The 230,686-nt window shown below is 66.7% G+C and carries 215 protein-coding genes, 5 tRNA genes and 3 pseudogenes (2 of these 223 running past the window's edge); 111 read left to right on the forward strand and 112 right to left on the reverse strand.

Going from position 1 to position 230,686, the window contains the following annotated elements:
* From VV02_RS23780 to VV02_RS23800, 5 genes are all read left to right on the forward strand, one after another.
* A protein-coding gene (locus tag VV02_RS23780) for a LytR C-terminal domain-containing protein (protein ID WP_052595685.1) crosses the window boundary here: on the forward strand, positions 1-72 show its 3' end. It extends 462 nt beyond the left edge of the window; only the last 72 of its 534 coding nucleotides appear in the window; its start codon lies beyond the left edge, outside the window; its stop codon occupies positions 70-72.
* 9 nt (positions 73-81) lie between these two features.
* Positions 82-984: a cobalamin-binding protein gene (locus tag VV02_RS23785; protein ID WP_052595687.1), complete on the forward strand. Its 903-nt coding sequence runs from the start codon at positions 82-84 to the stop codon at positions 982-984.
* Positions 985-1,022: 38 nt separating this feature from the next.
* Positions 1,023-2,315 (forward strand): alpha-hydroxy-acid oxidizing protein, encoded by a 1,293-nt coding sequence (locus tag VV02_RS23790; RefSeq protein WP_052595689.1) that lies wholly within the window; start codon positions 1,023-1,025, stop codon positions 2,313-2,315.
* Between the two features lie 103 nt (positions 2,316-2,418).
* A complete protein-coding gene (locus VV02_RS23795) occupies positions 2,419-3,642 on the forward strand; it encodes a hypothetical protein (RefSeq protein ID WP_052595691.1) in 1,224 nt (407 codons plus the stop codon).
* 73 nt (positions 3,643-3,715) lie between these two features.
* On the forward strand, positions 3,716-4,696 hold the full coding sequence (locus tag VV02_RS23800) for a helix-turn-helix domain-containing protein (RefSeq protein ID WP_052595692.1): 981 nt from the start codon (positions 3,716-3,718) through the stop codon (positions 4,694-4,696).
* Between the two features lie 44 nt (positions 4,697-4,740).
* Here VV02_RS23800 and VV02_RS23805 read toward each other — a convergent pair whose 3' ends face one another.
* Entirely contained in the window at positions 4,741-5,199 is a 459-nt protein-coding gene (locus tag VV02_RS23805) for a hypothetical protein (RefSeq protein ID WP_052595693.1), read from the reverse strand.
* A gap of 226 nt (positions 5,200-5,425) precedes the next feature.
* On the reverse strand, positions 5,426-6,307 hold the full coding sequence (locus tag VV02_RS23810; RefSeq protein ID WP_052597506.1) for a crotonase/enoyl-CoA hydratase family protein: 882 nt from the start codon (positions 6,305-6,307) through the stop codon (positions 5,426-5,428).
* 61 nt (positions 6,308-6,368) lie between these two features.
* Between VV02_RS23810 and VV02_RS23815 the strand changes: the two genes are divergently transcribed.
* Both VV02_RS23815 and VV02_RS23820 read left to right on the forward strand, forming a co-directional pair.
* Positions 6,369-6,458: transfer RNA gene (locus VV02_RS23815), tRNA-Ser, on the forward strand.
* A gap of 124 nt (positions 6,459-6,582) precedes the next feature.
* A complete protein-coding gene (locus tag VV02_RS23820) occupies positions 6,583-7,065 on the forward strand; it encodes a hypothetical protein (protein WP_052595695.1) in 483 nt (160 codons plus the stop codon).
* A gap of 240 nt (positions 7,066-7,305) precedes the next feature.
* Here VV02_RS23820 and VV02_RS27485 read toward each other — a convergent pair.
* The 7 genes and pseudogenes from VV02_RS27485 to VV02_RS23850 form a co-directional block, all read right to left on the reverse strand.
* Positions 7,306-8,190, reverse strand: a pseudogene (locus VV02_RS27485) (recombinase family protein); the annotation flags it as partial.
* The gene (locus VV02_RS26195; protein WP_083450396.1) at positions 8,132-9,688 is read right to left on the reverse strand and encodes a tyrosine-type recombinase/integrase; all 1,557 of its coding nucleotides are present in this window, start codon (positions 9,686-9,688) and stop codon (positions 8,132-8,134) included. The pseudogene VV02_RS27485 and the gene VV02_RS26195, both read right to left, overlap by 59 nt.
* Positions 9,688-9,942 (reverse strand): helix-turn-helix domain-containing protein, encoded by a 255-nt coding sequence (locus VV02_RS27490; RefSeq protein ID WP_218917463.1) that lies wholly within the window; start codon positions 9,940-9,942, stop codon positions 9,688-9,690. Before VV02_RS27490 ends, VV02_RS26195 begins: the two co-directional genes overlap by 1 nt.
* Entirely contained in the window at positions 9,939-10,574 is a 636-nt protein-coding gene (locus VV02_RS23835; protein ID WP_052595699.1) for an ImmA/IrrE family metallo-endopeptidase, read from the reverse strand. Before VV02_RS23835 ends, VV02_RS27490 begins: the two co-directional genes overlap by 4 nt.
* A gap of 32 nt (positions 10,575-10,606) precedes the next feature.
* Entirely contained in the window at positions 10,607-10,990 is a 384-nt protein-coding gene (locus VV02_RS23840; protein ID WP_052595700.1) for a helix-turn-helix domain-containing protein, read from the reverse strand.
* 174 nt (positions 10,991-11,164) lie between these two features.
* Positions 11,165-11,452 carry a DNA-binding protein gene (locus tag VV02_RS23845; RefSeq protein WP_179945369.1) on the reverse strand — a complete coding sequence of 96 codons (288 nt, stop codon included), beginning with the start codon at positions 11,450-11,452 and terminating at the stop codon, positions 11,165-11,167.
* Between the two features lie 182 nt (positions 11,453-11,634).
* Positions 11,635-11,841 (reverse strand): hypothetical protein, encoded by a 207-nt coding sequence (locus VV02_RS23850; RefSeq protein WP_052595702.1) that lies wholly within the window; start codon positions 11,839-11,841, stop codon positions 11,635-11,637.
* A 140-nt stretch (positions 11,842-11,981) separates the two neighbouring features.
* On the opposite strand from VV02_RS23850, the gene VV02_RS23855 reads away from it, so the two are divergent.
* Positions 11,982-12,833 carry a hypothetical protein gene (locus VV02_RS23855; RefSeq protein WP_052595703.1) on the forward strand — a complete coding sequence of 284 codons (852 nt, stop codon included), beginning with the start codon at positions 11,982-11,984 and terminating at the stop codon, positions 12,831-12,833.
* Between the two features lies 1 nt (position 12,834).
* Here VV02_RS23855 and VV02_RS23860 read toward each other — a convergent pair whose 3' ends face one another.
* The 4 genes from VV02_RS23860 to VV02_RS23875 are packed head-to-tail and all read right to left on the reverse strand — an operon-like array spanning position 12,835 to position 14,452.
* Complete coding sequence (locus VV02_RS23860; RefSeq protein WP_052595705.1) at positions 12,835-13,074, reverse strand: antirestriction protein ArdA; 240 nt, start codon at positions 13,072-13,074, stop codon at positions 12,835-12,837.
* Positions 13,075-13,087: 13 nt separating this feature from the next.
* Positions 13,088-13,486 carry a hypothetical protein gene (locus tag VV02_RS26560; protein ID WP_157063521.1) on the reverse strand — a complete coding sequence of 133 codons (399 nt, stop codon included), beginning with the start codon at positions 13,484-13,486 and terminating at the stop codon, positions 13,088-13,090.
* On the reverse strand, positions 13,483-13,848 hold the full coding sequence (locus tag VV02_RS23870) for an antirestriction protein ArdA (protein ID WP_052595709.1): 366 nt from the start codon (positions 13,846-13,848) through the stop codon (positions 13,483-13,485). Before VV02_RS23870 ends, VV02_RS26560 begins: the two co-directional genes overlap by 4 nt.
* Positions 13,820-14,452: an MT-A70 family methyltransferase gene (locus tag VV02_RS23875; RefSeq protein ID WP_083450397.1), complete on the reverse strand. Its 633-nt coding sequence runs from the start codon at positions 14,450-14,452 to the stop codon at positions 13,820-13,822. The genes VV02_RS23870 and VV02_RS23875 overlap by 29 nt, the downstream gene beginning before the upstream one ends.
* 42 nt (positions 14,453-14,494) lie before the next feature.
* Between VV02_RS23875 and VV02_RS23880 the strand changes: the two genes are divergently transcribed.
* Entirely contained in the window at positions 14,495-15,034 is a 540-nt protein-coding gene (locus VV02_RS23880; RefSeq protein WP_052595711.1) for a hypothetical protein, read from the forward strand.
* Positions 15,035-15,041: 7 nt separating this feature from the next.
* On the opposite strand, the gene VV02_RS23885 is transcribed toward VV02_RS23880, so the two are convergent.
* A complete protein-coding gene (locus tag VV02_RS23885) occupies positions 15,042-15,794 on the reverse strand; it encodes a replication-relaxation family protein (protein ID WP_245633232.1) in 753 nt (250 codons plus the stop codon).
* On the opposite strand from VV02_RS23885, the gene VV02_RS27260 reads away from it, so the two are divergent.
* A complete protein-coding gene (locus VV02_RS27260) occupies positions 15,738-15,893 on the forward strand; it encodes a hypothetical protein (RefSeq protein ID WP_245633239.1) in 156 nt (51 codons plus the stop codon). The two genes, VV02_RS23885 and VV02_RS27260, sit on opposite strands and share 57 nt — an antisense overlap.
* 134 nt (positions 15,894-16,027) lie before the next feature.
* On the opposite strand, the gene VV02_RS23890 is transcribed toward VV02_RS27260, so the two are convergent.
* From VV02_RS23890 to VV02_RS23905, 5 genes are all read right to left on the reverse strand, one after another.
* Complete coding sequence (locus VV02_RS23890; protein ID WP_052595715.1) at positions 16,028-18,322, reverse strand: type IV secretory system conjugative DNA transfer family protein; 2,295 nt, start codon at positions 18,320-18,322, stop codon at positions 16,028-16,030.
* 550 nt (positions 18,323-18,872) lie between these two features.
* Entirely contained in the window at positions 18,873-19,070 is a 198-nt protein-coding gene (locus VV02_RS23895) for a hypothetical protein (protein WP_052595717.1), read from the reverse strand.
* A 2-nt stretch (positions 19,071-19,072) separates the two neighbouring features.
* Entirely contained in the window at positions 19,073-19,303 is a 231-nt protein-coding gene (locus tag VV02_RS23900; protein ID WP_052595719.1) for a hypothetical protein, read from the reverse strand.
* A complete protein-coding gene (locus VV02_RS26565; RefSeq protein ID WP_157063523.1) occupies positions 19,297-19,575 on the reverse strand; it encodes a hypothetical protein in 279 nt (92 codons plus the stop codon). Before VV02_RS26565 ends, VV02_RS23900 begins: the two co-directional genes overlap by 7 nt.
* Entirely contained in the window at positions 19,572-19,796 is a 225-nt protein-coding gene (locus tag VV02_RS23905; protein WP_157063524.1) for a hypothetical protein, read from the reverse strand. The genes VV02_RS26565 and VV02_RS23905 overlap by 4 nt, the downstream gene beginning before the upstream one ends.
* 208 nt (positions 19,797-20,004) lie before the next feature.
* Between VV02_RS23905 and VV02_RS23910 the strand changes: the two genes are divergently transcribed.
* From VV02_RS23910 to VV02_RS23925, 4 genes are all read left to right on the forward strand, one after another.
* Positions 20,005-20,793: a hypothetical protein gene (locus tag VV02_RS23910; RefSeq protein WP_052595723.1), complete on the forward strand. Its 789-nt coding sequence runs from the start codon at positions 20,005-20,007 to the stop codon at positions 20,791-20,793.
* Positions 20,794-21,571: 778 nt separating this feature from the next.
* Entirely contained in the window at positions 21,572-22,108 is a 537-nt protein-coding gene (locus VV02_RS23915; protein WP_052595725.1) for a hypothetical protein, read from the forward strand.
* 68 nt (positions 22,109-22,176) lie between these two features.
* Positions 22,177-23,007, forward strand: a complete 831-nt coding sequence (locus VV02_RS23920; RefSeq protein ID WP_052595727.1) for a hypothetical protein — start codon at positions 22,177-22,179, stop codon at positions 23,005-23,007.
* Between the two features lie 273 nt (positions 23,008-23,280).
* Entirely contained in the window at positions 23,281-25,368 is a 2,088-nt protein-coding gene (locus VV02_RS23925) for a KAP family NTPase (RefSeq protein WP_157063525.1), read from the forward strand.
* 393 nt (positions 25,369-25,761) lie between these two features.
* On the opposite strand, the gene VV02_RS26570 is transcribed toward VV02_RS23925, so the two are convergent.
* Positions 25,762-26,328: a hypothetical protein gene (locus tag VV02_RS26570; protein WP_157063526.1), complete on the reverse strand. Its 567-nt coding sequence runs from the start codon at positions 26,326-26,328 to the stop codon at positions 25,762-25,764.
* A 730-nt stretch (positions 26,329-27,058) separates the two neighbouring features.
* Between VV02_RS26570 and VV02_RS23940 the strand changes: the two genes are divergently transcribed.
* Positions 27,059-29,590: an AAA family ATPase gene (locus VV02_RS23940; RefSeq protein WP_157063527.1), complete on the forward strand. Its 2,532-nt coding sequence runs from the start codon at positions 27,059-27,061 to the stop codon at positions 29,588-29,590.
* Between the two features lie 36 nt (positions 29,591-29,626).
* On the opposite strand, the gene VV02_RS23945 is transcribed toward VV02_RS23940, so the two are convergent.
* Entirely contained in the window at positions 29,627-31,162 is a 1,536-nt protein-coding gene (locus tag VV02_RS23945) for a hypothetical protein (RefSeq protein ID WP_052595739.1), read from the reverse strand.
* A 225-nt stretch (positions 31,163-31,387) separates the two neighbouring features.
* On the opposite strand from VV02_RS23945, the gene VV02_RS26575 reads away from it, so the two are divergent.
* The 8 genes from VV02_RS26575 to VV02_RS23975 all read left to right on the forward strand — a co-directional run bounded on the left by VV02_RS26575 (position 31,388) and on the right by VV02_RS23975 (position 38,135).
* The gene (locus VV02_RS26575) at positions 31,388-32,062 is read left to right on the forward strand and encodes a hypothetical protein (protein ID WP_157063528.1); all 675 of its coding nucleotides are present in this window, start codon (positions 31,388-31,390) and stop codon (positions 32,060-32,062) included.
* On the forward strand, positions 32,059-33,477 hold the full coding sequence (locus VV02_RS26580; RefSeq protein ID WP_157063529.1) for a hypothetical protein: 1,419 nt from the start codon (positions 32,059-32,061) through the stop codon (positions 33,475-33,477). Before VV02_RS26575 ends, VV02_RS26580 begins: the two co-directional genes overlap by 4 nt.
* A 291-nt stretch (positions 33,478-33,768) precedes the next feature.
* Complete coding sequence (locus tag VV02_RS27495; protein WP_083450399.1) at positions 33,769-34,362, forward strand: nucleoside monophosphate kinase; 594 nt, start codon at positions 33,769-33,771, stop codon at positions 34,360-34,362.
* A gap of 123 nt (positions 34,363-34,485) precedes the next feature.
* Positions 34,486-34,968, forward strand: coding sequence for an HD domain-containing protein (locus tag VV02_RS23955; protein WP_157063530.1), 483 nt, complete (start codon positions 34,486-34,488; stop codon positions 34,966-34,968).
* Between the two features lie 92 nt (positions 34,969-35,060).
* Complete coding sequence (locus VV02_RS23960; protein WP_052595745.1) at positions 35,061-36,227, forward strand: hypothetical protein; 1,167 nt, start codon at positions 35,061-35,063, stop codon at positions 36,225-36,227.
* Positions 36,228-36,368: 141 nt separating this feature from the next.
* On the forward strand, positions 36,369-36,611 hold the full coding sequence (locus VV02_RS23965; protein WP_245633182.1) for a helix-turn-helix domain-containing protein: 243 nt from the start codon (positions 36,369-36,371) through the stop codon (positions 36,609-36,611).
* Between the two features lie 108 nt (positions 36,612-36,719).
* Entirely contained in the window at positions 36,720-37,529 is an 810-nt protein-coding gene (locus tag VV02_RS23970; RefSeq protein ID WP_052595750.1) for a hypothetical protein, read from the forward strand.
* A gap of 117 nt (positions 37,530-37,646) precedes the next feature.
* Positions 37,647-38,135, forward strand: a complete 489-nt coding sequence (locus VV02_RS23975) for a DUF1990 domain-containing protein (RefSeq protein ID WP_281177344.1) — start codon at positions 37,647-37,649, stop codon at positions 38,133-38,135.
* Positions 38,136-38,185: 50 nt separating this feature from the next.
* Here VV02_RS23975 and VV02_RS23980 read toward each other — a convergent pair whose 3' ends face one another.
* Complete coding sequence (locus VV02_RS23980) at positions 38,186-39,829, reverse strand: hypothetical protein (RefSeq protein ID WP_052595754.1); 1,644 nt, start codon at positions 39,827-39,829, stop codon at positions 38,186-38,188.
* Between the two features lie 453 nt (positions 39,830-40,282).
* On the opposite strand from VV02_RS23980, the gene VV02_RS23985 reads away from it, so the two are divergent.
* Complete coding sequence (locus tag VV02_RS23985) at positions 40,283-47,086, forward strand: hypothetical protein (protein WP_157063531.1); 6,804 nt, start codon at positions 40,283-40,285, stop codon at positions 47,084-47,086.
* Positions 47,087-48,248: 1,162 nt separating this feature from the next.
* Positions 48,249-48,446, forward strand: coding sequence for a hypothetical protein (locus tag VV02_RS23995; RefSeq protein WP_052595761.1), 198 nt, complete (start codon positions 48,249-48,251; stop codon positions 48,444-48,446).
* Positions 48,447-48,523: 77 nt separating this feature from the next.
* Here the strand turns inward: VV02_RS23995 and VV02_RS24000 are convergent, their stop codons facing one another.
* The 5 genes from VV02_RS24000 to VV02_RS24020 form a co-directional block, all read right to left on the reverse strand.
* Positions 48,524-48,850, reverse strand: a complete 327-nt coding sequence (locus VV02_RS24000) for a histone-like nucleoid-structuring protein Lsr2 (RefSeq protein WP_052595763.1) — start codon at positions 48,848-48,850, stop codon at positions 48,524-48,526.
* Between the two features lie 207 nt (positions 48,851-49,057).
* Positions 49,058-49,747: a DUF6308 family protein gene (locus VV02_RS24005; protein ID WP_052595766.1), complete on the reverse strand. Its 690-nt coding sequence runs from the start codon at positions 49,745-49,747 to the stop codon at positions 49,058-49,060.
* A 197-nt stretch (positions 49,748-49,944) separates the two neighbouring features.
* A complete protein-coding gene (locus tag VV02_RS24010) occupies positions 49,945-50,268 on the reverse strand; it encodes an ArsR/SmtB family transcription factor (RefSeq protein WP_169787748.1) in 324 nt (107 codons plus the stop codon).
* Positions 50,269-50,386: 118 nt separating this feature from the next.
* Positions 50,387-50,929 (reverse strand): NUDIX hydrolase, encoded by a 543-nt coding sequence (locus tag VV02_RS24015; RefSeq protein WP_052595770.1) that lies wholly within the window; start codon positions 50,927-50,929, stop codon positions 50,387-50,389.
* Positions 50,930-50,978: 49 nt separating this feature from the next.
* On the reverse strand, positions 50,979-52,142 hold the full coding sequence (locus VV02_RS24020; protein WP_052595772.1) for a helix-turn-helix transcriptional regulator: 1,164 nt from the start codon (positions 52,140-52,142) through the stop codon (positions 50,979-50,981).
* 374 nt (positions 52,143-52,516) lie between these two features.
* On the opposite strand from VV02_RS24020, the gene VV02_RS24025 reads away from it, so the two are divergent.
* The 6 genes from VV02_RS24025 to VV02_RS24045 all read left to right on the forward strand — a co-directional run bounded on the left by VV02_RS24025 (position 52,517) and on the right by VV02_RS24045 (position 58,126).
* Positions 52,517-52,978, forward strand: a complete 462-nt coding sequence (locus tag VV02_RS24025; protein WP_052595774.1) for a hypothetical protein — start codon at positions 52,517-52,519, stop codon at positions 52,976-52,978.
* A gap of 1 nt (position 52,979) precedes the next feature.
* Complete coding sequence (locus tag VV02_RS26585) at positions 52,980-53,120, forward strand: hypothetical protein (RefSeq protein WP_157063532.1); 141 nt, start codon at positions 52,980-52,982, stop codon at positions 53,118-53,120.
* A 98-nt stretch (positions 53,121-53,218) separates the two neighbouring features.
* Positions 53,219-53,398 (forward strand): hypothetical protein, encoded by a 180-nt coding sequence (locus VV02_RS24030; protein ID WP_157063533.1) that lies wholly within the window; start codon positions 53,219-53,221, stop codon positions 53,396-53,398.
* A gap of 596 nt (positions 53,399-53,994) precedes the next feature.
* Complete coding sequence (locus VV02_RS24035; RefSeq protein ID WP_157063534.1) at positions 53,995-54,438, forward strand: hypothetical protein; 444 nt, start codon at positions 53,995-53,997, stop codon at positions 54,436-54,438.
* A gap of 11 nt (positions 54,439-54,449) precedes the next feature.
* On the forward strand, positions 54,450-54,842 hold the full coding sequence (locus tag VV02_RS24040; RefSeq protein WP_157063535.1) for a variant leucine-rich repeat-containing protein: 393 nt from the start codon (positions 54,450-54,452) through the stop codon (positions 54,840-54,842).
* A gap of 293 nt (positions 54,843-55,135) precedes the next feature.
* The gene (locus VV02_RS24045) at positions 55,136-58,126 is read left to right on the forward strand and encodes a DEAD/DEAH box helicase (RefSeq protein ID WP_052595781.1); all 2,991 of its coding nucleotides are present in this window, start codon (positions 55,136-55,138) and stop codon (positions 58,124-58,126) included.
* 125 nt (positions 58,127-58,251) lie between these two features.
* On the opposite strand, the gene VV02_RS24050 is transcribed toward VV02_RS24045, so the two are convergent.
* The 7 genes from VV02_RS24050 to VV02_RS24080 all read right to left on the reverse strand — a co-directional run bounded on the left by VV02_RS24050 (position 58,252) and on the right by VV02_RS24080 (position 66,461).
* On the reverse strand, positions 58,252-58,887 hold the full coding sequence (locus tag VV02_RS24050) for a zinc ribbon domain-containing protein (RefSeq protein WP_052595783.1): 636 nt from the start codon (positions 58,885-58,887) through the stop codon (positions 58,252-58,254).
* Between the two features lie 375 nt (positions 58,888-59,262).
* Positions 59,263-60,822 carry a coiled-coil domain-containing protein gene (locus VV02_RS24055; RefSeq protein ID WP_052595785.1) on the reverse strand — a complete coding sequence of 520 codons (1,560 nt, stop codon included), beginning with the start codon at positions 60,820-60,822 and terminating at the stop codon, positions 59,263-59,265.
* Between the two features lie 10 nt (positions 60,823-60,832).
* Positions 60,833-61,363: a hypothetical protein gene (locus VV02_RS24060; protein WP_157063536.1), complete on the reverse strand. Its 531-nt coding sequence runs from the start codon at positions 61,361-61,363 to the stop codon at positions 60,833-60,835.
* A gap of 197 nt (positions 61,364-61,560) precedes the next feature.
* Positions 61,561-62,661 carry a helix-turn-helix domain-containing protein gene (locus VV02_RS24065; protein ID WP_218917464.1) on the reverse strand — a complete coding sequence of 367 codons (1,101 nt, stop codon included), beginning with the start codon at positions 62,659-62,661 and terminating at the stop codon, positions 61,561-61,563.
* Positions 62,658-63,437: a hypothetical protein gene (locus VV02_RS24070; protein WP_157063537.1), complete on the reverse strand. Its 780-nt coding sequence runs from the start codon at positions 63,435-63,437 to the stop codon at positions 62,658-62,660. Before VV02_RS24070 ends, VV02_RS24065 begins: the two co-directional genes overlap by 4 nt.
* A gap of 145 nt (positions 63,438-63,582) precedes the next feature.
* Positions 63,583-63,768: a hypothetical protein gene (locus tag VV02_RS24075; protein ID WP_052595791.1), complete on the reverse strand. Its 186-nt coding sequence runs from the start codon at positions 63,766-63,768 to the stop codon at positions 63,583-63,585.
* Positions 63,765-66,461 carry an ATP-dependent DNA helicase gene (locus tag VV02_RS24080; protein WP_052595794.1) on the reverse strand — a complete coding sequence of 899 codons (2,697 nt, stop codon included), beginning with the start codon at positions 66,459-66,461 and terminating at the stop codon, positions 63,765-63,767. The genes VV02_RS24075 and VV02_RS24080 overlap by 4 nt, the downstream gene beginning before the upstream one ends.
* 1,372 nt (positions 66,462-67,833) lie before the next feature.
* Here VV02_RS24080 and VV02_RS26590 point away from each other — a divergent pair.
* The 3 genes from VV02_RS26590 to add all read left to right on the forward strand — a co-directional run bounded on the left by VV02_RS26590 (position 67,834) and on the right by add (position 70,645).
* Positions 67,834-68,283 carry a PASTA domain-containing protein gene (locus VV02_RS26590; protein WP_157063538.1) on the forward strand — a complete coding sequence of 150 codons (450 nt, stop codon included), beginning with the start codon at positions 67,834-67,836 and terminating at the stop codon, positions 68,281-68,283.
* A 254-nt stretch (positions 68,284-68,537) separates the two neighbouring features.
* On the forward strand, positions 68,538-69,680 hold the full coding sequence (locus tag VV02_RS24090) for an adenosylhomocysteinase (RefSeq protein WP_052595797.1): 1,143 nt from the start codon (positions 68,538-68,540) through the stop codon (positions 69,678-69,680).
* Complete coding sequence (add, locus tag VV02_RS24095) at positions 69,677-70,645, forward strand: adenosine deaminase (RefSeq protein ID WP_052595799.1); 969 nt, start codon at positions 69,677-69,679, stop codon at positions 70,643-70,645. Before VV02_RS24090 ends, add begins: the two co-directional genes overlap by 4 nt.
* On the opposite strand, the gene VV02_RS24100 is transcribed toward add, so the two are convergent.
* Positions 70,642-71,949: an aspartate aminotransferase family protein gene (locus tag VV02_RS24100; RefSeq protein ID WP_052597511.1), complete on the reverse strand. Its 1,308-nt coding sequence runs from the start codon at positions 71,947-71,949 to the stop codon at positions 70,642-70,644. The two genes, add and VV02_RS24100, sit on opposite strands and share 4 nt — an antisense overlap.
* A 91-nt stretch (positions 71,950-72,040) precedes the next feature.
* Here VV02_RS24100 and VV02_RS24105 point away from each other — a divergent pair, with 91 nt between their 5' ends.
* Entirely contained in the window at positions 72,041-72,943 is a 903-nt protein-coding gene (locus VV02_RS24105) for a LysR family transcriptional regulator (protein WP_245633233.1), read from the forward strand.
* 15 nt (positions 72,944-72,958) lie between these two features.
* Here the strand turns inward: VV02_RS24105 and VV02_RS24110 are convergent, their stop codons facing one another.
* Positions 72,959-73,585 (reverse strand): TetR/AcrR family transcriptional regulator, encoded by a 627-nt coding sequence (locus tag VV02_RS24110; RefSeq protein ID WP_157063539.1) that lies wholly within the window; start codon positions 73,583-73,585, stop codon positions 72,959-72,961.
* Positions 73,586-73,671: 86 nt separating this feature from the next.
* Here VV02_RS24110 and VV02_RS24115 point away from each other — a divergent pair, with 86 nt between their 5' ends.
* Genes VV02_RS24115 through VV02_RS24125 form a run of 3 tightly spaced genes read left to right on the forward strand, consistent with a single transcriptional unit; the run spans position 73,672 to position 77,008 of the window.
* Positions 73,672-75,291, forward strand: coding sequence for an AMP-binding protein (locus VV02_RS24115; protein WP_052595805.1), 1,620 nt, complete (start codon positions 73,672-73,674; stop codon positions 75,289-75,291).
* A 41-nt stretch (positions 75,292-75,332) separates the two neighbouring features.
* The gene (locus VV02_RS24120) at positions 75,333-76,565 is read left to right on the forward strand and encodes a lipase family protein (RefSeq protein WP_052595807.1); all 1,233 of its coding nucleotides are present in this window, start codon (positions 75,333-75,335) and stop codon (positions 76,563-76,565) included.
* A gap of 23 nt (positions 76,566-76,588) precedes the next feature.
* A complete protein-coding gene (locus VV02_RS24125; protein ID WP_052595808.1) occupies positions 76,589-77,008 on the forward strand; it encodes a VOC family protein in 420 nt (139 codons plus the stop codon).
* Between the two features lie 10 nt (positions 77,009-77,018).
* On the opposite strand, the gene VV02_RS24130 is transcribed toward VV02_RS24125, so the two are convergent.
* The 7 genes from VV02_RS24130 to VV02_RS24160 form a co-directional block, all read right to left on the reverse strand.
* Positions 77,019-78,185, reverse strand: coding sequence for an alanine racemase (locus VV02_RS24130; RefSeq protein ID WP_052595811.1), 1,167 nt, complete (start codon positions 78,183-78,185; stop codon positions 77,019-77,021).
* Entirely contained in the window at positions 78,182-79,852 is a 1,671-nt protein-coding gene (locus VV02_RS24135; RefSeq protein WP_052595813.1) for an IucA/IucC family protein, read from the reverse strand. Before VV02_RS24135 ends, VV02_RS24130 begins: the two co-directional genes overlap by 4 nt.
* 99 nt (positions 79,853-79,951) lie before the next feature.
* On the reverse strand, positions 79,952-81,571 hold the full coding sequence (locus VV02_RS24140) for an IucA/IucC family protein (protein WP_052595815.1): 1,620 nt from the start codon (positions 81,569-81,571) through the stop codon (positions 79,952-79,954).
* A 2-nt stretch (positions 81,572-81,573) separates the two neighbouring features.
* Complete coding sequence (locus VV02_RS24145) at positions 81,574-82,773, reverse strand: ATP-grasp domain-containing protein (RefSeq protein ID WP_052595817.1); 1,200 nt, start codon at positions 82,771-82,773, stop codon at positions 81,574-81,576.
* A 102-nt stretch (positions 82,774-82,875) separates the two neighbouring features.
* A complete protein-coding gene (locus VV02_RS24150) occupies positions 82,876-83,583 on the reverse strand; it encodes a hypothetical protein (protein WP_157063540.1) in 708 nt (235 codons plus the stop codon).
* A gap of 93 nt (positions 83,584-83,676) precedes the next feature.
* A complete protein-coding gene (locus VV02_RS24155) occupies positions 83,677-84,561 on the reverse strand; it encodes a CopD family protein (RefSeq protein ID WP_052595821.1) in 885 nt (294 codons plus the stop codon).
* Positions 84,558-85,316, reverse strand: a complete 759-nt coding sequence (locus VV02_RS24160; RefSeq protein ID WP_052595822.1) for a hypothetical protein — start codon at positions 85,314-85,316, stop codon at positions 84,558-84,560. Before VV02_RS24160 ends, VV02_RS24155 begins: the two co-directional genes overlap by 4 nt.
* A gap of 149 nt (positions 85,317-85,465) precedes the next feature.
* Between VV02_RS24160 and VV02_RS24165 the strand changes: the two genes are divergently transcribed.
* Positions 85,466-86,320 carry a DUF4397 domain-containing protein gene (locus VV02_RS24165; protein ID WP_052595824.1) on the forward strand — a complete coding sequence of 285 codons (855 nt, stop codon included), beginning with the start codon at positions 85,466-85,468 and terminating at the stop codon, positions 86,318-86,320.
* A gap of 30 nt (positions 86,321-86,350) precedes the next feature.
* Positions 86,351-87,064, forward strand: a complete 714-nt coding sequence (locus VV02_RS24170) for a class F sortase (RefSeq protein WP_157063541.1) — start codon at positions 86,351-86,353, stop codon at positions 87,062-87,064.
* A gap of 58 nt (positions 87,065-87,122) precedes the next feature.
* Here VV02_RS24170 and VV02_RS24175 read toward each other — a convergent pair whose 3' ends face one another.
* Positions 87,123-90,434 (reverse strand): penicillin acylase family protein, encoded by a 3,312-nt coding sequence (locus tag VV02_RS24175; protein WP_218917465.1) that lies wholly within the window; start codon positions 90,432-90,434, stop codon positions 87,123-87,125.
* A gap of 395 nt (positions 90,435-90,829) precedes the next feature.
* On the opposite strand from VV02_RS24175, the gene VV02_RS24180 reads away from it, so the two are divergent.
* Positions 90,830-91,789: a PorA family protein gene (locus tag VV02_RS24180; RefSeq protein ID WP_169787749.1), complete on the forward strand. Its 960-nt coding sequence runs from the start codon at positions 90,830-90,832 to the stop codon at positions 91,787-91,789.
* Positions 91,790-91,874: 85 nt separating this feature from the next.
* Here VV02_RS24180 and VV02_RS24185 read toward each other — a convergent pair whose 3' ends face one another.
* Together VV02_RS24185 and VV02_RS24190 are read right to left on the reverse strand one after the other, a co-directional pair.
* Complete coding sequence (locus VV02_RS24185) at positions 91,875-92,669, reverse strand: SDR family NAD(P)-dependent oxidoreductase (protein WP_052595829.1); 795 nt, start codon at positions 92,667-92,669, stop codon at positions 91,875-91,877.
* Positions 92,670-92,720: 51 nt separating this feature from the next.
* Positions 92,721-94,226 (reverse strand): hypothetical protein, encoded by a 1,506-nt coding sequence (locus tag VV02_RS24190; RefSeq protein ID WP_157063543.1) that lies wholly within the window; start codon positions 94,224-94,226, stop codon positions 92,721-92,723.
* Positions 94,227-94,382: 156 nt separating this feature from the next.
* Between VV02_RS24190 and VV02_RS24195 the strand changes: the two genes are divergently transcribed.
* Together VV02_RS24195 and VV02_RS24200 are read left to right on the forward strand one after the other, a co-directional pair.
* Positions 94,383-96,320, forward strand: a complete 1,938-nt coding sequence (locus VV02_RS24195) for an endonuclease/exonuclease/phosphatase family protein (protein WP_052595837.1) — start codon at positions 94,383-94,385, stop codon at positions 96,318-96,320.
* Between the two features lie 63 nt (positions 96,321-96,383).
* On the forward strand, positions 96,384-97,592 hold the full coding sequence (locus VV02_RS24200; protein WP_052595840.1) for a GDSL-type esterase/lipase family protein: 1,209 nt from the start codon (positions 96,384-96,386) through the stop codon (positions 97,590-97,592).
* Between the two features lie 15 nt (positions 97,593-97,607).
* Here the strand turns inward: VV02_RS24200 and VV02_RS24205 are convergent, their stop codons facing one another.
* Together VV02_RS24205 and VV02_RS24210 are read right to left on the reverse strand one after the other, a co-directional pair.
* Complete coding sequence (locus VV02_RS24205; protein WP_052595841.1) at positions 97,608-98,357, reverse strand: FHA domain-containing protein; 750 nt, start codon at positions 98,355-98,357, stop codon at positions 97,608-97,610.
* Positions 98,358-98,548: 191 nt separating this feature from the next.
* On the reverse strand, positions 98,549-100,375 hold the full coding sequence (locus tag VV02_RS24210; RefSeq protein ID WP_052595843.1) for a serine/threonine-protein kinase: 1,827 nt from the start codon (positions 100,373-100,375) through the stop codon (positions 98,549-98,551).
* Positions 100,376-100,556: 181 nt separating this feature from the next.
* Between VV02_RS24210 and VV02_RS24215 the strand changes: the two genes are divergently transcribed.
* The 5 genes from VV02_RS24215 to VV02_RS24235 are packed head-to-tail and all read left to right on the forward strand — an operon-like array spanning position 100,557 to position 106,846.
* The gene (locus VV02_RS24215; RefSeq protein ID WP_052595845.1) at positions 100,557-101,852 is read left to right on the forward strand and encodes a right-handed parallel beta-helix repeat-containing protein; all 1,296 of its coding nucleotides are present in this window, start codon (positions 100,557-100,559) and stop codon (positions 101,850-101,852) included.
* A 32-nt stretch (positions 101,853-101,884) separates the two neighbouring features.
* Complete coding sequence (locus VV02_RS24220; protein WP_052595847.1) at positions 101,885-102,940, forward strand: hypothetical protein; 1,056 nt, start codon at positions 101,885-101,887, stop codon at positions 102,938-102,940.
* Positions 102,941-102,963: 23 nt separating this feature from the next.
* On the forward strand, positions 102,964-103,920 hold the full coding sequence (locus tag VV02_RS24225) for a glycoside hydrolase family 6 protein (RefSeq protein WP_083450403.1): 957 nt from the start codon (positions 102,964-102,966) through the stop codon (positions 103,918-103,920).
* Positions 103,921-103,970: 50 nt separating this feature from the next.
* Positions 103,971-105,227, forward strand: a complete 1,257-nt coding sequence (locus VV02_RS24230) for a DUF1906 domain-containing protein (RefSeq protein WP_052595849.1) — start codon at positions 103,971-103,973, stop codon at positions 105,225-105,227.
* Positions 105,228-105,256: 29 nt separating this feature from the next.
* Positions 105,257-106,846 (forward strand): sialidase family protein, encoded by a 1,590-nt coding sequence (locus VV02_RS24235; protein ID WP_052595851.1) that lies wholly within the window; start codon positions 105,257-105,259, stop codon positions 106,844-106,846.
* A gap of 213 nt (positions 106,847-107,059) precedes the next feature.
* Here VV02_RS24235 and VV02_RS27380 read toward each other — a convergent pair.
* From VV02_RS27380 to VV02_RS24265, 6 genes and pseudogenes are all read right to left on the reverse strand, one after another.
* A pseudogene (locus tag VV02_RS27380) lies at positions 107,060-107,167 on the reverse strand (agmatine deiminase family protein); the annotation flags it as partial.
* Between the two features lie 273 nt (positions 107,168-107,440).
* Positions 107,441-107,881, reverse strand: coding sequence for an SRPBCC family protein (locus VV02_RS24245; protein WP_052595854.1), 441 nt, complete (start codon positions 107,879-107,881; stop codon positions 107,441-107,443).
* Positions 107,882-107,943: 62 nt separating this feature from the next.
* Positions 107,944-108,282: an ArsR/SmtB family transcription factor gene (locus tag VV02_RS24250; protein ID WP_052595856.1), complete on the reverse strand. Its 339-nt coding sequence runs from the start codon at positions 108,280-108,282 to the stop codon at positions 107,944-107,946.
* The gene (locus VV02_RS24255) at positions 108,279-108,743 is read right to left on the reverse strand and encodes an SRPBCC domain-containing protein (protein ID WP_052595858.1); all 465 of its coding nucleotides are present in this window, start codon (positions 108,741-108,743) and stop codon (positions 108,279-108,281) included. The genes VV02_RS24250 and VV02_RS24255 overlap by 4 nt, the downstream gene beginning before the upstream one ends.
* A gap of 76 nt (positions 108,744-108,819) precedes the next feature.
* Entirely contained in the window at positions 108,820-109,488 is a 669-nt protein-coding gene (locus VV02_RS24260) for a response regulator transcription factor (protein WP_052595860.1), read from the reverse strand.
* Positions 109,488-110,858 carry a sensor histidine kinase gene (locus tag VV02_RS24265; RefSeq protein WP_157063545.1) on the reverse strand — a complete coding sequence of 457 codons (1,371 nt, stop codon included), beginning with the start codon at positions 110,856-110,858 and terminating at the stop codon, positions 109,488-109,490. The genes VV02_RS24260 and VV02_RS24265 overlap by 1 nt, the downstream gene beginning before the upstream one ends.
* Positions 110,859-110,966: 108 nt before the next feature.
* Here VV02_RS24265 and VV02_RS24270 point away from each other — a divergent pair, with 108 nt between their 5' ends.
* Together VV02_RS24270 and VV02_RS24275 are read left to right on the forward strand one after the other, a co-directional pair.
* Positions 110,967-111,746, forward strand: coding sequence for an ABC transporter ATP-binding protein (locus tag VV02_RS24270; RefSeq protein WP_218917466.1), 780 nt, complete (start codon positions 110,967-110,969; stop codon positions 111,744-111,746).
* A 12-nt stretch (positions 111,747-111,758) separates the two neighbouring features.
* Positions 111,759-113,681 carry an ABC transporter permease gene (locus VV02_RS24275; protein WP_157063546.1) on the forward strand — a complete coding sequence of 641 codons (1,923 nt, stop codon included), beginning with the start codon at positions 111,759-111,761 and terminating at the stop codon, positions 113,679-113,681.
* 13 nt (positions 113,682-113,694) lie between these two features.
* Here the strand turns inward: VV02_RS24275 and VV02_RS24280 are convergent, their stop codons facing one another.
* Positions 113,695-114,087 (reverse strand): DUF1801 domain-containing protein, encoded by a 393-nt coding sequence (locus VV02_RS24280; RefSeq protein WP_052595866.1) that lies wholly within the window; start codon positions 114,085-114,087, stop codon positions 113,695-113,697.
* Between the two features lie 118 nt (positions 114,088-114,205).
* Here VV02_RS24280 and VV02_RS24285 point away from each other — a divergent pair, with 118 nt between their 5' ends.
* A complete protein-coding gene (locus VV02_RS24285) occupies positions 114,206-114,985 on the forward strand; it encodes an NPP1 family protein (protein WP_052595868.1) in 780 nt (259 codons plus the stop codon).
* Between the two features lie 12 nt (positions 114,986-114,997).
* Here the strand turns inward: VV02_RS24285 and VV02_RS24290 are convergent, their stop codons facing one another.
* A complete protein-coding gene (locus VV02_RS24290) occupies positions 114,998-115,822 on the reverse strand; it encodes an alpha/beta fold hydrolase (protein ID WP_052595870.1) in 825 nt (274 codons plus the stop codon).
* Between the two features lie 194 nt (positions 115,823-116,016).
* Here VV02_RS24290 and VV02_RS24295 point away from each other — a divergent pair, with 194 nt between their 5' ends.
* Together VV02_RS24295 and VV02_RS24300 are read left to right on the forward strand one after the other, a co-directional pair.
* Positions 116,017-116,436, forward strand: coding sequence for a GOLPH3/VPS74 family protein (locus VV02_RS24295; RefSeq protein WP_281177346.1), 420 nt, complete (start codon positions 116,017-116,019; stop codon positions 116,434-116,436).
* 87 nt (positions 116,437-116,523) lie between these two features.
* The gene (locus VV02_RS24300) at positions 116,524-117,198 is read left to right on the forward strand and encodes a GOLPH3/VPS74 family protein (protein WP_157063547.1); all 675 of its coding nucleotides are present in this window, start codon (positions 116,524-116,526) and stop codon (positions 117,196-117,198) included.
* Positions 117,199-117,213: 15 nt separating this feature from the next.
* Here the strand turns inward: VV02_RS24300 and VV02_RS24305 are convergent, their stop codons facing one another.
* Genes VV02_RS24305 through VV02_RS24315 form a run of 3 tightly spaced genes read right to left on the reverse strand, consistent with a single transcriptional unit; the run spans position 117,214 to position 121,313 of the window.
* On the reverse strand, positions 117,214-117,975 hold the full coding sequence (locus tag VV02_RS24305; protein WP_052595876.1) for an FAD-binding oxidoreductase: 762 nt from the start codon (positions 117,973-117,975) through the stop codon (positions 117,214-117,216).
* A gap of 2 nt (positions 117,976-117,977) precedes the next feature.
* Entirely contained in the window at positions 117,978-120,050 is a 2,073-nt protein-coding gene (locus VV02_RS24310; protein WP_052595878.1) for a tetratricopeptide repeat protein, read from the reverse strand.
* Positions 120,051-120,059: 9 nt separating this feature from the next.
* A complete protein-coding gene (locus tag VV02_RS24315) occupies positions 120,060-121,313 on the reverse strand; it encodes a hypothetical protein (protein WP_052595880.1) in 1,254 nt (417 codons plus the stop codon).
* Positions 121,314-122,010: 697 nt separating this feature from the next.
* Between VV02_RS24315 and lanM the strand changes: the two genes are divergently transcribed.
* The 3 genes from lanM to VV02_RS24330 are packed head-to-tail and all read left to right on the forward strand — an operon-like array spanning position 122,011 to position 127,988.
* Positions 122,011-124,830, forward strand: a complete 2,820-nt coding sequence (lanM, locus tag VV02_RS24320) for a type 2 lanthipeptide synthetase LanM (RefSeq protein WP_052595882.1) — start codon at positions 122,011-122,013, stop codon at positions 124,828-124,830.
* A gap of 26 nt (positions 124,831-124,856) precedes the next feature.
* Positions 124,857-125,048 (forward strand): hypothetical protein, encoded by a 192-nt coding sequence (locus tag VV02_RS24325; protein WP_052595884.1) that lies wholly within the window; start codon positions 124,857-124,859, stop codon positions 125,046-125,048.
* Positions 125,049-125,051: 3 nt separating this feature from the next.
* Positions 125,052-127,988, forward strand: a complete 2,937-nt coding sequence (locus VV02_RS24330; protein ID WP_083450406.1) for a helix-turn-helix transcriptional regulator — start codon at positions 125,052-125,054, stop codon at positions 127,986-127,988.
* On the opposite strand, the gene tadA is transcribed toward VV02_RS24330, so the two are convergent.
* Complete coding sequence (gene tadA / locus VV02_RS24335; RefSeq protein WP_281177325.1) at positions 127,989-128,468, reverse strand: tRNA adenosine(34) deaminase TadA; 480 nt, start codon at positions 128,466-128,468, stop codon at positions 127,989-127,991.
* A 16-nt stretch (positions 128,469-128,484) separates the two neighbouring features.
* Between tadA and upp the strand changes: the two genes are divergently transcribed.
* Positions 128,485-129,126, forward strand: a complete 642-nt coding sequence (gene upp / locus VV02_RS24340) for a uracil phosphoribosyltransferase (RefSeq protein WP_052595888.1) — start codon at positions 128,485-128,487, stop codon at positions 129,124-129,126.
* A gap of 110 nt (positions 129,127-129,236) precedes the next feature.
* Here the strand turns inward: upp and VV02_RS24345 are convergent, their stop codons facing one another.
* The 4 genes from VV02_RS24345 to VV02_RS24360 all read right to left on the reverse strand — a co-directional run bounded on the left by VV02_RS24345 (position 129,237) and on the right by VV02_RS24360 (position 132,769).
* Entirely contained in the window at positions 129,237-130,484 is a 1,248-nt protein-coding gene (locus VV02_RS24345) for an MFS transporter (RefSeq protein WP_052595890.1), read from the reverse strand.
* Entirely contained in the window at positions 130,481-131,038 is a 558-nt protein-coding gene (locus VV02_RS24350) for an ArsR/SmtB family transcription factor (protein ID WP_052595893.1), read from the reverse strand. Before VV02_RS24350 ends, VV02_RS24345 begins: the two co-directional genes overlap by 4 nt.
* Positions 131,039-131,118: 80 nt before the next feature.
* Positions 131,119-131,688, reverse strand: coding sequence for a hypothetical protein (locus tag VV02_RS24355; RefSeq protein WP_052595895.1), 570 nt, complete (start codon positions 131,686-131,688; stop codon positions 131,119-131,121).
* A 112-nt stretch (positions 131,689-131,800) separates the two neighbouring features.
* Positions 131,801-132,769: a small ribosomal subunit Rsm22 family protein gene (locus VV02_RS24360; RefSeq protein WP_052595897.1), complete on the reverse strand. Its 969-nt coding sequence runs from the start codon at positions 132,767-132,769 to the stop codon at positions 131,801-131,803.
* A gap of 109 nt (positions 132,770-132,878) precedes the next feature.
* Here VV02_RS24360 and VV02_RS26755 point away from each other — a divergent pair, with 109 nt between their 5' ends.
* The 5 genes from VV02_RS26755 to def all read left to right on the forward strand — a co-directional run bounded on the left by VV02_RS26755 (position 132,879) and on the right by def (position 135,412).
* On the forward strand, positions 132,879-133,046 hold the full coding sequence (locus tag VV02_RS26755) for a hypothetical protein (protein ID WP_169787750.1): 168 nt from the start codon (positions 132,879-132,881) through the stop codon (positions 133,044-133,046).
* Positions 133,047-133,051: 5 nt separating this feature from the next.
* Entirely contained in the window at positions 133,052-134,020 is a 969-nt protein-coding gene (locus VV02_RS24365; protein ID WP_052595899.1) for a PH domain-containing protein, read from the forward strand.
* A 167-nt stretch (positions 134,021-134,187) separates the two neighbouring features.
* Positions 134,188-134,589 (forward strand): hypothetical protein, encoded by a 402-nt coding sequence (locus VV02_RS24370; RefSeq protein ID WP_157063548.1) that lies wholly within the window; start codon positions 134,188-134,190, stop codon positions 134,587-134,589.
* 24 nt (positions 134,590-134,613) lie between these two features.
* On the forward strand, positions 134,614-134,817 hold the full coding sequence (locus VV02_RS24375) for an amino acid permease C-terminal domain-containing protein (protein ID WP_052595902.1): 204 nt from the start codon (positions 134,614-134,616) through the stop codon (positions 134,815-134,817).
* Positions 134,818-134,836: 19 nt separating this feature from the next.
* Entirely contained in the window at positions 134,837-135,412 is a 576-nt protein-coding gene (def, locus tag VV02_RS24380) for a peptide deformylase (RefSeq protein WP_052595904.1), read from the forward strand.
* Positions 135,413-135,536: 124 nt separating this feature from the next.
* On the opposite strand, the gene VV02_RS24385 is transcribed toward def, so the two are convergent.
* The 3 genes from VV02_RS24385 to VV02_RS24395 are packed head-to-tail and all read right to left on the reverse strand — an operon-like array spanning position 135,537 to position 138,163.
* Positions 135,537-136,295: an energy-coupling factor ABC transporter ATP-binding protein gene (locus VV02_RS24385; protein WP_052595906.1), complete on the reverse strand. Its 759-nt coding sequence runs from the start codon at positions 136,293-136,295 to the stop codon at positions 135,537-135,539.
* Positions 136,292-137,086, reverse strand: coding sequence for a cobalt ECF transporter T component CbiQ (gene cbiQ, locus VV02_RS24390; protein WP_245633184.1), 795 nt, complete (start codon positions 137,084-137,086; stop codon positions 136,292-136,294). The genes VV02_RS24385 and cbiQ overlap by 4 nt, the downstream gene beginning before the upstream one ends.
* A 3-nt stretch (positions 137,087-137,089) precedes the next feature.
* Positions 137,090-138,163 carry an energy-coupling factor ABC transporter permease gene (locus tag VV02_RS24395; RefSeq protein ID WP_052595907.1) on the reverse strand — a complete coding sequence of 358 codons (1,074 nt, stop codon included), beginning with the start codon at positions 138,161-138,163 and terminating at the stop codon, positions 137,090-137,092.
* 116 nt (positions 138,164-138,279) lie between these two features.
* Here VV02_RS24395 and VV02_RS24400 point away from each other — a divergent pair, with 116 nt between their 5' ends.
* From VV02_RS24400 to VV02_RS24420, 5 genes are all read left to right on the forward strand, one after another.
* The gene (locus VV02_RS24400; RefSeq protein WP_052595909.1) at positions 138,280-139,011 is read left to right on the forward strand and encodes a TetR/AcrR family transcriptional regulator; all 732 of its coding nucleotides are present in this window, start codon (positions 138,280-138,282) and stop codon (positions 139,009-139,011) included.
* Positions 139,012-139,039: 28 nt separating this feature from the next.
* Positions 139,040-139,915, forward strand: a complete 876-nt coding sequence (locus VV02_RS24405; RefSeq protein WP_052595911.1) for a M24 family metallopeptidase — start codon at positions 139,040-139,042, stop codon at positions 139,913-139,915.
* Positions 139,912-141,552, forward strand: a complete 1,641-nt coding sequence (locus VV02_RS24410) for a CocE/NonD family hydrolase (protein WP_052595913.1) — start codon at positions 139,912-139,914, stop codon at positions 141,550-141,552. The genes VV02_RS24405 and VV02_RS24410 overlap by 4 nt, the downstream gene beginning before the upstream one ends.
* Positions 141,552-142,799, forward strand: a complete 1,248-nt coding sequence (locus VV02_RS24415; protein ID WP_052595915.1) for a lipase family protein — start codon at positions 141,552-141,554, stop codon at positions 142,797-142,799. The genes VV02_RS24410 and VV02_RS24415 overlap by 1 nt, the downstream gene beginning before the upstream one ends.
* Before the next feature lie 84 nt (positions 142,800-142,883).
* Positions 142,884-143,738 carry an SMP-30/gluconolactonase/LRE family protein gene (locus VV02_RS24420; RefSeq protein WP_052595917.1) on the forward strand — a complete coding sequence of 285 codons (855 nt, stop codon included), beginning with the start codon at positions 142,884-142,886 and terminating at the stop codon, positions 143,736-143,738.
* Between the two features lie 8 nt (positions 143,739-143,746).
* Here the strand turns inward: VV02_RS24420 and VV02_RS24425 are convergent, their stop codons facing one another.
* Entirely contained in the window at positions 143,747-144,550 is an 804-nt protein-coding gene (locus VV02_RS24425) for a hypothetical protein (RefSeq protein ID WP_157063549.1), read from the reverse strand.
* 230 nt (positions 144,551-144,780) lie between these two features.
* On the opposite strand from VV02_RS24425, the gene VV02_RS24430 reads away from it, so the two are divergent.
* The 3 genes and pseudogenes from VV02_RS24430 to VV02_RS27505 all read left to right on the forward strand — a co-directional run bounded on the left by VV02_RS24430 (position 144,781) and on the right by VV02_RS27505 (position 145,332).
* Positions 144,781-144,853, forward strand: a tRNA-Arg gene (locus tag VV02_RS24430).
* Positions 144,854-144,941: 88 nt separating this feature from the next.
* A pseudogene (locus tag VV02_RS27500) lies at positions 144,942-145,115 on the forward strand (nitroreductase/quinone reductase family protein); the annotation flags it as partial.
* Entirely contained in the window at positions 145,096-145,332 is a 237-nt protein-coding gene (locus tag VV02_RS27505; protein WP_218917468.1) for a nitroreductase/quinone reductase family protein, read from the forward strand. The pseudogene VV02_RS27500 and the gene VV02_RS27505, both read left to right, overlap by 20 nt.
* A gap of 20 nt (positions 145,333-145,352) precedes the next feature.
* Here VV02_RS27505 and VV02_RS24440 read toward each other — a convergent pair whose 3' ends face one another.
* The 3 genes from VV02_RS24440 to VV02_RS24450 all read right to left on the reverse strand — a co-directional run bounded on the left by VV02_RS24440 (position 145,353) and on the right by VV02_RS24450 (position 147,993).
* The gene (locus VV02_RS24440) at positions 145,353-145,934 is read right to left on the reverse strand and encodes a dihydrofolate reductase family protein (protein ID WP_052595921.1); all 582 of its coding nucleotides are present in this window, start codon (positions 145,932-145,934) and stop codon (positions 145,353-145,355) included.
* A gap of 65 nt (positions 145,935-145,999) precedes the next feature.
* Positions 146,000-146,893, reverse strand: coding sequence for a helix-turn-helix domain-containing protein (locus VV02_RS24445; RefSeq protein ID WP_083450407.1), 894 nt, complete (start codon positions 146,891-146,893; stop codon positions 146,000-146,002).
* A gap of 47 nt (positions 146,894-146,940) precedes the next feature.
* Positions 146,941-147,993 (reverse strand): ABC transporter substrate-binding protein, encoded by a 1,053-nt coding sequence (locus VV02_RS24450; RefSeq protein WP_218917469.1) that lies wholly within the window; start codon positions 147,991-147,993, stop codon positions 146,941-146,943.
* Positions 147,994-148,058: 65 nt separating this feature from the next.
* On the opposite strand from VV02_RS24450, the gene VV02_RS24455 reads away from it, so the two are divergent.
* From VV02_RS24455 to VV02_RS24465, 3 genes are read left to right on the forward strand one after another with little or no spacing between them, the layout of a single operon-like run.
* Positions 148,059-149,099, forward strand: coding sequence for a FecCD family ABC transporter permease (locus tag VV02_RS24455; RefSeq protein WP_083450408.1), 1,041 nt, complete (start codon positions 148,059-148,061; stop codon positions 149,097-149,099).
* Positions 149,096-150,154 carry a FecCD family ABC transporter permease gene (locus tag VV02_RS24460; protein WP_052595922.1) on the forward strand — a complete coding sequence of 353 codons (1,059 nt, stop codon included), beginning with the start codon at positions 149,096-149,098 and terminating at the stop codon, positions 150,152-150,154. Before VV02_RS24455 ends, VV02_RS24460 begins: the two co-directional genes overlap by 4 nt.
* Positions 150,151-150,990 (forward strand): ABC transporter ATP-binding protein, encoded by an 840-nt coding sequence (locus VV02_RS24465; protein WP_218917470.1) that lies wholly within the window; start codon positions 150,151-150,153, stop codon positions 150,988-150,990. The genes VV02_RS24460 and VV02_RS24465 overlap by 4 nt, the downstream gene beginning before the upstream one ends.
* 73 nt (positions 150,991-151,063) lie before the next feature.
* Here VV02_RS24465 and VV02_RS24470 read toward each other — a convergent pair whose 3' ends face one another.
* On the reverse strand, positions 151,064-152,335 hold the full coding sequence (locus tag VV02_RS24470) for an MFS transporter (protein WP_052595924.1): 1,272 nt from the start codon (positions 152,333-152,335) through the stop codon (positions 151,064-151,066).
* Positions 152,336-152,723: 388 nt separating this feature from the next.
* Between VV02_RS24470 and VV02_RS24475 the strand changes: the two genes are divergently transcribed.
* Complete coding sequence (locus tag VV02_RS24475; RefSeq protein ID WP_052595926.1) at positions 152,724-153,566, forward strand: aldo/keto reductase; 843 nt, start codon at positions 152,724-152,726, stop codon at positions 153,564-153,566.
* A gap of 4 nt (positions 153,567-153,570) precedes the next feature.
* Here VV02_RS24475 and VV02_RS24480 read toward each other — a convergent pair whose 3' ends face one another.
* The gene (locus VV02_RS24480; RefSeq protein ID WP_052595928.1) at positions 153,571-154,461 is read right to left on the reverse strand and encodes an SCO6745 family protein; all 891 of its coding nucleotides are present in this window, start codon (positions 154,459-154,461) and stop codon (positions 153,571-153,573) included.
* A 91-nt stretch (positions 154,462-154,552) separates the two neighbouring features.
* Here VV02_RS24480 and VV02_RS24485 point away from each other — a divergent pair, with 91 nt between their 5' ends.
* A complete protein-coding gene (locus tag VV02_RS24485) occupies positions 154,553-154,933 on the forward strand; it encodes a hypothetical protein (protein WP_052597530.1) in 381 nt (126 codons plus the stop codon).
* Positions 154,934-155,033: 100 nt separating this feature from the next.
* Here the strand turns inward: VV02_RS24485 and uppS are convergent, their stop codons facing one another.
* Positions 155,034-155,756: a polyprenyl diphosphate synthase gene (gene uppS / locus VV02_RS24490; RefSeq protein WP_169787751.1), complete on the reverse strand. Its 723-nt coding sequence runs from the start codon at positions 155,754-155,756 to the stop codon at positions 155,034-155,036.
* 140 nt (positions 155,757-155,896) lie between these two features.
* Here uppS and VV02_RS24495 point away from each other — a divergent pair, with 140 nt between their 5' ends.
* The 9 genes from VV02_RS24495 to VV02_RS24535 all read left to right on the forward strand — a co-directional run bounded on the left by VV02_RS24495 (position 155,897) and on the right by VV02_RS24535 (position 165,213).
* The gene (locus VV02_RS24495; protein WP_052597533.1) at positions 155,897-156,697 is read left to right on the forward strand and encodes an alpha/beta fold hydrolase; all 801 of its coding nucleotides are present in this window, start codon (positions 155,897-155,899) and stop codon (positions 156,695-156,697) included.
* A gap of 66 nt (positions 156,698-156,763) precedes the next feature.
* Complete coding sequence (locus tag VV02_RS24500) at positions 156,764-157,588, forward strand: TrmH family RNA methyltransferase (RefSeq protein WP_052595932.1); 825 nt, start codon at positions 156,764-156,766, stop codon at positions 157,586-157,588.
* 155 nt (positions 157,589-157,743) lie between these two features.
* Positions 157,744-158,172, forward strand: a complete 429-nt coding sequence (locus tag VV02_RS24505; protein ID WP_052595933.1) for a peptidase inhibitor family I36 protein — start codon at positions 157,744-157,746, stop codon at positions 158,170-158,172.
* Positions 158,173-158,291: 119 nt separating this feature from the next.
* Positions 158,292-159,047 carry a helix-turn-helix domain-containing protein gene (locus tag VV02_RS24510; RefSeq protein ID WP_052595935.1) on the forward strand — a complete coding sequence of 252 codons (756 nt, stop codon included), beginning with the start codon at positions 158,292-158,294 and terminating at the stop codon, positions 159,045-159,047.
* 34 nt (positions 159,048-159,081) lie between these two features.
* The gene (locus tag VV02_RS24515) at positions 159,082-160,107 is read left to right on the forward strand and encodes an SAM-dependent methyltransferase (RefSeq protein WP_052595937.1); all 1,026 of its coding nucleotides are present in this window, start codon (positions 159,082-159,084) and stop codon (positions 160,105-160,107) included.
* A 445-nt stretch (positions 160,108-160,552) separates the two neighbouring features.
* Positions 160,553-162,376, forward strand: coding sequence for a phosphoenolpyruvate carboxykinase (GTP) (locus VV02_RS24520; protein ID WP_052595938.1), 1,824 nt, complete (start codon positions 160,553-160,555; stop codon positions 162,374-162,376).
* A 267-nt stretch (positions 162,377-162,643) separates the two neighbouring features.
* Positions 162,644-163,144 carry a SigE family RNA polymerase sigma factor gene (locus VV02_RS24525; RefSeq protein WP_245633185.1) on the forward strand — a complete coding sequence of 167 codons (501 nt, stop codon included), beginning with the start codon at positions 162,644-162,646 and terminating at the stop codon, positions 163,142-163,144.
* 80 nt (positions 163,145-163,224) lie between these two features.
* A complete protein-coding gene (locus tag VV02_RS24530; protein ID WP_052595942.1) occupies positions 163,225-164,193 on the forward strand; it encodes a hypothetical protein in 969 nt (322 codons plus the stop codon).
* A gap of 183 nt (positions 164,194-164,376) precedes the next feature.
* Complete coding sequence (locus VV02_RS24535; RefSeq protein WP_052595943.1) at positions 164,377-165,213, forward strand: hypothetical protein; 837 nt, start codon at positions 164,377-164,379, stop codon at positions 165,211-165,213.
* Between the two features lie 67 nt (positions 165,214-165,280).
* On the opposite strand, the gene glpK is transcribed toward VV02_RS24535, so the two are convergent.
* Both glpK and VV02_RS24545 read right to left on the reverse strand, forming a co-directional pair.
* Positions 165,281-166,798 carry a glycerol kinase GlpK gene (gene glpK, locus VV02_RS24540; protein ID WP_052595945.1) on the reverse strand — a complete coding sequence of 506 codons (1,518 nt, stop codon included), beginning with the start codon at positions 166,796-166,798 and terminating at the stop codon, positions 165,281-165,283.
* 36 nt (positions 166,799-166,834) lie between these two features.
* Positions 166,835-167,560, reverse strand: a complete 726-nt coding sequence (locus tag VV02_RS24545) for an MIP/aquaporin family protein (protein ID WP_052597534.1) — start codon at positions 167,558-167,560, stop codon at positions 166,835-166,837.
* A 226-nt stretch (positions 167,561-167,786) separates the two neighbouring features.
* Between VV02_RS24545 and VV02_RS24550 the strand changes: the two genes are divergently transcribed.
* Positions 167,787-169,514 carry a glycerol-3-phosphate dehydrogenase/oxidase gene (locus VV02_RS24550; protein ID WP_052595948.1) on the forward strand — a complete coding sequence of 576 codons (1,728 nt, stop codon included), beginning with the start codon at positions 167,787-167,789 and terminating at the stop codon, positions 169,512-169,514.
* 111 nt (positions 169,515-169,625) lie between these two features.
* Here VV02_RS24550 and VV02_RS24555 read toward each other — a convergent pair whose 3' ends face one another.
* From VV02_RS24555 to VV02_RS24570, 4 genes are all read right to left on the reverse strand, one after another.
* Positions 169,626-170,312 carry an endonuclease domain-containing protein gene (locus VV02_RS24555; protein WP_083450410.1) on the reverse strand — a complete coding sequence of 229 codons (687 nt, stop codon included), beginning with the start codon at positions 170,310-170,312 and terminating at the stop codon, positions 169,626-169,628.
* 352 nt (positions 170,313-170,664) lie between these two features.
* Complete coding sequence (locus tag VV02_RS24560; protein ID WP_052595951.1) at positions 170,665-171,552, reverse strand: ABC transporter permease; 888 nt, start codon at positions 171,550-171,552, stop codon at positions 170,665-170,667.
* On the reverse strand, positions 171,542-172,330 hold the full coding sequence (locus VV02_RS24565; RefSeq protein WP_052595953.1) for an ABC transporter ATP-binding protein: 789 nt from the start codon (positions 172,328-172,330) through the stop codon (positions 171,542-171,544). Before VV02_RS24565 ends, VV02_RS24560 begins: the two co-directional genes overlap by 11 nt.
* Complete coding sequence (locus VV02_RS24570) at positions 172,327-173,373, reverse strand: ABC transporter substrate-binding protein (protein WP_052595955.1); 1,047 nt, start codon at positions 173,371-173,373, stop codon at positions 172,327-172,329. The genes VV02_RS24565 and VV02_RS24570 overlap by 4 nt, the downstream gene beginning before the upstream one ends.
* A 198-nt stretch (positions 173,374-173,571) precedes the next feature.
* On the opposite strand from VV02_RS24570, the gene VV02_RS24575 reads away from it, so the two are divergent.
* The 4 genes from VV02_RS24575 (at position 173,572) to VV02_RS24590 (ending at position 177,445) form a co-directional block, all read left to right on the forward strand.
* The gene (locus VV02_RS24575; RefSeq protein WP_052595957.1) at positions 173,572-174,297 is read left to right on the forward strand and encodes a response regulator transcription factor; all 726 of its coding nucleotides are present in this window, start codon (positions 173,572-173,574) and stop codon (positions 174,295-174,297) included.
* Positions 174,294-175,907, forward strand: coding sequence for a sensor histidine kinase (locus VV02_RS24580; protein ID WP_083450411.1), 1,614 nt, complete (start codon positions 174,294-174,296; stop codon positions 175,905-175,907). Before VV02_RS24575 ends, VV02_RS24580 begins: the two co-directional genes overlap by 4 nt.
* On the forward strand, positions 175,894-176,421 hold the full coding sequence (locus VV02_RS24585) for a GtrA family protein (protein ID WP_157063551.1): 528 nt from the start codon (positions 175,894-175,896) through the stop codon (positions 176,419-176,421). The genes VV02_RS24580 and VV02_RS24585 overlap by 14 nt, the downstream gene beginning before the upstream one ends.
* 115 nt (positions 176,422-176,536) lie before the next feature.
* Positions 176,537-177,445: a phage tail tip lysozyme gene (locus tag VV02_RS24590; protein ID WP_052595961.1), complete on the forward strand. Its 909-nt coding sequence runs from the start codon at positions 176,537-176,539 to the stop codon at positions 177,443-177,445.
* Positions 177,446-177,535: 90 nt separating this feature from the next.
* Here VV02_RS24590 and VV02_RS24595 read toward each other — a convergent pair.
* Positions 177,536-177,629: transfer RNA gene (locus VV02_RS24595), tRNA-Ser, on the reverse strand.
* Positions 177,630-178,018: 389 nt separating this feature from the next.
* On the opposite strand from VV02_RS24595, the gene VV02_RS24600 reads away from it, so the two are divergent.
* Together VV02_RS24600 and VV02_RS24605 are read left to right on the forward strand one after the other, a co-directional pair.
* On the forward strand, positions 178,019-179,500 hold the full coding sequence (locus VV02_RS24600) for an LCP family protein (protein WP_169787752.1): 1,482 nt from the start codon (positions 178,019-178,021) through the stop codon (positions 179,498-179,500).
* Between the two features lie 42 nt (positions 179,501-179,542).
* Positions 179,543-181,459 carry a penicillin-binding transpeptidase domain-containing protein gene (locus tag VV02_RS24605; RefSeq protein ID WP_052595965.1) on the forward strand — a complete coding sequence of 639 codons (1,917 nt, stop codon included), beginning with the start codon at positions 179,543-179,545 and terminating at the stop codon, positions 181,457-181,459.
* 97 nt (positions 181,460-181,556) lie between these two features.
* Here VV02_RS24605 and VV02_RS24610 read toward each other — a convergent pair whose 3' ends face one another.
* Both VV02_RS24610 and VV02_RS24615 read right to left on the reverse strand, forming a co-directional pair.
* Positions 181,557-181,760, reverse strand: a complete 204-nt coding sequence (locus VV02_RS24610) for a cold-shock protein (RefSeq protein WP_052595966.1) — start codon at positions 181,758-181,760, stop codon at positions 181,557-181,559.
* Between the two features lie 354 nt (positions 181,761-182,114).
* Positions 182,115-182,978 (reverse strand): hypothetical protein, encoded by an 864-nt coding sequence (locus VV02_RS24615; protein ID WP_052595968.1) that lies wholly within the window; start codon positions 182,976-182,978, stop codon positions 182,115-182,117.
* 1,013 nt (positions 182,979-183,991) lie between these two features.
* Between VV02_RS24615 and VV02_RS26595 the strand changes: the two genes are divergently transcribed.
* Positions 183,992-184,813: a DUF2599 domain-containing protein gene (locus tag VV02_RS26595; protein WP_157063552.1), complete on the forward strand. Its 822-nt coding sequence runs from the start codon at positions 183,992-183,994 to the stop codon at positions 184,811-184,813.
* 837 nt (positions 184,814-185,650) lie between these two features.
* On the opposite strand, the gene VV02_RS24625 is transcribed toward VV02_RS26595, so the two are convergent.
* Entirely contained in the window at positions 185,651-186,277 is a 627-nt protein-coding gene (locus tag VV02_RS24625; RefSeq protein WP_052595971.1) for a hypothetical protein, read from the reverse strand.
* A 353-nt stretch (positions 186,278-186,630) separates the two neighbouring features.
* On the opposite strand from VV02_RS24625, the gene VV02_RS26210 reads away from it, so the two are divergent.
* Positions 186,631-188,550, forward strand: a complete 1,920-nt coding sequence (locus VV02_RS26210; protein WP_083450413.1) for a recombinase family protein — start codon at positions 186,631-186,633, stop codon at positions 188,548-188,550.
* Here the strand turns inward: VV02_RS26210 and VV02_RS24635 are convergent.
* Positions 188,510-188,602 (reverse strand) — tRNA-Ser (locus tag VV02_RS24635). The two genes, VV02_RS26210 and VV02_RS24635, sit on opposite strands and share 41 nt — an antisense overlap.
* Positions 188,603-188,733: 131 nt before the next feature.
* Here VV02_RS24635 and VV02_RS24640 point away from each other — a divergent pair.
* On the forward strand, positions 188,734-189,072 hold the full coding sequence (locus VV02_RS24640) for a YtxH domain-containing protein (protein ID WP_052595975.1): 339 nt from the start codon (positions 188,734-188,736) through the stop codon (positions 189,070-189,072).
* 162 nt (positions 189,073-189,234) lie between these two features.
* Entirely contained in the window at positions 189,235-189,510 is a 276-nt protein-coding gene (locus tag VV02_RS24645) for an HU family DNA-binding protein (RefSeq protein ID WP_050668209.1), read from the forward strand.
* A 196-nt stretch (positions 189,511-189,706) separates the two neighbouring features.
* Here the strand turns inward: VV02_RS24645 and epsC are convergent, their stop codons facing one another.
* Together epsC and cysK are read right to left on the reverse strand one after the other, a co-directional pair.
* Positions 189,707-190,333: a serine O-acetyltransferase EpsC gene (gene epsC / locus VV02_RS24650; RefSeq protein WP_052595976.1), complete on the reverse strand. Its 627-nt coding sequence runs from the start codon at positions 190,331-190,333 to the stop codon at positions 189,707-189,709.
* A 4-nt stretch (positions 190,334-190,337) separates the two neighbouring features.
* Complete coding sequence (gene cysK / locus VV02_RS24655) at positions 190,338-191,267, reverse strand: cysteine synthase A (protein WP_052595978.1); 930 nt, start codon at positions 191,265-191,267, stop codon at positions 190,338-190,340.
* Positions 191,268-191,454: 187 nt separating this feature from the next.
* Between cysK and VV02_RS24660 the strand changes: the two genes are divergently transcribed.
* Positions 191,455-193,728 (forward strand): (Fe-S)-binding protein, encoded by a 2,274-nt coding sequence (locus VV02_RS24660; RefSeq protein ID WP_052595980.1) that lies wholly within the window; start codon positions 191,455-191,457, stop codon positions 193,726-193,728.
* Positions 193,729-193,799: 71 nt separating this feature from the next.
* Here the strand turns inward: VV02_RS24660 and VV02_RS24665 are convergent, their stop codons facing one another.
* From VV02_RS24665 to VV02_RS24675, 3 genes are read right to left on the reverse strand one after another with little or no spacing between them, the layout of a single operon-like run.
* On the reverse strand, positions 193,800-194,537 hold the full coding sequence (locus VV02_RS24665) for a MerR family transcriptional regulator (RefSeq protein ID WP_052595982.1): 738 nt from the start codon (positions 194,535-194,537) through the stop codon (positions 193,800-193,802).
* A 33-nt stretch (positions 194,538-194,570) separates the two neighbouring features.
* Positions 194,571-194,933, reverse strand: a complete 363-nt coding sequence (locus tag VV02_RS24670; RefSeq protein ID WP_052595983.1) for a DNA polymerase ligase N-terminal domain-containing protein — start codon at positions 194,931-194,933, stop codon at positions 194,571-194,573.
* Positions 194,930-195,550: a CGNR zinc finger domain-containing protein gene (locus VV02_RS24675; protein WP_052595985.1), complete on the reverse strand. Its 621-nt coding sequence runs from the start codon at positions 195,548-195,550 to the stop codon at positions 194,930-194,932. The genes VV02_RS24670 and VV02_RS24675 overlap by 4 nt, the downstream gene beginning before the upstream one ends.
* A gap of 81 nt (positions 195,551-195,631) precedes the next feature.
* On the opposite strand from VV02_RS24675, the gene VV02_RS24680 reads away from it, so the two are divergent.
* The 9 genes from VV02_RS24680 (at position 195,632) to VV02_RS24720 (ending at position 206,016) form a co-directional block, all read left to right on the forward strand.
* Positions 195,632-196,165, forward strand: coding sequence for a hypothetical protein (locus VV02_RS24680; RefSeq protein WP_052595987.1), 534 nt, complete (start codon positions 195,632-195,634; stop codon positions 196,163-196,165).
* A gap of 87 nt (positions 196,166-196,252) precedes the next feature.
* Positions 196,253-196,573 carry a hypothetical protein gene (locus VV02_RS24685; protein ID WP_052595989.1) on the forward strand — a complete coding sequence of 107 codons (321 nt, stop codon included), beginning with the start codon at positions 196,253-196,255 and terminating at the stop codon, positions 196,571-196,573.
* The gene (locus VV02_RS24690; protein WP_052595990.1) at positions 196,573-197,211 is read left to right on the forward strand and encodes a hypothetical protein; all 639 of its coding nucleotides are present in this window, start codon (positions 196,573-196,575) and stop codon (positions 197,209-197,211) included. Before VV02_RS24685 ends, VV02_RS24690 begins: the two co-directional genes overlap by 1 nt.
* Entirely contained in the window at positions 197,208-198,896 is a 1,689-nt protein-coding gene (locus tag VV02_RS24695) for an alpha/beta hydrolase (protein WP_052595992.1), read from the forward strand. Before VV02_RS24690 ends, VV02_RS24695 begins: the two co-directional genes overlap by 4 nt.
* Positions 198,893-199,636, forward strand: a complete 744-nt coding sequence (locus VV02_RS24700; protein WP_052595994.1) for a hypothetical protein — start codon at positions 198,893-198,895, stop codon at positions 199,634-199,636. Before VV02_RS24695 ends, VV02_RS24700 begins: the two co-directional genes overlap by 4 nt.
* Positions 199,637-199,648: 12 nt before the next feature.
* Positions 199,649-202,243, forward strand: coding sequence for an ATP-binding protein (locus tag VV02_RS24705; RefSeq protein WP_052595996.1), 2,595 nt, complete (start codon positions 199,649-199,651; stop codon positions 202,241-202,243).
* Positions 202,244-202,332: 89 nt separating this feature from the next.
* Entirely contained in the window at positions 202,333-203,568 is a 1,236-nt protein-coding gene (locus tag VV02_RS24710) for a flavin-containing monooxygenase (RefSeq protein WP_052595997.1), read from the forward strand.
* 28 nt (positions 203,569-203,596) lie between these two features.
* On the forward strand, positions 203,597-204,652 hold the full coding sequence (locus VV02_RS24715; RefSeq protein WP_052597536.1) for a class I SAM-dependent methyltransferase: 1,056 nt from the start codon (positions 203,597-203,599) through the stop codon (positions 204,650-204,652).
* Positions 204,649-206,016 carry an FAD-binding oxidoreductase gene (locus VV02_RS24720; protein WP_052595999.1) on the forward strand — a complete coding sequence of 456 codons (1,368 nt, stop codon included), beginning with the start codon at positions 204,649-204,651 and terminating at the stop codon, positions 206,014-206,016. The genes VV02_RS24715 and VV02_RS24720 overlap by 4 nt, the downstream gene beginning before the upstream one ends.
* A gap of 182 nt (positions 206,017-206,198) precedes the next feature.
* On the opposite strand, the gene VV02_RS24725 is transcribed toward VV02_RS24720, so the two are convergent.
* Positions 206,199-206,534 carry a hypothetical protein gene (locus VV02_RS24725; protein ID WP_218917472.1) on the reverse strand — a complete coding sequence of 112 codons (336 nt, stop codon included), beginning with the start codon at positions 206,532-206,534 and terminating at the stop codon, positions 206,199-206,201.
* Complete coding sequence (locus tag VV02_RS24730; protein WP_052596001.1) at positions 206,531-207,406, reverse strand: phytanoyl-CoA dioxygenase family protein; 876 nt, start codon at positions 207,404-207,406, stop codon at positions 206,531-206,533. The genes VV02_RS24725 and VV02_RS24730 overlap by 4 nt, the downstream gene beginning before the upstream one ends.
* A 71-nt stretch (positions 207,407-207,477) precedes the next feature.
* Here VV02_RS24730 and VV02_RS24735 point away from each other — a divergent pair, with 71 nt between their 5' ends.
* The gene (locus VV02_RS24735) at positions 207,478-208,296 is read left to right on the forward strand and encodes an AraC family transcriptional regulator (RefSeq protein ID WP_052596003.1); all 819 of its coding nucleotides are present in this window, start codon (positions 207,478-207,480) and stop codon (positions 208,294-208,296) included.
* Positions 208,297-208,494: 198 nt separating this feature from the next.
* Here VV02_RS24735 and VV02_RS24740 read toward each other — a convergent pair whose 3' ends face one another.
* The 9 genes from VV02_RS24740 to dcd form a co-directional block, all read right to left on the reverse strand.
* Positions 208,495-210,516: an ABC transporter ATP-binding protein gene (locus VV02_RS24740; RefSeq protein WP_052596004.1), complete on the reverse strand. Its 2,022-nt coding sequence runs from the start codon at positions 210,514-210,516 to the stop codon at positions 208,495-208,497.
* Positions 210,513-212,246 (reverse strand): ABC transporter ATP-binding protein, encoded by a 1,734-nt coding sequence (locus VV02_RS24745; RefSeq protein WP_052596006.1) that lies wholly within the window; start codon positions 212,244-212,246, stop codon positions 210,513-210,515. Before VV02_RS24745 ends, VV02_RS24740 begins: the two co-directional genes overlap by 4 nt.
* 92 nt (positions 212,247-212,338) lie before the next feature.
* A complete protein-coding gene (locus tag VV02_RS24750; protein ID WP_052596008.1) occupies positions 212,339-212,950 on the reverse strand; it encodes a TetR/AcrR family transcriptional regulator in 612 nt (203 codons plus the stop codon).
* Between the two features lie 157 nt (positions 212,951-213,107).
* Positions 213,108-214,034, reverse strand: a complete 927-nt coding sequence (locus tag VV02_RS24755) for an ABC transporter substrate-binding protein (protein WP_052596009.1) — start codon at positions 214,032-214,034, stop codon at positions 213,108-213,110.
* Between the two features lie 37 nt (positions 214,035-214,071).
* Entirely contained in the window at positions 214,072-214,854 is a 783-nt protein-coding gene (locus VV02_RS24760) for an ABC transporter permease (protein WP_083450622.1), read from the reverse strand.
* On the reverse strand, positions 214,851-215,498 hold the full coding sequence (locus VV02_RS24765; RefSeq protein WP_052596011.1) for an ABC transporter permease: 648 nt from the start codon (positions 215,496-215,498) through the stop codon (positions 214,851-214,853). The genes VV02_RS24760 and VV02_RS24765 overlap by 4 nt, the downstream gene beginning before the upstream one ends.
* 2 nt (positions 215,499-215,500) lie before the next feature.
* Positions 215,501-216,652, reverse strand: coding sequence for an ABC transporter ATP-binding protein (locus tag VV02_RS24770; protein ID WP_052596012.1), 1,152 nt, complete (start codon positions 216,650-216,652; stop codon positions 215,501-215,503).
* Between the two features lie 48 nt (positions 216,653-216,700).
* The gene (locus VV02_RS24775; protein WP_052596014.1) at positions 216,701-217,354 is read right to left on the reverse strand and encodes an alpha/beta hydrolase; all 654 of its coding nucleotides are present in this window, start codon (positions 217,352-217,354) and stop codon (positions 216,701-216,703) included.
* 3 nt (positions 217,355-217,357) lie between these two features.
* On the reverse strand, positions 217,358-217,933 hold the full coding sequence (gene dcd, locus VV02_RS24780; protein WP_052596016.1) for a dCTP deaminase: 576 nt from the start codon (positions 217,931-217,933) through the stop codon (positions 217,358-217,360).
* Between the two features lie 102 nt (positions 217,934-218,035).
* Here dcd and VV02_RS24785 point away from each other — a divergent pair.
* From VV02_RS24785 to VV02_RS26605, 3 genes are all read left to right on the forward strand, one after another.
* Positions 218,036-218,109: transfer RNA gene (locus tag VV02_RS24785), tRNA-Gly, on the forward strand.
* A 100-nt stretch (positions 218,110-218,209) separates the two neighbouring features.
* Positions 218,210-218,602 (forward strand): hypothetical protein, encoded by a 393-nt coding sequence (locus tag VV02_RS26600; protein WP_157063554.1) that lies wholly within the window; start codon positions 218,210-218,212, stop codon positions 218,600-218,602.
* Positions 218,583-218,747 carry a hypothetical protein gene (locus VV02_RS26605; RefSeq protein WP_157063555.1) on the forward strand — a complete coding sequence of 55 codons (165 nt, stop codon included), beginning with the start codon at positions 218,583-218,585 and terminating at the stop codon, positions 218,745-218,747. The genes VV02_RS26600 and VV02_RS26605 overlap by 20 nt, the downstream gene beginning before the upstream one ends.
* Here the strand turns inward: VV02_RS26605 and VV02_RS24795 are convergent.
* From VV02_RS24795 to VV02_RS24810, 4 genes are all read right to left on the reverse strand, one after another.
* Complete coding sequence (locus tag VV02_RS24795) at positions 218,744-220,876, reverse strand: molybdopterin-dependent oxidoreductase (RefSeq protein ID WP_052596019.1); 2,133 nt, start codon at positions 220,874-220,876, stop codon at positions 218,744-218,746. The two genes, VV02_RS26605 and VV02_RS24795, sit on opposite strands and share 4 nt — an antisense overlap.
* 65 nt (positions 220,877-220,941) lie before the next feature.
* Positions 220,942-221,568 carry a superoxide dismutase gene (locus VV02_RS24800; protein ID WP_052596021.1) on the reverse strand — a complete coding sequence of 209 codons (627 nt, stop codon included), beginning with the start codon at positions 221,566-221,568 and terminating at the stop codon, positions 220,942-220,944.
* A gap of 56 nt (positions 221,569-221,624) precedes the next feature.
* Positions 221,625-222,113 (reverse strand): Fur family transcriptional regulator, encoded by a 489-nt coding sequence (locus VV02_RS24805; RefSeq protein WP_083450416.1) that lies wholly within the window; start codon positions 222,111-222,113, stop codon positions 221,625-221,627.
* Between the two features lie 53 nt (positions 222,114-222,166).
* Positions 222,167-223,369 carry a serine hydrolase domain-containing protein gene (locus tag VV02_RS24810; protein ID WP_052596024.1) on the reverse strand — a complete coding sequence of 401 codons (1,203 nt, stop codon included), beginning with the start codon at positions 223,367-223,369 and terminating at the stop codon, positions 222,167-222,169.
* Between the two features lie 176 nt (positions 223,370-223,545).
* Here VV02_RS24810 and VV02_RS24815 point away from each other — a divergent pair, with 176 nt between their 5' ends.
* Positions 223,546-224,136 carry a GNAT family N-acetyltransferase gene (locus VV02_RS24815; protein WP_052596026.1) on the forward strand — a complete coding sequence of 197 codons (591 nt, stop codon included), beginning with the start codon at positions 223,546-223,548 and terminating at the stop codon, positions 224,134-224,136.
* A gap of 41 nt (positions 224,137-224,177) precedes the next feature.
* Positions 224,178-224,771 carry a GNAT family N-acetyltransferase gene (locus VV02_RS24820; protein WP_083450623.1) on the forward strand — a complete coding sequence of 198 codons (594 nt, stop codon included), beginning with the start codon at positions 224,178-224,180 and terminating at the stop codon, positions 224,769-224,771.
* Here VV02_RS24820 and VV02_RS24825 read toward each other — a convergent pair.
* The 7 genes in view from VV02_RS24825 to VV02_RS24855 are tightly spaced (at most 42 nt apart) and all read right to left on the reverse strand, a layout consistent with a single transcriptional unit that may run on beyond the window.
* Positions 224,753-225,532 (reverse strand): SDR family NAD(P)-dependent oxidoreductase, encoded by a 780-nt coding sequence (locus VV02_RS24825; RefSeq protein ID WP_052596029.1) that lies wholly within the window; start codon positions 225,530-225,532, stop codon positions 224,753-224,755. The two genes, VV02_RS24820 and VV02_RS24825, sit on opposite strands and share 19 nt — an antisense overlap.
* Before the next feature lie 42 nt (positions 225,533-225,574).
* Positions 225,575-226,633: a P1 family peptidase gene (locus VV02_RS24830; RefSeq protein WP_342667859.1), complete on the reverse strand. Its 1,059-nt coding sequence runs from the start codon at positions 226,631-226,633 to the stop codon at positions 225,575-225,577.
* Positions 226,626-227,489 carry an ATP-binding cassette domain-containing protein gene (locus VV02_RS24835; protein WP_052596033.1) on the reverse strand — a complete coding sequence of 288 codons (864 nt, stop codon included), beginning with the start codon at positions 227,487-227,489 and terminating at the stop codon, positions 226,626-226,628. Before VV02_RS24835 ends, VV02_RS24830 begins: the two co-directional genes overlap by 8 nt.
* On the reverse strand, positions 227,486-228,445 hold the full coding sequence (locus VV02_RS24840) for an ABC transporter ATP-binding protein (RefSeq protein WP_052596034.1): 960 nt from the start codon (positions 228,443-228,445) through the stop codon (positions 227,486-227,488). The genes VV02_RS24835 and VV02_RS24840 overlap by 4 nt, the downstream gene beginning before the upstream one ends.
* Positions 228,442-229,305 carry an ABC transporter permease gene (locus VV02_RS24845; RefSeq protein WP_052596035.1) on the reverse strand — a complete coding sequence of 288 codons (864 nt, stop codon included), beginning with the start codon at positions 229,303-229,305 and terminating at the stop codon, positions 228,442-228,444. The genes VV02_RS24840 and VV02_RS24845 overlap by 4 nt, the downstream gene beginning before the upstream one ends.
* Positions 229,302-230,249, reverse strand: coding sequence for an ABC transporter permease (locus VV02_RS24850; RefSeq protein ID WP_052596037.1), 948 nt, complete (start codon positions 230,247-230,249; stop codon positions 229,302-229,304). The genes VV02_RS24845 and VV02_RS24850 overlap by 4 nt, the downstream gene beginning before the upstream one ends.
* A 10-nt stretch (positions 230,250-230,259) precedes the next feature.
* A protein-coding gene (locus VV02_RS24855; RefSeq protein ID WP_052596039.1) for an ABC transporter substrate-binding protein crosses the window boundary here: on the reverse strand, positions 230,260-230,686 show its final stretch. Its footprint extends 1,124 nt past the window's final position; only the last 427 of its 1,551 coding nucleotides appear in the window; its start codon lies beyond the right edge, outside the window; it ends in the stop codon at positions 230,260-230,262.

Raw genomic sequence — 230,686 nt, forward strand, 5'->3', positions numbered from 1 at the left:
ATCGCCGTCGGCTCGTCCTTCCCGACGATCCCGACCAAGAGCCGCCCGCCGCAGCCTCAGCCGACGTGCTGAGCGACTGACATGCGCATCGTCTCGTTGCTGCCGTCGGCCACCGAAATCCTGTACGCCGTCGGTGCCGGTCCGGACGTCGTCGGCGTGACGTTCGAGTGCGACTCCCCGCCGCAGGCTCGCGAGCAGGCGCGCATCGTGTCGACGTCAGCCCTCCCCGAAGGCCTGACGCCCGCCCAGATCGACGAGACCGTACGCCGGCTGCTCGCCGCGGGTGAGGACATCTATCACCTCGACCGCGATGCGCTGTCGACTCTCGACGCCGACCTCGTCGTCACCCAGGACCTGTGCGCCGTGTGCGCGGTCGATGTCTCGGAGGTGCACGACGCCCTCGACTACCTCGGCTGCACGGCCGAGGTGCTCACCACCGACCCGCACACCCTCGAACAGGTCTGGCGGTCCATCGAGGACATCGGCGAGGCGACCGGCCACGTCGAGTCCGCTGCCGACCTCGCCGACTCGCTGCGCGATCGGGTCGAGACCGTACGCCGATCGGTCGCCGGCGCCCCGCGCGTCCGGTGTGCGCTGCTCGAGTGGACCGACCCGCCGTTCGCGCCGGGTCATTGGGTGCCCGAGATGATCGAGCTCGCAGGCGGCAACAGCGTCCTCGGTACGGCCGGCGCGAAGTCCACGACGCTCAACTGGCGGACCGTCGGCGCGTCCACTCCTGAGGTGGTCGTCGTGGCGCCGTGCGGCTACGGACTCGAGCAGTCGGCAGCCCTCACGCGGGACCTGGTGCAGTCACGTCGACTACCCGTCGGCGTACCCGTCTGGGCCGTCGACGCCAACGCCTCGTTCGCCCGGCCCGGCCCGCGCCTGGCTGACGGCGTCGAGGCGCTCGCCGCGATCCTGCACCCCGAGCGCGCTGGCTCCCCCGACCCAGCCCTCGCCCGCCGCATACCCACCGCTGGTTGAGCCCTGCACCTACTGGCGGGTATGCGATCCTCGGGGCCATGACTGAGGCGAGCGCACCAGAAGGCATCGGACGTCGGATCCAGGCGCAGATCTACCGCCGTGGAGTTTTCGGCTACCGACCGGCCGTACCCGTCTCGCCGGATGTGCTCGAGACCAAGGCGTACGCCGCCATGTCGCCGACCGCGCGCTCCTACATCCACACCGGCGCCGGTCGCGGCGACACCATGAGTGCCAACCGCGACGCGTTCGACCAGTGGCGCATCGTGCCGCGGATGATGCGCGACACGCAGCAGCGCGACCAGTCGATCGAACTCTTCGGGCGGCGGCTCGACTCGCCGTTCCTGACCGCGCCGATCGGAGTGTCCGAGATGGCGCACCCCGACGGAGATCTCGCGCTCGCTCGCGGCGCGCGCGCAGCCGGCGTTCCCGTCATCATCTCGACGCAAGCGTCACAGCCCATGGAGGACATCTGCGCCGAGCTCGGCGATCAGGAGCGGTGGTACCAGCTCTACTGGTCCAAGGACGACGAGCTGGTCGAGAGCCTCGTCCGTCGCGCCGAGCGCGCCGGGTGCACCGCTCTGGTGGTCACGCTCGACACGACGCTGCTCGGCTGGCGGGTGGAGGACCTTGACCTCGCGTGGCTGCCGTTCGCACGTGGGATGGGTATCGCTCAGTACACCTCTGACCCGGTGTTCCAGAGGCTCGTGCAGGAGCGAGTTGCCAATCCCACCAACGAAACTGACGACCAGCCACGTCCTCGCCCGGGAGCTGTCCGGTCCCTGGCAAAGCTGTCGCGCACCTACCCCGGAAGCACCCTCGACAACCTTCGCTCCCCCGAGCCGCGGGCAGCTGTCGAGACGTTCCTCGACGTGTTCTCGCGGCTCGATCTCACCTGGGAACGCCTCGCGTGGCTGCGCGAGCGCACCAGCCTCCCGATCCTCGTGAAGGGGATCCAGCACCCGGACGACGCCGAGCTCGCGCTGGAGCACGGCGTCGATGGCATCGTGGTCTCCAACCACGGCGGCCGACAGGTCGACGGCGCGATCGGCTCGCTGGCCGCGCTACCTGGTGTGGTCGACGTGGTCGCAGGACGGGTACCCGTGCTCTTCGACAGCGGAATCCGTTGTGCCGCAGACGCTTTCAAGGCCCTCGCCCTCGGCGCGACTGCCGTCTGCATCGGTCGCCCCTGGGTCTGGGGACTCGCGCTCGGCGGTGCGGACGGCGTACAGCAGGTGCTCGAGACGTATCGTGCCGAGCTGGACCTGCAGATGAACCTCACGGGAGTCACCTCGATCGGTGAGATCACTCCGGAGACGATCGTCCCGGCCTGAAAGTCTTCCAGCGCACCAGAAGTGCCACCGCACTGCGGTGCCACCACGGTGGGTCGTGAGCCGTTCCAATACTCGGACGATGTCCCCCCGAGAGGAACGTGTCATGCCATCGCCGCAGAACGCACGCAACCTGGTTGCCGCCTCGAGCCTCGCGCTCGGCCTGGTGGCCGCCGGGATTGCCGCTCCATCCGCGCACGCCGAGCCCAACGGACCGCGAGCGCTGGGCGAACCGATCGTCCTGAGCACCGGCCAGACGGGAGCCGGCCGCCCGAGCGTCGCCTACAACGCCACGTCGGATGAGTTCATGGCCGTCTGGGCCTCCCAGGGCGACAACAGCGAGTGGGACCTGTTCAACCGTCGGGTGGCTGCCGACGGCACGCTTCCCGACGACATCCAGACCACGGAGAAGGCGGCGAACGACCAGGTCAGTCCGGACATCGCGTACAACCCGGACCAGGACGACTACTTCGTCACCTGGCAGCTGCAGGCGGATCCGAACCATGAGCCGAAGTTCAACTACGCGTTCGGCAAGTCGGTCGGAGCCGACGGGGGCAGTACGACGGAGGCGGTCGAGGTCTCCGGCGCGTCCGAGGACTCCTCGCTGGTCTACAACCCGGTGACGAAGGAGTTCGTGCACTACGCCCGATCCTTCGGAGCGAGTGATGCCAAGGAAGGCACGCTGAGCCGCCGGATCAGCGACGCCGGTCAGCCGGTCGGCGAGGACAACGTGGTGGGGCCCCCATGCGCCATTCCCGCAGGTGACATCGCAGTCAACGCCGCAGGCGGCTACCTGGCCACCTGGCGCGACCAGTGCACCCACCCGATGCCGGTGCAAGGACAGCTGCTCAACAAGGACACCTCCGCCTCGGGGCAGGCGCTCAAGCTCGCCGACCGCGAGGCGAACGAGATCCGGCTGGCCTACGACCCCGGCAAGGATCGCTACCTGTCGGTGACGGTGGGCTTCGGTAACCCCGGACCGGTTATGGCCGAGGCCATCAGCACGGACGGGACCCCCGCCGGCTCACCAACGACCGTCGCCAATGACGCTGTTGACGCCCGTGTCGTTCTCGACCCGGTCAACAAGGGCTACATCGTCGCCTGGTCGGCTGCGGACGGCATCTGGACCAGGACCCTGTCTGCCGACGGCGCCCCTCAGGGTGAGCCCGTTCAGCTGGCCGCCGGCACGGACTACTCACTGGCGCTCGGCGACGTCAGCGCGAGGTCGAAGGGCGACGGCGGCGCCGTCATCACGTGGTCGAACCAGACCTCCCACCAGGCCCTCGCCGGACTGGTCAAGACATCGGCGGGATCCGGCACGACCTCGTGACGCGAGGAAGAGACGCCCGGATCGGCCCGCCGCTCCGGGCGTCTCTTCCTGGCTGATCCGATTGACTGAGTCCGTGACAGAGCTGACCGACCTCCTTCGCGGGCTGGGTCTACGCCGCGAGGAGGCCGTGTCGTACGAGCAGCTGCTGAAGGGTCCCGCGCGGTCTGCGGAGGTCGCGGCCGCTACCGGGCTCGACGAGTCCCTGACGGGCGCGGCTCTCGACCATCTCGCTGAGATCGGGCTGGTCGCGCCACTGCGCAGCGATCCGAGCTGCTTCGCACCGGTCACTCCCGAGGCTGGTCTCGACGTGCTCAGCGCGCTGCGGGAGTCCGACATCAGGCGGGCCCGGATCGCGACCATGACGGCCTTCGATGCGTTCAGGCGCAGCGTACGGCCCGAGCCCGAGGATCCGATCGAAGTCGTCACCGGCGCGGCGATGAACCCGCGGATCGACAGCATCGTCAAGTCCGCCCGCACCCAGATCCGAGCACTGGACTCACCGCCATACACCGAAGGTCGGGCATCGGTCGAACCGCAGGAGCTGCAGCAGCTCGCAGACGGGATCGACTACCGCGTGGTCTACTCGCGCGCCTCGATCGAGCATCCGGGCATGCTCGAGAACGCGATCGAGGTGTGCCTGGCGGCCGGCGAGCAGTCCCGCGTCCTGCCCACCGTGCCGGTGAAGCTGGCCATCGTGGACCAGGAGATCGGCTTCGTCTCGCTGTCGATCGCCGAGGCGGACGTGAACCGCGCATTGCTCGTCATCCGCCGGTGCAGCCTGCTGACCGCCCTCGAGGCGCTGTTCGAGATGTGCTGGGCGGCCGCGACACCGTTGGCGGTGAGTGCCGAGCCGAACTCCCGTCCGTGGATCGAGCCCGTTGATCAGCGCATTCTGGCGCTCCTCGCCGCTGGGATCCCGGACGCCGATGTTGCGGCACGCGTGGGGCTGTCGCGTCGGTCCTTCTTCCGCCATCTGGAGCAGCTGATGCAACAAGCCGGCGTCGACAACCGCTTCCAGCTTGCGGTGCACGCCGGCCGCAGCGGCTGGATCTGACCGGCGCCCGGCTCACCTGCGCCGGCTCGTCCTCTGGGTCCGGCTCAGGACCGGTCGCCCACCTGCTCGGCGTACCAGGGCGAGGCGACGTGCTCGACGATCTCGCGTAGCGTCCACACGTCCTGACCGCGCTCACGGTCGAGCTCGTCAGCGCTGCACGCCTGCAGGACCAGGACGTACGTCTGGGTCAGGCGGCGGATGCGCTGCTGCGCCTCGCGCAGGTCGGCCTCGGTGAAGTGCGCCCAGTCGCTCTCGAGCGTGACGAGACTTGCGCGCCACTCGTCCGGGATCGTCTCCGCCCCGGACAGAAGCGCCTGAGTCTGCGCGAGGTGGTCGAGAAGATGATCGGCGTAGCGGCGAATTGCCTTGTGCGGCGTATAGATTCGCTCGTTGTCATCGGTCACGAACGGTCGACCGTCCCAACGGAGCCAGGTCTCAGCCAGCGCGAGCGTCCGGTCGGTGGCGGCGTTGAGGAGTGTTGTTGGATCGGTGCTCTGGGCCATGCTCTGGACCCTAGAAGTCGGACACCTCGACGGCCGTCGACATGTCGCCGTCACGCTGGCAGGGCACGCGACGGTGCCGCGTGCCCTGCCATGGTGCGTGCGATCTGGGGAGGAGGCCCCCCGATCTGCGGGTGGCCTCGAGACCGCACCTCCATGCTGCGGCGTGGCGTGGTCCTCGTTCTATGCGACCGAGGCTCGATCCCGGCTTCGGTGGTCCTAGGACCATCTAGGGGCGCGGGTCGTCCTGCCACGGGTAGAACGGCGGCATCTCGGTGGCCGTGAACTCCGGCGTCCGCTTGTCGAGGAACGCCCGCACGCCTTCCTCGCCGTCGCCGAAGCTGGTGAAGTACATCGCGAGCGAGTCGACGCGGTGCGCCTCGAGCGGGTGGGCCTGAGCGCTGTTGCGCCACATCATCTGCCGGGTGAGACCGACGCCCACCGCGGAGTGGCCGTCGACGAACCGGTGAGCGAGGGCGTACGCCGCCGGCAACAGCTCGTCGGGTGCGTGCACCGACCGTACGAGACCGCCCGCCAGCACCTCGTCCGCGGGGAGGATATCGGCGGCGTACGTCCACTCCAGCGCCCGCGAGATGCCGACCAGCCGCGGCAGGAACCAGGACGAGCACGCCTCAGGCACGATGCCAAGTCGCCCGAATACGAAGCCGATTCGCGCCTTCTCGGAGGCGAGCCGGATGTCGGCTGGGAGCGTCATGGTGGCGCCGATGCCGACCGCGGCACCGTTGATGGCGGCGATGACCGGCTTCGTGCACGCGTAGATCGCGAGCGAGACTCGGCCGCCGGTGTCGCGCACCTTCGCCTTGATCTCAGGATCGTCGAGGCGCTCGTGCATGTCCTCGAGCGTCGGCTCGCCATCGATGCCGAGCCCGAAGACGTTGCCCTCGACCGAGAGGTCCATGCCGGCGCAGAACGCCTTGCCGGCGCCGGTGAGGACGACCGCGCGTGCCTCATAGTCGGTGTTGACCCGCGTGAACGCGTCGACCAGCTCGTTCGCCATCGTGACGGTGAAGGCGTTGAGCTGGTCCGGACGGTTGAGCGTGATCGTGCAGATGCCGTCGGCCACGGCGTAGTCGAGCGTCTCGTAGGTCATGGCCTCGATCATGACGGGTCCGATTTCGCGAGCGCCGAGGGGCTCGGGTACCCTCGTCGGCGGTGGCGTGTCCGAGCGGCCTAAGGAGCACGCCTCGAAAGCGTGTGTGGGGGCAACTCCACCGTGGGTTCAAATCCCACCGCCACCGCCATGCGAGTTCTACTTGAACCCGCGGAGGAGTTACGTCCGAACGAAGCGCCCGGACGGCGCGCCACCTCAGAGTGGCGTGGCCCCCGGGCGCTTCGCTTTGAGGTGGCCGCACGCCGTCGTTGAACGTGGCTCGTCTCCTCCTGACCGGGGCCTCCGGAGGCGGCCGCCTCAAGCAGCTCACCAAACGGCGGACGGGGATCGGCATCCTGTACACCGGCCTCGTCGATCCAGAGCTTGCGATAGAGCGCGTCGTTGATCAGGCCGCGAACTTCATCGCTCGTGTCGCGATACAGAGTCGATACGTCGCGAAGGAGACCAATGGCTGCGGTCAAGGCTTCCGCTCCGGCACGGAGCCGATCGTTGCTCGCAGTCTGTTCAGCCTCCAGACGCGCACGTTCTTCGCGAAGCCGATTGAGTCGCTGCCGGATCTTCTCCTGCGGCAGGCCTTGCTCGGCCAAGTCGATGAGTCGCTCCTCACGGCCATCGAGCTCACGGAGCTTCTTGGACGCAGCCTTGCGGATCACATCGAGGCCGACTTGCTCTCTATCCAGCGCGTCTTTGACCTGAGCGTTGATCGACTCGACGAACTCCTCGGTCAGCAGGACTGACTGGTAGTGCCGCTCGATGGCCTGCTCAACGACATGGACGGGCAGGTAGGGCAGGTCGCACTGCTTGTTCTGCCGACCCATGCAGACGAAGTACGCGTAGGTGCCGCCTCGTCCTGTGACCTCGGTGTAGATGAGCTTGGATGCCCGACCCCGTTGGCGGCAGCGATCGCAGTGCAACTGCTTCTTCAGGTAGTGAAAGTGTTTGCGGTCCCGGCGGGTTGGGGCTGAGCGTTGGGCGATCACGTCCTGGACCTGGGCGAAGAGCTCGGGTGGCACGAGAGCCTCGTGACGGCCAGGGAAGTGTTCACCCTTGTAGACGACCATGCCCATGTAATACGGATCCCGCAGCATGCGATGCCACTTGCTGACTGATGGCGCCACCGGGCTGGGCGACTGTCGACTGGGCAGGGTCGTCAGACCGAGATCACCGATCCGGGCTGCCAGCTGCTTGATCGAGCAGTCGCCAGTCGCGTACAGCTCGAAGCCCTGGCGGACGAGCGGTCCGCGGACGGGATCGATCGCCACGGCGCTGACCTGGCGCCCCTCGACGTTCTCCTTGACGTTGACGTAGCCCAGCGCGGCACGTCGAATCGTGCCGCCGAGCTTGGCCTTGTGGGCCAGCTTGCGGGCGATGTCCTGTCCTTCTGAGGCTGAGCGGTACTGGTTAACGCTGGCCAAGATGCCGCGCGTCATCTGGCCGGTTGGTGAGTCGTCGATGTTCTCGGTTGCGGAGATGAGTTTCACGCCGACCGAGTCCATCTCCACCATGACCAAAGCGTCGTCGATGCGGTTCCGGTTCAGTCGAGACAGCATGTAGACCATGACGTAGTCGATGTCGCGGCGCGTTGTGATGCGCTGCATCATCGCCTGGTACTCCGGTCGTCCCTGGACCGACCTGCCAGATCGTCCCAGCTCGACGTACTCCCCCACGATCTGCAACCCGAGACTCTGAGCCTTGCGTGTGCAGATCTCACGCTGCGCCGGGATCGACAGCCCTTCGGGGTCGTAGTCGGTGTCGACCTGAGACCGGCTGGAGACGCGGAGGTAGATGACCGTACGGCCAACCTCACGCCGCTGACTTCCACTGGCTGTCGGGTCCTCGTCGATCTGATGCTGTGCCCTCATCAATCCCTCCAGGTGTGATCGGACCGGTTGTCGGCCAACTCATACGGACTTGACGCGCTTTGAGCAGGTTTAGTGGATAGGTGTCTCGTCGTTTCTGAAGTGAGCCCAGGAGCGACATCGCCTCTCTCACACGTTCCGACTCTGCCCACAGAACGAGGTACCTCGCCTCTGTTATCGAATCGTCAATTTGACGACCACTTCTGACGCCAACGCAACCGAGTAGCCTGATGTTTGCGTGGGTACGAGCGAGCCGAAGAACAGAGAAAGCATTGCTTTCCATGCAGAGCCAGTTAGAATAGAACTCTGGCAAACTCCAGGTACTTCGCGACGCCCAATCAACAGTGGTCGCGGCGACACGCGGTCCGACGCCTTTTGGATCGTTGACGACCATTTTGACGCCAACGCCACCGCCCAGTAGCCGCTCGACCTTGTCCAGTGCGGAACTACGCGACGCGGCGTCACTGTGCTGGTAGATCTGCATCGTCGTGCTCACGTTGGCGTGACCGAGGATGGCCTGCGCATCGCGGGCGGGGACCTGAGCGTCCTTCAGCAGGGTCGCTGTCGTGTGGCGGAGGTCGTGGATCGTGACGTACCTAAGTCCGGCCGCCTTTCGTATTCGATGAAAGCGACGCAGAACGCCGTTTGATAGGGCGGGTTTACCATCGCGATTAGTGACGACGGTGCCAAGACCTGTCTGCGGACGCGGCAGCGTTTGGAGTACCTCACGAATATGCGGCAGCAGCGGCAAGACACGGTCCCCCGACCTCGTCTTGACGGGCTGCAGGGTGAAGCGTCGGCTGGCGTACTGCAGCTGACGATGTACATGGATCGTTCGGGCACTGAAGTCAATGTCATCCCACGTGAGGCCAAGTGCTTCGGCATGGCGTAGACCGTAAAAGAGGATGAGGGCGTAGGCGACATACCAAGGATCGCTGCGAGCTTCGTTCAGAAACCGGAAGGCTTCTTGAGCACTCCATGGCGTCCGCTCCGGCCGATAGTAGGTAGGGAGTTCAGTCTTTCGCGCGACGTTGCGCCCGATGAACTCATGCCGCTCGGCGTGCCTCAAAAGGGTGATGAGTGTGACTCGCATGTAGTGCACCGTCGGCAGCGTCGCACCCTCAGCGAGTCGCGACAGCAGAGCCGCCTGCACATTCTGAACGGTAAGTGTGTCCAGTCGGTATCGCCCGAGGAGCGGCCGGATGTGATTCCGCGCGATCAAGGCGTACTGCCGATACGTGTTCGGTTTGCGCGTCTGGGCGACATCTCTCAGCCAGTAGTCGACATACTCGCTCAACAACCAGGTCCGATCAGGAACTCGCTCCCCCGCACTGGCACCGGCGATCCGTTCCACGACCTTCTGATACGCCTCGGCTCTGGTCTTGCCGAAGACGGATACCCGCTTGCGAACGCCTGCGACGGTAGTCACCCAAACGCGACCCTCGTAACGCCCGTCCTTGCGCTTATAGATCGTGCCTTCACCGTTGGCGTTGCGGCCCATCAGGCAACCTCCGAGCGTCTGCGAAGAGCATCCACGAAGGCGTCCAAGTCGACTCGAGGGACGAGCCGACGTCGACCGATCTTCACGGAACCAAGCTCGCGCCCGTTGATAAGTCGATAGACCTGCCAGCGGCTGACGCTCAGCAGGCTGCAGACTTCAGCCACCGTCAGGAGCTGCAGCGCAGCGCTCCCCAGGCGACGGCTGAGATCGTCGTCGTCTCGGCCCGTCGACGGCGTATCCGGCCGGGCGCTCACCGTGCGCCCCCGGACATCGTGACCGGCCGGAACCCTTGCTCTTGCCAGCTCGGCGTTGAAATCGGACGCGCACAGCGCTCTCGGGCCAGGCCCGTTCGATCGATGAGGCCCGTCTGCTCCAGGCGAACGCGAACCGCCTGCTGGCTGACATCGAAGTAGGTCGCGAGTTGGTCGAGCCGCTGGGTCAGATTGCACCAGGCGTGCTTGAGGTCGCGCTTCGGGATCAGAGCGCAGCCAGCGAAGTAGTCGGCGGCGCGCTCGGCCTCCCAATCGGAGCGGTAAAGTCGCGCGCTCGCGCCGTGGTCGACGATGTGCTTGTACTCGTGCAGCAGCGTGAATCGCTGGCGGACTGGACTGTCGTCCTGGTTGAGCACGATGATCCAGGACTGCCCATTCCAGTAGCTCAGCCCGCTGGTGGAGAGCGGCTCGTAGACGACCTGGGTGTGCGGGAGATCGACCAAGTGGTGTTCTTGGACTCCGTCTTGTCCGACGTTGAGGAGCTCGAGTAGCCGACCGGCCTGTCTCTCTGCGAGCTGTTTGGCGCTGTCGAAGTCGAGCTGGTAGCGCGGTGTCAGTGCGCGCAGGCTCCCCAGTATCGAGGGCGATGAGTTCATGGTTGATGTGATGATCATGAGGAGCCTCCTTTCGGGTGTTGTTTTAGTAGTTAGCGTTCGTCTTCGCCGGGCCGAGGTCCCGTGCTTGATGGGTCGATGCCGTACTTCTTGGTGATCGCGGCGATCTCGTGAAGAGCGGTCTCGGGAAGTGCCGGGTATCGAGTACGCAGGTAGGGCTTCAGGGTGGGGAGCTCATCGGCCTGGTCGTAACCGGCTGCGGCGTACAGGTCAGCCAGGGGAAGGTCGAGCGTGTCGGCGATCTGTTGGAGCAGGGCCTGGTCGGGCTGCCGACTCTGGCCAGCCTCGATCTTGAAAAGCGTCCCTTTCCCGATGCCGGTCTCGGATTCGAGTTGGCCATACGAAAGGTCGCGAGATTCACGTGCGTCTCGGATAAGATCTCCGAGAGAGTTGGATGATGATGCTGGTTCGTTCATGTGGGAATTCCTTGTTTTCAGTATATATTCCCCGTTTCTATTTCGAAACGAACTTATACAATTCCACAACACTTTTCCAGTGAACGCCGGCACTATTTCGGGGTTGTGTGGGTGGGAACCAGAGAGGCAAAAATGCCTCGATCTGGTTCCCACCCGTGCGGGAGTTGAGCAGCCTCAGCTACTCGTACCCTTCCGTGCCGTGGACGGCTTGCTGGGCGCCTTGGTCGGCGTCGCCAGCAGTGCCTGGATGGCAGCGCGCTGCTCGTCGGCATCGCGAGTGATCTCGTCCTGGAGATCCTTCGCCCTGGCAGCAACCGCTGGGTTGGCTGCCATGACCTCGACTTCCTTCTCGATCGCGATGCGGATCGCATCGATGATCGAGATGCCGCTGAGCTTGGCCAGGATGGCCAGGCGACCGTGCAGGTCGTTGTCCAGCCGGACGGCCAGTGTCTTGACGGACATCTGACTCGTTCTCCTTCCTGAGGGTGTACTCCCATCCCTCGCCACGTGGGCGAGGGATGAACCACCGTCCTCGGGGTGGTGCAGCCCTCGACCGGATTGGTCAAGTGGCTGCAGGCTCCCGGGGAATGCGCCAGGAAGTGAGAACCCCGCCGCAAGTGCTGCGACGGGGTGGGTGGCCTGTGCTACTTTCGCCGCGCGGAGCGCAGCAGACCAAAAGCAACCAGGCTTGTCACGCTGAGAAATGTCAGCGTGACAATAATCATGGCGGCGTCGCCGTCTGCGATCGCAGGGATGACAGTTTCCTTGGCGTAGATGACAAAACCAATCATCAACAACCCAAAGAGGATCCAAGCAACCAGAACGACGAACACCATCAGCTTATCTCCCATGGCATTTCCTCACGTTGTGCGCGGGAAGCCACCGGCGATCTTGGCGGCTCTGACCGATCGTGACGATCGGTCAGATTTGCCAAGATGTGCTGACTACCCCGAATTAATCATTTTCTTGTTGAATTGTCAAGGAGCAGATTATGGGAACGGTGTTGCTCACGAGCGCTTTAGGCACCCTTGTCGTCTACACAATCGTGCGAGTCGAACAGCTGATAACGTCTGACTTGTGGATTCAGCATCGCGGAGTGGCGTGGCTGAAGGTGGCGAAACGCGCGTCGGCGGGCCAATTGCGGGACCCCGAGTACGTCGACCGATTGTTTGAGCGGTTCGGCGGCGGGACAACGCCATGGCTTTTTGTAGGCATCAAGTCGTATAGACTTCGCAGGTTGTCGCGGCATCTCGAAGCGAGCGGGGCGTACCGACGAGCCAGAGCTGTGAACCTTTTCCGCACGGTCTTCTGGCAGTACTACACCTTCCCGTTCCTGGTCGCCATCCTGCTCTGTGCACTGTCGTTGACTGGGCGACACACTGACTCGATTCGCTATCTCATGCTGGCCGAGGCGGCTTTGCTGATAGTCGGATATATCGCCATTTGCGCCGAATCCGTGTTTGCTTTGCTCCTGTTCGGATCTTGGAGCCCGTGGTATCACCGCTTCCCCAAAGTGCCGCGGTCCACGAAACAAAACACGAAGGTTGACGAGCTTCAGTTCGCAGGTGGCGCACTCATGCTGCTCGGGTTCGTCGCACTCGTACCGCTGCAACTTATTGTCGACAGTCAGTTCGGCGCCCATGCACATGGGAATGGCGTCACCAGGATTAGTGCTCTTGGGTGGGCAGCAAGGGAAGTCATCAATTGGACGTTCACGATTGGCGATCCAGTTCCAGTCGTCAATGGGTACGGAACGGTGGCCGACACTGTGTGCGCGCTTACGGCTTTGCTGGGACTCGGCTCGCTGGCTACCTTGCTCGGCAAGGCAGTCTTTAAGAGCTGACCTACAACGCGGCATCGAAGATCCACACTCCTCCGCCGTCCCGGCGTGCGATGTAGATCCGCCCATCCAGCCACAGCCGCTGCACTATCGCCTCGTAGTCGATCTCGAGGTAATCGCTGAGCTGCTCGGCGTCGGCATGCTCGCTGTCCTGGACGACGAGCATCTGGTTGGCGATCGACTCGGCCCAGGCGCCCGGTGATTCCCAGGCTCCGAGGCAGGCGTCCTCGAAGCTGGCAAGCATGCCGGGATCGCCGTCATGGAGTTGTGCCCCAGAAGGCGTACGCGTCGCCGTGCTGGCGGATGCCGCGGGCGACTGTGGCGATCATGTCGAGTGGATCTTCGGGCTCAGGGATGAAGTCGCCGAAGTCTTCGGCCGCTGAGATGTGCACAGCTGTGGCGCCGAGCTCTGGTTGGCGAGTCAGCAGGTCGCGGGCGGAGCGTTCAAGCTCGATGCTTTCGACGGCGGCATAGACCCATTCGCTGTTCGTCTCGCTTGGTGCCTCTATCGCTGGGGTCAGGCGGATCCGTGGGTAACGCTGCAGCAGAGCTTCGCGCTCAGCGCCGCCCTGCTTGTCAGGCGACGGGTCGGGGTGCGGCTCTGAGTTGTGCTCGTGGCGGCTAACGCCATTTGGTGTGGGCGGCCGTTCGCTCATGACCGTGTCTCCAGGTCATGGTCGGTCGCGAACACCCAGACGCCGCCTGCGGGGTTGCTGATCATAGTGATGTCGCCGGCGTTCCAGCGGTCGGCCGCGAACTGCGCGGCATCGAACTTGATGTACCCGCTGAGCAGCGTCCCGACCTTGGCCCCGATGGTCTCGAGGACGCCGGCCTCGTCAATGGCCGACCGCGCCCAGTCGGCGCCCGAGGCGTAGGCGCCGAGGAAGCACTCGTCGAAGGCAGCGTCTGCCTCGGGGCTGTCGCCGTACCGGCTGCGCCAGTAGCAGTGAGCCTCGTCCTTCTCCGGTGAGTTATCGCGCGGACCGCGTTCATGATTGGTGGGATTGTTCTCGTGCATTGCTGCCTCCTTTCTGGTTACTGGTGGTCTGCTTCTCGTTGTTGCTCGCGGCGCGACGTGCGGGCGGCGACCGCTCGCGTGGCTCCCCCGGCACGGGGTAGCCGGCGATACGGAGATCGCTGTCGATCTCGTTCCCCCAGGCATCCCAGCCGGGCTGGGGTCGCCGAGCGAACAGCTCGAGGTAGGGCCCGGGCGAGATTCGCTCGATGAGGGCGTACTGCTCTTCGGGCTTGTGTGAGTGGTCCTGAACGGGCGCCTGGATCCAGGTCGGTTGCGACCGGTAGGCGACGGGCGCGTCGCCCTTGGTGGCGAACAGCAGGTGCTCGGTGGAGTTCCGCAGGTAGTTGCCCAGACCCAGCCGGAACTTCACCCACGTCAAGGGTGACCGGACGGTAAAGCCCCAGGCTTCGGCGACGTCATAGCCGTGGCGGAGGGTGGCGTTGGTGACCCAGAGCCACAGGTGGGCGTCGTCGGCGGCCAGGTCGGCGACCGGCATCGCCTTGATTCGCTCCAAACTCATGAGGTTGTAGTGCGCGACCGCGCCGCGAGCGCCTCTCTGCTGGATGTCCCAGGGAGGGTCGGCCAGGATCGTGCGATATCTCATGACCGCCTCCCGGCGTCGGTGCCCACGCGTAGCGTTCCTCGCGTGAGCTGGTTCACGACTGACCACATTGCGGTGCTGCTGTCGGTGGCAGCTGCCCTCGGTTCGCTAATCGGGTGGTGGCGTAACCGGAAAGCCGCGCTCGGTGCTGCGTCGGAGGCCGTCCAGGCACGCGCCGTTGCTGAACGTGCGACGTCGGCGGCAGAGCGATCCGCTGCTTCGCAGGACTCGATGGCGCAGTCGTTGCGCTTGCTGGCCGCGCGTACGGACCGAGTCGAAACGAGCCTTGATGAACTCCTGCCGACGCGCTCGCCCGACTGGGCGGTTACCCCGACAACCGGTCGGCACTTCCATGTCCACAACATCGGCAACGCGACGGCGTACGAGGTGCGGCTATCGTCGCCAACTGCCACGACGTTCGATCCCCCCGACCCGATCGCGGCCTGGCCGGTCGGTGTAGCGCGCGAGATCTTCGTGCTCGGATCACGGCTCACCGGTGTCCCAAAGTTGGAAATCGAATGGAAGCAGACGCCGGTGGCACCAGACACCGAGCACCGAGAGTTTCCGTTGGCGTCGAACTGGTAGAGGACGCTCATAACGCACCTCCAGTCGACAGCGTCTGCTGGAGCGACTCGGCGGTCGCGAAGCGGAACAGCAGCGGGTCGAGGCGCCCGAGCCGGTGGACCCGGCCGGTGAGCGCCAGGACGCGACTGGCTGCTCGCTCACTGTCGAAGATCCACAGCACCAGTGGGAAGCTACCGCCGGTATCGGCCTGTTCGAGGCCGCTGCGCCGGTAGGTCTCGTACGCCTCGCACTTGGCGACCAGGGTCGGGATCGACTCGGTACCGAGGTCGACCTCGATGAACCAGCGGTCCTCAAAGACGCCTTCCGTGTCCTGGCCGCGGATGACTGCGGCCAGATCTGGTTGGAGCTGTTGCCGTTCCCCGCCGAGCCCTGGGTAGTTGCGACTGGCCGCGCCCTCGATGGCGACATCGGCCGTCGCGTGCATGTTCCGCGCGACAGCGAGCACGATGAGATGCGCGTCAGCGATCGCCAGGGTGTGCTTCAGGAACCGTGTCGTCGGGTCATGCCGTCGGTAGCGGTCGCTGCGTCCGGTCAGGACTCGGTAGCCGGCGCCGGTCAGGTGCCAGGTGGAGATCGCCGAGCCGGCCGTCAGACCGCCGACCCGGCGTCCATCGACGGCGCGGATCAGTTGTTCGCGCTCCAGCCGGGCCAGCGCTCGGCGAGCCACGCGTTCGCTCGTGGCCACGTTGGCGTGGTCAGCGAAGTGGAACTGAGCGATCTGGCGACTGGTCTGGAAGCGGTGCTCAAGCAGGCCTGCCAGGACGGCTCGATCTCGTTCCAGGAGCTCGGCCCGTATCTGCTGGCGGCGGCGCTTGCCGACGTAGCGGCTGGGTCGGGTCGGTGGGTTCTTCGCCTGTGAAACTGGCGAAGTATTCGCGTCCCGAAATGGCTGGGATGCGGCTGTGGTCTGCGGGGATGTGGAATAGGAGTGAGGGCCGGTAGGACGGTCGGGAGGACAAGTGGAGTCAGACGATGAGGATGGGTTTCGGGTCGTCATTTCCGCTCCTCCCGTTCCGCATCTCTGTCCGTTGTCCCGTCAGTCCGTCCGTGTTCCAGCACCGCTGGCGGAGCTGGTTGGAGCGCCGTTTGGCCGTGTCCGGTGCGGCGTCGGCCCAGCGCGGGTGTTCGCCCCGCCGGGTTGTGTTCGGCGCCGTCCGGGGCGGACGTGGGCACGTTCGGCCCGACAGTGGTTGGGTCGCCGGCCGGGTTCGCGGAGTGCGAGCGCGACCGGTCGAGCAGGCCGAGGAGGTCGGCTTCGATGTCGTCCAGCGCTTGGCCGTACTGAGCTTCGGAGTGGGTCTGGACGTCTTCCCAGGTGTGCGTCGCGGCAGGGAGTGCTTCGGTGGTCAGTGAGACCCAGGGCGTGTTGCTGTTGGCGGCCAGGATCTTGGCGTACGCGTGGTAGGCAGGCAGTGAGTCGAAGTCGTCCTGGGTGAGCTGTCGGTCACCGGCGGCGACAGCGCGCGCGTCGGCCTTGCTGAGGTGGAAGAAGATCTTGGTGCGGGTATTAGCCTCGATGTCCTCAAGCAGCCCGCCGAGCTGGTTGCGGTGCTGGTGTGCCGCCGTGATTGACATGCCAAGTCCACGGGCTTGGGCGAGCGCGTCGGCCAAGGAGCCGGGCAGGCGCAGGTAGTCCTGGACTTCGTCGATGTAGACGAATACCGGGTACCGCTGATCGGGTGGCACGGTGGTGCGCAGCAACGCGGTTTGCCACAGCTGAGAGACGACGAGCGATCCGAGCAGCTGGGCGGCTTCGGGGCCGATCGAGTCCTTGCCGAGCTTGACCAGGAAGATCTTCTTGGCGGTGAAGACGTCGCCGATCGAGAAGGCGGGCCGTCGTTGCCCGAACACGGCGCGCAAGGCGGGTCGGAGCATGACGGTGCGCAGCTTGTTCAGCAGCGGTCGGATGGCCTGCTCCCGAGCCTGATCGGACATGGCTTCGTAGCCGGCCCAGAAGGCGCCGAGCCCGAGCGGGTCCGCCTTGGCCTGATGGCCAGTGATCGAGCGTCGGAAGCCCGGATTGGTCAGCAGCAGCGGCACCATGACCAGCGACGCGTCTCCGCGGCGGGCAAGGGTGAGAACGGCGGCGTGCAAGATGTCGCTGCTGCGCGGTCCCATGGCCTCTTTGAACAGCGACTTGAAGACGGCGAGCACGGCGTCGGCCGCCAGATCGGGAGCAACGCCGCTGATCGGGTTGAGACCAACCGGTCGCGAACCGCTCGGGTCGAGCACGACAACGTCATCGAGACGATCGGCCGGGATGCGCGCCAGCACGTCGTTGACCAGGTCGGTCTTCGGGTCGATGACCACGACGCCATCGCCGCGGCCGATGTCGTCAAGGGCCATCTGAGCGAGCAGGTTCGACTTGCCAACTCCAGTCGGTCCAAGCACGTGGCGGTGCCGCAAAGCATCGGCCGGCGCCTGCGCGATCGGCCGTCGGATGTCTCGGGCCACGCTGGCCGTGGCCAGCCCGAACGGTGTGCCCTCAGATGGATGGACGGAGCGGGCGGGGAGCAACTTCGGGTGCCGCGGTGGCACACCCGGCAGCTCAGCCTTCGGGTCGACTGATGTTGGCCAAGCCAGCAGTGGCACCAGGTCGTCGACCGACAGCCAGAGCGGCCACAGAAACGGAGAGCTCGCGGTCGCGACCGAGCGTGTGCCGACCCGGCCGAGGGTGATCGCCATCTCCGGCGACTCCAGCCCGCGCAGAGCGGCACCGACCGAGCCGACCAGTTGTTTGGCGCGTGCCTCGGTACCGGAGCGCGCAGCGATCCGGATGGCGCAGCCGAAGCCGTGCTGCCCGTGCCGCGTGGCTAGGTCAGCGGGCCGAGCGTCGGTGCGTTGCGGTGGCCGGTGTGGCCACGTCCGGGCACCCAGCACCAGCTGGAAGCGAATGAGCTCGGTCGGTGAGACCTGGCTCAGCGCACCCAGCAGGGAACGCGTCACCGAGCTGGTCTCCGGGTCGGCCAGCGGCAGATGGCGACTACGCGACACCTTGACCTGCGCGGCGACTAACAGATCGCCGACGTCGGCGAACGTGTCGGAGGTCGCGCCGACCAAGGTGTCTGGCAGGTGGGTCGCGACGATGTGTGTCGCCTTACGCACCACCACGTCGTCATCGGCACCGATGCGCCAGCTGAGGCGTCCACCACGGGCGATTGCCTCGAGGATGAGGCGCGGTTGGTTTGGCAGCGCGGCCAGCCCGACCAAGATGGCTCGGGCCGCTGCCGGCGCGATCGTTGACGGAAGATCCAGCTCGCGCCAGATGACTTTCCGAGCGGCGCTCACGCTGCTCCCCCGTCCGATGCATCGGACGCCGAGTCAGGATCCAAGGGTGCGGTACTTGCTGCCGAATCCGCCGTAGTCGCCTCCGCCTCTGCCTCGGCTTCTGCCATGGCCATAGCGATGACCGCTCGGGCAATCCGGTTCACGTCCGGCTTGTCTCGCAGCTCACCCCGTACGGAGATGTGGCGTTCACGGCCGCGACGGGATCGGCCGCTCGATGGGCGTTGAGAATCATGACGACTCTTCGGGGCCTGCGGGCGACGATTGGCGTGTGACTTCTTCCTGTTCTTGGGCATGACGAATAAGCCCTCCTTTCTGTTCGTTGATTGGTTTGCTGTGCGACTTATGCGCGTTTCACATTGGAAACGTTTCGCTGCGTCCTACTATGCGTTTCGGCTCAGAAACGGTCAAGATTGATTGTGCATTTCACAACACCGGCTGGAACGTGCGCTCCAAAGAATTCTGAATGCCGCAGATATTGTCGGTGCCACAACAGAGCCGAAGTCGGTGCCGCAGGACCTGGCGGCCCTGCGAGGCAGCACGAGCAGGGCCGTCACCAGCCTCGGGTGCGACGCGCGACGAGCCAGCCACCGCCCAGTCCCCCGAGGATGAGCGCTCCGATGCAGAGCGGCACCCACACGGCGCAGATGATCTGCACCGCGCCGTAGAGCGCCATGGCACCGATCAAGACAGCGGTGCAGGCGCCCACCGCCCGGTCGAGCAGTCGCGTCGGGTTCGAGTCGTTGGCCATGGCTACTCGAACGGGTTGCGCCATGACTGACCAGCGGCACGGTTCATCTGCCGCTTGGCGTCACGAGCTGCATCGGCAACATCTGCATCCGCCCGGTGCAGTTCGCGCAGCAGCCGGTGCTGCTGCTGTCGCTCTTGGTAGTCAACCCAGGCGGCGGTGGCGTGTACCGCGATGACGAACACCAGCACCAGAACGATGGCGAAGACGACCACGGATCCGAGGAACGTCACCATGGCTGGTCACCACCACGCGGTGTGCCCGGCTGCTCGAACCGACGCAAGTGCTCGCGCAACCGATCGTCACCGTGCGCCAGATGGTCGGCGTAGGCGCGCAGCTGTCCTGCCCGGACGACAGCATGCGGTTCGACATACCGGCTGGCCCTGAGGCGGTCACGCCCGTGCTGGCCACGCCGAAACCGCGCCAGACAGCCGGCCAGGTATCTGAACGCGATGACGACACAACCACCGGCAGCACCAGCCAACGCATCCGCCAATACGGAGTTCACGACGGGAACTCCGATCCGAAGTTGCGCTGCACCCGCTGCGCCTTGTCGACAAACCCAACCTCGATGCGGCTGAGCACTGCGTCGAGGATCGGATCGCCGTTCGCCAGCTGACGGCGATAGTTGTCGAGATCCACCGCTCGCTCCATGATGCGGCCCGTCAGTGCCGCCTCCGCATCCACCTTGAGCCCGGCAAACTTCGTCTCGTTGACGAGGTTGGCCACCGCTCGAGCGTGCTGTCGCTCTGCCTTGCTCGGTACCAGGCCGTGGCGGTTGTCGGCCCAGCGCTCCAGTTCGTTTGACATTCGTTGTCTCCCTCCGGACCGGGAGCGGATGTCACGTCGTTCGTGACTGTCGATCCGTGCTCCCGTGATCTGTCTGCAATCCTTCGATCACGAGCCGAAACGAGATAGGCGATGTGGAGGCCAGAAGTTGGACAGTGAATTCGACATCGCGGCCTCGCTCGAGCCGACGGGCTCAGTACCGGACCGAGCGCTGGCCGAGTTGAAGAAGCTGCGGGAAGGACGCGGGCTGACGGTCGATCGGATCGCACACTCGCCGAGTCTGTTGTCGGCTACCGGCACGAGCGACCCGGCCGAGGCGTTGGCGATCATCCGGGCTGCCCTGAGCGAGCTGGGCGACAACGACCGGGCCCGAGCGCTCAGGGTCGACTTCGGGCTCAACCTCGAGCAGGCAATCCTTCGGCCGCCAACCGGACGTGAGATCGACTACCTCGGCGACCGGCGCAGCGCGTACGCCACGATCCTCGGATACGACGTCAAGACTCTGAGCCGCTGGTCCGACAAGACGATCAGCGAGCTACGCGGGAAGCTCCTGACCGACCAATTCGACGGACGGATCATCGTTGCGGCGGGCGTGAAGCGACGGCGGGTCACCGGCGTCGAGGTCATGCAGTACGACCAGACCGACACCGAGCTCAGCCGTGGCAAAACTCTGGGCTTCAAGAACCCGGAGGACACGTCGCTACCACTTGTGCTCTACGGCTTCCCACGGGACTGGCGACCGATCTCCATCGGCTTCGTCGTTGCCTTCCTCGACGAGGACTTCCCGCGTACAGTCTCGGCTCTTGTCGCGGACACGATCATCGACGTCGGGTTCGGCCATGAGCGGACACCGCTTGAGATTGATGACGGGATGGCGAGATGCCGCATCGACCGTCCGCGGCGAGATCAGCTATATGGGGTCTGGTGGGAGTGGTAGCGCCTCTGCGCATCCGGGTCCCGGCCGGGCCCGACCTCACTGTCGACCGAGAGACGCTCGAGCTACCTACCGCCGACCGCTCAACAGACCGTGGTCTTCCTACCCGCCGGCGAGGCAATCGAGCGCGCGATGAGCAGACGCTAGCGACCCGCCTTTCCGGCACTGCGCGACAACCACTAGTCAGGGCGGACTGCATCTGGCCGCCCAAGAGGGTGATGTCGCCCGTGGAACGGTTCCTTCCCAGACACCCAACCCGGCACGTCCTTCACGCATCTGAGTGGTCGAGTGATGTGGCGCCGACGCTAGGAACGAGCCGTGCGACGAAGCACGGAAGCACAAGAACTGGAGCGACTGACAAGCAGAATTGGAGCCAGGCGGCACTTACGTCCGACTCAGTCGGGGGAATTCATGGCGTACGAACCCGAAGACGTTCGACGTGACCTTCTGTATCTCCGCAAGGGGGTCGGGTACTCCCCGCGCCGGCTGGCTCGACGCACCGCTCTTCGAGCCGCTCTTGGCGGCGCTGAAGAGCGTGAGCCGATCGCGCGCGAGCGACTGATCTCGGCGATCCGATCGTTACGTGACGAGGACGCCGAGCTCCTGCTGCTGATCTATGGACTTGCATCGGCCGCGGAGGGCATGGTGCGGCTGCCAGATCGACGCGACGTCGCTGCCAAGCCATCCGGCATCGGCCGTGACGCCCTTGCCGATCGCGACGCCGCTGCCGTCGATCGGCTGCTCATCCAGCTGGTAGCCGAAGTCGCCGATTCCGTTGCGCGTGCCGGAGTCTCACAACGGCGTCGTCCAGCACTCCGTCGCGGTCACGACGCTCGTCCAGGATCGCCGACTCCTCGAAACGAGGCATCACTACCAGTTCTTCGCGACGTTCGACGGCGCGGAGTACCTCGTGTGGGGCACGGCGGCCGAGGAGGTCCCAGAACCTGTCGGTGATGTCACCGTGAAGACTGTCCAGGTCGAGAACGGCTACCTCCACCAGTTCTGGCTCCCGGCGCCGATGCAACGCGGACGGACGTACGATCTGCGCTTCGTGATGAAGGGCGATCCAGGCGATCCGCTCTGGCTGATGGGTGAAGGGCTGGCCTTCCACGAACCGGTGCGAATCGCACGCTTCGAGGCGCGCTTCCAGGGCGAATGTCCTCCAGTGGTCTGGTCCTACAGCGGTCTCACTGCCCTGGAGCAGCCCGGCATTCCACGGGCGACCAACCAGCTGGGGCTAGATCCCAAACGAACTGTCCAGGCAGAGTTCTACGACCTGTATGGCGGGCTGTACAGCGGGCTAGCCTGGGACTGGTGATCGAGTGAGGACTTCGGCGTGACTCGTCTGTCTGACGGCTCTGCTAAGAAACAGCTATGAGAGCTGGCATGACTCCAGGAGAAGAGCAGCGCCTCCATGCGCAGGTTGCGCGGGAGCAGCAGACACGTGCCATCTGGGCCGTCGCTGAAAACCTCAGAGGATCGCTGATCAACAAAGGGCTACTACTAGCGGCGTCATTGATTGTTATCGACACCCTTCTCGTCTCGCACTATCAACCTGCCACCGCGCTGGCGCTGCTTCGTTCCACGCCGACGATGAGCCTACTGACCGGCGTGCTGCTGAATATGGGGCCAGTTCTAATAAACGTCGGCATCGTTGCCAGCTTGATACGGAGCGTTGGTGCAGCGGCCAAATCCGAGGATGTTGCCGCGCTCACCTATGGCGGCGTTGCGCTCGGCCTGTTGTTCCTTGCTGGCTTCGTTGTGGACGAATCAATGCTCATCCGATGGTATCTCATGGTGGCGATCGTGGTTCCTGGGTTGACGGCCGCATACTTCGCGCGCAAGAGCGCCGACGAAGATGACTTGCCCGGCCTTGTCCACGCGGTCGCACTAGGTATCGGCCTTGCTTGCGTCGCGGTATATCTCAGCACTGACACTGTGCGCCAGAGTGTCATGCACCCCTATCTTCCACCTGAGCGCATAGTTTTCTCGCCGTCTACATCCGAACAATCATCAACAGAGATCGGATACGTCCTCTCGACCGACAATGCCTGGGCAACGATTATGCGGGAGCGTGATCGCTCGATCATCTACCGACCGGTCGACACGTTGGTCTCGCGCGATGCGTGCCTACTTCCGCAAGACGAGCCAGTGAAGCCCAGAAGCCGAGCCGCCGTCAGCACTGCAAAGACTCCCGCCTGTAGATGGCGCAAGTGAGCTCGTGACGCGGGTACGGAGACGTCGCGTCCTCACAGGAGAGCTTGGGTTACCGATGTGACCGCGGGCGGCCCAGGCACACACGAACTGCTGGGGTTCTAGCTCCGGCCGGTTCAGCGCCGAGATCTGCAAGGTAGGGCTGGCTTAGCACCCTGCGACCCGGGCGACCTCCTCCAGAACAACGGGTATCGGCGTAGCTGATCGCAACACATCCTCTGTCCTGCAATCTGCGGTTCAGCTCCGCACGGATCTGCCAGGCAGGAGGATGTGGTCATGACTGATGCGGTATGGACCGATGATGCTCTCCTCTCTGGGGAAGAGGACACGTTGGGCCGGCTCCCATACGCGCAACGCGCCGCCGAGCTGATCCACTCGACGCAGTCATTTAGGTCGAGTGCAGTGTTCGGTCTGAGCGGCCCGTGGGGAAGCGGCAAGACCTCGCTGGTGAACATGATCGTCGAGGAACTTCAGACGGCCCATCGTGAGTGGGCGGTTGCCCGATTTACGCCCTGGGCGACCAGCGACATCTCAGGGCTCCTTGGGGAGTTCTACGCTGCGCTGGCCGAGGCACTGCCGCGGAAGAGGGGAAAGAACGTTCGGCGCGCGCTCTCCATCACAGCCGCAGTGGCCGCTCCTGCGGCCAACGTTATCCCTGTCGCGGGGGGCGCAGCCTCTGCGGGCGTCAAGATGGCCGCCGACGCCTTGACAAAGGCCCCATCGTGGCAGTCGGCCTTCGACAAGGCGGCTCACAAGTTGAAGGAGCTCAAGCTGCCGATCCTGGTGGTGGTCGATGACATCGATCGCCTTCACAGCGATGAGCTCATGGCGTTGCTAAAAGTTGTCCGCCTCCTGGGGCGCTTCGATGGGGTTCAGTACCTACTGGCCTACGACGACGAGACGCTCTACCGGAGCATGTCCGCCTCGAGCACGGTGAGTCCTCACGATGGGACCGCCGAACGCTTCATGGAGAAGATCGTGCAGTATCCGCTCTTCGTGCCGCCGATCCTGCGACACCAGCAACTCGCGCGACTTAATGCCGGATTCGGGCGGGTGTTGCGTCAGTACAGCGAAGACGATCCGAGCTATCGGGTCAGCGGTCTCATCGACTGCTTCCTTGCGCTCCTCACCACACCTCGGGCGATCGACCGCTACATCGCCCAGCTGCATCACCACATCCCGCTCCTACCGCCGGACGAGGTGGACGACGAGGACGTGCAGGTCCTGACCCTGGTCCGCGTCAGTTTCCCATCCTTGTTCAACGCCCTCCCGATGTTTAGGGACAGACTCATCTCGGGTCACATCGGCGAGATAAAGTCCACAGGGAGCCCCCTAGAGTACGAGCCTTTCGACATCAATGCTCTCCTTGAGCTCGTACCGCTGGGCAAGCGGGACGTCGCTCGAGAGCTATTGACCTCGTTGTTCCCGAAGCTGCACGTCGAGGGGCAGATCGCTACGCACGCAAGCCCGCGGCGGCAGAGCATCCAGCACGAGGAATACTTCGACCGGTACTTTGCGATGGGCATCCTCGACCACGACATCAGTGATGCGGACGTTCAGGCAGCCGTAACCTCAGCGGCTGCTGGCGAGCCCGCCGACCTGACCAAACTCCTCCTCGAGACGACAGGCGACCGACGTGGCTTAGTTTTGAGCAAGGGAGCCAACCCTGACCATCATCCGACAATGGGTGCGGGCCGAATTCAACTTTCCAAAGCACTCGCGTCGATAGCGAACCACCTTCCGTCCGAGGACGCTCTTCCGTTCAGTCACCTCGATCAGGTGCTCATCTGGATCGCAGACCTTCTGGCCGAACTGCCAAAGGACACTGCATCACAGGACCTCGGGGTCGTGATTGACCAACTTGCGGACGCGGCACTACAGATTCGGGCCTGGAAGCGAGTCGGGAGCGCCGTCAGGCGGACCCACCAGGATGATGCGCCGCCGTGGTTCAACCAGACGACGGCTCGGCTTGTCGTGAGCGCCGCCACGAGCGTCGTTGAGCATCTTCAGGGCGGGGATGACGCAGAGCTGCGATTTGGAGTCGGCTACCAGATCCACTTCGTGCTGCGTCACGATCCTGACCTCCTCCGCACACCCGTCCGCGAGCTGCTTGACGCGAAGGAGATCTCGTTGTCCGTGTTGGCTTCACGGATCGTCTCCGTCCGCACCATTCTCGGCACGAAACCCGACTGGCAGCTGTCTCCCGACTTCGATCAAGAGACTTTCAACCAGATCGCACCCCCAGGCGACGACCCCTGGTATCACGAGCCAGCGGAGAGCAATGTGGACATCAGGGACCTCAGTTGGGCAAACCGACGCAGGTTCGTGACAGGAAAGGTGGACCCACCGCCGGCCTCCACTTAGGGTCCGCTGCTCGCCGGACACAGCCACACTCCGCTCCGGAAGCGGCGCGAACGCAACAGCGAAGAGTTCTAGCAGTTACTCAGAAATCAACGACACGAAGAACTTCTCCAACGCACGCGGATCAACAGATCCGACCTCGTCCAAAATTTCCGCAGTCGGACGATGAGTGACCAAACAGAGGGGCGCACCGGCTTGGTGACCGCATTGGTCACCGAGCCGGTGCGCGTTCAGCGAGCGTGACCGGGCAGCCGCTGACGCTGCGGCGCAGACGAAAAGGACCCACCCGGTTGAGGGGTGGGTCCTTGACCGGCATCGGTCATCCGGGTCTGTGGCAGTGCGAGCGATCTGCGGCTTGAGCCGCGACCGGTCGATCAGTGAGCTGTTGCGACCGCGTCAGGGCATCGGGCACGCTCTCGTTGGGCCTGAGTTGCTGGTGAAGTTCATCAGGCAGATCCAGGTGTCGCTTCCGGCTCCGTTCGCCTGGACGAGGCGGACGCTGAACCTGATCGCCTTATTGGCAGGCAGAACTGGGCTCGCTTGGGCGCGCCATCCGCCGCCAGCTGGAGCGGCGATATTGGCACTGTGGATCCCAGGATCCGGGGCGCCCTGCTTGTCGAAGATCGACCAGTAGTAGACGGCGGTTCTGCGGCTCGTTTCCTTGTTGCTTCGGATGCACAGGGTCGCCTTGCCGGGCGCGGTTGTCGGCTTGTACCACCTGACCTGCCACTGCATGTATGGGTCCTTTGTCCCACTGTGGCTCCAGCGCAGGTTGTAGTTGGGTGTGTACGTCCAGAAGTTGTCTCCAACCAGTCCGGACGCGACCCCGACTCCCTGGGTGCACGCGACACTGTCTGCGGCCGACGCCGATGGTGCGGTCGCGACCCCCGTTGCGCCGATAGACCCGCTGGCAGCCGCAGCAGTTACCAGAATCGCGCTCAGTCGCTTGTTCAAAATCTTCATCAGACTCTCCCTTTGTCATTCCCCAGTGCTGGGACATCCCCGGAGCCCAGACTTTCCAACGGTGCGTTCTTGGGTCAGCAATGTGCCCCGACGTCGTAGACCGGTGTCGTTTTACGTGCGACCGACTGGGTCTTGAAGGCGTTCGGATTCGTCACGTTATAGATCCTCACTTCCCCGTAGTACTCGCCCGGGGAACAGGGGGCTGTCCCTGACGGAACCTGGCCGCCCTGCGCACCGCTTCCAAAGTTCATGCAGCGACTGGACACTGGAAGCCACTGCCAGCTGTACGGAGGCACCCATCTGCCGTAGTTCTGGATCGTGCACATGGACTTGATCGCGCTCGTTCGGCTCGAGAGCGCGCCGACCGACCAGGCACCTCCCCCCAAGTGCTGCGTGACGCTGAGCGTGTTACTGGCCGCCGACGCTGGCGGTGGCGATGCGGCCAGCCCGGCTGCGAGACCTAACCCGGTCGCGAGTCCGATGCACATTGTGCGACGGCGCATCGTGTAGCGGCTCTTCTTGTCTGCGAACACCTTGAGATCCCCTTACGCGTCGGTGCTTCTTCTGCCGCCTCGCGCTCTCGCTCTCGGCCGCTTGGCTCTGACAACGGGCCAAGCCTGTCGCGGGTCAAGGCGTGCGCCCAAGAACCTCGGACGATTTCGGACAGCTCGCGGCCCTAGTCATGCGTGAACCTGGTGGGGTGGCTCCTCATCGGGATTAACCTTCATGTGTGGGGGGCGTCGACGCTGCACCGCTGCCGGGAGAGGCCAGGAGTCTGCCGGAGTTTGTCGCTGCCCTGCGTCAGCTGAAGGTCTGGCAGGGAGATCCGTCGGTTCGGGAGCTGGCGCGCCGGATCACAAGTCGTCGGCGGGATCGGGCGCGCCGTGCCGGGACTCACGGCTGGCAGACGATTGGACCGAGCACCGTCGGGAACTGTTTCAACGTTCGTCGCCGTCGGCTTGACCTAGATCTACTTGGTGAGCTGTTGAGCGCGCTTGACCTGGACCCGGCCGAGGCCGTCCAGTGGACTACGCGAGCTCGTCAGCTGCAAGCCGCTGCTGCCGACCGGCTAGAAGCTCTGCCGCAGGCTCGTCCTGCTTCACCTCGTCCAGGGCTGCTGATCAGAACTGATGCCGTTGGCACAGTCGCTGCGTCCGCCCGAGCCATCGTTACAGGGCTCCCAGGTGTCGGCAAAACCACCGTGGCGTTGGCGGCTGGCAGACAGATACTCGAAGCCCGACACGCACCCCCGGTGTCATTGCTCTATATGGCGGTCCCGGACGAGGCGGACTCGATCGGTGCGACCACCATGTTGGCAGAGCTGCTGCGCTCCAGCACTGGAGAGCCCTCCTCCACGGGGACACTCCGACGACGCACGGTTCGGGACCTTGTCGAGATGCTGGTGAACGCGCTCGGCGAGCGCCCGGCGGTCCTGGTACTGGACAACGTGACGGGCACTGATCAGATCCGCTGGGTGAGTCAGCTCCCGACCACCATTCCGGTGATCGTGACGTCCCGCCGACGCCTACGACCTGCGGGCTTCGAGGCGATTCATCTCGAGCCCCTTGATGGGCACGCCAGCACGGCGCTGCTTCAGGCCCTGGTTGAGGACTCACACCAGCCGGATGGCTCGACCGACAGTTGTTCGGGCCGCCATGGCCAGCGGACCACGTCGGACCTCGCCGAGCTTGCCGTCCTCAGTGGCGGTCTGCCCTTGACGCTGGCTGCGATCGCCGCCGCCGTGAACGACCGCGCTAACTGGACAGTGACCGATCATGTGGAACGGCTCAGATCCGTACCGACGCTCCTCGGGGTGGAGGATGCTCTGAGCGAGTCCTATCGGCGTTGGCCCGAGGTCACCAGAGATCTGTTCGGCGTCATAGCGGACTGGCCAGCCGCGACCGTTCCAACAGCGCTGACCGAGGTGCTGGATCCTCGGTCGACTGGGGATACCGAGGTTCTTGTCGCCGAGAGCATCCTGCAACCTGTCGACGAAACGTCATGGGCGATGCACGATCTCGTCGCCGCGTTCGGCCGACGGCGCGCCGTGGAGGACCTGCCTGTCAGCAGACGATCCGAAGCCTGGGAACGTGCCGTGGCCTGGTACGTCCAGCGATTACAAGCCATAGCCGTGGCTCCTACTGATGGTCCGCATGTTGACGGAAGATCCCCTGTGGAGTGGTGGCGCGCCGAACGTACGAACATGGTGAGCGTCGCGGACGCGTTGGCCCCACGAGGCATGCATCATGCTCTGGTCGACTTCGGCGAGGCGGCTGTTTCGGCGGGCGAGCGCTTCGGCGACTACGACCTGGTGCTGCGGGTCACGACCGCCGCGGGCCGATCCGCCCGCGCTCTTGGGCATACCGAACGAGAAGCCGGTCTGTGCTGCGGTCAGGCTCAGCTGCACCGCCGGCTGGGGCATGTCACTCAAGCGCGACGAGACGTGCGCCGTGGGCTACGCCTGTTGGAGGAGGATCCATCCGATACCCCGACTCGGGCACGGCTGCAGCTCTTCGCAGGAGTCGTTGAGTTCACGTCACAGCGGTACTCAGCCGCACGCCGCCACCTGACGGCTGCGCAACGCACCTTCGAAGCGGTCGGAGACAAGGCGGGGCGCATGCGGTCTCTGGCCAATCTCGGCATCGTTGAGAAGGAGACCGGCAACCTCGCCGCAGCTGCGCATGCATACCGACGGGCAATCGCACTGATCGATGACGACGACGCCATCTCACGCGCCAGACTGCTCGGAAATCTTGGAGAACTCGAGATCGAGCGACTGGACCTCGACGCCGCCGTCGACGCTCTCTCCAGCTCCGCCGCACTCAACGAGGACCACGGCGCCCTCCACGACCAGGGAGTCGCGCTGGCCGGACTCGCCTGGGCGCACGCCTTGCGTGACGATCACACTGCTGCCATCGAGACCTTGCGGGCCGCGTACACGCTCGCCGAAGACATCGGGGATGACCTTCTGACATCAACCATCGAGTGCCGTGGAGGCGACGTGCAGCGGGTCATCGGTAACCACGTCGCGGCGAAGGAAGCCTACGAACGAGCCATCCACCAGTGCCAACAGCTCGACGCCGACTACACCCGCTACCGCGCCAGGGAAGGACTCGCGATGCTCGGCCTCGAAGCAAGCGACCCTCTCGCCCGGACAGCGCTCCTTGACCTGCTCGACACCTATCAACGCCTCGGCCTCTCTGACGTCGACAGAGTGCGCCGCGCACTCATCCAAGACCACCCAGCAATGGAGCGGATGTAGCCCATTGTTCATCCGCCCAGCTATTCAATCCGCGCCTCACGTGCGAACAGCTCCGCCATGCCTGCGCCACCACTTCGTGATGATCGTGTGGTCGTCGCTGAGCAGTTCTAGTCGGTCCAGCGCCCGGTGCTGCGACATGCCAGCCGCGTAGAGCGCTCGATCCGCCGTAGTCGGGTGCCTCATCAAGGTCTCAAGATCCACCTCATGGGGGATTCCTCTCGGCGTGTGGGCGTACCCGGTAAGCGCAGCGTTTCGGACCATTGGGTCGGGGTGCTCGAGCAGCTGTTTCAGGATGTCCTCTTCACCTGAGGTGGCAAGTCGGGCAATCAGTCGACAGCGCCCAGCAGCAAGGGCACGCGTACCGCGGCCCTGCAAGATCAGTTCTCCTGCAGCCGCGCTCACGATTCCTCGGTATGGGCTGGCGGCCACCAGACTAAGTGCGTGAAAGGTGTCCGCCGCACTCGTATTGGTGATCGCGGTCGACAGCAGCCGCTCGAGCATGGCGTCTTTGGTATGTGGAAGCGTGGCGCGTTTGACCACCTCGACGTATCGCGTGGTCTCGCGCGCTACCTCACCATCCGCGCCCACCTCCACCGTTTGGACACCATCAACCTGCAGCCCGGGCGGCAGCTCGGTTCGAGATGCCTCCGGAAGGAGGCGGACCAGCATGCGCAGATCGTCGCCAGGTGCCGGCTCTGCCTGGCCGAGAGTTGTGAGAGCAACCGCGAGCCGCTGGACTAGTGGTGGGCTCAGTCGGTCCTGGTGCAGCGGCTCCACCAATGCCAGCGCCGCACCAAATCGCACTGCACCAGTCGCACGTGACAACAGGTCGATCAGTCGGACGAAGACCTCGTCCTCTTGGGAATCGCCTAGTGCAGACAGCGGATCGACAACGCCTTGTGCGCCTGGCTCGGACACTGCGCGCATGATCGCTTCCTCGGCCAGAGCGCAGGTGTCAGGAAAGGCCACTAGACGCGATAGCGCCTCAATCCGAAGGAAGTACGCATGGTCTACGGAGCGCATCAGCTCATCGACCAGCTGGGCAATCCAAGCCGATTGAAGCTGCGGCGGTACGCCAAGGGCTGCGGTGGGCGGGGTCAGAACCCGGGCAAGGTGAAGCCAATCGCCACCGGTGAGAGCGTCGCTAGGGACCGCGTCGAAGAAGTGGCGGACAAGCCCGTCCACCTCCGCTCGTGGCGCTGGCCGGTCCTGCTCGAACTGCCATGGCCACCCGACCCAGTGGCGCGAGGCCATCTCCAATGGCCCGGCCAAAGCGCCCTCAGGCATACCAAGAACCAATTCGTAGCCACGTACCAGGTCTGATCCGACGGGACGGTCTCCATGCTCTGCGGCCGTCAATTGCGAGTCGCTCAGCCGTCGCGCGCCGCTGCGCAGGGTCCTGCCGACCTCCGCTGCGAACGCAGCGCCGGAGGTTTCTGATAGACCGTACCGACTGATCCGTAGCAGCCATCCGGCGCGAGCATTCATGTCGACCCTGCCACTCCGCTCAACCTCCGGGAGCCGGTCAAGCATCGGGCGCCGACCACGGTGCAGCGCGCTCGACCAGACCATGTCTCCACCATGACCGATCGCGTGGCAGTTCCGTGCGCGAACGCTCATGATGCGCGGAACACTGGCGCTCACACCCACCAAGGACAACGATCACTTGGTACGCGCATGTGTCTATCGGACGACCGGCTCTGCGCGCGGGGAGTCACCAGGGTCAGGGAATGGTGAGCGTCTGTCTCACCCAGGACAAGAGCGCGCAATTGTTCTCATCAGAAAGGTGCGGTCGAAATGATGGCTAGCAACTATCCCAGTAGAAGCATCATCATGTATTCTGGAGGACGTGATTCCTCCCTCGCAGCATGCCTCGAATTGGCGGCGGGGCGAGCCGTTGACCTTGTAACGGTTCAGACCGGCGCGGTCATTCCGTCTGAAATACGCAACTACCGAACGATGGAATTGCGGCATGCCTTTGCAGATGCTTCGATATCAGAAGCCAGGGTTAAAGCGCATGGAATTTTTAGACGCATCGCCCTAGAGAATCTCGAGAGCGACTTCAAGGCGTACGAAACAAACCTTATCCTCCTAGGACACCAACTCGCGATGCAATGCGCAACAATCGTCTACGCACGCCAGACGGGCGCTACTTGTGTCGTGTCGGGATTTAGCGGCTACCAGTCCGCGATGTACATGGAACAGGACGAATCGGCGGTCGCGATAAGTACGCTGCTCTTCGCAGAGAGCGGCATTGAATTTAAGGCACCGATCCTTGATTATCGTAGCTTGGATGAGGTGAAGTATCGTCTTCTAGACTTCGGCGTCACGACGAAGTCACTCGAAGAAGTATCGCTCTTCGCGGACAGCTTCTCTCAGCCGCAACCTGGAGCTATCGAAGGCTACCTGAACGAGAAGTTGGAGATTGCTAGAGACTACATTGCCCTCCGGACATCGGCCTTGGCAGAGTGAGCATCGTCGCCGACCGGGCAAGTCCGAGGATCTTTGCACATTTCTTGGACCACGAGATACTGGCCGCCATATCGACCGATGCTCGCATTCCAGTCGACAAGTTGGGCCGCCTGCTAACCCTTGCAATGATCGTTTCGCCTGAGCCTGTTCTTATTCCTATCTCCGTGCACCACGAGTCATCAGAACTAGCTGATTTGCTGTGGACCCTTCGCCCACTTGTCGACAGAGCCATGATCGCGTTTGTAGGACCAGAAGATAGTCCGCTAGACAATCTTCACGCTCGTAAGTTGCAATATGCAAATGACCGAGAAATTTTTAGTCCTATGTTCTCTCCCGTCTTGGAGGAGCACGTTCGCATCTACGACGAAGGCTGGATCCAGAAGCTTGGGAGCACGTCGGCCGCGATCGCGCAGTGGTGGAATGCCAGCGCCACTCAGGATGGTTCGGATCTTATAAAAGCGCTCTTCGACGCGCCACCATCTGCATGGCAAGTGGAACAGATCATCTCTGTTCCACTTGCCCTAAGAGGTCGACCACTAATTGGTGCGCTCATTGGTCGAGAGCTCCAAAATCTCGGACTACACGTGGCGGGTGGGAAGACGACACACACATCTCGCTTACTCACGCAGCAATGGGCGAAAAGTTACGCTATTGCATTAGACGCCATGGTATGCGCAGACCTCGGACCTGAGCTGAGGTTTGTTCCGGGGTTAGTCCCACCTGGCGTAGCGGCCATCAGCATGAGGTCCGCGTGGAGGATGCTCGAATCGATTGGGCTAATTGGAGATTGCGCCCAAAGCCTGATGAGGCTTCCGGCCAGCCGCTTGGCAGACGTATTCAGCAAACTCGCTACCGAGCGCCAGTACCTAGCATCCCTGGTGATAGGTACTGCGATGGGCGATCACACGTTTGAGGCGAGCTGGTTTCGTATTGCGCGTGCGATACGGGCCAAATGCGAACCGGAGGATTCCATCGAGACGTTACTCAGCACGTTCCAGAGGCAGTTTGAAATTGAAAAGACTCGAGAGGAGCACCTGATGATTGACAACAGCATCAATATTTCCGGAGGGCGTTTCGAAGGAAGCCAGCTAAACGCGGGCCAGGCAAACGTTGAGAATCGCACAGGCCAAGTCGATCCAGAAATCCTTAGGGTGCTGGCTTGGGCCGTGGGATCAGCTCGAAATTCTGAATTGTTCCTGCAATCACTGAACTCAGAACCACATATCTTACCTCAACCTGAGCCAGACGCAACGTCCGACATCGAGGAGCCCGAAGAAGTCTCCGCCAGCGAATTGACGTCTTCCGAAAGCGCTAAAGGGAGACTTCGGACGTTACGTGAGAATCTGTTACGTAACGCCACGTCATCTACCGTGATCGCGGCCGTTATTTCGAACATAGACAAGTTGCTCGGATAGGCGCCAATGGCCGCATCACCTGACTTGCGAGGCAGACTACGGGGCATGACCGCATGCTCTCGAACGAGACAATCCGGGGCGCACGTAGCGCGTCGCCTTGCGAGCCTCAAATGCCCTGATCCGGGTAGCGGGCCGACCGAAGTCGGACAATGGAACCGTCCCATACAGCGGCGAGCAAGTGTTCCGCGACCTCCGCTGTGTCTTGCGACACGAGAGGGGTCTCGCCACTGGCGCACTGTCGACGAAACGCTTCGGCAAATCTCAAGTATGTGAAGGGTCGGGTGAGACTGGATGACTTGGCAACCGAGCGCACTCACAATTGTGGGCAGACCAGGCGCAGGCAAAGGCACACTCGCAGCTGCTCTTGTCTCGGCAGACGCAACGTTCCGAATCGTGAGCACTGGAGCAATCGCGCGACGGGGTCGACGTGATCAAAGGATGGAGGCCGGTGGGCTGGCCGACGAGTCCTTCATTCGATCCCAGGTCAGAATGGAGATGAACCGACTTGCCAATCGTCACTTGATTCCGTTGCTCGATGGATTTCCACGGACTGTCGAGCAACTCGCCTACTTGGACACCCTTCTGGCTCCCGAACAATATCGTCTCGTCGCGGTACACATCGACGCCCCGAAGTCGGTATGTCTTGAGCGCATCTCGAGACGACGGGCCGCATCGGTCGCCGCGACATCCGGCAGCCCGAGGCATGATGACGCTAATGACGCCGCCGTCAAACGTATGGAGATGTTTGACAGTGTTACGTCAGACCTGATAGTCGAGCTGACCAATTCGCGTACGACCGTGACCATTGATGGCAATCAACCGGAGAGCTCCGTTTTCGCACAGGCAGCGAATGGAATTGCTCGGCTTAAGGCCAGTAGGAATTGACATAGCGGTCGTGTCGTCGTAACATAAGGCAAGAAAAGAGGGAAATAGATGAACAAAACAATAATGGATACCGTGACCGGATCTCGCATTGATCTGTCTCATCCTAGCTCGACGGATATAGACGTGAAGGACATTTCTAACGCGCTAAGTCGACTGTGCCGATTCGGTGGCCATTGCCAACGGTTCTACTCGGTAGCACAGCACGCTTTGCTCGTCTCTACGCTGGTGGAGGCGCTCGGTCGACCAGACTTGGCGCTGGCGGCGCTCCACCACGATTCTCATGAAGCCTACATTGGTGACATGATCAACCCTGTCAAAGCCTTCCTTTCCGCTACGGGCGACTCGGCGTTCCGCCAACTCGGTAAGTCGCTTGACCAATGCATCTTCGCTGCATTTCAGATCAACTTGGCGGCCACCGACGTGGCTGTAATTAAAGAGGCCGATGAGTGGGCCTTCGATATTGAGGTCCGCGAGTTGATGGCAGAACCCGAGAACATTTTGGCGGGCCCCTCCAAGGTCGCGCCGAACGGGATCACTATTGAGGTGATGTCACAGACTCGCGCGAGAGATCTATTCATCGCGCGCCACGCGTCGCTCTTAAGGTAGTCCGGCTCGATGTTGTATGCATAATTCGGCATCTCGTCGAACTTCCGCTATTCACATCGAGCGAAGTAGTTGTTAGAATACGAATAGCACGTATGGCCGACAGTGATCACCAACTTCTTCGCTCCAAGATGGCGCTCATCGGCGTTCTCTTCGCAGTGCTCGGCATATTTTTCATTTCGCTGAGCCGGTGGCTTACCGGGCTCGACCTCGAAGCCTGGGACTGGCTGCACTCGATTCCGTTCTCTGAGCTCGGCGCAACCCTCTTCGGCATCGGTGTTGTCGGCACTGCCTACGACTACTACACCCGTAAGGAGGAAGAGGAGAACGCCACTCGTCGTCTGCGTCGCACTCTTAAGGACGAAGCTCCCGTCATGCGCGACGCGGTCATCGAAGCCTTCGCGACCCGGCCTGAAGATCTCCGCCGTGTCGCGACACCCGAGCTCCTCGACGACCTCGCGACCAACGCCATGGGCCTGAGACTCGGTGACGCGCAGTTCGCTCGCGAGATCTACACCGACGTCCGCGATCAGGCAATCCGCGCCGCCGAGCGCTGGCACGACGTCGACGTGCGTATCCGGATCTCCACTGCAGTGGATAGGAGCACCAGAGGTGCTCCTCTCTTTGACGTCCTGGTCCAGTGGGAGTACACAACCGTGCCCAGCCACGCCGTGCGCCGCTTCGCCTGTGTCTCCGACCGCGATGAGTACCTCGACCTGCTCGACGACGTTCCAGCGACGAGCTGTTGGTTCATGACCCCACGACCTGGTCTGGATGCCAGCTCCCGCGCCAGCTTCGAACTGCTGAGTTTCAGCGTCAATGGTGAGGAACGGGCCATCCGCCGCTCAGCACGCAAGACCGGACAGACCTACAGCGCCCGTATCGGCGACGACCTGGTCGAGGCAGCTGAGCCGGTACGCATCAAGCACCTGTTTCGTGTCGTCACGCCGCAGAGCGGTCATCGCCTGTTCTTCGAGCTCGCTCAGCCAAGCCGTGACGTCAAGCTGGCTGTCGACTACTCCGATTCAGACATCGCGCATCTGAGCATCAGCGACCTGGTGACCAGCCTGCGACGGACGGAGATCAGCCGCTGGCCAAAGCAGCTCGGCGCCAAAGTGATCAGCGCCGAGCTACCCGGATGGGTGCTGCCGAAGGCTGGCTTCACCCTGGTGTGGACGCTCGCTAGCGAGCAATCCCCAGACGAGACAGCACCCGCTGCCACCAGCTCCGTCCGCCGCGCTCGCTCATCTGATCGAACGTGAAGTCGCCGCCACCAGCCATCGTCTCCGCCTCTCGGCCGTGCCCCGGACCGGCCGTTCGGGGCGGACTCCGAACATAGGACGTAAACAGTTGGGACGCAACGGCTCTGGATGGAAACGGTTGGGACGGATGGGCTTGGCCCTGTGCCCGCCGCAGAAGGAAAGCCGCCCCTGTCGCCCGCGACCGCCGAGTTCGGCGCGCGCGTCCGTGCACGGCGTCATGAGCTCGGGCTCAGCCAGGAGGCCCTCGCCGACCGCGGCGAGCTGCACTGGACCTTCGTCGGCCAGGTGGAGCGCGGCCAGCGCAACCTCTCGCTGCACAACATCTTGAAGATCGCTGCGGCGCTCGGCGTCGACCCGGGCGAGTTGGTCAGCGGGCTTGGATAGCACTCGGCGACGGGCGCTGGGTCGCTCTCCGCGTCGTGCTTCGGATGCGTCACGTAACGACAGCAGCACGCGACCTAGGCCCCGCTGGCATCGACAGATAGGACACCGATGAACGACGATGCAACCGGCCAAGCCGAGTTTGCCAACCGAGTTCTTGAGTCGATGACGGACGTGTTCTGGGACCCAGAAGTCGAGCGGCGAGGCGGCATAGAAGCGACGGGACCGATCGTTAAAGCGCTTGCCATCCTGACGCCAGGGCGGCCTGTTGAGGTACGTCTCAATGACGAGGTAGACCTAGTCGCCCGCGCCCGGAGCGGAAGTGCGGTCAAACGGGGCGAGGCCGTCACCATGGAGAACCTCGAAGCCATCGAGGGGCTTGAACCGCTTGATGTTGACATCAACGCGGGGTGGGTTCTCCTCGTCGTATTACCTGATGGTCAGCATTTCGCTCAGTTTGACTTCATTCAGAATCGCGGACGAAGTCTTCAGATTCTCAAACTTGCCTCGGACTATCTGGCAACTGCACGAACTGCGTCGAATGCCGAGTTGTTCGGCCCTGCGCTTGAGAACCTATTGGCCGCAGCCGAGCTCGCCATAACTGCTCAGACGTCATCGTTTGCCGCTATGCCTGGCGAAAGAAAGCGCCGCAATGTGCATTCTGCACGCCTGCACTGGAGCAAGGTCAATGTCGGCCTCGGGAACACCACCCCAACTGCACACGCCACCCTCGTCACGCTTCATTCGTTGCGAGCTGCGGCCCGGTATGGAGAGGGTGAACTCCCAGAGCAAGGCCAAGTCGAAGCCCTTATCCAGCCAGTCACCGACCTTGTCGAGGATTCCGCCCGCCGGATTGGTCAGCCGTTACGCACTCAAGACCCTGCCTTCACGATCGATGTTGATTTGCGGCCCTCCAAGTGACGGACTCCCTCGGGCCGAGGCCGTCCAGATCACGCCCGACTCGGCGACAGGTCCGACGTAGCTGAGGCACGCCGGCGCCCCTTGCTGAACTCGGTTGATGCTTACCGGTTGAGATCGTTGCCGCTGTCGTATGAACGTCGGGTCGGGGAGTGGCCTGACCTCCCGGGTCGGCGCACGTTTCGCCGGGCTCGGCTCATCGGGCGTGACGACTTGACTGCGGCGGCTGGGGCGTTGATGTCGTGGCGCGTGCACGAAGCGGCCGGGCTGCGCATCGAGCCATCGACTGCGACGGTCGCGATGGGCTCGGTGGTGCGGTTGTCGCTCCGTATCGGACGGCTGGCGGTGAAGGCGCCGTGTCGTGTCGTCGAAAAGATCGAGGATGCCGATCGCGTCGGGTTCGCGTACGGCACGCTTCTCGGTCATCCGGAGTCGGGTGAAGAGCTCTTCCTGCTGGAGCGGACCGAGCGGGGCGTCACCTTCACGGTGGCCGCGTCCTCGCGACCGAGCTCGATACTCGCCCGCGTCGGCGGACCGGTCACGCATGGTGTTCAGCAGCTGGTGACGTCCCGCTACCTTCGCGCCTTCGACCGCCTCCCGCATCAGTGACTGGCGACGTTCGGACCGCGAAAGCCTCACTGTCTGAAAGGTATTCGTGCTCAGTGGTCCCGGATGATGACTTGGATCTGTGCGGGTTTGCGGTCGATGGTGGTGGCGTAGGTCTTGGTTGTGTCTGCCGCGGTGGGCGCGGTCCCAGACCATGTGCCGTTGGTTTGCTCGCGGAGGTCGATGTGGATCGCGTTGGCGGGCGCGTGGCTGGTGCGGCGGAAGTCGTCGTCCTGCTTGTGGGGCCAGAAGGAGTCGAAGTACACCTCGCGGCTGTTGCCGATGAGTTCGGCGGAGATTGCTGGGCCGACGCTCGCGAAGGTGATCGGTCCGGTCCCGGTGACGATGATTGGCCGATTGTCGCTGGTGTCCTCGAGGGCGGAGCTGACGTAGGTAGTTGCGGTTCGGGCGCGTGCGATGTCCGGGGTGCTGCCGCCGGAGGGGAGGCGTTGAATGAGGCTGGTCGGGATCAGCACCGCGACGATGCATCCGGCGGCGGCGAGGATGAGTCCGGTTCGGGCGGGTGTGCGGGTGCGCTGCTTGATGAGATCGAGTGCGGCCCAGGTGGCGACGGCGGTGGCGAACAGCGCGACCGGCATGAGGATGTCTAGGTAGAGCATCCGTAGCGCGCCGACGGTACGAGCGCCGGTCCACAGCAGCGGCAGGGCGCAGGTGAGGGCGATGACGGATGCGGCGGCCAACGCGTCCTTGGCGCGTGAGGGGCGGCGTACCAGCTGCCCAAGGTGGCGAGCACTCCAGGCGCACAGGAGTAGTGCTGCACCGACGAGGACGATCTGGAGCCAGAACACCGAGGTTGCGACGTTGATGGTGACGTCTTGCCGTATCGGGGTGGCCAGGCGGGTGTAGTTCTTGAACGCATCGACGATGCCTACAGTGTGCTGGCCCGGGCCTGCGCCACCGAGCTTGGCAAGCTGGCCGACGTTGGTGGGCGAGAAGGTCAGGGTGTCGATCAGCGCGGGCCACCAGCACAGGGCGACGAGCGCGGTCGCGATCCATCCTGGACGTCGCCAGATGGGTGGCTGGTTGCGGGGTTGGTATCCGGGGACGGGCCAGATCGACTCGCGCGCGCCTTGCCAGCGGATGACTCCGATGATGCTGAGCATGAGCGCGAGAGCACCGACGACGGGCAGGAACACGATGTGGGCCTGAGCAGCGAAGCTGGCGCACACCACGAACAGCGGTAAGGAGCGCGTCTGCCACAGCAGCAGGCGCCATCCGAGCATGAGCGTGGCGATCATCGCGAGGACTGGTGGCCACAAGTTCACCGGGTGGACCAGCAGCTCGGTGAAGAACCGCTCGGTCGCAAGGAGAATGACAGCCGCGATGGCGACGCCGTACCAGCGGCCGGCGCGGTAGGCGGAGTGGATGGTGATGGCGACGAACGCGCAGGCGACGATGAGGCAGCCGGCCAGCAGTCCCCAGGGTTGCCACCCGGTGATCGCGTACGGAATGGCCAGGAGATAGAACTCCATCGGGCCGGGGTGGTGGGCATCGACGCCGGGGTTGAGCATCGCACTCGTCGAGCGCATCCCGACCAGCGGTGGGTGGGTGCCGAAGACGTCGTGGGTCTTGATCGCCAGGATCGCGTCATCGCCTTGCGGGATCCAGCCGTCGCTGATCAGGCCGACCGTCCACAACGCCAGGGGCAGACACAGCAGCAGAGTCAGTAGCAGCATCCACCGCGCATCCCGGATCGTGTGTGCCCGGGCAGCAATCCCGTTCTGGCTTAAAGGGATTCGAGACCGTCGCCGAGAGGTTCTGACACTCATCGCGACCTCGCGACGCGATCGAACAAGCGCGCATCGCGCTCAGCGAGGGGGCGCGGCTTCCTGCGCGTCGACACGGTCATGGGCGCAGAGCATACGAGTCCGACTGCGAACTTCCTATACCCGCCGCCTCCGGGCAGTACTGAGAAGAAACATCACGATCAGGTAACGCCGCATAATGGAAACGCCAATCCGAGACTGGTGGCTGGAGGGGTCGTGTACTTCTTAGCCACTTGCTCGCCATTGAGGTGGGCCTGGGGTGACAGGGGCAGGGCCATGGGTTCTGTGCAGCATTCTGGTTGGCTGGGATTCTTTGCTTCTGAGGAGCGAGTCCGTAGACCGTGGCGGTGGGTCGCGTGGGGCGTGGCTGCGGTGGTGGTGTTCGCCTGGTCTTTGACCGCGGATATCCCGCACGCTTCGGCGCAGGGTGTCCTTTCGGACGCCGCATTAGCGCAGCTGCAGGCGACGAAGAAGCCCGCCAAGGTGTCTACCCGGCCGGACCTGACATCGGCAATGGTCTCGGCTCGCGCCCAGGGTTCACCGGTGGAGGTGGAGGACCTGCGCGCGGAATTCACGTCGACCTGGGCGAATCCTGACGGCACTCTGACCACGAAGGCTTCTACGGGACAGCTGCGCTTCCGGGACAAGTCAGGGTCGTGGAAGAACGTCGATCTGGCGATCAAGGAGCAGGATGGCGCTCTGGTTGCTGACAGCACGCCGGAGCAGATCAGCCTGGCGGGTCCGTTGAAGTCTGCGTCGAAGGTGGCCAAGGCCGCGGGTGCCGGCAGCGGATCGGATGCCGTTGGTGCGTCGGTGGGCTCGGACAGGCAGGTGCTGCTGGGCTGGGCTAAGAAGTTGGGTAAGCCGGTTGTGTCGGGCTCGGCCGTGACGTACGCCGATGCGACACCGGGTGTGGACCTGCGTATCCAGATGACGCGGTCGGGCTACGAGACCTTCTTCGTGGTGAAGGACAAGAGCGCCCTTGCTGCGTCGGTGGCTGATGGTGGACCGGCGAAGGGTCGTGTCGCGTTCGAGGTGCCGGTCAAGACGAAGGGTCTGACTGCCAGGTCGGAGAAGGACGGGTCCGTCTCGTTCATCGGTAAGAAGGACAAGGTCGTCTCCCGACTGGTCGCGCCGGAGGCCTGGGACGCGACCCTCGACAAGGCGTCGGGTTTGCCGGCCGCGCACACCCCAGTTCGATTGGACGTCGAGCAAAAAGGCAAGGGCACGGCAACGGTCACGGTCTCAATTGATGCCAAGTGGGCCACGGATACGGCCCGTCAGTTCCCGCTGACGATTGACCCGTCCTACGCAACGACCAATGTGGCGCCATCACTCGATACCCGGGTACAGACCGATGGCGGCAACGTCGACTACTCCACCGACAACGAGCTGCGAGTGGGGACGTACGCGGTGGGCGCGCCGGTGGCACGATCCTTCTTGAACTTCCCGCTGGCGGGGATCAGCGGCAAGCAGGTGCAGGCCGCATCGTTGTCGCTCTATGAGACGTACTCCTCATCATGCTCAGCGCGGCGGATGAACGTCGTGAAGTCCACGGCCGCCTCAACCGCGACGCGGTGGAACAACCAGCCCACCCTGAGTGGTGTGGCCGGTTATGCGACGTTCGCAAAGGGCAACTCCTCGTCCTGCCCGGCCGCTCGGCAGTCGATCGCGGTGACGCAGCTGGCGAAGGACTGGGCGGCGTCCGGCTCGAGCGGATCGGTGGCTTTGCAGGCGGCCGACGAGTCCGACACCTACGGGTGGAAGCGGTTCGCGTCCTCGGAGACCGCGACCCCGCCGTACCTGTCAGTGACATACAACCGGCCACCGAACGCCGCTGCGGCGCCAACGTTCCTGGCCACCGGCGGCGCGCAGGGCATCGGGTACGTGCGCGGCGCCCGGGTGACGTTCACGACCAAGGTGACCGACCCGGACGCCTCACGAGCGAAGGCGTGGATCGAGGTGCACTCGAACACGACCGGGAACAACCGGCTGGGCTACTGCGACACCAGCGTTGCCGCGTCCGCGTCGTCGGTGTCGTGCGTGCCCGCGGTGGACCTGCCGGAGGGTGCCACGTCGTATGTGCGAGCCCGCGGCACCGACGAGCTCGGGCTGGGCGGTCCGTGGTCGGGGTGGACGAAGATTCGCCGGGCCAGCTACGCGCCGCAGCCGGCGACTGTCTCCTGTCCCGGGTATGCGAACGGCACCTGGAGCGACACCGCGCCGGCGGCAGATGTCACCTGCACGATCGCCACCACCCAGACCAACATCTACTCCGCGACCAGGGTGGATGTGTACGTCGACGGTGCGGCCACGCCGACCAAGTCCGTCTCCTCCTACACCCAGGCGACCTCGCAGACCGTCACGTTCCCCAAGACCGCCAACGGTGGCCACCAGATCCGTGTCGTCGCCGTCGGCCCGTCGCTGCTGTCGACGACCACGACTTCCGCGTTCGGGTGGGGCAACGCCTCCCTGACCTCCCCAGTGCCGTTGTCGACCACCTCCGGCAAGATGACCTTCTCCGCCGTCGGGCCGCCCAAGGGGGGCGCGTCGAGCGTGACCGCGAAGGTGCGCTGGCGGGTCGCTGGACAGGGCGGGAACGAGACCACCGGATGGACCGACGGCGGGACCCTGCCGGTGACGTTCGGCGCCGGCGGTATGGCGCAGGCCTCAGGCGCGTGGGACACCCAGCTCGCGACAACGGACTCGGCCGGGATCGCGATCCCGGCACGGACTCCGGTGCTGCTGGATGTGCAGGTGTGCCTGGACTACTCCGGCGCCCAGCAGTGCACCTGGTCGCAGTCGGCGACCTCAATCTCTCGGGTGCCGCACGCGTTCGGCGACGGGTTCCCGACCCAGGACGCCGGGCCGGGACAAGTCGCCCAGTTCACCGGTGAGTTCTCCATGTCCGAGACCGACGGGACCGCCCCTGCGCTGTCCGGTGACTTGTCGGTGTCCCGGTCGCACCTGTCCTTCACCGGTGACGGCACGTTGACTGGTTGGCCGTCAGCTGACCTGGCCAACAGCGTCTTCGGCCCGGGTTGGACCGCCTCCTGGGATGGCCCCGAGGCCGGCACAGCGTCGATGAACCTGGTCGACAACACCCGCGTCGACGGCACCATGGTGCTGCTCGATGACGACGGCGGCGCGCTGGTGTTCCAGCAGCCCGGCGACACCCGCGTCGCGGCGAAGGCCGGCACCTACGAGCCGGCCACCCAGGACACCATCGATGAAGGCATGAAGCTGGTCGTATCCGGCACCGGGACAGCCGCCCGCGTGGTGGTGACCGAGGAGGACGGGACCGCCACGACATACTCGCCAGTGACGACACCGGCTACTGGCGCGTGGACCTGGTCCCCACTGCAGGTCGCCGAACCAGGCGCCGCGGGCACCACCTCCTACACCCGGGACACCTCCGGACGAATCACGCGGATCCTGGCCGGGCTACCGGACGGCATGACCGCCGCGGACTGCCCGACCACGGGCACCATGCAGGCCGGCTGCCGGGCCCTCAACATCACCTACGCCACCGCCACCACCGCGACATCGACCACCCCGGGTGATGTGGCCGGCCAGGTGAAGTCGATCAGCACCACCCTGTGGGACCCGGCCACCTCAGCGATGAAGACCACCACCATCGCCACCTACGCCTACGACTCCTCCAAGCGGATGGTGAAGGCCACCGACGGGCTGACCAACCTGACCACCGGCTACACCTGGGACGGCACCTCGACCCGGGTGGCATCGGTGACGCCGCCCGGGCAGGCCGCATACCGGATCAGCTACTCCACCGATGGCGGTAAGGGATCGCGGGTCAAGCAGGTCACCCGCGACCCAGCCGAGTCCGGCGGATCCTCCAGTGCGCTGGCATCGTTCGTGTACGACATGGACCCTGCCGAGCTCGGCTCACCTGAGCTCACCGCGACCAAGGTGGGGACCTGGTACCAGAAGTCTGCCCCGACCAAGGGGTTCGCCATGTTCGGCCCCGAGCACCCCGTGTCCTCCACGACATCGGTCGGGTTGGACGACTGGCAGTACGCCGATCTGGCCTACACCGACGACCAGGGCTACACGGTCAATACCGCCTCCTACGGTGCCGGGCAGTGGCTGATCAACGCCACCGACTACGACGCCAAGGGCAACACCATCCGTGGTTTCACTCCCGAAGCGATCGGCTCCGTCCAGGCTCTAGGCGCGCCTTCGCCGGAGATTGCCGACACCTTCTCCAGCCAGACCGTCTACAACGAAGACATCAAGAACTCCGCCGGGGTGGTGACGGTCCCGGCCGGCACCCTGGTAACCGACTCTCTGACCCCGGTTCGGGAGATGACGCTGCCGGACGGGCGAGTCATCACGGCCAGGATCAAGTCGCACACGACCTATGACGAGGGTGCCCCGAACGGCAACGTCAACCCGGCAACCTCCGGGCCGTACAACCTGGCCACCACCGTCAGGACAACCGTGCTCGGCAGTGACATTGGCCCCGGCGGGTCCGGTGACGTGGAGCTGTCCAAGACGACCAACGGGTACGACCCTGTCGTGACCGGTGACACCTCGGGATGGGACCTGGGTAACCCCACCAGCGTCACCCAGGGTGGCACCGCTGTCGTTACTCGGTACGACCCCTCCGGACGCGTAATCGAAACCCGTCAACCAGCGGCCACATCCACCGCTTCGGCCGGCACAACCCGCACGGTGTACTACACCGCCGGCGCAAACAGCGTCGATCCGGCCTGTGGCGGCACGGCGAACGCGAAAGCGTGGGCTGGATCGCCATGCCGGGTCTTCCCCGGTGCGGCGCCATCGGCCGGTCCGGTCCTGCCCGACACACGCTCGACCGGGTACGACATGTGGCTCAACTCCACCAGTGAGGTCGAGACCGCCGGGTCGGTGACACGCACGACCACGTCCCGTTACGACACCGCGGGACGCAAGGTGTTCGAGCAGACGACCGCGAACATCCCCGGGAGCACCGCGCTGCCGGCGACGTTCACCAAGTTCAACGCGACGACCGGGCTGGTTGACTACGAGGGCAATGCCAACGCGGCCGGCACGGATGCCACCACCCAGCGCACCACCACGACGTACGACGGGTGGGGTCGGGCGGTCAGCTACACCAATGACCAGGGCGAGACCACGACCACCTCGTACAACGCGGCCGGCCAGGTCGGGTCAGTAACCGATCCCAAGGGCACCAAGACCTTCACATACGACGGCACAGACGCCGCCGGAAAGACCGAACGACGCGGCGCTGCGACAAAGGTCGTCATCTCCCGCGCCGGCACCGGAGGGGCGTTGACCTTCACCGGCGCGTACGACCGCGCCGGTGCCCTGACCCGACAGGACCTGCCCGGGCAGGTCACCGCGACCACGGACACCAACATCCTGGGCCAGGAGGTTGGTATGTCCTATGAAGGTCAGGTCACTCCGGTCACTGCCAGCACCGACCCGGAGACTGGTGACACCACGTGGACGCCCGGCACGCCCACCCGTGGAGACTGGTTGGGCTGGTCCATCGACCGCGACGGCCTCGGCCGCATGGCCAGGGAGTACACCGGGTCCGGGGCCGCATTCGACCCCTCCCTCGGTGAGGCCGAGCCCGGCGCGACCGGCACCCAACCCGTGGGCTCAGCGCAGGCCTACGACCGGGCCTACACCTACGACGAGGCAGGCCGCCTCACCAAGGTCATCGACCGCACCGCCGCCGTCAGTGTCGGGCCAGTCACCCCGGACACGCCCAGCTCCGTGATTGGGCAGTGCCAGGTCCGCGAGTACGGCTACGCCGGAGACCCCGGCAAGAACGGTGCCCGCACCTCCTGGAAGATCACTGGCTACCTCGGTGACCAATGTGGTTCTGGAACGCCAGTCGGCGCGCTCGATGCCAGCCACTCCTACGACACAGCAGACCGCCTCACAACGGGCATGTCCGTTAACGGCGGGCCCGCTGGTGGTGCCTACGTCTATGACGCGTTCGGGCGCCAGACCACCATTCCCGGTGCCGACGCCCCCGACCGCTCTGGGCAGGACGTCACCCTCGGTTACTACGACAACGACCTTCCCAAGGCAGTGGCCGAGGGCACCACCAGCACCCAGTTCGCGCTCGACGCCGGCGGACGCCGCTCGACGCAGACGACCACGACGTCAGCGGGGACCGCGACCGCGGTCCGGCACTACACCGACGACTCAGACAATCCCGGCTGGGTGGTCAACACGCCAGCCAGCGGTGGCGCGGCAACGACCACCCGGTTCGTGGAAGGGATCTCCTCAGAGCTCGGTGCGATGATCACCGACACCGGCGAGGCCAACATCTCCCTGTCCAACCCGCACGGGGACAACGTCACCGCCGTCACCATCCCCGCCGACACCAGCGGCGACACAGCATGCGCCGGGATCACCGGGTGGGAAGACGCCACCGAGTACGGCGGACCCGCACTCAGCGACATCTCCACCAACCGCGACCCGTCCGTAGTCGGACCCCTCGGTTACGGATGGCTCGGCGCGTCACAGCGCTCGACCACCGTCGAAACCGCAGGACTCACCCTGATGGGTGTCCGCTACTACAACTGGGTCACCGGCGCGTTCACCGGACCCGACCCCGTCCCAGGCGGCAACGACACCAGCTACGGCTACCCCAATGACCCCATCAATAGCAACGACACCACCGGCGAGATCAACGCGATTGAGCGCGGTGGCGGCACCTCCGCGACCTGGAACTGGAACTGGAAGCCCAAGAAGAAGAGATGCGGTCTAGGGTGCCGTATCCACAGCGTCGCAAGAAAGACCGTTCGGTCGGTGAGGAGAGCGGTGCCGCGTCCGGTCAAGCGCGTGGTTGTGCGCGCAGGGTACCGAGCCGTTAGCGGCGGATACCGTGCGGCTCTGTGGGCGAACCGTTCGCACTGCACGTGGATGGAGGGCATGCGAGTTTGCAGGGGAGGTCGGTTTAGGCTGTGGGGCAGGGGCGGCACCACCATCGGTGGAGTCTATGCAACAGACTGGAACCCCCAACACTGGACGAGCGCACGCCTAAGACACGAAAAGGTTCACCGGAGGCAGTGGCGTCGGTACGGGTTGTGGTTCGGATACATGTACCTGAGAGCTGGATCCAATCCGTGCAGAAACAAGTGGGAGAGGCGAGCCGGGTTGATCGATGGAGGCTATCCGTGTTAGCGAAGACCTTCGCGGCCGTCGCCCTTGGGGCGTCTGTGAGCCTGTCAATGACCGCCTGCGACGGATCCTCGGGCGATGGGATAACGGCGGTCACGAGGACGCAGGATGGTTCCTTGGTCGTGTTGGCAAAGACGTGCAGTCACCCCTTAACGACCGTGTCGGTATGGGCGGCAACATCAGACAATCGCTACATCCTTTCCTGGCGTGCCCGACCTGATAGCCACATACGGTCGGCGGTCTTGACCGCCAACGGCCAAGCCGTATCCGGATGGGAGATGACCACTCGCCGGCTAGAGGTCCTTCGGATCGGCAACTCGCAGTTCACAGCCGGTGCCTTCTCCGGGAATGACGCTGAGGCAGGAAGCGTGACATTTTCGATGTCAGATGTCGCCCGTTTGACCGCTGGAGACGTTCTTGTCGATGGTGCGATGGTCGGCCATGCGGGTGGTGGGGCCGCCAAGATCCCGCGGAGCCGTTTTGAGGGCTTCTGCGACTCGGGTGCGTGAGGCGCCTGTCTATCGTCCATCGCCCTGCTGGAAGCATCTACTAAGCGGACCGGGAAACTGTCATCTGCCCAGTCCACGAGCGCCCCCGAACGAAGACGTTGAAGGAGGAGACTTCAGAGATGGGAACTGATAAGTCCCCCATGCAACAACGAGACGCTAGGACCCAACTTGCCAGCGGTGGGGTTATGTTCGCAATTGGCGTCATTGGCTTTGCGGCTTTCAAATCCGCGCCAGCTAAGTTCCTCATGGCAATGCTTGTCGCGGGTGGAGCCGTCTCGATCGCCCGAGCGATCCTCTCCAGGAAAAGACAATGAGCCGGCACCTTCACGTCGTCGGATCCACGTCCTGATCACGGGGGCGATGCCGCATGCCCTGTCGCGCCCCTCGATCAAGGAGTACATTCAGAGCAACGACACGAACGCTTACGTTGCGCCGTTCCAGATCAAGGACAAGCGAGGCAGGGTGCTCAACACGTTCCCGGTTCAACTGGCTGTCGCCCGCAAGACCCAGAACATCATCACGGCATACCCTGTGGGCCGATGATGTCTAGGCGACAAGAGCTTACTGATCTATTCTCCGAGATCGACGGTATCGAGGCGACCGCAAGCGCCCACGGTGTTGAGTTTACTATCGCTCATTCGGGCGAATGTAAACGCGTGCGATGGGACGTCTCGGATGCCGAGCTATCCAAGATCCTGTACGACTACTCAAAGGACGCCAAAGCGGCCACCGGAAGTTCCGACGGTGGTGCGTTGCTCACCGTGCATATCGAAGAGACGCTGCGAACCACGACGACGTCGGGTGCTCTAGAGAAGACCCGCAACGGGTTCGCGGTCGAACCCTCGACCACCTGAGCACACGCAACGCCTGGCAATGGCGAGAGAGCCAGCCCGCAACCGCGGACTGGCTCTCTCATTGCTGAGGCGATCGGCTACTTCTGCGCCTTGTCGTACGCCTGCTGCAACTCGCCCGAGACGCGGCCCCGGTCGCTCACGGTGTAGCCGTTTGCCCGGCCCCACTCGCGGACCTGGTTGAGATCCTGACGGCCGGCGACCGCGGCGGCCTTGCCGGTGGCTCGGCGGCCACCCGTACGGCGGGCCGGCTCAACCCACTTGCTCAGACCATCGCGAAGGCTGGCAGCGTTGCCCGCGGACAGGTCAATCTCGTAGCTCACACCATCGAGACCAAAGGTCACTGTCTCTGTTGCCTCCGAGCCGTCGACATCATCGACGAGCAAAACTTGAACCTTCTGTGCCATGTGATTCTCTCCTTTAACGCGGACCCCAGATAGTCACCTTAACCATATGTGGCCTGCGTCGGCGAATGGCCACTTGATTCCGGCGCGCCGTTAAGCGTGGGGCGCTCACAGATATCGAAAACGCCACGCACCAAGCTCTCCGTTGGCCGAGCTGCAGCTTGGACGCGGCTGAATAGTTTGGTCAGCGACAGCCCATTACCTCACTGCTCAGGTGGCCGTGTGTGACGCTACGGGGTAGGTCACCGGCCTTGCCTTATCGGCTGCCTTTCCGTCCATCCATGCCAATACGTCGAAGATCCGCAGAGCACTGACCGTCTCATCCAGCCCGGCGGTGGCGCGCAGCTCAAGCAGCCGCCGTTGGAGTGCGCAACCTTCGGCCCGAAGTGCCTGCCGCATCGGCTCCCACTGCTGGCCCGAACCACCCAGAACGTGTCGGTTGATCACCTTGTCGTAGATCGGGATGAGCCGCGGACGCTTGCGCGCCATGAGCTTGCTGGCAACTGTGGGACCGATGCCTTGGAACTCGCGGAGCGCCCGATTCAGACGATGCGCAGCCGACTCAGCATCCAGCGGCTCATCGGCATCGGCCAAGTCACGGTCCTCGCCGACAGCGGCGAGTAGCTCCGAGAACTCGCCGCGGCGTCGACCCAGTAGTTCAATGGCGGCACGTGCGGGGACATCCACGGACAGGAACGTCAATGCCACCAGGTCGTCGGCCGTGAAGGTGTCGATATTGGTGGCCGCTGTCCCCGACGGATCCCAGGTATCGAACTGGCTCCCCGTATATCCCTGCCCAGGCTCAAGTGGGGCGAAGTACGTCCCAAGCAGCTTGACCGCGTCCCGTTCGTTTTCAGGGAGGAGGCTGTGGGTGAGCGTAATGCCGGGATACGTCGTCATGGACGATCTCCTGTCGGATCGATCAGCCACATGAGCATCGGTAGCGCGTCCTCGGCGAAGCTATTCGAGCCGCGTAACTGCATCGTGGCACGTAGCTCGGTGGCCGACGTTCGATTCCGCTTTATGTACAGGCGGTCCGAGCCGTCGTTCGCGGACCTACCATCGCCCGGGACCGAGATCGTATGACTGCGGTGACCTCAGTCCCTGGGCGAGATCAGACTCGCAAGGTGGTCGAGCGCGCCATCAGCGAGCCGATACGTGACCACCTGCGCCCCACCCGTAGGTGGCCGTCGCGCGATGACAAACCCAACCGTCTCAAGTCGCTTCAGGTGGTCGGACAGGTCGCCAAACATGTGGTTGAGCACCGAGCGCCGAGTCTCTCCACGCAACGCGAGCCAGGACAGAAGCCGGAGGCGGGTTGGGTGCGACAGGGCGGCGAAGACGACCGCGAGCCGCTGCGACTGACCGTCGTGCTCAAGCAACTGAGAGACCGGCACTGTGCTGTCGTCGAGAGCGGTCACCCGGTGCAGCGTATGCGGTAAAGCGCTATCCCACTCCGACCTCAGGATTCCTGAGAGGTGCCCCTTCAACGGCTTCTCCAAGCGGACGCTCATCGCCGCTTGATGTCCCGCGCGATCGTCAGCAGCTGCGTGAGCTTTCTCGCATCTGGTGAAGAAGCAGCAACGCGGCCACTGTATTGGCAGACCGGATCTCGCCACGGCTGACCAGGTCGGGGACGAGCTTGAGTGGCACCCACTCGCGGCGGTCCGACTCGAAATCGTCCACCGGATGACTCACGTACTCGGCGCCATCCGCCCAGTAGATGTGATGCAGCGCATCCGACAACCCGTTGGACGGCTCGACTGTCATCAGGTGTTGCAGAGGACCGGCGCGCCACCCCGTTTCCTCCAGCATCTCCCGTGCGGCGGCCTCGATGACGCTCTCCCCGTCGTCAACAACACCTGCCGGAAGCCCCCAGCCCCACGTCTGCGTAATGAATCGATGGCGCCACAACAGAAGAACTTCGTTCTTGTCGTTGATAGCCGCGGTCAAGGCTACTGGCCGTTGCCGAATGAGGAAGTGGTCGAGATGCCGCCCATTAGGCAGTTCGACGTCGGCGAGACTCACCTGGAACCATGGGTTCTCATAGACGGCCTTCTCTCCGAGGTTCTTCCACTCCATCGGACGCCCTTCAATCGAGATGTTTGAGGCTAGAACGAATTTCTAAAGACTACCACGGGAAAATATTTAGAACGCGATCGAGTCGGTCGACTGCGTCGGAGCCGACGCTTGCGCGACTATTGTTGAGCCCGATCCGCAGTTCTCTGAAACGCGAATGCAGGCGGCGTGATTCCATTCCCTCTGCATTCCGAACCATCTCGATGGTGAGAGTGGAGGCGTGTTCGATATCGCGCGCCTTCAGTTCGAGGGTGGCCATTGAAGCCAACCGATTGACCCGTCCCCGCGGATGATCGTCGGCATCCAACGACTTCTGTGCGTAGTCAAAAGCGGGATCGAGGTCGCCCAGGTTGATTAGTGCCTCGCCAAGTTTTGCCTCGATGAGGCCGGTCTGGATATAGCTCGTCTCGGGTGGTTCTTCGTCGTAACGAATGCGTGCAGCCGCCGACTCTGCCTGAGAGATTGCGGCGTACGCTGGCTGACGCTCCCCCATATAGGCATGTGCGTTGGACTGCATCGCTCGAAGATCTGCCCCGAGGGCGGGTGAAATCTGACCCGCCGCGTAGGTGGTTGCCGCCTCCACATGATCGATCGCCTGACGGAAGTCCTTGAGGGCAAGCGACTGGTTCACCATCAACGCATAAACATATGCGCCGAAGCGGCGGTCGCCGGATGAATCCGCCAACTTCAATGCGTGATCAAAATGCCGCTGGGCTGCGCCGTAGAACTCGCAGTCATAGGCACATATACCAGCCAACGCGACGAGGGAGCCCATCGCACCGAGGACATCTGGGCGGTTGTTGATTCCTCCATTGAGGAGGGGTGCAGCATGCTCATTCAGGAAGCGTTCAAGCTGCACCTTTGCCGGAAGACCGCCCGAAGTGCGGTACATCCGCTCGTAGTGCCGACGGGCATCAACGAGTACTAGCGCTTCAGAACCGCTTGCTCTCGATGAAAACGTGTCGGTCAGTTCAACGCCGCCGACCGGGTCGGGAGCGGCTGTTCCTTCCCGGCCATTGAGCATCGCTCTGAGATCGCTGATGCTGACGCTCAGGGCTTCGGCCAGCTTGGGGCGCAGCGATGGCTGGGGCTCGGTGATGCCGGTTTCCCACCGACCAATGGTGGACCGGTCGACGCCCAGGATTTCTGCCAGGCGCTCCTGACTGAGGCCAGCAGCTTTCCGCTCCTGAGCCAGCCTTGTGCGCTTGATCGCCATTCCCCCCACCCGGCCGCCGGAGGCCTTGCCCGTCGTCCGCGGACGCTTCGACGTGCAGCGCAAATGCGGCATTTCTGCGCTGGCAACTACGCAGCGTAGACGGTCTGCTGGTTTCAGTGAAGCAATCGGCTGGCGAGACGCCGCAGCGGTTGCCCACGGTGTGCCGCGTGCCGGTCGTTCGCGCCGCCCTCAAGCCGGTTGGCACGCGTACTGACCCCGTGGTGCGCGTGCCAGCCGTTCCAACGGCCACGTCGGATCGACGACAGGAGGGGTGCACGTGACGGAGCACATGACGCCTAGGCAGATCGTGCTGGCGAGTCGACAGAGGTGCGACCGATGATCGCGCGGTCAGCCCAGATCGGGGGTCTGCTCCAGTGACCAACTTTGAACAGGTCGCTGACTGGCCGCCAACCCGCCTGATCGGTCTCGGCGTGAGCGGTTCGACGGCAGCTGCCAACGGTGAACGGTGTTATCGCGCGACCTCGATCCTGGCCGAGTACGAACCGTGGGCGGCCGAATTCGACGAGCCCCCGCTCCTGCGCCTGCTCGTTGCCCACCGTGGGGACATGGTCGCCGTGGCCGACGACCCGGCGATGGTCGAACAGGTGCGCAACTACCTCTGCCTGGATGCGTTCCTGGTCCAGGTCTGGCAAGACCTGGAACGAAACACGCCACACCCATCTGGCAGCCACTCCGTGCTGGGAGGCCACCTGACCGAAGCGGTCAACCAGGTGCGAGAACGAGTGGGCTTGCGCCGGCTGACAATGCGGCAAGTTGCGGCCAGGCGCCTGACGGACGTCATTCGTGAAGTCCAGGCCGACCTCGGGCGGTGCTGAGATGCCAGACGAACACGTGGGCTCCGGTGGTTTGGACGATCTCAACGACTTGTCGGCGCACTGGTTGGGCGATCACCTCAGTAAGACGCCGCCGCTCGAGCACGACCAACAGCTGTCACTCGTCGAGGGTCGTGCCGCATGACCACCTACGGGTCAACGGCTTGGCGGATGCCGACCAGCGCCACCGGTCACGTGGACCAAGGCGTGCCATCAGCCGATAGTGAGCCTCAGGGGATCCCGATGAGCCAGACGGTCACCGTCGACGCAGCCACCTTGTTCTCGGTCCTGAACTGGACAGGCGTGCCGCCCGACCGCTGGAACGAGGATGCCCGCCAAGCCTGGCGCGCCTTGATGGCTTGCCTGCCGGATTCCGATCGGCGGCTGATCGCCGAGCCTCGGGCTTGGCGAGACAGCAGATGACTGTCAGTCAACGCTCCAGCACCTCTGTGCCGTACGTAATTCCTGCACTCACCTAAGGAGGCTGGCGCTACAGACAGCTTGATCTAAGACATCGCCGACCAACTGTCATCAGCAATACATTCCGCACGGCGTCTCCGCGCAGGCGTCGAGCCGTCTTTTAGATAGGGGTAAATGATATGCGTCGAGTTCAGATAATAACCACGGGTGCCAAGGGGTTTGATATGCGACGTCATCGCGCCGTTGTTCTGATCTCAGCCGTTGCACTCGCAAGCGGCTCTCTGCTCGGACTGGGGTCTGGCCAGAGCCACGCCCAGGCGAAAGCTCCGAACTCGTTTAACTTCTTCTCGTACTCCGGAGAGTCCGAGCAGACCGTGCTTGACCGGGCACGCGCTGAGGCTGGCCCGGAAGCAGTCAACAAGGTGGTGGCTACCCAGGATGCCGACCGTCCTGGAGGCTTCGCGCTTCCGACCGAGAACCCAGCGGTAGAGGGTCCTCGGGTGATGGGACCTGACAAGGTCACGCCCGGGCCATTCGTCGACCGAGCACCCCAGCCGCCGAACAGGGAAGCTCCGGCAAAGTCTGGTGATGTGGAGATCATGGCGCAGGGCAAGCAGCTCGGCGGGCCGGTGAACAACCGGCGCACCTGGCGCATGTATTACACCGCCACCTACGGGTCGTGCGGCCCAATCTCGTGCACGATCACCGACAAGATCACCTTCAGGGTCGACTTCGACCCTGGCATCAAAGCCAGTCGTGTCTTCATGAACTACCGCTACTTCCCATCGACCGGCAAGTTCGGCCGACCCGGCTTCAGCACCCGTGCCTACATCCCGAACCTCCAGATCGGCGACGCCTACGTGGACGCATTCAACGAGGGCAGCATCACCAAGTACATTCCGCAGGGTTGGTCCCTGAAGGGTCGCGGCTTCCAGTTCGACATCACGACCCATACCCCAGTCAACGGACAGCAGAAGTTCGTGGCGTACCACTCCGGCTGGGGAGCGTGTAACACTGCTTCGACCCCGACCTGCAAGTGGTGACGGAGCGCGACGTGAGTGATGTTCCCGTGGAGGATCTAGCGCCGGACGAGCGGTTCATGCTCGCTGGCCGGCCAGATCTGCCGGTCGCGACCAGGCTTGCCCTGGCTGGTACCCCTGACTGGTCCGAGCTGCTGATCCACCATGACCTCGAGCCCGAAGTGCTGGCTGAGATCCTTACGCAGCATCCGGAGGCTCGTGCGGACGTGGCGGTGCATCCGAATGCGGATCTCGAACTCATGGAGACCGCACCGCTGGACCAGCTGATCCAACCCGCCTTGGAGCGCTACGCCGGACGGCGCGGGCTAACTGGTGAGCGAGAGTCAGCGTTCCGTTCTGGTGCCGAGGCGGCCCGTGGCCGCGGGCTGACACTAGGCGAGTTCTGGCGTGAGTTCTCCGAGTCATAGGACAAAAGGGTGCCCCGTCTCCTCGGACGAGACGGGGCACCATGTTGCTGCGACACCGTGACCGGTCGGGCACCTACCCTCGGGATGCTGGCAGGAACTGAAAGTTGAGAGGCCCGGCGTATCCAAGTCTTCCTCCTGCACCCAGTGCGGGCTGCCCGTGCTGAGGCGCGGTTGGCGTCGGCGGGTCAGACGGAGTCGACGGGCGTCTCCCGAGCCCAGGTCCGGTCATCGGCTCCAGACCCCGAGCGGTCAGGCGCGGCTAGGCAGCACAAGACCGTAGAGAGGCGTCGGCAGTGACGTGGTTCGAGGACGTCGCACCAGCGGTGCGACTCAAGCTGGCGACCGACGCCGAGCCCGGGCTGCGGCGAGCACAGCTCGGTGCTGCCTGGGCGCTCGGCGCTGCGTTCATGTCAGGGCGCCCAACGGCTGCGATGGCCGTCTTGCCCACGGGTACCGGTAAGTCAGCGGTGCTCGGACTGGTGCCGCTCCTAGTCCCCACGGATCGGCCGGTCCTCCTCGCGGCCCCTAACCGGCTCGTACGAGACCAACTGGCTGCCGCGTTGAGCAGCCAAGAGGTCCTACGCCGGGTCGGGGTCGTCCCGGTCGACGTCCCCAACCCCAAGGTTCACGTTGTCGAACATCGGCTGGCCACCCCTGATGACTGGATCGCCGCTGCGCGAGACGCCGACGTCGTCGTCGGGACCACGGGGGTCCTGTCGCCTACTTACAGCGAAGTCGCTGAACCTCCACGCGGACTGTTCCGCATGGTGCTCGTAGATGAAGCCCACCATGTCCCGGCCAAGACATGGACCGCGCTTCTCGACGCGCTGCCCGGCACCCACCGAGCCCTGGTGACGGCGACTCCGGTCAGGTCAGACGGCCAAGAGATTCAAGCCGAACTCGTCTACTCCTACGCCCTCTCCGACGCGCTGCGCGACGGCGTCATCGCTCCAGTCCAGTTCAAGCCGGTCATCCCTCGACCTGGACAGAGCCGCGACGAGGCACTTGCCGAAGCTGCCGTCGAACGACTCCGCGACCCTGAACACCAGGCAGGACGGAGCCTGCTCATCGTGCGAGCTGGCGGAATCGCAGAAGCCAAAGAGCTCGTCGACATCTACAAGGCAGCCGGCGCCGACCTCGCTCTTGTCACAGGCATGACCACGCCCCGCACGCTCAAGAAGATCCTCGCCCAGCTCGACGCCGATGAACTCCATGGCCTTGCCAGCGTCGGTGTGCTCGGCGAAGGCTTCGACTACCCGCGGCTCAAGATCGCCGTCTATCACCGCAAGCACCAGTCACTTGGGCCGACGCTCCAGTTCGCCGGACGCGTCAGTCGCACAGCAGCCGGTCTCGGGCCCGCTGAGCTGCTGGCCGTTCCGGGTGAGGACATCGCCGCCGACACCCGTCAGCTGTACGAGTCCGACTCCGACTGGAGCCGCATCCTCGCGGGGCTCGCCGACGCCGCAGTCCAGGACGAACGCGAACGTCGCCAGTTCCTTGACTCTCTTGGCGACCTGCGTGTCCACTCCCTGATGCCTGAACCTCTATCGGCAGCCGCTCTGCGGCCTGCCAAGGACGTCCAGGTCGTCCGGATCACCGCATCCGACGCAGCCACTATCGACCTCGGAAGCGCACGGCTGGGCCGCATCCGAGGAGACGTCGTCATGGACCGACTCACCCAAGACCACCGGATGCGAGTCGTCGTCACCGCCAGCGCGAGCCGCCCCGCCTGGGTTACCAGCGATGCGCTCGACACCGAGCAACACGAGCTGTTCATCATTGTGAAGGACGCCGTCGAGCCGCTCCTCTACGTTCATGCACCCAGCGACTCTGCCGCCCACCTTCTGGTCGACTTGCTTGGGTTCACCGACTTCGCCGCGCAGGACACCGGCTGGATCGCACGGTTCCTCAACGGCCTGGACGTCATCTCGTACTTTTCTGTCGGGATGCGGGCCACACGACTACCCGGCGGCACTCTTGCGACCTACCGGACGCTCGCCGGCACGTCGGTCGGGACAGCCGTGTCGGCCACCGACAGCATCGCCTACGCCGCAGGCCACCTCATCCTCCAAGCCAACAATCCCTTCCGCGACGGGACGTTGTCCGCAGCGGTCGGCGTCAGCATGGGCCGAGCCAAGGTATGGAACTCGGGCAGCACCGACCTGAACGGCTTCTTTGGGTGGTGCAACGAGGTCGGCCGACTCGGCCGAACAGCCACCGGTGACCCCCTCGCCGCGCCACGGCTGGGACTGCGCATTCCACAGACGTTGCGAGAGTTCCCCCAGAACCCCCTTGCCGTGAACGTCGACAGCCGCATGCTCTACACGGCCGCCTACGTCGAACTAGGTGCGCGACGAATCCCGCTGGTAGAACTCGAACTCACACCGGAGTGGAAGAGCAGCACCAGCATCGAAGTCACGGGGCACGCAGGTGCAGACATCGTGCTCCGAGCCGAGCTCGACACCACAGGGTCGCTTCAGCCGCTGCCGGGAGACCCGGGCCTCCTCTGCTACCTCGACGGCGCGCATCTCGGCGTGCCGCTGCACCACGCGCTCGAAGAGCGATCCAGCCTCACCGTTTACTACGCCGATGCCTCAAGCAGCTCTGGGAACCGCCTCTACACGCCACCCACAGCACACCTCGCATTCCCGCCCGAGCTTCTCGTCCAAGCCGACTGGTCCCACGTCGACACTCACCATGAGAGCAAGCCTGGGCGCAACGGAAGGAAGAATGTCCAGCAGGCCATGGCCGACTGGCACACCGACATCGGAACCGGCAGTCCGCAGGCGCGTGTGCTCAACGACGACGGTGCCGGCGAGATAGCCGACCTGATCGTCATCAACTTCCCGCCGTCGTGGCTCGACCAGAACGGCAGCATCACGCCGTTCGCTGACCTCCCTGTCGACCCTGTCCGAGTCACTCTGAGCCACTGCAAGTGGGCTGGTTCCGACAAGCCTCGCCGCAACCTCAGCGATGTCGACCAGCTGGTCGGTCAAGCCCACAGATCCGTTCGATGGTTGGCCAACCCTCGCGCTTTTTGGCAGACGCTCGCCGTACGCTCGGGCGGCCGAACGAAGACCCTCGCGGGTGACGTCGCTGAGACGACCGCGATCCTCAATCACCTGGCGATCAACACTCCGAACACCGAGTTCACCATCCAGGTCGTTCAGCCGGGCTTGGACACATCGCAGGTGCCGGGATGGGAAGCGGGGGAAACCCTGCTCTCCTTCCTGGTCGACGCTGCTGGCACGGTTGGCGCGCAAGTCTCCGTCATTGGTGCATAGCGTCACGGTCCGCTACTCGCCGCGTTAGAGATGGCCCTGGACGAATACTCTGAGGGCCTCCAGCATGCCGCGGTCAAGTCACGGACGCCTGGACCAGACTCAGCCTTGGGTGATCGTGTGTCGATCTACGGCGTGGACTCCAGTTCGGGCATATGCGTGATGTCAAACTTCACTCCGTGCTTGCTGCTAAGGGAGCAGATCCACGAGGGTCTATCCGTGGTGCCATGCACGCTCATGGCACTGTCTTTGCCTTCGGGGCACAGCGGGCAGGCACTGATCGGTGTGGTCCACCAGACCCTGCCCCGAGAGTCCCGCTCGAACAGGCCCAGGCCGAACGGCAGGACGTCAAACCCCTCATCCCTGAGACTCCGTCCAGCCCTCATGAGACGCGCCGAAAACATGATGCCGGCACCTCCAACGAGAATGCCAACAATCGCCAGCACTGACGGCAGCCTGACGCTGAAGAGAAAGGTTCCGACACCGATCACCCCAGAGATGATCGACAACAGGTCGGGCGGCATGATCTGCTGGGCGTCCGTTCGCCCGTAGGGCATCTCGACGCGGTCGAAAGGGTCCCGCTGCTGCGACTGGAAGATCAAGTCGCGTCCGGCACTGATGTCTCTGCCAGCGTTAAGTCCTCCCTCGTTGTACCGCTGATCGTTCGATGGCTGGATACCCACTGGCTCGCCGCACCCCGAACAGAACCTCGCCGCGTCTGGAAGAGGGGTTCCGCACTCGCACTGCCCATTGATCATCGCCACGATCTCTCCTTTGTCCGAGTCCGCTGAAGGTGAGTAACTATCTCAAGTCGCGAAAAAACCATAGGCGAGGGGTGTGACATCGCCCGGCCACGCCGTGATACGAAGGGAGAGCAGGGGTCGACATTGGAGTAAACGCGGAACCAGTTCATCACTCGCGGTAGGACCTCAGCACGCGTCGGTACAGATGGGCGTCGCGCTCAACATTGGACGACTGGTATCTCGACAGAGCATTCGATCTCGTTCGCAGACCGGACCACCCCCGATGCTCGCTTGGCTGTACGCCCAGCGTCGAAGACCGACCCTTACCTCATCACTGTTGCCTTAAGCAGCCCCAGCCATCCGCGTCATCAGCTCCCGATCCTCAAGCGGTGGAGCTCATCGGCCGATGTCGTCGCCGCGCCCACAGCCCGGAGACTGCCATCGAGCCGCGCTGTCGTGCACCGCTGGCATCGCCTGCCTGGAGATGGAGACCTCGGTCCGCCAGGGTACCTGCTCGGTGGAAACACGCTCTCGGATCGCGCTGGCATCGAGTCCGGCTTGGCGCAACTCGCGGACATGAGCATCGACGGCAGCTGCCGAGGCAGGATGACCACCACTCGTTTGGTGTGCAATGTGGCTCTCCGCGACCTTTCGGGCTTTGTGAGCCTGGACAACCGGATCGCCGTGCAGCCGCTGCAGCAACCCTGGCCGAGAGGCAGTGTGGATGTAGCTCGCCCCAGATCGTTGTTGATGCCAATCACGGCGGTCCAAGTCGACAACGACCTCTTCTCTTCCGGGTGGGCCGGTCCGCTGCGCTAGCTCGAGGCCCAAACGTTCAGCCGCTTGATCGAGTCTCTCCAAGTGGCGACCAAGGGTGGCCTCATGCTCCAGTCGTGCGGCGAGCTCGATCACCGCGGCGCCGACAGGCAGCTCGCGGGAGATGCCGTCCTCGACCCTTCGCGCGAGTTCGCCTGCTTCGTCGGCGGTGCCCTGGATCGCCTCGAGGACGTGGGCACGGGTCCCAGCAACACTCTCGGCCGTTCGAGTCAACTGATCGCCGCGGGCGTCGTGGGCCTGGTACGAGCGTTCAAGCTCACGCTCCAACCGCTGCTGACGCTCGGCGACCCGGTCGCGAAGTACCTCCCGCTCGCCCTCGATGACCTCGAGTTCCTCCGTGACGCCGTGCAACTCTTCGGACAGGTCACGCTCTCGATCGGCTGTCAGATACACGTACCGAGTGATCTCCGAATAGCGATCCTGATCCGCATCCGTGAGCGTTCGCGTCCACCGGTCCGTACCTGGGTCGTAGCCAAGGTCGACTGCGACCTGGCTCGCTTTTGCCTGATTCCGTTCGAGGTCGCGACCGGCACGAATGGTTTCACGGGTCAGCTCACGCTTGCGCTCGATGAAGTGTGCGAGTTCCCGGTCGCGCAGGAGCAGTTGGATCTCTTCGACCACGCGATCGCGGCTGAGGTCGGTCACCTCGCGGAGCATGAAGGTGCTTGGGTAGTTCTGCTCAAGCCGGCGTGCTCGCTCCAAGGCCGCTTGAGGCAGCTTGGCGAGATCTTCGACCACCCAGATCGCGACACCACCATCCATGAGCAACCGCTCATCCTTGGCCAGCTGACGCTCCGCGGTCTTGTCGGGCGCTTCACCGGCCTTGGCCTCGATCGCGATCCGCACCTGGTAGTCAGCCGCGTGATCGTGGAATCGGGCGCCGCGATCGGTGTCGTAGTAGACATGAACGCCCCAGCCGCGCTCTGATCGCAGGTCCAGCGCCTGCCTGACCTCGTCCTCCCACGACGCGCCGACCTCACCATTGGTGGCGAAGCGTTCGCGGATGGCGCGGTAGTCGCCCAGGTTGCGCGGCTGTTCGCCTCGATCGACGCGGGCTGGGGCGTACACGTCGCGGTGGTATCGATCCCACTGCGCGTCAGACCAATCGGACACCGACATCGCTGGCGTCCTAGTGGGGGTGCTTCAGTTCGTACTCAAACCAGTCGTCCGGCGACAACCGGCCCGCCGCAACCCAGCGCTCGTAGTGCTCGCGGGACTGTTCGAACAGCCACGCCCACTTGTCACCGGTCCGCGCACTCATGGCAGCGCCAACCTGACGGTCGACCTCGAAGTACACGTCCGTCGCGGGCCGGCGCACGACAGGCTCCTTGGTGCCGTTGCGGTTTACATCGATCCATTTCCAGGTGCCCTCGAAGCTGCGGACGAACACCTCGCCGAGGTAGCGCGCGAACCGGGTTGATCGCTCTGGCCAGTCGAGATCCATCGGGTCGTCGGCCCAGTAGTAGGCCAGAGCCGCGTGCTCGGCGTGCCGCAGCCCCTCCTCGGTCCACGGGTCAGCCGGCATGTCCGGCACGTCCTCGTTGAAGAAGACCTTCAGCTCGTCATCCATCGCGCTGAGCCAGTCCAAGAACACCGGATCCTGCTGGTCCCGCTCGCGCTGCGCCAACTCCGCTGCCGTGAATGGCCGGTCACTACTCATGCCGCACGCTCCCCATGACAAGCAGCTAGTCGTGGCTACTGCAGTTCAAACTACCTGGCGGATACGCCCCCGTTCACGCCCTGTTCCGCCGAGTTTGCCCTGCGAACCTAGTAGGGATGGCGGCCAGGGTCACACGATCTGCCGCCGGCAAACGGCCTTTCCGAGCCACGCCGGAGTCATAGGACGGTGACCGTACGTCACGGCACCAGTCGGAGTTCAGGGCGCGGGTCATGCTGTCCAAGCAGCTGCCGAACTCGTGCGGGCTTCCAGCCGAGCTGTCGTGCGAATGAAGCGACGCTGACGCCTCGCTGTTCGGCAAGTTCGTAGGCGGCGTTGAGCATGGAGGGAACTTCTCCCGCGTACTGGCGGACTGGCCGGCGCTCCTGCGGTGCCTGTGCCATGCGGATGTATGCACGGCGCGCCGTGCTTTCCGAGATGATCCCAAGCTCCTGGCTGCGGTAGATCAGGCTGCGTACCTCGACGCCCCATCGCTCGCTCAGCTTGAACAACCTCGCGAAGTCGAGACGTCCGGGCAGCTCCTGCTCGATGGCGGATCGAGGTGTGAGGAACTCGGCGGCAAACGCGTCCGCCTCCCGCTCGAGCCAGAGTTCTCCCGACGGTGATCCGCCGTGCAAAATCAGGTGTCCCAACTCGTGAGCCGCACTGAAGCGATGGCGGAGAACGTCATCGGCGCGGTCCGCTGTGAGCACCACCAGCGGCCGACGGAACGCCAGCGTCGAGTAGGCATCGATGCGGGCGGTGGCCTCCTTCTCAGTCGGCGGCGCCATCGCGCAGACGATGCCATGTGTCTCCAGCTGCGCGACCACGTGGCCAACCGGCTCGGCGCCTAGCCCCCAGCGCTTACGGGTCTCCAAGGCAGCATCGCGGGGAGAACGATGAGCGTCAACGAACCCAACCCCGTCCGGTAAGACAAGCGGTGGGAACCGGACATGGGCCTCGAGTGCGAACGACAGCTCCCAGACCTGCTCAGCAAACGAAGTCGCCCGCGACCGCTGCTTGGCCGTCGTCGCACGCAGGCTCTCGAAGTAGGTTTCGCTGGTCTCTAGTCGCTGGAAAGGTCGACCTGGAGCGAAGAAGTCGACCGGTACGTCAAGCGCATCGGCGAGGCGCGCAATGGTGCTAGTCCTGGGGACGGAGATACCCGCCTCGTACTGTCCGATGGCGGCAGGCGAAACGTCGGTTGCTTCGGCCACTTCCTTCTTAGTCATCAGCGCCAGTTGACGGGCCTGACGAAGACGGTCGGGCTCGAAAGTAATGCTCGAGGCCACCGAGATCACTCCGGCACCGATGGGTGAGGACTGTCAGTCTGCTCGTCCTCGCCTGTAGCGGTGGACTCCTCCCTCACAACCTCAAGACGAGGTCTCGGCCTCGAGGCGGCATCGAACGATTCGCCGCCGACCGCCGTCAGCCCCGTACCGGGGCTGGACGCTGTCGTTAGCGACAGTTGCTCGCTGTCGAAGAAGTCGATGTATCCGTCTTCATCGAATGTACCGATGCCGACCTGGACAACCTGCGGGCCACTCTTCGGGCTGCACTGGTAGGCGGCGATCACCATCTTCGAGACAGCGTCTCCGAGGGAGGACCTTGCTGCCTCGGCGACCGCGCGAGATGCCTCGTCGAATGTGCCCAGCGTGGAGTCACTAAGGATGTCGAACAGACTCGGCGGCGGTGTGGGCAAGCCGTTCACGCTTGCCAGTTGATTCCGTAGTTCCGAGGTTCGGACACACATGCGGCCATTACGCTTGCCGGAATCCATGACCTTCACTGGCAGGATGGCGATTCCCTCCCAGATGACGAGTTCATACGGTGCGCCGCGCAGCGGAAGTGGGACAGCCCCGTCCAGGATGGGCAACAGGCGCACAACCACCTCCTTCGGCAGCGCGAGCCAGAAGGTGCTGCCATAGGCATGATTCGTCGGCAGGCGCGAGCCGATCTTGGCGTCCAACGATCGGGTGTGGGCTTCGCTGCCCGCAGCGATCAGCGCAGTCGCGACCGCCTGTGAGAGCTCTCCAAAGTAGCGCTCCATGAACCCTGCGCTCAGTGTCTCGGTCACAGCAGTCACGTCCTTGCTCGAGGTGAAGGTGGCTCGGTGGGTGGCAGCGTACACCAAACTTCAGTTCCGATGCGCCTGCGGTCAAAATAGCCATGTTCTGGACCAAGCCCCGATCAGGAGGGGACTAGTCGAGGGCAATCAGCCGTCACATGCCATGTGCCGTGTTGGTCTGAACGACGGCCTCATCGAGCGTCTCATGGCCGAGCCTGAGCCCCAGTTCGTGAAGCCAGGCGCTGACCCGAGGGCCGAACTTGGCGGTCACCGGCGACAAGGGCGGCTCTCCTTCGGCGGCGGGCACGACCGCGGCGAACCGGTCGAGCACGTCGATCATTTTCGCTGTGCGGGCGCCAGCCCCCTGCGAGCCGACAGAAGCGCGACGTCCTTGTTCGCATCGCTGGGGTGCAAGCCGCTGATTACGGCCTGCTGGGTCTCCGGTGACCAGTAGATGCGCAACTGCTGCCGGGCGCGAGTGATGGCTGTGTAGAAGATGTTGTGGGTGATGTCGTCCTCGTTCGCGCTGGTGATCACCACCTTCACCGAGTCGTACTCCAGGCCTTGAGCCTTGTGAATCCCCACGGCGTAGGCCACCTGAAAGGGAACGGTTGTGGTGTCGGTGTCGTCGTCCTCATCACTGATGTCGATGTCGTAGACGGAGAACCGCACGGTCGAGTCGGCAACCCAATGCAGGTCAAAGTAGCCCTCCACGTCGAGCTCAGTGACGGGTCGGTCAAGCCGGACATCGAACTGGATGCTGCCGTCGCGGGCTTCGATGGCGACGATGGTGCCCTTGAGGTTGTTGTAGATGAGCCCCCGGAAACGGCTCGTGTCCGCGAACAGCACCGGATCGCCGATCTTGTACGCGGCCGGACCCCAGGGGACGGCAGGGTTTGGGTTGCTGGCCTGGAGGAAGCGGTTGATGTTGTTGATGCCGTACAGGCCGTCGTAGTTGAGCGCGAGGATGATGTCGTCGGCGGCGTGCTGCGCGAACAGCGTGGCATCGAGGACGGTCGAGTAGCCGTTGCGGGCGATAGCCTCCGTGGTGCCCTCGTCAAAGGTGCGGACCTTGGTCCAGAGGTCGACCAACGCGGCACTGCTGGTGCGGTAGGGAGTGGTCAGCTCGAAGACGGACGCCGGCGCGATGTAGGACCGGATGACGTTGAACCAGTTGCCAAATCTGATGGACTCAATCTGGAAGACATCGCCCACGAGCACGAGCAACTTGAAGGTCGTGGTCTCCAAGATGGCCAGGAGGTCCGAGTTGCTAACCGTTGAGCACTCGTCGATGACCAGCAAGTCGTACTCACCGCTGGGACTGTGCTTGTGGCTGGCGACAGTTCGGTAGGTCGCATTCGGGGCCGACACGCGGCGCCGCAGGTTCTCGACTGCTGGGTGGGTGTTGGCGAGGAACAGCTTCTGATTGCCGGCGAAGTAGTTTGCGATGTGGTCGACCATGCGGGTCTTCCCCGTGCCCGCCGCGCCGTAGACGAGGGCGACGCGAGACTGGGCGAAAAGAGTGGTGACCGCTTCGCGCTTGGCGGGGTCATCCACGACGTGCGCAGTCGTATCAAGCCACTGCTCCACGGCCGCTGTGTAGCCGCTAACGCCTCCGGCCGCGCGCTCCTGCAACGTGGTCACGATGTCGTAGGTGTCGTCCTCGTACTCCTGGATGAAGACGTGGCGCTTGTCGAGGACAAGGCTCCTGCGGGCGCGGTGCTTGCAGTAGAGGGCCTGGTTGTAGGTGGTGATGAGGCCGCTCACGTCGCCCAGGTCCTCAAGTTCCGCAAGCGGCGTGTAGAGGATGCCCCGGTCCTCCACGTTGCGCTGCACGCGCCGCGCCAGGAACTCGTGGGTGCGCCCGGTGGGATCGAGGCTGTTGATGAGGTCCCAGAAGCGAGGGTTGTGGCCGCGGGGAGCGGTACAGAATGGCATGTCGTCAAAGGGGATGCACCCGTAGCTGAGGTTCAGGTTCGACAGGCGGTTGTTGGGCTCCCAGTGGTATTGCGCCTTGAGAACCTCGTTCCGCATCCGCAGGAGTAGGTAGCGGAGGACGTTGTGCCCCGGCCTCTTGGCCCGAATGATGCGCCGGGCCTCGTCCATGGCTGGGAAGACCTGCGGGTTGCGCGTCGTCGCGGTGCCCCGGGCCTTGAGGTCGTTGTAGCGCTCGGGGGTGGCGTCGATGAGGTCCAGCAGAGTCGAGCCCGCGGTGAGGCCACCCATCACGAATTTGTACTCCGCGGAGTCCGTGCGCACCTTCTTGGTCTCCTGCCCGACCAACCGGGCGAAGTGCTCCAGCTCGCAGGGGCGGATGGACACCTGCCACTTGCGGATGAGAGTGACGGGCATCTGTTGGCCGAAGACCTCGATGGTGGCCACTTGGAGCCCAAGGTTCGCGGAGTAGTTGTCGGCGATGTCGATGTCTGTAAAGCCGATGATGCGGTCAGCCTTGCTGACGCGGTTGACCGCCTTGTAGAACGTGACCTCGTAGTAGACCCGCCCGCGGGTGACGAAGGGACGGGTCTTGTGGATGTAGTAGCGATCCCACCGATCAGAGGTGGCTCGCCCCGGCTTATCGACCTCGACAGCAATCTTTTCGTGGTACTCGGCGAGCGCTGGGTCCTGATCGAGCGGGAATGCCTCGAGGTTGCTGAGAATGGCGACGCCGGCCCGGTCGTGAAGCAGCGTGCGTAGGCGCAGCATGTACTCGTAGTACCGGAGCATGAGGCGCTCGGAGGTGTCGCCGTCGAAGGTGTAGTGCGAGACGGACGGCTGGAGGAGGGCGTGGAACTTGGTGACGAAGTTGAGTCGCCCGTTGGCCTTCGTCCAGGTAAGTGCCGCCTCGATGGCGGCGTAGTCGTGCTCGGTGTCCCCGCTTCTGGTGTGCAGACGGACGGCGGCTCCCTCCACCAGGTTGCGCAACTGGCTGAGCACGTTCTGCGAGAGCAGGTCACGCTGGCTCGTTAGCGTGCCGATGTTGGTACAGATGGCGGAATCGGTGGCCGCGATGTGCTCCGCGACTGTGGCCATGTTGAACCTCCACGCGCGGTGATGGCCTCTAAGAGCGTCTGAATCGACCATAGCGGCGCCATCAACCAACCGACTTGGCATTCGCTTCGATTCAGGTGGCCCGCCTGATGGCCGTTGGGGCCGGCGGGCTTCTGCTGAGCAACCCGCATCGGTGAAGCACCGCTCGTCGGGAACGCCCATCCACAACCACGGCTTGCGGTTCGGCACGCATGGACGGCAGCGGATCGACATTTTCGAAGTCATGACTGGCCTACAGATAACAGCAACCGCGAGACCGGATGGAAGGTGGCGCTTCGCATCCGCGTCTGATGAGTTCGCGGTCACCATCTCCGAGGAACGGCTGTTGAACATCGTCCAGGACGGCCACGCAGACGACTCAGTCCCAGGGCCTATACATCCGAGCAGTTGTCTCCAGATGCCCGGTCAAGCCCAGCGGCACGAAGACGCGCGCTTACAGCAACACGGGTAACGCCGTATCGTTCGCCGATCGCTCGATACGTCCAACCGGCCCGGCGGAACCGCACCATCTCTTCGACCTGTTCACTCGAGAGCCGGGCTCGATGACGCTCCACGCCTCGCTCGGCCAAGTGGTCGTAGACCGCCGACTCGGAGATGCCGTACTGCCCCGCAAGGTCCGCTGACCTTGAGCCAGCCCGGTAGGCCTTCGCAAGGTCCTTGAGCCCCCGCTCCCCCAATCGACGTCGGACCGAGTGAACTCGCGGACTGGAGGCGGTCGGCTGTGCGCCGCGCACAGCCTCTTCACCTGCACGATCGCGGATGTGGGCGACCGCATCCTCCAGCCTCGCGTAGTTCGAGTAGCGTCCCAGCAGCTCCGCCAGACGAATTGCCCCGGGAGCTTGCGACCGGGGCTTTTCGTATGGGGTGGCGAGGGGATGCTGGGAGGAGCGACTCGGGAACGCGAGGCACGAGCGGGCCCGATCGTGACGGCTCCCACCGCCACCGCCAGACGAGAAGCCCCCGGGAGCCCGCTCCCGGGGGCTTTCGTGTGCCACGGGCCGGCGGCCGCGTTTGCTCGCGCAACCTGACTCGCTACCTCGCAGATGACCCTCCTCGAGGCGAGGCATCTGCGAGGTAGCGAGTCACCTTGCAATCGCAAACCATCACTTCCACGTCGCGCTGGTCGCCAGACCAGGAGTGGGCCTTGCGAGACGATCTCCCGTTTGGGTTAGCAGAATCATGCGGCGCTGGTAGGCCGTTTTCGAGATGCGCAGGAACACGATTCCAGCCGGTTATTCATACGAACGCCCGTACTCTGACGTACACATCGTTGCTGTCTCAATGGCTGGCCGGGGGCCGCCTACTCGACTGATATCAGCGTCAACCGGGGTTCAAACGTACTGGGGGTATTGGAATGATGAAGACGCAACGCAAGGTGCTGGTGGCGCTGACCTTGATGACGGCGGGTTTGCTGTCGGCCTGTTCGCCAGAGGATGGGTCAAGCGCGGTCAAAACGGTAACCGCAACAGTGTCTGCCGCGCCGACGTCCGCTGAAGAGTCACGTCCGGCCCCGACAGCCAGCCCCGCAGGTGCCGCTCCTACGAGTGAGGCACCGACCGTCTCGTTCTCGATGCCCAACGAAGTCGGGAAGGGCCTCCAAGAGGCGCAAGACGACGTCCAAGCCAAATCGGGTAATCCGCTGTTCGTGACCGGATCCGACGATGCAACTGGCGCCGGGCGAGCGCAGGTCCTCGACCGGAACTGGAAGGTCTGCAGCCAGAGCGTCGCACCCGGCACAGCAATCAACGAGGACACACGCATTTCGTTCGGAGCCGTAAAGCTCACTGAGAACTGCCCGTCCTGACGTTCTTGGTCAGAACTTAGACCGGGCGAATTTGAAGAAGGATCTCGCCTGGATGTCGATCTTCAATCCGCTTCGGGCGCACGGAGTGTGCGATTGGCTGTGAGGCCGTACCCTCGAACCGTGATCGCCCCGACCTGCGCCGCTTCCGAGCTGCCCGCTGTCATCTTCGGCGACCACTCGTACCGATCGGATCTCTACCAGTAGCGCGAGCGCGTCTTCCGCCTCCTCGCTACTACTCCCGATCGGATCCCCTCATGAACGACCCATTGCTGCACCCTGCCCTGCCCGCGCCCGGCATCGACTGGACCGCCGACCACATGCCGTTGATCCACGCGGCATTCGACGAGATCGGCGACGTGTTCGCCGGCCTGCGCATCGCGATGTGCCTGCACATCGAACCCAAGACCGCCGTGCTGTGCCGACTCCTCGTGGAGCACGGCGCAACGGTCGCGCTGACCGGCTCACCCGGTACGACCCGCCCGGAGACCGCGGAGGCCCTGGCTGCGGACGGCGTACTCGTCCATGCCGACGCCGCGGACAAGGCTCCTCGTATCGACGACGTCCTCGCCATCGACCCGCACCTGCTCCTCGACAACGGCGCCGATCTGACTCTCGGGCTGCTCGGCCGGCCGCGCAGCCCGCACTTCCTCGGCGGCACCGAGGAGACGACGACCGGCGCGATGCTGCTGCGTGCGCACGAACAGCAGCCGGACTTCCCCGTCGTGGTGATCAACGACAGCGAGCTCAAGCTGATGGTCGAAAACCGTTTCGGCGTAGGCCAATCCGTCGTCCAGGGCTTCATGAACGCCACCAACCTGATGGTGCCCGGCACCCTCGCGACGGTCGTCGGCTACGGCCCGTGCGGCCGCGGTGTCGCCCAGACACTGCGCCAGCTCGGCGCCCTCGTCACCGTCGTCGACACCGACCCCTACCGCACGCTCGAAGCTCTGATGGAGGGCTTCGCCGTTGCGCCGCTGGCCGACGCGCTGCCGCAGACGCGGCTGCTCTTCCTCGCGACCGGTGCACCCGGCGTCGTCGGGCCCGACGAGGTCACGCTGCTCCGCGATGGCGTCATTGTCGCCGGCGTCAGCCATCACGCCTGGGAGCTCGACCTCGCCCTCCTCGGGCCGGTCATCGGAGCCGCGAGCTACTACCGCGTCCACCAGCAAGAGGATGGCCGCCGGATCTCTGTCCTCGCCGAGAACCGGATGCTCAACCTGGTTGCTGCCATCGGCAACCCGATCGAGGCGATGGACCTCGGGTTCACCCTCCAGGCGCGCTCGCTGGCAGCCGTGGCCGCCGGCGGTCTCGAACCGGGCGTACAGCCAGTGCCGTCCGAGCTGGACCGCTCCATCGCACGCGCCTTCGTCACGGCCCGGACGGGAGTCGTGGCATGAACCGCCTCCCGCTCGTCGAGCTGCACCGCCACCTCGAGGGCTCGGTCCGGACCAGCACCATCCTGGAGATCGCCCGACGCGAGGGCCATCACCTCGCAGCCGCGCCGCGTCCCCGCGACCTCCTCGTCGCCGACGACAGCCTCGACGGGCTGCTGCCCTACCTCGACCGCGTCGATGTTGCCGCGAGCGCGTTCACCCGCGAGGACGACTGGGTGCGCGCGGCCCGCGAAGTCGTGCTCGACGCGTACGACGAGGGTCTCGATGTCCTCGAGCTGCGGTTCAGCCCGTGGTTCGTCAGCTCACAGACGGCACTCGCGCCCGAGGCCGTCGTCGACGCGGTGACCGAGGGCGTACGCCTGGCGCTCGACGTCGTCGAGCTGCGGGTCGGCTTGGTCGGGATCATGCTCCGCGACCTCGGCCCGGACGCCGCCCTGTCCCAGCTCGCCACGATCCTCAGCCGCCGGGACCAGTTCTGCGCCATCGACATCGCGGGGAACGAGGCCGGCTTCGCGGCAGAGCTGTTCGCGCCGGCGTACGCGACGGCGCGCGAGGAAGGTCTCCACCTCACCGCCCACGCCGGCGAGGGCGCCGGACCCGAGTCGGTCTGGGCGGCCATCAAGCACCTTGGCGTCGAGCGGGTCGGCCACGGTGTCCGCGCGGTCGAGGACCCCAGACTGATGGACCACCTTGCTGAGCACGGCATCGCGCTCGAGCTCTGCTTCACGAGCAACGTGCAGACCCGGGCAGCGGCGAGCTTCGAGACCCATCCGGTCAAGGTCCTGCACGAGCGCGGCGTCCCGGTCACTCTCAACACGGACAACCCGCGCGTGAGCGGCGTGACCCTCGCCCAGGAGCACGAAACCGCCCGGCTGCGCGCCGGACTCAGCGATGACCAGCTCGCGGCGATAGCCCACCAAGCGCTCGTGTCGACGTTCGTCCCACCGGCGTCAGCAGTGGCTGGTTAACGGACCGCGCAGTCGCCGATCGCCTGATCCAGGATCGCCAAGCCGAGGGCGAGCTCGTCCTCGGTCGCCGTCAGTGGCGGGGCGATCCGGAAGACGCCACCCATGCCAGGCAGCTGCACGATGTTCATGTGCAGGCCGAGCTCGAGGCAGCGTTTGGTGACCCGAGTGCCCAGCTCGTCGGAGCTCTGCTTCGTCTCGTGGTCCACGACGAGCTCGAGCCCGGCGAGCAGGCCCCGGCCGCGGATGTCGCCGACCACGGAGTGCCGCCCGGCGATGTCGATCAGACCCTTGCGGAGGTAGTCGCCGAGTGACCGGGCACGCGCGTCGAGCTCCTCGTCGATGAGCACGTCGAGGACGGTGTTGCCGACCGCGGCGGGCAGCGGGTCGGCCACGTGCGTAGTGAAGAACAGGAAACCGCGGTCGTACGCCTCCTGCTCGATCTCGGGACTCGTCACCACGGCCGCGAGCGGGAGTCCCGCACCGAGGGTCTTGGACAGCGTGAGGATGTCGGGGACGACGCCGTCGCGCTCGAAGGCGTACCAGGTCCCGGTGCGGCACAGACCGGTCTGGGCCTCGTCGAGGATGAGCAGCATGCCGCGCTCGCGGCACTTGTCCTGCAGCGCAGAGAAGTAGCCGAGCGGCGGCTCGATCACACCGCCCGAGCTGAGAATCGGCTCGACGAGGCACGCGGCCAGGCTGCCGGTCGACTGGGCGTCGATCAGGTCGAAGGCGAAGTCGAGCTGCCGTTTCCAGTCCAGCGAGCCGTCCACGTTGGTGAAGTCCGGCCGGTAGGGGTTGGGCACCGGGATGGCGAAGTTGCCGGGCGCGGACGGACCGTAGCCCTTGCGACCCGCGCTGTAGGTCGCGGATGCGGCGGCCTGGGTCATGCCGTGCCATGAGCGGGCGAACGACACGATCTCGTGCTTGCCGGTGACCAGCTTGGCCATCCGGATGGCCGCCTCGTTCGACTCCGCGCCGGTGGTCAGCAGCAGGACCTTCTCCAGCGGTTCGGGCAGCGTCTCGGCCAGGCGGCGCGCGAGGTCCACGACCGGGCGGCTGAGCATGCCGCTGTAAAGGTGGTCGAGCGTGGCGATCTGTCGCTGGACGGTCTCGACGATCCGCGGGTGGGAGTGGCCGAGGATCGCGCTCATCTGGCCAGACGTGAAGTCGAGGATCTTTCGGCCGTCCGCGGCGAACACGAAGCTCCCGGCGGCGCGATCGATGATCTCGGGGGTGAACGCGGATCCGTAGCGCACGAGATGCCGCTCGGCATCGGTCCAGAAGGCGTTCGCGAGGTCAGGCATGTCCTCGACCGTAGGCAGCCGCCGAGCAACACGTCCATCTCGCATTTCCGGCTGTCCTGTTCGGTAGATCCGTACAAGAATCCAGTGCGTGATGAACCCGTGGAGGCTCAAGCTGCTGAGCCAGCTGGACACGCTCGGCACCATCCGCGCCGTGGCCCAGGCTGCCAATCTGAGCCCGTCGAGCGTGTCCCAGCAGCTTGCCGTGCTCGAGACCGAGACGCGCACCCAGCTCCTGGAGCGCACGGGGCGCCGGGTGCGGCTGACCTCGGCCGGTCTGATCCTGGCCCGGCGGGCGCGCTCCATCCTCGATCACATGGACAGCGTCGAGACGGAGCTGCGCGGCTTCGGCGACGAACCCTCAGGGCTGGTACGGCTGGGGGCGTTCCAGAGCGCGATCCACACCTTGGCCGTGCCAGCGGTGACCCGGCTGGCGCGCGCGTACCCGCATCTGGACGTCGAGATCCTCGAGCTGGAGCCGCACGCGAGCATGCCGGCGTTGCGGGTCGGCGACGCAGACATCGTCATCACCACCACGGACTTCGACGAACAGCCCCTGGGGCCGGACCTCGACCTGGTCCCGCTGGCCACCGACGAGATCCTCCTCGTCCTGCCGCCCGGGCACCCGGCCGGGCGCGGTCCGGTCAACCTGGCGGCCTTCGCCGACGAGCCATGGGCGTTCGACATCGCGCAGTCGTACATGGCCAACCTCGCGCTGCGGCTGTGCCGGCAGGCGCGGTTCGAACCGCGTGTCGTGTGCCGCTTCAGCAACTACATGATGGCGCTGCAGCACGTCGAGGCCGGGCTGTCCATCGCGCTGCTGCCTGCCCTGGCGGTCGACCACCGTCGCTACGACGTGACGACCAGGCAGCTGGCCACTCCGGAGATCCGCACCATCACCGCGGCCATCCGTCGCGGCGCGCCACCCCGCGCAGCAGTGCGCGTCGTCCTCGACTCGCTTCGACGCGATCCGACCGTGCCACTGCCTACTCCGTGAGGGTCGTCCAGCGGGTCACGCTGTCTGCCGTCCCAGCGCGATGGTGACGGCCAGATCGCAGAGCTGATCCATCACCCTCTCGGGATCGCCGTCGTGCCGGAGGCTCCAGTCGTGGACAACGACGTTGGCCGCCCCGATCACGGCGAGAGCGACGAATCGGTAGTCCTGGCGCGGCAATTCACCGGACTCGACTGCGTCGGCGGTCTCACGCTCGAAGGTCTCGACGATCCCAGCCCGGAACGACAGGCGTAGCTCCTCCACCCGAGGGCTCACCCCGACGACGGCGACGAAGGCGACGTTGGCGACGCGCGGATCCTGCAGCGGGTTGGCCAGGTAGGCGCGGATGGCCGCCGGGATCCGCTCAAGGGCCGGCGCGCCCTGCGTGCTGGCAAGCGACTCGCCGACATTGATCAGCGACTCGGTCGTCAGCCGCGTGTAGAGGTCGATCAGGAGATCTTCCTTGCCGGGGTACTGCTCGTAGAAGTGGCGGGTCGAGACGTTCGACAGCGCGCAGAGCCGGCTGATCGTGGTGGGGGCGTAGCCGTCCTGGGAGAAGAGCTCTATCGCCGCGGCATGCAGGCGTTCGCGCCGCTCCGTCGAGCGCTCGTCGGCCGTACGACCGGCGTACCGACGCTCAGTCATCAGCACCCCTTGTCCTTGGGAGTGACCCACTGTACGGTCAGTCAGGATCCTATCTAAAACGATGGATTTTCTCTTTAGGTGGTCCGATGCCTCACCTCCTCCGCGGCGTCCGCGTGCTGCAGTCCGCCGGTCTGATCGAGATGGGTCGACCGCGCCAGCTGTTGTACGCCTCCCGAGCCACTCGCTCGCTCGGCGCCATCGCCGGTGCGTGCGCCGCGTCAGCGCGACGAGACCCCGACCGGGCGGCGATCATCGACGACGAGGGCGCGACGACGTACGCCGAGCTCGATGCCCGTACGACCGCCCTGGCCCGTGCCTGGCTGGCCAACGGACTCAGCATCGAGACCACGGTCGGCGTGCTGTGCCGAGATCACCGCCAGGCCGTCGAAGCGATGGTCGCGGTCGGCAAGCTCGGTGGGCGGCTGGTCCTGCTCAACACCGGCTTCAGCGGGCCCCAGCTGGCCGATGTGGCCCGGCGCGAGGGGGTCGATGTGCTGGTGGCCGACGCCGACCTCGCCCCGCAGCTCGATGGTCTCGAGAGGCATATTCCGACGTATGTCGCATACGGCGAGGTCGACGGCATGCCCTCGACGTGCGACCTGATCGAACGCGAATCTCTTTGCGATGCAGTCGAATCCGTCCCGTGGCCGAAGACCAACCGTGGCTTCGTCCTGCTCACCGGTGGCACGACCGGTACGCCCAAGGGCGCCCCGCGTACGGTCCGGTCGCCTCTCGTTGCGGCGCAGTTTCTCGAGCGGATCCCGATGCGTCGAGGTGACGTCGTCCTCGTCGCCGCCCCGATCTTCCACGGCACGGGCATGTCGCAGTTCACCATCGCGTTCGCGCTGGGCTGCACGGTCGTTCTGCGCCGCCGGTTCGATGCGGCGGGCACCATGCGCGCGATGCGTGCGCACCAGGTCACGATGCTGGTCGCGGTGCCGACGATGCTGCAGCGGATCGTGGCCTTCGAGGAGGGGCAGCTGCGCAGGGCGCTCCCGAGTCTGCGCGTCATTCTCAGCGCCGGGGCGCCGCTTACAGCCGGCCTCGGCGAACGGGTGGTCGAGCGGTTCGGGCCGGTGCTGCACAACCTCTACGGGTGTACCGAGGTGGCACTCGCCACGATCGCAACCGCAGAGGACTGGACGGCCGCTCCCGGGACGGTCGGCCGCCCACCGACCGGCGTAGTCGTACGGATCGTCGATGACCAGGACCAGGTCATCACGCGGCCCGACGTCTCCGGCCGGATCTTCGTCGGCAACCCGCTGGCGTTCGACGGCTACAGCGGAGGCGGCACCAAGCCGCAGCTCGAAGGGCTGCTCGGGACGGGCGACCTGGGGCACTGGGATGCCGATGGTCGGCTGTTCGTCGACGGTCGGGACGACGACATGATCGTGTCGGGCGGCGAGAACGTCTTCGCCGGTGAGATCGACGACCTGGTGTCAGCGATGCCGGGCGTGGTCGAGGTCGCCACGATCGGGGTCCCGGACGAGGAGTTCGGCCAACGACTCCGGGTCTACCTGGTCCGCGAGGACGACCATCCGACGGAGGACGAAGTCAAGGAAGCCGTACGCGTTCGGCTCGCCAGGTTCAAGGTCCCGCGGGAGGTCATGGTCGTTGATGACATCCCCTATACCGCCACTGGCAAGGTCGCGCGCGGGATGCTGATCAAGCAGGCCGTCCGCAGCCACCGTTCGACCGAGGAGTGAGCCCGAGCCTCCCCGCTCAGGCCCGAACGATTGGAGTAGAGATGATCCACCGCACAAGGCCATCGAGCCGGCTCTTGCTGGTGCTCCTGGTGATCGCGTCGTTCGCGGCTGCCCTCGCCCTCTCGCCATCCCCTGCCCAGGCCGCCTCATCCAGTACGCCTGCTGCCGCTGATCCCCCGCTGGTGCCGCCGAAGGACGACCCGTTCTACCAACCGCCTTCCGGCTACGAGCAGCGCGAGCCCGGAACGGTCCTGCGCAAGCGCGAGATCAGCGCGTACACGTACGGCATCAAGGTGCCGGCGAAGGCGTACCAGATCCTGGTGCGCAGCACCGATGCTCACGGCAAGGCGATCGCCAACGTGAGCACCGTGTTCGTCCCGTTGACTCCCCCGATCGGCCAACGCAATCTGCTGTCGTTCCAGATCGCGACGGACAGCCTTGGTACGCAATGCAATCCGTCGTACCGACTCCGTCAGGGGCTGGAGAAGGAAGTCACGGGAATCTACACCGCGCTCAGCGCAGGCTGGGCTGCGGTCATCACGGACTACCAGGGCCCGAAGATGGCCTGGACTGCTGGCAGGGTCGCCGGCCATTCGGTACTCGACGGCATCCGCGGCACGCTCCGGCTGCCCGAGGCCGGCCTCACACCCACGACTCCCGTTGGTGCGTGGGGATACTCGGGCGGCGGCCAGGCGACAGCGTGGGCTGCCCAGCTGCACCCGACGTACGCGCCCGAGCTGAACGTGAAGGGCTTCGCAGCCGGAGCCTTCCCAGGCGACATCAAGCTGACGCTCAAGGGTCTGGACGGTGGCCCGTTCGCCGGCTTCGTGGTCGGCGGCGGCTTCGGCCTCATCCGCGAATACCCAGCACTGCAAGGCCTGTTGAGCGACGCCGGCCGCAAGGAGGCCGCGCGTGTCGGCGACCTCTGCCAGATCGCCCTGGTCGCGTCGAACCCGTTCGCCAAGCTCAGCCCGCTCCTGACCGTCGACCCGTACACCGACCCCACGACCAACGCAGTCTTCGCGGACAACCGCATCGGTGGCCAGGCTCCGACGGCACCGGTGCTCATCCAGCAGTCCGCGCTCGACGAGATCATCCGCCCCGAGTTCAACCAGGGCTCCTACCGCGACTGGTGCGCCGGCGGCGCGACGGTCGAGTACCGGTTGACCTACGTGCCCGGACACGTCGGGTACGCCCTCGGCAGCATCCCGGGTGCGTTCGCCTGGCTGACCGATCGGTTCGCGGGCAAGCCGGCCAAAAGCACCTGCGGCTGAGCGGTGCGCGCGACGATGACTGCATGACCACCGAAGACGGCCCGGTTCGCCAGATGCGCGTCGTCGTGGAGGCCGCTGACTACGACGAGGCGGTCGCGTTCTACCGCGACGTCCTCGGTTCCGTCGAGGAGCTGCAGATCCACGGCGACGACGGCGAGAAGGTCACCATCCTCGACGTGGGGCGAGCAACGCTCGAGATCTCCAACCCGGCTCAGGTCGACATGATCGACCGCGTCGAGGTCGGCCACCGGGTGAGCCCGCACATCAGGGTCGCCTTCGAGGTCGGCGACGCTACGGAGGCGACCGATCGGCTGGTCCGGGCCGGCGCCGTGCTTGTCGCACCTCCGACGCGCACGCCATGGAACTCCGTCAACGCGCGGTTGAACGGCCCGGCCGGGCTCCAGCTCACGCTGTTCGAGGAGCCGACCACACGGTCATCCTGAGCGATCGTGCCTACGCACCGGACAGGTAGCGGACCGTCGGGTGTGGGTGCATGAGGAAGTCGTGGTGGCTGATGTTCCACGCGTAAGCCCCCGCCATCGACAGCACGACGCGATCCCCCAGCCCGGCGCCCTGTAGCGGCGCATGACGGGAGAGCACATCCTTCGGCGTACACAGCTGACCGACGAGCTGTGCTGTCTGCCCGTGGACCCGTGGCTCCGTCGATCCCGACATGGGTACGACCTGTGCCGGCTGGTCATGGCCCCGGGCTGCGGGAGTGCGCAGATGGTGCGTGCCCCCGCGCACGATCACGAACTCCTCGCCATGACTCTCCTTCACGTCGAGGACCTCGGTCACGTAGTGCCCGCACGGCGCGGTGATCGCCCGCCCGGGCTCGATCCGCAAGATGCGCTCCCCGACCTGCAGCTGGCCGATGCGGGACGCCCAGTCCGCCCAGTCGAAGCCGCCATCCACGCTGGCGTAGTCAACGGCCATGCCGCCGCCGAGGTTGACCTCGCCCGGAGCCAGCCGGAAGTCTCGCTCCAGCTGGGCAACAGTCCGTATAGCGGATGCGGCAACAGCGGCGTGCCCTGCCGGGTCCAGGCCAGAGGCGACGTGGAAGTGAAATCCCTTCAGCCGCAACGAAGTCAGCCCCGAGAGCCGTGCCAGACAGCGCTCGACGTCAGGCAGCTCCATCCCGAACGGCGTCGCTCGCCCACCCATCGCGAGCGGCAAGGCGTCGAGCCCCGTGGGCGCCTCTGGAGGATTGATCCGAAGCAGCACATCGACGACCCGCCCCTCCGTATCGGCGACCTCGGCCAGGCGCCCCAGCTCAGTGACGCTCTCGACATGAACGCGATGTGCACCGAGCCGCACCGCCGTCGTGAGGTCGTCCTTCGACTTGCCGGGCCCGCCGACCGCCAGCCGACCGTGCGGCACGACCTGCGCGACGTGCGCCGTCTCACCAGCGGACGAGGTCTCGAAGCCGTCGACGTGATCGGCCAGGGTCCGGAGCAGCTCGGCGTCAGGGTTGGCCTTGGCGGCGTAGTAGAGCTCGACGCCAGGTGGCAGGGTCCGCCTCACCTGCTCGGCCCGAGCCCGCAATCCGTCCAGATCGTAGATGTAGCAAGGTAATTCGCCTTCGTCGATAGCAGCGGCGAGGTCGAGGACCGCACTCACGCCGACACCATGGCGCGAGACGCGTGGTGCGCCGCCAAGGGCATGACGACCGGCACATAGTCCGCTGCACGGTCCGCTCGCCGACGCCAACGGACCAGCAGGTTGGACTTCGCCGGCACGGATGCGCCATCGAGCAGCGCACGGATCTCATGGCTTCCTGACCCGGAGGCGCACCGGCCGAGCTCTTCGCGCACCTGCGCCCACAGCGCGCCCTCGTCGCAGCCGAGATCCGCGAGCGCGCCGACGAACTCGGACAGGTTGTTCACCATCAGGCAGTACGCGACGCGCTGCCAACCCGCGCGGTCGTCGTACACGAGCCTGGACGCCGTCACCGGGTCGACCGACTGCAGCCGATCACGCCAGCGCGGCAGGAGCTTGACGCCTTCGAGGTCTCGCAGGAAGACCTGGACGGGCATGCCGTCAGCGGCCACACCGACGACGACGTTCTGCAGGTGCGGCTCGGTGACGATGCCGTGAGCGGTGTAGGCCTCGATCACATAGGGCACGAGCAGGCGAAGGTAGCGCTCCCACCACTCGTGACCGCGCTGCGCATCCGTGACGGCGGCCAGCTGTCCGGCCGGTCCGGTGTGCTCGGCCGCGAGAGTGGCCGCCACGAGCGGCGTCACGCCGGGCTCCAGCACGTCGTCCAGACCCTCTCGTACGATCAGCCCCAGGTCGGCGATCACCCCAGGGTCGTCATCGAACTGCGCACTGCGCCAACCGGTTTCGCGCAGGAAGTGGACCCCCGACGGTCCAAGATCGGCCAACGTGTCGCCGATCAGCTCATCGAGGTGCATGGCGCCGGTGAGCTCGTACGGCGCATGCCGTCGGACACAGTTGGTGATGCGCACTCCGAGACTGAACTTCACGAAGTGCTGGGGACCCAGCAGAGTGCGTACGGAGCTGGTCGGATCGTGATCGGCCGGCCCCTGACCGAGATCGCGAATAGCACGGGAGCGCAACAGGTCTCGCACGTGAGGCGAGTGCCGGATCCGTTGCCACTGCCAGGGATGCACCGGATGCGCCACGCGTCCGTGGCCCGGATCGGGACCACCGGCGAGTGCCGAACGACTGACCTGCGCGCCACCACGCGCGTCCGCGCCGATGGCTGCCTCAGCGGGAATCGCCAGCCAACGCAGGCCGATGCGCGGTGCCGCCTCGGGCGCGAACCTGGCCCAGCTCTCCTCGTCCTCATCCCGTGACTTCGGCGTCGGGTGCCAACGGTGCCCGGCCCAGAGTGCCTGCTCGGACGCCAGGTACGCCTGGCGTACGGTCACCGCCGGCCGGCGCACACGGTCGATGACCGCTCGGTGCGCACGCGTGCTGCCGAGGACAGACTCTCGCAGCTGCTCCGCGAACTCCGAATTTCGGACGCCCGTCACGACCGTCAGCTCCGCGGCGACCAGCTCGCCAAGACCCGCTGCGTCGACGGCCGACCAGCGCCGCGCGTCGACACGTTCGACGGGGCCGATGAAACGGTGGTTGTCCGTGTGGCTGCGACGGGCCAGCCGAACGCGCAGGCGTTGGCCGGTGCGAGGTAGACAGACCAGCAGGTGCTCGGACGTGAGGTCGACCTGATGGTCCGGCGCGGCCACCTCGCGCACGAAGGTCCGCAGCAGAGTCTGCGCCGCCACATCGTCGATCACCACGTCGGTCAGAGCGGTCATGGGTGCTCCAAATCGTGGACAACGGGTTGCGGTGACACGTGAACAGCGTTGCGAACAATGACGATTGCGATCACTGTGTCGCGGCGGCTTAGGCCATCCTTACACCGTACGCAGGTAGTTGGGCCCGTCGACGTAGCACTTGTTGATGTCACTCGCGCCCGAGCGCTCCTTGCTCAGCAGAGTGCCCGCCGTCACCATCGCCTTGACCGGCCATCGCCGTGCGTCGAGGACGTCGCGCCGCAGCTCCTGGGCGATGTCGGGATCGTCCACCACGTCGATCGCTCCGCTCAGCGCGTCTCGCACCGTCCGCAGCAGCTGCACGCGGTCGGCGACACCGGCGTCGGCCAGCGCGACGGCCAGCTGACCAGCGACCAGATGGACGCTGATCGTGACGAACAGATCCCGCAGCGGGCCCGCTCGGTCGACCACGATGCGCCCGTCGTCGAAGTCGTCGACGCAACCCTGCAGTGCCACCGGGAGCCGGCCGGGCAGCACCCTGAGCCCGTCGTTGTCCTTCAGCAGCAGTCGCATCGGCTGGCCCTGCGATGTCACCAGCGCGATGTTCTGCTGATGGGCCTCCAAGGCGACGCCGCGCTCGTACAGCCAGGTGGCCAGTCCCACGACCAGGCCGCAGACCCTCGCGAAGACCTCGTGAGCCGTACAGCCCAGCTCACGCGCGAGCCCCTCCACGACCAGCTCACTGTCGAACCGGGAGGCAGGAAGGGCAGCGAGGGGCGTGACGGTCGTACCAGTTGGAACATCCGGGAGGCGACGAATCAAGACCGCCGCGTCCGCCCGACCCAGATGCGCGTACGTCTGCTCGTCGGCGTGCAGGATCAGCGAGCTCCACCGCGGGTCGTCGGCGACCAGCGCGCGGACGAGTCGCTCCCCCACCGCGCCGTCGACCAGGCTGCCCGGCTTGATCGACCGCACGTTGCGCGCTCCGAGTGACGCCGTGGGCAGCGGCAGCTTGAGCGCGTAGCGCGGGTCAGCACAGACGGACACGGTCCGCATCGACAGCGTCGCCACCACCTCCACCTCCTCTGCGGGGAGCAGCGATCCCGCGAGATCCCCCAACCGAGGCGCCATCAGCGGATGAACAGGCAGGTGCAGATGCCCCGGATCGCTCGACGGCCACCACGTGGGCACATCCTTCAGAGTCCCCTGCACGTCGCCCGCAGGGACCCGCAGCCACCGCAGCGCAAACCGGGCGAGCGACTCCGGCCCGTAGCGGTCGACCTCGTCTGCAGACAGGCCGAGCCTGGCGGTCCCGGTCGGATAGACCGGGTGCCCGAGATGAGCTGCGGCCGACTCGAGTGGGAGCGTGGCGGCGTACGGATCGGTGTCGTACGCCGGCCGCTCGCCTCGGGTGCGCGCGACCGAGCGGCGTGCCGGGAGCGCTTCGTCGGCCGTGAGCGCGGCGGCACACTCCTGCCGCCAGCTGGCGAAGCCCTCGGCATCGACCGGGTCGACCAGCCGCTCCAAGCGACCCAGCACCGCGTCCAGTCCGGAGACCGTCACCCCCGCGTCGGCAAGGACGGGCTCGACCACCGTCCAGTCGCTCACGCAGCCGGGCCGAACTCGTACGGCCAGGTCGCCTCTCGGCGCGTGCAACCAGTGGCCATCGATCAGCCTGCCCTCGGTGCGCCAGCCCCACACGTCCTCGCGCAGCACGGCGTCGAGCAGACGGTGCACCAGGGCGCTCTCCGCCGACGTCATGCTCAGGCGATCCGCCACTCGTTGTCCGCGACGAAGCCGGCCACCACGGCATCGACACGCGCCTGGTCGAGTCCACGCGCGCGTACGACACCCAGGAAGTCCCGGTTGGTCATGGTGACGTTGGCCGTGACACCCAGCTCGCGCAGCGGCCGGTAGGCGAGGGTGACGCCGTCCTCGACACGATCCACCGACCCGGGAGCGCGCACCAAGGTGCCGGACCGTCGGGCACACAGGTACTCCAGCCGGGCTCGGCCGTCGGTCCGTGTCGGGAGTGCCTCTGGCAGGGCCTCACCACAGTGCACGCCCAGCGCGAGATCGAAGATCGGCACATCGATCAGGTCGGGCAGCATCAGGTCACACTGGTCGCCGATGGCCCGGTAGTTGACCTCGATCAGCCGCGCGCGCCCCTCGTGCACCACGAACTCCGTGTGACAGATCCCGAATCCGACGCCGAGCGCATCGAGCGCCGTGAGGACCTGCGCGACCACCTCCGGGTCGGGCGCGGGGTCGAAGTGCATCCGCTCCTCGATGAAGTACGGCAGCTTGCCGAGCTCGGTGCAGAATCCGCCGAGGACGTGCCTGCGCTCCCCATCGCCCAGCGTCTCCAGCGTGCGCAGCTCACCCGGCAGGAACTCCTCGACGACGAGCACCGCACCAGGCCGCCGCCGTCGGATGCTGCTGACACAGGTCGCCAGCGCTCGCTCGTCGGAGCAGAGCTCGACGTCCTCGCTGGCCACACCCTCGCGCGGCTTGACCACGACGGGAAACGGCATGGGCGACAAGGGAATTGGATCATCGGGGCGCAGCTGCAGCGACCACACCTTGTCAACGCCCGCGGCGGCCAGGTGCTCCCGCATGAGCGCCTTGTTCTTGACTCGCCACGCCACCCGCCAGTCCTTCCCGGGCAGCCCGAGGAAGTCGGCGACGAGCGCCGTCTGCATCTGTAGGTGGTCGCTGCCCGAGAAGACGGCGGCCACACGCTGACCGGCCAGCGCCGTGAGCGCTTCACGATGGTCCTCGACCCGGCACTCCACGACCGTGACGTGCTCCGCAAGCGGTGTGCCGGCGTACGCCGCCCGGTGCACCTCGGGGTAGGCGGTCAGCAGGATCACCTGGGCTCCGCGACGGACGGCTGCGGGGAGGAACCCTTCAGTGTTGGAGTCGGTCGGCGTGGTGGCGAGGACGGCTATCTGCGCGCTCACCGGGGGTCATCCACGCCTCGAAGAATGCATGCGCTCCAGCGTACGGTCGCGCCGGGCGCGACGGCCCGCGGGACAGTCGACGGCGTGTCAGGAGGCCGCGTGTCAGGAGGCCGGGCAGGCCGGCGTCTTCGCGAGTGCGTCCGCCGCAGCGTCGTACGCCTTGAGCTGCGGCGTAGCGCCCTTGACCATCCCTTGCCACATACCCATGTAGTCACCGAAGGCGGCGCCCGCCTCGTCGTGCGGCTTGGTCTTCATCATCTGCTGATGGTGCTCCCACGATGCGGTGATGGGGCGGGCCGCGCGAGCGACGTCGGCGAGGGCATTGGCGCGCTTCGCGCAGGCCGCGGCCGGTGCGGCGTTTCGAGCCACGCTGACCTGACCCATCCGTTCACAGGCGCCGGCCTTGGGTTGATAGGCCGCGTCCGCCTTGCCGAAGTTGGCGACATCGGACGGACCGAACTTCTTGCTCGCCGCCCAGCGCGCCTTGGACTCCTTCACGTCGATCTTGCCGGCGTCGACCAGCACCTGGGCCTGGGTGTGCGTACGCCAGTGCGTGGCCGACGAGGCTCCAGCGCTCGCCACCGCCTCACCCGCTCGGACCTCGTCCCGGCAGGCCGAGAGTGCGCCGTCCCCCGTGGATGCCTGCTGGTTGCCTGGCACTGCTCCGGCCGCCGAACGCGACGAGGCGACGACGGCCCCCGGTTGACGCGCTCCCTCAACAGGCGCGCCACCGGGGCCCGTCACCGCCCACGCCCCGACCCCGCCTGCGACGAGCGCCGTGGCCAGTGCGACCACCCACAGCACTCGCACGGACACACCCCGTCCCGCTGTATGCCTCCCCGTCATGACTTGACCATGACACGATCTTTACGTTTTCGTGGCCAAACTTGTGATAATGCAAACTCACTTAGGAACGACGTGGACCAGCGCTGCAGTCGCGGTCAGGACGCCGACAGCGAGCGCGAACTCGGCACCGATGGCGACGGCGAAGGCCTGCACGCTCTCGGGAGGCGTTGCGTCATCGATGTCCGTCACCTTGCGCTTTCCGATGCGCGCGGCGTAGCTGCGGCCGATGTTGCCGAGCAGCAGCATCACGGCGAAGACGACGATCTTGATCATCAGCACGGTGCCGTACGAGCTGTCCACCAACTCGCTGACGCCGCCGGCCACGACCAGGGCGTGCAGGACTCCGGTGACGGTCAGCGTGATGACGCTGACGATGGCGACGATCGAGAACCTCGGCAGGACGCCATGCAGCACCTCGAGCGACGTGCTCGGGATGAGCACGGCTGCCAGAGCCAGCAGTCCGCCGAGCCACGCAGCCGTCGCGTAGAGGTGGTAGGTGGTCGCGATGACCTTGACGGGCGCCCACACACCGCCCCAGGCATCGGAACCGAGAACATAGGTCTCCACGATGAGGAACTGCCACGCGCTGATGAGCAGTCGGTGATGCCGACTGGAGTTGAGGACGTCGACGATGAAGGCGTAACCGATAGCGACCAGGGCCATCCGCGTGAGCGCACACGCTCCCTCGCGCCCCCCGTAGCTCGCCCACCCCGAGGTGGCGACGAGGACCGGGATCACGGCCGACGAGACGAAGGTCAGCACCGCACCGATCTGGAGCAACCGGTAGAACACCCAGAGCACACGCCCCTCGGGCCACAGCCAGGTGATGAAGAACGTGATGCCGACGAGGATGACGAACCCGAGGTAGCTCAGCACGCGGGCCATACCCACGATCGCGGTGCGCAGCCCTTCGTCGCCGAGGCCCACTGTCAGGCTGGTCACGACCCACCGGGGCTGGGTAGGTCCACCTGGGCGATGACCGCTGACTGATCGCGCGCGAGCGGTCCGGCACTCCACGTCTGTCCACGCTGCACCCCGCACACCTGAGCCGTGACGTCCAGCTGCGGGCACACGAGGTTGCGGATCCCAGCGCCGACCACGTCGATCATGACGGCGCCGGTCGCCCCGGTCGTGATCGGCGCGAGTCCGACGAGCACCCGACCGATCGGTGCCGGAGTGCTCCGCGTCGTGGCCGCCTGCAGGCGGTAGCGCAGCGAGAGGTCCCGGGCCGGGGCCGGCAACCTGACGATGGTTGACCCGCTGCCCAGAGCGGACGTCGGCAGCGCCACAGGTTGGCTGCCGCTCTGCGCCTGGAGCGTCGTCACGGTGGGCCGAACCCCTTGCAGGCCAGGCAGATTCGGCAGGACCGGACGGCGTAGAACCACCTTGGAGACGGCGTGTGTCAGTCGAATCCTCTCGATCACTTCGAAGGCGCCGGTCGCGTCGGGTTCCGCCGCGAGATAGGTGCCAGGAGTCGTCATGCCCGGCCCCGTCGTACGCGCCGGTGCGTGGCGCAGGGCCAAGGCATCTGTGCGTTGCGGGGCGATGACCACCACCTTGGGCGCGGCAACAGACAGGGTCCCGGTGGCCACCACCGGCCGAGGCGAGTCGGCGCGCACGGCAGCGGCAGCGGCGACGAGCAGGCCCGCAGCCACCGCCGAACCGAGTGCACGCCGAACCCCAACGCGATGCCTCATCGAACCTCCCCTATCTAGCCACAGGCTAAAGCCCATTTCCTTCGCCATCTGTGGTAATTGCAAAAAGCCGTCTGGCGGCCCGCTGATGCCGTTACGTTCCGAGACAGACAGTTCGCTCTCGCGAGCTCGGGGGATCCAGGAGTCACGCCATGCTCGGCCCGTTCTCACGCCGTTTCTTGCTCGCCGCGTCCACGGCCGCGGTCGCCATCACACTCGCTCCCACCGCCGACGCATCGGCCAAGGACGCCAACGCCAACGTCTATGTGGTGCAGGGGGTTGCCGGTTCAACGGTGTCGATCAGCGTGGACGGCAAGCAGGTCGATCCCGGGGCGGCCGCCAAGGCGATCGTCGGCCCCCTCGCCCTGCCCGCCGGCACACACAGCGTGGCGATCGATGGGCCTGGTACGGCTCAGGACGTCACGTCCACCATCAAGGTCACAGCCGGGTCGAGTGTTGATGTCGTCGTGCATCGCCAGGTCGATCCCGCAGCGAAGCCGGTCATCACGACGTACGCCAACGACCTCTCGCCCGTGGCCAACGCGAGCGGACGTCTCGTCGTGGCCCACACGGCCGCCGTCGGCCCCGCCGATATCCGGGTCAAGGGCAAGGTGCTGTTCTCCAACATCGCGAGCGGCGAGTCCCTGACCCTCACGGTGCCGGCCGCGACGTACCCGGTCGAGATCGTTCCGACCGCGACGACGGGACCCGTGGTCCTCGGTCCGGTCGACCTGCCGGTCGCCAAGTCGGCGCTCACCCGAGTGTTCGCGATCGGGGTCGCTGCCACAGGCACGATGGACGCCGTCGTACAGGTCCTGCCGCTGCCCGCCCGCGGCAACGGGACGACGCCCAACCGGGTCGACGCCGGGTCTGGCGGGCAGGCAGCCGCCCTCATCAACTCATCACACGACGGAGATCGAGGCGCCGCAATCCCCTGGGGCATAGGCGTTCTCGTCGTCGGAGCAGCCGCCGTCACACTGCGTCGTCGCCGCGCGACACGCACCTGAGTCGGACCGCACGGCCGAATCGCGAGCTCGATGATCCGTCGTACGCGCCGCCACCGTCTTGTGCTGCTTGCGACAGCCCTCCTTGTCGCCGGTACAGCAGGAGCGGCCGCGACGGCTCTACGGCTCGAGCACGGCCGGACGGTTCCGGAGCCGGCGACCGCCGCTACCAGCAGCGGTCGCCGGCTCGCTGTCTCCACGCCGGTCGCACCGTCCGGACTTCCCGCCGGCAGCCGCACCGGTACCGACTCGCCCCTGGCCCAGGTCGGCACCCCGGCGGCCAGCCAGCAGCGGACGTTCGCGCCGACCTACGTCATCCTCGGCCGCGGCGGTGACCGCGCCCCCGTCCGTGCCGTCGACACGACCGCAGCGGGACAGCTCGGCCTTCCGACCGGCGCCGGTCAGGTGGGCTGGTGGCGCGGCGGCGCTCTCGCCGGCGAGACCTACGGCAGCGTGGTGATCGCGGGCCACATCGACACGACCACCGGCGGGCTCGGGTTCTTCGTGCGGCTGCTCCGCGCACGGACCGGTGACCTCGTCACTCTGACCGACGGCCACCTCAACCAGGACTACCGGATCACCTCGGTGCGCGACATCCCCAAGACGAGCCTCGCCACCAGCACCGACACGTTCTCGCAGAGCGTGGCGGGTCGCCTCGTGATGATCACGTGCACCGGCCGATTCGACCGTCGCACAGGGCATTACGACCACAACCGCATCGTCGTCGCGACTCCGTTGCACCCGTAGCAGGGAGCTCGCACGACCTGGTGGCCGTGCGAGCTCCCTTGCCTCTGAACAGATTTCGCTACTGGGCGTACACCGAGAAGTCGTAGACCGAGTAGCCGTACGACGTCCCTCGCTTGATGCCCTGCATCCGCACGTAACGGCCGGTGGTGGGTACGAACGAGTCGTTGTCCTTGCCGCCGGCACCCGTGGTCGTGGACCACACCGTGCGCCAGTTCAGACCGTCCTGGGAGACCTGGATGCTGTACGCCTTGCCGTACGCATCCTCCCAGTTGAGGACGGCGCGCCCGATCTTCTGTGAGCTGCCGAGGTCCACGGTCAGCGACTCGTTGTCGGCCCAGTTGTAGCTGGCCCACCGCGTGCTCGGGTCACCGTCGACCGCGTTGCCCGCAACAAGCTTGGAGGCGAGGAAGCGCGACTCCTCACTCGTGGCGCTCGCCGTCTTGTTCAGCGCCACGTCGGCGAGGTTGTCGCCGCGGTGCGCCGGGAACTGCTCGACCATCTGGAAAGTCGGGCGGTTCTGCCAGTTGGTGTTGTCGTCGTGGATGCCACCGAGGGGGCTCTGCACGATCGAGTCGGCGCACCACTGGTCGCCTGCATCACACGTGTCATCCGCGGGGTAGACCGTGGAGGCCGGCGTCGCAGCAGCCTGGGTCAGGGTGCTGAGCAGCGTGCTGCGGCATTGCGCCAGGTCGCCGCCACCGCAGTACTTCGCGCCGAGACCACCTGCGACCGGCTTGCCGAGGACGGCACGCAGGTCCTTGTCGACGTAGGACCACCAGCCGTACTGGAACGAGGAGCCCTTGTGCGTGACGCCTTCACCGCCGGTGGATGGCGACTCATCGATGGTGAGGGCCTTGGTCATGGCGGTGTACATGTCTTCGCCCATCCCGGGAGCGAACTCAGCCTTGACCAGCAGCGGCCACCAGGCGTCCATGGTGCGGATCGCCGAGCCGTGGGCGTACGTCTTGCTGCCCGCGCTGGTCTCCTTGCGCTGCGAACCGGCTCCGGCCCAGGCCTTCAGCGCCGTGACTGCGGCCTGCTGCTTGGAGTCGGTGATCGGCGCCGACTCCACGACAGCGAGCAGCTCCGGCAGGACGTCCTCACCGCGCAGGTCGGTGACGGCAGCGTCTTCCATGGCCTGGGTCAGTGAGATACGCGTCACCGGCTTGCCGCTGGCGACCATCGCCTTGACCCGCTTGTCCAGGAGATTGGCGCGATAGACCGAGCCGTTGCCGAACGTACCGGCCGTGTAGTCCTTGGCGATCTTGTTGTTCCAGGAGATGTAGTAGTCCTGGTCCACCGACTGCGGGTGGGCGCTGTCGGGGATGCCGGCCACCGTGTTGGTCGTCGGGTCCCAGTTGCGCCATTGCGTCGTGCTGCTCGCCTGGATCGGCAGGTTCGGGTCGACGTTCGGCGCGCGGGTCGGGTTGAGGCCCGAGTTGAAGTACGCCGTGTGCTTGCTGTCCACGTAGAACCAGTTGAACGTGTAGCCGATGTTGGACGCCGCTTGCTGGAACCCCGCTGTCCCCGTCATCACGGCCGGGTCGTTGAACATCTGGAACCCGAGGAGCGTGTCCGGCTCGTGCATGTACGTCGACCGTAAGGTCGTGTACGCCGTCGGCTTGCCTCCGATCGTCGCTCGGTACTGCACGATGCCGAACTTCGTTCGGTACGCCACGAGCGAGTAGGAGCCCGCGGCCGTGGAGTCAGCCAGGGTCGGTGACCACGCGTCATCGCGCTGGATCCGCGTCATCGGTGTGCAGGTGCCGTTGTCGAGATAGGCCACCGAGTCCTTCGTAGCCGGGCTGCCGTCGGCGTTGCACAGCGTGACGGCGTAGGTGTCGGTCATCGTCTGGCCCGCGGACGTCGCGCTCCAGGAGTAGTCCTGCCCACGGCCGAGCTGCACGTACATGTTGAGACCGGCGAAGGCCGCACCGCGCGCCTTCAGCCCCGGGCCGTTCAGCTCCTGCAGCATCAGCAGCTGCGGTGCGAAGTAGCCGGTTTGCGGTCCGAACACCGCCACTGGGTGACCGTCCTTGGAGTGGGCACCGCCCACGACCAGCGCGTTCGACATGCCGTGCTTCTCGGAGAACAGGTTCGCCGGCAGCACGCCCTTCTTGAACATGCCCTTGGTCTTCTTCAGGTCGGGCTTCTTCGCCAGGTTGGCCTTCGCAGTCGTGGACTGGCGGGTCGACGTCGGAGCCTTGGTACGAGCCTTCAAGGCCTGCATGGACGTCTTGGCCGTGGCTGCCGTCGCGGGCGTCACTGCGGATCCGGTCGGGTTGAAGACGACGGGCTGAGCGGTCACCGAGCCCTTGTCCGGCATGGCGACGCCGACCGGGTTGGCCGGGCTGCCGGCGTACGGGAAGGACTGGCCGTCGTGCAGCGTGTTGACCGCCTCCGGGTCGTTCTGCTCACGGAAGGACTGCCAGACCTGCGCGCCCTTCGTCGGCCCGTACTTCTGCTCGGCGGCTGCCTTCACCAGTGCGGACTGCACCTGGTTGCCGCCACCCGAACCGAACAGCGCGCTGACCACAGTCGCGATCGCAATCAGGTCGGTGGGTTTGAAGTCCTCAATGCCGTCGCCGGTCAGAATGTTCGCGTTGCCGGTGGCGTCGTACTCACCCGGGAAGTACAGGCCGGACTTGGCGTCGGCGATGTACTTGTTGACTCCGCCGAGGTAGTCCTTGATGTCCTGGACTGCCTGTGCGCCGCGAGGTCCGCTCTTGGCGAGCCGGTCGACCTGATCCTGCATCTCGGGTTCGTTGTAGGCACCCTGCAGGAAGAACTGCTGCTCCAAGACTCTGTTGCCTTCGGCGCCGCCCGCAAAACCGGTGAGCTGGCCGCGGCCGATGTGTCGGAAGATGTCCATCATCCACAGCCGGTCCTGCCCGGCCGCGTAACCGGCGCCGTACTCCGTCCCGGCGCGTGTCGTGCCGTTGATATGGGGAGTCCCCGTCGCCTTGTCGCGCACGATGGTGACGTCGGTTCGGCCGCCCGGCTTGATGCTGCTCTCGACCTGGTCGGCCGGGACGCCGAACGAGGAGTCGTTGAAATAGCTGCTCAGCGAGGAGTCGGACAGACCCTTGTAGCCGTCAACAAGGCTGGAGTACTTGCCCAGCTGGTCATCGGTGTGAGCAGGCTTCGTCCCGAGCGTGTCGTACGCCAGGATCTGCGCCAACGTCGCGGTGCCGTTGTTGCCCGGCGGCAAGATGTCGTTGCACTGCCCCATGCAGTAGTCGTCGTTGGCGGCGAACGCGCCGCCGCCGGCCTCCGCGCGCGCCGGCGCAGCTCCGACGCCCAGCATGGCCAGCATGCTGAAGGTGGTGATCAGGGCGACAAGCAGGGCTGGTCCCCGCCGACGTTTCACGGGCATGGGTCTCTCCAAAGGTCGGCCCAGCGAGGGGCTCACATCAGTCCGGATGACGTCACCGCGATGTGCCGCCGTGGGCGAGAGCGCTGTACAGACAAGCGCACATCGCTGATGGTGCGCTGGGTCACACGACAAAGTCAAGCGTCTTGGTCACTCGACCTATTCTCTGACCGCAGCCATACCTCGTGTATCGCCATGTGGACGACAAGGCCCGGTCATTTGTCCAAGTCGATTGACTAATACTTGCCGGTAGCCCATCCTCATGTGATCGCAGTCACGTCTCGACGATGAGGCGCCCACCAGCGTCATCGAGCGAGACGGCCAGGCCCCGATCACCCATCGGCGGCGGCCTCCAGCGGCGCTCAGCTCGGCGCACGATCAAAGGTCCGATCTTGAAACGCACCCTCTATGTGCTCCCAGCCCTGCTGGGCGCCTTCTTCCTGACGGTGGGGCTGCTCGTGCAGCTCTGGGCGACCCCGCACCTCAAGCGCACACCGCTCGACATCGACTCCACGACGCTGCTGGCTGGTTCAGCGAAGCTCTTCGACGGCGCGTCCGTGAAGACCTTTCCGGTCAAGGCGACCAGCATCACCAAGACCGACGCCGACCGATCCACAGACGATGTCGTCGTCTTCCACGACGGCTTCTGTCTCGTGAAGAACGTCGGCACGATCGGCCAGTGCGTCTCGGCCAAGGACCCGCAGGGTCGGCTTGTCAGCGCCGGGCAGTCCATCTACGCAGCCGATCGGGTGAGCGCGAAAGGCGTCAACGACCCAGCATTCGTCCGCAATGGCCTGACCGCCCGAACCGGGCTGCTCAACAAGTGGCCGTTCGATGCCAAGAAGAAGGCCTACCCCGTCTGGGATGACCAGCTGGGCACCACGACCCCAGCGAAGTACACCGGGACCGAGGACGTCCGCGGCCTGAAGACGTACCGCTACACGTTGTCGGTCAAGGACGTGAAGTCCGAGGTTTTGGAGAAGACCCCGGGTCTCTACTCGACCCAGAAGACCTACTGGGTCGACCCGGTCTCCGGATCGATCGTCAAGGTCGACCAGTCCGAGACCCGCACCACGCTCGACGGTCAGCTGCTCGCCGACATCAAGATCCAGCAGACCCCCGACTCGGTGGCGACGGCTGTCGGTGACGCCAAAGCCGACAAGCGCAATCTCACCATGCTGCGATTCCTGCCTGTCATCGCTTACATCGGTGCGGGTGCGATGGCCGTCATGGCGCTGGGCCTCTGGCTGCGCAGGCGGACGCCGGCCGACCCGGGCGCCCATGTCGCCACGTCAACCGAGTCGGTCGACCCGACGCTGGTGGCTCTGGATCGCTCTGGGCATCCGGTCTGAGAACGGATAGCCCCTGAGAGGCCCCACAGGTTGCGACCTGTGGGGCCTTCTCACGCTCAGGACCCTGACCCTCCAAGGTCGTGTCTCATGGGCGGTGGCGACGGAAGCGCGTGCTGAGGAAGTCAGCCGTGCCGGGTGCCATCCGACCGGACACCTCGAACACCCGCAGCTGCCAGGGTGTAATTACCTCGGAGCGCTCCTTCTCGATGGCGAGGACGATCGCGTCCGCGACCTGGTCAGGTCGCAAGGTGGGCATCGTCTTGGCGATCGGTGGGATGCGTTCCTCGGCCCCAGGGTTGTTGGCAAAGTAGTCACTGGCCACCTTGCCCGGGATGACCTCGCTGACACCGACGCCGGTCCCGCGCAGGTCCAGTCGTAGGGCCCGCGTCATGCCACGCAACGCCCAACGGGCTGCCGCGTAGCCGGTCGCGCCGGCCCACGGCAGCCGGGAGACCGGCGAGTTGACGTTGACGATCCGGCCCGACCCACGCTGCACCATGGCGCCGACCAGCTCACGTGTGAGCAGCAGGGCAGCGGTGTAGGGCATGGCCGTCATGGCCAGCAGCTCTTCCGGCTCGGTCTCGTGCAAATAAAGGAACCGGCCCGCGCCCGCATTGTTCACCAGTACGTCTGGCGTACCGACCAGCTCGGTGATCGACTCGGCGAGCCGCCGTACTTGAGCTGGGTCGCTGAGGTCACAGGTGAGCGCGCTCGCCCGTCCGCCGGCCTCCTCGATGACACGGACCCGCTCGTTCAGCGCGTCCTCGCCGCGAGCGATCAGGACCACGTGCGCCCCTCTGGCAGCGAGCTTTTCGGCGGTCGCGGCGCCGATACCGCTCGAGGCACCCGTGACGACGACGGTGGCTCCCTCAAGCTTCATCGCGACTTCTCCGTCAACGAGATCCTGACAACGATCATGAGTTTGAACTCCCTACTTCTTGGTGATGAAGCCGGCGAGTGCTGCGACGCCGAGCGCTGAGTGGGGCGTATATGGCTGACGCCACAGTCCGCCATGAACGGCGTCGTGACTGAACATCGCCTCCGGGTGAGCACTGGCTGCCGCAGACTGCGGTCTGGCCAGGTCCACCACGAGCTTGGCGGCCATCAGGGCCGAGGCTGTGTCGGCCTCGAAGATCTCGACACCGAAGCGGTGCGCGCCACGGAACACCGCAGCGAGCACCTTGTTCTTAGTGACCGAGTGAGTCCAGCTGGCCGGCGCGACATTGGCCGACACGTGGACACCCTCGGCATGCGCGACCATGGCGCGCCACCGCTGGGCGCGCTTGGCAAGTGCGTAGTTCGGTCCTTGCACCGGCACGAGGGTATTGATAACCCCCCACCGCGAGCCGTGCTCGTCTGTGCTGGTCGAGGGGTAGGCCGGCTGGAAGAGTCGACGGGCGCTCACCTGTCGCACGACGCACCTCACGGGGCCGTGCCACGCTCGTTCGTCGAATCGTTTCCGCGCCTGCTCGACCGCGTCGATCGGGACGAGGAAGGAGTCGGTCGGTGTGGCGAGGTAGGCGAGAGCACTTCGGGGTTGCGTCCTGAGAACCACACTGGCCAGGAGGTCGGCGGCGACCGTGAGCTCGACGTGCGAACCGCCGTCTGCGTAGAGGTGATTGGCCAGTGCCGGAGTCCGACTGGTGCTGAGTACTTCGGTGAGCCACGCGACTGCCTCAGGCAGCTCCTCGGTCAGCCCGAGGCCAGCGACGTCACGCCCATTCACCACGGGCAGTCGAAGTACACCCGAACCGGACCGGGCAAGCTCCTTGATCCGCGCCTGGACGGCCGCATCGGGCACATCGAGACCGACCACGTCGGCGCCCCACCGGGCCAGCTGAGCCAGCGGTCCCATGGCGGCTCCCGCGCCCAGCACCACAACGGTGTGGTCGGGCGCGGACAGCACGTCGGGGTGGTCGATGGCGTACTCGATCGCGGTCCCGAAAGCCGGCTCCATCAGCCCCTGCTCGACCCAGCGCCCGAGCTGCGCACGGAGGTCGCCCTCGGCGAGCATGCGTCCGGCGTACGGAACCTCCAGGCGCCCCACCCGCTCGCCCTGTCCGCGCACGGTCTCGGTGTCGACCGGCAGTGGTGTCGGCAGCTGCTCGATCTCGAGGGCTCGATCGCCGCCAGGCATCGCCAGCGTCATCCGCTCCTGCAAGGAGGCCAGCCCTTGCCTCGCGATTCCGAGTGCGGACTCACCTGAGCCGGCGCCCACTGCGGTCGAGCGTGCGAAGTGCTCGACGTAGTCCTGTCGCCACTTCGCCGCGCCGGCCGCGACTCGTGCCGCGTCATCGTCGTTGATGCCACGGAACGAGTCAGCGAGCACCGCGGCCCCCAGGCGCGATGTGCTGCGCGAGCCCCCGTCCACCGGAAACCTGACTGCGACAGCAGGGCGCAGCGAATGGCGCTGACTCGAGCCGTGCGGGGATCTCATGCGTCGGGTCTCCGTCCAGAGTGCCTGGTGCTGGCTGGCGAACTATAGAAGCGAGCCATCCCATTGGTCAATTGACCAAGTCGCTTGACCGATCTTAGGCCGCACGTCATTCTGAGGTGACCCGTGTCACGTTCGGCCCATCGGAGGCCATCACTCATGAGCACCACCGAGACGACTCTGAGCGCTCGATCCACCCAGCACGCCGTGGCCCCTCAGGCCATCGCCGTGGGCGCCGCGATTGTCCTGCTGCTTGACGTGATTCCCGTCTGGCTCCTGTCGATCACCACGATCTACGGACAGGCCGGCGACACCTCCGTCGTGCAGATGCTGGTCTTCGCTCTGGTGTGGTTCGTGCTGCCCGGTCTGGCGGTTCTCGTGAGGTCGCGCTGGCTGTTGCTCGTAGCCATCGGGCTGGCCGGCCTCGGACGCCTGCTGCTCCAGGCGGACGTCAGCCCGGATGTGCAGGTCTACGCCTCATCGGTGACCGTGCTCATGCTGCTGTGCTGGTTCGTGGCGGCCGCCCGAACCAGCGAATTCGACGGCAGGGCAGTCGCATTCGGGTTCTACGCCGGTGTCGCGGCGAGCGTGACCATCCGGGTCGCCCTGGGCGGCGTCCCACCGATGTGGACCACGCCAGTCGTGGGATGGGCCATCACCGTGGCACTCATGGCCATTGCCTGCGCCAGCACACGTCTCGTCCTGCGCCAGCCATCGGTCACGTCGTACGCCCCGGGCCGGCTCTGGTTCGCCCTGTGGCCGGCTCTGGTCGTCGTCCTGCTGGTCACCGGCGCGCCGCTGCGAGCCACCGTCGCGGTCGAGTCCGGCCATCGAGCCGGCCAGCTCTTGATTGTGGCGGCCTGCATCGGCGGGGCGGCCCTGACGCTGCTCCCTCAGCAGACGTGGGTGCGATCCGTCGCTGCCGCGACCTTCCTCGTCCTCTTCGGCGTCGCGCTGATGGCTCGCGCCACCGTGGACGGCGTTCACGGTGTGCTGCCGTCGTGGGCGGTCCTCCCGCAGGCCGGCGCCGCCGCGACGCTCGGCCTCCTGATGGGCAATATGGCAGCGCCATCTGGACCCGCCACAGCCCGTCGGCGTCAGCTGACCGCCTGGGGCGGCCAGCTCGTCTTCTTCGTCGTCATCTTCGTGTTCTTCGCGTCCGAGGCGGTCGCGCTGCCGTTCCCCGCCGCGGCGATACCGATCGCCGTCGCTGCGCTCCTTGCGGTCCTGTCCCTCCGACCCGGGTCGGCGTCGAGTCCGGTGAGCCGGACGTCGAGCCCGCGCGCTCGAACGATCGGTTCTTGGGTGGCCGTGGCCGCGGTCGGCGTGCTGATCTGTACGCCGGCGACCACCGCCGCCAGTCCGCCGTCGCCCTCCGCAGGGCACGGCTTCCCCGTGCGGTTGCTCAGCTACAACGTGCACGTCGGCGGAGTCTCGCTCGACGGTCGCTACGACCCCGACCGGATCGCCGACGTCATCGACCGCGAGAAGCCGGACGTCGTATGGCTCAGCGAGATGGACCGCGGCTGGGCCGTCGACGGCGACCACGACGCCTTGCCCTCGATCGCGCGTCGGCTCGGCATGCGCTATGTGTACGCCCCGGCGGCCGGCCCGGACTGGGGCGACGCGGTCCTCTCGCGCTTCCCGATCAGAGTGAACGAGCAGCGGGTCCTGCCCGCCGCAGGCGCACCGACGGGCGCGCAGGCGTTGTCGGTCACGATCGACGTGGGCAAGGGTCAGCGACTCGGTGTCGTCGGTACGCACCTCCAGACTCTCGACGACAACGTCACCGTCCCGCCCGAGCAGTCGCAGGCGGTCGCCGACATGGCGACTCGAGTGATGCGTACTGGCACGCCTGTCGTCGTGACCGGAGACCTGAACGACAAGCCGGGCAGCGTCGCCCTGCGTCCCCTCGACCGCTCCTTGGTGGATGGCCTTCATGCGTGGCGCCCGGTCGCGACGTTCCCGGCTGATCAACCCACGGACGAGCTCGATCAGATCTACCTGAGCCCTGACCTCGCCGTCAGCAACCTGTTTGTCGGTCGGACGACTGCATCAGATCACCTACCCGTCACCATCACCTTGGAGCATCGATGAACCAGGTTCAGCACTCGCCGGTCGCTCATCGCCGCAAGCTGTGGATCGGCTCTCGGCCTCCTTGTGATCGCGGGCAGCCCAGCCCGGGCCACCACCCTGGCTGTCGACACCGACTACGCCCGTGCGACCTGGATCGGCGCATACGGCGCGTCTCCTGGCTTCTCCAACCCGCTGGGGGTTCACCTGAGCACGATGCGCAACATCGTGGTCCCACACAGCAGCGGACCCGCAGCCCGCGTACGACTGACAAACCGATTCGGGAAGTCACCTCTGACGATCAACGCGACCTACCTGGGTCAGAGCAGCGCCGGGGGCGCGCGCCTGATCAGCGGGTCCAACCACCAGGTGACGTTCAACGGTGGTGGGACGACGGTCACCATCCCCGCGGGCACCGACGTGGTCAGCGACCCAGTTCGGTTGCCAGTCAAGGCATTTCAGCCACTCGCGGTCAGTCTCTTTGCCCTGACCACGCCGGCCACCACCGAGCACTTCGACGCCCACCAGGTGTCCTGGATGAGCGTCGGCGACTGGTCCTCGAACGAGAACGGGCTGCCGTTCCTCGTGCCCAACGTGTTGCAGCCGTTTGTGAGCGGCGTCGATGTTGCCAGCACTCGCCAGGGCCGAACCATCGTGACGCTCGGCGACTCCATCACTGATGGATTCCACTCCCTACCAATGGAACTCACGACTCTCGGTGCCAATCAGCGCTACCCCGACTTCCTCGCGCGCCGGCTCCTCGCTGCGGGACACGACGACGTCGGCGTAGTCAACGCCGGCATCAGTGGCAACCAGGTGACCCGAGACGCGAGCAGTCTCGGGCAGAACGTGCTCGGCTACGGCCCCTCGGCGCGGCACCGTTTCGATCGAGATGTGCTCGACGTCCCTGGAGTGAGCGACGTGATCATCATGGAGGGCACCAACGACCTGGGAACCGACCCCGCCCAGCCGGCCACGGCGATCATTGCCGGCCTCACAGATCTGGTCCGACGCGGACACGCAGCCGGCGTCCGCGTCCATCTCGGCACCATCCCGCCTCGTGGAGACGTCGCTCCGGACCGCATCGAGATCCTCAACGCGGTGAACGACTGGATTCGGCGCCAGCACATCGCGGACTCGGTCATCGACTTCCATCGCGCCCTCGCTGCTCCGGGACAGCCGGACACCCTTGACCCGGCGTACGACAGCGGCGACAAGCTGCACCCGAACCCGGCCGGATACGCGGCTATGGCTGCCGCCATTCCGTTGTCCACCGTCATCGGCCAAGACCGCTGACAGAGCACTCACCCGTCATTCACATGGTGGCGCGTCGTCCGGATTCTCCAGCAGGTCCAGGTCCGAAGGGACGAGCGTCGACGATGAGGTCAGCTCGCGCAGGAGGTTGACCGCCAACGTCAGACCGACCGGTTCGCCCACCTCGTCGCGACGCAGACCGAACACTCCGTTGCTGGACAGCCGGGTCCTGACGTCCGCGACCACGTGCTCGACCTTCTTCACCGTCCAGCGCCCGTCCGGGTCCAGATCGAGCAGCTCGGCGGCAGCCTGCTGACGTGAGAGAGGTTGCGGGTGCGGCTCATTCACGAGATAGCGGCGCCCGAGCACGGCGAGGGCGAGGCGTTCGTCCCGGGACAGGCGCCAGCGTCGAGGTTCCTCGGTCTCGGCTGCCGGCCACGCTGACGGTCGGTTGCCCCTTGGCCCGGAGATGTAGAGCTCGATGACGTGCTCTCGCCCGCGCGAGCTGCGCAAGGACAGCGGTGTGTAGCCAACGTCCAGCGGGACGGGCGGAGAGTCGCTGTAGAGCAGCACCGCGTTGGGCAGCTGGACCGGTGATCGGCCCGTGCAGTCCAACCACCACTGGCCGGCCCGGCACGTGATGGTGCCGTGCACCCGGCTGACCTGCAGGTCATCGGCGCCGATGCAGAGGTCGACCTCGAGCCGGTTGCGCCCGAACCGGACGACCAACCCTTCCTGCGGAGCGATCGTCACGCCGTCCGCGACGAAAAGGGTGCCCGGGACAGATCCGTCGGGGTGGGGTTCCATCCCAATCCTCCTGCTACGTCGAGCAGTACGTTGCGACGCTATCCGAGTTGACCCTGCCCGGTGTGTCTCACGTGTCGCGAGGCTCAGCCTGAGGAGTGACCGCTCGACAGCTTCCTCAGGTGCGTCACTCCCCCAGGACCTGAGGAGAGGCCACTCGACCGCCTCCTCAGATCACGCTCGGCTCGTCCGGCTCAACCCGCTGGCAGGTGGCGTACGACGGTGCGCGCCAAGGTGGTCGCCGTCGGGCACAGACTCTGGCCGGCGTTGGTGCCTCCGGCCTCGAGGCTCACGGTGACGGTCTCCTCGCGCTGGCGCGGTGTGCCTCGTTGAGTCGGCGGGTCTGGTGTGTAGCGGCGGTGGACGACCGTCACATCACACTCATCGACGTGGCCGTCGTTCTTGGAGGTGGACACGTATCCGGCGTGCCCGTCGAGGTTGACCCGGGTGCCGTCCGGTGGGTCGTCCTCCAGCGGCCACTCCCGCCCGAAGGTCACCGTGATCTGCTTGTCGCCGTGCTCCCAGTAACAGGTCCAGCGGCCATAGTCCGGCTCGGCCGTGGCAGCCGCGCCCAGGCCCGCCTTGACGTCTGGCCCGCTCAGGGTGGCGCAGGCGTCCACATCGCCAGTTGACCCTGCTGCGAACGGTTTTCGGCGTGGGATGGGGCCTTGCTCGAGCCGCCCGTACGTCGCCAGCGCGACCGCTTCGGCCGCTCCGCACAGTGGCGCCGGCTTCTCCTGCACGTTGCGGGCGAAGATCACCACGCGGTAGAGGTTGGGCAGCGTGATGGTCCGCTGACAGCGGTTCTCCTCCGGCGGGTCGGCCTGCACCTGACTGATGCGGCCCCGCACGGGCGGCTGGGCCGGATACTCGTCGGGAGACTGGAGCTCCAGCGCCACGTCCACTGCACCGCTCTTGTCTGTCGGCGTGACGACGACGTCGCAGTGGTTGAAGTTGCCGTAGTCGGGCTCCATGGCGACGGAGCCAAACCTGGACAGCGAGGCCGGGTCGAGCAGCGCGCACGGGTCCGCCGTCCGCGGATCGCCCAGGGAGCCGGGAGGTTCGGCCTTCGCCGCCGGCGAGCGCGAGAGCACGCCGGTCATCAGCACGGCGGCGACGAGACCGGCCACGGCCACTGCAGCGACTATCGGCACGGACCACCGCCACCGTCGCCACCAGGCGGGTCGTGGGCCGCCGCCGGCCCGACCACCATCTCCGGTCGTGACCTGGTCGTCGATCTCACCAGGCTGGTCGCCGCTGATCAGCTGTCGAGCGCGTACGGCCGCGGGTCGCTGCTCGGGCTCCTCACGCATGAAGGCGCCCAGCGCCTCGGCGAGTTCCCCTGCAGGAGCTAGGGGTTCGAGGTCGTACGACGCCGCCCGCCGCGTCTGCGCGAACGGCCCACGCTCGCCATCACCCCAGGGCGAATCCCCGGTGCTGGCGGCGTACAACGTGGCGCCGAGCGAGAAGACGTCAGCGGCGGAACCGGCTTCCTCTCCCTTGGCGACCTCTGGCGCCAGATATCCAGGCGTACCAGCGTGATACGCGCCGCCCGTGACGGTCGCCTCGGTCCATCGGGCGATACCCAGGTCCGACAGCATCGCGGTGCCGTCCTCGGCGATCAGCACGTTGCTCGGCTTGATGTCCCGATGCACGATGCCGTTCGCGTGCATCGCCGCCAGTACGTCGGTCAGGTCGGCGCCCACCCTGCGGACCTGTGCAGGCGTCAGCGGTCCGTCAGTACCGAGGACCTCGTCCAGGCTGCGGGAGGGCACGTACTCCATCACCAGCCAGCAGTCGTCTCCGTCGACCACGACGTCGTGGACGGTGACGACCTTGGGATGCGTGAGCCGTGCACCGACCCGAGCCTCGCGGCGGATCTGCTCGGCATCTGCGGTGTGCGACCGCTTGAGCGCGACTGTGCGGCGAAGCTCCTCGTCCGTGGCGCGCCAGACCACGCCCATGCCGCCAGAGCCCAACCGCTGCTCGAGTCGGTAGCGCTGCGCGATCAGCCGACCCATCACGATCGCCAGTCTGCCAGTTCGGACGCGGCCGTTTGGAGAACGATTTCTCAAGAGATTCTCCGTAAGTGGTCACGCTTCGTCTGAGCCCGAAACCACCGGGGACCCCTCCCCGCACGCATCACTAGACAAGTGGTTGACCGATCCGTCACAGCCCACTTCACGACTGCCTAGGAGAACCATGCGCTCATCGACAGTCAAGACCGGCCTCGGCATCACGACAGCACTCGCGGCAAGCCTGGCGTTCCTGCCCGGGCCCGCCCCCGCTCAGGCGCTCTTCCACGAAGGCGCCCCAGGCCTCTTCCACGAGGGCCAGCGCACCGCAGGGGTCGCCACGGTGAAGGACATCCCGCCGCCGGCATCCGGAAAGACGATCACCGTCGGACCAGGTAAGGACTTCGACAACATCCAGGACGCGGCCGACGCGGCGCAGCCCGGCGACAACGTCGCGATCACGCCAGGCACGTACGACGGCGGCCTCACCATCAACAACGACGGTGACGACGGCAAGTTCATCACCTTCTACGGCGACGGCGGCCAGGCCGTGATCACCGGCGAGGGCGGCGGTGACGACGGACTGCTGCAGATCGGTGAGCACTCCTGGCAGCGCTTCATCAATGTGACGTCCAAGGACTCGTCCGGCTTCGCGGTCAGGGCCAACGGCGGACACGACCTGTCCTTCTCCGGCTTCGAGGTCGACGGCTCGCAGGACGGCGGCCTGGTCCTGTACGGCGTCTCGAACATCCTGGTCGACGGCTGCGACATCCACGGCACCAACGCCGAGGGCACCTCCGCTGACGGTGAGGCCATGAGCCTCGGTGAGGGGTCGAGCAACATCGACGTCTCGCACTGCAAGGTGCACGACAACGGCGAGGAAGGCATCGACGTCAAGTACGACGATGACGCGAAGGCCAAGATCCACGACAACGTGGTCTCGAACAACCGCGGGCCGAACATCTACGTCGACTCCTCGAGCAACGTCGAGGTCTACAACAACGTCACGACCGGGACGAAGGAGGAGTCCAAGGCCGGCATCGCCCTCGCGGTCGAGCACTGGTCGGACAGCCGCACGCTCAACAACGTCAAGATCTACAACAACGTGAGCTACGGCAACGCGCAGGCCGGCATCTCGTTCTGGAAGGAGACCGACGGCACGATGTCGAACGTCCAGATCGTCAACAACACGTTCTACGACAACGGCGCCGGCTCGATCTCCTTCGACGCGGACGTCGAGGGCGACAACCTGTTGCGCAACAACATCTTTGGCGAGGGTGACGTCTCCAACGACGGGTTCACCAGCGACCACAACGTGGCCGGCGACCCCGGCTTCGTCGATCCTGCTGGCGGTGACTTCCACCTGAAGGCCGACTCCGAGGCCGTGAACGCCGGATCCGCAGACAGCGCACCGGCATTCGATCTCGAGAACCACCCGCGGCCAGCCGGGAGCGCTGTCGACATCGGCGCGTACGAGCAGTGAAACCGCACGCTCAAAGAGGGGAAGGAACCGTCATGACACGTACGACCGCGAAGCGCCTTCGGGCCGCCGCCGCCATCACCGCGCTGGGCCTGGCAGCTGGGGTCGGCAGCAATGCCGGCGCCGCCGCGTCCGACGACCCTTGGGACCCAAGGCAACCCGGACCGACCGAGCTGTTCACCGGCACTGATGGCTCGCCCAACTACTTCCGGTCCGCCATCCCGGCCGATCCCAAGGTGGACCCGAAGTCCGACGCCATCATCGGCAGCATGGGAGACGACACCCCGCGCCTCAACGGCCCGGAGTGGCAGATGACCATCTACGAGACCAGCAACAGCGACCCCGAGTACAACCCGGAGTTCAGCGCGGACTGGGGTTGCTCCGTCGGCGGCAGCATGCACATCCCCGACTATGCGACTCGCGAGACTCCCGGGGTCGACGAGGAAGGGGACGCGTGGATCGTCGTCCACAACAAGGACGACGGGACGATCAAGTCGATCTGGGGCGCCAGCAAGGACGGTGGTCAGTGGAACGGCAGCTGTGGTGGCACCTGGCCGGCCGCGAGCGGAGGCGGTGCGGAGTCCAAGACCGAAGGCGTCGGCACCGGCGCCGAGGTCCAGGCGGGCACCGGCTTCATCCTCTACAGCGAGATCCAGTCGGGCTCGATCGACCACGCGCTCTACTTCACCTCTCAGACGAGCTGCTCGGACGACGTTCGCGCACCGGCCGGCAAGTCGGACGGTGACAGCTCGGACGACTCGTGCGCGCCGATGGGTGCTCGTCTGCAGCTCGACCCGTCGGTCGACTGCAACGGCCTCGACGGAGCGTCCGCCGGCGAGAAGATGGTCTGCGTCGCGATGCAGAAGTACGGCGGCTACGTCCTGGACAGCGGCGGCCCTGGTCCGATCAGCGGTATCGGTGTCGCCGGCGACGACCTCACCGACCCTGACCGGCAGCCGTGGGAGAAGCCCGGTGACGGCATGCGTGACGGCGGCATCCTCAACAAGGTCGGTCTCGACGGATCTCAAGAGGCGCTGAGCCACATCCCGTGGGACAAGATGCGTGTCCTGTCCAGCTGGGACGGCAAGTGATGACACCACCGAAAGGACACCTGATGACCACGCGACCAGCCGTTGCCCTCCTCGGCCTGCTGGCCCTCACTACCCTGTCCCCGGCAGTGGCTCCCGCCCACGCCGACGGGCCGGCGAACCCGCTCCAGGCCACCGACGGCTTCTACGCCGACCCGGACTCCAACTCGGCGCAGTGGGTCAAGGACAACCCCGACGCCGAGCGAGCTCCGACGATCAAGAAGGAGATCGCGGACAAGCCGGGCGCCCTGTGGCTCGGCGACTGGACGGCCGACCCGAAGGCTGCGGTCGAGGCGTACACGAAGGCCGCCCAGGCCGAGAACAAGATGCCGGTGCTGGTGACGTACAACATCCCGGGCCGCGACTGCAAAGGTGAGTCCGACGGCGGGGCGGACTCACCCGAGGAGTACCGCACCTGGATCAGCCAGTTCGCTGAAGGGCTCGGCGACCGGCCGGCGGTGGTGATCCTCGAGCCCGACGCTCTCGCGCAGTACGACTGCCTGCCGGACCAGGGTCCGACGCGCCTCGAGCTGCTGCACTTCGCGTCCGATCAGATGGCCGGACACCCGAACACGTGGGCGTACATGGATGCCGGGCACTCGTCATGGATCGACTCCGGAGAGATGGCGAATCGCCTGAAGCAGGTTGGCGTGGAGGGGATCCGCGGCTTCGCGCTCAACACGTCCAACTACCAGACGACCGAGGACTCCGTGGCGTACGGCAAAGCGGTCAACGACGCAATCGGCGGCACCAGCCACTACGTCGTCGACACCAGCCGCAACGGCACCGGCCCCAAGGGTGACGAGTGGTGCAATCCGGAAGGTCGAAAAATCGGTGTGCCCGCACAGACCAGCGACGACGCGGACATGCTTCTCTGGGTGAAGAACGTCGGTGACTCGGACGGCGACTGCGGGCTCGGAGAGGGCACCAAGGCTGGTGACTTCACACCCGAGCTCGCTATGCATCTGATCACCGGCGAGTAGCTCTCGCTCGCCCCCACGCCAGCGTGGTCCCCACAGCCAAGGAGAAGTGAATGCGCCCCTCCCGACGATCACTGACCGTGTTGATGGCGACCGCGCTGGCGACTTCCGTCGCGGCTCCCGTCGCGGCGGCTAGGGCCGACGAGCAGACGAAAACCGTTTCGTACCACGGGTATCAGATCCAGATCCCGGACGACTGGAAGGTCGTCGACCTCGCGCGGGACCCGCGGGCGTGCGTCAGGTACGACCGGCCCGCGGTCTATCTCGGCACGGCCGGCAAGCAGACCGACTGCCCCGCCGGCCTGATGGGGCGAACCGCGGGCATCCACCTCGAGCCCATCACTGCCGCAACGGGATCCAGCGTGTCTGCCGGCGTCACCCGCACTCCCGCGGGTGACGCCGCGCCGGCGCGGCCGAGCAGCAAGCACGGACAGATCCAGTACGTCGTCGAGGCTGCCGGCCTGCTGGTCACGGCTGCACACACCAGTGCCACCGAGCAGTCGGTCCGAGACGTGCTCGGCGACGCCCGGCTGACGGCGAGCGCTCGGCGTACGCCCTTCGTTGCCAAGTCCGCGTCGCCGGCGGCACAGGCGGTCGGCCCGCAGCCGGGGACGTACACGGGCGAAGGGTTCGATGCCTGCCAGGCCCCGGCGCAAGGCGCGATGGACGACTGGAAGGCGAGCTCGCCGTACTCCGCTGTCGGCATCTACATCAGCGGTGACACGCGTGCCTGCGAGCAGCCCAACCTGACCGCGGACTGGGTCACCGCCCAGACCGCGGCCGGCTGGCACCTGATCCCGATCGAGGTCGGCAAGCAGGCCTCCTGCTCGCGGTTCAGCAACAGGATGTCCAGCGATCCGGTCGTCGCTCGTACCGAAGGGTCGGACGCGGCGAGGGGTTCGGTGCAGGCGGCGCAGAGCCTCGGGATCCCCACAGGGAGCGTGCTCTACAACGACATCGAGCAGTACCCGTCCGACCCCCAGTGCAAGGACGCCTTCCTGTCCTACCTGTCCGGCTGGACCGACACATTGCACGAGGCGAGCTACCTCTCGGGCGTCTACTCGAGCGCGTCGTCAGGGATCGCTGACGCGGCTTCGGAGACGACCAATCCGAGCTACACCGTGGTCGACCAGATCTGGTTCGCGTGGTGGAACGAGGCACACGACACCGCCGGTGGCAGATACGTCGGCGACGACCAGTGGGCCCTCCACCAGCGGATCCATCAGTACCAGGGTGGCCACGACGAGACGTACGGCAGCACGACGATCAACATCGACGGCAACTACCTGGATGTCGCCGCTCCGCAGTGACTCGGACCGCCTGACTGGACGGAGCGCCCATGACCCGCCTGCGCCGCGTTGTGCCCCTACTGACGGTCACGCTCGCCATGCTGCTCGCGCTGATCGCGAGCCCGGCGGACGCGCAGGCGCCTGTCCCCCAGGCGGACAACGTGGTGGCCGACCCTGGGCTGGAGGCGCAGCCCGGGGGTGCGCTCGTCGCGCCGTGGTCCTGCGTCGGCACCTGCGGGGCGGACCTCGGGGACTCACCCCATGGTGGTCAGAAGAACGCGTTCACCCAGAGCGCCTCCGGCTGGAACGCGATCTACCAAACGGTCTCGGTGACGCCCGACACGACGTACGAGCTCACCGGCTGGATCCGTACGTCCGACAACCTCACCGAGGGCTACTTCGGTGCGCGGGTGCCCGGCGGCGGCGCGGTCCGCAACGAGAACCGGCTGCACGCCATCGGCCCGTGGACCCAGGTCACCGTGGTCGTCAGCAGCGGCCGCTCCGACAAGCTCGATGTGTACGCCGGCGCGTGGGCCAACGGGGACACCTGGCTCAAGCTCGACGACGTCTCCCTGGTCGTCATCGGCTCCAACCAGGTCGGGTCCGGCACCGCGATGTACCCACGCGCCGTACGGCTGGAGCACTCTGGTGACGCCAACGGACAGATCCTGGCGACGGCGTACGCGAATGACAACGGCAACTACGGCGCGATCTTCCGCAGCACCGACGAAGGCCGAACCTTCAACAAGGTCAGCGAAGTTCGCGATCCACTCGCGTCCGGCGGTCAGTGCTGCCAGTCGATCTACGAGCTCCCGACGGCCGTCGGTGATCTGCCGGCGGGAGCGCTGCTGTTCTCCGCCACGTACAACCAGCAGGTGCGCCCGCTGGCGATCAACCTGTGGGCGAGCACCGATCACGGACTGACCTGGACCAAACGGTCCCAGGTCGTCGCCGGGCCGGGCGCGAACAATAAGGGCCTGTGGGAGCCCGAGATGCGTGTCAACGCCGAGGGCCAGCTGACCATCTACTACTCCGACGAGACCCAGTCCGCCCACAGCCAGGCCATCATGGAGGTCTTCTCGCCCGACGGCGGCAAGACCTGGTCGCAACCGTATCCCGTTGTCTCGCTTGGCGATTGGGACGACCGCCCCGGTATGCCTGTCGTCCGCGAGCTCAAGAACGGCCAGCGCATCATGACGTACGAGATCTGCGGGCCCAACCATGGATGTGACGTGTTCTACCGAACGTCCGCGGACGGCGCAGACTGGGGCGACCCCGGTCAGGCCGGGACCCGCATCGTCGCGACCGACGGCACCCGCTTCCAGCACGCGCCGACCGTGACCGTCGTCGATGACGGATCGGCGACAGGCAAGCTCGTGCTCGCGGGTCAGCTCCTTGTCAACAGCGGTGGCGGCATCGACGGCGGCAACGGAATCACGTTGCTCACCAACACTTCTGGCGGCAGCGGCGCCTGGACCAGGATCTGGGCGCCGGTCGAGGTGCCCGAGGCGTACGACAACCCGTGCCCCAACTACAGCTCCGCGCTCGTCCCGACGGCCGACCAGGCGCACGTGCTCGAGATCTCGACGATGTGGGCGGGCCCGACGTGCATTGCCCGCTCCGCCACAGGACGAGTCTGACGACTTCCGTCTAGCCGGGCGCGAGGTTGCTGTCGCAGTGTGACTCGCCAACTCTCAGGTGGCTCCCTTCGAGGGGAGCCATCCACGAGGTAGCGAGTCACTTTGCGCGAGCGAATGGCGCAGCGGCGGGGAGAGCTGAGCGGGGCACGTACGACGGGTGGCGCGGGGCCGCGATCGGGGCAACGCCAGGACGTCGCGGACGACCACATCGACTCAGGCAGGCTCCTGCTGAGTGGCGCAATGGATCCCGCCGCCCCCAGCGGCAATGCCGTCGATCGGCACCTCTACGACGTCGCGGTCGGGGAACAGTTCCTCCAGCGTGCCTTTGGCCTCGTGGGCGCCACCTCACTCGAGGGGTCCGTACCCGAGTCCGCTGGATCACTACACGAGGTGATCGCTGCGCCGACCAGGACGAGCCCGCCCAGCCCGAGGACCGAGCGCCGTGACCGGAGTTGCTGAGGCGACCGCGGCCGGTCGACCGAAGTGGGAGGGCTGGTGATGATGAGGTCCTTTCGAGTGACTCCGTGCACGTCCGAATGCCCTTGCCCGATGAGGGGCAAGGGCAGCGCCGACACGATAGGCGGGTTCCTTCGGCTAGAAGCGGGCGTCGGGCTTGATGTCGACCGGCCCGGGTGCACCTGTCCCGGTCTCGACGAGCGACCTCAGGCTGATCAGGAACATCGCCCAGTGGGTGCTGCAGTGGTACATGAAGTCCACCGGCTCCTTCCAGCCCTCGTGCTTGAACATGACGACGGTGTAGTCGTCCTCGTGCCGAAGGTCCCAGTGGACGTGCGTGCCGACCCACTCCTCGGGTCCGTCCACGACCTCCCACAGGACCTTCTCGCCAGGCTCGGACTCGATCACCTTCATGTCGAATCCGCCTTGTTCGAAACGGAATTGGACGACTCCGCCAACGGCAGGGTCACCGCTGGTGTCGCGGGTCCACCAACCCGACAGACCCTCGATGGTGGTCAGTGCGTCGTACACCGCCTTCGGCTCGGACTTGATGGCGATCTTGTGCAGGATGTCGACCATTGCTCTTGCTCCTTGTTGTCTGACGCTGTGTCTCGAAGCAGCCGTCGGCGACGGCCGCGGTCTCACGTGTTCTTGCTGCGCTGAATGGCTTCGGCGATCCGCTTGATCCGCCGCAGCCGGGCGTCCCAGGTCGCCCCGACCGAGGCGAGCTGAGCGGCCGCTCGTGCGAGCTGTGCATCGTTCACCCGGTATCGCACCTCCCGTCCGACGGGCGTCACGTCGACCAGACCAACGCGGTCCAGGACGCCCAGATGTTTGGCGACGGCCTGACGTGTCACGGGCAGCTGCTCGCTGAGCGTGGTCGCGGTGCCGTCACCGTCCGCAAGGAGCAGATCGAGCATCCGTCGCCGGGTCGGGTCTCCGATGGCCGACCACAGGTCGTCGCTGACCGCGGTGGTCATGACGACTCCACGAGCCGTGTGACGTAGGTGCCCAGTCGCGGGATGAAGAAGTCCCAGCCTTCGACGTGCGCGGCGTACTGCTCCTCGAGAACCGCCACCTCCCAACCCATTTCGCGGAATCCGGTCTCCTTCATCCGGACCACCGTGCCGTTGCCGGCCGGGACGAGATCGAACGTCACCAGCAGTGAGTTGGTCTCCGTCGCGACCTCACCTGCGGCATGGGTCCAGCGGAACGAGAACCGGCGAGGCGGGTCGGCCTCGACGACGGTGATCTGCTCGACGTTCGCGTCCTCCGACCCGCGTTCGCCGAAAATGATCTCGCCGGTCGCGCCCGGAGTCGGGTCCAAGTCAGCGTCGTCGGGCCACCACTCGCGCAGGTGCTCGGGGCTGCTGACCACCTCGTACGCCACCTCGGGTGTCGCCTCGACGTGAATCTCGCGCTCGATGCTTCCGTACTCCATGCCGCGCCTCCTAGTGCAACTTCTGGTTGCATGTGACAGTACGCGCCTCTCGCCGATCGCGCAACCATAAGTTGCACTACGAGGGAGAGTGAGGCTGCCTCAGGTACGCCAGGACCGCCAGCACGCGCCGGTTGTGGTCGTCGTTGGGCGGCAGGTCGAGCTTGGTGAGGATGTTGCCGACGTGCTTGCTGACGGCGGCCTCCGAGACGAACAGCCGGCCCGCGATCGCGGCATTCGAGTGACCCTCGGCCAGCTGGCCCAGCACCTCCAGCTCCCGCTCGGTCAGGCGGCCGAGGGGGTCCCGCCGACGCAACAGCTGTCGTACGACCTCGGGGTCCACGACCGTACCGCCGCGGGCGACCGTACGCAGGGACTCGGCGAACTCGGCGACGTCGACCACGCGGTCCTTGAGCAGGTAACCGACCGCGCGGCCACCGCACGAGTCCAGCAGCTCGTCGGCATAGCTGCGCTCGACGTACTGGCTGAGCGCCACCACGGGAAGGCCGTCGATCCGTTGTCGCAGTGACACCGCCGCCTGCAGGCCCTCGTCGCTGAAACCAGGGGGCATCCGGATGTCCGTCACGACCAGGTCCGGTCGGTGCTCCTCCACCGCGGCGATGAGCGCCTGCGCGTCACCGACCGCGGCCACCACCTCGAAGCCGAGCCGCTCGAGCAGCCCGACGAGCCCTTCGCGCAGCAGCGTTCCGTCCTCGGCCAGCGCCACCCTCGTCACGGCTTCGCTCATCACGTCTCCTCCAGTCGACTCGGGATCCGCACCCGGATCAGCGTCGGGCCGCCCACCGGGCTCGAGACCCGCAGGGTGCCGTCCAGCACCGCGAGCCGGTCGGCCATGCCGGTCAGACCCGTGCCGTTGCGCGGGTCTGCACCGCCCTGCCCGTCATCGCTCACATCGACCCAGAGCGCGTGGCCGTCGTGCGTCACGTCGATGCGCGCGCCCCGGGCGTCGCTGTGCCGCGCCACGTTGGTCAGCGCCTCCGCGACGACGAAGTAGGCCGTCGACTCGACGTGCTGGGGTACGCGCGTCGTGAGTCCGTACGACAGCGCGACTGGCAGCGGCGCCTGTGCGGCCAGCTGATCCAGCGCGGCCTCAAGGCCGATGTCGGAGAGAACCTTCGGGTGGACACCGCGGATGAACTGGCGCAGATCAGTCATCAGCTCCTTGGCCTGATCGTGTGCAGCGGACACGGTCTGAGTCGCCGAATGCTCGGTGCCCAAAGCACTTTCGACCTCCATCTTGCTGAGCCCGAGCTGCATCGTCAGGGTCACGAGTCGCTGCTGGGCCCCGTCGTGCAGGTCGCGCTCGATGCGCTGCCGCTCGGCGTCGAAGCTGTCGACCAGCCGTGCGCGAGACCGACTCACCTCGACCAGACGCGACTCCAGCTCGGCCGCTCCACCCAGGGAGAGGATGAACCTGAGCACGGCGACCTGCACCACCGAAGCCACGCTCCAGGCGTACATCGCACCAATGAGAAGCATGAGACCGACCAGCGCGGCCGCGACGGACGGCCAGGCCGAGTCCACCTGCCAGCCGCCGACGGCGATCGGTCCGGCGTCGGCCGCGACGATCACCGGAGCGGCCAGGAGCACACCGCCGATCAGGCCGAGGGCCATGACAAGCAGCAGTGCTGTGCTCATCAACGGGAACATCACGACGACGTACGCCGCCTGCCGCCAGCGGGCAGGCGAGGCGTATCTGTCGCGCAGCCAGGCGACCGGCTCGCGAGGCGCGGGGGCGGTCTCGGGCATCCGACGCGCATCGATCAGCTGCGCCCGCGCGCGATCCGCGATGACCACCAGCTCCGCGACCAGCGGTAGGAACACCACGGTGAGCACCGCACTCAGCAGCACGAGCACGGTGGCTGCGATCCAGCTCATCTGCCCGTCGACCAGCTCCGAGACGGCCACCAGCGCAGGCAGGCCCATCAGCATGAGCGGCCCGGCAAGCACGACGAGCGTGATGCCCGTGCTGACGACGAACAGGAGAGCTCGCCATGGCCAGCGAGTCAGTGCGAACCGGCGCAGTCCCAGCGCCGAAGCCACCGACGACCGCGTACGCCGGTCGAGGTCCACGGAATGGGTCGACGGGAGGCGCACACCACCACGCTAGAGCGCCGGGCGGCACCGGTCAGTAGTGCTAGGTCTACCTCGAAGACGGTGTCTGGCCGTAGTGATCCACGGCCGTCGACGGACTGCACTGGAGGCATGAGCAATTCGCGTCAGCTGCATCCGACCTCCGACCGACCGTTGTTGATGGACAGCGCGCCGAGCCTGCGCCTGCGCGACGTCAGTCGCACCTACGGTCGCGGCGACCACGAGGTGCGTGCACTCGACCATGTGACCCTCGACTGCGAGGCGCACACCTGGACGGCAGTGATGGGACCCTCGGGCTCGGGGAAGTCCACGCTCCTGCACTGCGCCGCCGGGCTCGAGCAGGTCACGTCGGGTGACGTCTGGCTCGGCCATCACCAGGTGTCCGCAGCTTCCGAGCAGCAGCTCACCCAGCTGAGGCGGCGGCACATCGGGTTCGTCTTCCAGTCGTTCAACCTGATGAGTGCATTGACCGCGGAGCAGAACGTCGCCCTCCCCCTGCGCCTTGCGGGCCAGCGCGTGCCGCACCAGCGTGTCCGCGAGGTGCTCGCGAGTGTCGGCCTCGGCCAGCGCGGGCGACACCGTCCGCGCGAGCTGTCAGGCGGTCAGCAGCAGCGCGTGGCGATTGCCCGTGCGATCGTGACGCGGCCGGACATCCTCTTCGCCGACGAGCCGACCGGTGCCCTCGACACCGGCTCCGCGCGCACCGTGCTCGCGATGCTCCGCGGCCTGGTCGACGCCCAGGGCCAGTCGGTCGTGATGGTCACGCACGACCCGACGGCTGCGGCGTACGCCGACCGTGTCGTCTTCCTGGCGGACGGCCGCGTGGCCGACTGGATGGTCCGACCGAGCGCGGCCGCCATCGCTGCCCGCCTCACCGAGCTGGAGGGCTGAGCCGTGCTGCGCATGTCACTCCAGACGTTCAGAGATCGCTGGACACTGTTCGTCGGTGCCCTCCTGAGCATCGCCCTGGGCGTCGCGCTCGTGCAGGCCGGTGCGGTGGTGATCGATGGGGCAGGTTCTCCACCAGCTGGCGCGACACCAGCCGAATCTGCTGAGTTGGCAAGGTCTTTCGACGATGTGAACGCCATCATGGGCATGTCTTTGTTCCTCGGTCTGTTCCTCTCGGTCTTCATCATCAGCTCGACGTTCTCGTTCACCGTGACCGAGCGACGGCGTGAGCTCGCGCTGCTGCGGCTGAGCGGTGCGTCCCGCGCCAACCTGATGACTCTGCTGGTCGGTGAGGGCCTCGTCCTCGGTGTTCTCGGCAGCGGTCTCGGCGCGCTGCTCGGCACCGTCGTCGTACGTGGCCAGCTGTGGCTCCTGGGCAACCTGGACCTGCCCGCTGATCGGCTCGACGTGTCGTTCTCGCCGTGGCTGCTCGTCGTGGACCTCGGCGTCGGAGTGGGTGTCGCGGTGGCCGGTGTCGCCCTCGCGGCCCGGCGGGCCTCCCGCGTCCGGCCGCTCGAGGCGCTGCGCGATGTCGGCCAGGCGGCCCGGGTCATGACGCTGGGACGGTGGCTGTGGGGGTTGGGCATGGCCGTGCCTGCAGTTGCCGCTGCCATCGGATCGCAGACCAGCAGCGACATGCTGACCTCGGTCCTGCTCGGATTCGCGGTGATCTTCACCGGCTCGATCGCCCTGCAGCAGCTGAGCCCGTTGATCGTGCCGGGCGTCGGCGCCGTGGTCGGGCTGGCGCTGCGGCCAAGCGTGGTCGGTGACCTCGCCCGCTCTGGCCTGCGCGATGGCGTACGACGGACAGCCACCACCGCGGGCCCTCTGATCGTGCTCGTCGGTCTCGTCGTCGGGCTCATGGGCATCCTCACCTCGCAGACCGCGGCCGCCACGGTCGAGCGGGAGCAGACCACCAAGGGCGAGATCGTGGTCGAGTCCACAGGCGCCTCCGTGTCTCGGATTCGTTCGACGCCAGGCGTCGCGGTGGCGGCTGCGACCAGCACGCTGCCGGCCCGGATCCTGCTCCCTCGTACAGGCCGCGCGGCGCAGCCCATGAAGTGGGCGGAGGTCGTTGCAGTGGACCCTGCGGGCTATCGGGCGACCACAGACCTGGCGCCGAAAACCGGTCGCCTGTCTGACTTTTCGGACCATGCCGCCGTCCTTGGACCGGGCGCGGCCGTGTCCATCAGCCCGAAGCAGTCCGCTGTCGTCATGCAGGTCGGCAGTGTGACCAGACGGCTGCCGGTCGTCGCGCATCTACCGGAGACCGTCGGACCCGGTCCCGACGTGATCGTGCCGCGCGCTGTCGTCCCGTCGGCCGTCCTGGCCAAGGCGCCGACGCAGACCGTCGTGCGTGTGGCGGCCGGGACGTCGGTGGCCACTGTCCGTGACCGGCTGCGCGCATCGCACGTCGGCATGGTGCGAGACCTGCACTCCTGGTCAGCAGAGCAGTCGCGGCAGCAGGGCGACGAAAACGTCTCTGTCATGGGCGCGCTCGCCGGTCTGGGTGGCGTGTACGCCCTCATCAGCGTCATCAACGCGGTCGCCGTGGGCGTCTCGCAGCGCAAGCGTGAGCTGGCCGTCGCACGGGTCACCGGGTTCAGCCGGGCACAGGTCGTGCTCGCCGCTGTCGTGGAGTCGCTCGTGGTGACCGCGATCGGACTGCTGCTGGGCGGAGTCGTCGCGGCGACCTGCCTGATGGGCGTACGACGAGGCAATGAGTCTGCGCTAGGGGTGCCGGTGCTCGACGTGCCCTGGATGCTCGTGATCGGGCTGGGCGTCGGCAGCGTGCTCGTCGTCGCGGCGACGAGCGCAGTGGCCGGCTGGTCGAGCACCCGCCCCCGCCCTGTCAGTCTGGTCGCCGGCCGCGAGTGAGGTCCCGCAGGCGTCAGGCGTTCTTGAGCTTGCGCCAGCCGCCGGCGCGGTTGTTGGCGATGATCTGCCGGAACATCGCGACCAGAGCGTCCCGGTTCACCTGCTCGCCCGGCTGGATCGCGACCGTGCGTGCGGTCTTGTTGTCATGACCAGCGGTGATGATGCCGTCGGGATCGGGAACGATCGCACCGTCGTACAGGAAGACATCGACGTGCTTCTTCGTCGCGAGGAGCGCACAGATGTTGCCGTCGAGCACGAAGTACGGCCGCACCGTGCGCTTGATGGTCTCCTGCACACACGGGTCCGCGGCGTGCACCAGCTCACGCACCTCGCGACAGATCACCTGCTGCCAGTCGAGCAGTCCGTCGATGTAGTCGTCGACCCGCGGATCGATGTGATGCCCCATGGTTCGCACCGTAGCTCGGCGCCGCGCGCTCATTTGTAAAGAGCCCGTGCAATATGGCTCCGCGTGCGGTCGATCCGTCACAGTCGTGAGCGATGCCTCCCCTTGAGAAGGAGCGACCATGATCGACACGTCTCGCGCGCGCCGGCTGTCATTCGGCGTAGCGATTGCGACCGCAACGCTGCTGGTGACCACGACGGCGGTGGCTCACGCCGACCCCATACCGGGACTTCCGCAGAACGCCAACGGTGAGGAGCAGTCGTTCTCGCCGGCGTTCGACTACGACGGGGACGGTTGCTACGCCGTGCCAGCGATCACCGCCGACGGTGGCCTCAACCCAGGCCTGAACCCGACCGGCGCAGTCAATGGCAACTGCCACGACCAGTCCGATCTCGACAACTCCCAGACCTATTCACGCTCGGAGTGCAACAACGGTTGGTGTGCTGTCGTGTACGCGAGCTACTTCGAGAAGGACCAGGCCGTGGCCGGCAGCGGGCTGGGCGGTCACCGGCACGACTTCGAGCACGTGATCTCGTGGATCGACCAGTCGACCAACCAGGTCGAGTACGTCACCACGACCCAGCACTCGAGCCAGGTCACCTACCCGCGTTCAGAGGTCCTGTTCGCCGGCTCGCACCCGAAGGTCGTCTATCACAAGGACGGCATCCGCACGCACTTCTTCCGGCTCGCCAACGGCAACGACGAGCCGCCCGAGAACCACTACCACGACTGGCGTTATCCGCCGCTCGTCGGCTGGGACGGCTGGCCCAGCTCCGGTCTGCGGGACACGTTGATGAACGCTGACTTCGGCTCGGCCACGATCAAGATCACCGACAAGGACGACCGGTTCCGCAACCTGCTCACCGCCTCGAAGCCGAGCGGAATCCCGTTTCAGCCCTGACGCGTGAGGTGACTACGAAGCGTCGGCAACCGGACGCAGGCGCGTCCTTGAGGCGGCCTCGACCTGCTCTCGGACGACCCGCTCGACCTGATCGGGGTCGTCGATCATCGGCACGTGGCCGCAGTCGACGAGCGTCACGTGCGCGGCGCTCGGGAGCCGTTCGGCAGCGCGCGTCGCCTGTCGCGGGATCAGCAGCCGGTCGGTGTCACCCCAGGCCACCGTGACCGGGGTGGGCGGCTCCTCGCCATGCCACTTCAGACGTACCGCTCTGAAGAACGTCGGCCAGAACGCCTTGGAGCGACGCAGGTTGTAGGAGTCGCCGAGCGCCGCCTCGGGCGTGAGCCGCTCGGGGTGGCTGTAGAGCGCGCGCATGCTGATCTTGCGCAGCGTGCCGTTGTCAGCGAACAGCTTGAGGACCGGACCGGGAGCGTACGTCGACGCCTTCATCACGGCGAGTTGCACACCGGCAACTCCATACAGCTCCGGCCAGCTCCAGAAGCCCGCCGGTGACAGCGCCGTGGCGGACGCGACCACGTCGCGTCGTGCGAGCTCCAGGGCGTAGTAGCCGCCGAGCGAGTTGCCGACCACGTGCGGCCGGTCGATGCCCAGCTCGGTGAAGAGCTCCACGATCTGGTCGACGACGCTGGTCATGGCGTACGAGCCGGGCTTGGTCGGCCGCGGCGACTCACCGAAACCGGGCAGGTCGATGGCGATGACGTCGTACGACGTCGCCAGCCGCTCCGGGATGTCGCCCCACGCCTGGCGTCGGTGCCCGATGCCGTGGATCAGCACCACGGGAGCGCCAGATCCCTGGCGGCTGTACTGAATCGTGCTCATGATCGCGCCCTTCGTCGTTCGACCTGACTTACTGGAGAGTAACCACACTTGTGGCCCAGGTCACGGCTTGGCAGCGTGCCCGTCCTCGGACTGAGACAGCTCCGGCGCGCGACGAATCCGCTCCTGTCTCGGACCGACCTATCGTGAGGCCATGCTCATCGCGGAGGAGTTCTTGCTGCAGGTGACCACTCCTGATCCTCCAGCGCGAGGGCGACAGGCCGAAGGACGTGCTCGACCGCGTCGCCAAGGGTTTGCGAAACCGGACTTACCGAGAACTCGCGGTCCAAGGGTTCGTCAGGGAGGAGCCGTACAAGTTCTTCGGGCTCATTCCCAAGGCCGACTGGCCCGTGCTCAACCCGGCAGAGCAGCAGGCGACTCGGGACGTGCTGGCCCGCGTCCTGATCGGGTCGACTCCGCCGGACGCCCGCACTGGTGCGCTGATCGCGCTCATCCATGCCGTTGAAGCCATGCCAGCGGTCTTCGCCGAGCGGGTCGGGCTGTCCAAAGGCGATATCAAGCGACGCGCGCGGGCCATTGCGGACGGCAGCTGGCCGGGCAGCTGGGCATGTGAGGCCACGAACAGGGCCGTCGCAGACCGCCAAACGGCATTCTGAATCGCCTCCCAGGCCGTCCTTGAGACTGAGAAGGTTCAGCCTTTCGACGGATCCGCGTCGGGCGAGCCGCGACCTATCGTGAAGAACATGCTCATCGCCGAAGAGTTCCTCCTGCTGGTGACATCGCCCGACGGCAAGCTCTGCGCGGCCGGCAACAAGGTCGACCTCGGCCTGGCCGGCGCGTTGCTCAGCGAGCTGGCGTTGGCCGAGAGGGTCACGATCAATGCCAAGGGTCGACTCGAGATCCTCAGCGCGACGCCCTTGCGCAACCCGCATCTCGACAGCGCGCTGGCCATCTTCGTCCAGCGTCAGGGCAAGAAGCCGAAGGACGTCCTCGGCAAGGTGGCCAAGGGACTGCGCGGCAGGATCTACGGGGGGCTGGCCGTCAACGGATACGTCCGCGAAGACCGGCGCAAGGTCCTGGGTCTGTTTCCCACGTCGGACTGGGTCGTGCTCAACCCCACCGCCCATCAAGCCAATCAGCGGACCCTGACAGGCGTACTGCTGGGCTCGACGCCGCCAGATGCACGGACCGGATCGCTGATCGCCCTGGTCCACGCCGTGGACGCGGTGCCCACGGTCTTCGGCGAGCAAGGCGGCCTCTCGAAGCGAGAGCTCAAGCAGCGGGCCAAGGCGATCGCTGAGGGCAACTGGGCGGGAGCCGCGGTCGGCAAGGCGATCTCGGACGCGCAGGCCGCGATCAACGCGGCCATCATGGCGTCCGTCGCAGCCGGCGCAGCGTCCAGCAGCGGCAGCAACTAGCGCCGGCCACACCAGCTACTGAGGCGAAGCCACCGGCCGACGCGTCGGGACCGTCACATCGGTGTGCACCGCATCGAGGCTCACACCGCCGCTCAGGAGCAGCTCGCGGACTTCGAGCACCATCTCGGGGGGCCCGCACAGCAACCAGTCGTCCGCGCTCGGGAGCATGTCCCGGCACCACTCACGGACGGCTGCCCGACCCGTGAGGGTCCCGCTCCACGCGCGTTCCCGGGTGAGCACATGCACCACTCGGAGTCGGTCGCCGTACTCGCGCTCCAACGCCCTCAGCTCATCCGCGAACATGATGGAGTCGCGAGTCCTGTTGCAACACAACAGTGTTGCTCGACTCATGGGTTCGGTCCGCAGCGCCGTGGACACGATGGACAGGATCGGGGTCACACCGCTGCCGCCTGCCACTGCGACGTAGTGGCGACTGTTCGCCGGGTGAAGCGCAGTGTGGAACGCTCCTGCCGGTGGGCTGACGTCGAGAACGTCGCCGACGCCGACCGAGTGCCCGAGCACGCGCGACACCCGGCCCCCTCCACCGAGCCGCACGCCGATCCGCAGCCGACCCGAACCCGCGAAGGTGCAGATCGAGAAGAAGCGGCAGTCCGTCGTCCCGGGGGCTCGCACGGCGACGTGCTGGCCCTGCACGAAGTCGAAGGTCGACGACAGTGACTCAGGCACGTCGAACCCGATCGCCACGGCGGACTCCGCCAACCTGGTGATCTCCTGGACCTTGAGCTCGTAGAACGCGCCCGCCACACCCCCGCGCATGGCTAGGCCACGGCGTGCAGCAGCTGCTGCCGCTCGGCGAGAACCTCGGGATCATCCGGGGCCAGCTCCAGGGCCCGGTCGAGATCGGCCATCGCCTCGTCGCGTCGGCCCATGGCCTTGAGCACCACAGCACGGTTGAACAGCAGCTCCGCCGACTCGCCCAGCGCGACCGCCTCGTGCATGTCGGCGACCGAATGTTCGAAGTCACCGGCGCCATACGCGAGGACCGCACGTCCCGCCCACGCCGCCTGGAGCTGCGGGTCGGCCTCGATCACCGCGTCGTACGCCGTACGCGCCGCTGCCACATCGCCGCGCGCCGCTGCGACCTGGGCGACGACGCACTGGAGGAGCACGTTGTCGGGGTCGACCGCCAGACCCGCCCGGGCGTCGCGCTCCGCCCCGTCGAGGTCGTCGGCGGCCACCCGCAGGCCTGCTCGGTTGACCAGCGCGTCGACGTACTCCGGCTGCAGCTCCAGCACGTAGTCCAGGTCGGCCATCCCGGTCTCCATGTTGCCGAGCTCGAGGTTCAGGTCGGCGCGGTTGTAGAAGACCTCGGGGAACGGCGGTGACAGCTCGATGGCCCGGTCGTAGTCGGCGAGCGCCTCGTCGTACCGCCCCATCCGTCGCAGCAGGTTGCCCCGGTCGAAGTGGTACTCGGGGTAGTTCGGATCGATCTCCATGACCGCGGTGTAGTCGGCCAGAGCGTCGTCCAGGCGTCGGAGGGCGAGATAGACCTGCCCGCGGTTGTAGCGCAGGACGGACCGGTGCAACGTGTGCTCGTCCGGTTCGAGCTCACGGTCCAGCCGGGCCATCCCCTCGTCCACCAGCCTGAGGGCCTCGGCATGGTTGCCCATGTGCGCCTCGATCAGGGCCAGGCCGTTGCGCTGGAAGACTCCCTCGAAGGCGCGCTGCTTGGGGTCCGTCTTCAGATCTGCAAAGGCGATCGCCTGGTAGATCCACCCCTTGGCCAGCTCGTCGTCGACCTTCGTCGGCTCGTGATGCCTGGTGTAGAGCATCGCCGTCGCATAGGCAGCCTGCAGGTGGATCTCGGGCGCAATGGTGAACGCGCGAGCCTCGCGGTAGAGCGCCTCAGCCTCCTCGGCGCGAGAGAGGGCGGCGAGCGATGTCGTCATCTTGGTGGTGAAGGCCCACCAGTGCTCGCCCTGCTCACGCCAGTCGATGACGGCCCGACCGCGCTTGCCGAAATCGACTGTCGCTTCATAGAACCCGGTGTTGATGCAGTAGTCCAGCGCCTCGCGCAGCGCATCCGCACCGACACCAGCAGGGTCCGACCCATGCTCCGCATGGAACGGGATGGCGCCGAGCCGCCACGAGAACTCCGTCGACTCGCGCAGCTGCTCCAAGCGTCGATCGTGCAGTGCGGCGCGAGCGCGGTCGTCGATCGCGTCGTACGCCGACCTCAGCAGAGGATCATCGCTGGTGCAGTCACCTGCGAGGTACGCCTCTGCCAGGTCTCCCTGGCCGCCCGTCCACGTGGGGTCTGCAGGTTCGTGGACCACGGCGTACCGTTCGAGCGCCTGCGCCAGATCGTCCGGCAGCTCGCTGTCGTCGGTACAGATCACCAGCTGCATCTCGGCAGGGTCCAGCCGTCGAAGCATCACCGAGATCGCTTCGGTATCAGTCTGATCCGCATGATGCGCGTTCTCGACCACGAGATGCCGCGGACCGCCTCCCTCGCGTACCGAGTCACGGACCAGCTCAGTGAGACCGTGCGCGATGCGCAGCGTCCGGTAGCGCGAGTAGAACCGGGTGCGCTCCTGCGGCACCGCCAGAGAAGTCAGCGTCTCGCGGACCGCCTCGACACTCGCGCGCAGCTCGGGAGCAACCGTCAGCACTTCGATCTCGTGGTCTCGTACCAACGTTGGGACCGCGCCAGGCTCGACGCTGAACAGGTCGCGGCACAGACTCCCCATCGCTGTGTACGGCCCCCGGAGCCGCCGATGGGCGTCGACGGTGTGCGACGAGACCAGCGACGTACCAACGAGATCCGCGTTCTCAACGCCGTTCTCGCGGGCCGCTCGTAGAGACGCGCGAATCCACAGATGTGTACGCATGATGGCTCCTTAGTCGAGAACGAGGGTGGACTCGGGCGTCCGAACGCGCTCACGCCGCTCGCGACGAGCGAGCCAGAACGCGGCCACGAACTGCCCGATGTTGAGCACCGAGAAGGCAATTCCGTCGGCAAGGCGTAGGGCGCTCGTACCGGGCTGGAAGATGTCGCCAACCATCGTGGCGAGGTGCCACATCGCCGGGATCACGAAGATCGCCAGCGTGATGATCGAGAAGGTGTAGCCGGCGACCAGCAGCCAGGAGTACCAACGCCCTACGGCCCGGTCCTTGGCGTGGAACGTCGACTCGTCGTACAGCCTGTCCTTGCGGCCCAGCAGTCGCCACCAGCGGTTGGCGAGGATCTTGCGAGAGGTCTTCTGCAGGTCGTTGCAGCCCAGGACCGTCACGAAGACGTAGTACAGATCGGTCTGAAGGTAGAAGTAGAACTGCCACATCGCCCGCATCAGAGTGCCGAAGGCCAACGCCAGGAACACCTGGGCGATGAACGGGGCATCGGAGTAGGGCGCGCCCATGGCCACCGCCGCGAAGGTCAGACTGCAGATGACCAGCACGTCCGTGAGCAACCCGGCGATCATCGGCAGGTAACGCTTGCCTCGCGGCACGGAGACCAGACCATCCATCCGTGTCTCGAAGACGATGAAATAGAACCGACGCCCTACTGCGAGAGACGTGTTCAGCCCCAACCGGCGTCCCGCTAGGGCGTGAGCCGACTCGTGCAGCAGGACCAGGGGGATCTGGCCGACGAAGATCACGAGCTCGATGACGACGAGGTACTTGCTGACGAAGATGTGTTCGAATCTCGGTGCAGCCAAGGGGGTGTCGATCATCGCGAGCACCCCGAGCGCGAGTATCGCGACATAGAACACGAGGCCGATCGGCGAGAAGATCGCCTGACCGAGGCGCTGCCATCGGACGGGCTTGAGCTCGACCGGCGCTCCTTCACCCGCGGGAGCGATCAGCTCGAGCTCCTGCATGGCTTCGAGGAATTCGCCGATGTTAACCGTCTCGCCGTAGGTCGCGGCGTACCAGTCGGCGGCCTCTCGGGGAGTCTTACCTGACCCGAGCTGGCGCAGGACCTGGGCGCCGTCGGCGGGGAGTACGCAGTAGGAGTCGATGTCCACTCGTCCGACGGTGACCTCGTCCCCCTCTTCGAGATAGGTCAGCGGGTAGAGCGCCACCGGCAGGTCGAGATCCAGAGCGGCGGCATCCGAGGGCGCATCGCTGACGACGACGCTGGAGTCAGTCATGACAGGTCTCCCGATTGGCAATGGTGGCAAGGGTTTTGGGTGTCCCGGGCCCGCTGACAGGACGGGCCCGGGACGGGTCTAGCTCAGGGGCACTGGATGACAGCCAGACAGGTGGGCTGACCACAGCCACCGGAATACAGCGGGGACATGGCGCCACTCAGACGGACAGCGCCGGTACGACGTACCGAGATCGACTTCATGATGTGCTCCTCTGTGTGAAGGTTTGGTTGGGTTTGCTCAAAGGGCCTGGGTCGGCAGGTTCGGAGTCAGTCCTCCGCCACCACCGCAACCGCCGGCGTACAGCGGTGACATGGCACCGGTCAGTCGGACAGCACCTGAACGGCGAACAGCAATGGTCTTCATGGGATCCCTTTCAGAAGGAGACGGTCGGCGCAGTCGTCGACCGAGGTGAGTCAGAGCGAGCGTCAGACCGGGCGGGTACCCCCACAGCCAGCGGAGTACAGCGGCGACATCGCACCTGTGAGGCGCACTGCGCCGGGCTTGCGGATCGCAATCGTCTTCATCGAGTTCACCCCCTCGCGACCTCGGTGACGGCCCGTGGGACGACGGCCGCCGTATGCCCATCAGTGAAGGTCTCGCCCCGCTGTCGAGGCATGGGAGCGCGGCACCCAGGTTTCCTGCGGGACCCCCACCATTTGTCAGAAGTACCCGTAGGCGCGGTGCCATAGTTCGGCGTGTGCGCACGTCTGCAGAGCGCGACTACACGCGGCCGTGGTGGTTCCCCGGCCTCCTCGAACGTGAGGTCCGCGGGACCGACGACGTGCCGGGCTGGGCCTCGTTCATCGATCGGACGCTGGGTGCGACTGGCCGCCGAGTCGACAGCCGCACCTGGCAGGCACAGCTGCAGGTCTCGCTCAGGCCGCTGGCAGAGGAGGCCGCGCGCGACATCGACCAGCCGGTGGTCGCGGCCGCGTGCGTGGACCACCTCGACGAGCGCCTCCTGCAGCTGGCCGTGCGCACGTTGGTCACCGAGATGCACCGCCTCCGTGAGGACGGCCAGCTCGCGGGCGACTCCCCGACCGCGCGGTTCGCCGATTTCGCCAATCAGCTCGCAAACGGTGGTCTGCGTCGAACGATCCACCAGTACCCGTTGCTGGGTCGCACCCTCGCGACGACGTGTGCAGCAAAGGCGCGTGCCTACCAAGAGTTCTGCGATCGCCTGCAGACCGACCTACCCCACATCACTGCTCGCCTGTTCGGCGGTGTGGAACCCGGGCCTCTGACGGACCTGCGTGCCGCCGGCGACGACCACGGGGGTGGGCGCAGCGTCCTGATCGCGCGGTTCGGCTCTGGGCGTGCCGTCGTCTACAAGCCCCGCCCGCTGCAGATCCTCGACCACTTCAACGAGATCGTGGCCTGGCTGAACGGGCACACCGATCTGGCCCTTCGATCTCCCCAGGTCGTCCTCGGCGACGGGTACGGCTGGTGCGAGTTCGTCGACGCGGCGCCCTGCTCCAGCGCCCAGGAGGTCGCCACGTTCTACCGCCGGCTGGGCGGCCTGCTGGCGATCTTGTACGTCCTCGACGGGACGGACATCCACTTCGAGAACCTGATAGCTGCGGGCGCCCACCCGTGCGCGGTCGACGTCGAGACGCTGTTCCACCCCACGCCGGCCGGACAGCACGGCCGATGGACCGACCCAGCGGTCCGAGCCCTCGCGCTGTCCGTACGACGCACAGCGCTCCTCCCTCAGCTGATCGCCGGTGAATCTGGCGTCTGGGACGTCTCCGGAATGGGTGGGGACGACGAGGTCCAGGCGCCGTACGACGGCCGGGCCTGGGCGTCCGCCGGCACCGACCTCATGCACCTGGTGCCTGCGCCGGTCATCGCGCCTACGGCCAGCAACCGCCCGTCCCTCGACGGTGAGTTCGTGGAGCCACGCGACCAGGAGCCCGCCCTGCGCGAAGGTTTCGTGACGGCGTACGACGCCGTCAGGCAACACCGCGAGGAGCTGCTGGCTCTGATCGGGTCCTGCCGAGAGGACTCGTGCCGCTACGTCGTGCGCATGACGGCTGCCTACACCAGGCTGCTCGAGGACATCCTCCATCCGGGCCTGCTGCGGCGGGCCACGGATCGCGACCGCTTCCTGGTCGAGGCACTCGAGAACACCCACGACGTGGGAGGTGCGTTGGCCGATGCGGAGCGGGCAGACCTGTGGCGCGGCGACATTCCGATGTTCGTGACGCGGCCGGGGTCACGGGATCTCGAGGACGCCGTCGGCGGACGGCACACCGGGTTGCTGGCGGAGAGCGCCGAGGACGCGGTCCGTCGCAAGGTCGCCGGGCTCGGATCGGAGGATCTGGCCGAGCAGCTGTGGATCATCTCGGCGAGCCTGGCCAGCCGGCCCCAGCCGATCCTTCATCGAGCACAACCAAGCATCCCGTTCGGTGACCCTGCCGCCGCCCCCGACCCCGAGCGAGCGCTCCGCCTGGCCAGCCGGATCGGGGAGGACCTGATGCGGCGCGCGCACCGCGACACCACCCGGGCGAACTGGCTCGGGCTGGAGCTGATCGACGAGGTGCACTGGTCGATACGAGCGATGGGCGCTGGCCTCACGTACGGCTATGTCGGGGTCTCGCTGTTCCTCGCCGAGCTCGGTAGCCGGCTTGACCGGCAGGACTTCCTGGACACCGCCGCCGCGGCGATGACTCCGATCGACCGAGTACTCGGCGCCATCGCCCGCGACAGGGCGACGCTGCAGACCGTGGGATGTGGTCTGCACGGGCTCGGGGGTATCGCGTATGGCCTGGCTCGCCTGTCGACCCTGCTCGACGACTCAGACCTTCGGCGCAGTGCTCTGAACGCAGTCCAGCTGATCGAGCCGTCCATCACCGATACGAAGCAGCTGCTCGCTGATGGTGCGGCCGGAGGACTGGCCGCTGTGCTGGCCGTAGGCGATGCGGGCCTGCCCGTGGACCCACAGCTCGTGGCCGCGCTGGTCGACACCGCTCGCAACCCTCCCGCGCACCGGGTCCCGGCCGGCTTCCTGTCCGGTCAGGACGGCATCGACTGGGCCCTCGCTCGGGCCGGGATGCCGTCCACTGATCGGCTCACCGCGACTGCCGACGGCGTCGAGCGCGCACCCAGCGACGACACGGGCTGGTGCGAAGGATTCGGAGGAATCACCATCGCAGACCTGGCGTATGGCGGACCGTCAACGACCGACCGATACATGAACCTGATGGAGACCTGCGCGCTGCAGCCGGACGTGAGCCTGTGCCACGGCGAGCTCGGTGCGATAGACCTCCTCATCACTCTTTCGGAGGGCGATGATGGGCGCGCTACTGCCGCTTTGGAACGCCGGTCCGACGCAATCTTGCGGCGGTTGGAGAATGACGAAACGACGGTGTTCGGCACTCCGACCGGGGTAGACTCCCAGAGTCTGCTATCAGGTCAGGCCGGGGTGGGATATGGGTTGCTACGACTCGCTTTTCAGGGGCATTGTCCGTCTCTTATGAGCCTTGAGTCGAGCCCACATTCAACGACCGACCGGTAGCGCATTCGCCTCACGAAGGAGCAGTCATGGATTCACGGTCGACCCAGCCCGTACCAGACCCGGTCGGCGGCCTGCCCAGCCCGCGCGCACTGTCTTCTTCCACGATCGGGGCGCGAGCACGGGCTCTCGCCGACCAGCCCATCGAGTTCGGCTACACCACGTCTGATGGCGGCATCTTCACGATCTCACCGGGCGGCCCCTTCACGGACCCGACGTAGGCATTGAGCCCAGTCGATAGAGCGGGCCGTCCGCAGGCACGGCCCGCTCTCATCGGTCGAGCCGCACAGACCGCCGACCTCTCGGAAGCCCTGTCGAGCGCGATCGCGGGTCGCGGGGCAGCTCGGTTCATATCGGGCGAGGCGGGCGTCGGGAAAACACGGCTCGCCGAGGCTGTCCTTGACGAGGCTGAGAGTCGTGGAATGCGGTGCCTGCGCGGCCGGGCGGCGACGTCGGGTCCCACCGCTCCCTTTCGACCCTTTTGCGAGGCCGTGTGGTCCTGGTCGCGGGTGGAGCCAATTCCCCCCCGAGAAACATTCGGCCCGTTCGGCCCATTGCTGGGAAGAATCATTCCTGAATGGGCCGACAATGTGTCCGCAGAATCCAGCCCGACGCTCTTTCTCGCCGAAGGAGTCCTCCGCCTCCTTCAGTACATCGCCGGAGAGCACGGTGCGCTGCTCTTCCTCGACGACCTGCACGAGAGCGACTCCGAGTCGCTCGACCTGCTCGAGTACCTCATCGACCACATCGAGGCCGTTCCCGTCGTCGTGATCGGCGCCTTTCGCTCAGGGGCGACCAGCATGGGCGCGCTGCTGCAGCGCGCCTCGCGGTCGTCCGTGCAGACCCTGGAGCTCGACAGGCTCTCCAAGGCCGAGACCGTCCAGCTCGTCCACGCGTCGCTCGACCCTGGCCAGGTGGTGCCACGCGAGGGGTTGGAGCAGCTGTGGCACGACAGCGCCGGCGTCCCGTTCGTCATCGAGCAGCTGCTGCACGACGGGCTCCGACGCGGCTGGTCGACCCCACGGACGGGTTCCGCACACTCGTCCGCGCCTGTGGCGAGGCCGGCGGCGATGACCGGCGCGGTTCTGGAACGCATCGAGCAGCTCGGGGCCGAGGGATCCCGAATGGTCCGGTCCGCTGCGATCCTCGGTGACCGCTTCCCGGCCGCGCTGATCCTTCAGATCTGCGAACTCAGCGGAGACCACGGACGCGAGCTGCTGGCGGCAGCTCAGTCGGCCCAGATCATCGCGGTCGAGGACGGAGCCGGTGACCCCTGGTACACCTTCGGCCACCCTCTGATCGGAGACGTGCTCCGCGGCAGTCTCACAGGCACCGAGCGTGACCTCCTCACCCGACGGGCCGTGGCTGCCATCGAGTCGACAGCATCATCGGACGACTACTTGAGCGTCGTGCTGGCTCGCATGCGGCGATCCATCGGTGACCTCGTCGGTGCGAGTGAGCTGTTCGCGGAGGCCGGCCGGCGGGCGCTCGCCCTCGGCGCACCGTCATCCGCAGCGAGCCTTCTCGAAGAAGCCCACGAACTCGTCCTGAGCGCGCCAGCAGGGACGCCGGGTCTCGTGGACGTCCGTGCTGACCTGCTGACGGTCCTGCCCGAGATCGGTCGCTTCGACCTGGGCCTCGAGCTGGCCGCCGAGCTCCACCAGCACGACGTCGACCGTCCCGTCCCCGATCATGTCGACCTGCATGCGCGCGCCGCTCGGCTCGCGCATGCCGCGGGACAGCTCGACACTGCCTGGCAGCACGTACGCGCCGCGCGAGCGCTTCTTCATGACACGTCGTCGGCAGAGGTCTCGGCTCCCGTCGATGTCGTCGAGGCCCGTCTGGTCCTGACCGGAACCCACACCGCTCGCCTCGAGGTCGCTGCTGCCCTGGCGCAGCGTGCGGCCTCCGTCGCTGACCAGCTCCCCAACGCGATTGTGGCGTGCGAGGCGTGGCAGCTCCTCGGTGTCATCGCGCGAGTGCACGACCTGGACCAGTCCCGCGCCCACCTGCGGCGAGCATCCGCCCTGGCGCAAGAGCGTCGGCTGCCCATGGTGCGCGCCTACTCCGAGGTGGTCCTGGCTGGAACTGACTGCCTCGACCTGGGCTCGACCCACGCGCTGGAGCGAGCGCACCGCGAGGCGCAGAGCGTCGGTGCGGTCTACGCCTCCTACGAAGCACAATCGCTCCTCGCCATGCAGGCCGCGCTGCATGGTCGCCACGTCGAGGCTGAAGAGATGGCGGCCTCTGTGGTCGAGACCGCCATCAGACTCCACATCGACGGTGCCGCGACCTACGGGATGCTGGCCCACGCCGTGTCCTTCGCCCATCGCGGTCAGCGATCGCAGATGGAGGAGGTCTTGCTGCGCCTGTCTCGTTGGCCGGTCCGATCCTCGTACGAGCTGCCGTTGAGCTCGGGCCTGGCGCGCGCGTTCTGCTCGCTCCTGGAGGAGAAGCCGGAGGAAGCGCGAGAGGAGCTCCGGCGCGCCACCTCGGACGACTCGATGAGCCTCGCGGCCGCGTCCGGCAGCGGGCGCGATGGCCTGGCGCTTCTGCTCGAGGTGTTGAACGAGAGAGCAGGTTGGCCGGAGTTTCATTGGGCCGCCGCGCGGCAGTCCGGGCAGGTGCGCTGGACCGCTCAGTTCTTCCACTTCGCTCATGCCGTTCTGCTGGGCCGAGACGGCGACACGGACGAAGCCGAGCAAGCGGCCGCCCGGGCCGAGGTCGCCGCTGAGATCTACCCCGTCGCACGCCACCTCGCGTGGCGGCTTGTCGCTACCGATGCGCACCGCCATGGGTGGGCTGATCCCGTCGGGCCCGTCCGGGCAGCGGAGGCGTACTTCCATTCTCTGGGGCTCATCACCATCGCGAGCGCCTGTCGCCGGCTGCTGCGAGACCTGGGCGCACCGGTGCCGCAGCATAGGGAGGGCTATGAGCGAGTGCCCGAGTCATTGCGCCAGCTGGGTGTCACGGTGCGCGAGCACGAAGTCTGCGGTCTGCTGCTGCAGCGCTTGTCCAACCGCGAGATCTCCGAGCGGTTGCACATCTCACCGCGGACCGTCGAGAAGCACATCGGCAATCTGCTCACCAAGACGGCAACGACCAACCGCAGCTCCCTGATCGCGCGCGTCCTCGAGCTGGGGTCCGGCGGTCAGGACTGACTACCGGCGTTCCCGGAAGAAGTCGGTCAGCAACGCCGCGCACTCCTGCCCGCGGATGCCGCCGACGACCTCGATCCAGTGCGGCGCGCGCTGCTCGCGGGCCACATCCCAGACGCTGCCGCACGCACCGGCCTTGGCATCCCAAGCGCCGAGCACGATCCGCTCGATCCGCGCCTGTAGCGCTGCGCCCGCGCACATCGGACACGGTTCGAGCGTCACCACCAGCGTGCAGTCGTCCAGCCGCCAACCGCCGCGCGACTCGGCGGCATCGCGCAACGCCACGACCTCGGCGTGCGCCAACGGGTCGCCGTCAGCCGTACGCCGGTTGCGCCCCTGACCGATCACCTCACCCGCCGCGTCGACCACGACGGCACCCACGGGTACGTCTCCTGCCGCACCGGCCTCGCCGGCCAGCGCGAGAGCGGAAGCCATCCACGCGTCGTATGACGCATGCACGGCAGGTGGTCGCAGCTCACTCACAGCTAGAGTCTCGCGTATGCGCGTCATCGTCGCGGACCACCCGCTCATCGCCCACAAGCTGACGTACCTGCGCGCCAAGGACACGGACTCCCCCACGTTCAGGCGCCTGGCCGAAGAGCTGATGACGCTGCTCGCCTACGAGGCGACCCGTGAGGTGCGCACCGAGCCGTTCGACATCGTCACGCCGGTCGCCCCGACCACGGGCATCAAGCTCGCCAACCCCAAGCCGCTCATCGTGCCGATCCTGCGTGCTGGGCTCGGCATGCTCGAGGGGATGGTGCGGCTGCTGCCTTCGGCTGAGGTGGGTTTCCTCGGGATGGCACGCAACGAGGAGACGCTCGAAGCGGTGACCTACGCCAACCGGCTGCCCGACGACCTGTCCGGGCGTCAGTGCTACGTCATCGACCCGATGCTCGCGACCGGCGGCACGCTCGCGATGTCGATCCAGTACCTCATCGACCGTGGCGCCGATGACATCACTGCGGTCACCCTGCTGTCCGCGCCCGAGGGCATCGAGGCGCTCGACAAGGCGGTCGGTCACCTCGACGTCCCGGTCACGCTCGTCACTGGCGCGGTCGACGAGCGGCTCAACGAGCACGGCTACATCGTCCCCGGACTCGGCGACGCCGGCGACCGCCTCTACGGCGTCGCCCAGTAGCCCACCGCTGGTCGAGTAGGCGAGGAACGAGCCGTATCGAGACCAGAGCCCGTATCGAGACCAGGTGCCCGCGTGTACCGGGTCTCGATACGCCTCCGCTAGCGCTCCGGCTACTCGACCAGCGAGTCCTCTTTGGCTGCAATGGAACTCACGCGTCCGAGGTTGCGCACGCTCGGCACCAGCAAGGTGCCGAGCGCGATCACGAGGTAGGCCACACCGGTCACCGCCAGCACAGTGCGGGGGTCGGCCGCGGCGGCCAGCCAGCCGAAGACCGTGGCGCCGACCGGCATCGCGATGAACGAGCCGAGCATGTCGTAGGACCACACGCGAGACTGGGCGTGCTCCGGCACGTTCTCCATCATCGCGACGCTCCAACCCGTCCCGAACACCTCCATCCCCATGCCCGCGACCAAAGCGATCGGCACGAGTACAAGAGTCGCGGGCTGCACTCCCAGCACGAAGATCGGCGCTGCCATCAGGGCGACTCCGATCATCCCGGACCGCAATGGACGTCGCAGGTGCGTCCGCATCAGCACGAACGTGGTGAGCACGGCGCCGGCTGCCTGGGCGGAGACGACCAGGCTCCAACCCCGCACGCCCAGGTCCGGATTGGTCTTGGCGATGTAGGGACCGAGCACCCCCCACGCACCCATCTGCATCGCGTTGAGGGCGCCGAACGCCACGACGATCACCCACAACCAGGTCCGCGACGCGAACTCGTGCCACCCCTCTCGCAGGTCGGCCACCATCGAGCTCGTACGCCGGACCGCGGCCGGCAGAGCGATTCGGGCCAAGGCCACGATCGCGATGACATAGGTGGCCGAGTCGACTGCGAGCGCCCAGCCGGCACCCGGCCCGGCCACGACGATTCCCGCGATGACCGGACCCAGGAGCTGGGTGCCGTAGCGCGAGAAGGACATCAACGCATTGGCCTGCTGCAGGAGCCGCGGCTCGACGAGCTGTGACACCAGTCCTTGCATCGACGGCATGGTGAACGCCGAGACAGCACCGTTGATGCACTCGATGACCAGGATCATCGGGATGGTCGCCTGACCGCTGATGATCAGCCATGCGACAAAGCCCTGCGTGAGCGCGGTCAGCCCGTGTGACATCTGGATCACCAGCCGTCGCGGCATCCGGTCGGAGATGACTCCGCCGATCAGCAGGAACACGACAAGGGCGATAGTCCGACCTGTCATGACCATGGCCAGCGCGCTGGCCTTCTTGTCGACGTGCAGCACCGCGAAGGCCAGTGCGATGGGCGCCATCGACGTGCCGACCAGCGACGTAGACCGCGCGACGAAGAACCAGCGAAAGCGCTTGTCCTGCAAGGCTTCCCATGACGTGGTGATGTTCACCGAGAGCCCTCGCGACCGTCGTACATCTCGAACAGGAACGTCTGCATGTTGACCTTGATGGTGTCGCCGGTACGTGGCGGCTTGGCCTTCTGGTGGATCAGGGCACTTGCCTCATGGACCAGCTCGGTGACCTGCGCCCAGACGTCTGGCGTCACCCACAGCTCGGCGTCGGTGATGTTGCCTTTGCCGCCGGGCTTGCGGGCGGCTATGCGCCGACGCAGCTCTTGGCTGAAGGCCTCGATCTGCAGCCGCCAGCCCTCGGGGTCTGGGGTCGTACGCTTGCCGGCCCGTCGGGCGACCTGCTCGGCCTCGCTGGCGTAGGCGTACTTCTTGGCCACGCCGCCGCGGACCTTCTCCGTGCCGACCTCCTTCAGGTGGCCGGACTTGGCCAGCACCCGCACGTGATAGCTCGCGTTGGCCTGCGTGATGTCGAGCTCGCGGGCGATCTCGGCCGCGCTCATCTCGGCACCGGTCAGCAGCGACAGCATCTGCAGGCGTACCGGATGCGCCACGGCCCGCAACGCCGACGTCTGCTCGTCGTCTCCCAAAGACATGTTTGGCAGTCTGCCCGAGCAGCCCTCGACCGTCAAGCACTTCTTTGGATGTGGCTGGGCTCCGCGTTGGGCATCCGCCCTCAGGCCATCAAGAGCTGCAGTGCGATCAGCACGTCGACCACACCGCACCACTCGGCGTATGTCCGCGACACGACCGCATCCGCACGCAGGTGCACGGCGTCCCACGCGCCGTGCGCGAGCCAGCCGCCGGCCACGATCCAGAGCGCCAGGTCGGAGTCGACGTGCAGGGCAGCGAACGCTGCTCCGGCAAACAACGCGAGCCCAGCACCCTGGACCATCAGAACCCGACGGTCATGCGCATGCCCGCGCAGCAGCCCGACCGAGAGGGCCACGACTCCGAACGCGACCATCATGACCTCTGGCTGCGGAGCACCCACGACCTGCAGCACGATGTACGCCGCGATGAGGGTGATCTCGAAGGCCCACGTCGCCGGCCGCGCGCGAGCAGCCGCCACCACGACGTACGCGATCGGCAGCAGCACCAGCGGCCCGGCCAGATCGGAGGCCTCTCCGCCCCAGGTCAAGGCACACATGGCTACCGCCAGCCACGTCGGCCATCGCCGGACGATCCACGGGCGTGACGTCGTGGTCGTGATCTGCGCAGTGGCGGTGGCCGCGAGCTGGCTCATCCCTCGACGGTGGCGGACCCGCGCACCCGCGTCACGGGAGCCGACGGGTCTGGTCTGAATTCTTGGGATACCTGGCAACCCGCCCTGGCGTTCCCGTCGAGTCGGGGCGGGTTCAGTCGGCGGGCGGCCAGGCGTCGCCCCACTCGAGGTCACGCGCTGCCTTGTACGCCGGGCCCTGCCGCTTACTGACGATCTCGCGTCCCGCACTGCCGTCCGGGCGGCACAGCTGCAGCTCGACCAGCCCCTTGCGCTTCTGCGGATGCCGTACGACGCGCGCCGCCGGCTCTCCCCCGACGGCCGAGGGGACGGCGAGGATGTAGGAGAACTTCTCGTCCTCATGACTCAGCTCGCCGCCCTTGACCTTGCGGTGCAGCGCCGACCGGTTGACCCGCGCCGAGAAGTGGCACCAGTCGCGCTCGGCCAGCGGACAGGCGAGCGCGTGCGGACACGGGGCGAGCGGCGTCCATCCCAGGTCGAGCAACGCCGACCGCGCCGCGAGGATCCGACGGTGACCATCCGGCGTACCCGGCTCGATGACCAGCACCGCCCGCCGCGCTGAGGTCTGCGCTCGAGCCACGACGTCAGCCTGCTGCTGCGCCGTCAGCTCACTGAGGACGTACGACACCGTCACCAGGTCCGCCTCTGGCACGGGCTCGCCCAGCCGCCAACGCGTCCAGGTGATCGGCGGGAGATCGGCGCCGGACACCAGCCGACGCCCCAGATCGAGAGCCTCGGGCACCTGCTCCAGCACGGTCACGCGGTCCAGCGAGGGCCAGATCTGCGCCGCCGCCCAGGCCGTCGCGCCCGTCCCTCCGCCGAGGTCGGCCACCGTCGAGATGGACCCCAGGCCGGCGGCCACCGCCTGGGTCAGCGCGTGCTGCACGGCGGCGTACGTCGCGGGCATCCGGTAGGTCGCGTACGCCAGCACGTCGGCCGGTCGAGCGAGGATCGGATCCCGCGCCGGCGCCACGGCGCGGTAGCGGCCGATGAGTCGCTCGACGGCGGCCGCGAGCGCTACCGTGGAGGTGCCCGATGCCTCTCGTTCGAGGGCTTCGCGCAACGTCATCGACAGGTCGGTCATAGCAGGCCAGATCGTACGACGCGGCGCGCGACCCTGTGTCACACCAGTCACACGAGTCACAAGTGTGGCAGGATCAGAATCGACTCACGCCGTCCCGCTGGAGGATCCGATGACGAAGATCAAGCAGTTGGTGCCGTGGGTGGTGCTTGCCTTCTTGGTCTACGCCGTTGTGACCTCGCCCGACAAGTCGGCTGACATGGTCCGCAACATCTGGGACATCATCACGGACGGCGTCCGCAACGTCGGCCAGTTCTTCGACAACATCCTGAACGGGTAGCCCCCATGGACGGGGTCAAGGTCAACGATCGCGTCAAGAACCGGCTTGACCCGTTCCGTCTCCCGCAGGAGAAGGTCGTTGTCGCCATGCAGGAGCACTGGGCGGCGCGCGCCGAACCGATCGCCACCGCCATTCTCGGATTCTTCCTGGTCATCGCGATCGGCAGTATCGCGCCGGCCCGCATGGGCATCCTCACCAACGCTGCATGGTGGCTGTGGTTCATCCTCGTGGTGCGCGTGGCATGGGTCCTGATCAACTGGCAGTTCAGCTACTTCGTCGCTACGGACAAGAGACTGCTGCTGCTCTACGGGATCATCACCCGCAAGGTCGCGATGATGCCGATGATTCGTGTCACGGACATGGGCTACACGCGTTCTCCGATTGGCCGCCTGCTCGGCTACGGCACGTTCGTCCTGGAGAGCGCCGGCCAGGACCAGGCACTCTCGCGGATCTCCTGGGTCCGCGACCCCGACTACACCTACCGGCTGATCTGCGGCCAGATCTTCGGCACCGGCGACGACGACAACGCCACCAGCCCGGAGACGAAGAAGCCCGAGAGCCCCAGCGACGGCGACGGATCCGACAAGGGCCCCAAGAAAGGCCCCGACGGACCCCGCAAGGGCCCCAGCGGCGGACCGGGAAAGGGTCCGAGAAAGGGCCCCAGCAAAGGTCCGGACGGCGGGCCGAGCAAGCCCAAGCGTCCCCGCGAGCCGGCGCCGCCCGTGCCCGAGTCGACCGATGTCCCGCTGCACCGGCTGGGCAGCTACCTCGAGCCGACCCCGACCGAACGCCCCACCGGCGCGAAGTGGCACAAGCGCCACGAACGGCACGAGTCGCTGATGTCCTCCCGTGTCGTACGCCGGGCGCGCACCACCCGCCAGGACCTCAAGGATGCGCAGAACGACCCGGGCTGGGCCGTCAGCCGGGAGGACGTCTCGCCGCACCACCCGGTGGATGCCAGCGGCGGCGACTGACTACCCTTTCTCGTTCATCTGCCGCGAACATCGGGTCAATTTCTCGCAGGCTGAGCGCGGCTGAAGGACGATCGACGACCAGTTAGCGAGTCGTTAGCGCTCCCGAATACGGTCGCCCCGACCCGCCGACGAGAGCCGTCGACAGGACGAGACCCGAAGGACGACCATTGAAAACCCAAGCCATAGGACTCACCGCGGCCGCCTCCGTTGCCGCGTTCATGTTCGCCGCCTCGCCTGCGAGCGCGCAGAGCGGTCCCCGCTACGTATACGACGGATCGCTCAGCGCCACGAAGCACGTCGCCAAAGGGGTCTTCCACCCCGACAATGCCGACGGCTCCGAGAGCTTCACGGTCTACGACACCTGGGCCGACAGCCGGTCAGCCGGGGTGAAGTTCAAGGTTGAGGGCGGCCAGTGGCGCGACTGCCGCAACACAGGGGGCAACGGAACCCATAAGACCTGCACCTACAGGTACGCCGAGAACCAGAAGCTGGAGTGGTTCGCCTACGTCATCGACCAGGACGGCCCGCAGCCGTACGTCGAGAGCGTCCGGGCCAACGACTGGACCTGATCGAGGTCGGAGGAGCGCATTGCAGTGGCCGGGTCGATCACCCGGCCACTGCTGCTGCCGGGGGCTCGACCGGCGGCGTACGGCGTGATGATGCTCAACCTCTCGATCGAGACCTGGTTGAGGTTCTTGGTCTGGATGGCGGTCGGGTTCCTGATCTACTTCACTTACAGTCGTTCGCACAGCAAGCTCGGCCACGTCACGTCAGACTCCGAGCCCGACTACTTCTGACCCGGAGGTCCAGCGCCGCATGGCCGTTCGTCCCATCACCATCATCGGCCACAAGGCGCTGCACCAGCCGACCAAGAAGGTCCGCGAGGTCACTGACGACATCCGCACCCTTGTTGCCGACATGTTCGACACCAACGAGGCGGCCAACGGTGCCGGTCTCGCGGCCAACCAGGTCGGTGCCCGGTGGCGCATCTTCGTGTACGACTGCGAGGACGGCGCCGAGGTCCGTCAGCGCGGCTACATCATCAACCCGGTGCTGGAGAAGGGCCTAGTCCGCACGGCCGACCTCGACCCGGATGACGGGTCCGAGGGCTGCCTGTCGATCCCGGGCGAGCACTTCCCCACGGCTCGCGCCGACTGGGCACGCGTCACCGGCACCGACCTCGACGGCAACGAGGTCGTCGTCGAGGCCGAGGGCGGCACGCTGGCTCGCTGCCTGCAGCACGAGACCGACCACCTCGACGGCAAGCTCTACGTCGAGCGGCTGACGCCGACCTACCGCGCCAAGTCGCGCGAGGCGATCAAGCAGCGCGGCTGGGAGGCCGCCCGCATCACCAAGTGGGACCCCTCCACCCAAGAAGCCGAAGACGTCTGACCCTCCCCAACCGCCGGTCGAGTAGGCGAGGCGCTAGCCGAGCCGTATCGAGACCCCGTGACCGCGTGCACCTGGTCTCGATACGGGCTCCGCTAGCGCTCCGCCCTACTCGACCGGCGAGGGCTCAGGGGACGGAGAGCGGGTCGAAGCCGTAGGGGAGCTCGAGCCGGTGCTGGTGCAGCAGGTCGGTGTCGGCGAGCAGCTCCTTGGTGGGGCGCTGCGCGATGATCCGGCCCTCGTCCATCAGCGCCGAACGCCCGCACAGCTCAAGGGCGTACGGCAGGTCGTGCGTCACCATCAGCACCGCCACAGGCAGGCTCTTGATGATGTCCGCGAGCTCACGTCGCGCCGCGGGGTCGAGATTGCTGGACGGCTCGTCGAGGACCAGCAGCTGCGGGTCCATCGCCAGCACCGTTGCGACAGCCACGCGGCGGCGCTGACCGAACGACAGGTGGTACGGCGCCCGGTCGGCGTACGCCTCCATCCCCACCGCCGCGAGCGCGGACTCGACCCGCTCGCGCAGCGCGTCTCCCTTGAGCCCGAGGTTGGCGGGCCCGAAGGCTACGTCGTCGGCCACGGTCGGCATGAAGAGCTGGTCGTCGGGGTCCTGGAAGACCAGCCCGACCCTCCTGCGCACCTCGGCGACGGAGTCCTTGGACAACGAAAGTCCGCCCACCGCAACGGAACCCGTGCCCGTGCCGCCAGCGACGGACCCGAGGATCCCGTTGAGGTGCAGGACGAGCGTGGTCTTGCCGGCGCCGTTGGGACCGAGCAGGGCGACCCGCTCCCCTTCCTCGATGGTGAGGTCGACGCCGTAGAGCACCTGATGTCCGTCGGGATAGGCGAACCCGAGCCGCGACACCTCCAGGGCGGGCGCACTCACGTGACGACCAGGGCGACGACGAGCACCACCAGGGCCGATCCAGGCAGGGCCAGGGCCGTACGCCACTCTGCCGCCGTCGGCGCACGACCGGACAGCACGGGCATGGGTCCGTCGAGACCGCGCGCGAGCATCGCGCGGTGGACGCGCTCGCCCCGCTCGTAGGTGCGGACGAACGTCGAACCCACAGTCCCCGCAACGGATCTCAGCTGTGTCGTACGCCGACCGCTGCCTCCGCGCGCAAGGCGGGCAATGCGTGACCTCTCCAGGTCATCGCTCGCGATCGACAGGTAGCGGACCGCGAAAGAGATGATGGCGACGAGAACGCCTGGCAGATGGAGTCTTTCGAGACCGACGAGCATGGCGCGAGCGTCCGTGGTGGCCGCCAGGATGATCGCAGCGACGACGCCGAGCGTGGCCTTGGCGAGCAACAGGGCGCCGCCGACCAGGCCCGACCGAGAGACCGACAAGCCGAGCACATCGACGGTCGGCCCGGACGCGACGAACGGCATCAGAAGGGCGAACACCACGAACGGCGTCTCGACCAGCATCCGCCGCGCTACGGCAGCGACGGGAAGCCGAGCGAGCCAGACGGCGGCAGCCAGCAGGGAGGCGTACGCCACGAAGGCCGGCCATGCGCGGGCGGGAGTGGCCACCACGACCACGACGAACGCCAGCAGTGCCACGAGCTTGACCTGGGCCGGCAACCGATGGACCACGGACTCCCGGCGGATCAGGAGTGCGTCCGCGCCCGTGCTGGGCCGGACTGCAGCAATCGCGTGGGTGGCTGCCACGACTCAGCCCTCGACCGTGAGCGACTCGCGCTCCACGGCGGCGTCATGGTCCGACGGCCGCTGCCGGCGGATCAGCCAAGCGATGCCGCAGCCGATGAGCACGGTCAGGCTCACGCCGATCAGTCCGGCCAGCCCGCCCGCGAGGAAGGTGTTGTGGACACCGCTGACGGAGTAGTCGGCCATCGGCCCGCCTGACACGGCCGAGTCCTTGGAGTCGAAGCCCAACTGCTGTCCGACGTACTCGAGGCCGTCGGGGTGGGAGCTGGCGAAGTAGCTCAGTCCGAACGCCACCACGGCGCTGGCACCCAGGAGCGCGATGACCGGCTTACGCCCGAGGCGTACGGGCCTGGCACCGACGGAGGCGCCGGCCGATGCGTCGGCGGCGACCGTCGTACGCGCGCCCGTCTCGTCGACCAGCTCCAGGTCGCGCCGCAGGTGACGGGCGACGAAGACCAGGTCGGGACGCGAAGCGAGCACGGCGCTCAGGACGGCCGTGGTGATGACGGCCTCGCCGATGCCGATCAGGATGTGCCAGCCGATCATGGCCGTGGCGACCTTGCTCGTGGGGATGTCGACCGAGCCACCGATCGCGTAGATGCCGGTGAAGACGACCGCCGCGGAGGGCACTGCGACCAGTGCGGCCACGCAGGCGGCCGCCGAGACGCTCGATGTGCGACGTGGCAGAACCGCGAGAAGCCCTCGCATCACTGCGTATCCGACGACAACGGTGACGATGCCCATCACGCTGATGTTGGTGCCGAGGGCGGTCAGGCCACCGTCGGCGAAGAAGACGCCCTGGATGAGCAGCACGACCGTCATGCACAGCAGACCAGTCCATGGGCCGACCAGCGCGGCGGCCAGCACACCGCCGAGGAGGTGGCCACTGGTGCCCGCGCCGACCGGGAAGTTGACCATCTGGACCGCGAAGATGAACGCCGACACCAGACCGGGCAGCGCCGGGCCGGACTCACGGATCTCGGGCGCGGCCTTGCGCAGGCTGAGCGCGACCGCCGACGCGGCCACCACGCCGGTCGCCGCGGAGGTCGGCAGGTCGATGAATCCATCTGGCACGTGCATGAGCCCACCCTGTCCCCAAATGCGACACGTTCGCAACTGAGCCGGAAATGATCCAGTGGACGAGAAAGTAGAAGGCGCCTCTAGTAATAGAATGTCATTCTGGTTATGGTTCCCGCATGCCCACCAAGGAAGCGACCTCCCGCCAGGACCGCCGCAAGGCCCAGACCCGGGCGCGGATCATCGACGCGGCCGCCGAGATCTTCGCTACAGACCCGGCGGCGGCGACCATCGCGCGGATCGCGCAGGAGGCCGACGTCGCGGTGGCGACGGTCTACCAGCACTTCGCCGGCAAGGACGATCTCCATCTGGCGGTCGTCGAGCGCGCGCTGGAGCGCAACGAGCAGCACATGATGACCGTCTATCTGGCCGACACACCACCGCTGCAGAAGCTGATCAACGCAGCGGCCGCATACGTCGCCTTCTACGTCGAGTCGCCGCAGCTGTTCCGTCTGGTCGCGCTGCGGCAGGGTGCGCCGACCGAGGAGTCCACTGAAGGACCGGTCGCGGTCATCCTGTCCGAGCGGGTCAACAGGATGACCCAGGCACTGGCAGATGTGATCGAGGCCGGTGTGGCCGATGGCTCCTTGCGGTCCGTCGAGCCATTGGCTACCGCGCGGTTCCTGTGGGGCGCGATGAACGGGACGTTCGCCCTCGCCGCTCGGCCCGATCAGCTGCGACTCACCCACGACGAGCTGATCGCGGCCCTGTCCCAGGGCCTCGACATCGTGCTCGAAGGCTTTGTCGCTCCGTCCACCCGCGACTCCGACGGGCACCTGCCCAAGCGCCTACGCATGGCGCTGCGCCGCGCGATCAAGGACGTCGGCGCTCCTGGCGCGAAGCAGCAATGACCGAGCTGAATCGACCCCTGGAGGAGTCATGACCACACAGTTCACATCCAGTCCACTCGCCCGGACCTTGTCCCGGTTGCCCTCGTCGTCGACCCACCCACCGTCGGCGACCGACGTCGAGGCGTTTCGACGGGCTCAGCGACTCGCGTTCGACTGCGCCCAGGCCTGCGCTGCCGAGATGCGGGTCGGCTGGACCGAGGGCCGTACGGCGAAGTGGATGTTCGGCTACCTGCACGACCACGGCGTGCGGTCCTACCTGCACAAGCCGATCGTCGCCTTCGGTGACCGGACCGTGGCCCACGACGACCAGTGGGAACCGCCACGAGGGCCCGGCCTGACGCTCAAGGAAGGCGACGTCGTCATCCTCGACTGCGCCCCTGTCCTGGAGGGCTACACCGGCGACATCGCCTACACCCTCGCCGTGGGGGAGCACCCCGAGCTCGACAGGGCGCGCGACTTCCTGACCGACCTTCGCGCCGAGCTCCCCGAGCGGATCATGGACCCCGCGACGTCGGCGACGATCTTCGACTGGGTGGACCAGCAGATCCGCGGGGCCGGATTCCAGAACGGGGCCGGCGGCTACGGCGAGCACGTCATGGGCCACCGGGTCTACAGGCACGGCAAGTTCTTCACCAACCACCCCGCCTCGCCGCCGGAGAAGGTCTTCGGCTACTTCCCCAGCTGGCACAGCGGCGGGTTCCTGCTGAACAACGTCCGCCGCCTGGTCGCACCCGAGGTGCTCAACGTCAACCACCGCGGGCTCAAGACCGGCGTCTGGGCGATCGAGCCGCACCTTCGGGCGGACGGCTGGGGCGCCAAGTTCGAGGAGCTCCTTGTCGTGCAACCGGATCGGGCGTACTGGCTCGACGACATCAGCCAGGAGCGGATCGTGATCCAGCCATGACGCTGCAAGGTCGCCTGTTCGAGCGCGCACTGAAGCTGCCGCCGGCGGTGACCCGCAAGGTACGGATCACCAAGGACCTGCGGATCCCCACACCGGACGGCGTGGAGCTGCTGGCCGACCTGTACACACCGCCCGAGGTGCCCGATGCTCCGACGATCCTGATCCGCACGCCGTACGGCCGGCGCGGCTTGGTGAGTCGCCTCACCTGTGTGAGCTTCGCCGAGCGTGGCTACCAGGTGCTCGTCGCGACCTGCCGTGGCACGGACGGTTCCGGCGGCACCTTCAACCCGTTCCTCGACGACTCGAAGGACGGGCTGTCCACCCTTGACTGGCTGGAGAATCAGCCGTGGCACCACGGCAAGGTGCTGACGTTCGGGCCGAGCTATCTCGGGCACGTACAGATGGCGCTCGGCCCTGACGCTGGTGACCGGATCACCGCGATGATGCCGGTGATCTCGTCGGCCAGCTTCCGCGACCTCTGGTACAACGGCGACTCGTTCGAGCTGGCCGCGACTCTCGCCTGGACCGCACGCATGGTGACGCTCGAACGAAGCAGCCCGTTGAAAGCCGACTTCCTCGAGCTGAAGGGCGACAAGCGGGCACGCGAGTCGATGAGCCACCTGCCCCTCTCCGGTGCGGACAGCGCAGCCACCGGCAAGCAGGTCGGCTTCTGGCAGGACTGGCTGGGCGCGGGAGACGACGGCGACCCGTACTGGGGACCCGAGCGCGAGCACCAGGCCAGGGCCGGCGAGATCACTGCACCCACACACCTGTTCGGCGGTTGGCAGGACGTGCTGCTGCCCGGTCAGCTCGACGACTACGCAGTGATGCGCACGGCTGGACGCAACCCTTATCTGACCATCGGGCCCTGGCTGCACGTCTCGACCGAGATGTTTGGCGCGGCGCTCCGCGAGGCGCTGACCTGGTTCCCCGCGCACGTCAACGGCGAGCCCGCCAGCCTTCGTGACCAGCCGGTCCGGCTGTTCGTCCAGGGCGCCGAGGAGTGGCGCGACTACGGCGAGTGGCCGCCGCCGGGCGGCACCGCTCAGAACTGGCACCTTCAGCCGGGCGGTGGCCTGGCTTCGGAACCCGCAGCGAGTGGTGCGCCGACGACGTTCCGGTACGACCCCGCTGACCCGACGCCCACCGTCGGCGGGCCGTTGCTGGACCCGCGTACCGGTGGACGCAAGGACAACGCAGCGCTCGAGGCGCGACCTGACGTCGTGATCTACAGCAGTGACCCTGTGGTCGAACCGCTCGAAGCGATCGGTTCGGTCTCCGCCACCGTCAAGCTCCGAACCAGTGGTCCGCACGCCGATGTGTTCGTCCGGCTCAGCGACGTGGACCGCGACGGTAAGTCGGTCAATGTGTGCGAGGGCATCCAACGGCTCAGTCCGGACAAGCACCCGGAAGACGGGGACGGCGTACGCACCGCGGAGGTCACGCTGTGGCCGACGGCGTACTGCTTCCAGCGCGGCCACCGACTCCGCGTACAGATCTCGGGCGGCAGCTTCCCCCGCTACGCCCGCAACACCGGCACCGGCGAACCCCTCGCCAGCGCCGTCGAGCTGCGCACGGTCGACTACGAGATTCTGCCCGGCTCTTTCGTCACGCTCAACACGATCGGAGTCGAATAATGCTGGTAGCAAAGGAAAGTCACCGATGGCCCCGCCGGATCGCGGTCGGCACGGCAGCGCTCGTCGCTGCTGCCGTGGTGCAGAGCGCCCCGGCGGTAGCGGCGTCTGTCCCGGTGCCGGATGACGACCCGTTCTACGCAGTCCCGTCCGGGATCGCGGACCTGGCGAACGGGTCGGTCCTGGACTCTCGACCAGTCGCAGCCTCCGCCGTCGGCATACCGATCAACGCCACCGCCTGGCAGGTGAAGTACAAGACGATCGACCAGCACAACCAGCCGAGCGCGTTCGTGACGACCGTGCTGGTGCCCAAGAAGGCATGGACGGGCAGCGGCGAGCGGCCCCTCGTCTCGTACCAGACCGCAGAGGACGGTGTCGGTACCAAGTGTTCCCCGTCGTACCTCCTGCGCGCTGGACTTGAGGGCGGGCTCAACGGTGCGGAGACGCTCCTGGTCGCGGAGACGGTCAACCGGGGATTCGCGGTGTCCGTCCCCGACTACGAGGGGCCGAACTCCGAGTTCGGCGGCGCGGAAGGCTCCGCGCACGGGGTGCTCGACGGCGTCCGTGCCGCCCGCAACTTCACGGCGGCCGGGATCAGCAAGAACGCGCCGGTCGGACTGGTCGGGTACTCGGGTGGGTCACTGGCGACGAACTGGGCGCTCAAGGCACAGGCCTCGTACGCACCCGAGCTGACGTTCGCCGGCGCTGCCTCCGGCGGCACAGTCGGCGACGTGAAGGTGTCCTTCCAGTCGTTCATCAACGCCGGTCTCGGAGGCGCCGCCCTCATCCCACTGATCGGCCTGCAGCGCGCGTACCCGGAGAAGAACATCCAGCAGTACCTGAACGCCAGCGGCCTGCGAGCGATCGCGGGCAGTCAGACCGACTGCATCACCGAGGCCGCGCTGAAGCACCCGCTCGCCAACCTCAACCCGGCGCCCATCGGCTGGGGCAAGAGCTGGGGCACGACCAACGATCCCGGCTTCAGCAAGGTCTTCGCCGACGTCAGCCCTCTCACCATGCCCGGCGCCCCGAAGACGCCGGTGCTGTTCTACCACTCGGTCATCGATGAGTTCGCGCCAGTCGGCAAGATGCGCGCCCTGTTCAAGCAGTACTGCGCGGCGGGCGTCACTGCGTCGAAGACCGAGTCTCTCGTGGGCGAGCACGAGGTGTACGCAATCACCGGACTGCCAACTGCGCTGGACTATCTCGGCGACCGGTTCGCCGGCAAGCCTGCGCCGAACGACTGCTGACACGAGCTGCGTGAACTCAAGCCGCCGCAGGTTGAGCCGGGCGAGACTCTCGGCTCAACCAGCGTGCTGGCTAGGCTTCCTCGCATGCGCGCCGAAGCCGTCTCGAAGCCGCACGCCTTCCATGCCGAAGGACCCTGCTGGTGGCCCGATCAGCGGCTGCGTTACGTCGACCTCCTGGCCGGTGACGTCCTCACCCTGCTGGACGACGGATCGGTCTCACGGGTCCACGTCGGCAAGGTCGCAGCAGCTCTGCGCCCGCGAGCGCAAGGTGGCGCGATCATCGCGGTCGAGCGCGGCTTCGCCCTGACGAGCGGCCCTGAGCTCGATGACCTGGAGCTGCTCCCCGAGCTGTGGTCGAGCGACACGATCCGCTTCAACGACGGTGGCTGCGACCCGGCCGGCCGGTTCTACTGCGGCACCATGGCGTACGACGAGACGCCGGGCGCCGGCTCGCTCTACCGTCTCGATCCCGACGGTCGCACCACTCAGGTGCTGACCGACCTGACCATCTCCAACGGCCTCGGCTGGTCGCCGACCGGCGAGACGGCGTACCTCAATGACACTCCGACACATGCGATCTCGGCGTTCGACTGGTCTGAGACCGACGGCCTCACTGAGCGGCGACCGTTCGTCACGCTGCCCGACGACGAGCCCGGCAACCCGGACGGCCTGTGCGTCGATGCCGAGGGCGGTGTGTGGGTCGCGCTCTACGGCGGCTCGGCCGTGCACCGCTACACGCAGGACGGGCAGCTCGACCAGGTGGTCGAGCTGCCCGTCACCAACGTCACCGCGTGCACCTTCGGCGGCGACGACCTGCGTACGCTCTACATCACGTCCACCCGCGAGAACGTCCCGGACGGCGAACAGCCTTCTGCCGGAGCGGTTTTCACGTGTACGCCTGGGGTCGCGGGTCTCCCCGCGCTCACCTTTGCCGGATGATCGGCTGATCAGCGGACGGCGTACGACACCGCCTTGACCTTCACGGTGGTCCGCGGGCTCTTGAGGCCGCGGTCGGCCTGGACCGTCCACACGCTGCCGCTCCGGTTGAACCCGCCGCCCAGGTTGTTCAGGGGCGCCACGAGCTCCCGCTTGTCGCTGCAGAACCAGCGTGCGATGTAGCCGTCCGCACGCGTCGCACCGCCACCACCGAAGGCCGGCTGGCAGGTCGTCCCGTCAGCCAGTACGACACCCCACGGGACCGCCTGCGACGAACGCTGCGTCGTGGCCGGGCCGGTGAGCTTCATCAGATCGATGCTCTTGCTGTAGGGCGAGCTCACGCAGCCGGCCTGGTCCTTGCCGACCTGCCAGCACGCGTCGTAACCGGCGGCGCTGGCACCGCACTCGAAGATCTTGGAGGCCTTGGCGACGGCGCTCGGCTCGCTCCCGTCGCAGGTGTCCGCGACCCGGTTGACCTTCCAGCCCGCGGCAACAGCGCCGCCTGCAGTGATGGGGTTGATCGACCGGATCTGCGTCTTGGCCACTCCCTGACCGGGCTGACTGCCCGCGTTCGACGGACTGGCGCCCGGCGCCGGCTCACCGACGGCCACCCCGGGCGGGGTCGTCGCGCCGCTGGTGGACGGTGCCGTCCCCCCGCTGGTGGAGGGTGCCGTCGTCGAATCCGCCACTGGTGTCGCTGTCGACGGGCTCGCCTTCGGCGCGGCGCTGCCTGAGCCTGAGTCGCTCTGGCACCCGGCGAGCAGCACGCCCGCCGCGAGAACCGTCGTTGCCGTAGCAGCCATCTGAAGCTTCATCTGTCTCTCCCCTAACGTGGTCCGCCGAGCCTTGGCCCGGCGTGCGAGCCCCCGCTCGCTAACCCTGAAGACGAACGAGTCGACAGTCGGGTTGGGGTCCTACATCTGCGACTTCGGTTGATCTTCTGAGCCGCCCTGTCGTAGGACCATGAGGGTGCGCGCGGCCGATTAGCGCTTCCGCGGGACTGCCAGGTAGCATTGCTCGTCGTTGCCCGCCAGGGCGGCGAACTGCACCCGTAGCTCAACGGATAGAGCATCTGACTACGGATCAGAAGGTTAGGGGTTCGAATCCCTTCGGGTGCACGCTGTGTTGAGACAGTAAGAGAAGCCCCGGTCCACTGGACCGGGGCTTCTTGCCGTTTCCAGCCCTCCTGACGTGAAGAATGGCGACATGTCCTGCGCCGCTGACCTCAAGTACCGTGTCGTCTCCCCGTTCCAGCGCCGGATCGCCAACCCACTCCAGCGCCGCCGGTCGACGCAGACCCTTCTGGAGACGACCGGCCGCGTCTCCGGGCTCGCCCGCCACACCCCGATCGGCGGCCGCCGTGTGGGCGACTCGTTCTGGCTGGTTTCCGAGTTTCGGCGAGCGGTCCCAGTACATCCGCAACATCCAGGCCGACCCGAGCGTGCGGGTGCGGATCCGCGGGCGGTGGCACGACGGGACCGCGCACCTCCTGCCGAACGACGACGCGGTGGCCCGGCTCCGGAGCCTCCCGAAGGTGAACAGTGCCGCGGTACGGATCGTGGGGGCGGGATTGCTCACCGTGCGGGTGGATCTGTAGCGGAGGGACCAGCAGATCGGTCAACGGCGCACCCGATAGCGCAGGTGAAGCACCCGGTTGCCCTGAATCATCACGTCGGGATCCTCCAACAGGTGCTGCGCGGGGACCGACCCGAAGTAGCGCTTGCCGGACCCGAACACCACGGGTACGACGTCCATACGCACCTCGTCGACCAGGCCCGCGGCAAGCACCTGGCCACCGACGTCGCCAGCGGCGACCTCGACGATGCGATCATCCGCAAGCTCTTGCGCCTTGGCCACGGCTGCCTCCACGCCGTCGACGAAGTGAAACGGCGACTCGGGGTCCCAGCCCTCGGGCTGCGGCCGGTGCGTCACGACGACCATGTGGTCGATCCCGCTCGGAGGCTTCCCGTCCCAGCCGTCCGTCAGGTCGAAGACGTGGCGGCCGGCGATCGTTACCCCGATCTGGTCCCAGTAGGGCCGGGTGTAGTCGTAGGACGTCTGCGACACCGTCACGTAGCCGCTCCCGTCCAACGGGACGTCACCGCTAGTCAGCCAGTCGAACAGCGGCCCGGGCTGGTCGTTCTCGTCCGCGACGAAGCCGTCCACCGACACCGAGCCGTACATGACCACCTTGCCCACGGGGCTCTCCTTTGCTTGAGGTGCCCCAAAACTAGAGCGTCGTGAGCTGTCGATCTTGTACGAATTCAATCGGCCGGCAGCGGCCAGCCGTCCATGGCGTGGCCGGGGTGTTCGCGCAGGAACCGCCGTCGGACTTCGAGGTACCGGGTGGGCGTGAGCCCGGTGAACTCGCGGAACTCATGGCCGAAGTGGGCCTGGTCGAAGTAGCCTGCGCCACCGGCGAGATCGGCCCAGTCGATCGGTCCGGCGGGGTCGATCGAGAACACCGTGGCGGTGAAGCGGTACGTGCGTGCCAGCCGCTTCGGCGTGACGCCGATGAGCTCCTTGAACCGCTGTGCCAGATGAGTGCTGCTGACACCGGCCGCCTCGCTCAGGTCGCCGATCGCCGCCGCCCCGCGGGATGCCGCGATGGCACTGCTCATGTGGCGGACCAGCCCCATGCCGGCGGTCTCGCAGAGCCGGCTCATGAGCTCCTCTTCGAGCAGCGCCAGCATCTCGTGCGGTCCGTCCACACTGGCCAGCCGGTCTCGCAGCGCACCAACGGCGGGCCGGCCCCAAACCTGCTCTAAAGTCACCGGCCGGTCACACAGCTCGGTCGCTGGCATCGGCAGGAACGGAGCGAGCCCCCACGGCTTGACGTGCACGCCGACGGACCGGGACTGGACTGGATAGCCGAACTCCCACGCACGGGTGGGCATCGTGACCACGCAGCCGTCGGCGTACTCGGCCGTCTCGACATCGGTGCCGGCGCGGATGCGGAACGGCGCCCCGAGGTTGACGATGAGCAGCGCCGACGGCGCCGGCGGCAGGGTCAGCCGGGCGTACGGCGGCGCACCCTCCAGGTAGTAGAGGTCGTCGATCAGCCCGTCCAGCGGCGGCCGCGGCAATCTGGACACGTACTCCACGCGCACAGCATCGTCCACTCCCGGGGTGGGCGTGAGCAGGACCTCTGAGGTCATCGCCAGACGTCGGCACCGTTCACCAAGTCCTGAGCAGACTGGCTCGACTACTTCGCGACGGCGGCGAGCATCGGGACCAGCTTGTCGACGACGTACGGCAGGCTCAGCGGCGAGCTGAAGTAGATCGCGCCAGCCAGCTCGCCGCCTGTGTAGACCGAGCGCTTGTTCTTGACGGCGGTCAGGTTCTGGAAGCCCGGCACCTTCTCCAGCGCGGTTCTGTCCGCGTCCTTCTCGGTGCCCCACACGAGGATGTCCGCGGCGTTGAGCACCGAGATCTTCTCGACCGGGATGTACGCCTGCTCGCCCTCCTTGATGTAGGAGTTGATGGCGTCCGGGACGACCAGCCCGAGGTCGGTGAGGAACTCGGTGCTCAGGCCGTCCTGGTAGGCGATGAGGTTGCCGTCGGAGACCGCGTTCTGCAGGAAGATCGCCTTCTTCTTGGCCAGCTCGGGGTGGGCCTTGGCAGCGGCGGCGAACGTGGCGGCCACGCCCTCACGGATCTTCTTGGCCTCCGCGGGCATCCCGACGGACGCGCCGATCAGCTCCATCATGTGCGTCCAGGGCTCGAAGAAGTCGGTGCCTTTGCCGGTCTGCGCGATGGTCGGCGCGATCTTGCTGAGCTTGGTGTAGGCGGGCTGCTCCAGACCTGCGTTGCAGGCGATGATCAGGTCGGGCTTGAGCTTGGCGATCTCGACGAACTGGAAGCCGTCGTCCAGCTTGAGCACGGTGGGCTTGGCGCCGCCGAGCTTGGCCTGCGCCCACGGCCAGGTGGCATAGGGCTGGTCGCCGTACCAGTCGGTGACCGCGATGGGCGTGATCCCGAGCGCCAGCAGGAAGTCGTGCTCGGTGTAGCCCGCCGACACGATGCGTACGGGCCGCTTGGCGACCGTCGTCTCGCCGAACTTGTGCTTCACCCGAACCGGCTTCCACTCGCCGGAGCCGGCGCCCTTGCCCGCGCCGGACGGAGACTCGGCGGAGTCCGCACTGTCGCTGCACGCCGCGAGCAGGCCGGCCGCGAGACCAGCCGCGCCGAGGGTGAACGCACGGCGGCTGACGGCCGCAGAGTCGGTCGGCAGATGAAGATGAGGAAGACGGGGCACGGCGGGTCCTTCGTTCGCGCTGATGTGTAAGGAAAGCCTAACCACACTGCGGCTACCATGCTCGCGTGTCCGAGACCACCCTGACGCGACCCCCGGTCGCCGAGCGTCGACAGGCCGGCCGCTCAGCGCCTGCGACCCTCGTCGTGGCTCTCGCGGCGGTGGGAGTCGCCACGATTCTCAGCCTGGGAGTCGGCTCCAACATGATCTCGCCGGTCGATGTGGTGCACGGCCTGCTCGGTCAGGGCACCGAGGCGACCGACGTCGTACGCGGGGTGCGCCTGCCGCGGACCGCGCTCTCGATCCTCGTCGGCGCGGCTCTCGGCATGGCCGGTGCCGTCATGCAGTCGGTCACCCGCAACCCGCTCGCCGACCCCGGCATCCTCGGGGTCAACGCCGGCGCCTCCGCCGCGGTCGTGTCGGCGATCAGCTTCTTCGGTCTGACGCAGCCGGGTGAGTACGTCTGGTTCGCGCTGATCGGTGCTGGCTTCGCGTCGGTCGCGGTCTACCTGCTCGGCTCGGGCCGACGCAGCGCGGCGACACCGGTCCGGATGGCACTCGGCGGCACGGCGGTCAGCGCGGCGCTCGGCTCGTACGTCACCGGCGTGATGCTCATCGATCCCGAGGCGTACTACCACTTCCGCTACTGGGAGGTCGGCTCGCTCACGGGGCGTGATCTGTCCATCGTCGGGGACGTCGTCTGGTTCCTCATCGGCGGACTCGCCCTGGGCCTGCTGCTGGCGCGGTCGTTGAACGCGCTCGCCCTCGGCGAGGACACCGGGCGCGCGCTGGGCGCCAACATCGGCCGCATCCGCCTGCTGAGCGTCGTCACCGTCATGCTGCTGTGCGGTGCTGCGACTGCCGCGGCAGGGCCGATTGGCTTCGTCGGTCTCGCCGTGCCGCACCTGGCACGCATGCTGGTCGGTGTCGACCACCGGTGGTCGCTCCCGCTGTCGATGGTGCTGGGTGTGCTGCTGCTGGAGAGCGCAGACATCGTCGGCCGCCTCGTGCTCTGGCCCTCGGAGACCGGCGCCGGCATCGTCACCGCGGTCGTCGGCGCACCGTTCCTGATCCTGCTTGTCCGTCGACGCAAGGTGGGCCGGCTGTGAGTCCGACCGCTCCCCTCACCCGGCCGCCGTCCACCGTCCGCATCGGGTCATCGATCAGGTTGCGGACCGACCGCCGCGCTGTCGTCGTGTGCGTCGCGTTGGCCGCGCTCTGTGTCGTCGCGGCGTTCGTCACCCTCGGCACGGGCAGCCTGCCCGTCTCACCGATGGAGGTGCTGCGGACCGTCGTCGGTCGCGGCGCAGCGGGCAACGACTTCGTGGTCATGGATATCGGGCTCCCGCGGGCCTGCAACGCGCTCCTGGTGGGCGCCGCGCTCGGCGTGGCCGGCGCGCTGATCCAGGCACTCACCCGCAACCCGCTGGGCAGTCCGGACGTGGTGGGCTTCGACTCCGGCGCCGCCACGGGTGCCCTCATCGGCCTGCTGATCCTGAACGTCGGCCCGTCCGGCGTCTCGACGCTCGCTGTCGTCGGCGGTCTCGCCACCGCGGCGGCGGTCTACTTCTTCTCCGCCGGCGGCAGCGGCAACGGCTACCGCCTCATCCTCGTCGGCATCGGCGTCGGCGCCACCCTGACGGCAGTCAACTCCTACCTGCTGACCCGCAGCCGGTCGTACGACTCGCTGGTCGCCGCGCGATGGCTCGCCGGCAGCCTCAACGACTCGACCTGGCGGGACGTCACGGTCATCGGCATCGGTCTCGTCCTGCTGCTGCCGTGCGGTGTCGCCCTCTCCCGCCAGCTGCGGATCTTCCAGCTCGGCGAGGAAACGGCAGCTGCGCTGGGCGTACGTGTCGGTCGCCTGCACATCGCGGTGCTGGCGGTGTCGGTCGGTCTCGCCGCGCTGGCCATCTCGACGGCAGGTCCGGTCTCGTTCGTCGCCCTCGTGGCACCGCAGCTGGTCGCGCGAGTGACCCGCGGTGCTGCGCCTCAGGTGGTCTCGTCGGCGCTGATGGGCGCACTCCTGCTGACCGTCAGCGACTTCGTCGCGCAGCGCGCGTTCGGGTCGACCGACCTGCCGGTCGGCGTCGTCACTGGCGGCGTCGGCGGCGTCTACCTCGTGTGGCTGCTCAGCCGTGAGTGGAGAAAGGTGTCCGCATGACCCCGAGCCAGGACGTGGGTCGGCTGTCGGCCGACGCCCTGACCCTGCAGTACGACGAACGCGTCGTCGCGCAGGACCTCAGCGTCGCGATCCCTGATCATTCGTTCACCGTCATCGTCGGACCCAACGCGTGCGGCAAGTCCACGCTGTTGCGTGCACTGGCGCGAATCCTCAAGCCCACCAAGGGTTCTGTCATCCTCGACGGCCAGCAGATCCTCGATCTGCCAGCACGTGAGGTTGCGCGCCGGGTCGGTCTGCTGCCGCAGTCGGCCACCGCACCGGAGACGATCACGGTGGCCGACCTGGTCGGGCGCGGACGCTTCCCGCACCAGCGGTTCCTGCGCCAGTGGTCGGACGACGACCAGCAGGCGGTGGACGAAGCCATGCGGGCCACCACTGTGCTCGAGCTCGCGGACCGCCCGGTCGACGAGCTGTCCGGCGGTCAGCGGCAACGCGTCTGGCTGGCCATGGTGCTCGCCCAGCAGACCGGTTTGATGCTGCTGGACGAGCCCACGACGTTCCTCGACATCGCGCACCAGATCGACGTGCTCGACCTGTGCGCCGACCTGCAGGAGCAGGGCTACACGATGGTCGCGGTGCTGCACGACCTCAACCACGCGTGCCGCTATGCGACTCACCTGATCTGCATGAAGGACGGCCGCATCGTCGCCGAGGGCACGCCCGAGCAGATCGTGACGGCCGAGCTGGTGCACGAGGTCTTCGGCCTGGTCTGCGACGTCATCCCGGACCCCAACACCGGGACCCCCATGATCGTCCCCGCAGCCCGTTCCGCCCGTCGAGCGCCGTCGTACGCCGCCCTCCCGGGTCGGAACTGAGTACCGGTAGTTCGACTCGGTTCAGACTGCGTCGAACCACCAATACTCAGTTCCGGCAGCGGAAGGTTCCGAGCTAACTGATCGGCACCGAGTCGGTCGGCGTCTTCGTCGGCTTGAGGCGGGCGTACACCGCGGCCGCGGGCGCGAGGACGAACGCTGAGGTCACCAGTGCGACGGGGATGCCGGATCGACTGCCGAGGGCACCCAGCGGCGGACCGCCGACGACCTGGCCGATCGCGTCCGCCTGGCTGTTCATCGACAGCACGGTGGCGCGTGACGCCGAGTCGACGTTGCGGTTCAGCCAGGCGGCCTGAACGGGGTAGGCGAGCTTCTGCGCGGCAGCCCGCAGCCACATCGCGGCGAGCGCGATCCACAGGTTGCCGAGCAGCGCGAGCCCGACGACCCCCACCATCTGGACGAGGATCAGAACCGCGAGGAGCCGGTTCGGGTGCGGGTTGCGTACGGCCCGCTCGGCCCAGCGGTTCACCACGAGCGACACCGCCAACGACAGGGCGGCGCTGATCAGGGCGAAGATCGTGAACCACAGTGCAGGCTCACGTGATCCGAAGAGCGACGGCAGCTGGAAGTCGTCGAGGATGCGCGCCGTCCAGAGCCGGTCGAAGGCCTCGCTGGCCAGCCCGACGAACAGGCTGATCAGCAGGAACGATCGGACGACCGGTCGCGTACGAGCGGTGGCCAGCCCTTCCTTGAACGACCGAGCCATGTGCGCGAAGGTCTCGCGCTCCTCGCGGGGCGTGCGGTGGAAGTTCTCCTCTGGCATCCGCAGTGCCAGCCCGACTGCGGCGAGCATCACGGCGATCCCGCCGAGCACGATCGGCAGGCGGACGTTGACCAACCCGAGAAGCCCGGCAGCAGCCGTACCCACGAAGGTCGCCGCCAGGTCGATCTGCTGCTCGCGCGTGAACACCGGTTGGACGCTGTCTTCGCCCACTTCATCGGTGATCCATGCCTCCCAGGCGCCGGAGGTGAACGTGTAGCCGATGCCCCAGACGACCTGGGCGGAGAGCACCGCCCAGAACGTCGGCACCGCGCCTTGCAGGGTGAATCCGGCGCCCATGAGCAGGACGCCGATGATGATCGACAACCGACGGGAGTAGAGGTCGGCGACGATGCCGGTCGGGATCTCGAACAGGAAGCAGGTCGCCTCCAGAACGGTGCCGACAACGACCAGCTGAAAGGCCGACAGGTCGACGACAGTGACCTGGTAGACGATGTTGAGAGTGGTCGACAGCACCCAGAACAACGAGATGAAGGCGTTGCCGACGTAGTAGACGCGAGTGGCGTCAGCCGGCCGATGGGCCCGGCGCCAGAGCGCAGCAAGCATGAAGAACTCCTGAGAAGTCAATGATCACAAGGCAATTCGCGGTATGCAGAAACCGCGGCGACGACCTGTAGGCCGTTCCGTTGCGGTGTGACGGGCATCCGATACGGCCGCGCGACGGACGTCGCGGCCGATCTCTCACGGGGATGCCGTGCTCAAGAGGTGATTCGCATTGCCGCCAGATTAGAGCCCAGGACGGCAGCGAGCCAAGCGGACTCAGTCCGACCCATCGCCGGTCGAGTAGGCGAGCCCCAAGGGCGAGCCGTATCGAGACCAGGTGCACGCGGTCACGAGGTCTCGATACGGCTCCGCTGGCGCTCCGCCTACTCGACCAGCGTGTGGGTGTGTCTGGAGCCGTGCTGGAGGGCCGGCGCGGCGTACTTTGGGGCACATGGCAACTGGCACCCCGACGTACACGCTCAATGACGGCTCGACGTTGCCGGCCATCGGCTTCGGCACCTATCCCCTGAGGGACGACGAAGGGGTCACCGCGATCGTGAGCGCGCTCGAGGCCGGCTATCGCCTGCTCGACACCGCGGTGAACTACAGCAACGAGAAGTCCGTCGGCGAGGCGATCCGGCGTTCCGGGATCCCGCGCGAGGGCATCCAGGTCGCGACCAAGATTCCCGGCCGGCACCACGCGTACGACGAGGCTCGCGCCTCGATCCGCGGCTCGCTCGAGCGTCTCGGCGTCGCGTACACCGACCTGCACCTCATCCACTGGCCCAACCCGAGCGTGGACAAGTACTCCGAGGCGTGGCGCGCGCTGGTCGACGCGCAGGCCGACGGCGAGGTGCGCGCGATCGGTGTCTCCAACTTCACCGCCGAGCACCTGCACCGCATCATCGACGAGACCGGTGTGACGCCGGCCGTCAACCAGATTGAGCTGCACCCGTACTTCCCGCAGGAGGAGATGCGCGCGACCCACAAGTCGCTCGGCATCGCCACGGTGGCGTGGAGCCCGATGGGCAAGCGGCAGGCGCCGTTCGACGAGCCGCCGATCGCGCAGGCGGCGCAGGCGCACGGCGTCACGCCCGGCCAGGTCATCCTGCGCTGGCATCACCAGATCGCCAGCCTGCCGATCCCGAAGTCCGCGACGCCCGAGCGGCAGCGGCAGAACCTCGACATCTTCGGGTTCGAGCTGACCGACGACGAGGTGGCGGCCATCACTGCGCTGGGTCGTCCGGACGGCCGGCTGTTCGGCGGCGACCCCAACACGCACGAGGAGATGTAGGCGTTCAGACCCCGGGGCGGATCCCGACCGGGGTCGTCGCGGGCACGGCTCCGGTAGACATCACTAACGCGGCGAGCGGAGTGAGCGCGGTCTCCAGTCGGTCGAGGGTCTCGTCCGGGGCGTCGTACGCCGTCGCGGCCATCGCGTCCGTCACGTGCTCGACGGCCTGACGCGCTTCATGCCCGGCGGCCGTGATCGCACCGTCCGGGTCGACCCAGTTGCGCGCGACGAGACGCTCTCGCGCAGCAGCCCACTCCTCGTCCGGCCACTTGCGCATCGACTGCACGTAGGCCGCGCCGTCGTCCCCGAAGACACCGGTCGCGGCATGCAGGACCAAGGCCTCGCACGGGTCGATGCCGTACGACGTCAGAGCCGCGACGTGTCCGTCACCTCGGTGCTCACGCAGCACGGAGGCGGCCCACCACAGGGCGTCCAACGGCTCGTCCGGCACCGGGACGGCAGCCTGAGCCGCGCCGAGCGGTCGCCCGGCGCGAGGGGCCGCCAGCGCCAGTCGTACGGCGATCTCTGCGGCCGTCGACACCTCCGGGCTGTCCGCCTGATCACCGAGGGCACGCCGCAGCGTCGTGCGTGCGATGTCCGCCCGGGCGTCGAGCACAGTCTGCGGGTCGGCTGCCTCCCACGCGTCCGGCAGCGCCCGGGCCACCATCGCCGGGTGGAAGACGTAGAACACCGCTTCGACCACTTCGGGCCCGACCGGTCCGAGCGCCGCCGCCCGCGAGGCGAAGTAGCCCATCCAGTAGCCCTTGAGCCCGATCGCGTCATACGCCGACTTGGTCTCGGGCGCGAAGTAGACGGCGGCGTGGACGGGTTCGAGCAGCTGCCACAGGGTGCGCGCGCGTTCGGACGGCTTGGTCAGGGCAGGTTCGACGGTCACTCTCGCGATGCTATCCACGCCGTTGCGGCGGTGAACGTCACGCTCCACAGACTGCTGACAGGTGTGGGTGACCGGGGCTAGCGTGCTGGACGTGAGACGTCACGCGCACGAGAACGTCGCCACCGTGCTGGTCGATCCAGCCGTGCTGGCCGATCTCGAGCTGGAGCTGATGGGCCACGACCTGCGGGTATGGCCAGTCCGCACTGCGCCGATGTGCGCGGACGGTCCACGACGGGCGTTCCAGATCCGGCAGGCGTTGCTGGACAAGCACCGCGGCGCGTGGGCGTGCGCGGCGGAGTGGGTGCCGGTCTGGATCGGGTTCGGCAAGACGTGGCAGCGCGGCGACGAGCCGCTGCCGTGGGCTGCCCACCAACGTCTGTGGCGGTTGCTGGGCGAGCGCGCCGAGCACGTCCGCTACCACCGGCGGCTCGGTGGCGTACGCCGGATTCCCCTCCCCCAGGAAGCCTTCTAGGAAACGCTGGTCGAGTAGCCGGAGCGCTAGCGGAGGCGTATCGAGACTTGGCGACCGCGGGCACCTGGTCTCGATACGGGCTCGCGCTGGGGCGCTCGCCCTACTCGACCGGCGACGTGGGAGTCCGCTTCGACGCATAGTGCGCGAGCGCGGCGTCGAAGTCCTCGCGGCTGAAGTCGGGCCACAGGTGATCCACGAAGAAAAGCTCGGATCTCGTTGTCTCCCAAGGGAAGAAGCCCGACAGCCGCTGCTCGCCGCTCGTGCGGACGACCAGGTCGATGTCCTTGGACGGACCGCCTCGCAGGTGCCCCGCGATGGACCGCTCATCAAGTGCCTCGAGCGCCTCGTCCCAGGTGCGGACCTCGGCGAGGGAGGACCGGACGGACTCCACGACCTCGCCCTGCCAGTCGTACCCGACGGCCAGCGTCAGGTGCCGCCCCCGGCCGGCCGAGTGGTCCATCGCGTGCTGCAACGCATCGCGCGTCGTGGCCGGCACCAACGACAGATCCCCCGCCACGTGCAGCCGCCACGTCGAGGTCTCGATCTGCTCGGCGATCACCGTCTCGAGCAGCTCCATCAGGTTGGCGACCTCGGCCGAGTCACGCTTGCGGAGGTTGAGCGCGGATGCCACGAAGATCGTGACGTGGTCGATGCCTTCGTCCTCGCACCAACTCAGCACTGTCCCCATGTGCCGCGCACCGGCCCGGTGACCGACACTCGGCGCGAGCCGTGCCGCCCGAGCCCACCGGCGGTTGCCGTCCATGACCAGCCCGACATGCCTCGGACGAGGACCGACCGGCGTACGACGCTTGACTCCCAGCACGCACTCGACGCTACCTGGGCGAACGGCATCCATCACCCGCATAGTCGACAACCGCTCGGTTGACAACACGTTCCCGCCGAGCCTACGGTCGGTCTATTCAACTGACTGGTTGATCACGGGCCATGACGAAGGAGTACCGGATGCCTCAGGTCACGTCCAAGGACGGCACATCAATCGCGTACGACCGGTTCGGCGCGGGGCCCGCGGTCATCCTGGTCGGTGGCGGACTGGTCGACCGTTCCGAGAACGGCCCGCTCGCCCCGGTGCTGGCCGAGCACTTCACGGTCTACAACTACGACCGGCGGGGCCGAGGCGACAGTGGTGACACGCTCCCGTACGCCCTGGAGCGCGAGTTCGAGGACATCGTGGCCGTGATCGAAAGGGCCGGCGGGACGGCGCACCTCTACGGCGTCTCCTCCGGAGGTGCACTGGCCCTCGAAGCGGCCGCCGCCGGTCTACCGCTCGCCAAGGTCGCCGCGTACGAGGTGCCCTACGACGTCTCCGAAGGCGCCGAAAAGCGTTGGCACGAATACGTTCAGCAGTTGACGGCTCTGCTGGCCGAGGACCGTCACGAGGACGCGCTCCGACTGTTCATGCGTCTGGCCGGCGCTCCAGAAGAAGCAGTCGAGCAGGCGCACAACTCACCCATGTGGCAAGGCTCGGTCGCGGTCGCCCCTACGCTCGCGTACGACGCCGCTTGCCTCGGCGACCTGCGACCGCCGACCGATCGCCTGCGCACCATCACCCAGCCGGTCCTGATCGCCAACGGCGGTCCCACCGACGAGACGATGGCCGGCCTGGGCGCCTCATTCTTCGATGACGCCACGACTGCCATCGTCGATGCCGTGCCTCACGCCGAGCGCGCCACCATCCCTCAGCAGGGCCATGTCGCTGACCCGCGCGCGGTGACTCCTGTGCTCCGAGAGTTCTTCAACGCCTGAGCACCTCGCCTGTGCAGCGGTCGGACGCACCAGGACCCCCGGCACACTCGACTAGCGTGCTTTCTCATGCGGTCGACCCGAGTCTCCAAGCGCAACGCCACCTTTCAGCAGTGGCAGACGCTCCTCACCAACCGCTCCAAGCGCACCCGCGCCGGCGAGTTCCTCGTCCAGGGCGTCCGGCCGATCACGCTGGCGGTCGAGCAGGGCTGGACGATCCGGTCCTTCCTGTACGCCGATGACGCCCACCTCTCGCAGTGGGCTCAGGACCTGCTGGACGGTACGTCTGCCGCCCAGTTCGCGCTCGCGCCCGACCTCTTGCAGGAGCTGGCCGAGAAGGACGAGGGCGCGCCCGAGATGATCGCGGTCGTTGAGATGCCGCCGGACGACCTGACCCGCATCCCGACCGGTGCCGGACCCACTCTCGTGTTCGACCGACCGAGCAGTCCGGGCAACATCGGCACGATGATCCGGTCGATCGACGCCCTCGGCGGGTCTGGCCTCATTGTGACCGGCCATGCGGCAGATCCCTTTGACACCAAGTGCATTCGCGCAACGACCGGATCCTTCTTCGCGGTCCCAGTCGTGCGAGCTGGGTCGCAGACGGAGGTCCTCGACTGGGTCGCCGGGCGGCGCGCGCGGGGCGAGGACGTCGTCGTACGCGGCACCGACGAGGGCGGCGACACGGTCCCGCACGAGACGGACCTGACCGGGTCCGACGTGATCGTGATCGGCAACGAGACGCGCGGCATGACCGCTGCGTGGCGCGACGCTTGCGACTCGATCCTGAGCATCCCGATGACGGGCACCGCGTCCTCGCTCAACGCCGCATCTGCGGCGACCGTCGTGCTCTACGAGGCGCACCGGCAGCGCCTTGTCGCGCCCCCGTCTTAGGGCGTCCTGGCCGGGCACGCATTCCTAGACAGCGCTGTCAAGCCGTCCTGCGACATCTCGCGAAGAGCGTGGGCTCTGCGCCCGCACGCAGGTGTGATCTCCCCATGTGATAGCGCTGCAGCCCTGAGGCCACAGCACGACCAAGGGAAGACGTCATGAAGAAGTCACGACTTGCAGGACTCACCGTCGGCCTGGCGCTCGCCGCCGGTTCCGTCGCGTTGATCAGCCCCGAATCAGCCAGCGCGCAGGGCACGGCGCCATGCCCGTCGGCCAACTACTGCTTCTACCAGAACAGCAACTTCAACCGCACCGTCTCGGGTTGGCACCTGAACTACAACACAACCCCGTCGGGCAACTTCAACAACCCACCGTCGGGCGGTGGTTATGACAGGCACGACCAGCTCACCTCGATCATCAACAATGGCAACCGCACCATCTGCATCTACAACAACGGCCTGTTCGACGACACTCTGATCAAGCGCGTCCTGCCATACGCCGATGTGGCCTTGCTGGCCAGCTCGGTCAATGACACGGCCGACCGATGGAAGATCTTCAGCGGCTCCGTGGCCTGCCCGGGCGACTGACCGAACGACGCTTACTGCCCGGGTCATCTCCATGGCCCGGGCAGCATGCTGTCCTGAGCCGGCGCAGAAATGTAGCGAGGCGACAGCCGACGTGTAGCGGGCCCGCCGAGAGTGAGCGCATGTCCACCGTGGCTGTCTCCGAACCATCCGCCTCTCGGTCTCCCCTCGACATGTGGTGCGACCTCACCGACCTCTCGAACTCGCTGTTCGCCGAGACGGCTCGCGGCAGGACCGCCACCGGCGTACGCCCGATCGCGCACGGCGCAGGCGACGTCGCTGCGGCAGTCATGGCTCTCCTGCGGAGGGTGCGGCACTCGCTTCTGGTCCTGCAGCCGGAGACCCCGTTCGACCCGGCCGATCGCTGCGGACCCGTAGTCCGCGCCCACCGAGCCCGCGGCGTACGGATGTCGGTCATCACCAGCCCGCGCGCCGGCTTCGACAACCCGTTCGTGCACACCCGCCGCAACCTGGCGCTCGCCGGTCCGGCGATCGGGTCGCTGCTCATCCTCGACCGCGCGAGCGTGGTCATGCCGGGGCCACCGACACCGTCCGGCGCACCGACTGCCTACCTCGCCTCCCGCCCCGAGGTCACTCGTCTCGCGCTCGACGTCTGGGCGACGGTGGAACGACAGTCCGTGTCCGGGGACGCGGTCGGGTGGCCGCAAGCGACGCAACGGCAACGGCGGATCGCCAGCAGCGTGGTCCTGGGCGAGAAGGACAGCTCGATCACTCGCATTCTCGGCATCTCGGCGCGCACGCTGACTGCCGAAGTGGCCGCGCTGCTTCGCCTCACAGGCACCTCCAGCCGCTGCGAGCTCGGGTTCCACCTGGGCCGGCTGACCAACTTCTCCGGCGTCGCCATCAGCCCGCCGTGACCGCACAGCCGTGAAGGGCTGACACGATGGCGGCGTGGATACGCCTGTGCTCTTCTCGGTAGCGCCCGACTACTACCGCTCTGCGGTCGCCGAGCTGCGTCGTACGCTGCCGGTCGCCAAGATCCAGCGCGTCGGCGAGGACGCCGGCATCGTCTACCTCGGCAGCGGCGGACAGGAGACCGCGGTCGAGGCCAGCATGGCGTGCGACCTGCGCTTCGTCCGCCATCTCGCCGGCGTCGACGCAGTCGTCAACACTTCCGAGCTGAACCGGCTCGACGCGGAAGAGGTCGCGGACTGGGCGGCTGATGCGGTGCTCGATCGCCTGGACGCCGGCGACGAAGTCAGTCTCCACGTCTGGGACAGCGGCGATGTCTCGTGGGCCCCCGGCAAGATCCGTCGTCCGCTGCTGGAAGTGTTGCTGGACAACGGGATTCGCGTGGTCACGTCCAACTCCGAGCAGACGGTTTCGGTGTGCGTGGGTGAGGAGCGTACGACGGTGGGCCTCAGCCCCAGCGGTCTCGGCCTCTGCGACTGGGCCGGTGGTCGCATCCGACTCGCCAACCGCAAGGAGCAGGTCTCTCGGGCGGAGTTCAAGCTGGAGGAGCTGTTCGGGTTCATCGGTCCGCCGTCCGGCAAGGTCGCGATCGACCTCGGCGCGAGCCCGGGCGGGTGGACGCGCATCCTGCGCAGCCACGGCTTCGAGCGGGTCTACTCCGTCGACCCCGCCGACCTCGACCCGCGCATCCTGGCCGACGACGAGGTGCATCACCACCGCACCACGGCCGGCGAGTTCATCGCGGCCTACAAGGACAGCCCGGTCGACATGATCGTCAACGACATGCGGATGGTGCCGCACATGACCGCAATCACGATGGTCGACGCCGCCGACATCCTGCGTCCGGGTGGGCAGGTGGTGGTGACGTTCAAGCTCGGCACCACCAACCCGGTCAAGCAGGCCGACGAGTCACTCGAGACTCTCGCTGAGGCGTACGAGCCGACGTTCATCCGGCAGCTCCAGCACAACCGGCACGAGCTGACCGTCGTCGCCACCCGCCGCTGACCCGTGCCGCCGTCTGGTGGGACGGCCGGCGCTCGTCCACTTGAGACTGAGTGCGCTCAACCGCACGGACCCTCAAGTCGAGCGGGGGCTCCTTGCACGCCGTCGCGCACTCGTTGCAAGGCGAGTCAAGGAGACGGCAGGCGAACGGGAGACGACGGAGGCGGCGTACCCGATGATTCCGAACGTGGTCGAAGACACATGATGCGCGGTTTTGTTCGAATGTCGTTTGTCTCGTCGGGTTCGAGACCGCCCCGGACGGCAAGTCAACACAACCCACTAGGGATGTGACACGGGTCACAAGTGGGCCGGTCCGGACGATTGTGGGGGCCTGAATAGCCCGGCGTACGGTCGAGAAACCGCCCCCGATGACGTGGGCAGCATCCACCCCTCGAGGGCGGCAGGCCGGGCCCCACACAGGCTCGCCACCGCCGAAAGTAGGCGAACCATGACGGCAACGGACGCTCCCGCAACCACCGGCACCTCGCACGCCAAGCTCCAGGCGTGGGTCGATGAGGTGGCCGCGCTGACCACCCCGGACCGTATCGAGTGGGTGACCGGATCCGACGAGGAGTGGACGGCGCTGACCAACAAGCTCGTCGAGGCCGGCACCTTCGTGCGCCTCGATGAGAACAAGAAGCCCAACAGCTTCTACGCCGCGTCCGACCCGAGCGATGTCGCCCGCGTCGAGGACCGCACCTACATCTGCTCGGTGGATGAGAAGGACTGCGGCCCGACCAACAACTGGATGGACCCGGAGAAGATGAAGGACCTCATGCGAGGTCTGTACAAGGGGTGCATGAAGGGCCGCACCATGTACGTCATCCCGTTCGTCATGGGTCACCTCGAGGCTGAGAAGCCGATGTTCGGTGTCGAGATCACCGACTCCGAGTACGTCGTCGCCTCCATGCGCGTCATGGCTCGCGTGGGCGACAAGGTCAAGGCCCGCATCGAGGAGCTGGGCGACGACGCCAAGTACGTCCCCGCCCTGCACTCGGTGGGTGCGCCGCTCGAGGACGGCCAGGCCGACGTCAAGTGGCCGTGCAACCCCGAGAAGTACATCGTGCAGTTCCCCGAGGAGCGCACCATCTGGAGCTTCGGCTCGGGCTACGGCGGCAACGCCCTGCTCGGCAAGAAGTGCTACTCGCTGCGCATCGCCTCCGTCATGGCACGCGACGACGGCTGGCTGGCCGAGCACATGCTGATCCTCAAGCTCATCTCGCCGGAGCAGCAGGTCTACTACGTCGCGGCGGCCTTCCCGAGCGCCTGTGGCAAGACCAACCTCGCGATGCTGAAGCCGACGATCCCGGGCTGGAAGGTCGAGACGCTGGGTGACGACATCGCCTGGATGCGCTTCGGCAAGGACGGACGCCTGTACGCCGTCAACCCCGAGTTCGGCTTCTTCGGCGTTGCTCCCGGCACCAACGAGCACACCAACCCCAACGCGATGTCCACCATCAACAAGGGCAACTCGGTCTTCACCAACGTTGCGCTGACCGACGACGGCGACATCTGGTGGGAGGGCCTGGAGAACACGCCGGCCCACGCGACGTCCTGGAAGGGCGAGGACTGGACGCCGGACTCCAAGGAGCTGTCCAGCCACCCGAACTCCCGCTACTGCACCCCGATCGAGCAGTGCGACATCCTGGCGGACGAGTACAACGACCCCAACGGTGTGCCGATCTCGGCGATCCTGTTCGGTGGCCGCCGCAAGACCACGGTCCCGCTGGTGACCGAGGCTCGCGACTGGCTGCACGGCACGTTCATGGGCGCCACGCTCTCCTCGGAGACCACCGCCGCCGCGACCGGCGCCGTGGGCGTCGTACGTCGCGACCCGATGGCGATGCTGCCGTTCATCGGCTACAACGCCGGTGACTACTTCAACCACTGGGTCAACCTCGGCAAGGACGCCGACGCGACCAAGCTGCCGAAGATCTTCTACGTCAACTGGTTCCGCCGTGACGACGAGGGCGGCTTCCTGTGGCCGGGCTTCGGCGAGAACTCGCGCGTGCTCAAGTGGGTCATCGAGCGCATCGAGGGCAAGGCCGCTGCGATCGAGACCCCGATCGGTCACGTCCCTACCCCGGAGAGCCTCGACACCGACGGACTCGACATGAGCGATGCCGACCTCGAGCAGGCCCTCTCGGTCGACGCCGAGGAGTGGAAGGCCGAGATCCCGCAGATCGAGGAGTGGTTCGCCAAGTTCGGCGACAACCTTCCGACCCAACTGCAGGTCGAGCTGGACGGCCTGAAGGCCCGCCTCGGCCTGTAAGTTCTCCTGCTAGACCCTCACCACCGGTGCGGCCGGCGTACGCATGCTCGTACGCCGGCCGCACCGGTCATGTGCGCCGTCCCGACGGTGCGCATGATTCTTGATCGATCAAGCAACCTGAACCCGATTAACGCGTCTTAACGGGTGGCAGCGCGCTTATCTGTCATCCGAATCGCACCAGGGGGTCTAGGCATGACAACCTTGGCCTCGAGCCCAGTCCGTGTCGTCGGGGAGGCGGGACGGAAGGACGTGACAGGAGTGCGCGCGGTGACCGACACTGAGGTGGATCTTGCGGCGTTGTATGCCGCGCACCACCTCCAGATGGTGCGCCTGGCGCGCCTTCTCGTCGATGACACCGCGTCTGCCGAAGACGTCGTCCAGGACGCTTTCCTCGGCCTGCACCGCCGCCAGCACCAGCTGCGTGATCCCGGCGCCGCCGTGGGCTACATCCGCCAGGCTGTCGTCAACCAGGCCCGCTCCCAGCTGCGCCGCCGTCGTACGGTTCGAGCCCACCTGCGCGTGGCAGAGCCGGAGATCGGACCGGCCGCCGACGCCGACCTGATGCTGAGCGAAGAGCACCGCGAAGTGCTGCAGGCCGTCAACAAGCTGCCCGAGCGGCAGCGCGAGGTGCTGATCCTGCGTTTTTGGTCCGGGCTGTCGGAAGCCGAGATCGCTGACACCATGGGCGTCAGCAAGGGCACCGTGAAGTCTCAGGCGAGCCGTGCGATGAAGACGTTGCACCAGTACCTCGAAGAGGCGCGAGCATGAGCTCCGCGCGCATGGGCTCTGGGGGCCACAACGATGCTGGACAGGGGAGGTCTGCGATGCCGGTGGGGGGAGCGACGCGCATGAGTTCTGGAGGTCACGACGGCGCCGGACCCAGCAACCCGCTTCAGAGCGGTGGCGGGGGCGGCGATCTGGAGCAGCTGCTGCGTGACGCCTTCGAGGCGCGCGCAGCCGAGGTGACACCGGGCAACCTCGACACCAGCCGTGAGCACACGATGCGCGAGCTGCTCGCCGAGCCCGCGCCGCGCGAGCTGTCGCGTCGCTGGCTCTACGCCGCTGGTGCCGGCCTCGCCGCCGCCGCAGTGGCGGGCGCGATCGTGATCGCCCAGCAGCCCCAAGGCAACGCCCGCTTCGCGAGCGACCCGCCCGTGGGCCCCAACGCCACCGTGACAGTCGGCTCACCGACCAACGGTGGTGACCAGACGGGCCAGCCCAACGGAGGGCAGCCGTCTGGCCAACCGAACACCTCGCCGGGATCCACCGGGCCGAGCGGCGCGCCCTCGACACTGGGCGGCACGACCGCACCGACGTCAGGCACCACGAGCGCACCGCGCACGGCGGCGACAGGTACAGCGGGCACCAGCAGCGTGACGACGCCGGGTGAGACTCCGGGCACCGAGACGTCGTCGGACGCCTCACCGACGATCGCGGGTGGGAGCAGCGGACCGCTGTCCGTCCCGTCGACCTTCGTCGCACAGGGTGAGATGTCGAGCATCCCGATGCCGTCCGACATGACGTATGAGGTGCTGGAGTCCAGCGACAACTACATCAAGATCCATGTCAGCGACTACATGCAGCTGACCCGCTACCTCAACAACAACACCCCGTTGGGTGGCTGGCCGCGTGATGACCGCGGCTACCACTCGCCCAACAGCACGATGGCCGCCAGCTCGCCCTCGTCGGACGGCTCCGGCGACGGTGGCGTCTTCACGCTGTTCGTCGACCCTGACGATCAGGGACCGGCGCAGACCAGCGAACCCTCCGGAGAACCGTCCGGGGACTCGACGACCGAGCCCACAGCCACTCCGTGACGAGCGCCACAGGTCTGCACCGAACTTCCTGACCTCACTGACAACCTCGGCCGGTCTCGAGCGTCTTTACCGGTGGGAGTGCCCCGGGGGGCGCTCACCGGAGGACACCAGTCCTGGCGGCTTCGAGGAGGGGCGAGGCCGCCAGGCGCGGTGGACATACAAGACTTTGTTGGGATGGGGAGTATGAGCTTGGACCTGGAACAGCGGCTGCGTGATGCCCTCGAGGCACGCGCCGCTCAGGTCACCCCGGATGACCTGGACATCGAGCGCGAGCATGAGCTGCGCCGTGTCCTCGTGGGTCAGCCGGCAACGCAACCCGGGAGGTGGCGCCCGGTGCTGGCGATCGGTGGCGGGCTGGCCGCGGCCGCACTGATCGTCGGCACGATCGCCACGGTGGCCAGCAACGATGGACCGTCCTCGGTCGCCGCTGACCCGACGCTGTCGACCACGTCCGCGACGGCTGCGCCCAGCGACAGTGCGGGCACACCGGACGCGCCGACCAGCGACGTCGAGCCACCAGCGACTGAGGAGGTGCCGCGACGTACGACGGCGGCGTCTCCTTCGCGAGGCAGTGCCACTAGCCGTGACACGTTCGGCGCATACCCGAGTGTGCCGTCGAGCTCCAGCACGCTCTCCACGCCCACCGGCTCCACGACCAGCGCCCCCGTGGGCAATGCCAAGGTCAGCATCTACGGAGCAGCCGGCGCACAAGGCAACGACGTCAGCGTCACGTACGGCATCAGCGGCAGGGTGCACGCCTTCGTCGAGGGCGGGGACGCACAGCCGACCTTCACGCAGGTCACGTATGGCGACGGCCAGCAGGACGGCAGCGATGGCGGTGGCGTCACCTGTGATCCGGCCGGAGCACTCCGGCCGATCAACATGAAGTTCGGGCCGCTGACCCACACCTACGCCAAGCCCGGCACCTACACCGTGACGTTCATCATCGGATACTGCGGCGACAAGGGTGCGACAACGGCCACCACCACGAAGACCGTGACGGTTGCCGCGGCGAGCTGACCGCTTCTCACTCCGTACGACGAAGGCCGGCCCCCACTGCGGGGGCCGGCCTCAGTCGTACCGCTGATCAGTCCTTGTCGTCGGTGGTCCAGTCGAGAGTGCGCTTCACGGCCTTGTTCCACTTGGCGTAGAGGCGGTCGCGATCCGCATCGTCCATCTGCGGGTCCCAACGCTTGTCCTCGGCCCACTGCTTGCGCAGCTCGTCCTCATCCTTCCAGAACCCGACGGCAAGACCCGCGGCGTACGCGGCACCGAGCGCAGTCGTCTCGTTGATCTGCGGACGGATGACCGGCACATTGAGCAGGTCCGCCTGGAACTGCATCAGCGTGTCGTTGACGACCATGCCGCCGTCGACCTTGAGCTCGGTGAGGTCGACGCCCGAGTCGGCGTTCATCGCGTCGACGACCTCCTTGCTCTGGAAAGCCACGGCTTCCAACGCCGCTCGCGCGATGTGACCCTTGTTGACGAACCGGGTCAGACCGACGATCGCGCCACGTGCATCGGAGCGCCAGTGCGGCGCGAACAGACCCGAGAACGCCGGCACGATGTAGACGTCACCGTTGTCCTCGACACCCTTGGCGAGGTCCTCGATCTCAGGTGCGTCCTTGATGAGGCCGAGGTTGTCGCGCAGCCACTGCACCAGTGAGCCGGTGACCGCGATCGAGCCCTCGAGGGCATAGATCGGCTTGTTGTCCCCGATCTTGTAGCAGACCGTGGTGAGCAGGCCGTTCTTGGAGAGGACCTTCTCCTCGCCGGTGTTGAGCAGCAGGAAGTTGCCCGTGCCATAGGTGTTCTTGGCGGTGCCCGGCTCGAAGCAGACCTGCCCGAACGTCGCCGCCTGCTGGTCGCCGAGGATGCCGGCGATGGGTACGCCGGACAGCACACCGCGTGGACGGACCTCGCCGTAGACCTCGGACGAGGACTTGATCTCGGGGAGCATCGAGAGCGGGATCTTCATATCTGCGGCGATGGACTCATCCCAGCTGAGGGTGGCGAGGTCCATCAGCAGAGTGCGCGATGCGTTGGTGACGTCGGTGACGTGGATGCCGCCGTCCGTGCCACCCGTCATGTTCCAGAGCACCCAGGTGTCCATGTTGCCGAAGAGCAGGTCGCCGGCCTCGGCCTTCTCGCGGGCGCCCTCGACGTTGTCGAGGATCCACCGCACCTTGGGTCCGGAGAAGTAGGTCGCCAGCGGCAGACCGACCTTCTCCTTGTAGCGGTCGGCACCACCGCCGAGCGCCTCGAGCTCGGCGCAGATCTTGTCGGTACGCGTGTCCTGCCAGACGATCGCGTTGTAGACCGGTTCGCCGGTCGTCTTGTCCCAGACGACGGCCGTCTCACGCTGATTGGTGATGCCGACCGCCGCGAAGTCGGAGGCCTGCAGGTCCTTCTTGGCCAGCGCCTCCGCGCAGACCTTGCGGGTGTTGTCCCACACCTCAGTCGGGTTGTGCTCGACCCACCCTGCCTTGGGGAAGATCTGCTCGTGCTCCATCTGCGCGACCGAGACGACGGCGCCGTCGTGGTCGAAGACCATGCATCTCGTGCTCGTGGTGCCCTGGTCGATTGCTGCGATGTACTTCGTCACGTCAATCCCCTTACGGATTAAGTCGATTCATGGACTTTAGATGTACATGTTCGCGACCACGCCGGCGATCACGCCGCCGATGATCGGGCCGGCGACCGGGATCCACGAGTAGCTCCAGTTGCTGTCGTCCTTGTTGGGGATCGGCAGCAAGAAGTGCGCGATACGTGGCCCGAGGTCACGAGCTGGGTTGATGGCGTAGCCCGTCGGGCCACCGAGGCTGGCACCGATGCCGACCACGAGCAGCGCGACAGCGAGCGGGCCGAGCCCGGAGGGCGTCTTGCCGAAGCAGATGATGACGAAGACCAGGACGAAGGTGCCGATGATCTCGGTCACGAGGTTCCAGACCGGGTTGGAGACCTGCGGACCGGTCGAGAAGACACCGAGCGATGGCCCGTCCTCGCGCTCGTCGAACTGCTTCTTGTAGGCCGCCCAGGCGAGCACGGCACCGACGAACGCGCCGACGAACTCACCGCACAGATAGACGAGGGTCGAGCCGAAGGTCACGTCGACCCCCTTGGCGTACTGATCAGCTCCGTTGGCGAGGAGCCCGAACGTCACGGCCGGGTTCAGGTGCGCGCCCGACTTGAAGGCGGCGTACACACCGGCGAAAACCGCTATGCCCCAACCGAAGTTGATCATCAGGAAGCCGCCGTTGAAGCCGTTGTTCTTGGGTAGCACGGCGTTGGCGACCACACCGCAACCGAGCAAGGTCAGCAACCCTGTGCCGAACACCTCGCTCAGGAAGACCGATCCCAGACTCACATCCATGCGCGCGTCCTCTCAGAAGGGACGGAGCGCCACCGCGGATCTCGCGCTGCCACTCCGTCGTGCTCAGCGTTCTTGCCTTCATACCGCACGGTGTTGGGGTCGTCTATCAACTTGGTACTACTGGTGGTCAGCCGCAGTTACGCGCGGATCGTCCGGTGTCTACAGTGAGGACACCGCGAGCGCTCCACCGAGATCGGCACATTCCGAGAGGACTTTCGCCATGGTCATGCAGCCCTTCAGCGCCAAGCTGGGCCCCGATGAGCGCGCCCAAGCGTGGAAGGAGCTGACCGAGCGCGAGTTCGACGTGCTGGTCATCGGTGGCGGGGTGACCGGGGCCGGCACGGCGCTGGACGCCGCAACCCGAGGGCTACGAACGGGACTCGTCGAGGCGCGCGACTTCGCCAGTGGCACGTCGTCGCGCTCGAGCAAGCTCTTCCACGGTGGCCTGCGCTACCTCGAACAGCTCAACTTCTCGCTCGTCGCGGAGGCGCTCAAGGAGCGCGAGCTGATGTTGACCACGATCGCGCCCCACCTCGTACACCCTGTGCCGTTCCTCTACCCGCTGTCGCATCGCGGGTGGGAGCGTCCGTACGTCGCCGCCGGGCTGACCATGTACGACCAGATGGGCGGCGCTCGCTCGGTCCCCCGCCAGAAGCACCTCACTCGGGGCGGCGCTCTCAAGCTGTTCCCCGGCCTGAAGTCCGGTGTGCTCGTCGGCGCGGTCCGTTACTACGACGCGCAGGCCGACGACGCCCGCCACACGATGACCGTGGCGCGCACCGCCGCTCACTACGGCGCCGTCGTCCGCACCTCGACCGAGGTCGTGGAGATCATCAAGGAAGCCGACCGGGTCACGGGCGTCGTGGTGCGCGACGTCGAGACCGACGAGCGGGCGACCGTGAAGGCCAAGGTGGTCATCAACGCGACCGGCGTCTGGACCGACGACGTCCAGAAGATGGCCGGCGGCCGAGGCCGCTTCCGCGTGCGGGCGAGCAAGGGCGTACACATCCTGGTGGCGCGGGACCGGATCGCCGGCGAGGTCGGGCTGATCCTGCGCACGGAGAAGTCCGTGCTGTTCGTGATCCCGTGGTTCCAGCACTGGATCATCGGGACGACGGACACCGACTGGACCCACGACCTGGCGCACCCCGCCGCGACGGCCACCGACATCGAGTACATCCTCGAGCACGTCAACAGCGTGATGTCGGTGCCGATCACCCGCGAAGACATCGTCGGTGTCTACGCCGGTCTGCGGCCCCTGCTCGCGGGCGAGAGCGAGGACACCAGCCAGCTGTCCCGTGAGCACGCGGTCGCCCGGCCCGCTCCGGGGCTGATCTCGATCGCGGGCGGCAAGTACACGACGTACCGCGTGATGGCGGAGGACGCAGTCAACGCAGCCGCGAAAGACCTTGGTGCGCTGAAGGATTCGGTGACCGAGCACGTACCGCTGGTTGGTGCTGACGGCTACGCCGCGATGGTCAACCTCAAGCACGAGCTGGCCGCCGAGACCGGGCTGCCCGAGTGGCGGATCGAGCACCTGCTCGGCCGTTACGGCTCGCAGCTGCACGAGGTGCTGGCGCTGTCCGAGGACGACCCGTCACTGCTCGAGCCCGTCAAGGACGCCGAGCAGTACCTCCGGGCTGAGCTGAAGTACGCCGTCACCCACGAAGGTGCACTGCACCTCGCTGACGTCCTCGCCCGTCGTACGCGCATGTCCATCGAGACCAAGCACCGCGGGGTCGGCGCTGCCGAGGAGGCCGCCGCGATCATGGCTCCGGTCCTGAAGTGGTCCAAGGCCAAGGTCAAGGACGAGATCACGGCCTACGCCGAGCGGGTGAAGGCCGAGCGCGCGTCGCAGGAGCTGGACACCGACGAGGCCAGCGACGCCGCACGCGGCGAGGCACCCGAGACCCGCCCCGGCCTGCGCGACGTCACCGCCACCACCTGACCCCACCTTTTTGGCCGACAGTGCAAGCCGCGTCGCTACCGAATTCTGGGTAGCGACGCGGCTTGCACTGTCGGCCAAGTGGGTCAGGAGCGGCCGGGCAGCGACGCCGATTCAGATGGCGAGCATCCTTCGGAGGTCCGCGAGGACCTCGGCATTGCGTGCGGGGATGTCGGCGGAGGTCAGTACGACGACGGTCCAGCCCTCCGCGGCCAGCTGCCGTCGGCGGTGCGCGTCCTTCTTGCGCTGCTCGGGCTCCGCGTGCACCTCGCCGTCGTACTCCACGATGACCCGTTGCTCCCGCCACACGAAGTCGACCTGAGCAATCCAACCGCCGCCGGCATCGTGGATGTCGACGTTCAGCTCAGGCATGGGAAGTCCGCCGCGTGTGAGCAACATCCTGACCATCGACTCGCGGGGCGAGCGACTGCCAACGCGTATTAGTTCCAAGGCTTCTCGCGCCTTGACGACACCACGGATGCCGCGACTTCGGCGTACGAGGTCCTTCAGCTCGGTGAGCTTGTCACTATCGCTGCCGACGACCGCGTCGCCGAGGACGACGAGTTCGTCGATCGTCAGATCGTTCGCCAGGTCGAGCCAGACGTCAGCCGATGATGCGACGGGCAGCTCGCGGACGGTCACCAGGGTGCGCAGCTCACTGCCGCGGTGGCCGACCAAACCGGCGCGTCTGATCTGCGACTCGTGGGCAGGTGTGATGACATCGATCGGCCGATCGTCGTTCTCCAGCCGACGCGGCAGTGGCAGGTCCATGAGCCGGGCCGCAGTCACATGGCTGAACATCGCACCGTGAGGTAGCAGCGCTGCGAACGCATTTGCTCTCTCAGCGATGGTTCGAGCCGGACTCGGAGCTCGGACGCCATATGTTCCAGAGTCAAGGTCGCTCCGCCTCAGCCGCTCAGCCGACACACCAGCGGCGCGCGCCTCGAACACCGTGAAGGCGCGCTTCGACAGCTCAAGCGGCAGCGGCTTTGGATGTCTTGGCACGCGACCAGACTCGGCCAGCGCGAGCCTGTGGATCAGTTATCCACAGGCTCTTTCTGTGTCGGACCACCCACCAATTTGGCCGACAGTGCAAGCCGCGTCGCTACCGAATTCTGGGTAGCGACGCGGCTTGCACTGTCGGCCAAGAAGGTCAGGGCTGGGGTGACACTCCACGGCGGCGGCGGAGGCGGTTGTCGAAGGCGTTGAACACGACGTCCACCAGGATGCCGATCGCCAGGATGATAATCATCAGCGCAATCATGTAGTTGGTGTCCTGAGTCTCCCGGCTCGCCTGCAGGAACTGTCCCAGCGACGGCCGGTTGGCTATCGCGACCAGCAGCTCACCAGCGAGCAGCGAGCGCCACGAGAACGCCCACCCCTGCTTCAGACCCGACACGATGCTCGGCAGCGCGGCCGGCACGATCACGTGTCGGTAGAGGTCCACCCGACCGGCCCCGAGGTTGCGCCCGGCCCGCACCAGCAGCGGCGGCACGTAGTCGACGCCGCTGATCACGCCGTTGGCGATCGAAGGCACCGAGCCGATCAGGATGACGAACAGGATCGCGGACTCGTCGATGCCAAAAAGCAGCAGTGCCAACGGAAACCACGCGATCGACGGCATCGTCTGCAGTCCGGTGATGAGCGACCCGATCGCCGCTCGCAGCACCCGTGACTGCGAGACCGCGACACCGAGCAGCAGCCCGACGACAGTCGCCAGCAGGAAGCCGACGATGCCGCGCGTCATGGTCACGCGGATCGCTTCCCAGATGGTCGGCAGCCCGTTGTCGGCGTACTTGTTGGTGAGCGTTGCCCACAGCTCCTCCGCCACGGGACCAGGCCCGCTGAACCCGGCCTCGGCCTTCCACCCGGTCGCCGCGAGCGCCTGCCAGCCGGCGAGCGCCAGCGCGAGTGCTGCGAGCTTCGGCCAGGCGGCGTCCCAGACCCGTCGGCCCAGCGGCCGACGCGTCTCGAACGTGTCCAGCTGATCCAGCCCACGCAGCTCTTGCACGCGCAGGTCGTCCTCGACATCAAGCGCCATGACGCGCCACCTCCTTGCGCAGGGCCACGGTGATCTCGCCTGCGAGTGCGGCCACGTCCGGGTCCTCGATCCGTCGAGGGCGAGGTACGTCGACCGGGTACTCCGCGACGACCCGCCCCGGACGACTGGAGAGGAGTACGACCCGGTCACCGAGTCGTACGGCCTCGCGCACGTTGTGGGTCACGAAAAGGACGGTCAGTCCCCTCGTTCGCCAGATCGACTCCAGCTCGTCATGGAGGAGGTCGCGCGTCATCGCGTCGAGCGCGCCGAACGGCTCGTCCATCAGCAGCACGGGCGCCTGCGTGGCAAGCGTGCGGGCGAGCGCGACGCGTTGACGCATGCCCCCCGACAGCTCGTGCGGACGACGGTCAGCGAACTCCTCGAGGTGCACGGCCGAGAGATACTCACGCGCCTCGGCAAGCCGCTCCTGCTTGCGAACACCCTTGAGCCGCAACGGCATTGCCACGTTGTCGACGGCCGACAGCCACGGGAACAGCGCGTGGTCCTGGAACATGAACGCCGCGTCACCGGCGACGGAAACCGTGCCGCCCGTCGGCTCGTCCAGACCCGACGCGAGGTTGAGCAAGGTCGACTTGCCGCAGCCGGAAGCGCCTACGAGACAGACGAATTCGCCGGGTGCAGCGTCGAGCGTGATCCCGTCCAGCGCGAGGACGCCGTTCTCACCGGCGTACCTCTTGGAGACGCCGCGAAGCGCGACGGCCGGGCCACCCTTGGTGTCCTCGGTCGCCGCGCCTGCACGGCTGGAGGCGATCGTCATCCCTTGATCTCGGGCTCGCCGCGCTGCTTGAGCAGTCCGTTGAGGATGCTCAGGTCGATCAGGCCGTTCAGCTCGGGCTTCTTCTTGAGGATGCCGACGTCGTACGCGTGCTGGGCGCCTGCCGTGATCGAGCTGGGCACCGGGTCGGAGCCGAACGACAGCTTTCCCCAGGACTTCGCGATCCCGGCGACCTTCTGGGGCTTGCCGGTGGACTTGCCGATGATGTCGGCCACGTCCTGCTGGGCCTTGGCCGGGTTCTTGGCAATGAGGTCACCGGCGTCCAGCCCGCCCTCGAGCAGCGCCTTGACCGTGTCCGGGTGGTCCTTCAGGAAGCTGGTGCGGACGGCAAGCAGCGTGATGACGAACTTCTTGTCCGGCCACAGATCGCGCTCGTCGATCAGCGTCTTGCCGCCGGCCTCGACGAGGCGCGTCGCCCACGGCTCAGGCACCCAGGCCCCGGCGATCTGCTTCTGCTTGAAGGCATCCAGGATCTGCGCGTTGTCCTGGGGCACGATGCTCACGTCACCGCCGCCCTGCAGTGTGGTCTTCAGGCCCTCTTGCTTGAGCTTGTAGCGCAGAGCAATGTCCTGGGTGTTGCCCAGCTGCGGCGTACTGACCTTCTGACCCTTAAGTCCCTTGACCGACGTGATCGAGGGATTCACGACCAGCGACGTACCGCCGGTCGCGGCACCGGCCACGATGGTGAGGGCCTTGCCGCTGGAGTTGATGAAGGCGTTCGTGGCCGGCCCCGGGCCGAGGTAGGTCGCATCGATGGCCCCGGACTTGAGCGCCTCGACAGCAGCCGGCCCGGCGTTGAAGTGGCTGACGGCGAGCTTGGTCTTGCCGAGGTGCTTGGCGAAGTAGCCCTCCTTGTCGGCCACGATCGGCGTCGCGTGCGTGACGTTGGGGAAGTAGCCGAGCTTGACCGTCGCGGGAGCCGAGCCGCCGCTCGCGGCTTCGGACTCACCGCCGCAGGCCGCTAGGCCCATGCTGGCCACGAGGGCTCCGAGGGTGATGAGGACTCGGCCTCGGGGTGTGGACATGGTGTGCCTCCTGCGACGGGGTGGCGGCGCCCGGCTGGACTGTCGCCACGCTCTGACGTGCAGGAGTATGTGCCATTCACCTTATTTGATTGGTAACGTCTGGTTATTTATCTCGATGGCTGAGACCCTCATCCGCCGCACAGGAGGCACACAGGTTGGCCCTGGTGTTCGCATAGGCCACCGCGGAACACTTCCACCATGACCGCGAATGCGCCTTCTCTCGCCCGCGCCGACGGCAGCCCGGTGCGGGTGCTGGTCGTGGATGACGAGCCCAATCTGACGGAGCTGATCTCCATGGCGCTGCGCTACGAGGGCTGGGACATCCGCGCCGCCGCGACCGGGTCGTCCGCGGTCCGCGAGGCGAAGGACTTCAAGCCCGATGCCGTCGTGCTCGACATGATGCTGCCGGACTTCGATGGCCTGGAGGTGCTGCGTCGGATGCGCGACGAGAACCCGTCCGTGCCGGTGCTCTTCCTCACTGCGCGCGATGCCGTGGAGGACCGCGTCGCCGGTCTCACCGCCGGCGGCGACGACTACGTCACCAAGCCGTTCTCCCTCGAGGAGGTCGTCGCCCGCGTCCGCGCCCTGCTTCGTCGGGCGGTCGTGCTGGCGCCCGAGCCGACGTCGATCCTCGCCGTCGGTGACCTGACCCTCGACGAGGACAGCCACGAGGTACGCCGAGCCGGCACCGAGATCTCTTTAACCGCAACGGAGTTCGAGCTCCTTCGCTTCATGATGCGCAATCCGAAGCGGGTGCTGTCGAAGGCTCAGATCCTGGACCGCGTGTGGCACTACGACTTCGGCGGGCAGGCCAACGTGGTCGAGCTCTACATCTCCTACCTGCGCAAGAAGGTCGACGCCGGCCACGAGCCGATGATCCACACGATGCGCGGGGCGGGATACGTCCTGAAGCCGACCCCATGACGTCGCGCGTGCTGCGTCCGTCCTCCTGGACCCTGCTGGCCAAGCTGGTCGCCTCGATCGTGCTGCTCTTCGTGGTCGTGACGACCGCCGTCGCTGCGCTGACCGTCGTCCAGGTGGAGAACACCTTGGTCAGCAAGGTCGACGAACAGCTGAGGAGCAGTACGGTCGCGCTCGCTCCGCCCCCCGACGCCGATGCTGACTCGGCTAAACGGCCGCGGGTGGCCCGGTTGGAAAGAGGCGCTCCGGCCATCGGCGGTGACGCGCTCCGCCTGGACATCGCGGCGGACGGCACCGTGATCACGGTGCCTGAGTTCCAGCCCGGCGGAGGCGCACGGGACAACGTGCCCAGTGCGAGCATCACCAAGTTCGGGCAACGCACCCAGCTGACGGCAACGCAGATCGCGGCCCTCCGAGCCATCCCGAGCGGATCCCCGCCTCGAACCATCGACCTGGGTGGCTCAGCCGGGAAGTACCGCGTGGCCTCGGTCCGCTATCCGACAGCCGTATCGGTCACGAACGCTCAGGGCACCACGACCACGCAGATGTTCATCACCACGACCGTCGGTGTGCCCCTCAAACCCGTGGACGACACCGTCCGGGGAACCGCACTCGCGGTCGGGCTCCTCTCCGGCGCGGCCATCCTGCTCCTCGGCGGCGTCACCGCCCTGGTCGTCCAGCGCAACCTGCGTCCCCTGCGCCGGGTCGCGGCGACCGCAACCCGCGTCTCCCACCTGCCGCTGTCCTCGGGCGACACCGGCACCGGCGAGCGTGTGGCCGACCGAGACACCGACGCCCGCACCGAGGTCGGGCAGGTGGGCGCGGCACTCAACGGACTCCTTGACCACATCGACCGATCACTGACCGCCCGTCATCGCTCCGAGATGCAGGTACGCCAGTTCGTCGCCGACGCCAGTCACGAGCTGCGCACGCCCCTCACCTCGATCAAGGGGTACGCCGAGCTCTCGCGTCGCGAGCCCGCGCCGGTCCCGCAAGGTGTGACTCATGCCCTCGGTCGGATCGAGTCGGAGGCCGACCGGATGACTTCGCTCGTCGAGGACCTCCTGCTGCTGGCTCGGCTGGACGCCGGCCGGCCACTGGACCGCGCGCCCGTCGACCTGACACAGCTCGCGGTCGAGTCGGTCAGCGACGCGCACGCCGCCGGGCCCGATCACGTGTGGTCGCTGGATCTGCCCGACGAGCCGTGCGAGATCGTCGGCGACGAGGGTCGCCTGCGCCAGGTCCTCATCAACCTGCTGGCCAACGCCCGGCGCCACACGCCGGCCGGCACCCAGGTGACCACCGTCGTACGCTCTCGCCCGGATGGTGGGGCCACGGTCACCGTTCGCGACAACGGACCTGGCATCCCGGCCGACCTGCTGCCGCACGTCTTCGAGCGGTTCGCGCGCGGCGACGCGGCCCGGACCCGCGTCGAGGGCAACACCGGTCTCGGGCTGTCGATCGTGCAGGCCGTCATGAGCGCGCACGGCGGGTCGGTCGAGCTGCGCAGCGAGCCCGGACGGACCGAGGTCGCGCTCCACCTGCCAGGAACGCCGACTACGCTGACGCTGCCTCCGCAGGGGGACGAAAGGAACGCGGGTGCCACGACTTGATCAGGTGCTGAGGACTCGACTCGGCGCCCAGATGCTGCGGTTTGCCGTGGTCGGGATCGGCAGCACTCTGCTCAGCCTCGTGCTGTTCGTGCTGTTCGCCCAGGTGGTGTCCCATCAGTGGGCCAACGTCCTGTCGCTGATCGTGAGCACGGTCGCCAACACGGCACTCAACCGACGCTTCACCTTCGGTGTCCAGGGACGAGCAGGAGCCGTACGCGTTCAGCTGCAGTCGCTCCTGCTCCTCGGTGTCAGCTGGGGTCTCACGGCGCTCGCGCTGTGGATCCTGCACCGCGCTGCTCCGGACGCGAGCACGCTCCTTGCATCGGCGACCTTCCTGCTCGGCAACTTCGTCGCGACGATCGTGCGGTTCGGACTGCTGCGCCGCTGGTTCCACTCCGGCACTCACGAGGCCAACCCCGGGCACACCCAGGCGGAAGCCGTCGTGGACAGCCTGCCCGTCTCGACGCACTGGGAGCAGACCGACTCGGCCGAGGCCGACACCAGCCGCTCCTGACGGGATCTCAACCCGGCTCGTGCCACCTTTGCGGAGTTCCGAAAAGGTGGCACCGCTTGGCAACCCCAGACCTCTGAGTCTCGGCAACTGGGCCGCAGGGGAACGGGGAGAAGCAATGAAGGTCAACAACAAGCGCCGCACGGTCGCGATCGGCATCGTCGTCGGTGGACTCGCCATCGTCGGACCGACCGCTGCCATGGCGAACAACCTGCACAGCGCCGGACACGGACCGAACGGTCCGCGGATGATCACCGCTCAGGGCATGAGCCACACCGACAGCCTCAAGCAGACCGCGGTGAGCAGCAACAACGAGCGGACGGCGTTCAACTACTTCGTCGGCAAGGGCCTGACGGCGAAGCAGTCGGCCGGCGTCATCGGCAACCTCGACCAGGAGTCGGGGATGAACCCGAAGAGCAACCAGGCCGGCGGTCCGGGTCGCGGCATCGCCCAGTGGAGTGAGGGTGGCCGCTGGGAGACCCTGAAGAAGTACGCCAACAAGAAGGGCAAGTCCGCGGAGAGCCTGGGGCTGCAGCTGGACTTCGTCTGGCACGAGCTGAACACCGGCGGCTACGGCTTCAGCGACCTGAAGAAGGCCACGTCGATCGACAAGGCCGTCCGGATCTTCCAGGACCAGTACGAGATCTGTGGCGACTGCCGGTTCGACAACCGCAGCAAGGCGGCGCACGCGGCGTACGACAAGTACGCGCACGGTGGCGGCGGGACCAAGCCGAAGCCCAAGCCGAAGCCGGGCAACCCCAAGCCGAGCAAGGTCTACAAGAACGTCTGGGCCGAGGCTCCGTCGTACAAGCACCGCGACAGGAGCGCGAAGGTCGGCGTCCTGCACCGCGGGAAGAACTACTTCTACTGCCAGCAGAAGGGTGCCGGAGCGAGCTTCGCCGGCTACCACAACAACTGGTGGCTCAAGACCGACGACGACTCCGGCAACGCGAACGTCTGGGTCAACGCGACGTACGTCTCGGGCGGCGTCAACGACGGCAAGATCCCCGGCGTTCGGGCCTGCTGAGGCCCGATCGATATTTCACATAGGGAACGCGTGTGGGGTACGACCACGGCGACCGAACAGGCCACTGCAGTCGTACCCCACATGCGTCTCTGGCGGAGGCGGAGGGATTTGAACCCTCGATGGGGTTGTAGCCCCAAACCCGCTTAGCAGGCGGGCGCCATAGACCGGACTAGGCGACGCCTCCAGATCAAGCGCACGCAAGGCTACCTGGGTCAGACCCCCCGACCAAACCGGGTCGTGTCATGGGACAACCTGAACGCCGCGTCGTACGTCTGCTTCAGTGACGCGCGGCTCTAACCTGTTCCAGGTGCTGTCAATTCCAACGAAACCGACAGCGACTCACAGGTACGTCAGCGAGCATGGTTGGCACGCGAGTGCCGGCCCGCGACACGGGGGTGTTGGTGCTGCGTGCGTGGCATGAGTCACGATGGGATGGGGCCCGATCGGCCCCATAGACGACGTAGAGGATTTGCTTAGATGACGAACGGTGCCCACGAGGGGCTTCGCCGTCAGCCACCGGAACAGGGACGCGCACGGCGCGACTCTCGTACGGGACCGCTGACTCGGTCGGAGATGCGTGGACGTCGTGGACGTGAGGTACGCCGGGCCCTTCGGCTGACCATGCTCAGCACGGTCTTCCCTGGGCTGGGTCTCGTGTTCACACGGCGTCACCGGTTCGGCTTCCTGCTCCTCACCAGCGCTGCCCTCGTGGCTCTCGCTCTTGCCTTCCTCGTCGCCAATGGCGGCATCATCGAGGCGGCCTCACGCTTCCTCACCGAGAAGGGCCTCTACTCGCTGCTGGCGCTGTTCATGGTCGGCGGAGTCCTGTGGGTCTTCGGCATCATGCTCACCGCGCGCGAGACCTCCAAACGCGGCTGGGGCGGCGGCGCTCGCTGGCTGATGCGTCTCTTCACGGCAGCCATGTGTCTGGTCGTTGCGGTCCCGGCGGCGCGTGCGACGCAGTACGTCCTGGTCACCCAGGACGCCTTCAACAGCATCTTCCAGGACCACTTCAGCGGACGCGGCGCGCAGGCGCAGAAGCCCGGCGGCGGCTCCGACCCTTGGAAGGACGTCCCGCGCCTCAACATGCTGCTGCTCGGCTCGGACGCCGGCAAGGGTCGCCAGAACACCCGCACCGACTCGATGATGATCGCCAGCATCAACACGAAGACCGGTGACACGGCTCTCATCAGCGTCCCGCGCAACCTCGAGAACGTGCCGATCCCGGAGAGCAACCCGCTGCACTCGGTTTACCCCAACGGCTACAAGTGCCCGCAGCACGCCTGCCTGATGGACGCCATCTGGCACGAGGTCGAGATCAACCACCCCGACTTGTTCAAGGGTGAGCAGGACGCCGGTCTGCACACCACCGAGGAAGTCCTCGAGCAGGTCGTCGGGCTGGACATCGACTACACCGTCGTCATCAACCTGGCCGGCTTCCAGCAGCTCGTCGACTCGATGGGCGGCGTCAAGCTCAACGTGCCCAAGCCCGGTATCGCGATCGGCGGCTCGATCAAGAACGGCCGCGAGGTGCCCGGCAGTGTCACCGGCATGGTCAAGCCTGGTTACCGCAAGCTCAACGGCTACGAGGCGCTCTGGTACTCCCGCAGCCGCGTGCGCGACCAGGACGGCGACAACAGCCGCATGCGCCGCCAGCGGTGCATGGTCAATGCGCTGATCAGCCAGTCCAACCCGCCCAAGCTGCTCAAGCAGTTCCCCGACATCATGTCGGCGGCCGCGGAGAACATCCGCATCGACATGCCCCGCGACGACCTGCCCGCGTTCGCCAACCTCGCCCAGCGGATGAAGGGCGGCAACATGCGCAGCGTCAGCTTCTCCAAGGTCATCAACGGCGCGGACCCGGACTTCGGCAAGATCCACTCACTGGTGCAGGAAGCGATCAACGCGCCGCACGACCCGGCCGCGCCCAAGGCGACCAGCACCGCCACGCCGACGCCGACCGACACCGAGTCCAGCTCCGACGATCCGACCGATGGCAGCCCGTCGTCGACGCCGACGCACGAAGCCATCACCGACACCACCGACGCGTGCTGATCGCTACCAGGTTCTGACAGGAACCTGGGGTTTGATGGCCGCATGCCTCGTTCCACGGTCCTGACCGCAGCCGGTGCCGGCGTCCTCGTGGCGGGAGGTATCGGCGGCTACATGCTCTGGCACCAGCACCAGCAGTCCTCGGAGCAGGACGAAGGTGCTCGTACGGCCGCGACCACCCTCGCCACCGCCTGGCAGAACCGCAAGCTGGACCAGGCGACGTACGTCGGCACGAGCCCGACCGGTGCCGCCGAGAACTTCCGGACCACCACGCGGGCGCTGGGCAGCGGCCCGATCAAGGTGACGGTCGGCAAGATCCAGCGCGATGGCAACGCGGCCACCGCCGATCTGCAGGTGAGCTGGACTCTGAGCGACGGCAAGCAGTTCGCCTGGACCGATCCGGTACCGCTGGCCAAGTCCGGCAACACGTGGGGCGTCAAGGTCGGCGACAAGTCCCTCTGGCACCCGAGGCTGACCGCGGACGGTGCGTTCTCGGTGGACGCGGGCGGCTCGGCGACCCGGGGTGAGATCCTCGGCCGCGGCGGCGCCAAGATCATGGCCAACCAGAACGTCTACGACATCACGATCGACCCGGTGAAGGCGACGGATCAAAGCGTGCGGTCACTCGAGGGCATCGTGGGATCCAGCCCGGGCAGCCTGGGCGCCAAGCTCAAGAAGGCGCAGAGCTCAGGCTCGAAGGGCACGATCGCGGTCATCACCTATCGCGAGTCCGACTACGCCGCGCACAAGGGCTCCATCGAGGGCCTGCCGGGCATCCTCGCCACGGAGCGTCAGCAACCGCTGGCACAGACCCGCACGTTCGGGCAGCCGCTGCTCGGCACCGTCGGCCACGTGACTGCCGAGATGATCAAGAAGGACCCGCAGCGCTACCGCGAGGGCATGTACGCCGGCACGTCCGGTCTCCAGGAGACCTACGACTCCACCCTCGCGCCCACGAGCGGGGTGACGGTGACGCCCAGGGGCAGCTCCGACGTCATCCTGTTCGGCCAGAAGCCACGCAACGGCACCTCGCTGCAGACCACGCTCGACCCGAAGGTCCAGGCGGCGGCGGAGAAGGCGTTGACCAAGACCGGCAAGACGCCGTCCGCTCTGGTCGCCATTGACGTGAAGAGCGGCGACGTGCTCGCCCTGGCCAACTCACCGTCGTACGGCATCAACCGAGCCTTGACCGGGCGCTATCAGCCCGGGTCCACGCTCAAGGTGTCCTCGACGTACGCCTTGCTCACCAAGGGTTTCAGCACCAGCACCAAGGTGCCGTGCCCGCCGGACATCGTGGTCGACGGGCGACGGATCGGGAACTTCGAGCGTGAGACGTTGAGCGACCCGACGTTCGTGGAGGACTTCGCGCACTCGTGCAACACCGCGTTCGTGAAGGCGACGGCCGACCTCGCGCCCGGCGACATGCGCACCGCGGCGACCGCGCTCGGCATCGGTGTCGACTGGTCCAAGCAGCTGGGCGTCGGTCCGGTCTTCACGGGTTCGGTGCCGGTCACGACCGGCAAGACCGATCAGGCGGCGGCCAGCTTCGGGCAGGCCCGGACCTTGGCCTCACCGATGGCGATCGCGGTCATGTCCGGCTCGGTGGCGCGCGGCTCGTTCATCCCGCCGGCGCTCGTGACCAACCCGAAGCCGGGTGGCGACCGCACGCCGAAGCCGCTCAATGCCGGCGCGGTGCAGGAGCTGCACTCGCTGATGCGCAAGGTGGTGACGGACGGCTCCGGCACGGTCATGCAGGGCACGCCTGGTGGCGACGTCTATGCCAAGACCGGGACGGCGGAGTTCACGCAGGACGGCAAGCCCTTGGTGCGAGCGTGGCTGACGGGCTGGCAGGGCGATGTGGCGTTCGCGGTCCTCGTCGAGGAGGTCGCGACGGGCCAGACGGGCGGCACCGTGGCCGCGCCCGTGGCCAAGGATTTCCTCACGAGCCTGCAGACCGGCTGACGATCGTTCGGGCATCTGGACACAACAAGACCCCGGCACCAGTTGGTGCCGGGGTCTTGTCTCAGCCGACGTGGTCGGCCGATATATAAGTCAGGTCTCAGACCGTGGTGACGTTAGTCGCCTGCGGACCCTTGTCGCCCTGGGTGATCTCGAACTCGACACGCTGTGCCTCGTCCAGGCTGCGGTAGCCCTGGGTCTGGATGGCGGAGTAGTGGACGAACACGTCCGGACCTCCACCGTCCTGTGCGATGAAGCCGAAGCCCTTCTCAGCGTTGAACCACTTCACGGTTCCCTGTGCCATGGGGGGTAACTCTCATTCTGTTGCTCTGGCGGTGACACCCCGCGATGCGGGGCACGGCTGCCGCTGGCCAAACCCCCGAAAGCGTGGAACACGGTGGAACACGCCCCACAACATCAAAGCGCCCGCTTGCGCGGGCACCTCTTCGTTCTGAGAGGAACTGCAACTGCAACCGCAGACGACGGTAGCACGGTCAAGATGAACGCCAGGCAGATGGAGGGCGACGGAAAAATCCTGCCCCTTCTGTCACTTCTGTCAAATCCTGGCCCGCAATGCCGCTGTACGCCGTCGGGCCGCCCCTCCCGAGAGGGGCGGCCCGACCGTGCGCTCACGTGAGCGCGGTGCAGAACGTACGGCTTAGCGCTTGCCGGACGTGCTGGACTGGGCGCTGGCGCCGGAGCGCTCGTCGCCCTCCTGCTTGGCCGGCTGCGCCGGGGCGGCCTTCTTGGGCGGCGCACCACCGTTGCTGTTCAGCTCGGAGGTCAGCACCTCGGTGAGGCGAGCCAGCTCGGAGCGGACATCGGACTGCAGGCCGGTCAGGCGAGACAGCTCCTGTGTGCCCTGGTCGCGCTGACGCTGGACGTCGGACTCGGCACGCTGACGCGCCTCGTCTGCGGCCGCCTCGGCCTCCTTGCGCAGTCGCAGTGCAGCCTGCTCGGCTGCACCGTGCAGGTGCTCGGCCTGCTGACGCGCGGCTGCCAGCTGGTCGGCGATCTGCTGCTCGCGCTCCTGCAGCTCGGCCGAACGCTGCACGGCCTGCTGCTCAAGCAGCGAGGCGCGCGTGATCAGCGTCTGCTCGACGTCGTGACGGTGCTTCTCAGCATCCGTGCGCGCCTTCTCCAGAATCGCGGACGACTCCTTGCTGGCGTTCTGACGCATCTCGGTCGCCTCGTTCTCGGCGATGCGCAGGAGCTTCTCGGCGCGGAAGCCGAAGCTGTCCTCCGCCTTGGTCGGCTCCGAGCCCGCCGAACGGGCCTTGAGCTCACGCAGCTCCTTGTCGGAACGCTCTGCGGTCTCGGCGGTCACCTGGTGCTGGCGGTTGGCCTCGGCGAGCGAGACCTTCAGCCGGGTGATCTCCTTGTTCTTGGCAGCCAGAGCTTCGTCGACCTGACGGCGCTCGTAGCCGCGCATGACCGTGTCGAACGTCTGACCGTCCTGGGGAGGACCGGCGGGTGCCGACGAGTTGGACTTGCTGGACGGGGCGGTGGCCGAGTTAGCCACGGATCACTTCCTCTGTTCCGGGAAAAGCATGGTGCGCGGTCCGGACATGGGTACCGAGCCGTGTCGGGCTTCTCAGGTGTGGTGCACGACCCGGTCGGGTCGAGCACCCTGGTCTGACCCGCTCGAGGGGGCGAGTGGGTGGGGGCTGTCACACAGGTTCCAACGGACGACCCCGACACAGCGAGCCGGAACCGTCCTGGAGCACCACTGATGATGGCACCACGTGAAGCGTCCCGAGATCCGCGACCATGCCGAGCCGAGTCGCTTGCACGAGGATATCCTCGCCGCCCGCCCCGCGTGGCGATTAGACAGGGACGACCACGGGCGCAAGTAATCCGCCTCGCAGCGCTCCAGGAGGGCTCGCGGAGTGGCGACGATGCCGGCTCGCTGGAGCCTGCGACAGCGACCGGAGGAGGAGCTGTTCCAGGAGGGCTCAGTTGGCGGTCCTCTCTGGACAACGTTGGAACCCTGGTGTGTGGGATCGGGTGGCGTCCGTGCTGTCAGAGCTGGGCAAGTAGCCCTGACCAGCACTGTTCCGCCCGACCGTCCGCCCGGTCGACTTCTGTCACGCCTCTGACCTGCGTAGATGCCTCGTTTTGGGCACCGAAATATACGGCTACGTCGTAGCCGTAGAGCATGGACTGAACTTGTCACCGACGCGACGTCCGCTCCTGTCAAGGCTGTCACAGCCGCATGCGTTCCGGTACGCTGCTGATGTCCGCTCTCAGAGCGGCCAACATGTAGATGCTCAGGACCGCGCTGTTGGCCCTGATGCGCTGTGGCCCTCGTGCCACGCCTCAGCCCTCCTGTTGCACCAGGGGGGCTGATTGGTACCTCCGTGACCTCTTGCCGCGTGAGTTCTGGCCGTGTCATCCTTGTCATGCCTCACCGACCACGATTCCGAAGTCCCGGTGCAACGGGGAGTCCGGCCGATGAGCGTCTGCATGGTGGTCGTTCGCTGGGTCCACTCCCGGAGTCGGCGGACGACCGCACAACCAAAAAGGAGTGCGGTCATGAACCAATCAACACGCAAACTCGCTCTGCGCGGCATTGTGCTTGCGCTTGTTAGCACCATGTACCTAGCGGCACTCGGTGGTCCAGCACACGCCGACGTGGTCTACCCGGTGGCGTGGACCAACATCGGGATCTTCCCTCGGACGGCGCCCAGCATGGGGGCACCCGCTGCGGGAGCGGCAGTCTCAGATGGCACATCCGTCCAGATCGCCTGCGAGACAACCGGTGAGTCAGTCAGCAACGGGGCATCGACAAGCACGATTTGGGAGCAGCTGTCGGACGGCAGCTACCTCCCCAATGCCCACATAGATACAGGGTCGGACGACTGGACACCAAACGTGCCTCGGTGTGGTGGAGGGGCGAGTGCGACACCGTCAGCTAGTGGCTCCGGCTGGGTTCCTTACTGCGGCCCGTCGAAGTACTTCTCAGATATTTCCGTCGAGCGTTGGAGCAATGGCGATTTCAAGATCATCGCCTGGCCGACCTGGGAAGCCAGAACCGCCTCAGATCCAACAGCCGCCACTATTGATGAGTGGCATGCCATCCAAAACTGCGTGAGCGGCTTGTATGGCACGCTCGCGGACTCGATCTACGACCAGTTGGAGTGTCACCAGCATCTGGCACTTGTGCCAGGTAAGAACGTTTGGGCGACTGGCACGACGTATGACCTGGAAAGTTGGCGTGGGACGTTCGACAACTGGCTAGGGACTCGTTGTGGAAACGAATTGAACAAGGAGCGCGATCATACCGACGCGCCAACTTCGAACGGCCAGCCAGATGAAGGGGTGACCGACATCGCTCCGCCGACCACGGTCGGCTAGTCAAAGATCAAGTGGTGCTGCGCCTAGCGTGTCGGAGATGATGCGTTAGGCGCAGTGCTATGTGTACGACCAGGGCGGCACCCAGCCATGCGGCCGTCCAGGCATGCACTGTAAACAGGAAAACAAGTGAGACCGCCATTCCCCAATAGATATCGCCACCCAGCGTGTTGGTGGTTTCGCATAATCCATCACCCATACAGTTCGGGATAGATGTGTGGTGAAAGGCGACCCAGATGGCGACTACGATCAACAGCGCCAAAAGTAGCGCCAGCGCACAGAGCGCGAAACCCTTCAGTTCTCTCTTTATGTTCAAACGCCTGTAGTTCATGCTTGCTTAAATTATAGCAAAGCGGCGGCGCTGCGTGCATTGTCAAACCTGCGGATCTTCTTTGATGCGGTACTGTGGATATCCTCCAGCGCACACAAAAGACTCCCAACGCCACTCTCGGCGTTGGGAGTCTTTTGTTCGTCTTACCGAACCCCAGATCTTCCGAACTTATCTCATCTGACTAACCTCAGAAGCTCCCGGTTTCATCCAGACGCAGAGAAGCCTGGCACGGCACGTGCCAGGGGCTTCTTGCCTAGCGGTAGAGGCGTATATGAATGAGGAGCACGAGCAGGCCGACCGCGCCGACGGCAATCCTCGACCTGATCGGTGCTGCTCGCAGTGGTCCCCAGATGAAGATCGCCGCAACCAGCGGTCCTCCGATGAATGGGAGAATCCCACCGACTAGCAGAGTGACCAACATGGCCACCCCGAGGCCAAGTGCCGAGAGCCACCACCCACGGTTGCTCGACTCAACCTGTGCTGCCATCTTGTCCTCCTAGGACATTGATCTAGATGTTGCCGTTGGCGCCGTCGTAGAACCTCTGGATGCTTCCAGACACCCAAGAACGCGTCCGCGACCATTTGTTTGTCTTCACTGGCGACCCGTGAACCAAAACGCTGACCGATGTCTTGTCGACGGTGTCCATCGAGTTGTTCCTCTGACGCTCGCGGTAGCACGCGTAGTTCTCCAGCGAGTACCCGACGCCCCCGTTCTCGCCGCAGCGCTTGTCCCCCGAGATCATCTGGCTTCCATTGTACCGCCACGAGCCGTAGGTGTTGAAGTACCAGTAGGGGCCGTTCCACCAGCTCCCGATGTGCCGCTGGGTCTTCCAGCGACGCTCCTTCCACCCGCTAGCTGCCAGCTTGGGGTCACTAACCTCCATCGGTGCCGACACCTCGAGGATCGACTGCGACCCGTCCGTAAGCGTGATCGTGTCCACCATCGAACCGTCACTCTTGGTGTCGGTCACCTGTCGAGTGCCGTCTGCGTAAGTCCTCTCCACCACGCCGTCATGCGTCGCGACCGCAGCCGGCGCGCTTGGTCCATCCTGCGCCACGGCCTCAGCGCCGCCTGTCCCCGTCACGATCACCGCTGCGAATGCGAGCCCCACCCCGGCAATTTTGTTACGCATCATGCTTTGAGTCTCCCCTCATGGCGGCACCCCTTGCGCCGCCCGCAGACACTCTGGCAGAGATCGGCGAGCAAGTCGACAGTCTCGACGCGCACTGACTCCGTTCGCGTAGCCCGCGATGCTAGCGCGTTGCGGGACAATGACGGCACCGAGCATGTGGACATGACTCAACCAAGCCAAGCGCCATTCGCTATGTCATCCGGCTCACAAACCGCGTAGCCCTTGGCATCGAGGGATCGACAATTCCCGAACGCCGAAATAGCCGCACTATCTCAATAGGTTTACGTCTACCTGAGCAGTCGTCATACGCAAAAACAATTTCCTTAACGGTCGCGGTTTCCTGGTAAAATGGATACATGGACCGTCCCACCCCCTCCAATTCGGCACCGGAAAGCCTCTCGTCAGCGAGCGGCCTCTTGGCGTTGTTGTATTTGCGGGTGAGCACCTCGCGCCAGGCGCACCGTGGGGGTGAGGCAGAAGGGTATTCGCTGCCCGCACAGCGGGAGGCCTGTACGCGCAAAGCGTCGGAACTGGGAGCGTCAGTTGCTGGGGAATACATAGACGCCGGCGCATCGGCCCGTTCAGCAGATCGAGACGGGCTACAAGACCTGCTCGCTCGACTGGCGGATAAGAGTCAGCCGCCCGTCGCGTTCGTCATCGTGCACAAACTCGACCGGTTGGCACGTGACCGTGCCGACGACGTCGCGTTGCTGCTGGCCATCCGGCAGGCTGGTGCGCAACTGGTGTCGGTCTCTGAGCAGATCGACGAAACCCCAGCCGGTATGTTGCTGCACGGCATCATGGCCACGATGGCAGAATTTTATTCGCGTAACCTCAGTTCTGAGGCCAAGAAGGGCATCGCTGAGAAAGCCAAGCGCGGTGGCACGATCGGCTATGCACCAACCGGGTATATCAACTCCACCACACGGATCACCGGCGACGACGGCGTCTCGCGTGAAGTCAAGACGGTCATCCCGGATCCAGTACGTGCACCTCATATCTCGTGGGCGTTCGAGCAGTACGCTGGTGGCGAGCTGTCGCTGTCGCAACTGACCGTTGAACTGGCGGCTCGTGGCCTCACCACCCGAGATAGCCGCGCCATTGGCAAACCGCTGGCCCGAGCCTCGCTGCACCGACTGCTGTCGAACCCCTATTACACCGGGAAAGTAGTGCACCGGGGAGTGGTCTATCCCGGCAACCACGAGCCCCTGGTTGACGACGCCACGTTCGCGCGCGTCCAAGAACTCCTCGCCGGGCGAAAGGTGGCCGGTGATCGTTCCTGGCGGCGGGACCATTACCTGAAAGGCTCGATCGTGTGCGCCAGATGCTTGTCCCGCCTGGGTTACTCGATTAACCGTGGGCAAGGTGGGCAGTACGCGTACTTTTTCTGCCTCGGCCGCGCCAAGAAGCGCCTGATTCCAGCGGGCACCAAAGCCACCGGCACACCCGGCACCATCTGCGACTTGCCCTACCTTTCCGCCGAGAAAGTCGAAGACGCAGTCGTCGATCTGTGGTACCGAGAAACACTCAGCCCCATGGAAGCGCAACATATTAAAGCCGAAGCCGACCAGCAATTGCTCGCCAGCCGCTCCAGCCAAAGTCGTAACCTGAAAGCCGCCGAGAAAGATGTGGCGCGCCTGACGACCACCAAGCAACGGCTCCTCGACGCCTACCTGGCTGAAGCCGTCACCCTCGAAGACTTCCAAGTTAGGCAAGCCGACCTGGCCGGGCAGCTAGTGGCTGCCCAAGGACGACTGGGCAGCCTGACCCAGGATCTCGACCGCCTGACGATCCGGCTCGACCTCGTACTCAGCCTGCTCGCCAGCGCTGGTCAGTTCTACGAACAGTGCCCACCCGAAGCACGCAGACTGCTCAACCACGCCGTCTACGAGCGGATCCGCGTCGGCGCCTACGAGGACCTGATCGAGGGTGACACGACAGACGTTGTTGAGACGGTCACCCGGCTCGGTGATGACACCTCGAGCGATGAGTACGACAGCTCAGACGGCAATCCCAGGCCAGATGATGATGCCTCACGCGGTGCGACCCCAACTGGCACGACGGACGCCGCCAGCGCCTCGAACGCACACACCCCGCCATCCCATCCAAACGGCGCCCAGAACGTCACACAGGCCGTCCTGGCGCCCAACGGCACCGACGACCAACCCACCCGCCAGGACGCAAAGAACCCCCGCCAGACCATGCGGTCTGACGAGGGTTCTAACGTCGATCTTCTGGCGGAGGGCGTGGGATTCGAACCCACGAAGCCGGGGTAACCGACTTAGCGGTTTTCAAGACCGCCGCACTAGGCCACTATGCGAGCCCTCCCCTGCCCACGGGTGGGCAAGCCAGACCATCCTAGACGCGGCGGGGAGACACGCCGACCAGCCACTCCTCGCCGTCACCAGCCGCACCGCCTGGCGTTGTTAGGGTCGAGCGCAGTCGAAAGGAGACCAACGATGGGCAAGCTGTCATTTCTGATCGGCCTCGGCGCCGGTTACGTCCTGGGCGCACGCGCAGGCAAGCAGCGGTACGAACAGCTCAAGTCACAGGCCAACAAGGTCTGGGAGAACCCTTCGGTCCAGAGCAAGGTCGGCGACGTGGCCGAGCAGGTCAAGGCGAAGGCGCCTGCGGTCACCTCCGCAGCCACTTCGGCCGCCCAGTCGGCCACCTCCGCCGCGCAGAAGGCGGCACACAAGGTGACCAGCAAGGACGACCCCCAGAGCGACCCCGCGGTCGGCGCCCACCGGCGGACCGACACCACCGGCGAGGGTCCCGAGAGCGACCCGCTCCCCTGATCGACCCCCGTCGGCGTACTGTGTCCGCAGCCAGGCGCGCGAAGATCCGCGACACGACGGGGAATTTCGCCGCGTGCCAACGCGCAATCTGCGACGAACTGCCGTAGTTTCAAACCCGGGCCAGGAGTGGCTCACCGTTCAACCACAGGACAGGACCTTTCAATGAACCGCACTGACCTCGCCAGCACCATCGCTCAGCGCACGGGCGTCAGCGTCAAGGACGCCAACACCGTGATCACGGGCCTCAACGATGTCATCCTCGAGGCCGTTGGCCGCGGCGAGAAGATCCAGCTCCCCGGCCTGCTCACCATTGAGGTCGTCGACCGCGCTGCGCGCACCGGTCGCAACCCGCAGACCGGCGAGGAGATCCAGATCGCTGCCTCCAAGGCCGCAAAGGTCACCGCCGGCAGCAAGCTGAAGGCTGCCGCCAAGGGCTGACCGCCACCCACGCCAAAGGCCCGCACCCCGACCAGGGTGCGGGCCTTTCGCATGCCGTACGTCCGCCGCGACCTCACGCCGCGCAGCACCTAAGAGACTGCGTCTCCTGAATCTGACGCACTTACAAGGGGGTCAGATTCGGGAGACGCAGTCTCTTAGCCGGGGGACGGCCCATGGACCGGTCGATCGGTGAGCGTCAGATCAGCAGGGCTGGATCGGCGAAGGGGTCGTAGGTGGGTTCGGGGAAGCGCACCTTGGCCGGGATCCCGGTGGCCACGGCCTGCGGCGGTACGTCCTTGACGACCACGGCGTTGGCGCCGACCTGCGCACGGTCCCCCACGCGTACGGGCCCGAGGATGCGCGCGCCGGCGCCGATGGTGACACCGTCGCCGACGGTCGGGTGGCGCTTCACGCGCGCCAGCGAGCGGCCACCGAGCGTGACGCCGTGGTAGAGCAGGACGTCATCGCCCACCTCGGCCGTCTCACCGATCACGACACCCATCCCGTGGTCGATGAAGAAGCGCTTGCCGATCTGCGCGCCGGGGTGGATCTCCACCCCGGTCACGGCCCGCGCCGTCTGTGACAGCATCCGCGCGGGCAGGCGCCAGCGGCCACCCTTGGTCCACATGCGGTGGGCCAACCGGTGTGACCAGATCGCGTGCAGACCCGGTGAGGCGAGCGCCATCTCCAGACGTGAGTCGACCGCCGGATCGCGCTCGATCGCGGCATCGATATCGGCGCGCACCGACTCGACCGCGCGGCGGACCGACTGGGTCACCTTCTTGCGCGGGACCCCGCCGGTCAGCAGCACGTCGGCACCCATGCCGTTAGTCAACCAGGCCCTCGAACAGGATCGTGGACAGGTAGCGCTCGCCGAACGACGGGATGATCACGACGATGGTCTTGCCAGCGTTCTCGGGGCGGCGGGCGACCTGGTCCGCAGCAGCGAGGGCGGCACCCGATGAGATGCCGACGAGCAGACCCTCCTGAGTGGCGGCCTTGCGGGCCCACTCCACGGAGGTGGCGGCGTTGACGTCGATGACCTCGTCGTAGATCTCGCGGTCGAGGATCTCGGGCACGAAGTTGGCGCCGAGGCCCTGGATCTTGTGCGGACCAGGGGCGCCGCCGTTGAGGATGGCCGACTCCTCCGGCTCGACCGCAATGATCTGCACACCGGGCTTGCGACCCTTGAGGACCTGGCCGACGCCGGTGATCGTGCCACCGGTGCCGATGCCTGACACGAGGATGTCGACCTCGCCGTCGGTGTCCTTCCAGATCTCCTCGGCGGTGGTCTGCCGGTGGATCTCGGGGTTGGCCTCGTTGGCGAACTGACGCGCCAGGATGGCACCGTCGCGCTCCGCGACGATCTCGTTGGACTTGTCGACCGCGCCCTTCATACCCAGGGCACCTTCGGTCAGGACGAGCTCGGCGCCGTACGCCTTGAGCAGGGCGCGGCGCTCCTTGGACATCGTCTCGGGCATGGCCAGGACGACCTTGTAGCCCTTGGCCGCGCCAACCATCGCGAGCGCGATGCCGGTGTTGCCCGACGTGGCCTCGACGATCGTGCCGCCCGGCTTGAGCTCACCAGCGTCCTCGGCAGCCTTGATGATCGCGGCGCCGATGCGGTCCTTCACGGAGGCGGCCGGGTTGCTGAACTCCAGCTTGGCCGTAACGATCGCGTCGGACTCGATGATCCGGTTGATACGGACCAGAGGTGTGTTGCCGATGGCCTGGGTGACGTCGTCGAGGATGGGCACTGCTACCGCCTTCGTTGGAGTTCGCTCACGGCCCGCAGCATCACCGAACAGTGCGCGGGCTAGTTATGCCTATTCCAACAGGCAGTTATTGATAGCGCAACCGCCGCCCACCAGGCGGTCACCGCCTGAGCAGGCCAGGTCAGCCTTACCGGTTACCAGTGAGTAACAAATGATTAGACTGCTCGCCATGTCAGCACTTCAGATCATCGCTGCGGTGATCACGATGCCGGTCACTCTGGTCGCCATTGCGCTGTTCGCTCGCGCGATCCGCACGATGATGGCGACGTACCGACTCGGCCAGCCGGAGAGCCGTACGAACAACCCGGGCGCCCGCACGTGGACCTTGATCCGCGAGTTCTTGGGCCACACCCGGATGTCACGACTGCCCGTCGTCGCGGTGGCCCACTGGTTCACGATGCTGTCGTTCGGGCTGCTCGTGCTGACCCTGGTCAACGCCATTGGGCAGGTCTTCAAGCCCTCGTTCATGCTGCCGCTGATCAGCCACTTCCCGCCGTACGAGTGGATCGTCGACGTCTTCGCGGTCCTGGGCTTCTTCGGCATCATCACGCTGATGCTGGTCCGCCGTAAGAACCACCCGGGCCGCAATCCCAGCCCGCAGGGCCGGTACTCGCGCTTCTTCGGCTCGACGTTCTGGCAGGCGTACTACGTCGAGCTGACGATCCTCACCGTCACGATCTGCATCTTCTCGCTGCGCGCGCTTGAGTACGGCCTCTACAAGGTGACCGGCGAGCACGACGCGAACGCGCTGCACTTCCCGCTCTCGTTCCCGCTCGGCGAGCTGTTCGCCAAGATGTCCGAGCACTCGATCGAGCAGATGATCGTGGTCGTCGCCGCGATCAAGATCCTGATCTCCTTCGCGTGGATGATCACCATCTCGCTCAACGTCACGATGGGCGTCGCCTGGCACCGCTTCCTGGCGTTCTTCAACATCTGGTTCAAGCGCAACGCCGACGGTCGTACGGCCCTCGGTCCGCTCAAGCCGATGCAGCTCGCCGGCAAGCCGATCGACTTCGAGAACCTCGACGAGCTCATGGGCGACGAGGAGTCCGACGACGTCAAGCTCGGCGTCGGCAAGGTCGAGGACTTCACCTGGAAGGGTCTGCTCGACTTCTCCACCTGCACCGAGTGCGGGCGCTGCCAGTCGCAGTGCCCTGCCTGGAACACCGAGAAGCCGCTGTCGCCCAAGCTGCTGATGATGACCTTGCGCGAGAACGCCAACGCCAAGGCGCCCTACCTCAAGGCCGTCGCAGCGGGCAGTGCGCCGAGCGAGGAGCCGGCAGCGGTGACGACAGCGCTGATCGGCGACACGTCGTACGACCTGAGCGCGCCGCTGACTGCGTACAACCCGCATGGGCCTGATGCGGTCATCGACCAGGACGTGCTGTGGTCCTGTACGACCTGTGGCGCGTGCGTGGAGCAGTGCCCCGTGGACATCGAGCACGTCGACCACATCGTCGACATGCGTCGCTACCAGGTGCTGATCGAGTCGGCCTTCCCGTCTGAGCTGGGTGGCCTGTTCAAAAACCTTGAGAACAAACAGAATCCGTGGGGTATGTCGGCACGCGCCCGGCTCGACTGGGCCAAGGACCTGCCGTTCGAGGTCAAGGTCATCGGGTCCGATATCGAGTCGGCCGAGGACGTCGAGTGGTTGTTCTGGGTGGGGTGCGCGGGAGCGTACGAGGACCGCGCCAAGAAGACCACGCGTGCCGTGGCCGAGCTGCTCAACACGGCCGGCGTCGACTTCGCCGTGCTGGGCGACGGCGAGACCTGCACCGGCGACCCGGCCCGTCGCGCCGGCAACGAGATGCTGTTCCAGACGCTGGCTGCGGGCAACGTCGAGACGCTCAACGACGCCAAGGTCAAGAAGATCGTCGTCACCTGTGCGCACTGCTTCAACACCATCAAGAACGAGTACCCGCAGGTTGGCGGCGAGTACGAGGTCGTGCACCACACGCAGCTGCTCAACCGCCTCGTGCGCGAGAAGAAGCTCGTGCCGGTGGCCCGTCCCGACGAAGCCGACACCTCGGGCGCGGCCTCGACCGCGGAGTCCGTGACCTACCACGACCCGTGCTACCTCGGGCGCCACAACGGTGTGTACGCCCCGCCGCGCGAGCTCATCGGCGCGCTGCCCGGTGTGGAGCTCAAGGAGATGGAGCGTTCCGGCGAGAAGTCGTTCTGCTGCGGCGCCGGCGGTGCCCGCATGTGGATGGAGGAGAAGCTCGGCTCGCGCATCAACCTCAACCGCACCGACGAGGCCGTCGCGACCGGCGCTGACCGCATCGCGATCGGCTGCCCGTTCTGCCGCGTGATGATGACCGACGGGCTGACTGCCAAACAGGCCGATGGTGAGGCCCGCGAGGAGGTCGAGGTCGTCGACGTCGCCAACATGCTGCTCGCAGCCGTACGACGTGGCAAGGATCCGGTGGGCGCCGACGCCTAGCTCCGCTTGCTCGCCTTGGGTCCTGGCAGGCGCGCGCTCCAGCGCGCGTCTCCCAGGACCCAAGGTCAGCATCAGGCTTGGTACAGCCAGATCCAGTTGCCACTCGGATCCGTCACGGCCGACGATCGCGGCATACCTTCCGGATCGCGAGGTGGAACAGCCTCGCGCCCGCCCGCGGATAGGGCCCGGCTGTGAGAGTCGTCGAGATCATCAACCATCAGGCCGAACGTCGAAGGCCCCCGCGGCGCGTCGGTGTCTTCGCCATCCTTGACCAGTAGATGGAGAAGGAAGAAGCCCTCCTGGCCATACTCGCCGAACAGAAACGACGAGAACTCCGTGTCGGAGGTCCTGCGAGTCACGTCGTAGCTCAGGTCAAAGGCCTTCTGGTAGAAGGCGATTGACGAGTCCAAGTCATCGACGGTGATCTTGAGCTGAACTGGTCTGACGCCGGTCGTGGTCGTCGACATGATGAGTCCTCTCCTCAGGATTTGGTTAACGTCTCTGACCTGCGCGTCGAGCCGCCGCCTGGTGCGCTCGAGCTGGTCTCGGTGCCGCGCGAAGATCTCTTGCGACGCCGGGTCTGCCGGCCCCTGGATCACGTTCCGGATCCGATCTATCGGCAGGTCGATCCATCTGAGTGACTGGATCAACCGGGCAAGACGAACTTGATCGCGGCTGTAACGGCGATACCCGGACTCCGGGTCAACTTGAGCAGGCGTCAGCAGGCCGACGTCGTCGTAGTGCCGCAACGTGTGGACCGACAAGCCACTGATGCGCGCGAAGCGCCCGATCGTCATCAGCTCGTCCATAGGACCAGCGTGGACTCTCGGGCCGCCCGAGAGTCAAGTGGCTGGTTGATCCTTCGTCAGGTGGAGCAGCCAGTCCTTGTCCGTCTTGATCAGGGCGTAGCGTCGGTTGTCGCGAATCCCGTGGAGGGTGAACACGATTCGCCGCTCGTTGCGGTCGTGCTCTTCCCACCAGCCGGTGTCGGCGATGGACTTGTGCTCGTCGGTGTAATCCAGATGATCGAGGTCATGGTCCGGCACGGCAACAGCGAGGCGGTTGTGCTTCGGCGACGTCGGCAGCCCCCGAGGCACTGCCCAGGAGCGCAACACGCCGCCCTCCTCCAGGCGTAGGTCGAAGTGCGGCTGCGGCTTCCGGTGGTCATGCAGCACGAACGCCGGCCGGGCTGGCGCGTCGTTCATGGCTGTGCCTGCCGGGACCGGTCCGCGTACGCCGCCTGCTTGGCTCTGTTGCCGCACACCGCCATCTGGCACCAGCGGCGGCGGCCAGAGCCGTTGAGGAAGAGCCATCCGCAATCCGACCCTGGACAGCCTTCGATCTGCGAGAAGCGTTGTCCTGTCAGCAGATCGGATGCCGCGACAAGGAAGCAGTCCAGCGACTCCTTGAGGCTGGGGCGACCCTTGAACACCCAGTGCGGCCCGTCAGAGTCGGAGACCAGCTCCTGCCGGGAACGGGCTTCGGCGATGGCATCGGCGACCCGCCGGAAACCCGCCGACGTTGATCGGCCGGTGAGTGCGTCGTACAGATCAGCCCGGAGCGAGACGGTGCTGGCGAGTACGTCCGACGCCGCTTGGGGTTCGCGAGATGCCTTGCGGATCAACGTGTTTGCACGATCGTGCGAGAGCAGGCCGTTGAGCTCACCGAGCGTCACGAGGTAGGTCAGGTCGCGCAGGTAGTTCTGGCGGTCGTCGTACGGCTCGCCCCAGCCCGAGCGGGTGTTGCACAGCTCGAGCGCCGGATGGCCACCGATCTGCTTGGGCAGGACGCGATCGCCCACCGTGATCCACCACGTCGCCACACGCACCTCCCTTGACGCGTCTGATGCTAACCGCTTGAGTGACATAACCAGTTATTGCTGACAAACGGTTAGGACACCATCATGCGTTCAGTCATCGTGAAGGCAACCCTCGCGGCCACGCTTATGGGAGCGGGCCTCGGCGTCGGGCCCGCCAGTGCGGCAGGTTGGCACGACGTGCACGAGAGGTGGGCGCCCTACGTCGAGAGTGCGCTCACACTGCCCGCCGCGCGCTACTGCGGAACGTTCGACCTGAAGTCCGAGCCAGTGATCCAGGACATCCGCGTCAAGGTGCTCCAGCGGTGGGACAACGGCAAGCCGCGCCAGGAGAAGTACGTCGGGCCGCTCATCGTCCGGGTGACCAACCTGAGCACCGGCGCATCCAGTCACCAGAACCTCAGCGGTCACGCGACCGTGCTCTACCGCGCGGACGGAACCATGGAGAGCTACGAGATGAACGGTCCCGTCGGCATGGGCTTCCCGGCCGGGAGCGACGGACTCAGTCAGGGCTTCTACCGGCTGACCGGCCATCACCTGGTGACTTTCGACGCGGACGGAACTCGCCACCTCGCCCTCGATCATGGCGCAGAGCTCAACCTCTGCAACGTCGTCGGATAGACACACCCCCGACCCCCGAGTCCCGTTTGTCCACAACCGATCTGAGCGCTGCTGCCACGTGAAGCGGGCGGCAGGATCCTGGGCGCTATGGACGACTCCCAGCAGATCCGCACCGCCTCACGAGCCGTCGGCCGGATGGCCGATGACGCTCGCCGTGCTCGACGCGCCGCCGCGAGCGCCGATCATGTCCACTGGCAGGGCGCCAGTGCGCAGCGCTACCGACAACGCCTCTCGGAGCGCGCCCGGGAGCTCGGCCACTGCGCGGACGAGCTGGACGAGCTCAAGGACCGGCTCGACGCGCACGCCCGTGCGGTCGAGCGCCATGAGCACACGGCCAAGGAGGCGCTGCTCCGAGCACCGGTGCTGCCCGGTGTCTTGTCCGTGCGCGACGTCCTGGGCGTGCCGTGATGTGGCGGTCGCGTGGTCAGGCGGAGGTTCTTGCTCGCATCGAGGAAGCCGACCTCGTCCTGCACCTGCTCGCCCAGGACGGCATCACTCGGGTGACCTGCCGCGTGGTGGTGCTCGGCGACTCGTTCGTGCTCGCGGCCGAGCACGCGACCTCGACGGATTCCGGTTGCCCGACCGCGGCCGTCGAGGAAGGGCCGTTGGCTGACCTGATCGACGCGCTCTGGGCGATGGTGCCCGCGCCGGCCCGCCAGTTCGAGGACAGTCACCGAGACCACGAGAGCGCGCCCGCGGTCCGCGCGGAGGACGTACCCCTGCTCGCCGCGCTGGTTCGCGAGGGCGATCCGGAGGCGATGACCATCGCGCTCGACCTCGCTGACCTCCCGGCCCTGCCGGACTGGTTGCGAGAGGCCGCGTTCGGCGTCGACGGGCTGGTGACGGTCGTTGTCACGTCGACCATGGCGGCACAGATGCGGGTCTACTGCCACGCCCACCTGTCGCCTTCCGGATGGCTCGCGATGGGCGTTGACCGGGGCGGTCTGGTCCGCGCACACGGCTGGTCCGGCGACGACGTACGGACCAGCATCATCACGGCCTGCACCGCGCTGGTGCTCGCCGGCGCGACGGACACGGCCGCATGACCGCGCCGACGACCAACGGGTCACGGCACTCCGAGTCGTCCGACATGCGCGCCGCCGCCCACGTGCTCGACCGTGCGGGCGGGTCCGCGCGAGACCTGTACCGCGATGTCCTGCGCGTCACCGGTGACCTCCCGCGGCGAAGTGCCCTGGTCGCTCCAGCGACAGCGTGGCGAGTGGGCGAGCAGACCGCCACTGTGGCGTTCGGGCCGCGCGGCCTCGGCAGCGTCGGCCTGCGGATGCAGCTCATCGCGCGGGGTCTGCGCTACGCCGCGTGGGCGTACGACCGGGCCGAGTCTCATGGTCGGGGTGTGCTGGGGTCGGTCCTCGACCCGCTCGCTCCGGTCCTTCTCGGCACTGAGCTCCCGACCGGCGGCCTGCTCCCCCTTGAGCTGCCGATCGCGACGCTGCTGCACCTCGCCGAGCTCGGTGGTTTCGATCCGAGTGTCCTGTCGCCGCCGGCCGGTGCGCCGCCACAGCCCCAACGAGTCAACGCGTGGTGGACCGCCCTGAGACCCGACCAACGATCGGCGCTGCTCCGATCGAACCCGCACTACTACGGCAACCTCAACGGCGTCCCATCGGCCGACCGCCACGGCGCCAACCGGATCATGCTCGAGCGCGACCTGGCTGCCGGCGCACAGCTCTTCCGCGAGCACGGCCTCAAGCCGCCCGCGAGCGCAGCCGAGGCTGAGCGGCTGCCGACCTGGCAGCTGAAGGCGATCGGCTACTACGACGGACCGATCACGCTGATGGTCGATGAGGGAGTCCGTGGTCGCCTCAACCGGTTCAAGACCGCGCTGTCGACCCAGGCGACCACCCAACCTCAGGGCGGAATGCGTCCGATCCTGCTCGCGTACGACTCAGGCAGGTACGAGAACGAGGGGCGCGTGGCCATCGCGTACGGCGACCCGGACTCGGCCGCAAACGTCGCGTACGCCGTGCCAGGTCTGGAGTCACGCGGCAGCAAGGTGAGCCAGGTCGGTGGGGACGCGTACAACCTCTGGGCGGAGGCCAACAAGGCCGGCCCGTCGGCGCCGACCGCGGTCATCGCGTGGCAGGGGTACGACGCGCCGGAGCTCACCAACGTCGCGTCGGAGGCCAAGGCCCGAGCGGGCGCCCGGCTGCTGACGAGGGACGTCGCCGCGCTGACCGTGACCAATCACCACGACCCCAACGTGACGGTCGTCGGCCACTCCTACGGCAGCACGACGACCACCCTCGCTCTGCAGTCCGAAGGACTGGCCGACCATGTCGACCAGGTGGTGCTCATCGGCAGCCCAGGCGTGGGCGGCGACGCCGACTCCGTGTCCGACCTCCACCTGAACAGAGACCAGCTCTTCGTCGGGTCGGCGAGCCGCGATGTCGTGACGACCGACTACCAGCTGCTCGGCACAGACCCTGCGGAGGAGGGATTCGGGGCCACCAGGTTCAAGGCCGAGAACGTGCACCGTGACGCGGGACTCCCCTGGCAGGTGGGCGATCACTCGCGTTACTACGACCCGGGCTCCGAGTCGCTGTACGCCATCGCCGACATCGTGTCGGGCCACCGAGGTGAGCTCGCCGCCCACGACCTCCTCGCCGGCTCGCGGCAGAGCGAGGTCGGTGGGAGCCCCTACGTCGGACCGACGAGCACCACCCACGATCCCGAGCACGATCGCGCACCGACAGGAGGGCACCTCCATTGAACGCCCTGACCTTCCGGCTCCTCCGTACAGGAGGACGTCGTACGCATGCCGCACTCCTGCTCGCCCTGCTCGCCCTGCTCCTGACCGTGGTGGGGACCGGGTGCGACACGGCCGGGCACAGCCCGCTCACCCCGAACGCACCGACGGGCAAGGTCGCCGACACCACCGCTCGGGACCATCCGCTCCGAGAACCCCTCGTGCTGCCGACCGATCCGGGCGCCGCGACAGAAGCACTTCGCCAGCGCCTGATCGCGTTGTGGCGTCCTCTCCTCCAGAAGAGCGGCATCCGCTACCTCGCTGTGAGATTTCGGGCGACCTCCGATGGTCACTACGGACCGGAGGCGAGCATGAGCATCCGGTTCTGGGGCGGCCCGGTCGCACCGGCCACGGCGTCGGGAGGGCTGCAGTCCCCGGCAGCCGCCCCCGCTGCTCACCTCGAACGAGCGGCTCGGTCCAGCGGGTGGACGAGAGCCGGCGTCAGCCATGGCCTCAGCGTTCGCAAGGGACCGTTCCGGCTGAGTGGCCTGTGCCAGATGCAGGACTGCTGGTACGAGATCGCCGTCGACGAGATCGATCAGCTGCTGGACTCGCCCACGCCGGCCCGCGCGCTTCGCACACCCGAGCTCGAACAGTTCGCCGCGCCCAGGTCCGGCTCCGACCAGTCCACGAGCCCCACGACGCGAGTTCCTGTCGATGTCCGGTGCCCAGGAAAAGGCGGGGTGACGCCGTCATGCCGGTGAGACGATCAGCGGATGGGTCGGCCGATCCTGGAGCGAGATCAGCAGCTCGCGGAGCTGGCCGATGCGGCGCGCCACGCTGCGCTCGGAGAAGGCTGCACAGTCCTGGTGCACGGCGAGGCCGGGATCGGGAAGTCCAGCCTGGTCGAGGCAGCGCGATCACGGATCCCGGCGGAGGGCCGGATGCTCGTCGGCTACTGCGACGACCTGCTCACAGCTCGTACGCTCGGGCCCTTCCGCGACCTGGCCGGGACGGTCGGCACCGAGCTCACCCGTGCCCTGCGGCTCGGCACCGACCGCGACCAGGTCCTGGCCGCACTGCAGACCGAGCTCGGCTGGGCCGCCCACCCGACCGTGCTGGTCGTCGAGGACGTCCACTGGGCCGACGATGCAACCCTCGATGTGCTCGCGTTTCTCGCCCGACGAGTGCGGCACCTTCCTGCGGTCCTCCTGCTGACCTACCGCGACGACGAGGTCCACCCGGACCACCACCTGCACCGTCTGCTGAGGATCGTGGCTCGCACCGAGGGCACCCGTCGCCTCCCTCTCGCACGGCTGTCCGAGGAGGCTGTCCGGGCCCTCGGGGCCGACAGCACCGCCGACGCCGACGAGGTGTTCGCCATCACGGGCGGCAACCCGTTCTTCGTCACCGAGGTGCTGACCCATGGGACGGACGCCGTCCCGCACAGCGTCGTGGACGCCGTGGCCGGCCGGCTGCTCGACCTCGACGACCAGGGCCGGGACACGATCGAGCAGCTCGCTGTCATTCCCTCGTCGATCGAACGCTGGCTGGTCGATGCGTTGGTCGGCGGACTCGACGCGCTGCGCGATGCCGAACGTCTCGGCCTGCTCGTCGTCCGTACGGATCACGTCTCGTTCCGGCACGAGCTCACCCGACGTGCCCTCGCCGATGCCATCCCGCCGACCCGTCGCGCAGAGCTGCACGACCGCGTTCTCGGCCTGCTCCTCGCGCATCCCGATGTCGACGTCGCACGCATCGTGCACCACGCGGCGTACGCCGGGGACCGTGAAGCCATTGCGCGCTACGGCCCAGCTGCGGCCGCCGATGCCTCGGCCATCGGTGCCCACCGTGAGGCGGCTGCGTACTACCGGCTCGTCCTGGCCGACGGCCAGCCGTTCAACCACCAGACACGGGCCGACCTGCTCGAACGCTTCGCCATCGAGTGCTACACCGTAGGAGCCCAGCCGGAGTCGGTCGCTGCGCAGGCCGAAGCCGTCGAGCTGCGCACGCTCGCCGGGCGGGCGGGGCCGCTGGGGGCCGCACAGCGCTGGTTGTCGCGGATGCAGTGGTGGAACGGCGATCGGGCTGCCGCCGAGGCAACGGCGCTGGCTGCAGTCGCCACGCTCGAGACGGCAGGCGACGACGACCTGCTCGCACTCGCCTACAGCAACGTCGCCCAGCTGGACATGCTCGCCTACCGGTCGAGCGCCGTGCCCTTCGCCCAGCACGCAGTCGATCTCGCCCAAAGGTCGGACAGCACCGGGATCATCTCCCACTGCCTCAACAACCTGGGTGCCGCCCGCTGCCACGCGGGCGACATGGAGGGCCTGGACACCCTGGCCGAGAGCCTGCGAATTGCCCTGGCAGCACACGAGATCGAGCACGCATGCCGCGCGTACACCAACCTGTCGTGGTGCCTCGTCGACGACTACCGGCTGGACGATGCGGAGAGCAACGTGGCCGCCGGGATCGAGCTCGCCCAACGCGCGGAGCACGTCGTCTTCCACGACTACCTCCACACGGCCCGCGGCCGAATCCATGTCCTGCGCGGCGAGTGGCAGGCAGCCACGGATGCGGTGAACGGGCTGGACGACCACGTCCTCACCCGTTGCCCGTCGCTGGTGGTCCAGGGGCGCGTGGCAGCACGCCGTGGCGATCCGAACGCTGACGCCGTCCTGCTCACCGCGCTCGATCTCGGGCGCGAGCACGGCGAGCTGCAGTGGGAGGCGAGCGCCGCCTGTGCCGCCGCTGAGGAGGCCTGGCTGCGTGGTGCATCCGCGGAGATCGCGAGCCTGGTGAAGCCCGCCCTCCTCGAGTCGTTGGCGCGGGGATCCGCAGCCTTGTGGCCAGAGCTCGCGTTCTGGCTGAGCAAGGCCGGTCCAGGTGTGCCCCAACCGGAGGTGCCGCCGTCGGAGCACCCGTACTCCCAACTCCTGCAGGGCAATTGGCGGAGCGCAGCAGATCGGTGGCTCACAGCCGGTTGCCGCTACGAGCACGCGTTTGCCCTTTCCGAGAGCGACGACCTGGACGATCTGTTGTCGTCTCTCGCCGCGCTCGACCAGCTCGGCGCTGCGCCGCTGGCCGGGATCGTACGCACCCGCCTCCGACAACGCGGCGTGCCCAATGTGCCGCGCGGACCCGCGGGCACCACCCGCGCCAACCCGGCCGGACTCACCGAACGACAGATCGACGTACTGCGCCTCCTTGTCACCGAGAGCGCCACCAACGCGCAGATCGCCGAGCACCTCGTCCTGTCCGTACGGACGGTCGACAACCACGTGACCGCCATCCTGCACAAGCTCGACGTCCACAGCCGAGCCGAGGCGGTCGTACGTGCCGCAGAGCTCGGCGTCCTCAGATCTAGGTAGCCCCATCGGCCGTGATGAGTAGTCGCTGCTCATTCGCGGCCACATTCACCCGGCTTACAAAGGTCCCACCAGCAGTCAAAGGGGGACCCATGGACATCGACTGTGTCGTGATCGGCGCCGGCCCGGCCGGGCTGAGCGCGAGTGAGGCGCTCACCGCCGCAGGCGTGGAGCACGTGGTGCTCGAACGCGGCCAGGTCGGCGAGACCTGGCGCACCCAGCGGTGGGACAGCCTGCGCGTCAACTCGCCTTGGTGGTTCAACAACGCGCTCCACGGCCAGGACACCGACGACTACCTGACCGCAGCGGAGGTCGTACGACGCCTGGAGGATCTCGCCGCCGACGCGCCGATCCGAACGAGCGTTGCCGTACGCCGTCTCGAGCCTGCCGTGGACGGGTTCGAGCTCACGACCTCCACAGGGTCGTTGCAGACCCGAGCCGTCGTCGTCGCCTCAGGAGATCAGAACGTCCCGACCGTCCCTGCGTGGTCGGCCCAGCTCCCGTCGTCCGTCCGTCAGATCCATGCGTGCGAGTACCGCTCCCCCGGGGACCTTCCGCCCGGAGGCGTGCTGGTCGTGGGCAGCGGACAGTCCGGCACCCAGATCGCGGAGGATCTCCTGGCCGGCGGACGCCAGGTCGTCGTGTCGACCAGCCGCGTCGGTCGGATACCCACCCGACGCCGCGGACATGACGGCCTCCGTGAGCTGTACGACGTCGGCTTCTTCCGTCAGACACCTGAGGATCTGCCGGACCCGAGCATGATGAAGGGCGCCATCCCTCTGCTCTCGCCGTACGGGCGACCGGTCAGCCTGGGTCGGCTCGCAGCCAACGGCGCGCGCCTGGCCGGCCGTGTCACGTCCGCCGACCAGGGCCGCCTGACGTTCGACGACAGCGTCGAGACGAACGCCGACTTCGGCGAGGAAGTAGCCGGACGCCTCAACGAGATCGTCGACAAAGCGTTGCAGGCCAAGGGAATTCACGACTCGGTGATCGATGGCGAGCAAGAGCCAGCGGTCGCAGGGCCCGGCCTCGGCCACCTCGACCTCCTCCGAGACGACATCGGCAGCGTCATCTGGTGCACCGGACTCATCGGTGACTTCAGCTGGCTGCCGCCGAGCCTGCGGGACGCCGACGGCGCACCACGACACACCGGCATCGCCGGTGCCGCACCAGGACTGTGGTTCACCGGCATCCGGTGGCTGACCTGCCGAGGCTCCGCGACGCTCTGCGGCATGCCGTGGGACACCGCCACCATCGCCTCGGCTGCCGCCGAGCACCTCACCAGCATCCGGACCGCGTCAGTTCGGACGACGGTCCAACCGATCTGAACAACCGATCTGAACACTGGAGATGATCATGCCTGTTGACCAGGACAAGCTCATGGACTTCCTCGGCCGCTTTGTCGGCGACCTGGGAGCAACTATGGCGGCGGGGAGTGTTGTCATTGGCGACCGCCTCGGCCTGTACCGATCCCTGAGCGAAAAGCCTTCTCGCCCAGAGGAACTCGCGGAGCGGACGGGCACTGCGGCCCGCTACGTCGAGGAGTGGCTGCGCGGCCAGGCTGCGAGCGGCTACGTCATGTACGACGAGTCGAGCGGCCGCTACTCGATGACCGAGGAGCAGACGTTCGCGCTGACCGATCCGGACGGCGCGGTGTTCGTGCCGGGTGCCTTCCAGCTCGCGCTGGCCACCTTGCGCGCTGAACCGGCCATCACCGCAGCCTTCAAGGACGGCGCTGGCTTCGGGTGGCACGAGCACGACGAGGGCGTGTTCAGCGGGTGCGAGCGGTTCTTCCGTCCCGGCTACTCGGCCAACCTCGTACCTGAGTGGCTTCCCGCCCTGGACGGCGTCGTCGCCAAGCTCGAGTCCGGGGCCCGCGTCGCGGACCTCGGCTGCGGGCACGGCGCCTCGACCATCCTGATGGCACAGGCGTTCCCGGCCTCGACCTTCGTCGGCTCGGACTACCACGACGAGTCGATCGACGCGGCCGGCAAGCGCGCGGCGAGCTCCGACGTCGCGGAGCGTACGTCGTTCGAGGTCGCCACCGCGCAGGACTTCGGCGGTGGACCGTACGACCTGGTCACTACGTTCGACTCGCTGCATGACATGGGCGACCCCGGGCGGGCGGCCCACCACATCCGCGAGTCCCTTCGCGAGGACGGAACGTGGATGATCGTCGAGCCGTTTGCCGGGGACACCGTCAGCGACAACCTGAATCCCGTTGGCCGCGTGTACTACTCGTTCTCGACCTTCCTCTGCGTGCCCAACGCACTCTCGCAGGAGGGCGGCTACTCGCTCGGCGCACAAGCGGGCGAAGCAGCCATCGGCCGGTTGTGCAAGGAAGCCGGGTTCACCCGGTTCAGCCGCGTGGCTGAGACGCCCTTCAACATCGTCTACGAGGCACGGCCATGACCGTCAGGGCCATGATGGCCGGCAGCCTGGTGGGTCCGGGAGATCCGTCGTACGACGAGGCTCGCCAGGTCTTCAACGGCATGATCGACCGTCGGCCGGCTCTGATCGCCCAGTGCGAGTCGCGGGACGATGTGGTCACGGCGTTGGCGCTCGCTGCCGACCGCGGCTGGGAGGTTGCGGTTCGGGCCGGCGGGCACAGCGCCGCAGGCTTCGGAGTGACCGAAGGCGGACTGGTCATCGACCTTCGGCGCATGGCAGCGGTCGAGGTCGACTCTGCGCGCAAGGTCGCGACGGTTGCGGGTGGCGCCACGTGGGCCGACGTCGACCGTGCCTGCGCGCCGTACGGTCTCGCCACGACGGGTGGTCGGGTGTCCACAACGGGCGTCGCCGGACTCACGCTCGGCGGTGGATCCGGTTGGCTCGAAAGGTCTTTCGGGCTCGCGTGTGACAACGTCCTGTCGGCTGAGGTCGTCACCGTCGACGGCCGGGTCGTGGTTGCGAGCGAGGACGAGAACCCTGAGCTCTTCTGGGCTCTGCACGGCGGCGGCGGCAACTTCGGCGTGGTCACCGAGCTGACGTTCAGGCTGCACCCGCTGCAGACGACGACACTCGGCCTACTGTTCTGGCCGCCCGACGCCGGACCCGAGGTGACCCGGGCGTACCGCGACCTGCTCGAAGGCGACGCGCCCGACGCGCTCGGCGGAGGCAGTGCCTACCTCACCGGACCACCCGAGGAGTTCGTCCCGCCCCACCTGGTGGGCAAGCTCGCGCACGCCGCGGTCGTCGTGTACGCCGGCGAGGAGGGTGCTGCTCGTGACTCCATCGCGTCACTGCTCGCGCTCGCTCCCGACAGCGCCATGATCACGCCGATGCCGTACGCCGACATCCAGTCCGCGCTGGACGACCCGCCCGGCTTCCGCAACTACTGGTCGGCCGAGCACCTGATGGCGTTGCCCGACGAGGCCATCGACCTCGTGCACGCGGCGTCCGCACACATGGTCGTGCCGTCACCGTCTCAGCAGATCCTGATCCCGTGGGGCGGCGCACTCGCTCAGGAGACGGCGGACTGGCCGCTGCCACACCGACGTACGCAATGGGTGGTGCACCCGCTCGGGCTGTGGACCGACCCGGCCGACGACGCCCGCGGCATCGCGTGGGCGCGCGACCTGTGTGCCAGCGTCCGGCCGTACGCCACCGGTGACGTCTATCTCAACTTCACCGGCGACGAGGGCCACGAGAGGGTCGTGGCCGGTCTCGGCGCGGCCAACTACCGGCGCCTGGAAGAGGTGAAGACGGCGTACGACCCCGAGAACCGGTTGCACCTGAACCACAACATCGCCCCCGCCCTCACACCGGTCGGGTAGCACCGCTCCGTTGGTCGAGTAGCCGGAGCGCCAGCGGAGGCGTATCGAGACCAGGTGCCCGCGTGCACCTGGTCTCGATACGGCTCGCCCTTGGGGCTCGCCTACTCGACCGGCGGTAGCGAGCTCGCCTACTCGACCGGCGGTAGCGAGCTCGCCTACTCGACCGGCGGTAGCGAGCCCGTCTACTCGACCGACGGAGATGTGTCGACGAGGCGCTCGAAGAGGAACTCGTACGGCAGGTACGCGACGTCGTACTCATCGCTCTTCGCGTGCGGCAGCAGCTGCGACATCTGCAGCAGCCGCCAGCCGTCGAGCAAGGCGTCGAGGCCGGTGGCGTACGGCGGATCGTCGCTGTCACCAGTGGTGGGACGCGACCGACCGGTCCCGTCGTAGCGCGTCCAGCCGACCACGCTTGAGTCCAGGGTCGAGGACGCCAGGTAGAGGACGACGAGCTGCTGGCGCAGGTGCGGGGTCGCCGACGGTGCGGCGAACGACTCGGCGACGGGATCGGTGCTCATGCCATCGCCCAACCGTCAGCGGTACGACCGCCGCCGAGGCGGGAGTCGGTCGCGGCTGAGTCCACTGTCTGCGGCCTCAGCTGGGCACGGGTCAGGTAGTAGTCGATGTCGAAGTCGGCGTCGCCGGTGAGCGACCGCCACAGCCGGGCGCGGTTGATGAGCTCCAGCCGCCCCTCGGGACCGGCGGACCACGGGAAGGTCGTCGTGAGGGCGGCGCGCACCGCCGGGTCGTCGATGTCGTCGGTGTTCCACAGGCGCAGCTGGCGGACCGTGGGGTTGAAGCGGATCTTGAACATGTAGCGCGGCTGGTCGGAGTCGTTGCGCCGGCCGCTGTGCCAGATGGCGTGGTGCAGGAGGACGACTGTGCCAGCCGGACAGGTCAGGCGGGTCTGGCCCGCGAGGTTCTGGTAGCGGCCGATGCCGGACTCGTTGATCCGACGCAGATGGGTGCCGGGCACGCTGAGCGTGCCGCCTTGCTCGAGCGTGACCGCCTTCGGGTAGTACATGAGCTGCACGTCGAAGGCATCGACACGAGGGTCGAGCACCGCATCAGCATGGAGGTTCTGCGCCTCTCCGCCGCGGGGCGGGCGGACGTGCACCGCGTGGTGGTCGATGACCGGCCTCGGTCCGACCAGGCTCTGAATCGCGCCGGCCACTGCGGGTAGATCGAGCAACTCGCGCACGAACGTGCCCTGAGGGAAGGCCGTGTCGAGCGCGGTGCCGTACGGGTGTCGGTCCATTCCGGCATCGAGCACCGAAATGGCTCTGGCGTTGAGGGATTCGGGCACGGCACTCTCGAGCACGAGACTGCCGTGGGAGACGAAGTGCGCCATCTCCACGGAGGCTAGGAGGTGCTTGCGGTCAACGTTCATGCCGATGACGCTAGGTCTGTGCGCCCGCCACGTCGTGGCCATCATCAGGCATGAAGTGGTAAGAATCCGGCATGGCAGAAGGCAGGCAGACGACGTACGCAGCCATCGACGTCACCAGACCTCCCCTGGTGGCCGCCGCCGGGCGCGGTCTCCACGGCGTGCGCCAGCTCGTCGACGACTTCGTCCTGCCACAGCTGTGGCAGCTCCATCTCTACAGCTACGCGGCTGACCTCCAGGTCGGCGGCACCCGGCACCAGATCGAGCCGGGCAGCGTCTCGCTGGTGCCGCCCGCGACGCCGGTTCGCTACCGCTACCGCGGACCGTCGAACCATCTGTACGCCCACCTCGAGGCGGCGTTCATCCACCCGGTCGACGCGGCCGCCACCGAGGTGATGATCTCCGCCGGGGCCGAGCTGCCCGCCCTCACCGACCTCATGAGCTCGGCGATCGCCTCCGCCGCGTCGCGTCCGGAGCGCACCCAGGCGGACATCTGGATGGTCCTGCTACGCCTCGCCGAACGCGACCGGGCGCGTACCGCCGCAGCGGGCCGCGTCGAGAACTCGCCGGCGTCGTCGTACGTCGCCGCTGCCATGTCATACGTCGAGTCGCACCTGACCGAGCGGATCACCGTGCCCGCGCTCGCCCGCTCGATGGGCATCACCGCCGACCATCTCACCCGGGTGTTCTCCGCCCAGACGGGGCAGACCGTGACCGGCTACGTACGCCGGCGCCGGGTGGAGCATGCACAGCGGCTGCTCACCAACACGACGATGTCGGTGAGCGCGATCGCCGCCACGGTGGGGATTCCTGACCTGCAGGCGTTCAACAAGACCTGCCGGGCGGTCACCGGACGCTCCCCCCGACAGCTGCGCCAACCGCTGGTCGAGTAGGCGAGCCACCCGCCGGTCGAGTAGGCGAGCCACCCGCCGGTCGAGTAGGCGAGCCACCCGCCGGTCGAGTAGGCGAGCCACCCGCCGGTCGAGTAGGCGAGCCCCAAGGGCGAGCCGTATCGAGACCAGCCGCGCGCGGGCACCTGGTCTCGATACGCCTCCGCTGGCGCTCCGGCTACTCGACCAGCGGTGGTTGGTTCAGCGGACGGGGGCGGGGGCGTCCTCCTCGTCGACGTCGACGATCGCACCGCGGAACTGCGCCATGTAGAGGCGGTAGTACGCACCCTCGGCGGCGATCAGCTCGTGGTGGTTGCCCTGCTCGACGATGTGACCGTTCTCCATCACCAGGATGGTGTCGGCGTCGCGGATCGTGGAGAGCCGGTGCGCGATCACGAAGCTCGTGCGGTCCGAACGCAGTGCCGCCATCGCCTGCTGCAGCAAGACCTCCGTACGCGTGTCGACCGAGCTGGTCGCCTCGTCCAGCACCAGCATGGCCGGGTCGGCGAGGAACGCGCGCGCGATGGTGATCAGCTGACGCTCACCGACCGAGATGTTGCTGCCCTCGTCATCGATGACCGTGTCGTAGCCGTCCGGCAGCGAGTGCACGAACCGGTCGACGAACGTCGCGCGGGCGGCCTCCTGGAGTTGCTCCTCGGTGGCCCCGAGGTTGCCGTACGCGATGTTCTCGCGGATGGTGCCGCCGAACAGCCAGGTGTCCTGCAGAACCATGCCGATCCGGTCACGCAACTCGGGGCGAGGCACCGTCGCCACGTCGACGCCGTCGAGCGTGATGCGCCCGCCGTCCAGCTCGTAGAAGCGCATCAGCAGGTTGACCAGCGTGGTCTTGCCCGCGCCGGTGGGCCCGACGATGGCGACTGTCTGGCCCGGCTCGGCCACGAGGTTCAGGTCCTCGATGAGCGGCTTGTCCTTGGTGTAGCCGAAGGACACGTCCTCGAAGGCGACCCGGCCACGCGTCGGCGGCAGGTCCGCGGTCGCGTCCGCGGTCTGCTCCGGCGCATCCAGCAGCTCGAAGACACGCTCGGCCGAGGCGACACCGGACTGGAGCAGGTTGGCCATGGAGGCGAGCTGGGTCAGCGGCTGGGTGAACTGGCGCGAGTACTGGACGAACGCGGTCACCCCACCGATCGTCATCGAGCCGTTCGCGACCCGCAGGCCACCGACGACGCAGACGAAGACGTACGTCAGGTTCCCGACGAACATCATGATCGGCATCATCAGACCGGAGATGAACTGCGCCCGATAGCTCACACCCATGAGCTCGTTGTTCTTGGCGTCGAACTGCTCCTGCACCTCGCGGCGCCGGCCGAAGACCGTCACCAGCTCGTGGCCGGTGAACGCCTCCTCGATCTGCCCGTTCAGCTCGCCGGTGTTCTTCCACTGGTTGACGAACATCTTCTGGGAGCGCTTCATGATCTGCCCGGTCACGAGCATCGCGATCGGGATGGCGACGACCGCGACCACCGTGAGCAGCGGCGACACCGTGAGCATCATGACGAGCACGCCGACGACGGTCAGCAGCGAGAACAGCAGCTGGCTCAACGTCTGGGTGAGCGACTGCCCGATGTTGTCGATGTCGTTGGTCACCCGCGACAGCAGCTCGCCGCGCGGCTGCTGGTCGAAGTAGCTCAGCGGCAGGCGGTGGATCTTGGCCTCGACGTCGTTGCGCAACCGCTGCACCGTCGACTGGACGGCGTCGTTGAGCAGCCAGCTCTGGGCGTACTGGAACAACGACGCGACAACATAGAGCGCCAGCACGATCAGCAGAATCTGCCCGACCGCCCCGAAGTCGATCCCGACTCCCGGGGTCAGGTCCATCTTGGCGACCATGTCGGCGAAGGTGCCCTGGCCGCTGTTGCGCAGCCCCTCGACCACCGCGTCCTTGCTCTGCCCTGCCGGGAGACGCTGGCCCGTGGCACCGGCGAAGATCTTGTCGACGGCGTGACCGATGATGCGCGGTCCGATGACGTTCATGATGACGGCCGAAACCGTCAGCGCGAGAACGAAATACATCCGCACCCGCTCGGGCCGCAGCAGTCCGATCAGCCGCTTGGCCGAGGGCTTGAAGTTCATCGACTTGTCGGTCGGACCCATCGCGGCAAACGGTCCGCGCGCCGCCCCACCCTGCGGTCGCCGAGGCGTGCTCAGCGTGGCGGGCTTCTCCTGCTCCTCCGTCGTGTCCTGCGTCTCGGAGGTTGTCATGCCGCCTCCTCCTGTCCGTCCTGCGACGCCACGATCTCCTGATAGGTCTCGCAGGTCTCCATCAGCTCCTCGTGCGTGCCCGCTCCGACGACGAGCCCGTCGTCGAGCACGATGATCTGGTCGGCGTCCGCGATGGTCGAGACGCGCTGGCCGACGATGAAGACCGTCGCCTCCCGGACGTACGGCTTGAGCGCCTGGCGTAGTCGCGCATCGGTCGCGAGGTCGAGCGCCGAGAACGAGTCGTCGAACAGATAGATCGTCGGCCGAGCGACCAATGCCCTTGCAATGCATAGCCGTTGGCGCTGACCGCCGGACACGTTGGTGCCGCCCTGGGCGATGGCCGCCTCGAGGCCGCCGTCCATCTTCTCGACGAAGTCACGCCCCTGCGCCACCTCCAACGCCTCCCACAGCTCATCGTCCGTAGCGTCCGGGTTGCCGTAGCGCAGGTTGCTGGCGACAGTGCCGGTGAACAGGTAGGGCTTCTGCGGGACGATCCCGAGGTGCCCCCAGAGCACCTCGGGATCCAGGTCCTGCACATTCGCACCATCGATCAGCACGCGACCACCCGTAGCGTCGAACAGCCTTGCTATCAAAGAGATCAGCGTCGACTTGCCCGATCCGGTCGAGCCGATGATCGCGACCGTCTGACCCGGCTCAGCACGCAGCGAGACGTTGCACAGCACGGGCAGGTCAGCACCCGGGTACTGCATCGAGACGTTGTCCAGCTCGACCACGCCACGCAGCTGATCGACGGTGGCGGGCTGGCTCGGCGGCTTCACCGAGGTGTCGGTCTCGAGGACCTCCTGGATGCGCTCGGCGGCCACCGACGCGCGCGGCACCATCATCACCATGAACGTCGCCATCATCACCGACATCAGGATCTGGATCAGATAGGTCATGTACGCCGTCAGCGCGCCGACCTGCATCTCACCGTCTCCCACGCGGTGGCCCCCGAACCACAGCACCGCGATCGTCGAGGCGTTCATCACGAGCATCACGATGGGGAACATCGCGCCGGTCAGGCGCATGACCTTGCGCGAGGCCTCGGTCAGCACGGCATTGGAGTCAGTGAATCGGCTTGTCTCGTAAGGCTCCCGGACGAATGCGCGGATCACGCGCACACCCATGAGCTGCTCGCGCAGCACCCGGTTAACGGCGTCGAGCTGTTTCTGCACGATGCGGAAGCCGGGCACCATGCGTACGACGATCATGCCGATCGCGCCGGCAAGGATGGGCACCGCGACGACCATCAACCAGGACAGGCCGACGTCCTCGCGCAGCGCCATCACGATGCCGCCGCCCATCATGATCGGCGCGGTCACCACGATCGTGCAGCCCATCAGAACGAGCATCTGCACCTGCTGGACGTCGTTGGTCGAGCGGGTGATCAGGGACGGCGCGCCGAACATGTTGACCTCGCGGCCCGAGAAGTGCGCGACCTTGTCGAAGATCTCGGCACGCGAGTCACGCCCGAATCCGGTTGCCGTGCGGGCTCCGACGTAGGTCGCGCCGGCGGAGGCGATCACCTGGACGAGCGAGACGATGAGCATCGTGCCGCCGGTGTGCCAGATGAAGTCGGTGTCACCGCGGCTCAGCCCCTTGTCGATGATCGCGGCGTTGAGGCTGGGGAGGTAGAGCGATGCGATCACGCCGATGAGCTGCAGCAGGATCAGCAGCAGGATCCAGCTGCGATAGCGCCGCAGGCGTTCGCGAACGAGACGGAAAAGCACTCAGGGCTCCTTGGAAAGTGAGTGGCTGGGCGGCTCGGTCGCCCGCGCCGCTATGACGCTAGGACCTGAACCGTGGTGGAGGTCAAACGAATTCATGGGCGACCACCCGGGTCGACGACGACGCCGTAGAGGATCGTGTCGACGATCTGCTCGGCTGTGAGGACTTCTCCGTGGGTGATCTTGGGGTGACTGCCGGAGAACGAGAAGAGCCGGAGGTAGGTCATGGCCTGCTCCGGGCTGCAGCGCAGCTGGTCAGCGTCGGGACGGATCAGATCGATGAACTGCTCGCTCAGGATCGCGTGTCGCTCAGGCGTACGACTGTTGTTGACGTGCTCGGACGGCGGAGCCGACATCCCCAGCGCACCCATCAGCTCGAACACGTCGCTGAACCGTCGCTGCAGGAGATGGACGACCGACACCAGCCGGTCTCGAAGCGGCAGCTCCATCGAGATCTCGGCCAGCGCCTCCTCGATCGGACCCGGGTCGAAGGCCGCCGCGACGGCCGCGTCCAGCAGCTCTTCCTTGCTCGCGAAGACTCGGAAGATCGTGCCCTCGGCGACCCCGGCCGCCTGCGCGATCTGGCGGGTCGAGGGCGAGCAGTGGTGCTCACGGATCGCGCGCAGGGTCGCATCGATCAACGCCTGCCGCCGCTCCTCAGTGGGCATCGGCCGGGCGCGCGTCGAAGTGCTCTCGGTGCTGGTCACGGGCGAGACGCTATATGAGTGAGCACTCACTCACAAGTGACATTTGTCAGCAGCACCCAGGCCGATGCGTCGGACCGCCGCGGCAAAAGTTGACCAGCGGCACACGCACAGCTGTGCACCCCACCAACTTTCGCCGGTGGGGTGCGTGGTTGCTGGGTCAGGCGAGGCCGTTCGCCTTGAGGAAGGCAGCGGCCACCGTCTTGGCGGACTTCTTGTCGACCACGACTTCCTTCAGCATCTGCGCCAGATTGGTGGTGGTCAGCTTGGCGGAGACCGCGTTGAGCGCGACCTGCACCTTGGGCGTCGCGGCCTTCTTGGCGATCAGCGGGATCACGTTGTCCGAGCCGAACAGCGCCTTGTCGTCCTTGAGCACCACGAACCCGTTGGTCGTGATGGACGGGTCGGTCGAGAAGATGTTGGCCGCCTGCGCCTGGCCGTTCTTCAGCGCCGTCGAGATGGCCTGCGGGTTGCCGAGCGGGCGGAATGACTTCGGCGTCAGGTTGTAGGTCGACTTCAGCCCGAGCAGCCCCTGCTCACGGGTGCGGAACTCGGCCGGTGCGGCAATCGTGACCTCGTTGGCGTGCTTGGCGAGGTCGGAGATGGTCTTGAGCTGCCACTTGTCGGCGACGCTCTTGGGTACGACCATCGCGTTGGAGTCCTCGGCGGCGGACTTCTGCAGCGCCAGCTCGTCGCACGGGATCGTGGTCAGCAGCGCCGCGTAGATCTCGTCGGGACCCTTGGCCTTGGCGTCCTTGTCGAGGAAGGTGAGCAGCGAGTTGGTGTATTCGGGGACGATCTGCACCGAGCCGTCCGACAGCGCCTTGAGGTAGGCCTCGCGCGCGCCGATCGGGTCGGTCGTCGACACCTGGACACCCTTGGCCTTGAGCGCACCGGCGTAGACCTCGGCGATCAGACTGGACTCGGGGAAGTCAGCCGAACCGATCTTGATCGGACCGTCCTTGGGCTTGGCGTCGTCGCAGTTGCCGCCCCCACCTGACTCGAGCGCATCACCGGACAGGCCGCAGCCGCTGAGCGCAAGCACGCTGACACCCAGTGCGGCCACGAAGCTGGTCGTACGTCGCATGGTCCGGTTTCCTTGTCTGCGAAGGGGATTCATCAGATCAGCCACCGCCACCACCGCCTGGGACGGCGCCTCGGATGGCGAGCTCGGCCGCATGCTCAGTGCCCGCCGAGCGCGCACGACGTCGAGCTCGCGCTGCCTTGCCGGTCAGACCTGGCGAGACCACAGACCGCTGGATCAGAGCCAGGATCAGGTCGGCCACCAGCGCGAGACCTGCCACGAGGATCGAGCCGCCGATCATCTCGGGATAGACGCTCGATGCAAGACCGTCTCGCAAGAACGCACCAAGCGCGTCCAGTCCGACGAACGCAGCGATCGTCGCGGTCGCGATGACCTGGAGCGTCGCGCTGCGCAGCCCGGAGAACATCAGCGGCAAGGCACAAGGCAGCTCGACCTTGGTGAAGACCTCGGTGCCACTCATGCCCATACCCTTGGCGGCATCGCGGGCGGCCGGGTCGACCTCGCTCACGCCTGAGTAGGCACCGGCGAGCAGCGCTGGAATCGCAAGGATCACGAGGACCGCGATCGCCGGCACGAGGTAGCCCGTGTCGCTGTCGCCCTTGAACTTCGGGGTGAGCCACATTGACGCCGCGAACAGCAGACCGAGGCTGGGCACAGCGCGCAACGAGTTGGCCAGCGAGACCAGCCACTTTCCCTTGCCCGTATGGGCGATCCACGAGCCGAGCGGGATCGCGATGAGCGCTGCGATCAGCAGGGTGAGGCCGGAGTACCAGAGATGCTCGAAGATGCGATGGCCAATGCCGTCTGGGCCCGACCAGTTGCTGCCGTCGGTGAGCCAGTCCCACGTGTCGGAGATGATCATGACGCCCTCACCCGCGCCCACGGTGTGAGGAACCGGGCGACCAGCTGGATGACGAGGTCGAAGAGCAGGGCCAAGACGACGCAGGTGACGATGCCGACCCAGATCTCGGTCCAGTAGCCGCGTTTGTAGGCGTCCGTCAGGTAGTAGCCAAGCTGCGGGATGCCCAGCAGGGCAGCGACGCTGACGATGCTCACGTTGCTGACCGCTGCGACGCGCAGCCCAGAGGCGATCACAGGGACGGCGAGCGGCAGCTCGACACCGAGGAACCGCTTGACCGGTGGATAGCCGATCGCGGTCGCCGCTTGTCGAGTGGACTCCGGCACCGCTTCGAGACCGTCGGTCACGGTCCGGACCAGCAGCGCCAGCGTGTAGACCGTCATGGCCGCGATCACGTTGACGGGGTCGAGGATCTTGGTGCCGAGGAAGATCGGCATGACCACGAACAGCACTAGCGAGGGAATCGTGTAGAGCAGCCCGGACCCGGACAGCAGCACCGGCTTGAGCCAGCGCACCCGTTGGCCGAGCCAACCCAGCGGCAGCGCGATGAGCAACCCGATGATCAGCGGGATGCCCGCGAGCAGGGTGTGCTGCCAGGTGCGGTCGAGGATGTCCGACCAGTTGTCACCGACGTAGCTCCAGTCCACGGCTAGTCACCCGCGGCGGCGCTGGTGGGGGCGATGTCGTGAGGATCGACCTCGGGCCGATCGATCTGCTCGATGGCCTGCAGCACCTCGTGCGCTCGGACCGTGCCGAGCAGCTGGCCATCCTCGTCGACCAGGACACCGCGCCGGCTCGGCGACGACAGCGCCGCGTCGAGCGAAGCGCGGAGGGGGCCGCGGGCCTGTGCGACGGTGCCGCCGCGGTGAAGCATCGACGGCTCGATCGGCGTCTCGATCCGCTCGGGCTCGATCCAGCCCTGCGGGCGACCGTCCTGGACGACCAGCAGCCAGCGGTCCTGCGTTACCGATCGCGCATCCTCAGGAGTCGTCCCGAGCTCGACAGCCGGCTCCTTGGCCAACGGCAGCTCCGGCGACTCAGTGAAGGTCAACGCCCGGTAGCCGCGATCGCGCCCGACGAAGTCGGCCACGAAGTCGTCGATCGGGTGCGCCAGCAGGTAGGACGGCTCGGCGATCTGCGCGAGCTTGCCGCCGACGCGCAGCACGGCGACCTGGTCGCCGAGCTTCATCGCCTCGTCGATGTCGTGCGTGACGAAGATGATGGTCTTGCCGATCTCGCTCTGCAGCCGCAGGAACTCGTCCTGCAGCTGGTCGCGCACCACGGGGTCGACTGCGCTGAACGGCTCGTCCATCAGCATCACGGGCGGGTCAGCGGCGAGGGCCCGAGCGACACCGACGCGCTGCTGCTGACCACCGGACAGCTGCGAGGGGTAGCGGTCGGCGAAGTCGCCCGGCAGCCCGACGAGATCGAGCACCTCGTGCGCGCGGTCGCGCGCCTTCTTCTTGTCCCAGCCGTTGAGCAGCGGCACGGTCGCGACGTTGTCGATGACCTTGCGGTGCGGGAAAAGCCCGGCGTGCTGGATGACGTAGCCGATGCCACGCCTCAGCTCGGAGGGGTTGACCTGGGTCACGTCCTGGTCGTCGATGAGGATCTGGCCGGATGTCGGATCGATCATCCGGTTGATCATGCGCAGCGACGTGGTCTTGCCACACCCGGACGGTCCGACGAACACCGTGATCTGCCCGGTAGGGGCCTCGAGCGAGAGATGGTCGACCGCGATGGTCGAGTCCCTGCCGTCAGCGGCCGGATAGCTCTTGGTGACCTGCTCGAAGCGGATCATGCGATCAACCTAACGTGAAGCGCCGACAGAGATCTGCAAGAACTGCATTTATGGCTGGCCAAACGTAACGTTATTCACACGGTGCAGCAGCATCTGCTCGGTGAAGCGTGATGCGAGCCGATGCCACTCCCCCGCACGACGCAGCATGGCGTGAGCGTCCGACAGTCCGACATAGGTGGCCTCGCCCCCGGCCCTCTTCACCCGCGCGACGAGACGCTCCGACAGCTCCGGAGCGGTGACCGTGTCCTTGACTCCATGGACCACGAGAAGTGGTGTGCCCACGAAGCTTTCGCCGTCGTACCGTTCCCCGACCCACGGGGCAAGGGCGACGATGCTGGACACATCGGGATGGCCGGCCAGCTCGAGCGCCACGCGTCCGCCCATCGAGTGACCGATGAGGCCGATCGGGAGGTTGGGGTACGCCGTCCGCACCTTGGCGAGCGCCCACTCGGCATCCCGGATCGGCGACCTGAGATCGTCGTTCCAGCCTCGAACAGCGTTGCGTAGCAACGGTGCTGCGATCCGTCCGCGACTGCGAGCCTCGAGGTCGCGGGCGAAAGGCACCATGCGCAGGAACGCAGGCTCGAGACGCTTGACCGGGGTCGTGCTGTGCTCCTCGCCGCCGTGCAGGACCAGGGCGATCGCCCGCGGTCGACGCGCGCGCGGGTCGATGAGGTGCGGGGTCGGCTCGGCGTGCGCCATCGGTCAGACGTCCGCGCGAATGAAGCTCTGGAACGACCGGCTCGCGGTGGGACCCCGCTGCCCTTGGTAGTGAGAGCCGTACTTCGCACTGCCGTAGGGGTTCTCGGCCGGCGAGCTGAGCTGGAAGAAGCACAGCTGACCGATCTTCATGCCCGGCCACAGCTTGATCGGCAGCGTCGCGACGTTGGACAGCTCAAGGGTCACGTGACCGGAGAACCCGGGGTCGACGAACCCGGCGGTGGCGTGGGTCAGGAGACCGAGGCGGCCGAGGCTCGACTTGCCCTCCACCCGCGCGGCGACGTCGTCCGGGAGCGTCACGGTCTCGTACGTCGACCCGAGCACGAACTCGCCCGGGTGGAGCACGAACGGCTCGTCCTTGCCGACCTCGAGGGCCCGCGTGAGGTCGGGCTGCTCCTCGGCGGGGTCGATATAGGGGTACTTGTGGTTGTCGAACAGCCGGAAGTGGCGATCCAGGCGGAAGTCGATGCTCGACGGCTGGACCAACGAGGCGTCGTATGGGTCGAGCCGGACGCGTCCGGCGTCGATCTGCGCCAGGATGTCGCGGTCTGAGAGCAGCACCCGGTCACGTTATCTCAGGCGGGAGGGTGACACAGGACAGCGCGCGAGTTCATGGTCACCACGACGTCGGTTAGACTCTCCGGGCGCGCCAGCAGGCGTCGCGCGGGCGTAGTTCAATGGTAGAACATCAGCTTCCCAAGCTGAATACGCGAGTTCGATTCTCGTCGCCCGCTCCACACGCGAAAAGCGCCAGTTCCCAATGGGATTGGCGCTTTCTTCGTTTTGGTCGGGCCCGCTCCGACATCGAGGCCGGACGCCGACGCTACGTTATTCACTGTGGATGGAAGTGACTGGTTTGCCGCAGCCGCAGCCTTCATAGGGGGACTTACTGGAGCAGGTTTATCGACGTGGGTTGCGCTGCGCGGTCAGCGGCAGACCGAGCGCGAGGAGTGGTATCGACGGTTCCTGGCGGCGGTCGAACAGCTCACCGATCCGTCGCCGGACCGCCACCGCATCGGTGAGGACATGCTGGCCGAGCTGGTCGAGAGCGACCTCGGCACGCCTGAGGAGCGCGCCCTTGCCGAACGGATCCTGCGCGGCCAGCTCGAGCCGGACGTACAAAAGGTCGTGGCGTTCCTGCACGGCGCCTCACTGGACCAGGTCAGGGTCGAGGAGGACAATGAGCACCGGTCCGACGAGGAGGCAGTAGATGAGCAGCACGACCGCTGACGACCCGGTGATCCGGGTCCGCCCTGAGGCCGTACGCATGGCTCGCGCTCTCGTCCGAAGCGCGGCCCGCCGGGGCGCCTTGGTCGACCCCGTCGTCGCCAAGATCGCGAAAGCCGAGCCCTACGCGGGCGCCACCTCCAGCTAGACCGGCTGGACCAGAGCCCGCACCGTGACGGGCACGCCGTTCACCGCGGCATTCGCCGAGATCCCGTCCAGCAGCTCCGGGTCCGTGAGGTCGTTGACCGACACCCCTGGCAGGTCCGTCGCCTTGCTCAGCCGGACGCCCTTCGCGCGCCCCTGCCCGTAACCGTGCGGCAGGCTCACCACGCCTCGCATCATCTCGTCCGTCGAGGCGACCTCGATCTCCACCTCGCCGACCCGCGATGCGACACCCACCCGGTCGCCGTCCGTCAGACCGCGCGCGGCGAGATCCTCCGGGTGCATGTAGAGCTGGTGGCGGGCCTTGCCCCTGGTGAGCCGGTCGGCGTTGTGCAGCCAGCTGTTGTTGTCCCGCTGGTGCCGCCGCCCGATGAGCACGAGGCTGTCGTCGGCGCCCATCTCCTGCTGTGACAGCGCGACGTGGCGCACCTCGTCGAGCACGACCACCGGCGCCAGGTCGATCCGCTTGTCGCGCGTCTGCAGCCGGCCGGGCAGGCCAGGGCGCAGCGGCCCGAGATCCGCACCACCCGGCGTACGCGCCAGCTTGGCCGTCGACAGACCCAGCTTGGACGACCGGAGCAGCATGTCGAGCTGGCGTCGCGGCGGGATCGCGAACCGCGCCGCCTGCTGCGCTACCTTGGCCGCGTGCTTGACGGACGCCGGCTTGCCGCGCAGCCGCAGGATGCGCAGCGCCAGGTCGCGCGAGATCTCCCAGTCCTGCTTGGTCCCGGGCTGCTGGGGGAACAACGGCTTGGTGTAGCGGGCCGTGTTACGCACGGCGAGCGCGTTGAAGACGAGGTCGTAGTGGTCGCGCTCCAGCGGTCCGCTGGGCGGCAGGATGACGTCCGCGAAGCGCGTGGTCTCGTTGATGTAGAAGTCGATCGACACCATGAAGTCCAGCGACATCAACGCCTCGGCCAGACCTTGCCCGTCCGGCGTCGACGACACCGGGTTGCCCGCCACGGTCAGGAACGCCTTGATCTGACCCTTCCCCGGCGTCAGCATCTCCTCGGCCATCGCCGCGACCGGCAGCTCGCCACCGAACTCCGGCAGCCCTCGTACGCGACTGCGCCACTTGTCGAAGTGACCGCGGCTGATCAGGCCCTTGCCGACGACGTCGACCGCCGGCTGGGTGAACATCACGCCGCCCTCGCGGTCGAAGTTGCCGGTGAGGATGTTGAGCAGGTGGATCGCCCACTGCGTCACCGTGCCGTGCCGCTGCGTGCAGGTGCCCATCCGGCCGTACGCCGCCGCACGCGGGCTGGCAGCGAATTCCCTTGCTATCCGGACGATCTCGTCGGCAGGCACGCCGCTGGCGCGGGCAGCGAGCTCGGGCGTGAACGGCTCGACGGCGGCGCGCACCTCGGCGATGTGGTCGACGTACGCCGGAGGCCGGGTCAGGTCTTCCTCGAACAGTGTGTGCACCATCGCGAGGAGGACGTAGACGTCGGTACCTGGGCGGATGAAGTGGTGCTCGCCGGCGACTCGGGCGGTCTCGGTGCGACGCGGGTCGAAGACGATCATCTTCCCGTCGCGGGCCTTGAGCTCACGGATGCGGCCGGGGAAGTCCGGCACGGTCATCAGCGAGCCGTTGGACGCCATCGGGTTGCCGCCGAACACCAGGAAGTAGTCGGTGCGGTCGATGTCTGGGATCGGCACCATCAGCTGGTGGCCGTAGAGCAGGTGGCACATCAGCTGGAGCGGCAGCTGGTCGATCGAGGTGGCGCTGAAGGAGTTCTTGCTGCGGATGAGGCGATGCAACTGGATGCCGTGCGTGAGGGCGCCGAGGCTGTGCACGTTGGGATTGCCGAGGTAGACGCCGACTGCGTCCCGGCCGTGCTCCTGCTGGGTCTCGACGATGCGCCGCGCCACCAGGTCGATGGCGTCCTTCCAGCTGATCTCCTCCCAGGTGTCGCCGACCCGCCGCACGGGCTTGCGCAGACGGTCGGGGTCAGCCTGAATGTCTTGCAGCGCAATGGCTTTCGGGCAGATGTGGCCGCGCGAGAGCGGGTCGTCCTGATGGCCCTTGATGCTGGCGATCTGCAAGCCCTCGACCTGAACCTCCAGGCCGCAGCTCGCCTCGCACAACGGACAGCCGATATGCCGCGTCTCCATCCCGCCAGTGAACCACCCCACCGGCGGGACCGCTCGACGTACGCCGAGCGGCCCCTGGGAGACCGTCAGGACGAGAGGATCAGGCCCTTCGTGGCCTGGCGGGCGCGGGTGAAGCGGTCGATGACGTCTGCCCAGTTGACGATGTTCCACCAGGCTTTGACGTAGTCGGGCTTGACGTTGCGGTACTGCAGGTAGAACGCGTGCTCCCACATGTCCAGCATCAGCAGCGGCGTCAGCCCGACGGGTAGGTTGCCCTGGTGGTCGTACAGCTGGACGATCAGCAGCCGCTCACCGATCGAGTCCCACGCGAGGATCGACCAGCCGGAACCCTGAATGCCCAGCGCGTTGGCCGTGAAGTGCGCGCGGAACGCATCGAACGAGCCGAACTGGTCATCGATCGCCTGCTGCAGCTCGCCGTCCGGCTTGTCACCGCCGTCGGGCGACATGTTGGGCCAGAACACCGAGTGGTTGACGTGGCCGGCGAGGTTGAAGGCGAGGTTCTTCTCCAGGAGGTTGACCTTGGTCAGCTCCTCCTTGTCGCGCATCTCCGCCATCTGCTCGATCGCGGTGTTGGCGCCCTTGACGTAGGTGTCGTGGTGCTTGGAGTGGTGCAGCTCCATGATCTCGCCACTGATGTGCGGGGCGAGTGCGCCGTAGTCGTACGGGAGCTCGGGCAGCGTGTAGTCGGCCATGCGGTCTCCTTCGGTAGCTCTAGATGCGACTTAGTCGCATATGGCTACCGTACGACTTACCCCTCGCGGCAGTCGGAGCAGGTCCCGAGGAGGGCCGCGTGACAGGTATCGATGTCGAATCCCGTTCGCTTCCGGACGGATTCGCGCATCGGCTCGAGGTCGTCAGCGGGCAGGTCGAAGAAGCGCTGGCACTGGGTGCACTGCAGGTGCGTGTGCGCGTGATGGCGCGCGTCGCCCGAGGCGAGGTGATAGATCGTGGCCGATCCAGGCACGTGCGTGTGGGTGATGACGCCCAGCTCGGACAGCGACTGCAGGGAGCGATAGACCGTGGCGCGATGTACGCCGGGGGCGTGCTCCGCGACCGCCGCGCCGATGGCCTCCGCGTCCAGGTGCGCCTCGGTGGCGTCGAGAATCTCCAGGACGGCGCGCCGCCCGGGTGTGACGCGCTCGCCCTGGTCGCGCAGTGCCCGCAGGGCCGCGTCCACCCTGGACATCGTGCGACTCGCGGACGCGTCAGGGGGTGCGGGGGTGCCTTGCCGAGTCATGCCCCTCAGTCTGACGCGTGTCACGAGAGGCGCAACCCCGCGGCTTCGTTGGGTCAGCAGGTCTTCTGCAGCGCGGCCAGTGCCCACGGGTTGATGTCGAACGGCTGCTTGCCGGTCGGGTCGGTGAAGTGCCGGCCGGTCCAGCCTGCGCTGATCTGTCGCCGGCCATCCGCGGAGGTGAAGGCGATGGCGTACGTGCCGAAGGTCGCGCCGTCGTGCCCGTAGACGTACTGCTGCGGCTGGCCCTTCTTGGTGCACGGGTCCGGCAGTCGATAGATCCCGAGGCCGTACTCGACGTCGGGCGCGCTCGACCGTGGCCGCACCATCTGGTCGACCAGGCTCTTGCGGACCAGTCGGCCGCTCATGAGCGCGCTCGTGAAGGCGTTGAGATCGCGCGTTGTCGAGACGACCGCGCCGGCCGCGCCGAACTGAGTCGGGTCCTGCCCGGCCAGCGACAGCCAGCCTTCGGCGAAGCGTCCCGACTCGACAAGTCCCGTACGACGGAGCCCGGGCCTCGTCGGGAACGTCGTCTCATGCATCCCCGCGGGCCAGAAGACGCGACGCTCGAGCAGCTTCTTGACCGGCTGGCCGGTCGCCTTCTGCAGCATCATCCCGACAACGATGTAGTTGCTGTTGGAGTAGGCGTAGTCCGTGCCGGACGGGAAGGACCACGGCTGCGTGAGGCCGGCCGCCACGAACTCCTGCGCCGTCGCCGGCTCACCCAGCGCGGCCACGAACGCGGCGTCCGAGTCACCGTGCATCTTCGAACTGATCATCGGGATCAGACCGTCGGGCAGACCGCTGCGGTGGCTGAGCAGCTGTTCCAGGGTGACGTCGCCATGCCCAGGCAGCAGACCCGGCAGCACCTGGTCGACCGTCGTGCTCAAGGTCCAGTGGCCACGCTGAATCTCCTGCAGTGCCAACGTGGCCACCATCGTCTTGGTCACGCTGCCCACCCGGAACTGGTCACCCGGCCGCGCCTCACGCTGCGTCCCTCGCTGGCGCACGCCCGCCGAACCCGCCCACCGCACATGCGGTCCCTGCGCTCGAGCGACGACCGCGACAGCGCCGTCTCGAGTCATCTCATCGAGGTAGGTCTGCAGGGGTGCCGTCGCCTTCCCCGTCGGCTTGAGGTGGACGGCCTGCGGCTCGACCGGCGGGATGGGCGAGACGTCCGCGTGAGCCACCCCCGTCGTACCCACAGCAAGTGCCGTCAGGGTCGCGAGCGTGGTGCCTGCCGTACGTAGGTGTCGCATGGAACCTCTCCTCGATGAGTTGCAGGTTCTTCGACCGTCACATGTCGTACGCCTCGTCGGAACCTCCCTCCGACGGAAGGCGGTCCGCCGAAAGTCGGAGTCAAGAACGTGTTGAGGACCGTCAGGAGCGCATCAAGACGGGCCGACTCGGGCTGCCGAGATGTCAGCGTGGAGCGATGACTCCGTCTGCCTTGCCCGTCCTGCACACCGACCGGCTCGAGCTCCATCCGCTCGACGAGCAGCACCTGGATCTGCTGGTCGACCTCGACAGCGACCCGGACGTCACCCGCTACCTCGCGCAGCAGCGGACCCGCGAAGAGGTGCGTCGCGCCGACCAACGGCTGGTCCACGTCGGCCGCGACGAGCCTGGTCTCGGCTGCTGGATCGGCTTCCACCACGACGCCTTCATCGGCCTGTGGATGCTGACACCGCCCGACAGACCCGACCAGGGTCCGGTCGACGGCCAGGCCGAGCTGGCGTACCGGCTGCTGCCGCTGCACTGGCACCAGGGGTACGCCCGTGAAGGCTCTCGGGCGCTCCTGCGCCACGGCTTCGAGACCGTCGGGCTCATGCGGATCTTCGCGGAGGCGCTGGCCGACAACGCCGACGCGCGCCGCGTTCTGGAGAGCATCGGGATGTCGTACGTCCGCGGCTTCCACTCCCGGTTCGACCACGCCCTGCCCGGCGCCGAGAACGGCGACGTGGAGTACGCCCTCACGCACGGCGCGTGGGTGCGTCACCTGGAGCTTCCGAGGGCCTCGAGGTAAGTCGGATGCGGTGTGCGGCGGGCGCTGCCAGGCTGGCCACCGTGAAGCGACCCACCTTGCGTACCGACCGGATCGAGCTCCGACCGCTCACCGACGAGCATCTTGAGCACCTCGTCGAGCTGGACAGCGATCCTGAGGTGATGCGCTACCTCACCGGCCGCGCACGCACCCGCGAGGAGGTCGAGAAGGTGCACGCCGGGCGTACGGACCCTGCGCTCGACGAGGCAGGGGTCGGCTACTGGGTCGGCTTCGACGGCGACACGTTCTTGGGCTGGTGGCTGCTCACTCCGCCCGACGGTCCGGAGTTCGGCGGCGCGGAGTCGGTCGAGATCGGTTATCGCCTGATGCAGTCGCAGTGGCGGCGCGGGTACGCGAGCGAGGGCTCACGGGAGCTGCTGCGGTATGTCTTCGAAAACACCTCGTACACCAGGGTTTTCGCGGACACGATGGCCGTGAATGCCGGCTCGCGAGCGGTCATGGAGTCCATCGGGCTGACCTACCAACGGACCTATCACGTGCACTTCGACAACCCGCTGCCCGGCACCGAGCAGGGCGAGGTCATCTACGACATCACGCGCGAGCAGTGGCTCGCCTGGGTAGCCGGGCGCGCCCAGGGTCAGGCCGGCGGGTCGTAGCGGCCGTCGATCGCGGTCCAACCGCCGTCGACCAGGATCTGGGTGCCGGTGACGTAAGACGCCGCGTCGCTGGCGAGGTAGACCACCGCTCCGGCGAGCTCGTCCGGCTTCGACCAGCGGCCCAGGGCTGACTTGGCGGCGTACGCGTCGGCCCACTCCTTGTTGTCGAGGATCGGCTGCGTCAGCGGGGTCTCGACGACGCCGGGTGCGACGGCGTTGACCCGGACGCCCTGCGGGCCGAGCTCTGCGGCGGCCGTGCGAACCACTTGGAGCAGGCCGGCTTTCGTTGCGGCATAAGCACTTTGGCCAGGCTCGACCGTGATCGAACGGATCGACGTGAACGCGATGATGCTGCCACTGCCACGCTCCGCCATACCTCGGCCGAACGCACTGATCATCGCGAACGAGCTCTTGAGGTTGAGTCCGATGACCTTGTCGAAGTCCTCGGAGGTGTAGTCCAGCATCCGCTTGCGGACGTTGACGGCGGCGGTCAGCACGAGGATGTCGACGGGATCGAGGTCGGCGACGGCCTGCGAGATCGCTTGCGGGTCAAGGACATTCAATTCGTATGCCTGTGCTGAGCCGCCGCTCACAGTCACCTCATCCGCCACGGCCTTCGCCGCATCGGCCTGCACGTCGGCGACTACCACCTCCGCACCGTGGGCGGCGAGACCACCGACTGCGGCGCGCCCGATGCCGCCCGCGCCACCGACCACGAGGGCCTTGCGTCCGGTCAGGTCGAACATCGTCGCGTAGTCCATCGAATCTCCTCGTCCGAGCCGTCCTCGGCAATGTATCCCTGGTCAGGCGAAGGCGCTGGGGAAGGCCTCGCGGTAGGAACGCCATCGGATGTCGGCCGCCTCGACCGTCTCTGCCGCCAGCATCGCGTGGCCGATCGCACGGGTCACACAGTCCGCGGCACCCTCGAGCAGGCCATGGAACGCCACCATGTCCGGCGCGTCGCGCTCACCGGTCGCCATCGCGAAGAGCGTGTCGCCGTCGAACATCGTGTGCACCGGGCGCACCGCGCGAGCCATGCCGTCGTGGCCGATGCCGGCGACCTTCTGGCACTGCGCCTTGGTCAGCGTGGCATCAGTCGCGATCACGCCGATGATGGTCGCCATGCCGTAGCGCAGACCGGACGTCAGCTCGCGCTCGCTGGCCAGGCGGAGCGCGGTCTCCAGCTCAGCCGGGTCGGGCTGACGCAGGTCGAACTCTCCAGGGAGACCGAACCGGGCGGCGTACAGCTCGCCGGTCTGCGGGTCGACGGGCGAGCCCATGGGGTTCGCGACGGCTATGGCCGCGACCGTGGTGCCGTCCGCGAGGACGAGGCTCGCGGAGCCCACCCCTCCCTTGAGTCCGCCGGCCTTGGCGCCCGTGCCACCGCCGACGTTGCCCTGCTGCACTGCCGCGCCAGGCTCGGAGGCGACGGCCGCGTCGTACGCCGCCTCTCCCATGGCTGCGTCCGGCCGTTTGGTGAAGTCGCCGCCGCGCTTGAGGTCGAAGATCACCGCAGCCGGCACGAGCGGTACGACTTCGCCAGGCTCCCCCATCTCGAGGCCGATTCCCTTGCGCCCCAACGCATCCATCACACCGGAGGCCGTTGCCAGACCGTATGCACTGCCACCGCTCAGCACGATCGCGTGGATGCGCTCGACGAGGTTGCGCGGGTCGAGCAGGTCGGTCTCGCGGGTGCCCGGGCCACCGCCGCGTACGTCGACCCCGGCGACCGCTCCGGCATCGGGCGCGAGCACGCACGTCGTCCCGGACAGCCAACCGTCACCAGTCCGCTGGGCATGCCCGACGCGTACGCCAGCTACGTCGGTCAGCGTGTTGGTCGGCCCTGCCTTCAGCTCACTCACGATCCAGCTCCTGACGATCGGTGGTCATCTTCGCGCCCGCGGCGAGGTCGGCGGCGGTACGGCCGGCGAGGGCATCGGCGAGGTGCGGGATCGCTGCGACCAGGGACCGGGTGTACGCGTGCGCCGGCTCCTCGTAGACCTGGTCGGTGGCACCGACCTCCACCACCTCACCCGCGCGCATCACTGCCACGCGCTCGCACACGTGGCGGACAACGGACAGGTCATGAGAGACGAAAACCAATGTGAGATCGAGGCGTTCGACGATCTCGAGGATCAGGTTGAGCACCTGGGCACGCACGGACACGTCGAGCGCACTGACCGGCTCGTCGGCCACCAGGATGCGCGGATCCGGCGCGAGCGCGCGGGCGATCGAGATGCGCTGCCGCTGACCACCGGAGAACTGGTGCGGGTAGCGACCAGCCGCATCCGCGGACAGCCCGACCGACTCCAGCAGCTCGGCGATCCGCTCCGGAGGATGCGGTTTGCCTTGTGCCACAAGGGGTTCGGCGACGATGTCGCGCACCCGCATCCGCGGGTCGAGCGAGCTCATCGGGTCCTGCAGGACGAGCTGCATCTGGTCACGCAGGAAGCCGAGCCGGCTCTCGCGCAACCGGCTGATCTCCCGGCCCTCCACCTGGACGCTCCCGCTCGTCGGACGGTCGAGGCCGGCGATGATGCGCAACAGGGTCGACTTGCCGCAGCCAGACTCCCCCACGATCCCGAACCGCTCGCCGGTCGCGATGTCGAGGGTGATCCCGCGCAGCGCATGGACGACAGGTGCGGGCTTGAGCAGTGATGTGCGCGGCCGGCGGAAGTCTCGGCGTACGTCGTTGAGCTGGATCACCGGCGTGGTCATGCGGGCACCCCCACCGGGTGGACACACGCGTGACCGTGCTCAGGATCGTCGCCGGTCCAGTCGGGCAACGTCTCACACTCGGATGTTGCTGCGGCGCAACGGTTGCGGAAGACGCAGCCCGCGGGAAATGCTCCCGCCTGAGGCACCGCGCCCGGGATCGTGAGCAGCTGCCCTGCATCGTTGACAGCCAGGTCCGACGCGGCCAACAGCCCCGCGGTGTAGCGGTGCTGGGGGCGAGTGAAGACGTCCTGGACCTCCCCCGCCTCGACGATGCGGCCGCCGTACATCACCAGCACTCGATCGCACACCGTCGCGACGACGCCGAGGTCGTGCGTGATGAACAGCAGAGCCGACTCCCTCGCGGCCACACCGCGGGTGATGAGGTCCAGCACGAGCGCCTGCACGGTCACATCGAGCGCTGTGGTCGGCTCGTCGCAGATCAATAGCTCGGGATCGTTGGCGAGGGCGATCGCGGCCACCACCCGCTGCCGCTGACCGCCGGAGAGCTGGTGAGGGTACGCCCGCGCCGCCTCCGCGGGCGACGGCAACCCGACGTCGTCCAGCAGCTTGACCGCGGCAGCGCGAGCAGCCTTGCGGTTGCTGTGTGTTCGATGCAGACGCATGGTCTCGGCGACCTGGTCACCGACGCGCATCGTGGGGTTGAGCGCGGTCATCGGCTCCTGGAACACCATCGACATCTGCTGCCCTCGCAAGGGCGCCAGCGTGCCCTCGGGTGATCCGATGATCTGGGTCGAGCCCAGTCGGACGGAGCCGCCCGCACTCAGCTCCTCAGGGAGCAGGCCCATGAGCGCCAGAGCCGTCAACGACTTGCCCGAACCCGACTCGCCGATCAGGCCGACGCGCTCGCCCCGACCGATCGTGAACGAGACGTCCTCGATGAGAGGCAGGCCACCGGCGTACACCGACAGGCCCTCGGCCTGCAGTACCTCGCTCATGTTGCGCTCCCCGCGTCATCACGCGCCGCGACCTGGGCGCGTCGCTCCATCCGTGGGTCGAGCATGTCCCTCAGTCCATCACCGAGAAGGTTGAAACCTAGTACTGCCAACGCAATTGCGACTCCAGGGATGATCGCGAGGCGTGGCGCCTGCCCCAGGAGCGACTGGCTCTCCTGCAGCATCCGCCCCCACGAGGGCACGTCGGGCGGCGCGCCGAGGCCGAGGAACGACAGCGCCGCCTCCGCCAGGATCGCGATGGCGAAGGACACCGACGCCTGCACGATGATCAGGCTCATCACGTTGGGCAGGACGTGACGTACGCCGATGGCCAGTGGCCGTCGACCCGCGGCGCGGGCGGCGACGACGTACTCGGCGCCCATGACCTGGAGGGCGCCGCTGCGGACGACACGGGCGAAGACCGGGACCGTTGCGATACCGATCGCGATCATCGCGGTCAGCACGCTCGCCCCGTAGACCGCTCCGAGCATGATCGCCAGCAGCAGCGCGGGGAACGCGAGGAGCAGGTCGTTGATGCGCATGAGGACTTCGCCGAGCCAACGCAGTCGAGGGCTCGTCATGGCGGCGACGATGCCGAGAGGTACGCCGATCACGGCTGCGATGCCGACCGAGACGATGCCGACGAAGAGTGTCGTCCGGGCGCCGACCAGGATCTGCGCGAAGACGTCTCGGCCGAGCTTGTCGGCACCGAGCCAGTGCGCGCCGGATGGTGTGGCGAGCCGGTCGTCGGGCACGACGAGGCCGGGATCCTGCGGCGTCCAGACGAACGAGATCAGGGCGAGGAGGACCACGGCGGCCACGAGGACGGCCCCGGCGATGAGGCTCGGGTTGAGGCGTCTCATCGGCTGCTCCGCAGACGTGGATCGATGACCAGGTAGAGCACGTCGACGACGAAGTTGACGATCAGCACTGCCGCCACGAGCAGCACCACGATGTCCTGCACCATCAACAGGTCCCGGTTGGCGACGGCGTCCAGCAGACCCGAGCCGAGGCCCGGGATCACGAAGACTCGCTCGATGACCACGGCGCCGACCAGAAGAGTCGAGAGCTGCAGTCCGAGCACGGTCACCACCGGGATCGCCGCGTTGCGCAACCCGTGGCGTACGAGGGCGGGCATGGGCCGCAGACCCTTGGCGCGCGCCGTACGGATGTAGTCCTCGCGCATCACGTCGAGGACCGCGGATCGTACGTATCGGGCGAGCAGGGCGCCCTGCACGATGCCCAGGCTGACAACCGGGAGGACCAGCTGCTTGAGGAACATCACCGGGTCGTCGGCGGGCGCGGTCCAGCCGTTGGCCGGCAGCCAGCCGAGCCGGACCGCGAACAGCGCCACCAGCAGCAGGCCCGCGAGGAAGGCCGGGATCGCGACACCAAGCTGGGACAGCGCCGAGAGCACGAGGCCCGAGAGCTTGCGGTGGCGGACGGCCATCAGGATGCCGAGCGGCACCGCGATGAGCACGGCGACGATCATCGACGTGGCAACGAGCCAGAGTGTCACCTGCAGGCGATCGGCGACCTGCGGGCCGATCGCGGCACGCGAGATGTAGGACGTACCGAGGTCGAAGTGCAGCAGCCCTCCGACCCAGTCGAAGTACTGCGTCACCTTGGGTCGATCCAGGCCGTAGTCGCGCTCCAGCTGAGCCACCGCGTCGTCAGATGCGTTGACCCCCAACGCAACTCGCGCCGGGTTGCCTGGCAGCACGACCATGAAGGCGAACACCACGACCGTGCTGATGGCCAGACTCGCCATGAGAATGCCGAGCCTGGTCAGCAGACGAAGGATCATCGGCGGTTCATCAGCGGCTGAGCGCGGCCAGGTCGAAGCCTTCGGTGATGGCGTTCTTGGGCAGTCCGGTGATGCCCTTGTCGGCGACCATCAGGTTGGGCAGCAGGAACAGGAAGTCGGCGGCTGCGTCGTCCACGAGGAGCCGTGCTGCCTTCTTCATGTTGGCGACCTGATCGGTCTCCGTGCCGGAGTCAGCCGCCTTGAGGTAGGTCTGCATCTGCGGGTCGGAGAACTTGGTGTAGTACTTCGGGTCGCCGAAAACCGTTGGCAGGTCACGGGGTTCGACGTGACTGATCATCGACATGTCGTAGTCAGCGTTGGTGAAGACGTTGCTCAGCCACGCCGCGGGGAACTCCAGGGTGTCGAGCTTCACCTTGAAGCCGACCTGCTCGAGCATGCTCTTCACGACCGGACCGCAAGCGGTCGCATAAGGCAGT

Source organism: Luteipulveratus mongoliensis, assembly GCF_001190945.1.
GTDB classification, from domain to species: Bacteria; Actinomycetota; Actinomycetes; order Actinomycetales; family Dermatophilaceae; genus Luteipulveratus; species Luteipulveratus mongoliensis.

Coding starts and splice junctions, on each gene's coding strand:
- VV02_RS23785 (WP_052595687.1), top strand. CDS start 82: ATGCGCATCGTCTCGTTGCTGCCGTCGGCCACCGAAATCCTGTACGCC.
- VV02_RS23790 (WP_052595689.1), top strand. CDS start 1,023: ATGACTGAGGCGAGCGCACCAGAAGGCATCGGACGTCGGATCCAGGCG.
- VV02_RS23795 (WP_052595691.1), top strand. CDS start 2,419: ATGCCATCGCCGCAGAACGCACGCAACCTGGTTGCCGCCTCGAGCCTC.
- VV02_RS23805 (WP_052595693.1), bottom strand. CDS start 5,199: ATGGCCCAGAGCACCGATCCAACAACACTCCTCAACGCCGCCACCGAC.
- VV02_RS23810 (WP_052597506.1), bottom strand. CDS start 6,307: ATGACCTACGAGACGCTCGACTACGCCGTGGCCGACGGCATCTGCACG.
- VV02_RS26195 (WP_083450396.1), bottom strand. CDS start 9,688: ATGGGCCGCAACGCCAACGGTGAAGGCACGATCTATAAGCGCAAGGAC.
- VV02_RS23835 (WP_052595699.1), bottom strand. CDS start 10,574: ATGATCATCACATCAACCATGAACTCATCGCCCTCGATACTGGGGAGC.
- VV02_RS23840 (WP_052595700.1), bottom strand. CDS start 10,990: ATGAACGAACCAGCATCATCATCCAACTCTCTCGGAGATCTTATCCGA.
- VV02_RS23845 (WP_179945369.1), bottom strand. CDS start 11,452: ATGTCCGTCAAGACACTGGCCGTCCGGCTGGACAACGACCTGCACGGT.
- VV02_RS23850 (WP_052595702.1), bottom strand. CDS start 11,841: ATGGGAGATAAGCTGATGGTGTTCGTCGTTCTGGTTGCTTGGATCCTC.
- VV02_RS23855 (WP_052595703.1), top strand. CDS start 11,982: ATGGGAACGGTGTTGCTCACGAGCGCTTTAGGCACCCTTGTCGTCTAC.
- VV02_RS23860 (WP_052595705.1), bottom strand. CDS start 13,074: ATGCTTGCCAGCTTCGAGGACGCCTGCCTCGGAGCCTGGGAATCACCG.
- VV02_RS26560 (WP_157063521.1), bottom strand. CDS start 13,486: ATGAGCGAACGGCCGCCCACACCAAATGGCGTTAGCCGCCACGAGCAC.
- VV02_RS23870 (WP_052595709.1), bottom strand. CDS start 13,848: ATGCACGAGAACAATCCCACCAATCATGAACGCGGTCCGCGCGATAAC.
- VV02_RS23875 (WP_083450397.1), bottom strand. CDS start 14,452: ATGAGATATCGCACGATCCTGGCCGACCCTCCCTGGGACATCCAGCAG.
- VV02_RS23895 (WP_052595717.1), bottom strand. CDS start 19,070: ATGGCCAACGACTCGAACCCGACGCGACTGCTCGACCGGGCGGTGGGC.
- VV02_RS23900 (WP_052595719.1), bottom strand. CDS start 19,303: ATGGTGACGTTCCTCGGATCCGTGGTCGTCTTCGCCATCGTTCTGGTG.
- VV02_RS23920 (WP_052595727.1), top strand. CDS start 22,177: ATGACTCCAGGAGAAGAGCAGCGCCTCCATGCGCAGGTTGCGCGGGAG.
- VV02_RS23925 (WP_157063525.1), top strand. CDS start 23,281: ATGACTGATGCGGTATGGACCGATGATGCTCTCCTCTCTGGGGAAGAG.
- VV02_RS26570 (WP_157063526.1), bottom strand. CDS start 26,328: ATGAAGATTTTGAACAAGCGACTGAGCGCGATTCTGGTAACTGCTGCG.
- VV02_RS23945 (WP_052595739.1), bottom strand. CDS start 31,162: ATGGTCTGGTCGAGCGCGCTGCACCGTGGTCGGCGCCCGATGCTTGAC.
- VV02_RS26575 (WP_157063528.1), top strand. CDS start 31,388: ATGATGGCTAGCAACTATCCCAGTAGAAGCATCATCATGTATTCTGGA.
- VV02_RS27495 (WP_083450399.1), top strand. CDS start 33,769: ATGACTTGGCAACCGAGCGCACTCACAATTGTGGGCAGACCAGGCGCA.
- VV02_RS23960 (WP_052595745.1), top strand. CDS start 35,061: ATGGCCGACAGTGATCACCAACTTCTTCGCTCCAAGATGGCGCTCATC.
- VV02_RS23970 (WP_052595750.1), top strand. CDS start 36,720: ATGAACGACGATGCAACCGGCCAAGCCGAGTTTGCCAACCGAGTTCTT.
- VV02_RS23980 (WP_052595754.1), bottom strand. CDS start 39,829: ATGCTGCTACTGACTCTGCTGCTGTGTCTGCCCCTGGCGTTGTGGACG.
- VV02_RS24000 (WP_052595763.1), bottom strand. CDS start 48,850: ATGGCACAGAAGGTTCAAGTTTTGCTCGTCGATGATGTCGACGGCTCG.
- VV02_RS24005 (WP_052595766.1), bottom strand. CDS start 49,747: ATGACGACGTATCCCGGCATTACGCTCACCCACAGCCTCCTCCCTGAA.
- VV02_RS24015 (WP_052595770.1), bottom strand. CDS start 50,929: ATGGAGTGGAAGAACCTCGGAGAGAAGGCCGTCTATGAGAACCCATGG.
- VV02_RS24020 (WP_052595772.1), bottom strand. CDS start 52,142: ATGGCGATCAAGCGCACAAGGCTGGCTCAGGAGCGGAAAGCTGCTGGC.
- VV02_RS26585 (WP_157063532.1), top strand. CDS start 52,980: ATGCCAGACGAACACGTGGGCTCCGGTGGTTTGGACGATCTCAACGAC.
- VV02_RS24030 (WP_157063533.1), top strand. CDS start 53,219: ATGAGCCAGACGGTCACCGTCGACGCAGCCACCTTGTTCTCGGTCCTG.
- VV02_RS24035 (WP_157063534.1), top strand. CDS start 53,995: ATGGCGCAGGGCAAGCAGCTCGGCGGGCCGGTGAACAACCGGCGCACC.
- VV02_RS24055 (WP_052595785.1), bottom strand. CDS start 60,822: ATGTCGGTGTCCGATTGGTCTGACGCGCAGTGGGATCGATACCACCGC.
- VV02_RS24060 (WP_157063536.1), bottom strand. CDS start 61,363: ATGAGTAGTGACCGGCCATTCACGGCAGCGGAGTTGGCGCAGCGCGAG.
- VV02_RS24075 (WP_052595791.1), bottom strand. CDS start 63,768: ATGATCGACGTGCTCGACCGGTTCGCCGCGGTCGTGCCCGCCGCCGAA.
- VV02_RS24080 (WP_052595794.1), bottom strand. CDS start 66,461: ATGGCCACAGTCGCGGAGCACATCGCGGCCACCGATTCCGCCATCTGT.
- VV02_RS26590 (WP_157063538.1), top strand. CDS start 67,834: ATGATGAAGACGCAACGCAAGGTGCTGGTGGCGCTGACCTTGATGACG.
- VV02_RS24090 (WP_052595797.1), top strand. CDS start 68,538: ATGAACGACCCATTGCTGCACCCTGCCCTGCCCGCGCCCGGCATCGAC.
- add (WP_052595799.1), top strand. CDS start 69,677: ATGAACCGCCTCCCGCTCGTCGAGCTGCACCGCCACCTCGAGGGCTCG.
- VV02_RS24100 (WP_052597511.1), bottom strand. CDS start 71,949: ATGCCTGACCTCGCGAACGCCTTCTGGACCGATGCCGAGCGGCATCTC.
- VV02_RS24105 (WP_245633233.1), top strand. CDS start 72,041: ATGAACCCGTGGAGGCTCAAGCTGCTGAGCCAGCTGGACACGCTCGGC.
- VV02_RS24110 (WP_157063539.1), bottom strand. CDS start 73,585: ATGACTGAGCGTCGGTACGCCGGTCGTACGGCCGACGAGCGCTCGACG.
- VV02_RS24115 (WP_052595805.1), top strand. CDS start 73,672: ATGCCTCACCTCCTCCGCGGCGTCCGCGTGCTGCAGTCCGCCGGTCTG.
- VV02_RS24120 (WP_052595807.1), top strand. CDS start 75,333: ATGATCCACCGCACAAGGCCATCGAGCCGGCTCTTGCTGGTGCTCCTG.
- VV02_RS24125 (WP_052595808.1), top strand. CDS start 76,589: ATGACCACCGAAGACGGCCCGGTTCGCCAGATGCGCGTCGTCGTGGAG.
- VV02_RS24135 (WP_052595813.1), bottom strand. CDS start 79,852: ATGACCGCTCTGACCGACGTGGTGATCGACGATGTGGCGGCGCAGACT.
- VV02_RS24140 (WP_052595815.1), bottom strand. CDS start 81,571: ATGACGTCGGCGGAGAGCGCCCTGGTGCACCGTCTGCTCGACGCCGTG.
- VV02_RS24160 (WP_052595822.1), bottom strand. CDS start 85,316: ATGAGGCATCGCGTTGGGGTTCGGCGTGCACTCGGTTCGGCGGTGGCT.
- VV02_RS24165 (WP_052595824.1), top strand. CDS start 85,466: ATGCTCGGCCCGTTCTCACGCCGTTTCTTGCTCGCCGCGTCCACGGCC.
- VV02_RS24170 (WP_157063541.1), top strand. CDS start 86,351: ATGATCCGTCGTACGCGCCGCCACCGTCTTGTGCTGCTTGCGACAGCC.
- VV02_RS24185 (WP_052595829.1), bottom strand. CDS start 92,669: ATGAAGCTTGAGGGAGCCACCGTCGTCGTCACGGGTGCCTCGAGCGGT.
- VV02_RS24190 (WP_157063543.1), bottom strand. CDS start 94,226: ATGAGATCCCCGCACGGCTCGAGTCAGCGCCATTCGCTGCGCCCTGCT.
- VV02_RS24195 (WP_052595837.1), top strand. CDS start 94,383: ATGAGCACCACCGAGACGACTCTGAGCGCTCGATCCACCCAGCACGCC.
- VV02_RS24205 (WP_052595841.1), bottom strand. CDS start 98,357: ATGGAACCCCACCCCGACGGATCTGTCCCGGGCACCCTTTTCGTCGCG.
- VV02_RS24210 (WP_052595843.1), bottom strand. CDS start 100,375: ATGGGTCGGCTGATCGCGCAGCGCTACCGACTCGAGCAGCGGTTGGGC.
- VV02_RS24215 (WP_052595845.1), top strand. CDS start 100,557: ATGCGCTCATCGACAGTCAAGACCGGCCTCGGCATCACGACAGCACTC.
- VV02_RS24220 (WP_052595847.1), top strand. CDS start 101,885: ATGACACGTACGACCGCGAAGCGCCTTCGGGCCGCCGCCGCCATCACC.
- VV02_RS24225 (WP_083450403.1), top strand. CDS start 102,964: ATGACCACGCGACCAGCCGTTGCCCTCCTCGGCCTGCTGGCCCTCACT.
- VV02_RS24230 (WP_052595849.1), top strand. CDS start 103,971: ATGCGCCCCTCCCGACGATCACTGACCGTGTTGATGGCGACCGCGCTG.
- VV02_RS24235 (WP_052595851.1), top strand. CDS start 105,257: ATGACCCGCCTGCGCCGCGTTGTGCCCCTACTGACGGTCACGCTCGCC.
- VV02_RS24245 (WP_052595854.1), bottom strand. CDS start 107,881: ATGGTCGACATCCTGCACAAGATCGCCATCAAGTCCGAGCCGAAGGCG.
- VV02_RS24250 (WP_052595856.1), bottom strand. CDS start 108,282: ATGACCACCGCGGTCAGCGACGACCTGTGGTCGGCCATCGGAGACCCG.
- VV02_RS24255 (WP_052595858.1), bottom strand. CDS start 108,743: ATGGAGTACGGAAGCATCGAGCGCGAGATTCACGTCGAGGCGACACCC.
- VV02_RS24260 (WP_052595860.1), bottom strand. CDS start 109,488: ATGAGCGAAGCCGTGACGAGGGTGGCGCTGGCCGAGGACGGAACGCTG.
- VV02_RS24270 (WP_218917466.1), top strand. CDS start 110,967: ATGAGCAATTCGCGTCAGCTGCATCCGACCTCCGACCGACCGTTGTTG.
- VV02_RS24275 (WP_157063546.1), top strand. CDS start 111,759: ATGTCACTCCAGACGTTCAGAGATCGCTGGACACTGTTCGTCGGTGCC.
- VV02_RS24280 (WP_052595866.1), bottom strand. CDS start 114,087: ATGGGGCATCACATCGATCCGCGGGTCGACGACTACATCGACGGACTG.
- VV02_RS24285 (WP_052595868.1), top strand. CDS start 114,206: ATGATCGACACGTCTCGCGCGCGCCGGCTGTCATTCGGCGTAGCGATT.
- VV02_RS24290 (WP_052595870.1), bottom strand. CDS start 115,822: ATGAGCACGATTCAGTACAGCCGCCAGGGATCTGGCGCTCCCGTGGTG.
- VV02_RS24300 (WP_157063547.1), top strand. CDS start 116,524: ATGCTCATCGCCGAAGAGTTCCTCCTGCTGGTGACATCGCCCGACGGC.
- VV02_RS24305 (WP_052595876.1), bottom strand. CDS start 117,975: ATGCGCGGGGGTGTGGCGGGCGCGTTCTACGAGCTCAAGGTCCAGGAG.
- VV02_RS24310 (WP_052595878.1), bottom strand. CDS start 120,050: ATGCGTACACATCTGTGGATTCGCGCGTCTCTACGAGCGGCCCGCGAG.
- VV02_RS24315 (WP_052595880.1), bottom strand. CDS start 121,313: ATGACTGACTCCAGCGTCGTCGTCAGCGATGCGCCCTCGGATGCCGCC.
- VV02_RS24325 (WP_052595884.1), top strand. CDS start 124,857: ATGGATTCACGGTCGACCCAGCCCGTACCAGACCCGGTCGGCGGCCTG.
- upp (WP_052595888.1), top strand. CDS start 128,485: ATGCGCGTCATCGTCGCGGACCACCCGCTCATCGCCCACAAGCTGACG.
- VV02_RS24350 (WP_052595893.1), bottom strand. CDS start 131,038: ATGTCTTTGGGAGACGACGAGCAGACGTCGGCGTTGCGGGCCGTGGCG.
- VV02_RS24355 (WP_052595895.1), bottom strand. CDS start 131,688: ATGAGCCAGCTCGCGGCCACCGCCACTGCGCAGATCACGACCACGACG.
- VV02_RS24360 (WP_052595897.1), bottom strand. CDS start 132,769: ATGACCGACCTGTCGATGACGTTGCGCGAAGCCCTCGAACGAGAGGCA.
- VV02_RS26755 (WP_169787750.1), top strand. CDS start 132,879: ATGACGAAGATCAAGCAGTTGGTGCCGTGGGTGGTGCTTGCCTTCTTG.
- VV02_RS24365 (WP_052595899.1), top strand. CDS start 133,052: ATGGACGGGGTCAAGGTCAACGATCGCGTCAAGAACCGGCTTGACCCG.
- def (WP_052595904.1), top strand. CDS start 134,837: ATGGCCGTTCGTCCCATCACCATCATCGGCCACAAGGCGCTGCACCAG.
- VV02_RS24395 (WP_052595907.1), bottom strand. CDS start 138,163: ATGCACGTGCCAGATGGATTCATCGACCTGCCGACCTCCGCGGCGACC.
- VV02_RS24400 (WP_052595909.1), top strand. CDS start 138,280: ATGCCCACCAAGGAAGCGACCTCCCGCCAGGACCGCCGCAAGGCCCAG.
- VV02_RS24405 (WP_052595911.1), top strand. CDS start 139,040: ATGACCACACAGTTCACATCCAGTCCACTCGCCCGGACCTTGTCCCGG.
- VV02_RS24410 (WP_052595913.1), top strand. CDS start 139,912: ATGACGCTGCAAGGTCGCCTGTTCGAGCGCGCACTGAAGCTGCCGCCG.
- VV02_RS24415 (WP_052595915.1), top strand. CDS start 141,552: ATGCTGGTAGCAAAGGAAAGTCACCGATGGCCCCGCCGGATCGCGGTC.
- VV02_RS24420 (WP_052595917.1), top strand. CDS start 142,884: ATGCGCGCCGAAGCCGTCTCGAAGCCGCACGCCTTCCATGCCGAAGGA.
- VV02_RS24425 (WP_157063549.1), bottom strand. CDS start 144,550: ATGAAGCTTCAGATGGCTGCTACGGCAACGACGGTTCTCGCGGCGGGC.
- VV02_RS24445 (WP_083450407.1), bottom strand. CDS start 146,893: ATGACCTCAGAGGTCCTGCTCACGCCCACCCCGGGAGTGGACGATGCT.
- VV02_RS24465 (WP_218917470.1), top strand. CDS start 150,151: ATGACCCCGAGCCAGGACGTGGGTCGGCTGTCGGCCGACGCCCTGACC.
- VV02_RS24470 (WP_052595924.1), bottom strand. CDS start 152,335: ATGCTTGCTGCGCTCTGGCGCCGGGCCCATCGGCCGGCTGACGCCACT.
- VV02_RS24475 (WP_052595926.1), top strand. CDS start 152,724: ATGGCAACTGGCACCCCGACGTACACGCTCAATGACGGCTCGACGTTG.
- VV02_RS24495 (WP_052597533.1), top strand. CDS start 155,897: ATGCCTCAGGTCACGTCCAAGGACGGCACATCAATCGCGTACGACCGG.
- VV02_RS24500 (WP_052595932.1), top strand. CDS start 156,764: ATGCGGTCGACCCGAGTCTCCAAGCGCAACGCCACCTTTCAGCAGTGG.
- VV02_RS24505 (WP_052595933.1), top strand. CDS start 157,744: ATGAAGAAGTCACGACTTGCAGGACTCACCGTCGGCCTGGCGCTCGCC.
- VV02_RS24510 (WP_052595935.1), top strand. CDS start 158,292: ATGTCCACCGTGGCTGTCTCCGAACCATCCGCCTCTCGGTCTCCCCTC.
- VV02_RS24520 (WP_052595938.1), top strand. CDS start 160,553: ATGACGGCAACGGACGCTCCCGCAACCACCGGCACCTCGCACGCCAAG.
- VV02_RS24530 (WP_052595942.1), top strand. CDS start 163,225: ATGAGTTCTGGAGGTCACGACGGCGCCGGACCCAGCAACCCGCTTCAG.
- VV02_RS24535 (WP_052595943.1), top strand. CDS start 164,377: ATGAGCTTGGACCTGGAACAGCGGCTGCGTGATGCCCTCGAGGCACGC.
- VV02_RS24550 (WP_052595948.1), top strand. CDS start 167,787: ATGGTCATGCAGCCCTTCAGCGCCAAGCTGGGCCCCGATGAGCGCGCC.
- VV02_RS24555 (WP_083450410.1), bottom strand. CDS start 170,312: ATGTTCAGCCATGTGACTGCGGCCCGGCTCATGGACCTGCCACTGCCG.
- VV02_RS24560 (WP_052595951.1), bottom strand. CDS start 171,552: ATGGCGCTTGATGTCGAGGACGACCTGCGCGTGCAAGAGCTGCGTGGG.
- VV02_RS24565 (WP_052595953.1), bottom strand. CDS start 172,330: ATGACGATCGCCTCCAGCCGTGCAGGCGCGGCGACCGAGGACACCAAG.
- VV02_RS24570 (WP_052595955.1), bottom strand. CDS start 173,373: ATGTCCACACCCCGAGGCCGAGTCCTCATCACCCTCGGAGCCCTCGTG.
- VV02_RS24575 (WP_052595957.1), top strand. CDS start 173,572: ATGACCGCGAATGCGCCTTCTCTCGCCCGCGCCGACGGCAGCCCGGTG.
- VV02_RS24580 (WP_083450411.1), top strand. CDS start 174,294: ATGACGTCGCGCGTGCTGCGTCCGTCCTCCTGGACCCTGCTGGCCAAG.
- VV02_RS24590 (WP_052595961.1), top strand. CDS start 176,537: ATGAAGGTCAACAACAAGCGCCGCACGGTCGCGATCGGCATCGTCGTC.
- VV02_RS24600 (WP_169787752.1), top strand. CDS start 178,019: ATGCGTGGACGTCGTGGACGTGAGGTACGCCGGGCCCTTCGGCTGACC.
- VV02_RS24605 (WP_052595965.1), top strand. CDS start 179,543: ATGCCTCGTTCCACGGTCCTGACCGCAGCCGGTGCCGGCGTCCTCGTG.
- VV02_RS24610 (WP_052595966.1), bottom strand. CDS start 181,760: ATGGCACAGGGAACCGTGAAGTGGTTCAACGCTGAGAAGGGCTTCGGC.
- VV02_RS26595 (WP_157063552.1), top strand. CDS start 183,992: ATGAACCAATCAACACGCAAACTCGCTCTGCGCGGCATTGTGCTTGCG.
- VV02_RS24625 (WP_052595971.1), bottom strand. CDS start 186,277: ATGATGCGTAACAAAATTGCCGGGGTGGGGCTCGCATTCGCAGCGGTG.
- VV02_RS26210 (WP_083450413.1), top strand. CDS start 186,631: ATGGACCGTCCCACCCCCTCCAATTCGGCACCGGAAAGCCTCTCGTCA.
- VV02_RS24640 (WP_052595975.1), top strand. CDS start 188,734: ATGGGCAAGCTGTCATTTCTGATCGGCCTCGGCGCCGGTTACGTCCTG.
- VV02_RS24645 (WP_050668209.1), top strand. CDS start 189,235: ATGAACCGCACTGACCTCGCCAGCACCATCGCTCAGCGCACGGGCGTC.
- epsC (WP_052595976.1), bottom strand. CDS start 190,333: ATGGGTGCCGACGTGCTGCTGACCGGCGGGGTCCCGCGCAAGAAGGTG.
- VV02_RS24660 (WP_052595980.1), top strand. CDS start 191,455: ATGTCAGCACTTCAGATCATCGCTGCGGTGATCACGATGCCGGTCACT.
- VV02_RS24665 (WP_052595982.1), bottom strand. CDS start 194,537: ATGGACGAGCTGATGACGATCGGGCGCTTCGCGCGCATCAGTGGCTTG.
- VV02_RS24670 (WP_052595983.1), bottom strand. CDS start 194,933: ATGAACGACGCGCCAGCCCGGCCGGCGTTCGTGCTGCATGACCACCGG.
- VV02_RS24680 (WP_052595987.1), top strand. CDS start 195,632: ATGCGTTCAGTCATCGTGAAGGCAACCCTCGCGGCCACGCTTATGGGA.
- VV02_RS24685 (WP_052595989.1), top strand. CDS start 196,253: ATGGACGACTCCCAGCAGATCCGCACCGCCTCACGAGCCGTCGGCCGG.
- VV02_RS24690 (WP_052595990.1), top strand. CDS start 196,573: ATGTGGCGGTCGCGTGGTCAGGCGGAGGTTCTTGCTCGCATCGAGGAA.
- VV02_RS24695 (WP_052595992.1), top strand. CDS start 197,208: ATGACCGCGCCGACGACCAACGGGTCACGGCACTCCGAGTCGTCCGAC.
- VV02_RS24705 (WP_052595996.1), top strand. CDS start 199,649: ATGGGTCGGCCGATCCTGGAGCGAGATCAGCAGCTCGCGGAGCTGGCC.
- VV02_RS24710 (WP_052595997.1), top strand. CDS start 202,333: ATGGACATCGACTGTGTCGTGATCGGCGCCGGCCCGGCCGGGCTGAGC.
- VV02_RS24715 (WP_052597536.1), top strand. CDS start 203,597: ATGCCTGTTGACCAGGACAAGCTCATGGACTTCCTCGGCCGCTTTGTC.
- VV02_RS24720 (WP_052595999.1), top strand. CDS start 204,649: ATGACCGTCAGGGCCATGATGGCCGGCAGCCTGGTGGGTCCGGGAGAT.
- VV02_RS24725 (WP_218917472.1), bottom strand. CDS start 206,534: ATGAGCACCGATCCCGTCGCCGAGTCGTTCGCCGCACCGTCGGCGACC.
- VV02_RS24730 (WP_052596001.1), bottom strand. CDS start 207,406: ATGAACGTTGACCGCAAGCACCTCCTAGCCTCCGTGGAGATGGCGCAC.
- VV02_RS24735 (WP_052596003.1), top strand. CDS start 207,478: ATGGCAGAAGGCAGGCAGACGACGTACGCAGCCATCGACGTCACCAGA.
- VV02_RS24740 (WP_052596004.1), bottom strand. CDS start 210,516: ATGACAACCTCCGAGACGCAGGACACGACGGAGGAGCAGGAGAAGCCC.
- VV02_RS24755 (WP_052596009.1), bottom strand. CDS start 214,034: ATGCGACGTACGACCAGCTTCGTGGCCGCACTGGGTGTCAGCGTGCTT.
- VV02_RS24760 (WP_083450622.1), bottom strand. CDS start 214,854: ATGATCATCTCCGACACGTGGGACTGGCTCACCGACGGCAGCAACTGG.
- VV02_RS24770 (WP_052596012.1), bottom strand. CDS start 216,652: ATGATCCGCTTCGAGCAGGTCACCAAGAGCTATCCGGCCGCTGACGGC.
- VV02_RS24775 (WP_052596014.1), bottom strand. CDS start 217,354: ATGGCGCACGCCGAGCCGACCCCGCACCTCATCGACCCGCGCGCGCGT.
- VV02_RS26605 (WP_157063555.1), top strand. CDS start 218,583: ATGAGCAGCACGACCGCTGACGACCCGGTGATCCGGGTCCGCCCTGAG.
- VV02_RS24795 (WP_052596019.1), bottom strand. CDS start 220,876: ATGGAGACGCGGCATATCGGCTGTCCGTTGTGCGAGGCGAGCTGCGGC.
- VV02_RS24800 (WP_052596021.1), bottom strand. CDS start 221,568: ATGGCCGACTACACGCTGCCCGAGCTCCCGTACGACTACGGCGCACTC.
- VV02_RS24805 (WP_083450416.1), bottom strand. CDS start 222,113: ATGACTCGGCAAGGCACCCCCGCACCCCCTGACGCGTCCGCGAGTCGC.
- VV02_RS24810 (WP_052596024.1), bottom strand. CDS start 223,369: ATGCGACACCTACGTACGGCAGGCACCACGCTCGCGACCCTGACGGCA.
- VV02_RS24815 (WP_052596026.1), top strand. CDS start 223,546: ATGACTCCGTCTGCCTTGCCCGTCCTGCACACCGACCGGCTCGAGCTC.
- VV02_RS24825 (WP_052596029.1), bottom strand. CDS start 225,532: ATGGACTACGCGACGATGTTCGACCTGACCGGACGCAAGGCCCTCGTG.
- VV02_RS24835 (WP_052596033.1), bottom strand. CDS start 227,489: ATGACCACGCCGGTGATCCAGCTCAACGACGTACGCCGAGACTTCCGC.
- VV02_RS24840 (WP_052596034.1), bottom strand. CDS start 228,445: ATGAGCGAGGTACTGCAGGCCGAGGGCCTGTCGGTGTACGCCGGTGGC.
- VV02_RS24845 (WP_052596035.1), bottom strand. CDS start 229,305: ATGAGACGCCTCAACCCGAGCCTCATCGCCGGGGCCGTCCTCGTGGCC.
- VV02_RS24850 (WP_052596037.1), bottom strand. CDS start 230,249: ATGATCCTTCGTCTGCTGACCAGGCTCGGCATTCTCATGGCGAGTCTG.